The 230,686-nt window shown below is 35.2% G+C and carries 222 protein-coding genes, 7 tRNA genes, 3 rRNA genes, 1 other RNA gene, 3 pseudogenes, 2 riboswitches and 2 other annotated features (2 of these 240 running past the window's edge); of the genes and pseudogenes, 201 read left to right on the top strand and 35 right to left on the bottom strand.

Translation table 11 applies throughout. The features are described 5' to 3' along the window. Positions 1-426, top strand: the 3' portion of a protein-coding gene (locus tag R4Y45_RS05485; protein ID WP_339970074.1) for a TIGR01457 family HAD-type hydrolase. It extends 345 nt beyond the left edge of the window; the window shows 426 of its 771 coding nt (coding positions 346-771); the start codon falls outside the window, past its left edge; the stop codon is at positions 424-426. A 1-nt stretch (position 427) separates the two neighbouring features. Next, positions 428-1,033 (top strand): TIGR01906 family membrane protein, encoded by a 606-nt coding sequence (locus R4Y45_RS05480; RefSeq protein ID WP_339970072.1) that lies wholly within the window; start codon positions 428-430, stop codon positions 1,031-1,033. A gap of 1 nt (position 1,034) precedes the next feature. Here the strand turns inward: R4Y45_RS05480 and R4Y45_RS05475 are convergent, their stop codons facing one another. Together R4Y45_RS05475 and R4Y45_RS05470 are read right to left on the bottom strand one after the other, a co-directional pair. Beyond that, positions 1,035-1,673 (bottom strand): VTT domain-containing protein, encoded by a 639-nt coding sequence (locus tag R4Y45_RS05475; RefSeq protein ID WP_339970070.1) that lies wholly within the window; start codon positions 1,671-1,673, stop codon positions 1,035-1,037. A gap of 47 nt (positions 1,674-1,720) precedes the next feature. Further along, positions 1,721-2,725 carry an NAD(P)/FAD-dependent oxidoreductase gene (locus tag R4Y45_RS05470; RefSeq protein ID WP_339970068.1) on the bottom strand — a complete coding sequence of 335 codons (1,005 nt, stop codon included), beginning with the start codon at positions 2,723-2,725 and terminating at the stop codon, positions 1,721-1,723. An 85-nt stretch (positions 2,726-2,810) separates the two neighbouring features. On the opposite strand from R4Y45_RS05470, the gene R4Y45_RS05465 reads away from it, so the two are divergent. From R4Y45_RS05465 to metK, 10 genes are all read left to right on the top strand, one after another. Then, entirely contained in the window at positions 2,811-3,176 is a 366-nt protein-coding gene (locus tag R4Y45_RS05465; protein WP_339970066.1) for a CvfD/Ygs/GSP13 family RNA-binding post-transcriptional regulator, read from the top strand. 355 nt (positions 3,177-3,531) lie between these two features. Continuing rightward, positions 3,532-5,103: ribosomal RNA gene (locus tag R4Y45_RS05460) — 16S ribosomal RNA — on the top strand. A gap of 166 nt (positions 5,104-5,269) precedes the next feature. Continuing rightward, positions 5,270-8,182: ribosomal RNA gene (locus R4Y45_RS05455) — 23S ribosomal RNA — on the top strand. A gap of 71 nt (positions 8,183-8,253) precedes the next feature. Beyond that, positions 8,254-8,370 (top strand): 5S ribosomal RNA (rrf, locus tag R4Y45_RS05450). The 16S, 23S and 5S rRNA genes sit together here with 5 tRNA genes alongside, the layout of an rRNA operon. 10 nt (positions 8,371-8,380) lie before the next feature. After that, a tRNA-Asn gene (locus tag R4Y45_RS05445) sits at positions 8,381-8,453 on the top strand. Between the two features lie 7 nt (positions 8,454-8,460). Continuing rightward, a tRNA-Ser gene (locus tag R4Y45_RS05440) sits at positions 8,461-8,551 on the top strand. A 19-nt stretch (positions 8,552-8,570) separates the two neighbouring features. Continuing rightward, positions 8,571-8,642: transfer RNA gene (locus R4Y45_RS05435), tRNA-Glu, on the top strand. Positions 8,643-8,647: 5 nt separating this feature from the next. Continuing rightward, a tRNA-Val gene (locus R4Y45_RS05430) sits at positions 8,648-8,720 on the top strand. A gap of 7 nt (positions 8,721-8,727) precedes the next feature. Continuing rightward, positions 8,728-8,800: transfer RNA gene (locus R4Y45_RS05425), tRNA-Asp, on the top strand. Positions 8,801-8,855: 55 nt separating this feature from the next. After that, positions 8,856-8,935, top strand: a riboswitch (SMK box riboswitch). Further along, the gene (gene metK / locus R4Y45_RS05420) at positions 8,933-10,117 is read left to right on the top strand and encodes a methionine adenosyltransferase (protein WP_339970063.1); all 1,185 of its coding nucleotides are present in this window, start codon (positions 8,933-8,935) and stop codon (positions 10,115-10,117) included. Its footprint overlaps the riboswitch before it by 3 nt. A gap of 19 nt (positions 10,118-10,136) precedes the next feature. On the opposite strand, the gene R4Y45_RS05415 is transcribed toward metK, so the two are convergent. Next, entirely contained in the window at positions 10,137-10,778 is a 642-nt protein-coding gene (locus R4Y45_RS05415; protein ID WP_339970061.1) for a phosphatase PAP2 family protein, read from the bottom strand. 286 nt (positions 10,779-11,064) lie between these two features. Here R4Y45_RS05415 and leuS point away from each other — a divergent pair, with 286 nt between their 5' ends. The 4 genes from leuS (at position 11,065) to R4Y45_RS05395 (ending at position 16,996) form a co-directional block, all read left to right on the top strand. Further along, positions 11,065-13,476, top strand: a complete 2,412-nt coding sequence (leuS, locus tag R4Y45_RS05410; RefSeq protein ID WP_339970059.1) for a leucine--tRNA ligase — start codon at positions 11,065-11,067, stop codon at positions 13,474-13,476. 94 nt (positions 13,477-13,570) lie between these two features. Next, entirely contained in the window at positions 13,571-15,202 is a 1,632-nt protein-coding gene (locus R4Y45_RS05405; protein WP_339970057.1) for a putative polysaccharide biosynthesis protein, read from the top strand. Next, complete coding sequence (locus R4Y45_RS05400; RefSeq protein ID WP_339970054.1) at positions 15,199-15,912, top strand: pseudouridine synthase; 714 nt, start codon at positions 15,199-15,201, stop codon at positions 15,910-15,912. Before R4Y45_RS05405 ends, R4Y45_RS05400 begins: the two co-directional genes overlap by 4 nt. Before the next feature lie 79 nt (positions 15,913-15,991). Next, a complete protein-coding gene (locus R4Y45_RS05395; RefSeq protein WP_339970052.1) occupies positions 15,992-16,996 on the top strand; it encodes a hypothetical protein in 1,005 nt (334 codons plus the stop codon). Positions 16,997-17,046: 50 nt separating this feature from the next. Here R4Y45_RS05395 and R4Y45_RS05390 read toward each other — a convergent pair whose 3' ends face one another. Beyond that, positions 17,047-17,889, bottom strand: a complete 843-nt coding sequence (locus R4Y45_RS05390; RefSeq protein WP_339970049.1) for an NAD(P)H-hydrate dehydratase — start codon at positions 17,887-17,889, stop codon at positions 17,047-17,049. Positions 17,890-18,057: 168 nt separating this feature from the next. Between R4Y45_RS05390 and R4Y45_RS05385 the strand changes: the two genes are divergently transcribed. The 3 genes from R4Y45_RS05385 to R4Y45_RS05375 all read left to right on the top strand — a co-directional run bounded on the left by R4Y45_RS05385 (position 18,058) and on the right by R4Y45_RS05375 (position 21,171). After that, positions 18,058-18,750 (top strand): Bax inhibitor-1/YccA family protein, encoded by a 693-nt coding sequence (locus R4Y45_RS05385; protein ID WP_339970047.1) that lies wholly within the window; start codon positions 18,058-18,060, stop codon positions 18,748-18,750. Positions 18,751-19,023: 273 nt separating this feature from the next. Continuing rightward, positions 19,024-20,715 carry an arginine--tRNA ligase gene (argS, locus tag R4Y45_RS05380; protein ID WP_339970045.1) on the top strand — a complete coding sequence of 564 codons (1,692 nt, stop codon included), beginning with the start codon at positions 19,024-19,026 and terminating at the stop codon, positions 20,713-20,715. Between the two features lie 3 nt (positions 20,716-20,718). Beyond that, complete coding sequence (locus tag R4Y45_RS05375; RefSeq protein ID WP_339970043.1) at positions 20,719-21,171, top strand: arginine repressor; 453 nt, start codon at positions 20,719-20,721, stop codon at positions 21,169-21,171. 33 nt (positions 21,172-21,204) lie between these two features. Here the strand turns inward: R4Y45_RS05375 and R4Y45_RS05370 are convergent, their stop codons facing one another. After that, positions 21,205-22,062: an RluA family pseudouridine synthase gene (locus R4Y45_RS05370; RefSeq protein ID WP_339970041.1), complete on the bottom strand. Its 858-nt coding sequence runs from the start codon at positions 22,060-22,062 to the stop codon at positions 21,205-21,207. Positions 22,063-22,148: 86 nt separating this feature from the next. On the opposite strand from R4Y45_RS05370, the gene R4Y45_RS05365 reads away from it, so the two are divergent. From R4Y45_RS05365 to R4Y45_RS05345, 5 genes are all read left to right on the top strand, one after another. Further along, entirely contained in the window at positions 22,149-24,215 is a 2,067-nt protein-coding gene (locus R4Y45_RS05365; protein ID WP_339970039.1) for a transglycosylase domain-containing protein, read from the top strand. A 28-nt stretch (positions 24,216-24,243) separates the two neighbouring features. Next, positions 24,244-24,591: a YlbF family regulator gene (locus tag R4Y45_RS05360; RefSeq protein ID WP_339970037.1), complete on the top strand. Its 348-nt coding sequence runs from the start codon at positions 24,244-24,246 to the stop codon at positions 24,589-24,591. A 62-nt stretch (positions 24,592-24,653) separates the two neighbouring features. Next, entirely contained in the window at positions 24,654-25,874 is a 1,221-nt protein-coding gene (locus tag R4Y45_RS05355; protein ID WP_339970034.1) for a metallophosphoesterase family protein, read from the top strand. Next, positions 25,864-28,296 (top strand): ATP-binding protein, encoded by a 2,433-nt coding sequence (locus R4Y45_RS05350; RefSeq protein WP_339970032.1) that lies wholly within the window; start codon positions 25,864-25,866, stop codon positions 28,294-28,296. Before R4Y45_RS05355 ends, R4Y45_RS05350 begins: the two co-directional genes overlap by 11 nt. A 56-nt stretch (positions 28,297-28,352) precedes the next feature. After that, complete coding sequence (locus tag R4Y45_RS05345; RefSeq protein WP_339970264.1) at positions 28,353-29,264, top strand: 3'-5' exoribonuclease YhaM family protein; 912 nt, start codon at positions 28,353-28,355, stop codon at positions 29,262-29,264. 40 nt (positions 29,265-29,304) lie between these two features. Here R4Y45_RS05345 and R4Y45_RS05340 read toward each other — a convergent pair whose 3' ends face one another. The 3 genes from R4Y45_RS05340 to R4Y45_RS05330 form a co-directional block, all read right to left on the bottom strand. Continuing rightward, a complete protein-coding gene (locus R4Y45_RS05340) occupies positions 29,305-30,303 on the bottom strand; it encodes a peptidylprolyl isomerase PrsA (protein WP_339970030.1) in 999 nt (332 codons plus the stop codon). A gap of 113 nt (positions 30,304-30,416) precedes the next feature. Further along, a complete protein-coding gene (locus tag R4Y45_RS05335) occupies positions 30,417-30,749 on the bottom strand; it encodes a YtxH domain-containing protein (protein ID WP_339970028.1) in 333 nt (110 codons plus the stop codon). A gap of 21 nt (positions 30,750-30,770) precedes the next feature. Continuing rightward, entirely contained in the window at positions 30,771-31,196 is a 426-nt protein-coding gene (locus tag R4Y45_RS05330) for an HIT family protein (RefSeq protein ID WP_339970026.1), read from the bottom strand. Positions 31,197-31,280: 84 nt separating this feature from the next. Between R4Y45_RS05330 and R4Y45_RS05325 the strand changes: the two genes are divergently transcribed. The 27 genes from R4Y45_RS05325 (at position 31,281) to R4Y45_RS05195 (ending at position 56,474) form a co-directional block, all read left to right on the top strand. Then, complete coding sequence (locus R4Y45_RS05325; RefSeq protein WP_339970024.1) at positions 31,281-32,009, top strand: ABC transporter ATP-binding protein; 729 nt, start codon at positions 31,281-31,283, stop codon at positions 32,007-32,009. A gap of 3 nt (positions 32,010-32,012) precedes the next feature. After that, entirely contained in the window at positions 32,013-33,224 is a 1,212-nt protein-coding gene (locus R4Y45_RS05320; RefSeq protein ID WP_339970022.1) for an ABC transporter permease, read from the top strand. Between the two features lie 9 nt (positions 33,225-33,233). Next, positions 33,234-33,881 (top strand): tRNA (guanosine(46)-N7)-methyltransferase TrmB, encoded by a 648-nt coding sequence (gene trmB / locus R4Y45_RS05315; RefSeq protein ID WP_339970020.1) that lies wholly within the window; start codon positions 33,234-33,236, stop codon positions 33,879-33,881. Positions 33,882-33,906: 25 nt separating this feature from the next. Next, positions 33,907-34,230, top strand: a complete 324-nt coding sequence (locus tag R4Y45_RS05310; RefSeq protein WP_339970018.1) for a thioredoxin family protein — start codon at positions 33,907-33,909, stop codon at positions 34,228-34,230. Positions 34,231-34,252: 22 nt separating this feature from the next. Beyond that, entirely contained in the window at positions 34,253-34,897 is a 645-nt protein-coding gene (gene ytpR, locus R4Y45_RS05305; protein ID WP_339970263.1) for a YtpR family tRNA-binding protein, read from the top strand. An 86-nt stretch (positions 34,898-34,983) separates the two neighbouring features. Further along, positions 34,984-36,297 carry a UDP-N-acetylmuramate--L-alanine ligase gene (murC, locus tag R4Y45_RS05300; RefSeq protein WP_339970016.1) on the top strand — a complete coding sequence of 438 codons (1,314 nt, stop codon included), beginning with the start codon at positions 34,984-34,986 and terminating at the stop codon, positions 36,295-36,297. Between the two features lie 48 nt (positions 36,298-36,345). Further along, positions 36,346-39,009 (top strand): DNA polymerase I, encoded by a 2,664-nt coding sequence (gene polA / locus R4Y45_RS05295; RefSeq protein WP_339970014.1) that lies wholly within the window; start codon positions 36,346-36,348, stop codon positions 39,007-39,009. A gap of 18 nt (positions 39,010-39,027) precedes the next feature. After that, positions 39,028-39,864 carry a DNA-formamidopyrimidine glycosylase gene (mutM, locus tag R4Y45_RS05290; protein ID WP_339970011.1) on the top strand — a complete coding sequence of 279 codons (837 nt, stop codon included), beginning with the start codon at positions 39,028-39,030 and terminating at the stop codon, positions 39,862-39,864. After that, positions 39,854-40,477, top strand: a complete 624-nt coding sequence (gene coaE, locus R4Y45_RS05285; protein WP_339970009.1) for a dephospho-CoA kinase — start codon at positions 39,854-39,856, stop codon at positions 40,475-40,477. Before mutM ends, coaE begins: the two co-directional genes overlap by 11 nt. 12 nt (positions 40,478-40,489) lie before the next feature. Further along, positions 40,490-40,954, top strand: coding sequence for a transcriptional regulator NrdR (gene nrdR / locus R4Y45_RS05280; protein WP_339970006.1), 465 nt, complete (start codon positions 40,490-40,492; stop codon positions 40,952-40,954). 9 nt (positions 40,955-40,963) lie between these two features. Continuing rightward, positions 40,964-42,307, top strand: coding sequence for a DnaD domain protein (locus R4Y45_RS05275; RefSeq protein ID WP_339970004.1), 1,344 nt, complete (start codon positions 40,964-40,966; stop codon positions 42,305-42,307). A gap of 13 nt (positions 42,308-42,320) precedes the next feature. Next, positions 42,321-43,241 (top strand): primosomal protein DnaI, encoded by a 921-nt coding sequence (dnaI, locus tag R4Y45_RS05270; RefSeq protein WP_339970002.1) that lies wholly within the window; start codon positions 42,321-42,323, stop codon positions 43,239-43,241. Positions 43,242-43,530: 289 nt separating this feature from the next. After that, complete coding sequence (thrS, locus tag R4Y45_RS05265; protein ID WP_339970000.1) at positions 43,531-45,465, top strand: threonine--tRNA ligase; 1,935 nt, start codon at positions 43,531-43,533, stop codon at positions 45,463-45,465. Between the two features lie 47 nt (positions 45,466-45,512). Further along, positions 45,513-45,625 (top strand) — a sequence feature (ribosomal protein L20 leader region). 25 nt (positions 45,626-45,650) lie between these two features. Next, on the top strand, positions 45,651-46,169 hold the full coding sequence (infC, locus tag R4Y45_RS05260) for a translation initiation factor IF-3 (protein WP_339970262.1): 519 nt from the start codon (positions 45,651-45,653) through the stop codon (positions 46,167-46,169). Positions 46,170-46,199: 30 nt separating this feature from the next. After that, complete coding sequence (gene rpmI, locus R4Y45_RS05255; RefSeq protein WP_056975208.1) at positions 46,200-46,400, top strand: 50S ribosomal protein L35; 201 nt, start codon at positions 46,200-46,202, stop codon at positions 46,398-46,400. 38 nt (positions 46,401-46,438) lie between these two features. Continuing rightward, the gene (gene rplT / locus R4Y45_RS05250; protein ID WP_339969997.1) at positions 46,439-46,795 is read left to right on the top strand and encodes a 50S ribosomal protein L20; all 357 of its coding nucleotides are present in this window, start codon (positions 46,439-46,441) and stop codon (positions 46,793-46,795) included. Positions 46,796-46,856: 61 nt separating this feature from the next. Then, positions 46,857-47,384, top strand: coding sequence for a YqeG family HAD IIIA-type phosphatase (locus R4Y45_RS05245; RefSeq protein ID WP_339969995.1), 528 nt, complete (start codon positions 46,857-46,859; stop codon positions 47,382-47,384). Further along, entirely contained in the window at positions 47,374-48,507 is a 1,134-nt protein-coding gene (gene yqeH / locus R4Y45_RS05240; RefSeq protein WP_339969993.1) for a ribosome biogenesis GTPase YqeH, read from the top strand. Before R4Y45_RS05245 ends, yqeH begins: the two co-directional genes overlap by 11 nt. Positions 48,508-48,570: 63 nt before the next feature. Beyond that, positions 48,571-49,215 (top strand): nicotinate-nucleotide adenylyltransferase, encoded by a 645-nt coding sequence (locus tag R4Y45_RS05235; RefSeq protein ID WP_339969991.1) that lies wholly within the window; start codon positions 48,571-48,573, stop codon positions 49,213-49,215. Next, positions 49,205-49,795 (top strand): bis(5'-nucleosyl)-tetraphosphatase (symmetrical) YqeK, encoded by a 591-nt coding sequence (yqeK, locus tag R4Y45_RS05230; protein WP_339969989.1) that lies wholly within the window; start codon positions 49,205-49,207, stop codon positions 49,793-49,795. Before R4Y45_RS05235 ends, yqeK begins: the two co-directional genes overlap by 11 nt. Positions 49,796-49,808: 13 nt before the next feature. Next, positions 49,809-50,153 (top strand): ribosome silencing factor, encoded by a 345-nt coding sequence (gene rsfS, locus R4Y45_RS05225; RefSeq protein ID WP_339969987.1) that lies wholly within the window; start codon positions 49,809-49,811, stop codon positions 50,151-50,153. A gap of 6 nt (positions 50,154-50,159) precedes the next feature. Then, positions 50,160-50,885 (top strand): class I SAM-dependent DNA methyltransferase, encoded by a 726-nt coding sequence (locus R4Y45_RS05220; protein ID WP_339969984.1) that lies wholly within the window; start codon positions 50,160-50,162, stop codon positions 50,883-50,885. A 4-nt stretch (positions 50,886-50,889) separates the two neighbouring features. Then, positions 50,890-52,053, top strand: coding sequence for a nucleotidyltransferase (locus tag R4Y45_RS05215; RefSeq protein ID WP_339969982.1), 1,164 nt, complete (start codon positions 50,890-50,892; stop codon positions 52,051-52,053). Between the two features lies 1 nt (position 52,054). After that, on the top strand, positions 52,055-52,603 hold the full coding sequence (locus R4Y45_RS05210; protein WP_339969980.1) for a DUF177 domain-containing protein: 549 nt from the start codon (positions 52,055-52,057) through the stop codon (positions 52,601-52,603). 67 nt (positions 52,604-52,670) lie between these two features. Next, positions 52,671-54,095 (top strand): NADP-dependent phosphogluconate dehydrogenase, encoded by a 1,425-nt coding sequence (gene gndA / locus R4Y45_RS05205; RefSeq protein WP_339969978.1) that lies wholly within the window; start codon positions 52,671-52,673, stop codon positions 54,093-54,095. 110 nt (positions 54,096-54,205) lie between these two features. Then, positions 54,206-54,940 carry a response regulator transcription factor gene (locus R4Y45_RS05200; RefSeq protein ID WP_339969976.1) on the top strand — a complete coding sequence of 245 codons (735 nt, stop codon included), beginning with the start codon at positions 54,206-54,208 and terminating at the stop codon, positions 54,938-54,940. After that, positions 54,921-56,474 (top strand): HAMP domain-containing sensor histidine kinase, encoded by a 1,554-nt coding sequence (locus R4Y45_RS05195; RefSeq protein WP_339969974.1) that lies wholly within the window; start codon positions 54,921-54,923, stop codon positions 56,472-56,474. Before R4Y45_RS05200 ends, R4Y45_RS05195 begins: the two co-directional genes overlap by 20 nt. A 6-nt stretch (positions 56,475-56,480) precedes the next feature. Here the strand turns inward: R4Y45_RS05195 and yidC are convergent, their stop codons facing one another. After that, on the bottom strand, positions 56,481-57,446 hold the full coding sequence (gene yidC / locus R4Y45_RS05190) for a membrane protein insertase YidC (protein WP_339969972.1): 966 nt from the start codon (positions 57,444-57,446) through the stop codon (positions 56,481-56,483). Positions 57,447-57,616: 170 nt separating this feature from the next. Here yidC and R4Y45_RS05185 point away from each other — a divergent pair, with 170 nt between their 5' ends. From R4Y45_RS05185 to greA, 6 genes are all read left to right on the top strand, one after another. Beyond that, positions 57,617-58,378, top strand: coding sequence for a TrmH family RNA methyltransferase (locus R4Y45_RS05185; RefSeq protein WP_339969970.1), 762 nt, complete (start codon positions 57,617-57,619; stop codon positions 58,376-58,378). Positions 58,379-58,446: 68 nt separating this feature from the next. Then, positions 58,447-58,785 (top strand): winged helix-turn-helix transcriptional regulator, encoded by a 339-nt coding sequence (locus R4Y45_RS05180; RefSeq protein WP_339969968.1) that lies wholly within the window; start codon positions 58,447-58,449, stop codon positions 58,783-58,785. Positions 58,786-59,070: 285 nt separating this feature from the next. Continuing rightward, positions 59,071-60,126 carry a phenylalanine--tRNA ligase subunit alpha gene (gene pheS / locus R4Y45_RS05175; RefSeq protein ID WP_339969965.1) on the top strand — a complete coding sequence of 352 codons (1,056 nt, stop codon included), beginning with the start codon at positions 59,071-59,073 and terminating at the stop codon, positions 60,124-60,126. Continuing rightward, complete coding sequence (gene pheT / locus R4Y45_RS05170; RefSeq protein WP_339969963.1) at positions 60,126-62,528, top strand: phenylalanine--tRNA ligase subunit beta; 2,403 nt, start codon at positions 60,126-60,128, stop codon at positions 62,526-62,528. The genes pheS and pheT overlap by 1 nt, the downstream gene beginning before the upstream one ends. 20 nt (positions 62,529-62,548) lie before the next feature. Further along, a complete protein-coding gene (mltG, locus tag R4Y45_RS05165; protein WP_339969961.1) occupies positions 62,549-63,634 on the top strand; it encodes an endolytic transglycosylase MltG in 1,086 nt (361 codons plus the stop codon). Positions 63,635-63,710: 76 nt separating this feature from the next. After that, positions 63,711-64,193 carry a transcription elongation factor GreA gene (greA, locus tag R4Y45_RS05160; RefSeq protein WP_339969959.1) on the top strand — a complete coding sequence of 161 codons (483 nt, stop codon included), beginning with the start codon at positions 63,711-63,713 and terminating at the stop codon, positions 64,191-64,193. Between the two features lie 23 nt (positions 64,194-64,216). On the opposite strand, the gene R4Y45_RS05155 is transcribed toward greA, so the two are convergent. After that, positions 64,217-66,862 (bottom strand): YfhO family protein, encoded by a 2,646-nt coding sequence (locus R4Y45_RS05155; protein WP_339969957.1) that lies wholly within the window; start codon positions 66,860-66,862, stop codon positions 64,217-64,219. 104 nt (positions 66,863-66,966) lie between these two features. Here R4Y45_RS05155 and R4Y45_RS05150 point away from each other — a divergent pair, with 104 nt between their 5' ends. The 7 genes from R4Y45_RS05150 (at position 66,967) to R4Y45_RS05120 (ending at position 72,202) form a co-directional block, all read left to right on the top strand. Further along, positions 66,967-69,069, top strand: coding sequence for a peptidoglycan D,D-transpeptidase FtsI family protein (locus R4Y45_RS05150; RefSeq protein WP_339969955.1), 2,103 nt, complete (start codon positions 66,967-66,969; stop codon positions 69,067-69,069). Positions 69,070-69,143: 74 nt separating this feature from the next. Then, the gene (rpmG, locus tag R4Y45_RS05145) at positions 69,144-69,293 is read left to right on the top strand and encodes a 50S ribosomal protein L33 (RefSeq protein WP_082618877.1); all 150 of its coding nucleotides are present in this window, start codon (positions 69,144-69,146) and stop codon (positions 69,291-69,293) included. A 54-nt stretch (positions 69,294-69,347) separates the two neighbouring features. Further along, positions 69,348-69,896, top strand: a complete 549-nt coding sequence (locus R4Y45_RS05140; RefSeq protein WP_339969950.1) for a 5-formyltetrahydrofolate cyclo-ligase — start codon at positions 69,348-69,350, stop codon at positions 69,894-69,896. 16 nt (positions 69,897-69,912) lie between these two features. Continuing rightward, positions 69,913-70,620 carry a rhomboid family intramembrane serine protease gene (locus R4Y45_RS05135; RefSeq protein ID WP_339969948.1) on the top strand — a complete coding sequence of 236 codons (708 nt, stop codon included), beginning with the start codon at positions 69,913-69,915 and terminating at the stop codon, positions 70,618-70,620. After that, positions 70,620-70,832, top strand: coding sequence for a YqgQ family protein (locus R4Y45_RS05130; RefSeq protein ID WP_339969946.1), 213 nt, complete (start codon positions 70,620-70,622; stop codon positions 70,830-70,832). The genes R4Y45_RS05135 and R4Y45_RS05130 overlap by 1 nt, the downstream gene beginning before the upstream one ends. After that, the gene (locus R4Y45_RS05125; protein ID WP_339969944.1) at positions 70,825-71,781 is read left to right on the top strand and encodes an ROK family glucokinase; all 957 of its coding nucleotides are present in this window, start codon (positions 70,825-70,827) and stop codon (positions 71,779-71,781) included. The genes R4Y45_RS05130 and R4Y45_RS05125 overlap by 8 nt, the downstream gene beginning before the upstream one ends. Before the next feature lie 22 nt (positions 71,782-71,803). Then, positions 71,804-72,202: a rhodanese-like domain-containing protein gene (locus R4Y45_RS05120; RefSeq protein WP_339969942.1), complete on the top strand. Its 399-nt coding sequence runs from the start codon at positions 71,804-71,806 to the stop codon at positions 72,200-72,202. A 47-nt stretch (positions 72,203-72,249) separates the two neighbouring features. Here R4Y45_RS05120 and R4Y45_RS05115 read toward each other — a convergent pair whose 3' ends face one another. Continuing rightward, on the bottom strand, positions 72,250-72,435 hold the full coding sequence (locus tag R4Y45_RS05115; protein WP_339969940.1) for a DUF3042 family protein: 186 nt from the start codon (positions 72,433-72,435) through the stop codon (positions 72,250-72,252). Between the two features lie 75 nt (positions 72,436-72,510). Between R4Y45_RS05115 and miaA the strand changes: the two genes are divergently transcribed. From miaA to glnA, 3 genes are all read left to right on the top strand, one after another. Next, positions 72,511-73,434, top strand: coding sequence for a tRNA (adenosine(37)-N6)-dimethylallyltransferase MiaA (gene miaA / locus R4Y45_RS05110; RefSeq protein WP_339969938.1), 924 nt, complete (start codon positions 72,511-72,513; stop codon positions 73,432-73,434). Between the two features lie 79 nt (positions 73,435-73,513). Beyond that, the gene (locus R4Y45_RS05105; RefSeq protein WP_339969936.1) at positions 73,514-73,858 is read left to right on the top strand and encodes a MerR family transcriptional regulator; all 345 of its coding nucleotides are present in this window, start codon (positions 73,514-73,516) and stop codon (positions 73,856-73,858) included. A 39-nt stretch (positions 73,859-73,897) separates the two neighbouring features. Then, positions 73,898-75,235 (top strand): type I glutamate--ammonia ligase, encoded by a 1,338-nt coding sequence (glnA, locus tag R4Y45_RS05100; RefSeq protein ID WP_339969934.1) that lies wholly within the window; start codon positions 73,898-73,900, stop codon positions 75,233-75,235. Positions 75,236-75,266: 31 nt separating this feature from the next. On the opposite strand, the gene R4Y45_RS05095 is transcribed toward glnA, so the two are convergent. Further along, entirely contained in the window at positions 75,267-76,079 is an 813-nt protein-coding gene (locus tag R4Y45_RS05095; protein ID WP_339969932.1) for a LysR family transcriptional regulator, read from the bottom strand. A 120-nt stretch (positions 76,080-76,199) separates the two neighbouring features. Here R4Y45_RS05095 and R4Y45_RS05090 point away from each other — a divergent pair, with 120 nt between their 5' ends. From R4Y45_RS05090 to R4Y45_RS05075, 4 genes are all read left to right on the top strand, one after another. Then, positions 76,200-77,201, top strand: coding sequence for a YeiH family protein (locus R4Y45_RS05090; protein ID WP_339969930.1), 1,002 nt, complete (start codon positions 76,200-76,202; stop codon positions 77,199-77,201). Positions 77,202-77,277: 76 nt separating this feature from the next. Beyond that, positions 77,278-77,457, top strand: a riboswitch (Lysine riboswitch). 114 nt (positions 77,458-77,571) lie between these two features. Then, the gene (locus R4Y45_RS05085) at positions 77,572-78,759 is read left to right on the top strand and encodes an aminotransferase class I/II-fold pyridoxal phosphate-dependent enzyme (RefSeq protein ID WP_339969928.1); all 1,188 of its coding nucleotides are present in this window, start codon (positions 77,572-77,574) and stop codon (positions 78,757-78,759) included. Between the two features lie 60 nt (positions 78,760-78,819). Continuing rightward, entirely contained in the window at positions 78,820-80,304 is a 1,485-nt protein-coding gene (ppcA, locus tag R4Y45_RS05080; RefSeq protein ID WP_339970261.1) for a phosphoenolpyruvate carboxylase, read from the top strand. A gap of 24 nt (positions 80,305-80,328) precedes the next feature. After that, positions 80,329-80,853, top strand: a complete 525-nt coding sequence (locus R4Y45_RS05075) for a GNAT family N-acetyltransferase (protein WP_339969926.1) — start codon at positions 80,329-80,331, stop codon at positions 80,851-80,853. Positions 80,854-80,914: 61 nt separating this feature from the next. Here the strand turns inward: R4Y45_RS05075 and R4Y45_RS05070 are convergent, their stop codons facing one another. After that, on the bottom strand, positions 80,915-81,886 hold the full coding sequence (locus tag R4Y45_RS05070; RefSeq protein ID WP_339969924.1) for an AEC family transporter: 972 nt from the start codon (positions 81,884-81,886) through the stop codon (positions 80,915-80,917). Between the two features lie 26 nt (positions 81,887-81,912). Continuing rightward, entirely contained in the window at positions 81,913-83,556 is a 1,644-nt protein-coding gene (locus tag R4Y45_RS05065; protein ID WP_339969922.1) for a malolactic enzyme, read from the bottom strand. A gap of 142 nt (positions 83,557-83,698) precedes the next feature. Here R4Y45_RS05065 and R4Y45_RS05060 point away from each other — a divergent pair, with 142 nt between their 5' ends. Beyond that, positions 83,699-84,577, top strand: coding sequence for a LysR family transcriptional regulator (locus R4Y45_RS05060; protein ID WP_339969920.1), 879 nt, complete (start codon positions 83,699-83,701; stop codon positions 84,575-84,577). Between the two features lie 32 nt (positions 84,578-84,609). On the opposite strand, the gene R4Y45_RS05055 is transcribed toward R4Y45_RS05060, so the two are convergent. Together R4Y45_RS05055 and R4Y45_RS05050 are read right to left on the bottom strand one after the other, a co-directional pair. Next, on the bottom strand, positions 84,610-86,991 hold the full coding sequence (locus tag R4Y45_RS05055; protein ID WP_339969918.1) for a Xaa-Pro dipeptidyl-peptidase: 2,382 nt from the start codon (positions 86,989-86,991) through the stop codon (positions 84,610-84,612). A gap of 142 nt (positions 86,992-87,133) precedes the next feature. Further along, positions 87,134-87,207, bottom strand: a tRNA-Arg gene (locus R4Y45_RS05050). Positions 87,208-87,358: 151 nt separating this feature from the next. Continuing rightward, positions 87,359-87,431 (top strand) — a sequence feature (ribosomal protein L21 leader region). Between the two features lie 18 nt (positions 87,432-87,449). Between R4Y45_RS05050 and rplU the strand changes: the two genes are divergently transcribed. From rplU to R4Y45_RS04935, 23 genes are all read left to right on the top strand, one after another. Further along, the gene (rplU, locus tag R4Y45_RS05045; RefSeq protein ID WP_339969916.1) at positions 87,450-87,761 is read left to right on the top strand and encodes a 50S ribosomal protein L21; all 312 of its coding nucleotides are present in this window, start codon (positions 87,450-87,452) and stop codon (positions 87,759-87,761) included. A 31-nt stretch (positions 87,762-87,792) separates the two neighbouring features. Beyond that, a complete protein-coding gene (gene rpmA, locus R4Y45_RS05040) occupies positions 87,793-88,086 on the top strand; it encodes a 50S ribosomal protein L27 (protein WP_339969914.1) in 294 nt (97 codons plus the stop codon). Positions 88,087-88,135: 49 nt separating this feature from the next. Continuing rightward, entirely contained in the window at positions 88,136-89,224 is a 1,089-nt protein-coding gene (locus R4Y45_RS05035; RefSeq protein ID WP_339969912.1) for an aminopeptidase P family protein, read from the top strand. Between the two features lie 62 nt (positions 89,225-89,286). Continuing rightward, on the top strand, positions 89,287-89,847 hold the full coding sequence (gene efp, locus R4Y45_RS05030; protein ID WP_339969910.1) for an elongation factor P: 561 nt from the start codon (positions 89,287-89,289) through the stop codon (positions 89,845-89,847). Positions 89,848-89,873: 26 nt separating this feature from the next. Then, the gene (locus tag R4Y45_RS05025; RefSeq protein WP_339969907.1) at positions 89,874-90,296 is read left to right on the top strand and encodes an Asp23/Gls24 family envelope stress response protein; all 423 of its coding nucleotides are present in this window, start codon (positions 89,874-89,876) and stop codon (positions 90,294-90,296) included. A gap of 13 nt (positions 90,297-90,309) precedes the next feature. Further along, positions 90,310-90,708, top strand: coding sequence for a transcription antitermination factor NusB (nusB, locus tag R4Y45_RS05020; protein WP_339969905.1), 399 nt, complete (start codon positions 90,310-90,312; stop codon positions 90,706-90,708). Between the two features lie 54 nt (positions 90,709-90,762). Beyond that, positions 90,763-91,608: a bifunctional 5,10-methylenetetrahydrofolate dehydrogenase/5,10-methenyltetrahydrofolate cyclohydrolase gene (locus tag R4Y45_RS05015; protein ID WP_339969903.1), complete on the top strand. Its 846-nt coding sequence runs from the start codon at positions 90,763-90,765 to the stop codon at positions 91,606-91,608. Positions 91,609-91,610: 2 nt separating this feature from the next. Next, positions 91,611-92,966, top strand: coding sequence for an exodeoxyribonuclease VII large subunit (xseA, locus tag R4Y45_RS05010; RefSeq protein WP_339969901.1), 1,356 nt, complete (start codon positions 91,611-91,613; stop codon positions 92,964-92,966). Then, positions 92,959-93,183, top strand: coding sequence for an exodeoxyribonuclease VII small subunit (locus R4Y45_RS05005; RefSeq protein ID WP_339969899.1), 225 nt, complete (start codon positions 92,959-92,961; stop codon positions 93,181-93,183). Before xseA ends, R4Y45_RS05005 begins: the two co-directional genes overlap by 8 nt. 5 nt (positions 93,184-93,188) lie before the next feature. Then, the gene (locus R4Y45_RS05000; RefSeq protein ID WP_339969897.1) at positions 93,189-94,034 is read left to right on the top strand and encodes a polyprenyl synthetase family protein; all 846 of its coding nucleotides are present in this window, start codon (positions 93,189-93,191) and stop codon (positions 94,032-94,034) included. A gap of 3 nt (positions 94,035-94,037) precedes the next feature. Then, positions 94,038-94,847, top strand: a complete 810-nt coding sequence (locus R4Y45_RS04995) for a TlyA family RNA methyltransferase (RefSeq protein WP_339969895.1) — start codon at positions 94,038-94,040, stop codon at positions 94,845-94,847. A 9-nt stretch (positions 94,848-94,856) separates the two neighbouring features. Beyond that, positions 94,857-95,297, top strand: a complete 441-nt coding sequence (locus R4Y45_RS04990) for an arginine repressor (RefSeq protein ID WP_339969893.1) — start codon at positions 94,857-94,859, stop codon at positions 95,295-95,297. A gap of 14 nt (positions 95,298-95,311) precedes the next feature. Further along, complete coding sequence (gene recN, locus R4Y45_RS04985; protein ID WP_339969891.1) at positions 95,312-96,988, top strand: DNA repair protein RecN; 1,677 nt, start codon at positions 95,312-95,314, stop codon at positions 96,986-96,988. 87 nt (positions 96,989-97,075) lie between these two features. Beyond that, the gene (gmk, locus tag R4Y45_RS04980; RefSeq protein WP_339969889.1) at positions 97,076-97,687 is read left to right on the top strand and encodes a guanylate kinase; all 612 of its coding nucleotides are present in this window, start codon (positions 97,076-97,078) and stop codon (positions 97,685-97,687) included. 15 nt (positions 97,688-97,702) lie between these two features. Then, positions 97,703-97,921, top strand: a complete 219-nt coding sequence (gene rpoZ, locus R4Y45_RS04975) for a DNA-directed RNA polymerase subunit omega (protein WP_339969886.1) — start codon at positions 97,703-97,705, stop codon at positions 97,919-97,921. Between the two features lie 87 nt (positions 97,922-98,008). Beyond that, positions 98,009-100,426, top strand: a complete 2,418-nt coding sequence (gene priA / locus R4Y45_RS04970) for a primosomal protein N' (RefSeq protein ID WP_339969884.1) — start codon at positions 98,009-98,011, stop codon at positions 100,424-100,426. Positions 100,427-100,438: 12 nt separating this feature from the next. Then, complete coding sequence (gene fmt, locus R4Y45_RS04965; protein ID WP_339969881.1) at positions 100,439-101,392, top strand: methionyl-tRNA formyltransferase; 954 nt, start codon at positions 100,439-100,441, stop codon at positions 101,390-101,392. After that, complete coding sequence (gene rsmB, locus R4Y45_RS04960; RefSeq protein ID WP_339969879.1) at positions 101,382-102,719, top strand: 16S rRNA (cytosine(967)-C(5))-methyltransferase RsmB; 1,338 nt, start codon at positions 101,382-101,384, stop codon at positions 102,717-102,719. Before fmt ends, rsmB begins: the two co-directional genes overlap by 11 nt. Beyond that, positions 102,720-103,460: a Stp1/IreP family PP2C-type Ser/Thr phosphatase gene (locus R4Y45_RS04955; RefSeq protein WP_339969877.1), complete on the top strand. Its 741-nt coding sequence runs from the start codon at positions 102,720-102,722 to the stop codon at positions 103,458-103,460. It abuts the gene before it with no gap. A 6-nt stretch (positions 103,461-103,466) separates the two neighbouring features. Beyond that, entirely contained in the window at positions 103,467-105,446 is a 1,980-nt protein-coding gene (gene pknB, locus R4Y45_RS04950) for a Stk1 family PASTA domain-containing Ser/Thr kinase (protein WP_339969875.1), read from the top strand. A 9-nt stretch (positions 105,447-105,455) separates the two neighbouring features. Continuing rightward, the gene (gene rsgA / locus R4Y45_RS04945; RefSeq protein ID WP_339969873.1) at positions 105,456-106,361 is read left to right on the top strand and encodes a ribosome small subunit-dependent GTPase A; all 906 of its coding nucleotides are present in this window, start codon (positions 105,456-105,458) and stop codon (positions 106,359-106,361) included. Between the two features lies 1 nt (position 106,362). Further along, positions 106,363-107,004: a ribulose-phosphate 3-epimerase gene (gene rpe, locus R4Y45_RS04940; RefSeq protein WP_339969871.1), complete on the top strand. Its 642-nt coding sequence runs from the start codon at positions 106,363-106,365 to the stop codon at positions 107,002-107,004. Then, positions 107,004-107,672 carry a thiamine diphosphokinase gene (locus tag R4Y45_RS04935; RefSeq protein WP_339969868.1) on the top strand — a complete coding sequence of 223 codons (669 nt, stop codon included), beginning with the start codon at positions 107,004-107,006 and terminating at the stop codon, positions 107,670-107,672. The genes rpe and R4Y45_RS04935 overlap by 1 nt, the downstream gene beginning before the upstream one ends. Positions 107,673-107,743: 71 nt before the next feature. On the opposite strand, the gene rpmB is transcribed toward R4Y45_RS04935, so the two are convergent. Further along, positions 107,744-107,929, bottom strand: coding sequence for a 50S ribosomal protein L28 (gene rpmB, locus R4Y45_RS04930; RefSeq protein WP_056975148.1), 186 nt, complete (start codon positions 107,927-107,929; stop codon positions 107,744-107,746). 176 nt (positions 107,930-108,105) lie between these two features. On the opposite strand from rpmB, the gene R4Y45_RS04925 reads away from it, so the two are divergent. The 23 genes from R4Y45_RS04925 to R4Y45_RS04815 all read left to right on the top strand — a co-directional run bounded on the left by R4Y45_RS04925 (position 108,106) and on the right by R4Y45_RS04815 (position 130,798). Continuing rightward, the gene (locus R4Y45_RS04925; protein WP_339969866.1) at positions 108,106-108,468 is read left to right on the top strand and encodes an Asp23/Gls24 family envelope stress response protein; all 363 of its coding nucleotides are present in this window, start codon (positions 108,106-108,108) and stop codon (positions 108,466-108,468) included. A gap of 56 nt (positions 108,469-108,524) precedes the next feature. Further along, complete coding sequence (locus R4Y45_RS04920; protein WP_339969864.1) at positions 108,525-110,186, top strand: DAK2 domain-containing protein; 1,662 nt, start codon at positions 108,525-108,527, stop codon at positions 110,184-110,186. A gap of 5 nt (positions 110,187-110,191) precedes the next feature. Further along, on the top strand, positions 110,192-112,225 hold the full coding sequence (gene recG / locus R4Y45_RS04915; RefSeq protein WP_412747366.1) for an ATP-dependent DNA helicase RecG: 2,034 nt from the start codon (positions 110,192-110,194) through the stop codon (positions 112,223-112,225). Between the two features lie 11 nt (positions 112,226-112,236). Next, entirely contained in the window at positions 112,237-113,235 is a 999-nt protein-coding gene (gene plsX, locus R4Y45_RS04910; RefSeq protein ID WP_339969860.1) for a phosphate acyltransferase PlsX, read from the top strand. Positions 113,236-113,310: 75 nt separating this feature from the next. Then, positions 113,311-113,550, top strand: coding sequence for an acyl carrier protein (gene acpP / locus R4Y45_RS04905; RefSeq protein WP_339969857.1), 240 nt, complete (start codon positions 113,311-113,313; stop codon positions 113,548-113,550). Positions 113,551-113,688: 138 nt separating this feature from the next. Then, positions 113,689-114,684, top strand: coding sequence for an ABC transporter ATP-binding protein (locus tag R4Y45_RS04900; RefSeq protein ID WP_339969855.1), 996 nt, complete (start codon positions 113,689-113,691; stop codon positions 114,682-114,684). Positions 114,685-114,708: 24 nt separating this feature from the next. Beyond that, positions 114,709-115,656: an ATP-binding cassette domain-containing protein gene (locus R4Y45_RS04895; RefSeq protein ID WP_339969853.1), complete on the top strand. Its 948-nt coding sequence runs from the start codon at positions 114,709-114,711 to the stop codon at positions 115,654-115,656. A 2-nt stretch (positions 115,657-115,658) separates the two neighbouring features. Next, positions 115,659-116,621 carry an oligopeptide ABC transporter permease gene (gene opp4B / locus R4Y45_RS04890; RefSeq protein ID WP_339969851.1) on the top strand — a complete coding sequence of 321 codons (963 nt, stop codon included), beginning with the start codon at positions 115,659-115,661 and terminating at the stop codon, positions 116,619-116,621. An 11-nt stretch (positions 116,622-116,632) separates the two neighbouring features. Further along, positions 116,633-117,550 (top strand): ABC transporter permease, encoded by a 918-nt coding sequence (locus R4Y45_RS04885; RefSeq protein WP_339969849.1) that lies wholly within the window; start codon positions 116,633-116,635, stop codon positions 117,548-117,550. A gap of 91 nt (positions 117,551-117,641) precedes the next feature. Next, complete coding sequence (locus R4Y45_RS04880; protein WP_339969847.1) at positions 117,642-119,417, top strand: oligopeptide ABC transporter substrate-binding protein; 1,776 nt, start codon at positions 117,642-117,644, stop codon at positions 119,415-119,417. Between the two features lie 103 nt (positions 119,418-119,520). Beyond that, positions 119,521-120,213, top strand: coding sequence for a ribonuclease III (gene rnc / locus R4Y45_RS04875; RefSeq protein WP_339969845.1), 693 nt, complete (start codon positions 119,521-119,523; stop codon positions 120,211-120,213). A 13-nt stretch (positions 120,214-120,226) separates the two neighbouring features. Further along, positions 120,227-123,784, top strand: a complete 3,558-nt coding sequence (gene smc, locus R4Y45_RS04870; RefSeq protein WP_339969843.1) for a chromosome segregation protein SMC — start codon at positions 120,227-120,229, stop codon at positions 123,782-123,784. A gap of 9 nt (positions 123,785-123,793) precedes the next feature. Next, on the top strand, positions 123,794-125,170 hold the full coding sequence (gene ftsY / locus R4Y45_RS04865) for a signal recognition particle-docking protein FtsY (protein ID WP_339969841.1): 1,377 nt from the start codon (positions 123,794-123,796) through the stop codon (positions 125,168-125,170). Positions 125,171-125,263: 93 nt separating this feature from the next. Next, positions 125,264-125,602: a YlxM family DNA-binding protein gene (gene ylxM, locus R4Y45_RS04860; RefSeq protein WP_339969839.1), complete on the top strand. Its 339-nt coding sequence runs from the start codon at positions 125,264-125,266 to the stop codon at positions 125,600-125,602. Between the two features lie 2 nt (positions 125,603-125,604). Then, positions 125,605-127,041, top strand: a complete 1,437-nt coding sequence (gene ffh / locus R4Y45_RS04855; protein WP_339969837.1) for a signal recognition particle protein — start codon at positions 125,605-125,607, stop codon at positions 127,039-127,041. Between the two features lie 79 nt (positions 127,042-127,120). Further along, positions 127,121-127,393 carry a 30S ribosomal protein S16 gene (gene rpsP / locus R4Y45_RS04850; protein WP_339969835.1) on the top strand — a complete coding sequence of 91 codons (273 nt, stop codon included), beginning with the start codon at positions 127,121-127,123 and terminating at the stop codon, positions 127,391-127,393. A gap of 63 nt (positions 127,394-127,456) precedes the next feature. Next, positions 127,457-127,978 (top strand): ribosome maturation factor RimM, encoded by a 522-nt coding sequence (rimM, locus tag R4Y45_RS04845; RefSeq protein WP_339969833.1) that lies wholly within the window; start codon positions 127,457-127,459, stop codon positions 127,976-127,978. Then, positions 127,968-128,693 carry a tRNA (guanosine(37)-N1)-methyltransferase TrmD gene (gene trmD, locus R4Y45_RS04840; RefSeq protein ID WP_339969831.1) on the top strand — a complete coding sequence of 242 codons (726 nt, stop codon included), beginning with the start codon at positions 127,968-127,970 and terminating at the stop codon, positions 128,691-128,693. Before rimM ends, trmD begins: the two co-directional genes overlap by 11 nt. A gap of 131 nt (positions 128,694-128,824) precedes the next feature. Beyond that, positions 128,825-129,172, top strand: coding sequence for a 50S ribosomal protein L19 (gene rplS / locus R4Y45_RS04835; RefSeq protein ID WP_339969829.1), 348 nt, complete (start codon positions 128,825-128,827; stop codon positions 129,170-129,172). A gap of 146 nt (positions 129,173-129,318) precedes the next feature. Then, positions 129,319-129,468: a 50S ribosomal protein L33 gene (gene rpmG / locus R4Y45_RS04830; RefSeq protein ID WP_339969827.1), complete on the top strand. Its 150-nt coding sequence runs from the start codon at positions 129,319-129,321 to the stop codon at positions 129,466-129,468. Between the two features lie 9 nt (positions 129,469-129,477). Further along, complete coding sequence (gene rpsN, locus R4Y45_RS04825; RefSeq protein WP_339969825.1) at positions 129,478-129,747, top strand: 30S ribosomal protein S14; 270 nt, start codon at positions 129,478-129,480, stop codon at positions 129,745-129,747. 139 nt (positions 129,748-129,886) lie between these two features. Beyond that, positions 129,887-130,258 carry a nuclear transport factor 2 family protein gene (locus R4Y45_RS04820; RefSeq protein WP_339969823.1) on the top strand — a complete coding sequence of 124 codons (372 nt, stop codon included), beginning with the start codon at positions 129,887-129,889 and terminating at the stop codon, positions 130,256-130,258. Positions 130,259-130,453: 195 nt separating this feature from the next. Beyond that, the gene (locus R4Y45_RS04815) at positions 130,454-130,798 is read left to right on the top strand and encodes a nuclear transport factor 2 family protein (protein ID WP_339969821.1); all 345 of its coding nucleotides are present in this window, start codon (positions 130,454-130,456) and stop codon (positions 130,796-130,798) included. Between the two features lie 71 nt (positions 130,799-130,869). Here R4Y45_RS04815 and R4Y45_RS04810 read toward each other — a convergent pair whose 3' ends face one another. Further along, a complete protein-coding gene (locus R4Y45_RS04810) occupies positions 130,870-131,448 on the bottom strand; it encodes a TetR/AcrR family transcriptional regulator (protein WP_339969819.1) in 579 nt (192 codons plus the stop codon). A gap of 128 nt (positions 131,449-131,576) precedes the next feature. Here R4Y45_RS04810 and R4Y45_RS04805 point away from each other — a divergent pair, with 128 nt between their 5' ends. Beyond that, positions 131,577-133,091 carry an MDR family MFS transporter gene (locus tag R4Y45_RS04805; RefSeq protein WP_339969817.1) on the top strand — a complete coding sequence of 505 codons (1,515 nt, stop codon included), beginning with the start codon at positions 131,577-131,579 and terminating at the stop codon, positions 133,089-133,091. Between the two features lie 23 nt (positions 133,092-133,114). Beyond that, positions 133,115-133,858 carry a DUF4811 domain-containing protein gene (locus tag R4Y45_RS04800; protein WP_339970260.1) on the top strand — a complete coding sequence of 248 codons (744 nt, stop codon included), beginning with the start codon at positions 133,115-133,117 and terminating at the stop codon, positions 133,856-133,858. A gap of 34 nt (positions 133,859-133,892) precedes the next feature. On the opposite strand, the gene lexA is transcribed toward R4Y45_RS04800, so the two are convergent. After that, entirely contained in the window at positions 133,893-134,516 is a 624-nt protein-coding gene (lexA, locus tag R4Y45_RS04795) for a transcriptional repressor LexA (RefSeq protein WP_339969815.1), read from the bottom strand. An 81-nt stretch (positions 134,517-134,597) separates the two neighbouring features. Here lexA and R4Y45_RS04790 point away from each other — a divergent pair, with 81 nt between their 5' ends. Next, positions 134,598-134,840: a DUF896 domain-containing protein gene (locus R4Y45_RS04790; protein ID WP_339969813.1), complete on the top strand. Its 243-nt coding sequence runs from the start codon at positions 134,598-134,600 to the stop codon at positions 134,838-134,840. Between the two features lie 64 nt (positions 134,841-134,904). Then, the gene (locus R4Y45_RS04785) at positions 134,905-135,126 is read left to right on the top strand and encodes a YneF family protein (protein ID WP_339969811.1); all 222 of its coding nucleotides are present in this window, start codon (positions 134,905-134,907) and stop codon (positions 135,124-135,126) included. A gap of 21 nt (positions 135,127-135,147) precedes the next feature. Here the strand turns inward: R4Y45_RS04785 and R4Y45_RS04780 are convergent, their stop codons facing one another. Next, entirely contained in the window at positions 135,148-135,771 is a 624-nt protein-coding gene (locus R4Y45_RS04780) for a lysophospholipid acyltransferase family protein (protein ID WP_339969809.1), read from the bottom strand. Positions 135,772-135,847: 76 nt separating this feature from the next. Between R4Y45_RS04780 and R4Y45_RS04775 the strand changes: the two genes are divergently transcribed. The 28 genes and pseudogenes from R4Y45_RS04775 (at position 135,848) to R4Y45_RS04640 (ending at position 166,550) form a co-directional block, all read left to right on the top strand. Then, positions 135,848-136,594, top strand: coding sequence for a tRNA1(Val) (adenine(37)-N6)-methyltransferase (locus R4Y45_RS04775; protein WP_339969807.1), 747 nt, complete (start codon positions 135,848-135,850; stop codon positions 136,592-136,594). Further along, positions 136,563-136,868 carry a GIY-YIG nuclease family protein gene (locus tag R4Y45_RS04770; protein ID WP_339969805.1) on the top strand — a complete coding sequence of 102 codons (306 nt, stop codon included), beginning with the start codon at positions 136,563-136,565 and terminating at the stop codon, positions 136,866-136,868. The genes R4Y45_RS04775 and R4Y45_RS04770 overlap by 32 nt, the downstream gene beginning before the upstream one ends. Before the next feature lie 154 nt (positions 136,869-137,022). After that, positions 137,023-137,760, top strand: a complete 738-nt coding sequence (gene rpsB, locus R4Y45_RS04765) for a 30S ribosomal protein S2 (protein WP_339969803.1) — start codon at positions 137,023-137,025, stop codon at positions 137,758-137,760. A gap of 42 nt (positions 137,761-137,802) precedes the next feature. Continuing rightward, a complete protein-coding gene (gene tsf, locus R4Y45_RS04760; protein ID WP_339969801.1) occupies positions 137,803-138,684 on the top strand; it encodes a translation elongation factor Ts in 882 nt (293 codons plus the stop codon). A gap of 97 nt (positions 138,685-138,781) precedes the next feature. Beyond that, positions 138,782-139,510 carry a UMP kinase gene (pyrH, locus tag R4Y45_RS04755; RefSeq protein ID WP_339969799.1) on the top strand — a complete coding sequence of 243 codons (729 nt, stop codon included), beginning with the start codon at positions 138,782-138,784 and terminating at the stop codon, positions 139,508-139,510. After that, the gene (gene frr, locus R4Y45_RS04750) at positions 139,510-140,067 is read left to right on the top strand and encodes a ribosome recycling factor (RefSeq protein WP_339969796.1); all 558 of its coding nucleotides are present in this window, start codon (positions 139,510-139,512) and stop codon (positions 140,065-140,067) included. The genes pyrH and frr overlap by 1 nt, the downstream gene beginning before the upstream one ends. 27 nt (positions 140,068-140,094) lie before the next feature. Continuing rightward, positions 140,095-140,805: an isoprenyl transferase gene (locus R4Y45_RS04745; RefSeq protein WP_339969794.1), complete on the top strand. Its 711-nt coding sequence runs from the start codon at positions 140,095-140,097 to the stop codon at positions 140,803-140,805. A 27-nt stretch (positions 140,806-140,832) separates the two neighbouring features. Continuing rightward, positions 140,833-141,609 carry a phosphatidate cytidylyltransferase gene (locus tag R4Y45_RS04740; protein ID WP_339969792.1) on the top strand — a complete coding sequence of 259 codons (777 nt, stop codon included), beginning with the start codon at positions 140,833-140,835 and terminating at the stop codon, positions 141,607-141,609. Between the two features lie 23 nt (positions 141,610-141,632). Beyond that, complete coding sequence (gene rseP, locus R4Y45_RS04735; protein ID WP_339969790.1) at positions 141,633-142,895, top strand: RIP metalloprotease RseP; 1,263 nt, start codon at positions 141,633-141,635, stop codon at positions 142,893-142,895. A gap of 20 nt (positions 142,896-142,915) precedes the next feature. Then, positions 142,916-144,610, top strand: a complete 1,695-nt coding sequence (locus R4Y45_RS04730; RefSeq protein WP_339969788.1) for a proline--tRNA ligase — start codon at positions 142,916-142,918, stop codon at positions 144,608-144,610. A gap of 3 nt (positions 144,611-144,613) precedes the next feature. Continuing rightward, entirely contained in the window at positions 144,614-148,930 is a 4,317-nt protein-coding gene (locus R4Y45_RS04725) for a PolC-type DNA polymerase III (protein ID WP_339969786.1), read from the top strand. A 100-nt stretch (positions 148,931-149,030) separates the two neighbouring features. Continuing rightward, positions 149,031-149,504 carry a ribosome maturation factor RimP gene (gene rimP / locus R4Y45_RS04720; protein ID WP_339969784.1) on the top strand — a complete coding sequence of 158 codons (474 nt, stop codon included), beginning with the start codon at positions 149,031-149,033 and terminating at the stop codon, positions 149,502-149,504. A gap of 15 nt (positions 149,505-149,519) precedes the next feature. Next, positions 149,520-150,632, top strand: a complete 1,113-nt coding sequence (gene nusA / locus R4Y45_RS04715) for a transcription termination factor NusA (protein WP_339969782.1) — start codon at positions 149,520-149,522, stop codon at positions 150,630-150,632. A 20-nt stretch (positions 150,633-150,652) separates the two neighbouring features. After that, complete coding sequence (gene rnpM / locus R4Y45_RS04710; RefSeq protein WP_339969780.1) at positions 150,653-150,952, top strand: RNase P modulator RnpM; 300 nt, start codon at positions 150,653-150,655, stop codon at positions 150,950-150,952. Further along, positions 150,952-151,263 carry a ribosomal L7Ae/L30e/S12e/Gadd45 family protein gene (locus R4Y45_RS04705; protein ID WP_339969778.1) on the top strand — a complete coding sequence of 104 codons (312 nt, stop codon included), beginning with the start codon at positions 150,952-150,954 and terminating at the stop codon, positions 151,261-151,263. The genes rnpM and R4Y45_RS04705 overlap by 1 nt, the downstream gene beginning before the upstream one ends. A gap of 267 nt (positions 151,264-151,530) precedes the next feature. Then, a pseudogene (gene infB, locus R4Y45_RS04700) lies at positions 151,531-153,831 on the top strand (translation initiation factor IF-2); the annotation flags it as partial. 14 nt (positions 153,832-153,845) lie between these two features. After that, positions 153,846-154,193 (top strand): 30S ribosome-binding factor RbfA, encoded by a 348-nt coding sequence (gene rbfA, locus R4Y45_RS04695; protein ID WP_339969776.1) that lies wholly within the window; start codon positions 153,846-153,848, stop codon positions 154,191-154,193. 52 nt (positions 154,194-154,245) lie between these two features. Continuing rightward, on the top strand, positions 154,246-155,148 hold the full coding sequence (truB, locus tag R4Y45_RS04690) for a tRNA pseudouridine(55) synthase TruB (protein WP_339969773.1): 903 nt from the start codon (positions 154,246-154,248) through the stop codon (positions 155,146-155,148). 22 nt (positions 155,149-155,170) lie between these two features. Next, positions 155,171-156,115, top strand: coding sequence for a riboflavin biosynthesis protein RibF (gene ribF / locus R4Y45_RS04685; RefSeq protein ID WP_339969771.1), 945 nt, complete (start codon positions 155,171-155,173; stop codon positions 156,113-156,115). 102 nt (positions 156,116-156,217) lie between these two features. Next, a complete protein-coding gene (gene hrcA, locus R4Y45_RS04680) occupies positions 156,218-157,273 on the top strand; it encodes a heat-inducible transcriptional repressor HrcA (RefSeq protein WP_339969769.1) in 1,056 nt (351 codons plus the stop codon). Between the two features lie 11 nt (positions 157,274-157,284). Next, entirely contained in the window at positions 157,285-157,839 is a 555-nt protein-coding gene (gene grpE, locus R4Y45_RS04675; protein WP_339969767.1) for a nucleotide exchange factor GrpE, read from the top strand. A gap of 26 nt (positions 157,840-157,865) precedes the next feature. After that, entirely contained in the window at positions 157,866-159,701 is a 1,836-nt protein-coding gene (dnaK, locus tag R4Y45_RS04670) for a molecular chaperone DnaK (protein WP_339969765.1), read from the top strand. Positions 159,702-159,769: 68 nt separating this feature from the next. Continuing rightward, positions 159,770-160,908, top strand: a pseudogene (gene dnaJ / locus R4Y45_RS04665) (molecular chaperone DnaJ). A 95-nt stretch (positions 160,909-161,003) separates the two neighbouring features. Then, positions 161,004-162,833, top strand: coding sequence for a translation elongation factor 4 (gene lepA / locus R4Y45_RS04660; protein ID WP_339969763.1), 1,830 nt, complete (start codon positions 161,004-161,006; stop codon positions 162,831-162,833). Between the two features lie 106 nt (positions 162,834-162,939). Beyond that, the gene (locus R4Y45_RS04655) at positions 162,940-163,614 is read left to right on the top strand and encodes a class A sortase (protein ID WP_339969761.1); all 675 of its coding nucleotides are present in this window, start codon (positions 162,940-162,942) and stop codon (positions 163,612-163,614) included. 20 nt (positions 163,615-163,634) lie between these two features. Further along, positions 163,635-165,899, top strand: a complete 2,265-nt coding sequence (gene recJ / locus R4Y45_RS04650) for a single-stranded-DNA-specific exonuclease RecJ (RefSeq protein ID WP_339969759.1) — start codon at positions 163,635-163,637, stop codon at positions 165,897-165,899. A 21-nt stretch (positions 165,900-165,920) separates the two neighbouring features. Continuing rightward, positions 165,921-166,439, top strand: coding sequence for an adenine phosphoribosyltransferase (locus R4Y45_RS04645; RefSeq protein WP_339969757.1), 519 nt, complete (start codon positions 165,921-165,923; stop codon positions 166,437-166,439). Positions 166,440-166,462: 23 nt separating this feature from the next. Then, positions 166,463-166,550: transfer RNA gene (locus tag R4Y45_RS04640), tRNA-Ser, on the top strand. Between the two features lie 31 nt (positions 166,551-166,581). Here the strand turns inward: R4Y45_RS04640 and R4Y45_RS04635 are convergent. After that, positions 166,582-166,899, bottom strand: a complete 318-nt coding sequence (locus R4Y45_RS04635; RefSeq protein WP_339969755.1) for a DUF960 family protein — start codon at positions 166,897-166,899, stop codon at positions 166,582-166,584. Then, positions 166,899-167,402, bottom strand: coding sequence for an aminoacyl-tRNA deacylase (locus tag R4Y45_RS04630; RefSeq protein ID WP_339969753.1), 504 nt, complete (start codon positions 167,400-167,402; stop codon positions 166,899-166,901). The genes R4Y45_RS04635 and R4Y45_RS04630 overlap by 1 nt, the downstream gene beginning before the upstream one ends. A gap of 124 nt (positions 167,403-167,526) precedes the next feature. Between R4Y45_RS04630 and prmA the strand changes: the two genes are divergently transcribed. The 25 genes from prmA to R4Y45_RS04505 all read left to right on the top strand — a co-directional run bounded on the left by prmA (position 167,527) and on the right by R4Y45_RS04505 (position 191,644). Continuing rightward, on the top strand, positions 167,527-168,474 hold the full coding sequence (gene prmA, locus R4Y45_RS04625; RefSeq protein ID WP_339969751.1) for a 50S ribosomal protein L11 methyltransferase: 948 nt from the start codon (positions 167,527-167,529) through the stop codon (positions 168,472-168,474). Between the two features lie 2 nt (positions 168,475-168,476). Continuing rightward, the gene (locus tag R4Y45_RS04620) at positions 168,477-169,223 is read left to right on the top strand and encodes an RsmE family RNA methyltransferase (protein ID WP_339969749.1); all 747 of its coding nucleotides are present in this window, start codon (positions 168,477-168,479) and stop codon (positions 169,221-169,223) included. A gap of 75 nt (positions 169,224-169,298) precedes the next feature. Continuing rightward, positions 169,299-171,542, top strand: a complete 2,244-nt coding sequence (locus R4Y45_RS04615) for a RelA/SpoT family protein (RefSeq protein WP_339969747.1) — start codon at positions 169,299-169,301, stop codon at positions 171,540-171,542. Beyond that, on the top strand, positions 171,542-171,979 hold the full coding sequence (dtd, locus tag R4Y45_RS04610) for a D-aminoacyl-tRNA deacylase (protein ID WP_339969745.1): 438 nt from the start codon (positions 171,542-171,544) through the stop codon (positions 171,977-171,979). Before R4Y45_RS04615 ends, dtd begins: the two co-directional genes overlap by 1 nt. 85 nt (positions 171,980-172,064) lie before the next feature. Continuing rightward, positions 172,065-173,351 (top strand): histidine--tRNA ligase, encoded by a 1,287-nt coding sequence (hisS, locus tag R4Y45_RS04605; protein WP_339969743.1) that lies wholly within the window; start codon positions 172,065-172,067, stop codon positions 173,349-173,351. Between the two features lie 12 nt (positions 173,352-173,363). Continuing rightward, positions 173,364-175,124, top strand: a complete 1,761-nt coding sequence (gene aspS, locus R4Y45_RS04600; protein ID WP_339969741.1) for an aspartate--tRNA ligase — start codon at positions 173,364-173,366, stop codon at positions 175,122-175,124. Positions 175,125-175,247: 123 nt separating this feature from the next. After that, positions 175,248-175,670 (top strand): peptide-methionine (R)-S-oxide reductase MsrB, encoded by a 423-nt coding sequence (gene msrB, locus R4Y45_RS04595; protein ID WP_339969739.1) that lies wholly within the window; start codon positions 175,248-175,250, stop codon positions 175,668-175,670. Positions 175,671-175,697: 27 nt separating this feature from the next. Beyond that, positions 175,698-176,219 (top strand): peptide-methionine (S)-S-oxide reductase MsrA, encoded by a 522-nt coding sequence (gene msrA, locus R4Y45_RS04590; protein WP_339969737.1) that lies wholly within the window; start codon positions 175,698-175,700, stop codon positions 176,217-176,219. Between the two features lie 72 nt (positions 176,220-176,291). Then, a complete protein-coding gene (locus tag R4Y45_RS04585; protein WP_339969735.1) occupies positions 176,292-177,158 on the top strand; it encodes a YitT family protein in 867 nt (288 codons plus the stop codon). Next, a complete protein-coding gene (locus R4Y45_RS04580) occupies positions 177,151-178,074 on the top strand; it encodes a deoxyribonuclease IV (RefSeq protein WP_339969733.1) in 924 nt (307 codons plus the stop codon). Before R4Y45_RS04585 ends, R4Y45_RS04580 begins: the two co-directional genes overlap by 8 nt. Before the next feature lie 121 nt (positions 178,075-178,195). Continuing rightward, a complete protein-coding gene (rpsU, locus tag R4Y45_RS04575) occupies positions 178,196-178,369 on the top strand; it encodes a 30S ribosomal protein S21 (RefSeq protein WP_056975084.1) in 174 nt (57 codons plus the stop codon). A gap of 126 nt (positions 178,370-178,495) precedes the next feature. Beyond that, positions 178,496-179,452 carry a PhoH family protein gene (locus R4Y45_RS04570; RefSeq protein WP_339970259.1) on the top strand — a complete coding sequence of 319 codons (957 nt, stop codon included), beginning with the start codon at positions 178,496-178,498 and terminating at the stop codon, positions 179,450-179,452. Beyond that, positions 179,449-179,931 carry an rRNA maturation RNase YbeY gene (gene ybeY / locus R4Y45_RS04565; protein WP_339969729.1) on the top strand — a complete coding sequence of 161 codons (483 nt, stop codon included), beginning with the start codon at positions 179,449-179,451 and terminating at the stop codon, positions 179,929-179,931. Before R4Y45_RS04570 ends, ybeY begins: the two co-directional genes overlap by 4 nt. Next, entirely contained in the window at positions 179,909-180,301 is a 393-nt protein-coding gene (locus tag R4Y45_RS04560) for a diacylglycerol kinase family protein (protein WP_339969727.1), read from the top strand. Before ybeY ends, R4Y45_RS04560 begins: the two co-directional genes overlap by 23 nt. A 13-nt stretch (positions 180,302-180,314) precedes the next feature. Continuing rightward, positions 180,315-180,728: a cytidine deaminase gene (locus tag R4Y45_RS04555; protein WP_339969725.1), complete on the top strand. Its 414-nt coding sequence runs from the start codon at positions 180,315-180,317 to the stop codon at positions 180,726-180,728. Then, positions 180,718-181,626, top strand: a complete 909-nt coding sequence (gene era / locus R4Y45_RS04550; RefSeq protein ID WP_339969723.1) for a GTPase Era — start codon at positions 180,718-180,720, stop codon at positions 181,624-181,626. Before R4Y45_RS04555 ends, era begins: the two co-directional genes overlap by 11 nt. Beyond that, on the top strand, positions 181,626-182,387 hold the full coding sequence (gene recO, locus R4Y45_RS04545; RefSeq protein ID WP_339969720.1) for a DNA repair protein RecO: 762 nt from the start codon (positions 181,626-181,628) through the stop codon (positions 182,385-182,387). The genes era and recO overlap by 1 nt, the downstream gene beginning before the upstream one ends. Before the next feature lie 287 nt (positions 182,388-182,674). Beyond that, on the top strand, positions 182,675-183,574 hold the full coding sequence (glyQ, locus tag R4Y45_RS04540) for a glycine--tRNA ligase subunit alpha (protein ID WP_339969718.1): 900 nt from the start codon (positions 182,675-182,677) through the stop codon (positions 183,572-183,574). Further along, the gene (gene glyS, locus R4Y45_RS04535; RefSeq protein WP_339969715.1) at positions 183,567-185,636 is read left to right on the top strand and encodes a glycine--tRNA ligase subunit beta; all 2,070 of its coding nucleotides are present in this window, start codon (positions 183,567-183,569) and stop codon (positions 185,634-185,636) included. The genes glyQ and glyS overlap by 8 nt, the downstream gene beginning before the upstream one ends. A 34-nt stretch (positions 185,637-185,670) precedes the next feature. After that, positions 185,671-187,473, top strand: a complete 1,803-nt coding sequence (dnaG, locus tag R4Y45_RS04530) for a DNA primase (protein WP_339969713.1) — start codon at positions 185,671-185,673, stop codon at positions 187,471-187,473. A gap of 15 nt (positions 187,474-187,488) precedes the next feature. Further along, positions 187,489-188,637 carry an RNA polymerase sigma factor RpoD gene (rpoD, locus tag R4Y45_RS04525; RefSeq protein WP_339969711.1) on the top strand — a complete coding sequence of 383 codons (1,149 nt, stop codon included), beginning with the start codon at positions 187,489-187,491 and terminating at the stop codon, positions 188,635-188,637. A gap of 79 nt (positions 188,638-188,716) precedes the next feature. Beyond that, positions 188,717-189,400: a tRNA (adenine(22)-N(1))-methyltransferase gene (locus R4Y45_RS04520; protein ID WP_339969709.1), complete on the top strand. Its 684-nt coding sequence runs from the start codon at positions 188,717-188,719 to the stop codon at positions 189,398-189,400. Then, a complete protein-coding gene (locus tag R4Y45_RS04515; RefSeq protein ID WP_339969707.1) occupies positions 189,400-190,206 on the top strand; it encodes a Nif3-like dinuclear metal center hexameric protein in 807 nt (268 codons plus the stop codon). Before R4Y45_RS04520 ends, R4Y45_RS04515 begins: the two co-directional genes overlap by 1 nt. 14 nt (positions 190,207-190,220) lie before the next feature. Further along, the gene (gene pepT / locus R4Y45_RS04510) at positions 190,221-191,459 is read left to right on the top strand and encodes a peptidase T (RefSeq protein WP_339969705.1); all 1,239 of its coding nucleotides are present in this window, start codon (positions 190,221-190,223) and stop codon (positions 191,457-191,459) included. Further along, on the top strand, positions 191,459-191,644 hold the full coding sequence (locus R4Y45_RS04505; RefSeq protein ID WP_339969703.1) for a 2-hydroxymuconate tautomerase: 186 nt from the start codon (positions 191,459-191,461) through the stop codon (positions 191,642-191,644). The genes pepT and R4Y45_RS04505 overlap by 1 nt, the downstream gene beginning before the upstream one ends. Positions 191,645-191,681: 37 nt before the next feature. Here the strand turns inward: R4Y45_RS04505 and R4Y45_RS04500 are convergent, their stop codons facing one another. From R4Y45_RS04500 to R4Y45_RS04490, 3 genes are all read right to left on the bottom strand, one after another. Then, positions 191,682-192,482, bottom strand: coding sequence for a Cof-type HAD-IIB family hydrolase (locus tag R4Y45_RS04500; protein ID WP_339969701.1), 801 nt, complete (start codon positions 192,480-192,482; stop codon positions 191,682-191,684). A 63-nt stretch (positions 192,483-192,545) separates the two neighbouring features. Continuing rightward, positions 192,546-193,136 (bottom strand): signal peptidase I, encoded by a 591-nt coding sequence (gene lepB / locus R4Y45_RS04495; RefSeq protein WP_339969699.1) that lies wholly within the window; start codon positions 193,134-193,136, stop codon positions 192,546-192,548. A 268-nt stretch (positions 193,137-193,404) separates the two neighbouring features. Next, positions 193,405-193,842: a MerR family transcriptional regulator gene (locus R4Y45_RS04490; RefSeq protein ID WP_339969697.1), complete on the bottom strand. Its 438-nt coding sequence runs from the start codon at positions 193,840-193,842 to the stop codon at positions 193,405-193,407. Positions 193,843-193,948: 106 nt separating this feature from the next. Between R4Y45_RS04490 and R4Y45_RS04485 the strand changes: the two genes are divergently transcribed. The 3 genes from R4Y45_RS04485 to R4Y45_RS04475 all read left to right on the top strand — a co-directional run bounded on the left by R4Y45_RS04485 (position 193,949) and on the right by R4Y45_RS04475 (position 197,336). Next, the gene (locus R4Y45_RS04485) at positions 193,949-194,926 is read left to right on the top strand and encodes an alpha/beta hydrolase (RefSeq protein ID WP_339969695.1); all 978 of its coding nucleotides are present in this window, start codon (positions 193,949-193,951) and stop codon (positions 194,924-194,926) included. Between the two features lie 97 nt (positions 194,927-195,023). Then, positions 195,024-195,539 (top strand): DUF5067 domain-containing protein, encoded by a 516-nt coding sequence (locus R4Y45_RS04480; RefSeq protein WP_339969693.1) that lies wholly within the window; start codon positions 195,024-195,026, stop codon positions 195,537-195,539. A 165-nt stretch (positions 195,540-195,704) separates the two neighbouring features. Then, positions 195,705-197,336, top strand: coding sequence for an ABC transporter ATP-binding protein (locus R4Y45_RS04475; RefSeq protein ID WP_339969691.1), 1,632 nt, complete (start codon positions 195,705-195,707; stop codon positions 197,334-197,336). Positions 197,337-197,403: 67 nt separating this feature from the next. On the opposite strand, the gene R4Y45_RS04470 is transcribed toward R4Y45_RS04475, so the two are convergent. The 7 genes from R4Y45_RS04470 to mvk form a co-directional block, all read right to left on the bottom strand. Then, the gene (locus R4Y45_RS04470; protein WP_339969689.1) at positions 197,404-198,117 is read right to left on the bottom strand and encodes an alanyl-tRNA editing protein; all 714 of its coding nucleotides are present in this window, start codon (positions 198,115-198,117) and stop codon (positions 197,404-197,406) included. 13 nt (positions 198,118-198,130) lie between these two features. Then, positions 198,131-198,559, bottom strand: a complete 429-nt coding sequence (locus R4Y45_RS04465; protein WP_339969687.1) for a MarR family winged helix-turn-helix transcriptional regulator — start codon at positions 198,557-198,559, stop codon at positions 198,131-198,133. 90 nt (positions 198,560-198,649) lie between these two features. Next, positions 198,650-198,919: a hypothetical protein gene (locus R4Y45_RS04460; RefSeq protein ID WP_339969685.1), complete on the bottom strand. Its 270-nt coding sequence runs from the start codon at positions 198,917-198,919 to the stop codon at positions 198,650-198,652. Between the two features lie 11 nt (positions 198,920-198,930). Beyond that, positions 198,931-199,992, bottom strand: coding sequence for a type 2 isopentenyl-diphosphate Delta-isomerase (fni, locus tag R4Y45_RS04455; RefSeq protein ID WP_339969683.1), 1,062 nt, complete (start codon positions 199,990-199,992; stop codon positions 198,931-198,933). Positions 199,993-200,005: 13 nt separating this feature from the next. Then, positions 200,006-201,076, bottom strand: a complete 1,071-nt coding sequence (locus tag R4Y45_RS04450; protein ID WP_339969681.1) for a phosphomevalonate kinase — start codon at positions 201,074-201,076, stop codon at positions 200,006-200,008. A 23-nt stretch (positions 201,077-201,099) separates the two neighbouring features. Further along, complete coding sequence (gene mvaD / locus R4Y45_RS04445) at positions 201,100-202,074, bottom strand: diphosphomevalonate decarboxylase (RefSeq protein ID WP_339969679.1); 975 nt, start codon at positions 202,072-202,074, stop codon at positions 201,100-201,102. Then, on the bottom strand, positions 202,075-202,983 hold the full coding sequence (gene mvk, locus R4Y45_RS04440) for a mevalonate kinase (RefSeq protein ID WP_339969677.1): 909 nt from the start codon (positions 202,981-202,983) through the stop codon (positions 202,075-202,077). Between the two features lie 83 nt (positions 202,984-203,066). On the opposite strand from mvk, the gene R4Y45_RS04435 reads away from it, so the two are divergent. From R4Y45_RS04435 to nth, 7 genes are all read left to right on the top strand, one after another. Continuing rightward, positions 203,067-206,603 (top strand): PD-(D/E)XK nuclease family protein, encoded by a 3,537-nt coding sequence (locus R4Y45_RS04435; protein ID WP_339969675.1) that lies wholly within the window; start codon positions 203,067-203,069, stop codon positions 206,601-206,603. After that, positions 206,596-210,201: a helicase-exonuclease AddAB subunit AddA gene (gene addA / locus R4Y45_RS04430; RefSeq protein ID WP_339969673.1), complete on the top strand. Its 3,606-nt coding sequence runs from the start codon at positions 206,596-206,598 to the stop codon at positions 210,199-210,201. The genes R4Y45_RS04435 and addA overlap by 8 nt, the downstream gene beginning before the upstream one ends. Positions 210,202-210,215: 14 nt before the next feature. Continuing rightward, positions 210,216-213,020, top strand: coding sequence for an exonuclease domain-containing protein (locus R4Y45_RS04425; protein ID WP_339969671.1), 2,805 nt, complete (start codon positions 210,216-210,218; stop codon positions 213,018-213,020). Further along, on the top strand, positions 213,017-213,490 hold the full coding sequence (locus R4Y45_RS04420) for a hypothetical protein (RefSeq protein ID WP_339969669.1): 474 nt from the start codon (positions 213,017-213,019) through the stop codon (positions 213,488-213,490). Before R4Y45_RS04425 ends, R4Y45_RS04420 begins: the two co-directional genes overlap by 4 nt. A 51-nt stretch (positions 213,491-213,541) precedes the next feature. Then, entirely contained in the window at positions 213,542-214,183 is a 642-nt protein-coding gene (locus R4Y45_RS04415) for a DnaD domain-containing protein (RefSeq protein ID WP_339969667.1), read from the top strand. 106 nt (positions 214,184-214,289) lie between these two features. Next, positions 214,290-215,054: a nicotinamide riboside transporter PnuC gene (pnuC, locus tag R4Y45_RS04410; RefSeq protein ID WP_339969665.1), complete on the top strand. Its 765-nt coding sequence runs from the start codon at positions 214,290-214,292 to the stop codon at positions 215,052-215,054. Between the two features lie 24 nt (positions 215,055-215,078). Continuing rightward, the gene (nth, locus tag R4Y45_RS04405) at positions 215,079-215,696 is read left to right on the top strand and encodes an endonuclease III (protein ID WP_339969663.1); all 618 of its coding nucleotides are present in this window, start codon (positions 215,079-215,081) and stop codon (positions 215,694-215,696) included. A 39-nt stretch (positions 215,697-215,735) separates the two neighbouring features. On the opposite strand, the gene R4Y45_RS04400 is transcribed toward nth, so the two are convergent. Beyond that, positions 215,736-217,994: a transglycosylase domain-containing protein gene (locus R4Y45_RS04400; RefSeq protein WP_339969661.1), complete on the bottom strand. Its 2,259-nt coding sequence runs from the start codon at positions 217,992-217,994 to the stop codon at positions 215,736-215,738. Next, positions 217,984-218,592: a Holliday junction resolvase RecU gene (gene recU / locus R4Y45_RS04395; RefSeq protein WP_339969659.1), complete on the bottom strand. Its 609-nt coding sequence runs from the start codon at positions 218,590-218,592 to the stop codon at positions 217,984-217,986. The genes R4Y45_RS04400 and recU overlap by 11 nt, the downstream gene beginning before the upstream one ends. A 74-nt stretch (positions 218,593-218,666) precedes the next feature. Between recU and R4Y45_RS04390 the strand changes: the two genes are divergently transcribed. The 6 genes from R4Y45_RS04390 to R4Y45_RS04365 all read left to right on the top strand — a co-directional run bounded on the left by R4Y45_RS04390 (position 218,667) and on the right by R4Y45_RS04365 (position 222,949). Continuing rightward, on the top strand, positions 218,667-219,200 hold the full coding sequence (locus tag R4Y45_RS04390) for an SLOG family protein (protein WP_339969657.1): 534 nt from the start codon (positions 218,667-218,669) through the stop codon (positions 219,198-219,200). Between the two features lie 18 nt (positions 219,201-219,218). Next, positions 219,219-219,590 (top strand): cell division regulator GpsB, encoded by a 372-nt coding sequence (gpsB, locus tag R4Y45_RS04385; protein ID WP_339969655.1) that lies wholly within the window; start codon positions 219,219-219,221, stop codon positions 219,588-219,590. A gap of 26 nt (positions 219,591-219,616) precedes the next feature. Then, positions 219,617-219,974, top strand: an RNA gene (gene rnpB / locus R4Y45_RS04380) — RNase P RNA component class B. 68 nt (positions 219,975-220,042) lie between these two features. Beyond that, positions 220,043-221,161 (top strand): THUMP domain-containing class I SAM-dependent RNA methyltransferase, encoded by a 1,119-nt coding sequence (locus R4Y45_RS04375; RefSeq protein ID WP_339969653.1) that lies wholly within the window; start codon positions 220,043-220,045, stop codon positions 221,159-221,161. An 82-nt stretch (positions 221,162-221,243) separates the two neighbouring features. After that, complete coding sequence (locus R4Y45_RS04370; RefSeq protein WP_339969651.1) at positions 221,244-222,032, top strand: hypothetical protein; 789 nt, start codon at positions 221,244-221,246, stop codon at positions 222,030-222,032. 311 nt (positions 222,033-222,343) lie between these two features. Then, entirely contained in the window at positions 222,344-222,949 is a 606-nt protein-coding gene (locus R4Y45_RS04365) for a CPBP family glutamic-type intramembrane protease (RefSeq protein WP_339969649.1), read from the top strand. Between the two features lie 40 nt (positions 222,950-222,989). On the opposite strand, the gene R4Y45_RS04360 is transcribed toward R4Y45_RS04365, so the two are convergent. Further along, the gene (locus R4Y45_RS04360; protein ID WP_339969647.1) at positions 222,990-223,934 is read right to left on the bottom strand and encodes a hypothetical protein; all 945 of its coding nucleotides are present in this window, start codon (positions 223,932-223,934) and stop codon (positions 222,990-222,992) included. A 123-nt stretch (positions 223,935-224,057) separates the two neighbouring features. Here R4Y45_RS04360 and R4Y45_RS04355 point away from each other — a divergent pair, with 123 nt between their 5' ends. The 10 genes and pseudogenes from R4Y45_RS04355 to R4Y45_RS04310 all read left to right on the top strand — a co-directional run. After that, complete coding sequence (locus R4Y45_RS04355) at positions 224,058-224,345, top strand: hypothetical protein (protein WP_339969645.1); 288 nt, start codon at positions 224,058-224,060, stop codon at positions 224,343-224,345. A 3-nt stretch (positions 224,346-224,348) separates the two neighbouring features. Next, positions 224,349-224,711 (top strand): hypothetical protein, encoded by a 363-nt coding sequence (locus R4Y45_RS04350; RefSeq protein ID WP_339969643.1) that lies wholly within the window; start codon positions 224,349-224,351, stop codon positions 224,709-224,711. Between the two features lie 616 nt (positions 224,712-225,327). Then, positions 225,328-225,720, top strand: a complete 393-nt coding sequence (locus R4Y45_RS04345) for a hypothetical protein (protein ID WP_339969641.1) — start codon at positions 225,328-225,330, stop codon at positions 225,718-225,720. Between the two features lie 439 nt (positions 225,721-226,159). Then, positions 226,160-226,747, top strand: coding sequence for a helix-turn-helix transcriptional regulator (locus R4Y45_RS04340; protein WP_339969639.1), 588 nt, complete (start codon positions 226,160-226,162; stop codon positions 226,745-226,747). Positions 226,748-227,075: 328 nt separating this feature from the next. Continuing rightward, positions 227,076-227,273 (top strand): cold-shock protein, encoded by a 198-nt coding sequence (locus tag R4Y45_RS04335; RefSeq protein ID WP_056975039.1) that lies wholly within the window; start codon positions 227,076-227,078, stop codon positions 227,271-227,273. Positions 227,274-227,506: 233 nt separating this feature from the next. After that, on the top strand, positions 227,507-228,166 hold the full coding sequence (locus R4Y45_RS04330; RefSeq protein ID WP_339969637.1) for a hypothetical protein: 660 nt from the start codon (positions 227,507-227,509) through the stop codon (positions 228,164-228,166). A 104-nt stretch (positions 228,167-228,270) separates the two neighbouring features. After that, positions 228,271-229,026 (top strand): NPP1 family protein, encoded by a 756-nt coding sequence (locus R4Y45_RS04325; protein WP_056975035.1) that lies wholly within the window; start codon positions 228,271-228,273, stop codon positions 229,024-229,026. Between the two features lie 121 nt (positions 229,027-229,147). Continuing rightward, a complete protein-coding gene (locus tag R4Y45_RS04320; protein WP_412747365.1) occupies positions 229,148-229,861 on the top strand; it encodes a metal ABC transporter ATP-binding protein in 714 nt (237 codons plus the stop codon). After that, complete coding sequence (locus tag R4Y45_RS04315; RefSeq protein WP_339970257.1) at positions 229,858-230,658, top strand: ABC transporter permease; 801 nt, start codon at positions 229,858-229,860, stop codon at positions 230,656-230,658. The genes R4Y45_RS04320 and R4Y45_RS04315 overlap by 4 nt, the downstream gene beginning before the upstream one ends. Further along, positions 230,657-230,686, top strand: a pseudogene (locus R4Y45_RS04310) (GNAT family N-acetyltransferase); its annotated part runs 108 nt beyond the window's last position; the annotation flags it as partial. The gene R4Y45_RS04315 and the pseudogene R4Y45_RS04310, both read left to right, overlap by 2 nt.

Below are 230,686 nucleotides of genomic sequence, written 5' to 3'. Positions count from 1 at the left end.
GATTTTGTGGTTGCTGGAATGGATCAAGACCTCACTTATAATAAAGTCAAAACAGCGACATTATTAATTTCAAAAGGTGCCAAATTTATTGGAACTAATGCTGATACTAATTTACCTAGTCACGAAGGTTTAATTCCAGGTGCGGGTACAATTTTGAAAATGATTGAAACAGCAACAGGCCAAAAACCAGTTGTGATGGGTAAACCTGAAAAAATTATTGTTGATTTAGCTATGAAGCAATTAGGACTTTCTAAGTCAGAAGTGGCTGTGGTTGGAGATAACTACAACACGGATATCATGTCTGGAATTAATAGTAATTTAGCCACTATTTTGGTTTATACCGGTGTCTCAACTCCTGAACAAATTGCAAAAGTTGAAGCTAAGCCAACTCATATTGTGAACTCTTTAGCTGAATGGGAAGTCTAAGATGCTGGCTGTTAAAAGCTGGCTAAAGAGCCTGTATGCGATTATTTTTTCATTAGCTTCGGCAGTAGTCTCAGCTATTGTGTTAAGCTTTCCATTATTGTATCTTTTCTTGAAAACAACAGATATTACCAAAATCACAAGTTTCAGTGCTGAAACGATTATGGAAAATTACGTACAATTAATGTGGTACTTACTGTGGCCATTTCAAAATGTACTTAAAATGTCGGACTTTCCGACATCAGTTAACGGAGCACAGCACTTTGCTGATGTTAAAGTACTCTTTTTATTAGCATTAGGTGTATTTATTGTATTTGGATTATTTTATCGGCTAGTCGTAAAAGATAAACTATTATCTAAAAGTATTTTGATTTTAGGTATGGTTATGCCGTTGATTGTGTTACCTTTTGCCGTTTTAAATTTTGATACTTTTTTTGTGATTTTTCATGAAACCTTATTTAGTAATAAAGACTGGTTATTTGACCCAGCAACAGACCCAATTATTAATGTGCTACCAGAATCTTTTTTTGCAGCAACGTTTGCAATTGGATTACTAATTTATGAGCTACAATTGTGGTTTGTGACGAAGAAAAAAGCCCAACTCCGATGAGTTAGGCTTTTTTTAGTTTGTTTTTAAAGTAAATAAATACGATAGGGAGAATAGAAATCAAGATAATGGCAATCACGATGAGTGAAAAGTGATCTTGAACTTGTGGAATGTTACCAAAGAAGTAACCTAGAATTGAGAATAATGAAATCCATAAAACCCCACCAATAATATTATAGAAGATGAAGTGTGGGTAAGACATTTTGCTTGCTCCAGAAACAAATGGAATAAATGTTCTGATAAAAGGAATGAAACGAGCAAGTAGGATGGTTTTACCCCCGTGCTTATCAAAGAAACGTTCAGCAGCTAGTCGTTTGTCTTTGTTGATTAACCGGTTCAAAAAGCGGCTATTTTCACTTTTTTGACTGGACCAACGGCCAATTTCATAGTTCAAACTATCGCCAAGAACGGCTGCGACAACAAAGATAAGGTAACAAATAAAAATATTGAGCGAATATTTAGGGTTAGCACACATGGCTGCAGCAGCAAAGATAAGAGAATCTCCAGGTAAGAATGGGAAGATAACTAGACCCGTTTCGATGAAGATAATCAAGAATAAAATGACATAGCTATAGATGCCAAGACTGTTCACAACATTAACCAAGTGATGGTCAATATGTAAAATAAAATCAATCAGTTGCATAAAAGACTCCTTAAATTGTTAGTTGTATGAGTTTAGTATACCAGTTTTTAATTGTTTGAGTTATCTGGTTTAGTTAAACTTGTTGAGTGAACAGCCATATTGTTATCTGAGAATAGTTGTTTCATTAAAGTTGTAACTGCAACTTGGGCTTCACCAAATCCTAGCGTAATTAATGGCAGGTGACCTGGACGAGTGATGCTGTCACCAACGGCAAACACGTTTTTTAAGTTAGTTTGCATGGTTTCATCAACGCAAATAAAGCCACGCTCAGTATCAACATCAATAGCTGAAAGCAGGTGATTAGTCGTATTGAAGCCGTAGCTTACAATAGCCTCATCACAAAGTAGGTGTTTTGGTTCAGTTTGGGCTTTGAGTTGTTTTAGTGTAAAGTCAAGTTGATTAGTGTCAGTGAGTGCAACATCTTTTGGTAAAAAGGGTGTCACAAACGTAACGTTATCTTTTGATTTAAGCTGTTCGACATTGTAAGACATTGCTCTAAATTTATCACGTCTATGGATGAGGTAGACGTGATCTGCGACTTCAGCTACCATGTTTGCCCAATCAATAGCAGAATCGCCTCCACCAAATACAGCAACAGCCTTGTTAGTAAACTTTTCGAGTTCAGAAACACTGTAGTAGATTTTTTCTTCTATAGTAGTAGGGTTTGAGATTTTAACAGGCAATTTTTTGGGATTGAATGACCCGTTACCTGTCGCAATGATGATTGATTTGGCTTGAATCAAATCGCCCAGCTCGCTTTTTAAAGTATAAAACTCAGATTCTTCTATAGTAGAAACTTTGAAATTAGTTTTGATGGCAACATCATAAGATTGTACCTGTTCGAGTAATTGGCTGGTTATATCTTCACCTGAAACTTTACTGAACCCAGCAATATCTGTAATATCTTTTTCGGGATAAATCATTTTGGGTTGGCCGCCAATTTCAGCTAAACTTTCTAGTATAATAGGCTTAGCACCGTGAAGGGCTGAAAAGGAAGCTGCGAACATACCAACTGGTCCGCCACCGATAATTGCAACATCGTAATTCGTCATTATATACACACCTTATTTATAAATTAGTCTTTCAATATAAGATTACATCTGTCATTATATTAATGTAAAGAAAGGAATTATACAAATGGATTTTAAAATAGGTCAAGTTGTTGAGGGTAAAGTGAACGGGATTCAACCTTACGGAGTATTTGTTGACTTAGGTCAAAATAAGCAAGGACTCATTCACATTTCAGAATGTAAACAAGGCTTCGTTACTAACTTAGAAGAAGCGTTTACAGTGGGTAAACGAATAAAAGCCGTTATTATTGATATTGATGAGTATTCTAGACAGATTAGCTTATCTGTGAGAGTTTTACAAGATGCTAATGAGGTTACACGTCGTAAACGTAAGCATTATTGGACAGATTACCGTGTAGACTTAGGCTTTTCAACAATTGCAGAAGAGATTAATCCTTGGGTTTATCAAGCTTTAAAAAGATTTTCAAAATAACCCTTGTCAAACTAGTTGATAGCTGGTAAGATATTCTTTGTCGTTGAAAAGCGATAGCTAAGCAACTTAAATAAATTTGAAAAAGATTTAAAAAAAGAGTTGCAAAGTAAAAGAGAACATGGTATATTAATTAAGTCGTCAAGTTGAGCGATAAGTTATTGATTCATAAGAAAAAAATAATTTAAAAAACTTCTTGACACTGATTAACAGCTTTGATATAATAGAGAAGTTGTTAAACAAGTAGACCTTTGAAAACTGAACAAAGTTTCGCATAAATGTGTGGGGGTAATTAACCCCAAGCAATGAGCGAAGTCAATTCGCTAGTAAGTTTTAAAAAGAGCAAGTCAAACAATCTTAAAATGAGAGTTTGATCCTGGCTCAGGACGAACGCTGGCGGCGTGCCTAATACATGCAAGTCGAACGAGTTTGCTCTTATGATGGTAGTGCTTGCACTACTTGACTAAGAATCCAAACGAGTGGCGGACGGGTGAGTAACACGTGGGTAACCTACCCTAAAGCGGGGGATAACATTTGGAAACAGATGCTAATACCGCATAACAATAAGAATCGAATGTTTCTTATTTGAAAGATGGTTTCGGCTATCACTTTAGGATGGACCTGCGGCGTATTAGCTAGTTGGTAAGGTAATGGCTTACCAAGGCGATGATACGTAGCCGACCTGAGAGGGTGATCGGCCACATTGGGACTGAGACACGGCCCAAACTCCTACGGGAGGCAGCAGTAGGGAATCTTCCACAATGGACGAAAGTCTGATGGAGCAACGCCGCGTGAGTGAAGAAGGGTTTCGGCTCGTAAAACTCTGTTGTTAGAGAAGAAAGATAGTAAGAGTAACTGTTTATTATTTGACGGTAACTAACCAGAAAGCCACGGCTAACTACGTGCCAGCAGCCGCGGTAATACGTAGGTGGCAAGCGTTGTCCGGATTTATTGGGCGTAAAGCGAGCGCAGGCGGCTAATTAAGTCTGATGTGAAAGCCTTCGGCTTAACCGGAGAAGTGCATTAGAAACTGATTAGCTTGAGTGCAGAAGAGGAGAGTGGAACTCCATGTGTAGCGGTGAAATGCGTAGATATATGGAAGAACACCAGTGGCGAAGGCGACTCTCTGGTCTGTAACTGACGCTGAGGCTCGAAAGCGTGGGTAGCAAACAGGATTAGATACCCTGGTAGTCCACGCCGTAAACGATGAGTGCTAAGTGTTGGAGGGTTTCCGCCCTTCAGTGCTGCAGCTAACGCATTAAGCACTCCGCCTGGGGAGTACGACCGCAAGGTTGAAACTCAAAGGAATTGACGGGGGCCCGCACAAGCGGTGGAGCATGTGGTTTAATTCGATGCAACGCGAAGAACCTTACCAGGTCTTGACATCTTTTGACCACCTAAGAGATTAGGTTTTCCCTTCGGGGACAAAATGACAGGTGGTGCATGGTTGTCGTCAGCTCGTGTCGTGAGATGTTGGGTTAAGTCCCGCAACGAGCGCAACCCTTATTACTAGTTGCCAGCATTAAGTTGGGCACTCTAGTGAGACTGCCGGTGACAAACCGGAGGAAGGTGGGGATGACGTCAAATCATCATGCCCCTTATGACCTGGGCTACACACGTGCTACAATGGATGGTACAACGAGCAGCGATACCGCGAGGTTTAGCTAATCTCCTAAAACCATCCTCAGTTCGGATTGCAGGCTGCAACTCGCCTGCATGAAGCTGGAATCGCTAGTAATCGCAGATCAGCATGCTGCGGTGAATACGTTCCCGGGCCTTGTACACACCGCCCGTCACACCATGAGAGTTTGTAACACCCGAAGCCGGTGAGGTAACCTTTTGGAGCCAACCGTCTAAGGTGGGACAAATGATTAGGGTGAAGTCGTAACAAGGTAGCCGTAGGAGAACCTGCGGCTGGATCACCTCCTTTCTAAGGATATACGGAAACACACATTTGAAACTTTGTTTAGTTTTGAGAGGTTTACTCTCAAACGTTGAACATTGAAAACTGAATATGATTTAAGAACCAAAAGCCGAGGTTATCGGAAAGATAATCAAACACCGCGTTTTTAAGAGTAAATTAAAGAGAAATCACAGGTTAAGTGATAAAGGGCGCATGGTGGATGCCTTGGCACTAGGAGCCGATGAAGGACGGGACAAACACCGAAATGCTTTGGGGAGTTGTAAGTAAGCTTTGATCCAGAGATATCCGAATGGGGGAACCCACTAAGAGTAATCTTAGTATCTGTATGTGAATACATAGCATGCAGGAGGAAGACGCGGGGAACTGAAACATCTCAGTACCTGCAGGAAGAGAAAGAAAAATCGATTTCCTGAGTAGCGGCGAGCGAAACGGAAGAAGCCCAAACCAAGAAGCTTGCTTCTTGGGGTTGTAGGACTACAATAACGGACTTAAATAAGATAGAAGAATGAGTTGGGAAGCTCAGCCAAAGAAGGTGACAGCCCTGTATTTGAAATCTTGTTTATACCAAAGTAGTATCCTGAGTACGGCTGGACACGAGAAATCCAGTCGGAATCCGGGAGGACCATCTCCCAAGGCTAAATACTCCCTAGTGACCGATAGCGAACCAGTACCGTGAGGGAAAGGTGAAAAGCACCCCGGGAGGGGAGTGAAATAGATCCTGAAACCATGTGCCTACAAGTAGTCAAAGCCCGTTAATGGGTGATGGCGTGCCTTTTGTAGAATGAACCGGCGAGTTACGTTATGATGCAAGGTTAAGTTGAAGAGACGGAGCCGAAGCGAAAGCGAGTCTGAATAGGGCGAATAAGTATCATGATGTAGACCCGAAACCAAGTGACCTATCCATGTCCAGGTTGAAGATGCAGTAAAATGCATTGGAGGACCGAACCCACGTACGTTGAAAAGTGCGGGGATGAGGTGTGGATAGCGGTGAAATTCCAAACGAACTTGGAGATAGCTGGTTCTCTCCGAAATAGCTTTAGGGCTAGCCTTGGAGTAAAGGATCGTGGAGGTAGAGCACTGTTTGGACTAGGGGCCCGTCAAGGGTTACTGAATTCAGATAAACTCCGAATGCCATTGATCTATATCCAGGAGTCAGACTATGAGTGATAAGATCCGTAGTCGAAAGGGAAACAGCCCAGATCACCAGTTAAGGTCCCAAAATTTATGCTAAGTGGAAAAGGATGTGGCATTGCGTAGACAACTAGGATGTTGGCTTAGAAGCAGCCATTCATTTAAAGAGTGCGTAATAGCTCACTAGTCGAGTGACGCTGCGCCGAAAATGTACCGGGGCTAAGCATAATACCGAAACTGTGGATGTGTTATTTATAACACGTGGTAGGAGAGCGTTCTAAGGGCGAAGAAGGTAGATCGTAAGGACTGCTGGAGCGCTTAGAAGTGAGAATGCCGGTATGAGTAGCGAAAGATAGGTGAGAATCCTATCCGCCGAAAGACTAAGGTTTCCTGGGGAAGGCTCGTCCTCCCAGGGTTAGTCGGGACCTAAGATGAGGCCGAAAGGCGTAATCGATGGAAAACAGGTTGATATTCCTGTACTATGATGCATTGTTTGAACAATGGAGGGACGCAGCAGGCTAAACGAATGTGCGAATGGAAGAGCACGTCCAAGCAACAAGTTTTATTATGAGTCAAATGCTTATAATTATACGGATGAGTTGTGATGGGGAGCGAAATTAAAGTAGCGAAGTCGTTGATGTCACACTGCCGAGAAAAGCTTCTAGTTAGATGTATTGTACCCGTACCGCAAACCGACACAGGTAGTCGAGGAGAGAATCCTAAGGTGAGCGAGTGAACTCTCGTTAAGGAACTCGGCAAAATGACCCCGTAACTTCGGGAGAAGGGGTGCTGATTTTAAATCAGCCGCAGTGAATAGGCCCAAACAACTGTTTATCAAAAACACAGGTCTCTGCTAAATCGAAAGATGACGTATAGGGGCTGACGCCTGCCCGGTGCTGGAAGGTTAAGAGGAGAGCTTAGCGTAAGCGAAGGTTTGAATTGAAGCCCCAGTAAACGGCGGCCGTAACTATAACGGTCCTAAGGTAGCGAAATTCCTTGTCGGGTAAGTTCCGACCCGCACGAAAGGCGCAATGATTTGGGCACTGTCTCAACGAGAGACTCGGTGAAATTATATTACCAGTGAAGATGCTGGTTACCCGCGACAGGACGGAAAGACCCCATGGAGCTTTACTGTAGCTTGATATTGAGTATTTGTGAAACATGTACAGGATAGGTAGGAGTCGAGGAAGTGAGAACGCTAGTTTTCATGGAGACATTGTTGGGATACTACCCTTGTTTTATGAATCCTCTAACTTTTGACAATTATCTTGTCAGAGGACAGTGTCAGGTGGGCAGTTTGACTGGGGCGGTCGCCTCCTAAAGTGTAACGGAGGCGCCGAAAGGTTCCCTCAGAATGGTTGGAAATCATTCGCAGAGTGTAAAGGTATAAGGGAGCTTGACTGCGAGACCTACAAGTCGAGCAGGGACGAAAGTCGGGCTTAGTGATCTGGTGGTACCGCATGGAAGGGCCATCACTCAACGGATAAAAGCTACCCTGGGGATAACAGGCTTATCTCCCCCAAGAGTTCACATCGACGGGGAGGTTTGGCACCTCGATGTCGGCTCGTCGCATCCTGGGGCTGTAGTCGGTCCCAAGGGTTGGGCTGTTCGCCCATTAAAGCGGCACGCGAGCTGGGTTCAGAACGTCGTGAGACAGTTCGGTCCCTATCCGTCGCGGGCGTTGGAAATTTGAGAGGAGCTGTCCTTAGTACGAGAGGACCGGGATGGACATACCGCTGGTGTACCAGTTGTTCTGCCAAGGGCATCGCTGGGTAGCTATGTATGGACGGGATAAGCGCTGAAAGCATCTAAGTGCGAAGCCCCCCTTAAGATGAGATTTCCCATTCCTTTAAGGAAGTAAGACACCTCAGAGATGATGAGGTCGATAGGCTAAGAGTGGAAGTATAGCGATATATGGAGCGGATTAGTACTAATCAGTCGAGGACTTAACCAAGTTAAGCGGTGGGTTTTTGGAAAATAAATCATATTCAGTTTTGAGTGTTCAACACTCAAGGTAAATAAAAGTGTGGTGGCGATAGCAAGAAGGTTACACCTGTTCTCATGCCGAACACAGAAGTTAAGCTTCTTAACGCCGAAAGTAGTTGGTGGGTAACTACCTGCGAGGATAGGAAGCTGCCACGCTTTTTTTTATTCCGGTTTAGCTCAGTTGGTAGAGCACTTGACTGTTAATCAAGCTGTCGTCAGTTCGAGTCTGACAACCGGAGTTATTGTGGAGAGTTGTCCGAGCTGGCCGAAGGAGCATGATTGGAAATCATGTATACGGGATTTCCTCGTATCAAGGGTTCGAATCCCTTACTCTCCGTAATTATAAATTTTAATATGGCCCGTTGGTCAAGTGGTTAAGACACCGCCCTTTCACGGCGGTATCATGGGTTCAAATCCCGTACGGGTCACTTTCGGAGGATTAGCTCAGCTGGGAGAGCATCTGCCTTACAAGCAGGGGGTCACAGGTTCGATCCCTGTATCCTCCATAACTCAGGTCCCATGGTGTAGGGGTTATCACGCCTGCCTGTCACGCAGGAGATCACCGGTTCAAATCCGGTTGGGACCGTAAAAAAGATCAGCTATAAGCTGGTCTTTTTTTATAACAAATTTTAATTACTGTTGATTCTTACTTGTGTTCCCGATAGGATCTAGTATTAGCTAGATATGCCTTGTAACCGAATCGAAGGGGGAAATAAAAATGGAAAAATATTTATTTACATCTGAGTCTGTTTCTGAAGGACATCCAGATAAAGTAGCTGATCAAATTTCTGATGCTATTTTGGATGCTTTGCTAGAACAAGATGAAAACGCTAGAGTGGCTTGTGAAACCACAGTCACAACTGGTCTGGTTTTAGTAGTTGGTGAAATTAGTACAACCGCTTATGTTGATATTCAAAGCGTTGTGCGTAACAAAATCAAAGAAATTGGGTATAATGACCCAAGCCTTGGTTTTGACGGCGAAAATTGTGCAGTTTTAATTAATATTGATGAACAATCACCAGATATTGCTGGTGGTGTGAATGATTCTTTAGAAGTTCGTGAAAATAAAGCGGATAAAGATGAATTTGATCAAATTGGTGCAGGTGACCAAGGGTTAATGTTTGGGTTTGCGGTTGATGAAACACCAGAATTGATGCCGTTACCTATTTCATTAGCTCACCAATTAATGCGAACAATTTCTCAAAAAAGAAAAACAAAAGAGCTATCTTTCTTAAGACCAGATGCTAAAGCTCAAGTAACGGTTGAGTATGATACAGATAACAAGCCTGTACGAGTAGATACAGTAGTTTTAAGTGTGCAGCATAGTGAAGCGGTTTCAAACGATGAAATCAAATCTGAAATGATGAAAGTTGTAGCAGAAGTCATTCCAGCAAATTACTTAGATGAAGATACCAAATACATTATTAACCCTAGCGGTCGTTTTGTTTTAGGCGGTCCCAAAGGAGATGCGGGCTTAACTGGCCGTAAAATAATTGTGGATACTTATGGCGGATACGCTCGTCATGGTGGAGGTGCCTTTTCTGGTAAAGATGCTACAAAAGTTGACCGTTCTGCCAGCTATGCAGCCCGTTATATTGCCAAAAATATTGTAGCTTCAGGTTTAGCAACAAAGTGTGAAGTGCAATTAGCCTATGCTATTGGTGTGGCACAACCTGTAAGTATTATGGTTGATACTTACGGTACAAGTGACTATTCAAATGAGCAATTGGTAAAAGCTGTTCGTAAGGTATTTGACTTACGTCCTGCTGGTATTATCAAAATGCTTGATTTGAAAAAACCAATTTATCAAAAAACAGCAGCTTATGGTCATTTTGGTCGTCCTGATCAAGATTTTCCATGGGAAAGAACAGATAAAGTTGATCAATTAAAAGCTAATATCTAAATAAAAACGCTCTCTTAATTTAAGAGAGCGTTTTTTTATTGGTAATAAAGATATAAAAAAGTGTGATGCCGACAATAGCTAATAAAAAGCCGCCAATCACATCTGAGGGGTAGTGAACACCTACAGTTACACGACTAAAACCTATAAGCAGTGGTATACAGATACAAAAAAATTTAAATAGTGATTGAAATTTTTGTGGAATATAAGGTTTATAAATCAGATAAAAGACACCAAATAAAAACAAACTGTTCATGGCATGCCCACTTGGAAAAGAAAAGCCGCTGGCATTAACCAAGTGTAAGGTGTCAGGTCTTGGACGAGCAATCCAACTTTTTAAAATTAAATTGCTGAATAAAATGATAAGACCAGAACCTGCCATCAGCAGCCCTAATTGATATTTTTTTCGATAAACTAAAAATCCAAAAGTGATAGCACTTAAGAAAATCATAGGGAGAGGATTGCCTAATAAAGTAATACTAATCGCCAGCTTTTGATAATGCATTGTAAAATTATTTTGTAGTAAGTGTGTAAATAAGCAATCAGTTTGGGTAATAATTGTCGTATGATTTGTGACCAAGGCTAACCAGATAATAAAACTAATTAAACTAGCAGTGCCTAAGTAGAACCAGCGATTTTTAAAAAGTTTTGGATTAAAAATCATAAATGACTCCTTGTATTTTTTTTACGATGTGATAAAGTATAATTATTATATCGCAAATTATTTCAGAGTAGTAATTATTTTAGTAACTGTACAGAAAGTATGCGGGTGATGCGAGCATATTGTTACCATAATGAACTTACTGATTGTTCTTGATTTGCACGTCTAGTCAGCGTTAACGACATTGAGGTGTTGCACTGTAAAAAAGTGCAAAACTTAGGTGGTACCGCGAAATTAACTCGTCCTATGATTATTTATCATAGGACTTTTTTATTAGGAGGAACAAAATATGAGTTATGAACATCTAAATATTGAAAAAAAATGGCAAGATTACTGGCAAAAAAATAAAACGTTTAAAACAACAACCGATTCATCAAAAGATAACTTCTATGCTTTAGATATGTTTCCATATCCTTCAGCTAAAGGACTTCACGTTGGACACCCTGAAGGTTACACAGCAACCGATGTTGTTTCAAGAATGAAACGTGCTCAAGGATACAACGTTTTACATCCAATGGGATGGGACGCGTTTGGATTACCTGCTGAACAATATGCGTTAGATACAGGACATGATCCAGCAGAATTTACAGATGAAAATATTGAACGCTTTAGAAAACAAATTAACTCATTAGGTTTCTCATATGACTGGGACCGTGAAGTTAAAACAACTGATCCAAAATACTACAAATGGACACAATGGATTTTTGAACAACTTTACAAAAAAGGCTTGGCATATGAAGATGAAGTTGCGGTTAACTGGAGTCCAGATTTAGGAACAGTTGTTGCCAACGAAGAAGTTATTGATGGTAAAACTGAACGTGGTGGTTTCCCGGTTTATCGTAAGCCAATGCGTCAATGGATGCTAAGAATTACAGCGTATGCTGAACGTTTACTAGAAGATTTAGACTTAGTTGATTGGCCAGAAAACATTAAAGAAATGCAACGTAACTGGATTGGTAAATCAACGGGTGCACAAATCAAATTTAACATTGATGAAACTGATAAAGATTTCAGCGTTTTCACAACTAGACCTGATACATTGTTTGGTGCAAGTTACGTCGTATTAGCACCTGAACATAAATTAGTTGAACAAATTACAACTTCTGAACAAAAAGCTGCTGTTGATGAATATGTTGAAAAAACAGCATTAAAGAGTAACTTAGATCGAACAGATTTAAACCCAGAAAAAACAGGGGTATTTACAGGTTCTTATGCGATTAATCCAGTAAACGGCGACAAATTACCTATTTGGATTGCTGATTATGTTTTAGTTAGTTACGGAACAGGTGCAGTAATGGCTGTTCCAGCTCACGATGAACGTGACTTTGAATTTGCTCAGAAATTTGATTTGCCTATTAGAGAAGTTGTTGAAGGTGGCGATGTGACACAAGCTGCTTATACTGAAGACGGGACACATGTTAACTCAGATTTCTTAAACGGTATGAACAAATCTGAAGCTATTGAAAAAATGATTGACTGGTTAGAAGAAAACCAAGCTGGTGAACGCAAAGTTAACTACAAATTACGTGACTGGACATTTTCACGTCAACGTTACTGGGGTGAACCTATTCCTGTTATTCACTGGGAAGATGGCGAAACAACTCTAGTACCTGAAGAAGAATTACCATTAACACTTCCTAAAACATCAGATATTAAACCATCTGGAACAGGAGAATCACCACTTGCACGTATTGAAGACTGGTTAAACGTGGTTGATGAAAACGGTCGTAAAGGTCGTCGTGAAACAAATACAATGCCACAATGGGCTGGTAGTTCATGGTACTACTTGAGATACATTGATCCACAAAATGATGAAAAATTAGCTGATTACGATAAATTAAAACAATGGTTACCAGTTGATTTATATATTGGTGGGGCAGAACATGCCGTTCTTCACTTACTATATGCAAGATTCTGGCATAAATTCTTATACGATATCGGTGTTGTCCCAACTCCAGAACCATTCCAAAAATTATTTAACCAAGGATTGATTTTGGGTGCTAACCACGAAAAAATGTCTAAATCAAAAGGAAATGGTGTAAACCCTGATGATGTCGTTCAAGAATATGGGGCAGATGCTTTAAGAATGTACGAATTGTTTATGGGACCTTTAGATGCTTCAACCAGTTGGGCAGCTGACGGACCAAACTCAACACGTCGCTTCTTAGATCGTGTATGGCGTTTGATTGTTAACGAAGAAACACATGAACTTTCTGAAAAAATTGTAGATGCACCAACAGAAGATTTAGATAAAATCTATCACCAAACTGTGAAGAAAGTTACAGAAGATTTCGAAGCGCTTCACTTTAATACTGCAATTTCTCAAATGATGGTATTCGTTAATGAAGCTAATAAAGCAAAAGCACTTAACCGTGAAATGGCTGAAGGATTTGTTAAATTACTTGCCCCAATTGCCCCACACATGATGGAAGAAATTTGGCAAGTTCTAGGTCATAATGATAGTATTAGTTATGAACCATGGCCAACATTTGATGAATCTAAACTAGTAGAAGATACTGTTGAAATGATTATTCAAATTAACGGTAAGTTGAAGAGCAAGATGATGGTATCAGTTGAAGCTTCAAAAGAAGCTATCGAAAAACAAGCACTTGCTGATGAAACTATCCAAGCTCAAATTGGTTCAAAAGAAATTCGCAAAATGATTGTGGTACCACAAAAAATTGTGAACATTGTGGTTTAAAATTTTATATAAATTAAGCAAAAAGCACTTTTTATAAAGTGCTTTTTGATATTATAGAGATAGATTAAATTATCTTTAAGTAAGGAATCAATATATGCAAGAAAATAATCAAAATCAAACCACGTCAAAAAACACACTGTTAAAAGGTTCTGCTTGGATGACGATGGGTTCTATCTTTTCACGTATTCTAGGTGCACTTTATATTATTCCTTGGTTTGCGTGGATGGGTAGTCATGGGAACATTGCCAATGCTTTGACGGCTAGAAGTTATAATATTTATAGTCTATTTATTATTATTTCAACTGCTGGAATCCCTGGAGCAATTGCTAAACAAGTTGCGCATTATAATGCTTTAAATGAGTATGGTGTCGGGCGAAAGTTATTCCATCGAGGAATTGTGTTAATGTTGGGATTAGGTATTATCTCAACTATTGCCATGTATTTTTTCTCGCCTATTTTAGCAGGAGATGATCCGCGCCAAATTCAAGTGATGCAGAGTCTTTCAGCAGCACTGTTACTTATTCCCGTTATGAGTTTAATACGAGGCTATTTCCAAGGTTATAATGATATGGCACCTGCTGCTTTATCGCAGTTTGTTGAGCAGCTATTTCGAGTAATTTATATGCTTGCAGCGACTTATATTATCATGAAATTACATGATAACGGCGATTATGTGCTAGCTGTAACACATTCAACATTTGCTGCAGCAGTTGGAGCACTGGCGGGACTACTGTTACTTGTTTTTTACTATTACAAAAAGAAATCTCAGATGGATTATCTAGTGCTTAACAGCCACAACGCAATGACTATTTCAACGGGTAAATTATTTGCTGAAATAGTTCGTCAATCAGTTCCATTTATTATTATTGACTCAGGAATTACATTATTCCAGTTGATTGACCAATATACATTTAACCAATTTATGGCAACAATTGTGCAGGCCTCAACTGATCAACTGGATAGTTGGTATGCGTTATTTGGATTAAACGCTAACAAGTTGATTATGATTACAATTTCACTAGCAACTGCAATGGCTGTGACAGCTATTCCGCTACTTTCAGGAGCACATGCTAGACGAAATTTCCAAGAAATTACCGCTCACATCGGAGATACATTAGAGCTATTTTTATTTGTGATGATTCCAAGTAGTTTTGGGATGGCTGCTGTTTCGACATCTTTATATAGTATTTTTTATAATTATGATGCTTTAGGTATTAGTGTTTTATACTTATCATCATTTGTGGCTATTGCTTTGGGGCTATTTACCATTTTAGCGGCAGTCTTACAAGGATTATCTAGAAGTAGACTGGCTATTTTATATTTAGTCGTTGGAATTGTGATTAAATTAGCTTTACAGTACCCTATGATTGCGCTTTTCAAAATTTATGGGCCGTTAGTCGCAACAGGAATCGGAATGAGCATCACTTCTTGGTTGATGTTACATCATTTAAAAGTTAGATTTCACTACAGTGGCCAACGAACAGCAAGACGCTTGGCAGGAATTGTTTTGTTTTCAGTTTTTATGTTCATTCCAACAAAATTGATTGAATGGCTATTAACTGCGATAATGCAGCCAGATGGTAAATTGGGATATCTCTTTATCTTTGTGGTTAGTGTGTTAGTTGGTGCCGGTGTTTATGGGTACTTAGTATTGAAGACAAGATTAGCTGACCGTATTATTGGGTCAAAAGTACAAGGTATTAGGAGAAGATTGCATATATCATGATACGTTTAGATCGATTTTTAGCTAATAGTGGTGTTGGAACACGAGCTGAAGTTAAAAAATTAATTAAGCAAAAACAAGTGAAAGTTAACGATCAAGTTGTTAAATCAGCTAATGAGAAATTAAAAGATGATGATGTTGTTAGGGTTAACGATCAGGTAATAGACGCATTGACTGAGCGTTACTTCATGTTTAACAAACCAGCTGGGGTTATAACTGCAACTCAAGATGCTCAGCACTCAACTTTTTTACAATATTTTCAAAATGAAGTTCACTTTGAGAAGTTAGTGGCGGCGGGTAGATTAGATAAGGACACGACAGGATTACTGATTGTGACTGATGATGGTCAGTTTGTTCATGAAATTATTCATCCTAACAAGAAAGTGCCTAAAATTTATCAAGCTAAGATTGCGGGTCAGATGACATCAGATGATGTTGAGTTATTTGGTCAGGGGATGCAATTCAAAGATTTCACAGCAAAACCTGCTACTGTGAAAACAGTTGACTTATTACCACAAAACCAATCAGTAATTGAAGTGACGATTCATGAAGGAAAGTACCATCAGGTTAAGCGCATGTTTCAACAAATTGGAAAACCAGTACTAACCTTACATCGCTTACAAATTGGACAACTTCAATTAGATGAGCAACTTAATCCAGGTGACTATCGAGCATTAACTGAGAATGAGTTACGATTACTTAAAACAAGATAAAGAAGCGAGAGCCTTGTGAGGCTCTCGCTTCTTTTGATTTCATTATCATACTATTTTAAAGATTTCTGCAAAAAGTGGATTGAATGTCACTGAGTTATTAGAAGCGATTGTTACTCAGCTACCTGCACCAATTGACTCAGGAGAAAATAAACCATTGAAAGCGTTGGTATTTGACTCTCAATATGATCAGTACCAAGGAATTATTGCTCATATTCGAGTAATAGATGGACAAGTATCGGCACAAGAGTCTTTAACTTTAATGGCACAACAAAAGTCGTTTAAGGCAAAAGAAGTGGCGAATTTTACACCGATACTAAAGCCAGTTAAAGTATTGAAGACTGGTGAAATTGGTTATGTCGCAACAGGAATCAAAGCTCCTCAAGGACTACGAGTAGGGAATACAATCACGTCTACTCAAAATAAAACGCCAATACCTGTACCAGGTTATAAACCTATAACACCAGTGGTTTTTGCAGGTATTTATCCTAATAATTCTGATTATCAAGAACTTAAATTAGCAATGGAAAAAATGGTGCTGACAGATTCCTCACTACAATATACTGAAATTGTATCTGAAGCATTGGGAGCAGGATTTCATTGTGGATTTTTAGGCTTGTTTCATTTGCAAATCATTCGAGAACGACTTAGTCAAGATTTTAATATTTCAGTGATTACAACGGCCTCTAATGTTAATTATGAAGTTCAGTTGAAGGATGGTGCCATTCAAAATATTAATAATCCAGCTAAGTTTCCAGATTTTTCAAAAATTAAAGTCGTAAAAGAGCCTTTTGAAAAAGCTCAAATTACAGTGCCACAAGTTTATCTCAATAAAGTGATTGATTTGAGTAACCACTACAGGGGGCTATTAGTGAGTTTAGATAATGATGACCAACTTGTGACACTTCATTATGAATTCCCAATTGCTGAAATAGCATTCAATTTCTTTGGAAAATTAAAAACGGTTACGCAAGGCTATGCGACCTTTGATACGGTTTTAGCTGATAAACGCGAATCAGATGTTGTAAAGCTAACAATTGATGTTAACTATACTAATGTTGATTCATTAACCTTAACAAGTTTTTGATACGATTTTAGATATTGAGCAATAAAAAAAGAGCTAAATCATTAGCTCTTTTATTTTTGGCTATAGCGACTCATAAAATGAGGGATTTCCTCAATCAGTTTTGAAGGTAAGACAACGTAGTTTGAGCGACTTAAGTGGTTGGCAATAAAACTATGTAGATAAACAGCTGCATAGACCGTTTCGGCTGTTTCACCAAATTGTCCTACGAAAGCGCCAATGATACCCGAAAGTGTGTCTCCCATGCCACCTGTTGCCATAGCAGGAGTCCCAATATCAATAAAATGCGGTTCATGTTCACGTTCAAAAATAGCAGTTTTTTCAGACTTTAAAACAACTGTTAAATTTTTAGCAATGTACTGTAAGTAGGTTTGATTGGATTTTTCATCTTGAAATTGAACTTTTAGTCCCGTTAATCGTTGCCATTCAACTTGATGAGGAGTCATGATGATTTTTTTGGCATTGCGGGGAGTAAGCGACGTATTTTTAGCAATATTGTTTAATGCATCAGCGTCTAAAACAATTGTTTGATTGTGTGAGATTGATTCTTTCACCAGTGTCATTAGTTTTTTGGCATAGTCATCTTGTCCTAACCCCGGACCTAATACCACAACATCAACTTGTTGTATTAATTGAACTAATGTGTTTTGGTCACGCCAGTCTACAAACATGGCTTCAGGGACATTAGCATGTAAAGCAGGCAAGTTGATAGAATGTGTAGCTACACTAACAAGTCCAGCACCAGCATAGATTGCTGCTTTAGCGGCCATTGTAATGGCACCACCGTAATTATAGTTTCCCCCGATAAGCAATAGTCGACCATAGCTACCTTTATGACTATGACTTTCTCTTTTCTTGATTGTTTGAGTCAAACTATCAATTGTTATTTCTTCCATCAAAAGAACTCCTCTAATTTGTGATTACTTCTATTCTACTAAAGATAACTTAAAATTAAAAATGAGATTTTGATTATCTAGTTCTTAAGAGAGTGTTAAGGGGAAGTGCTAATAAAATCAAAGTTTGATACAATGAAAGACATAATAAATTAATATGGAGGTATGCTTATGGATCACATTATTTCTCGTGAACAAACAAAACCAAATAATACACGCCAGCTGTTGAATAAAACTTTCCAAAAAGTAGCTTTGGCTGTTTTAATCACGGCAGTAACTGCTTTTGCTGGGAACTATGCCTTTGCCGGTATTTTTGCTAAGTTTTCACGTTCATTGACTGGTGCAATCGTCGTGATGGTCTTAATGTTTGCTTTAATCACACAGGTACAACGTTCAATCCAAAATCGACAAGATAAACGTGGAACAAAGTTATTCTACGGTTTAGCAGCTTTAAATGGGCTCTTTTTATCCTATATTTTCTCATATTTTTCATTAGGAACAATAGGGGCTTCATTTCTAGTTACGAGTGGCTTGTTTTTAGCACTTTCTCGTTTTGGACTAACAAGAGAAAAAGATTTAATTAGCTGGCAAAAAGGACTATTTATCACGTTAATAGGAGTAATTATTTTATCTGTTTTTAGTCTTTTTATTGGAATTAGTGGGTTAAGTTTAATTCTTAATATTGCTATTCTTGTTTTATTTAGTTTTTATACTATTTTTGATACTAATCAATTAGTTAAGCGATATGAAACTATTGCACATCGTGATATCGAAGGTGTGAGCTCACTATTTGCTTTGACGTTGTATATGGACTTTATCAATATTTATCTATCTATTTTGCAACTTTTAGGTAACAACGATTAGATAATAAATCCTTGAAAATCCCGTAAAATTCGTGTAAACTTTTGTAATTGGAATTACTAAAGAATACGGATTAACATTTATTTATAAAGCGAGTTATGTTGGTGAAAGATAACAAATAATTGATCCTGTCGCACTTTAGAGCAACCTAAATCAAAAAATTATGTAAAGTGGATGTTCAAAGCATCAATTAGAGTGGTACCACGGGAATTTTCTCGTCTCTTTCATGGCAGTTGTCGTGAAAGAGTTTTTTTATTTATAGGAGGAATTTAAAGTATGAATTTCAAAGAGCGTGTTGTTAAAAGCTTGCAAACGATTTTGCAAGACAAATTAGATGGTCAAACAATTGCAAACTTAATCGAAAGACCCAAGTATTCTCATTTAGGTGATTATGCTTTCCCAGCGTTTAGTTTAGCTAAAATTGAAAAAAGAGCCCCTCAACAAATTGCGCTAGATTTAGCCAAAGACTTACAAGGTGATGACTTTGCTAAGGTTGAAGCGGTTGGACCTTATGTCAACTTCTTTATTAAACATGATGAATTAACATCAGCTGTTGTTTCGACAATTTTAGCAAAAGGCGATCAATATGCAAGTCAAAGCGAATCTAAAGGTAATGTTACAATTGATATGTCTTCACCTAATATTGCAAAACCAATGTCTATGGGACATTTAAGATCAACCGTGATTGGTAACTCAATTTCATTGATTTTAGATAAAGTCGGTTTTGACCCAATTAAAATTAATCACTTAGGTGATTGGGGAACACAATTTGGTAAATTGATTGTAGCTTATAAAAAATGGGGAAATGAAGACGAAGTCATACAAGACCCTATTAATAACCTATTGAAATACTATGTTGAGTTCCACGAAGAAGCTGAAAAACACCCAGAATTAGATGATGAAGCCCGTCTATGGTTCAAAAAACTAGAAGACAATGATGAAGAAGCTTTAACATTATGGCGCTGGTTTAGAGAAGAATCACTTAAAGAATTCCAACGTGTTTATGATATTTTAGGAGTAACCTTTGATTCTTACAATGGTGAAGCATTTTACAATGATAAGATGGATGCAGTCGTAGAAGAATTAAAAGAAAAAGATTTACTTCAAGAATCTCAAGGTGCGCAAATTGTCGATCTTGATGATTTAGACTTATCACCAGCACTAATTCAAAAATCCGACGGGGCAACACTTTACATGACACGTGATTTAGCGGCGGCTATTTATCGTAAGAATACCTATGATTTTGCTGAATCATTATATGTTGTTGGAAATGAACAAAGCGAGCATTTCAGACAATTAAAAGCAGTTTTAGGTAAAATGGGTTACGATTGGTCTGACGATATTCGCCATATTCCATTTGGCTTGATTACATCAGGTGGTAAAAAACTATCAACTCGTAAAGGAAATATTATCTTACTTGAAGAGGTTTTAGCCGATGCTGTAAGATTAGCTAAAGCTCAAATTGATGAGAAGAACCCGAACCTAGCTGACAAAGAACAAGTGGCTCATGATGTCGGTGTTGGTGCCGTTATTTTCCACGATTTGAGAAATGATCGTCTAGATAACTTCGACTTTAACTTAGAAGAAGTTGTTCGTTTTGAAGGAGATACTGGTCCTTATGTTCAATATACTAATGCTCGTGCACAAAGTATTTTGAGAAAAGCCAACCATGAGATTGACTCAACACCTTCTCAACTTGAATTAACTGATGATTATTCATTTGAAGTTGCCAAAGAACTATTGAAATTTAATGAAATTGTTCAACGTGCAGCTGAAAAATATGAGCCTTCAATTATTGCTAAATATGCAATTAATTTAGCACAATTGTTTAATAAGTATTATGCCAACCAACGTATTTTAGATGAGGATGAGCACCTAAATGCAAGGCTAGCTTTAGTTGAAGCAACAAGTACGGTTTTAACAGAATCGCTACGATTACTAGGTGTTAACGCTCCAAAGGAAATGTAGAATATGAAACAAAAAAAACGCAGACAAGATGAATTGCTCAAGATATTAAAAAATGAGCATATTCAAACACAATCTGAATTAATGGATCACTTAAATGATAAAGGCATTAGTATTACACAAGCAACTTTATCACGTGATATGAAAGAATTAGGAATTATTAAACTGATTCAAGACGACAGTCAAATGTCTTATGTTGTTTCAGGTACACAAGAAATTGATGACTTAACACAGTTAAAAGAAGTTTTCACAAATAATGTGCAAGATGTTTTGCAGATTCAATTTACAGTGATTATCAAATGTAATCCTAATTCTGCAAATGTTCTGAGTGCTTTAATTGATAATCATGGCTATCCAGAGCTCGTAGCGAGCTTAGCAGGTTATGATACGATTGTTTGTTACTGCATAAATGAGACAGAAGCCAAAAAGTTAAGAGAAGATTTTCTTAAACTTAAATAAAAAGCAGCCCTAAGGGCTGCTTTTTATTTTGACTTATGGATTCAAATTAACCGTTAATCCTGCAAATGAAAAAGGTTTAATCAACTGAATTTCATAAGCTTTTAAAGACATAATCTGAGAAGAATCAGCTAATGGGTCATAAAGTGGATCATTAATAATAGGCATCTCATGATGACTAAGATGAACACGAATTTGATGTGTTCGACCTGTTTCTAAATCTAATTTGAGTGTAGCTAAATCTTGTGTTTGGTTAACAACAGAAAAATGTGTGACAGAAAGCAAGCCGTTTTTTCGAACCTGTCTTTTTCGTTTGTCTGTTTCGTCTAATCCAATTGGATCTGAAATGGTGCCATTGGCTAAAATAGGTTTAGACTTTCTAACGATTGCTAAATAAAAGCGCTTCATTATTTTTAAAGCTAATTGCCGATTTAAAATAGGGACAACCACAGGGTTTTTTGCAAGTAATAAAAGGCCACTGGTCCACATATCTAAACGATGAATCATATAAACATGTTCATTTGTTCGATTGAGGTAGTACTCGACATCATTCATCGCAGTGTTATTTTCATCGGGGCGATTAGGGTGAGTCTTTTGACCGGCAGGCTTATTAATAATGATAATATCTGTATCTTCATAAACAATATCAGGCAAATTTCGGCTGGGTAAATAAGTTTGCGTAGAGTCAACTTGCGTAAAGGTCAAGTTGATAGTATCACCAGCAAATACAGTGGTATTGATAGGTTTATAGCTGCCATTAATAGTCACAGCTTTTTCAATCCTTAAAAAATGTTGCCACTTTTTAGGGATATACAATTGAGTCAAAAGTTCTCGTATTGTACAGGGGGTAAAGTTTTGAGGTAGAGTTAAGGTGCGTTCATTTGGTAAAGACATCTTTAAATTTTTTATACCTTTCATTAAAGAAATAAGAATTAAGGTGATTTTGTGCTAAAATAACGAGGAAAAGATAGGAGGATGTCATGGAAAGTTATGCCATCAGACTATTAGACCTATTCAAAGTGGGTCTGAGTCGTTTGAAAAAAGCGAATCATCGTTTTCAATTTGTAAGATGGTTAATTCTAGCTGGATTAACGCTTACTTTGATGATTTCTTTTTATTGTACAGCATTAGTTAAATTGACACCAGTTAGTCAACTAGGAGATTCACTGAGGTTAGTGACGACAATCTATGATCAAGGCAACAATAAAATTGGTGAAATCTCATATAATCGGGGGGATTATACCAAGATAGACAAAATTTCGCCTTATTTAAAAGATGCCGTACTCTCAACGGAAGACAAAAATTTTTATAACCATAGTGGGTTTAGCCTAACTTCTATGGCAAGAGCTGGGTTAAGCTTGGTTACTAAAGGAATGGTGACACAAGGTGGGTCAACGATTACCCAGCAACTTGCAAAAAATAGCTTTTTAACGCAAGATCAAACTTTTTGGCGCAAAATTAAAGAGTTCTTCTATGCGGTTCAGTTAGAAAAAGATTATTCTAAAGATCAAATTTTAGAAATGTACTTGAACACTGCTTATTTTGGTAATGGTGTTTATGGTGTTCAAGATGCATCTTTAAAATATTTTGGAAAAAATGCTAGTAACTTAACTGTTCCTGAAGCGGCAACTATCGCAGGTATGCTGAAGGGACCAAACTATTATAATCCGATTGACTCAAAAGAAAATGCCGTTAGTCGGCGAAATTTAGTGCTTTTATTAATGCAAAAAAATAGTGTTATTTCGACTGACCAATTGCAAACTTTTCAAAATCAAGCCATGAGTGTAACTGATCGCTACCAGGCTTATCAAAGTGCTTTCTCAGATTATAACCAAGCCGTTCTTCAAGAACTTAAAACACAGTATAATTGGGATTATAATGATATTGCAACGCGTAATTTAAGTATCTATACTTACTTAGATTATAATATTCAAAGCAATATGAAGAAAACTTATAAAAATGATAGTTTATTTCCTGATAATGCTGCTGATAATCAAAAAGTCGAGGGAGCAGGTCTTGCAATGGACCCCAAAACGGGTGCCGTACTTGGTGTGGTAGGAAGTCGTGGTAAAAGCGATTTTAATCGTGCTATTCAGATGCAGCGTCAACCAGGATCAACAATGAAGCCTCTTGCTGTATATACCCCAGCTTTACAAAATGGCTATCAAATTGATTCAAAATTACAAGACACTTTACAGGGTTATGGGTCAGATAACTACACCCCCAAAAATGTTGATAATCAATATGCAGGGGAAGTCCCACTTTATCAAGCATTAGCCCAAAGTAAAAATGCCCCAGCGGTTTGGTTATTAAATCAAATTGGATTGAATCAAGGCATTCAGTCGGTTAAGAATTTCGGAATTAATTTAAGTAATGCTGATCAAAATCTGGCGCTTGCTTTAGGAGGCCTTCAATCAGGTGTTTCCTTACTAGATATGGCAAGAGCTTACTGTGCCTTTGCAAACGAAGGACAACTGCCTAACCAAGTTCATGCTGTTAAAAAAGTAGTCGGTAATGATGATAAAGTTTTAATCGATAATACCCAGTTAACTTCACACCAAATTATAACGCCAGAAATAGCTGAACAAATGACTAGTTTATTATTGAATGTATTCGATAATGGAACAGGTAAAACAGCTAAGCCGTATGGTTATCATATGGCGGGTAAAACAGGAACAACCGAAGTTAAATTGAGTGATGGAACAACAAAAGCAAATGACCAATGGATTATTGGGTACACACCTGATATCGTTTTAGTCAGTTGGATTGGTTTTGACAGGCCAGACGACACACATTATTTAAGTGGAACCAGTGAGACACAAATCTCTTACTTATTTAAACAAATGGCGCAAAGTGTCTTACCTTATACTGATAGAACCACATTTAATGAAAAAAATGCGCAACAAATTGTTTCGGAACGAAACGTTCAAGGGAACTCAACTAGCTGGGTAGACGATTTAACAAAAAGTGTCCAAAATGTTTTCGATGGTGTTGGTCAAACCCTAGGTCAATGGTACAATGGTATCAGAGATAAGGTAATGCCTTAATTAATATTAGAAAATAGGAGAATTAATAGTGAACATTTACGATACAATTAATCAATTAGCAGCAGAACTAAAAGAAACTTCAGAATACAAAGATTTACAAGCTTCATACGAAAAATTATCACAAAATGAAGAAGCCTTTAAATTATTTAAAGAAGTAAACAGCATTCAAAAAGATTTACAAGCTAAACAAATGTCAGGTCAAGAATTAACACAAGAAGACATGGCTAAAGCAAACGAATTAGGTCAACAAATGGAAAAAACAGAAGAAATCGTTGACTTAATGAGTAAAGAACAAAGCATGCAACAATTATTCCAAGATATTAACAGTGCTGTTTCAAAATCAATGGATGAACTTTACCACGATTTAAATAATTAGAAATATTGAAAAAACGGAATAATACGTTCCGTTTTTTTTTTATCCGAAAAAGGGGGGTAAACATGAAATTTTTACACATTGCTGATGCACATTTGGATAGTCCATTTAAAGGATTATCTTACTTGCCAAAACAGTTATGGCAATCAGTCTATGATTCCACGTATTTAGCGTTTGAAACAGCTGTTGATCAAGCCATTGCTGAACAAGTTGATTTTGTTTTGGTAGTAGGAGATACCTTTGATGGACCTCATCCATCTTTGCATGCTCAAAAATTTGTGGCGGATCAATTTGAACGTCTAAATCAAGTTGACATAACGGTTTTCTTGACTTTTGGGAACCACGATTATTACCAAGCTGAAAATTATGCTTTTGATTATTCAGATAATGTTGTTGTTTTTAAATCGGGGATGCAAAGAAAAAGTTTAGTTACAAAAAGTGGATTAGCAGTTGATATTGTCGGCTTTAGCTATACTCAAAACCACATTACCCAAAATATCGTACACGATTTTCCAGAAAGATTACCTGGACATTATACAATTGGGATGATTCATGGTTCACCAGCAACATCAGACGCTAATCAAGACCACTATGCGCCATTTGAGCTATCTGATTTAACAAAACAAAACTATAATTACTATGCCTTGGGCCATATTCACAAAAGAGAAGTATTGCGCAAAAGTCCTTTGATTGTATACAGTGGTAATTTACAAGGTCGTCATATTAACGAACCCGGTCAAAAAGGGTGCTATTTAGTGAGTGTGGATGAACAAACGTTTGCAAGTGAGTTACAATTTATTGAAACTAGTCAAATTGTTTTTAGTCAGTTAAAACTTAGTTTAACTGAAGAAACAGGACTGCAATCGTTACAAAAACAGATTGAACAGGCATTAAGCACGCTTGACGTTAAGCAAATGAAAATGATTAAATTAGTTATTCAAAATAGTCAATTATTATCACTGAATGCTAAAGAAGTATTGAATCAAACTAATTTCTTAGATCAAATTTCTCAAAAAACAGACTATGATAGCATTTTGTATGATGTTGAATTTGAAGTGAACCACAAGATTCAACTAACCGCTCTTGATGAAACTTATTTTGAAGAAGCAATAGCTGACTTAGTTAATCAGGGCGTAGTGTCAGATAAGTTACGACCATTATTGAAAAAATATTTACCAGTTGAACAATTATTAAATCAGCCAGATGATTTAGTAGACCAATTGCGACAGCTGGTACAGCTTGAATTAAATGAAGCTGTAACAAGGGGTGAAGAACGTGAAGATTAAGCAAATTAAAATTAAGAATTTTGGTAAGTTTTCAGATAAAGTGTTTGATTTCACAAGTAATCAAGTTGTTTTTTATGGCGAAAATGAAGCTGGTAAAAGTACGCTAGTAGCTTTTATTATCCAGATTATGTTTGGATTTCCTAATAAAACGACTAAGAAAAAGCAATATCATCCTTCACCAATGCCTAGTATTTTTGGCGGTGAAATTATCTTTTCAGATGATGGTAGTCGATATACGTTAAAACGGTACCTCAACAAGAAAACAGAAGGTGATTTTTCTGTTTTCAAAGATGAGCAAGAAGTCCCTGCTAGTGTGTTCTTTAGCCAGGTTAAGGATATTAATGAGTTATTTTATCAACAAAACTTTATTTTTAACCAAGACACTCTGCAAAATATTTATGGCGTTAGCGAAGAAGAATTGATGCAACAAATTTACTATTTGGGTGTAACCAATAGTAAACAGTGGTTGCAATTAAGCCGGGATAAAGCTAAAAATGCAGCAGATATTTATCGACCAAGAGGTCGCAAGCAGCCACTTAATCAAGAAATTGCTAAATACCAAGAATTAACCCAGACATTGCAAGACAAACGTGAAGAATTCAAAACTTATCAGTCTTATCAAGCTCAACTAGAAGAAAATCAAGCTAGACTAAATGACTTGCAGCAACAATCCAATCAATTGGTTAATTATCTATCTCAGCAAAAACAGATTAAAGAGAAGTTTTCGCTGCTTGAAGATTATCAAAAATTAGAGCAACGTCTCGATATTAGTCAAAAAAGCTTTAAAAATTCGGACTATCAAAAAGTACAGGAATTAAAGTTAACGCTAACGCAATTAAATACCCAAGTTAAGCAGGCTAAGCAAGATTTAGAAGCTACTCAGTTAACTGATGATAATCAACTGCAAGAGACACTTAATCAATGGCCAGAAGTTCAGTACAGTTACCAAGAATACAAACGAGTAGAGGGGTCACTGAATCAAAAAGAAAATGACTTAACGTCAATGCTTGATTACACACCGCAAATCCAATCAATTGCGCAACTGACAGATGAACAAGCACAGCAATCACAGCAACAATTAGATGATTTTAAATCTCAACCTAATAGTCAGCAGAATAGTCAAACCAATTTGATGATTGGGATTGTGGGTTATTTTGCTGCAGTTGTAGGGGGATTTATTAATCCTGTCATTACCTTGATTTTAGCTATTATGGCGACAATTTTTATTGTTATTCACTTTAAAACTAATGGTCGTGGTGCTCAAAAACGTCGAGAAGAAGCTGAAAACAAAGTATTCAGTGATTATTTAAAGAGTTATCAATTTAGTGATTCTTCAACAATCAATGGGTTAAATGAAGCCTTTGAAAAACGCACTTATTTTAAACGACTAACAGCTCAAATTGAACAAGATAAACAAGCTATGTTAGAGCAGAGTCAATACGTAACAGCCTTTATGACGAAACTAGGACTAGAAGAAAATATTGCTCAATTTGATTTACTTAGAGGTAAAGTAATTCAATTGCAACAACAACAGGCTGAGTTCAAACAACAAGAAAATGCAAGAGAGATGAAGTTAAATAACTTAGAACTACTTCAAAATCAAAAACAAACCGTGCAATCTGAACTCAATCAAATCCTAGTACAAAATCAATTTGAGACGGTTGAAGATTTTGAAAAAGCGTATCAGACTCATATTCAAGCGCAAGAAGATAATGTGCGATTGAATGCTATCAAAAAAGAAATAGGCTCATTGTGGGAAGATGTTCAACAATATAAAGAAAATAAGTATAGTCAAGATCAAGAATTCGACTCAAAAGAACAACATTATGAAGAGCTAAAGCAACAGCAGATTACAGTTCAAAAAGCCATTGCGACTTTAACTGCTAAACAAGATTTATTGACTAATGATCAAGGTATTTTTGACTTAAAACAACAAATAGCTTTACAAAAAGAAGTAATAGACCAGTTAATAGCTGACTGGTTGACGCAAGAATTGACATCAGAAGTGATTATGAAAATGCTTGATATTGCTAGTGCCAATCGCTTTCCTAATATGATTGAGCGCAGTCAAAAGTATTTTGAAATACTAACAATGGGTCGCTATCACCAAATTAAATTTACTAAAAGTAGTATTCAAGTCGTGACAAAAGATAATCAAAAATATGCGGTCAGTGACTTATCTCGGGGAACAGCAGAACAATTGTATTTTTCACTAAAATTTGCATTTATTGAACAAATTAGTGATATGATAAGCTTGCCGATTGTAATTGATGATGCTTTTGTTAATTTTGATGATCAAAGAACGAAAATGATTCAACAATTATTAGATGAAATTGCAAAATATAATCAGGTCTTTATTTTTACAGCAAGACAAAAAATTAAATCATTATTTAAGAGCCGAACAATTATTGAACTAAATTAAAGGAGAAGAAGCGGTTGTTTACAAAAAAATTATTAGAATATCAAAATGGCGAAGAAATGGATACAATTGTTTTACTGAAGCAAGTCGACGTTCGCGTTGCAAAAAATGGTAAACAATTTTTAGCGATTGTATTTGAAGATAGTTCTGGTGAAATTAGCGGGAAGTATTGGGATGCTTCAAATGAAGATGTCAATATGTATCAAGCGGGTGAAATTGTCGAAGTTAATGGTCGACGTGAAACTTATCAAAACAACCCGCAAATTAGAATTTACAGCTTAAGACCTGTGATGAAAGAAGAGGGGTATGAGGTTTCTCAATTCGTTAAACAAGCGCCTGTTTCCTCTGACAGTTTGTTAGATAAGATGACCTACTATCAAAAAGAAATTACACATCCTGTTTGGAGTGCTGTTGTCAATTATCTGGTAGATAAATACCATGCAGCATTCTTTGATTATCCTGCTGCTAAAACCAATCACCATGCGTTTGCAGGTGGGTTAGCTTTTCATACAGTATCGATGCTTGATTTGGCGCATCATGTGTTGAGTATTTATGAAGATATCAATAAAGAATTACTTTATTCAGGTATTATTTTACATGACTTAGCCAAAACAATTGAATTATCAGGACCTGTGTCAACGGATTATACGTTAGAAGGTAATTTGATTGGCCATATTGCTTTGATTGATGAAGAAATCGTTAAAGCGGCTCAAAACCTTGAAATTGATGAAGAAGCAGAGTCATTTTTATTACTCAGACATTTAGTGTTGTCACATCACGGTCTTAAAGAATATGGCTCACCAGTTAGGCCACAAATACTTGAAGCGGAAGTATTGCATCGTATTGATGAATTTGATGCTTCAATGAATATGATGACTGAATCTGTAAAACAAATTAGTCCAGGCGAATTTACGGGTCGAATTTTTGCCTTAGAGAATAGAAAATTATATAAACCCTATTATCGCAAATAAAAAAACTCCGAATTTTTCGGAGTTTTTTTTATTAATCTAATTAAGATTGTGAAGATTCTTGACTACTTTGTGGTTGTTCTGATGAACTAGATTCAGTAGCTTGGCTTTGTGAGCCTTCGCTTGCAGAACTTGAAAGATCTGTAGATGAACTTGCTGATTGAATGTAAGCAGCTAGAGCATCACTTAAGTCTTTGTCTTTGATACTTGGGTTAGCTTTGGTTAGAACAGTTGAAATAACACTTTGCATAACTGAAGTATCTTTCATCCATGATTCATAAACTTGATTGTCGATATCTTGTTTATGATCTTTTAGTTCACCTTTACCAGGGTTATTAGCCATCTTGATAATGTGGTAACCAAATTTTGTTTTAACAGGTTCAGTTGTATATTGGTTAGTTTGTAGTTTGAATGCAGCTTCTTTAAATGTTGCATCTAAAGAAGTGTCAGTATTATCAAACTCAGGTAGTTTACCACCATTTTCTTTAGTTGCTGTATCTGTTGAATATTGTTTTGCTAATTCATCAAAGTTTTTACCGCTATTTAAGTCAGTAATAATTTGTTTAGCAGTATTTTCATCACTTACTAAAATGTGTTGTACAGTCACTTTTGGTTGGTAGCTTTCCCAAGCTTTTTGTTCATCTTCAGATGAAATTTGTTTTAGGTCTTTCATAGCAGCTTCAATTAATAAGTTAGTTCTTAAACTTTTTTTGAATGTTGCTTCTGTATAACCATTAGATTGTAAAATTAATGAGAAGTTTGAGCCGTATTGGCTACCATATTTTGAATATTCATCGTTAACGTTTTGTTCAGATACTTTAGAACCGTATTGGTTTTCTAGAGCACCTTGGATAATCATGTTAGCTAAAGTTGATTTACCACTTTGGCTAGTTTTTAGTTGGTTGTAAAAGTCATCTTGTGTGATTTTACCACCTGAATAGTTGGCTACGGTTTTGTCAGAAGATGAAGAACAAGCCACAAGTGTTAGTGACATTGCTGCAACTCCTGCTCCCGCTACAATTTTTTTCATATAACTTTTCATTATATCGTTACACATCCTTACTTAATTTGTTGCGCCAGTTAGAATATAGCATAATTTATACTGACATGATATCAAATTTAAAAAAATTCATAAATCCGTCAAAAAAAGTTTGATTATTTATCATTTTCTAGTTTAGACTCAAGGTCTCGAACTTTTTGCTGCAGTCTGGCGATGTGGGGTTCGGCATAGTAATTGAATTCTTCAATTTCTTGATTGACGTCATCTCCGAATTTTTCGATTGTTTTCATACCCTCAGTTTGAAGGTAATTAAGATTTTCTTTGATTTTTTCGCGTTCAAGATTAATGTCTTCTAAGTCTTTACCAGTAGCTTTAATACCGTTTGAAAAGTCTTTGCCAAATGTGTTACCTGTGTTTTTATTTTGTGTATTAGCTAGTAGTACACCAGCTGCTGCCCCAAGAAGGCTACCTAGTAAAAAGTTTTTCATCAGCTTACTCCTTTAACTTATTTAAAATTGTGTTTTAATAGCTTCTGCCAACGCTTCGTATTTTTCTGGTGTATAGTGATTTTGGTTTTCAGAAAAATGAATGCTAAAATCATCTTGTTCACTATAGCGTGGAATTAAGTGGATGTGGGCGTGAAAGACAGATTGATAAGCGACTTCACCGTTGTTATTCAGTAAGTTAATGCCTTTAATATCAGGGTTAGATGCTTTGATTGCACGTGCGATTTCAGGAATATACTGAAAAACATTTTTAGCATCTTCTTGGCTGAAGTCAAGTAAAGAATCACGATGTTTTTTAGGAATTACTAAAGTGTGACCAGGTGTTGTTTGTGAAATATCTAAGAAAGCTTTCACATCATCATTTTCAAAAATAGTGTAACTTGGGATTTCATTGTTTATGATTTTGCAAAAAATGCAGTTGTTTTCCATATTATTTACCTCTAAATTCTACGTTGTTTTTATTTTCATGCTATCATAATATATAGATTTTTTCATTTAGATTAGGAGAATATTATGTCACTAAAATTGAATCAAGTAACAGGGGGATATGCCAGAGTCCCAGTTATTAAAGACGTTTCCTTTGAAATTAATCCAGGTGAAGTTGTCGGGTTAATCGGCCTAAATGGTGCGGGAAAGTCAACAGCAATTAAACATATATTAGGGATTTTAAACCCGATATCTGGACAAATCACCTTAAATAATCAAACAATGGCACAAGACAGCAAACAATTTAAAAAACAAATTGCAATCATGCCAGAGACGCCTGTGCTTTACTCAGAACTAACGTTAAAAGAGCATTTGGAAATGACCATTTTTTCTTATGATTTAGATTATAATGAAGCATTTAAACGTGCAGAGAAGTTACTTGAAATATTTAGATTAGACAATAAGCTAGATTGGTTACCCGTTAACTTTTCAAAAGGGATGAAACAAAAAGTGATGATTGTGACAGCGTTTATGACGGATGCTTCACTGTTTATCATTGATGAACCATTTACGGGGCTTGATCCTTTGGCAGTTGAAGATTTACTCGCCTTAATTGCAGAAAAGAAAGCAGAAGGTAAGATGGTACTGTTAACGACACATATTTTATCAACTGCACGTGATGCGATTGACCGCTTTATTGTTTTAAATGATGGACAGGTTGTATCAAACGGCACGTTGAACGATATTAAATCGCAATATCGTTTGACAGACGGTCGCCTTGAAGACTTATATTCTCAATTAGCAAAGAGAGGGTAAGTAATGAAAGCGTTATATCAAACACGATTAAAAAAGAATTTAGTTAAACAATTTCGCTATTTGCAATTAGTCTTTAATGACCACTTTTTACTCGCCTTGATTATTGGAATGGGTGGTCTGTTATTTTGGTATGCCGATATTATGAAGCGTTTGCCGGAGAATCAATGGTTTTATGGCCTGATTATCAGCGTGATTTTGTTTATTCCTTATCTTTTTGGTAAATTGGCTACATTTTTGGATGAAGCTGATCAACAGTTTTTATGGGCTAAAGATGATGAAATGATGACTTATTTTAAACCAGCTAAGAATTACAGTTTGGCTTTACCTTTGTTTTTTATCTTGCTAGTTTCAGTAGTTTTATTGCCTTTAGTTTACTTTAAGATGTCATTTTCATTGGTGGGATATCTTATCATTGTTGTAGGCTTGATGGCTGCGAAATATCTTAATATTGAGCTACAGGCCAAAAAACAATTTGCTATTTCACAAAATAGTATAAAGATTATTTCGTGGATTCAACCCGTGATGCTACTAGCTATAATTGGATCATTTTACTTGTTTTCACCGCTAGTTTTACTTGTAGCTGTTATAGGCATTATTTGGAGTCGATTGAAGCTTGACACTGCTCAAGCAAGTTTTGACTGGCGACAAGCCGTTTTACTTGAATCGCGTCGACAAGAAATGATTTATGCATTCTACAGTTTATTTACCGATGTTAAAGAAAGAACGACCAAAATCAAACGTCGACAATACCTAGATCAAACACTGAATTGGTTTGTTAAAAATCCTAAAAAACAATCCCCTCAGTTTTTCTTATTCAAACGTACACTTATTCGAAATCCTGAATATTTAAACTTGCTCGTTAGAATGACGGCATTTGCTTTAATTTTGATGGTGATTTTAGATAACACTTGGTTTACGTTAATTATGGGGATTTTTATTATCTTTTTAACAGGGTACCAATTATTACCATTGTATAATCAATATGACCGTCACTTAATGTACTTTGTAATGCCATTTGATGCTAGTCGTAAGTTCCAAGACTTCAAGATTTTACTAACACAAGCTTTACTATTAGAATCTATTGTGTTATCTATCGGGATGTTAATAAAGTATGGGCTAGCTGTGAATGTTTGGATTACGATTGTATCCGTTAATATTTTTGTTATAATATTTACTTATGGATATTTATCATTAAAATTAAAAGCTAAAAAATAGGAGAATATCATGAGACTAAGACGAAAACCTTGGACCCGTAATATGATTGAACAAAATCCAAATTATATTTTAGACCGTCCAGAAGCTGGCCTAATTGACTGGTCTAGTCGTTTTGAAAACCCTGATGCACCACTTTATATTGAAGTTGGTTCAGGAAAAGGTCAATTTATTATTAATCAAGCCAAAAAACATCCAGATGTTAATTTTGTTGCTATTGAAATACAAGAAGCAGCTATCGGTATGATTTTAAGAAAGCAGCTTGACGAAAAATTACCTAATCTACAATTATTGTTAGGAAATGGAGAAGCTTTAACTGACTATTTTGCAGAAGACTCTGTTTCAAAAGTATTTTTAAACTTTTCAGACCCTTGGCCAAAAACCAAGCATGAAAAACGCCGTTTAACTTACAAGACATTTTTAGATGTTTATAAGACCATTTTGAAACCTAATCATGGGATTGAATTTAAAACGGATAACCAATCACTTTACAATTATTCAGTTCAAAGTTTTAATAATTATGGGATGCATTTTGACTTTGTTTCAGTAAACTTACATGATAGTAAAATGGCTGAAGATAATATTATGACCGAATATGAAGAAAAATTCTCATCAAAAGGTCAATCCATTTACGCTTTATATGCACATTTTAGTGCCTAATTAACAAGGAAGAGGGATTATACTTATGGAAAAAATGAGTGCTTTATCACGCGAAGAATTTACCCAATTAAAAGATCAAAAAAATACAGTTGTTTTAATGTTTAGTGCAGACTGGTGTGGTGATTGCCGTTTTCTAAAACCTCAATTACCTGCTATTGAAGCAGAATTTAGTAAAATGACTTTTTATGAAGTTGATCGTGATCAATCAATGGATGTTGTTCAAGACTTAAATATTATGGGAATCCCAAGTTTTGTTGTATTTAGAGATGGCCAAGAAATTGGTCGATTAGTCAACAAAAACCGTAAAACTAAAGAAGAAGTCATTAATTTCTTATCAAACTTAGGTTAATTGAAGAGGAGCGTAAAATATGTTGATTTCAAGTTTAAATGCCCACAGTTTCTTTGATACATTGATTGTTATTTTAGGACCTGATAAAGGTGCAACAAGTAGTGAAAAAAGTGGCGATGTTGTTCGCTTAACTAATGAAGACAACCAGGTTATTGGCTACAACTTTTTCAATGTTTCAAGCTATACTGAAATTGATCCTAATCAAAATGGTCAGGTTTTCTTAGCGCAAAAAAATGTTGATGAATTAAACAAAAAATTATCTGAAAGTAACTTTGAAGCTAATTTGACAGTAGATGATCAACCTAAAATTGTTTATGGGTTTGTTGAAACTTGTGAACCACATCCAGATTCAGACCATATGAACGTGACAACGATTGATGCTGGACAATTAGGTAAACACCAAATTGTCTGTGGTGCGCCAAATATTGCGCAAGGTCAAAAAGTAGTTGTGGCTTTACCAGGTGCTATGATGCCAAATGGTCAACTAATCTGGCCAGGTAAACTTCGTGGTGTAGATAGTAGTGGCATGATTTGTTCAGCTAAAGAGTTAGGACTAAAACATGCACCAACTGCTAGAGGAATTTTAGTGCTTCCTGAAAATACAGTTGCTGGCGATGCTTTTAAACCTAATGAAGTTGATGAACTACTTGCAAACGGTGTGATTTAATTCACATCGTTTTTTTGTAATCAAAGTTATCGCTGAAATTAATTTAATGCTATAATTATGGGTGAAAATAGACTGGAGTTATGAAAATGTTAAACAAAAACAATCACTATTATTTTATTGGAATTAAAGGCTCAGGAATGAGTGCTTTGGCTTTAATTTTAAATGACTTAGGATATCAGGTATCAGGCTCTGATATTACCGACTATACTTTCACTCAAAAAGGCTTAGAAGATAGACAAATTGAAATGTTGCCTTTTGCAGAAGCTAATATTAAGCCGGGTCTTTTTGTTATTGCAGGTAATGCTTTTTCAGATGATCATGTTGAGGTGAAAAAAGCCCACGACTTGGGTCTTGAAGTGGTGAGATACCATGACTTTGTTGGTCAATTAATTAAAAACTTCACAAGTATTGCTATTGCCGGAGCTCACGGTAAAACAAGTACGACAGGTTTAATGGCTCACGTCTTAGGCGGCATTGAGCCAACAAGTTATTTGATTGGTGACGGAACAGGAAAAGCTGTGAAAGATTCTCGCTTTTTTGCTTTTGAAGCTGATGAATATCAACGTCATTTTATTGCTTATTCTCCTGATTACTGCGTGATGACCAATATTGAATTCGATCATCCTGATTACTTTAAAGACTTAGATGATGTGTATGATGCTTTTCAACAAGAAGCCTCACAAGTGAAAAAGGCGTTGTTTGTTTATGGTGATTCAGAATTATTAAAATCACTAAAAGTTGAGATTCCTAAGTATACTTATGGGTTTAATGAAGATGATAACTTTTATGCAACAAATATCGAAAAAACAGCCGAAGGCTCATCTTTTGATGTTAACCACCACGGCAAAAAATTAGGACGATTCATGATTAAACTTTATGGTGACCACAGTATTTTAAATAGTTTAGCTGTTATTGGTGTGAGCTACATGGAAGGCTTAGATATGGCAACAGTTGCAGCAGAATTGTTGACTTTTAAAGGTGTTCAACGTCGTCTAGCTGAATCAAAAGTTAAAGATATGACTATTATTGATGACTATGCTCACCATCCAACAGAAATTGATGCCACAATTTCTGCAGTTCGTCAAAAATATCCAACAAAAGAAGTGATTGCAGTTTTTCAACCACATACTTACACCCGTACCAAACAGTTTTTGGATGAATTCGCAAACTCACTTCAAGAAGCTGACCACGTATTTGTAACCCCAATTTTTGGCTCAGCTCGAGAACAAAAAGGTACCGTCAAAAGTGAAGACTTAATCGCTAAAATCAAAGGGTCAGCTCATCTTATTACAGAAGATACCGTTGACCAACTCAACCAGTTTTCAGATGCTGTGCTAGTCTTTATGGGTGCAGGGGATGTTCAAAAATACGAACGTGCTTACCAAAAACAATATCAATAAAAGCAACCAACTTGGTTGCTTTTTGTGCTTTTAAACAAGGAGAAACACATGAGTAAACGAAAAAAATTATTATTAATTGATGGTAATTCTTTAGCTTACAGGGCTTTTTATGCACTTTATAATGTCGTTGATAAATTCGTTAATAACGAAGGTCTTCATACTAGTGCGATTTATAACATGAAAAAAATGCTCGATAGTTTACTAGAAACACATCAACCTGACAATGTTTTAGTAGCTTTTGATGCCGGGAAAACGACTTTTAGAACCGATATGTTCTCAGAATACAAAGGAACACGTGCCAAAACACCACCAGAATTATTAGAGCAGTTGCCCTACATTCGTGAGATGTTAGATCACATGGGATTGAAATGGCATGAACAAGATAACTATGAAGCTGATGATATTATTGGTACGCTTGCAAAACGTGCACAAAGCCAAGACTTTGATGTCGTTGTAGTAACCGGTGATAAGGATTTAACACAACTAGCTGATACTCATATTCAAGTTGATGTGACAGTCAAGGGTGTTAATGAGATTAAATCCTATACGCCTGCTTATTTTGAAGAAGAACTGGGCATTAAACCTTTACAGTTAATCGATATGAAGGCATTGATGGGAGACAATTCAGATAATTATCCTGGTGTGACCAAAATTGGTGAAAAGACAGCTTTAAAACTGATTCAAAAGTATGGTTCAGTGAAAGAACTTTATCACCATGTTGATGAGATGAAGAAAAGCAAAATGAAAGAAAATCTAATCAACGAAAAAAAAATTGCCTTTTTATGCTATGATTTGGCGACAATTAAGACAGATACACCCATTGATTTTGATTTAGCAGACACAGCAGTACAAGCCCAAAATTCTGAGCAACTCGTTGCTTTTTATCAAAAAATGAACTTCAAATCATTTTTGGATAAGGAAGTATTGGACAGTCAATTCAATCAAAATACACAAGAAGAAATTGCTTATACAGTTTTAAATACCGAAGCCGATGTTGACCAACTACCTGAGGTGACAGATGGTTTTGTGGCATTTCAGCTGGAGTTATTTGGTCAGAACTATCACGAAGCAGACTTTGTCGGCTTTTCATTGAGCATTAACGGGCAGTATTTTGTGAGTTCAGTTATTGATTTGTTAACAACACCTAAGCTTCAAAAGTTATTAGAGTCAACAACAATCAATAAACGAGTGTTCGATGTCAAACGAACCATTGTGGGGCTAAGAAGATTAGGCATCACATTGAAATCAGTTGATTTTGATATGTTGCTTGTTTCGTATTTGTTAAATCCAGACCACAATCAAAATGATTTAGGAGAGTTGGCACAATCTTATAATTGTTTTGATGCTAAGAGTGATGTTCAAGTTTATGGAAAAGGTGCTAAAAAGGCTTTGCCCGAAGATGAAATGCTATTTGAACATTTAGCTCGTAAAGTGAGAACTATCGAATCTATGAAAGCGGGCTTAATGTCGCAATTAACTGACCATAATCAAGATCAGTTGTTTGATGAAATTGAGTTGCCACTAGCTTTTGTTTTGGCTGAAATGGAAATCATTGGCATTAAAGCACAAGCATCAACATTGCAAGAAATGTCTGTTGTTTTGAGTCAGCAGTTACAAGAAATCGAAGCTAGAATCTACGCACAAGCTGGTGAGGAATTTAATATTAATTCACCTAAACAACTTGGCCAAATTTTATTTGAAAAGCTAAACTTGCCACCAGTTAAAAAAACCAAGACAGGATATTCAACGTCGGTTGATGTTCTTGAAACTTTGAAAAAGAAAAGTCCAATCGTGAGTGATATTCTCGACTATCGTCAAGTCGCTAAAATCCAGTCAACTTATGTTAATGGCTTACTTAAGACGATACATCCTGACCAAAGAATCCACACACGCTACTTGCAAACACTAACAGCAACTGGTCGGTTGTCATCAGTTGATCCAAACTTACAAAATATTCCAATTAGACTAGAAGAAGGGCGTAAAATTAGACATGCTTTTGTACCTTCTAACGAAGATTCGGTTATTTTTTCAAGTGATTATTCTCAAGTTGAATTACGTGTGTTAGCTCATATGTCAGAAGATGAAAATATGCAAGAAGCATTTAAGAGTGACTATGATATTCATTCGCATACAGCAATGAAAATTTTTAATTTATCTTCTCCTGAAGAAGTGGACAGTAATATGCGTCGACAGGCTAAGGCTGTTAACTTTGGGATTGTTTATGGGATTTCAGATTATGGATTAGCTAAAAATTTAGATATTCCAAGAAAACAAGCACAAGCTTTTATCGATCAATATTTTGCACAGTATCCAAAAGTTAAACAATTTATGGATGATACAATCGAACAAGCCAAATCTGATGGCTATGTTGAAACGCTGATGCATCGTCGTCGTTATTTACCTGATATTCATTCACGTAACTTTCATTTAAGATCTTTTGCAGAAAGAACAGCAATGAATTCTCCAATTCAAGGAACTGCTGCTGATATCATTAAAATTGCGATGATTAATATGCAAAAAGCTTTGCAAGAGAAGCATTTAAGAACTAAAATGTTACTACAAGTACACGATGAGCTAATTTTTGAAGTGCCACAAGATGAGTTAGCTATTGTTGAAAAACTAGTTCCTCAAGTGATGACTTCTGCCATTCAATTAGATGTTCCATTGGTGGTTGATAGTTCATATGGAAAATCATGGTACGAAGCTAAATAAAGATTAAGGAGAAAACCGATGCCAGAATTACCTGAAGTTGAAACCGTCAGAAAAACGTTAACAGCACAAGTTCAAGGGAAAAAAATCGAATCAGTTGACGTGATTTATCCAAATATTGTTTCAGGCGATGTTGACCAATTTAAAGCACAGCTACAAGGTCAAACTATTGAAAAGATAGATAGAATAGGAAAATATTTGTTGCTCAGATTGAGTCACCAGTTAACGATTGTTTCTCATTTGAGAATGGAAGGTAAATATCGGTTAGTTTCTTCACAAACACCGATTCAAAAACACGAACACCTCAGTATTTTATTTACAGATGGTACGCAATTGCGTTATGATGATGTACGAAAGTTTGGCCGTCTACAGTTAGTAGAAACAGGTCGAGAACGGGTTGAAACTGGCATTCGATATTTAGGTTATGAACCTAATCAAGCTGAATTTACATCAGCGTATTTTTATCAAGCTCTTCAAAAAAAGAAGAAAAACATCAAAAATACGTTACTTGATCAATCTATTGTCAGTGGATTAGGCAATATTTATGTCGATGAGGTTTTGTGGTTAAGTCATATTCATCCTTTAACAAAAGCCCAAGATTTAACAAAAGCCCAAGTTTTAAGCTTGCATCAAGCTATTAACGAAGAAATCAAGTTAGCCATTGAGTTAAATGGGACAACTATTAGAAGTTATCATGATTCTAATGGTAATGAAGGTCAATTTCAGAACTTCTTACATGTTTATGGCAAGCAAGGAAAGCCTTGTGAAAGATGTCAAACTACTATAGAAAAAATTAAAGTAAATGGGAGAGGAACATCATTTTGCCCAAATTGTCAGGTGGTAAAAAATGACGGATAAAATAGGACTTACAGGATCAATTGCAACCGGAAAAAGTACAGTTGCCAAGATATTTAAATCTTATAATATACCAGTTGTAGATGCAGACGAGGTAGCTAAATCATTAATCGAACCACATAAAAAAGGTTGGCATAACATTGTTGATTTTTTTGGTGAGGAAGTATTGAATTCTGATCAAACGATTAATCGAAAAAAGCTAGGGTCAATTGTGTTTTCAGATGCAACGAAGCTTAAACAGCTGAATCAAATTAATGGTAAATTGATCCGTCAAGAAATCATGAGACAAGTCGAACACTTTAACACGCCAGAAAATGAACTGGTTATTGCGGATATTCCACTGTTATTTGAGTCGGATTATCGGACTGAATTTGATCAAGTGATGTTGGTCTACACTGATGAAGCAACACAGCTAAGCCGATTAATGAAGCGTAATAATATGTCTGAAAAATCAGCGCAAAAGCGTATTCGAGCGCAGTGGTCCATTGAACGTAAGCGAACTTTATCAGATATTATTATTAATAACAGCGGTACAAAAAAACAAACTGAAAAACAAATAGAAAAATATCTTAGTGACAATTATCCTCAAATCATGTTGCCGCAAGATAAACGTTAGGAGAATGATTGCATGCAATGTCCAATGTGTCATCAAAAAACCTCGCGCGTTATAGATAGTCGTCCTAGTGATGAAGGTCGTGCAATTAGAAGACGTCGAGAATGCGAAAACTGTCAATTTAGATTTACGACTTTTGAGCGAATTGAATTAACACCGCTTTTAGTTGTTAAAAATGACGGGACTAGAGAAGCTTTTAACCGAGATAAAATAATGGCTGGTCTTATTCGTGCTGCCGAAAAAAGACCTATTAAGAGTGAAGCGCTTAATAAAATTGTCGACAGAATAGAAAATGGCATTAGAACCAGTGGTGAAATGGAAGTGCCTTCTAAAAAAGTCGGCGAATTAGTGATGAGCGAGTTGTCACAATTGGACGATGTAGCTTATATTCGTTTTGCAAGTGTTTATCGTCAATTTAAGGATGTCAGTGGATTTATGACAACACTTGAAGAGATGATGAACAAAGAAGGCGACGAGTAACGCAATCTAATGACGTTATTTAATAATCCTAAACAACGATTTTATACGCTGTATCCGCAGCAATTAACAGCACATGAAATCGAAGTTTTAACCTTACTCTACCAACCCTTAATTGGCGCTAAAGCCGTCAGTTTGTTTTTAACGTTGAATCAATTGGCAGACAAAATGCCTGTTCGATCACAATACAAGACATTAATACAAGTACAAGAGCAAACTGACTTATCTCTAAGTGAGATAGATCAAGCAAGACAAAAATTAGAAGGCGTTTCGCTACTCAAAACTTATCAAGATTCAAACGAAGTTTTGGGTCTATTTTTTGTCTTTGAACTGAATCCAATTTTATCTGTTTCAGAATTTTTTCAGACCTTTTTGTTATCTAGTTTACTTTTAGAAAAAATCGGTGAAGTTCGTTATCAGAAGTTAAAAGAAAAATATGCACAACCCAAACCAGTTATCTTTAATCAACCACAAGATATTTCAAGTAGCTTTTTTGATATCTTTCATGTGCGAGAAGAACAGGTGTTGTCGCCTTCACCAGTTGTTAAAGAAATGGCTGATGAAACCAAATCACCAGCTAAGAATAAACAATCACAACTAGATGAAAAACAGGCTGCGACAATCGAATGGGACTTTTTGACTGACTTTTTAGCTGCTTACCACATTTCAGAACGAGAGGTAATGAAGCATCAAAAACGTTTTTACGATATGATGCGTTTTTATGGTATTTCAGAACAAGAGCTGGGCAATATCATTGTTAAAACGTTGAATGTTGGGGATGCAACCTTAAACTTCAAACGTATTGAAAATATGCTGGCTGATACTTACCACTCAACAGCTCATGTGGCAAAACAACCACAAGTTCAGTCTAAATCATCACAAACACAAGATTCATTTAGTGTAGAAGAGAAAAAACTGATTGCAAGTGCAAAAAAAGTTACACCTTTACAGTATTTAGAACGTTACAAAAACCAAAAGGGTGGTTTTTCAACTTTTGGAGAAAAACAAATTCTCTACCGATTGAGCCAAAATATTCATTTATCAGATGAAATGATTAACATGATGATTTGGATTGCATTAAGATATGAACCAACGTTGAAGCAAAATTTAATGGATAACTTAGCTAATGATTGGCTTCAACAAGGTATCACTAATGCTGAGCAAGTCGTTAATTATCTAAAAGCAAGAGAAAGTCAGTCACCCAAAAAAGCGAAAAAAACGCAGTACCAGTCTAAGCCAGCTCGTAAAGAAATTGCGACCGATTGGTCTAAAAAAGAAAACCAATCACAAATGCCAGAGCAAAAAGAGTTATCTCAACTAGATAATTTATTAAAAGAAATCGATTATCCAGATTAAAGGAGGGGTTTACATGCAAAATATCTCACGTGTTATTAATCAAATTCTTGAAAAGAAAAATGTTAAGATTAGTTTGGATGAACTCATGACTGAAGCTATCCAAGATAAAGATGTTCAAGAATTTATTGCAAAAAACAAAGCAAAACTAGATGAAGGTGCCGTTGAAAAAAGCAGTGCTAACATTTATGAGTATGTGACACAAAAGCAAGCGACGGAAAACGACTCAAATAATCCATTATCTGGCTATGCACCACATTTAATTGTCAATGACGGATTGATTGAAGTGAGCTATGAACCTACTCAAGCAGCAATCGAAAAATCTAAACAAAAAAAATTAGCTAAGCAACTCAACTACATTTCATTACCTGATAGTCTAAAGACAGCTTCTTTGAATGATTACAACGACGGTAGTGAAGGCAGATTTGAGGCTTTAGCAGGATGTGCGAGTTTTATTCGTGATTATCTTAATGGCGAAGTGAATAAGGGATTTTTCTTGTGTGGAGACTTTGGTGTTGGTAAAACTTATTTATTAGCAGCTACTGCCAATAAACTGGCAGAAAAAGGAACGCCAGTTTCTGTCGTCCATTTTCCAACTTTTGCTTCAACTATCCGATCACAAGTCCAAAATAATACGGCTATTATTGAAATTGAACGTTTGCAAAAAACACCAATTTTAATGCTAGATGATATTGGCGCAGAAACATTGACTACTTGGATTCGTGATGATGTTTTAGGGGTTATCTTGCAATACCGAATGGAACGCCGTTTACCCACGTTCTTCAGTTCGAACTTTTCAATGGCAGAATTAGAAAATCATCTGACTTATGTTAAAGGTGACGTGGAGCCGGTAAAAGCCAAACGAATTATGGAACGTGTTAAAAGTCTGTCACATGAAGTGACGATTAGTGGTTCAAACAGACGTAATCCAGAATAAATGGTTTATGCTTGACACTTTTATTAAATTAGTTATAATAAAGTTATCATATAAAAGACAAGCTGATACAGTTAATTCCAGAGAAAAAAGCCTTGGCTGAAAGCTTTTTATTGTAAGCGGTACCACTTTTATAGCAATCTTAATACTGTTAACAGGTTGACGACCTTTATCAAGTCTAACGAGAAAGATTATGACTTAATAATCTAAATCTTGGGTGGAACCACGTTTATGACGTCCCGATGCAAGCTTTTGCATCGGGATTTTTTATTTTTTTGGGAGGATACATAATATGAGTTTTGAACTAGTATTTCCAGATGGAAATCGCAAACAATATGATGACGCTGTTAGCGTTAAAGAAGTTGCTAAATCAATTAGCACAAGCTTAGCTAAAAAAGCTGTTGCTGGTGTTTTGAATGGTGAACTTCTTGATTTAAATGAAGAAATTTCACAAGACGGAAACATTGAAATCGTTTTACAAAAAGATGAGTTAGGATTACGTGTATTACGTGATACAGCAGCATTCCTATTCTCATATGTGGCTAAAAAAGCACATAGTGATATTAACTTTGGCGAAAGTAAAGCAATTGAAGATGGTTTTTATGTTGATACAGACAAAGAAAATCAAATTGCTGTAACTGAATTACCAGAATTGCAAGAAGCAATGCAAAAAGTAGTTAAATCAGGCTTGCCAATCGAAGTTGACATGATGGATAAAGCTGATTTAGAAAAACATTTTGAAAACGATGATTACAAACTATCATTACTTAAAGCTATGGATGCTGTTCAAATCAAAGTTTACAAAATGGGTGACTTCATCGACTTTGGTTATAAAGCACTATTACCAAATGCAAGCGGTGTAAAAGAATTCGCACTACTTTCAGTAGCTGGTGCATACTGGCAAGGTAAATCAACTAACCCAATGCTACAAAGAATTTATGGAACAGCATTCTATAAGAAAGCTGATTTAGAAGCTGATTTACAACGTCGTGCAGACATTAAAGAACGTGACCACCGTACTTTAGGTCGTGACTTGGACTTATTCTTTGTTGATCCAAAAGTTGGTGCTGGTTTGCCATACTGGATGCCAAATGGTGCAACTATTCGTCGAGTAATTGAACGTTACATTACCGACAAAGAATTGGCTGCTGATTATGAACACGTTTATACACCAATTTTATCTAACTTAGATTTATACAAAACTTCAGGACACTGGGATCACTATCGTGAAGACATGTTCCCTCCAATGGACATGGGTGATGGCGAAATGCTAGAACTACGTCCAATGAACTGTCCTTCACATATTCAAGTTTTCAAACACCACGTTCGTTCATACCGTGACTTACCAATGCGTATTGCTGAACTAGGTATGATGCACCGTTACGAAAAATCAGGTGCTCTAACAGGATTACAACGTGTACGTGAAATGACATTAAATGATGGTCACACATTCGTAGAATTAAAACAAATTAAAGAAGAATTTGTTAAAATCTTACGTCTAATGATGGAAGTATACAAAGACTTTAACATTACAGACTACAACTTCCGTCTAAGTTACCGTGATCCACAAAATACAGAAAAATATTTCCAAGATGACCAAATTTGGGAAACAGCACAATCAATGCTTAAAGAAGCGATGGATGATTTAGGCTTAGATTACTACGAAGCAGAAGGTGAAGCTGCATTCTACGGTCCAAAACTAGACGTTCAAACTAAAACTGCTTTAGGAAATGAAGAAACACTTTCAACCATTCAATTAGACTTCATGTTACCTGAAAAATTTGAATTATCATATATTGGTAACGATGGAGAAGAACATCGTCCAGTGATGATTCACCGAGGAATTATCGGAACACTTGAAAGATTTATTGCTTACCTAACAGAATTATATAAAGGCGCTTTCCCAACATGGATTGCACCTGTTCAAGCTCGTATTATTCCTGTTAATTTGGATCTTCACTCAGACTATGCTAAAGATATCAAAAAACAAATGAAGAAATTAGGCTTACGTGTAGATGTTGATTTACGTAATGAAAAAATGAACTACAAGATTCGTGAAGCACAAACAAATAAAGTGCCTTACACTATCATCGTAGGTGACCAAGAAACAGCTTCAAACTCTGTTTCAATCCGTCGTTATGGTCAACAAGATACAAATACATTTGCTTTAGCTGAATTCTTAGATGCTATCGTAGCAGATGTTAATAACTACAGTCGTGAAGACTAAAAAAGACTTGACTATTATCGGATAGTTCGATATAATTTTTAATGAATGAGAACAAGTAGAAGTTCCCGCTTCTCGCCTAAGTCATTATACCTCTAGGCTAATCGATAATAATCTGTTGATTAAAAGTGGGCACTTCTAGTGCCCACTTTTTACTTGTCCTCAAATTTTTTTGGAGGTGAACACCCATAGCTAAAGATTTATTAATAAACGAAAGAATCCGTGCTCGTGAATTACGAGTGATTGCTGAAGATGGTGAACAGCTAGGAATCTTAAGTCGTAATGAGGCGTTACAAAAAGCTGAAGAATTGAACCAAGACTTGGTTTTAATCTCACCTAAAGCTAAAACGCCAGTTGCTAAAATTATGGATTACGGAAAGTATCGTTTCCAACAACAGAAAAAAGAAAAAGAAAACAAAAAGAAACAAAAAGTTTTCAGTGTTAAAGAAATTCGCTTAAGTCCAACAATTGAAACGAACGATTTCAATACTAAACTTAAGAAAATTCAAAAATTTATTTCTAAAGGCGATAAGGTACGTGTATCAATTCGCTTTAAAGGAAGAGCTATCACTCATAAAGACATTGGACGTAAAGTTCTAGAGCAGATGGCAGACGCTACAAAAGAAATTGCTAACATTGAAGCAAAACCAAAAATGGATGGTCGTAGCATGTTCTTAATGCTTGCACCAAAAGCCGATAAAGATTAATTACATTTTACTTTTTAGGAGGAAATATCAATGCCAAAACAAAAAACACACCGTGGTTCAGCTAAACGTTTCAAAAAAACTGCTAATGGTGGACTAAAACGTCACCACGCCTTCACAGGTCACCGTTTCCACGGAAAAACTAAAAAACAACGTCGTCACTTAAGAAAATCAGCAATGGTATCAGCAAGTGATTTCAAACGTATCAAACAAATGCTTTCACAAGTTCGTTAATAAAAAAAGATTGAACCGTATTTTAGGAGGAAATTATTATGCCAAGAGTTAAAGGTGGAACTGTTACTCGTAAACGTCGTAAAAAAGTTTTAAAACTTGCCAAAGGTTATCGTGGTGCTAAGCACTTACTATTCAAATCAGCTAATTCACAAGTTATGAATTCATACCGTTACGCTTTCCGTGACCGTCGTCAAGTGAAACGTGAATTCAGAAAATTATGGATTGCTCGTATTAACGCTGCAGCAAGAATGAACGACATTAGCTACAGCAAATTAATGCACGGTTTGAAACTAGCTAACATCGACATCAACCGTAAAATGCTAGCTGACCTAGCTTACAACGATGAAAAAGCTTTTGCTGACTTAGTAGCTCAAGCCAAATCAGCTTTAAAATAAAACTGTTCCCCTGAATAAGAAAGTTCAGGGGCTTTTTTATGGATAAATTTCAGGAGAAAACATGAGTATTTTTAGACCTCAATATACAATTGATACCGTTTATAATCTCAATCCCGTTACGCTCAAAAAAATGGGAATTAAGACGGTTTTTAGTGACTTAGATAATACCTTGGTGGCTTGGAATCAAAAAGAAACCTTGAAAAAAATTAGTCAGTTAAGAAATCGACTAAATCAACACGAGATTTCCCTTGTTGTTATTTCAAATAACAAATACGAACGGGTGAATAAAATCTTAGAACCCTTAGGAATTGAGTTTATTGCTAGTGCTAAAAAACCGTTCAAGAAAAACTTGGTCAAAGCAATGGCACAAGATGGTGTGACGCCAGCTGAATCGTTAATGATTGGCGATCAAATCCTAACAGATATCTTGGCAGGTAATTCAGCAGGTATGAAAACAGCGTTAGTTAAGCCGTTAATTAAATCAGATGGTTGGCATACTTGGTTAAATCGATTAGTTGAAAAATTTATCTTAGGGTGTTTAAATTCAAAAGAAAAGATAACTTATCAGGAGGATCTTCATGAACAATGAAACCATTCAATGTATAGGTTGCGGTGCAACTTTACAAAATCAAGATAGTCAAAAATCTGGTTACTTGCCAGCTTCAGCTTATGCAAAAATAGAAAAAGCAATTGAAAATGATGAAGAAGTGGAAGTTTATTGCCAACGTTGTTTTAAATTGAGACACTACAATGAAATTATGCCTGTACAAGAAAACGCAGATGATTTCTTGCGTTTACTAAACCATTTACTTGAAACAGATGCGTTGGTATTGAACGTAATCGATTTGTTTGATTTTCAAGGAAGTATGATTTCATCATTACCACGTTTTGTGGGCGATACACCAATTATTATGATTGGAAATAAAATTGATTTATTCCCTAAAAACACTAACTTACGCAAAGTGAAAGATTGGGTTCGTCAGCAAGCTAATAAATGGGGGATTTACCCTGAAGAAATTCTACTAACTAGTGGTAAAAAGCAAAAAAATGTCGATGAGTTAATTGATTTAATTAAGAAAAAACAACAAAATCGTGATATTTATGTTGTAGGTAGCACTAATGTTGGAAAATCAACGTTGATTAACAGTATTATCAAGACACTTTCAGGTGTTGAAGACTTGATTACAACTTCAAGATTTCCAGGAACTACACTTGATAAAATCGAAATCCCACTTGATGATGGGACTTCTTTAATTGATACACCAGGTATCATTCAAAAAGATCAGATTGCACACATTTTATCACCAAAAGATTTGAAGCTAATTGCCCCGCAAAAACCAATTAAGCCAAAAGTTTATCAATTAAATCCAGGCCAAACATTATTTTTAAGTGGATTAGGTCGTTTTGATTATGTTGATGGACCAGGTAAACAAAGCTTCGTTGTTTATGCATCAGATGACTTGTACATTCACCGTACTAAAACTGAAAATGCGGATGCTTTTTATGATAAACACGTAGGTGAATTATTAGCACCACCACAAACAGAACAACTTGAACAATTAAAGCCACTTAAAGGACTGAGTTATCATACAAAAGAAAAAAGTGACTTGTTGTTTGGTGGTTTAGGCTGGATTACAGTTAACGATGACGTTCAAGTTAAAACCTTCTCACCAGGAGCATTAGGTCTTGGTATTCGTCGAGCAATCATTTAGATTTATCAGTGCCTTCTTTCGTATGCTATAATATTTTTAACAATGAAATGAAGGAGCTTAAAAATGGCAAATCACGCATCTGCAAAAGCAATCCCTTTACATCAAGTTCAAACGCAAAGACTTAAAAATAAAAAGAAACAAATTGGTTTAATTGGTGGGACTTTCAATCCTATTCACCAAGCCCATTTGATTATGGCAGAGCAAGTATTATCAAGACTAGGTCTTGATGGTATTTGGTTTTTACCGGACAATATTCCGCCTCACAAGCAAAAAAAATCAGCCATTGACGCTAGTTATCGTGTGGAAATGCTGAAGCTAGCAATTGAGGACAATGATGACTTTGATTTAAATCTATCAGAGATTTATCGTGGTGGTGTGAGTTATACATTGAACACAATCCAATCATTAAAAGAGCAGCATCAGGATGTTGATTTTTATTTTATTCTGGGTGGGGATATGATTCAAGATTTACCCAACTGGTATAAAATTGATGAACTATTACCTTTAGTTACTTTTGTAGGTGTTAAACGACCAGGGTATGAAGTTACAAGTCCGTACCCTGTGATTTGGGTTGATTCACCATTGCTCGAGATTAGCTCAACTCAAATTAGAAAACGATGTCAAAATCATGAGTCAATTCGTTATTTAGTTCCTAAAAAAGTAATGGATTATATTAACGAAAAGGGGTTATATCAAGATGAATCTTAAATTTAGTGAAACTTATTCTGACTTATCGTCAGATGAAATTATTGCAAAGGCTAAACAAAAACTAAGCACAGGTCGTTTTGAGCATTGTGTACGTGTTAGCCAAACAGCAAGAGAACTGGCAAAACAGTATGGTGTTGATGAAAATGAAGCAGCACTAGCTGGATTTGTGCATGATTATGCTAAAGAGGTGCCCGTTGACACTTATATTGAAACAATAAAAACGCAAAAATTTGATCAAGATTTATTAAATTATAACCGTGGTATTTGGCATGGCATTGTCGGTGCTTACTACATTGAACAAGAATTAAAGATTAAAAATCCAGCTATTTTGACAGCAGTTAAACGTCATACAACAGCTGATACGCAAATGACTGATTTAGATAAAATCGTTTTCATGGCTGACTATATTGAACCAGGTCGTCATTTTCCTGGTGTAGAAGAAGCTAGAAAACAAACACACCAAAGTTTAGATCAAGGTGTGGCTTACCAACTACAGCAAACCTTGATTTACTTAATTAAAAACAATTTTAAAGTTTATCCAAAAACATTAGCGAGTTATAATGTTTGGAATGTAAAATAAAAGGAGTATTTTTTTGAAAGATAGTAAACAAATTTTAGATTTAGTAGTCGAAGCGATTGATAACAAGCATGGTGAGCAAACTGTTGCTTTAGATATGAAAGAATCAAGCGTCATGGCTGACTACCTTGTGATTTCACAAGCTAATTCACACCGTCAACTACAGGCGATTGTTGATGAAGTTGTTGAAGAATCAAAAAAACAAGATGTTGAAATTCTACAAGTTGAAGGTGAAAAGAACTCAGAATGGTTCTTAATTGACTTGTACGATGTGATTGTTAATGTCTTTTTACCAGATGCACGCGAATTCTATGGTTTAGAAAAATTATTTGCGGACGCAAAATTAGTTAACTTGGATTAATGCGTTATGACTTATCAATCTTTTGCTAAAGTATATGATGAATTGATGGATAAAAGTCTTTACCCTAAGTGGTTAGACTACGTTAAAAAAAATGTCCCATTAGGGAGTAAAATTCTTGAAATTGCCGCTGGTGCGGGTGATTTATCTGAGTTATTAATCGAAGCTGGCTATCAAGTTACAGTAACTGATTTATCAAAAGATATGTTAAAATTGGCTCGTAACAAAGTTCAAGGAAAAGCAACGGCTATCAAAGTTTTAGATATGCTAGAATTAGATGAAATTGAACAATATGATGCCATTTTATGCTTTGATGATTCTATTTGTTACATGGCTGATTTAGCTGATGTGACACAAGTTTTTAATAACGCTTATCGGGCACTAAAACCGGACGGACAATTCTTATTTGATGCACATTCGCTTTATCAAATGGATGTTTTGTTTGATAATTATATGTTCAATGTTGAAACTGATGATTATCTCTTTATCTGGCACAGTTATTTAACGGATGTTGAACATGCTGTGGTTCATGATTTGAAGATTTTAACGCCTGATGGTGAGAATCACTACCAAGCAAGTCAAGAGCTTCATTATGAACGTACTTATCCTTATCAAGACTACGTAAGAAGTCTTAATTGGGCAGGTTTTTCAGATATTGAAGTAACATCGGATTTCAGTAATCATTTTGATGAAAAAAAAGCAAAACGCTGGTTTTTTAAGGGCAAGAAAGGGTAAGTAAATGAGTGTAACAGGAGTTATTGCTGAATTTAATCCATTCCATAGTGGACATGAATTTTTAATGAACCAAGCACGACTTGTTGCACAAGATGATCCGATTATTGTCGTTATGTCTGGCAATTATGTTCAGCGAGGCGATATTGCGATTACGGATAAGTGGACAAGAACCGATGCGGCTTTAGCTGCAGGTGCTGATTTAGTGGTTGAATTACCTTTTCATCATGCGGTTCAACCTGCTGACCGTTTTGCAACAGGTGCGATTGAAATTTTAGCTGGATTAGGTGTTGAAACCCTAGTCTTTGGTGCTGAAAATGCACGATTGAATTTTGAGTCACTAGGTCAAAAAATTAGTGATATTAGACAAAAAAGTGCTGATTTTTCAGACTATACGCAAACTTACGCTGCACAGTACAATGATACGATTGCTAATGAGCTGGGTTATGAGGTCAATCGTCCCAATACTTTACTGGCTATTGCTTATTCTGTAGCTAATGTGACACTTAACACTCAGCTAAGGATGCATCCGGTTAGACGTTTAGGAGTTGATCATGATCAACCGCTTGAAAAAGAACAACCGGTAGCTTCAGCTTCAGCTATTAGAAAAGCACTCAATCAAAACCAAGACCTCAAAGAAGAATTTAAAAACTGGTTACCTCAAAAAGAACTGTCAGCGATTTTAGCACAACCTAATTTTCCTGATTGGGAGATGTTATTCCCATTTTTAAAATATAAAATCGAATCAACATCAGCCACCGACTTAGCTCAGATTTATCAAATGACTGAAGGACTTGAAAACCGAATGAAGCAAGTGATTCATCAAACAGATTCCTTTGAGGAATTTTTGATGGCACTCAAATCAAAGCGTTACACCTATGCTCGATTAAGAAGATTAGCACTATATTGCCTGCTTAATATTTCTGATGAACAAGTTCGTAATTTTGCTAAGAAGAAATATATACGTGTATTAGGCTATTCTAAATTAGGTAGGCGTCATTTGAAACGAGTTAAAAAGCAGACTGATTTTTCAATTATTAGTCGTGTTAATAAGAAAAATGCTAATAAAGACGGTGAGTTAGCATTAGAAGTTCAAGTGGACCGTTTATATGAACAAATAGCCAAACAAACTAGTCAGAATTTTGGTCGCCGACCAATAGAAAGGAAATAAGATGTTAACACACAATTTTTCCGATTTGATTCGTTATGAGAATCAATTCACTTCTGTTGAACAAGATATTGACTTAACAGAAGTTTTAAAAGAAAGAACTAAAAATATGATTGAGGAAGCCAAACACGTTCAAGTAACAGGGGAACTGATTAACGATTATCCTTTTGTTATTTCTCGCTTGCACGTCAAAGCAGATTTAGTCGTTTTATCTACTAGAAGTTTGACACCTATTAATTATCCTTTATCATTTTCTTTTGACGAAGCTTATACAGATACTAAGCCTCGTGAAGAAGATTTTGATTTATATGGCACAATCATCGAAGTTGAAAATGATAAGGTTGACTTACAAAAGGCAGTCGAAGATAATATTATTTTAAACTTGCCAACCCAAATTCTAACTGAAGAAGAACAACAAAACGATGAAATGCCTTCAGGAAGCACTTGGCAAGTGATGAGTGAAGAAGATTACTTTGAACAAAAAGAAAAGACTAAAACTTCACCATTTGCAAAATTAGGTGACTTATTAGAAGATAATGATGATAAAAAATAAAAACATCACTTTATAATCTAGCTATCATCTGATACGATTAATGAGAATAAAACGGAGGGATTTTGTTATGAGCAAACAACCACAAATTGGTGTAATTGGAATGGCTGTTATGGGTAAAAATCTTGCCCTAAACATCGAAAGCCGTGGATACACTGTCGGGATTTATAACCGTACAGCCGCAAAAACTGAAGAAGTAATGGCTGATCATAAAGAAAAGAACCTAGTACCAAGTTATGACATCAAAGAATTTGTTGAAAGTCTAGAAAAACCTCGTCGTATTGTAATGATGGTTAAAGCTGGATTTGGGACAGATGCTGTTATCGATGAATTATTACCTTTATTAGATAAAGGGGATGTTTTAATCGATGGTGGTAATACATTCTTTGAAGATACTGTTCGTCGTAATGAAAAATTAGACAAATCAGGTATCAACTTTATTGGAATGGGTGTATCTGGTGGAGAATTAGGTGCTTTACAAGGACCTTCAATGATGCCGGGTGGCCAAAAAGAAGCTTACGATTTAGTAGCTCCTATCCTAAAAGAAATGTCAGCTAAAGCCGAAGATGGCGAACCTTGTGTAACTTACATTGGACCTAATGGTGCGGGTCACTACGTAAAAATGGTGCATAATGGTATCGAATACGGTGATATGCAACTAATTGCTGAAAGTTACAACATTTTACGTAATGTATTAGGCTTAAGTGTTGATGAAATTGCTGAAATTTTTGCTGAATGGAACAAAGGGGAACTTTCAAGTTACCTAATGGAAATCACAGCCGATATCTTAACTCGTAAAGATGACTTAGGTTCAGACAAACCAATTGTTGATTTAATTTTAGATGCAGCTGGTAATAAAGGAACAGGTAAATGGAGCTCACAAAATGCGTTAGAATTAGGGGTTTCACAATCACTAATTACTGAAGCCGTTTATGCTAGATATATCTCTGCCTTTAAAGATGAACGTGTTGAAGCAAGTAAAGTGCTAAATGGTCCTAAATTTGATGGTTCTTCATTGAACAAAGAAGAAGTTATTGAAAGTGTTCGTAAAGCATTATACTTTAGTAAAATCATGAGCTATGCTCAAGGATTTGAACAAATGCGTATTGCAGCAGAACACTACGACTGGCCACTAAACTTTGGTGAAATTGCTAAAATTTGGCGTGAAGGTTGTATCATTCGTGCACAATTCTTACAAAAAATCACTGACGCATACAATGAAGATGAATCAATTAATAACCTATTGATGAATCATTATTTTGCTGATATTGCAAATGACTATCAAGATGCTGTTCGTGATGTGCTATCTATTGCAATTAAAGCAGGAACTCCTGCTCCAGCATTTTCTAGTGCAGTATCTTACTTTGATTCATATCGTTCAGAAGTAGTTCCAGCTAACCTTATTCAAGCACAACGTGATTACTTTGGTGCACATACTTACCAAAGAACTGATCGCGAAGGAACTTACCACTACCCATGGTATGACGAACAATAAATGATAAGGAGCTGTTAATGACTTAGCAGCTCTTTTCTTTTGTTCTATTATAGCAACAAAAATTATGTTAAAATTAAAAGTGAATATTAAATGAAAGTATCGGTAAAACTATGAGTAAAATTTTAATCATTGAAGATGAAAAAAACTTAGCAAGATTCGTAGAATTAGAACTACAACATGAAAAATATGAAACTCATGTTGAATATAATGGACGTAAGGGGCTAGACGTTGCCTTAAACGAAGATTGGGATGCTATTTTATTAGATTTGATGCTTCCTGAACTAAATGGATTAGAAATCGCAAGACGTGTTCGTCAATCAAAAAGCACACCAATCGTGATGATGACTGCTCGTGATTCTGTAATTGACCGTGTTTCTGGACTTGACCATGGTGCAGATGATTACATTGTAAAGCCATTTGCCATTGAAGAACTATTAGCACGTTTGCGTGCTGTTTTACGTCGTATTGAAATTGAAGAAGGTCAAGGGACAAGCAATCTGGCTAAACAAAAGATTGTTAAATTTAACGACTTGGTAATTGAAACAAGCAATCGTACTGTACACCAAGACAACAAAATTATTGATTTAACAAAACGTGAATACAATTTATTAATTACGTTAATTGAAAATGCTAATAATGTTGTGTCTCGTGATCAATTACTTCACAAAATCTGGGGTCCTGACTCAAAAATCGAAACCAACGTTGTTGAAGTGTATATTCGTTACCTTAGAAATAAAATTGATGTTAAAGGTAGACCTTCATATATTAAGACAATACGTGGAACAGGTTATGTAATGAGAACGGATGAGTCAGTTGTTAAATCAGATGAAGAAGAACAAGACTAAAGAAAAAGCCCCCGAAAAAAAACAGTTTCATATTTCAGTTGCTTTTAAATGGACGGCTTTAATGGCGATGACAATCACCATCATGTTTGCTATTTTTTCTCTAGTTATCACACATTTGGTTCAAGAACAATTAATGGTTCAAGAGCGACAAGCTGTTGAAGAAACGACTAAGAACTTTGAGGATAGATTGTCAACTATTAAGTCAGATTTGACGATTGCATCGGTTATTCCGGCGTTATCTGCAAAAAATGAACAATCAAACAGTCAATTTACCCTACAAAATTCACCTGATTTAGATCATAGCGATTTAAGTGAGGCCATTTACAATAATCTAACGAATAAAGATATTAGTGTGACAGTTTATAACTTGAGTTTAGAAAAACTATTTCAAACGCGACCTACTAATTATTTATTAAGTCGCGAAACCTTATCATTTGGTGAAAAGTTTGTTGAAAACTCAAAAGGCCAAACGATGTACTTAATCAAAGCAATTAAGTCAACCAATGGTCATAATATTACGGGTTACATTGTAATTGAGAACAAAATGACTAATTACAATAATATCTTAAATGGATTGCGTTTTTGGATGTTTATTTTATCTGCTGTAGGGATTATTTTAGGGATATTAGTGAGTTATCTTCTAATATCTGGTATGTTGCGTCCTGTAAGGCAAATTTCAAAAGTTGCTCGTGAAGTCGATGAACATCCTGATGAAGCTGTGAGAATTCCTGATTTACATCGTCATGATGAACTAGGGGATATGGCTTCTGCCTTTAATCAAATGCTGGATCGCATGCAACGTTACATTGACCAACAAAAACAATTTGTGGAAGATGTATCGCATGAATTGCGGACACCAGTTGCGGTAATTGAAGGACACTTGAAGTTGATTGATCGCTGGGGAAAAGATGATCCAGAAGTGTTGGCTGAGTCAATCGAAGCCTCTATCCAAGAGATTTCACGAATGAAACACTTGATTCAAGAAATGCTTGATTTAACCCGTGCTGAACAAATTGAAGTGCTTTTCCCAAATGAAGTGACAAAAGTTTCCCACGTTGTTCAACAAGTAGTTGATAATTTACAGATGATACATCCTGATTTCAAAATTGTGCTAGATAATGATGTGTCTTCAAAGACTGAAGTTAAAATTTATCGCAATCACTTTGAACAAATTTTGATTATTTTGTTGGACAATGCCATTAAATATTCAAAAACACGGCAAGAGGTGCACTTATCTGCATCAACAGATACCCGAAATGTTAGTGTCATCGTGCAAGACTTTGGTGAAGGTATTACACCTGAAGATAGAGAAAAAATCTTTAACCGCTTTTATCGTGTTGATAAAGCAAGAACTCGTGAAAAAGGTGGTAATGGATTAGGATTATCTATCGCTCAAAAACTTGTAGGTGAATATGGTGGTAAAATTAGTGTTGAATCAGAACCTAATGTTGGTAGTCAATTTAGAGTTGATTTTCCAATTTATCGTCCAGATAAAAGTAAAAGCCGTAATAATAAGCAAAATAAAAAAGACTAGAAAATTCTAGTCTTTTTTATTTTGCTTTCCAGCGTTACGCTGACGGTTTTGTTCACGATTAGGTGTGGCATTTGCTGAACTGTTAGTTGTCTTTGTTGTACTTGCTGAATTTGTTTTTAAAATATCATCAATGACTTTTGGTGTAACAACTTCTACAATTTCAGTATCTTTATTAGCCTCTGCACTTTGACGCTTAATACGAGGTTGTAAGATATAAGACATGACAAGTTGTTGAATTAAAACAACGATACCACCCACTAAGAAGTAAAGTGAGATACCACCTGGGGTAGAAATACTGATGAAGAAAGTAACTAAAGGACTAATAAAAGCAGTTGTTTTCATCATTTGTTTTTGTTCAGGTTCAGCTTTACTGTACATAATAAAACTTTGAATAACATAAAGTAGGGTCGCAATGACGGTGATAATTACTGAAGGGCTACCTAGTGAAATCCCAAAGAAACTTGAATGTACAATGTCTTGTGAGTATTGGATTGATTGGTAAATCCCCATCAAGAAAGGTAGTTGGATAATTAAAGGTAAACAACCAATTCCACCTGTGATTGACATGTTATTTTCACGGTAAACTTGCATTTGAAGTTGGTTAATTTGCATCTTTTGTTCTTGAGTCGTTGCAGGATTTTTAACAGCTTTTTGGATTAAATCTGTTTGTGGCTTAACCAATTTCATACGTTCTTGGTGACGTAAACTTTTTGATTGTTGGTTAATCATTAAGGGTAGCAAGATTAAGCGCAATACCCCTGTAATGATAATTAATCCCCAACCAATCCCATTAGGTTGGCCAATGGTATTCCCGATATTCAACATAATTTGTTGAATGGGTTTACCAATTAACGAGTAGATAAAACCTTGAATACCTCCAGGTTCACCCGTTGCTGTGTGAGCTGCACATCCTGTTAATACGATTGCTGTAACCAGCAGTAACAAGACGAGTTTTGCATTTTTTTTAGTCATATAATTGTAAGAAATCCTTTCTAAGAGTCTCTAACCAATTATACTAAACTAGTTAGTACAGTCAATTCAAGTAAAAAATAGGACGGGGAATTAAAAAATAAGAATCTGACAATCACTTTTGTTTTTTTTAATAAAAGTGGTATAATTATTCATCGCAAAAGGAGAATATTATGCCACAAATTACATCTTTAACGAACAAAACAATTAAAGAGCTTAAAAAGTTACAACAAAAAAAATACCGCCAAAAATATGGACTATACTTAATTGAAGGTTTTCATACAATTGAAGAGGCCTTAAAGTCTAATCAACCTTATCGTTATCTTGTGGGAACACCTGAAGCGTTGAATAAGTTAGAAATAGCTGATATTAAAGCAGACAAAGTTTTAGAGGTGACTGATGAAATTGCTAAGTCACTTAGTCAAACAAATACGTCACAGTCAATTTTTATGGTCTTGCCAATTAACCAACCTAAATCATTCAGTTTTTATCCAGGTAAATGGGTCTTATTAGATAGTTTATCTGATCCCGGAAACGTGGGAACTATCATTCGAACAGCAGATGCTGCGGGATATGATGGGGTTATTTTAAATACTGGTAACGTTGATTTATACAATGATAAAGTTCAACGAGCTATGCAAGGTAGTCAGTTTCATATTACAGTGTTACAACATGATTTGGATGACGCCATTATGAGCTTAAAAGATGCGGGGAACCGTATTTTTGCAAGTTGCTTAGATGATGAAGCCATTCATTCAAATACGCTTGAACCTGGCAGTGCGTTTGCTTTAATTGTTGGAAATGAAGCACATGGGGTTAGTCATGAGCATTTAGATGCGGCTGATGCCAAAGTTTATATTCCAATTTTAGGACAAGCAGAATCATTGAATGCGGCTGTTGCTGCAGGAATTATGATGTATCAATTTGTTTTATAAAACATAATAAAATATGTTACTATACATTTGTAAGTACAAATCATTTTTTAATCATGGAGGGATTTTATATGTGTACTAAAACTTTACAAACAACCGAAAATGAAATCTTATGTCATTGCTTTATTGAGTCTTTTGAATTCTTAGGCAAAAAATGGAATGGGCTGATTATTTGTGCATTATGCAAAAATGAAGCTATGCGTTTTAAAGATTTAGCTAATATCGTGCAAAAATGTTCAGATCGTGTGCTAACAGAACGTCTAAAAGAACTAGAATCACTAAAAATTGTGAACCGTTCAGTTGATGAGCAAACAGGCGTTATTCGTTATTCTCTTACTCAAAAAGGAGACGAATTAAAACCCGTAATGGATCAAATTCATGCTTGGGGTAAACGCTGGCACGAAGAATAAAATAAGTTGCGCTATTATGCTTTTTAGTTTAGAATTTAAAGCATACAGCGATTGAAGCTAGTAGTAGTGTGGTAATCAAAGCGAAGGCTGGATAGTGAGAGCAGTCTATTTAAGCACTATGAATTTCACTTCAGGAGTAGAATCTAATCCATTCCGGCAATCACCGTTATCTGATGTACTAAGTGTATGAGACTTTTATGTCTGATAAAGCAGGGTGGTACCGCGATGTCAAAAGCTTCGTCCCTTTTTGGGATGAGGCTTTTTTATTTTGAAAGGAGAGCTATTATGTCTATTTTTGATCATATTCAAACATTAAAAGATCAAGGGTTAATACAAATTAAAGAAGCTAGTGACTTGAATACTTTAAATGATATTCGAGTGAATTTAACAGGTAAAAAAGGGGAACTTACTAAAGTTCTTCGCTCAATGAAAGATTTATCAAATGAAGAACGTCCTAAAGTAGGACAGGTTGTAAACGAGGTACGTGACTTATTTGCAACTGAAATCGATAACAAAAAAGAACAATTACAACAAGCTGAACTTGAAGCTCAAATGCAAGAAGAAGCAATTGATGTTACTTTACCTGGTAAAGAAAGTTACCTAGGTAGTCATCACTTAATTAATATTGTTCGTCAAGATATTGAAGAGTTTTGTGTGAGTTTGGGGTATCAAGTAATTACGGGTCCTGAAGTAGAATCAGACCATTACAACTTTGAAATGATGAATATTCCAAAAAATCATCCTGCTCGTGATATGCAAGATACTTTCTATGTTGATGCTGCACATGAACATTTAATGCGTAGTCAAACTTCACCTGTTCAAGCACGTACACTTGAAAAACATGACTTTTCAAAGAGTCCATTAAAAATGATTTCACCAGGTAAAGTTTACCGTCGTGATGATGACGATGCGACTCACTCACACCAATTTAACCAGTTAGAAGGTTTGGTTATTGATGAAAACATTACAATGGCTCACTTAAAAGGAACCCTTCAAGCGATTGCTCAACATGTTTTTGGTGAAGACCGTGAAATTAGATTAAGACCAAGTTACTTCCCATTTACTGAACCGTCAGTTGAAGTTGATGTCACTTGTTTTGCCTGTGGTGGTAAAGGTTGTTCAACCTGTAAATCAACAGGTTGGATTGAAGTATTAGGTGCTGGTATGGTGCACCCTAATGTTTTAGAAAACGCTGGTGTTGATAGTCAAAAATACGGTGGATTCGCCTTTGGTCTTGGATTAGATCGTTTTGCTATTTTGAAATACGGTGTTAGTGACATTCGTGACTTCTACCTTAATGATGTTAGATTCTTAGAACAATTTAGACAGGAGGCCAAATAATGTTAGTTTCATATAATTGGTTAAAAGATTATTTAGATGTGACAGTAGACCCTGCTGATTTAGCTGAAACAATCACACGTACAGGGATTGAAATTGAAACCCTTGAACATCCTCAAGAAGGGTTGAAAAAAATTGTAGTGGGACATGTATTGTCTCTTAAAAATCATGAAAACTCAGATCATTTAAGAGTGGCACAAGTTGATGTTGGTGAAGAAGAACCTTACCAAATCGTTTGTGGTGCGCCAAATATTGCAGAAGACCAATATGTGATTGTAGCATTGCCTAATTCACGTATTGCAGGTAATGAAAAAATCAAAAAAGGTAAATTACGTGGTGTTGTTTCTCAAGGAATGATTTGTGGGTTACAAGAAATTGGATTCAGTGACTCAGTTGTTCCAGAAGAAGTGAAAGATGGTATTTATGTTTTTGAAGATGCAGTTGCACCTGGAACAGAAGTTTATGAAGCCTTAGGTATGGATGACTATATCCTTGATTTTGATATTACACCTAACCGTGCAGATACCTTATCAATGGAAGGTGCTGCTTATGAAGTAGGAGCTATTTTAAGTCAAAAGCCTAACCTAAAAACACCTCAACTTACAGAAGACTCACAAAGTTTTGATTCACAAATTAAAGTATCACTTGATTTAGATGAATCCGCCGTTTCAAATTATCGTTTAAGATATCTAACAGACGTTAAACTTGCAAAAAGTCCACTTTGGATGCAAACACGCTTGATGAATGCAGGAACACGTCCAATCAACAATGTAGTTGATGCTTTGCAATACGCTATGATTGAAATGGGACAACCTTTAGCTGCTTTTGATGCTGATAAAATTGAAGGTGATTTACAAGTTCGTTTTGCAAAATCTGGTGAAACGATTCAATTGAAAGATCAAGACCCAATTGAACTAGATACTGAAGATATTGTGATTGCTGATGACCAAAAGATTCTGGCATTAGGTGGTGTTGTCACTTCAACTGCTGCTGAAGTCGATGAAAAAACGAGTTCACTTATCTTACAATCAGCTATTTATGACGGTGCTTTAGTGCGTAAATCAGCCCAAAGACACGGTGTGAGAACTGATTCTTCTGCTCGTTTTGAAAAGGGCATTAACTGGGATAATACGCAAAAAGCAATCGACTACTTAGCTCAACTTATTGCTGAAAATGGTCAAGCAAATGTATTATCCGGAACTAAAGTGGTTAGAGATATTCAAAAATCACCAGTTGTGATTGATATTACAACCGACCGTATTAACCACGTATTAGGAACTGAACTAACTACAGCAGATATGGTTGCTATTTTTGAACGCCTACAATTTGGTGTGGTAGCTGAAGGGGATGCACTTAGCGTGTCTGTTCCTGCAAGACGTTTTGATATTTCAATTGATGCTGATTTAGTAGAAGAAGTGGCACGTCTTTTTGGTTACGATAACTTGCCAACTGTTCTGCCAGTTGTTGAACAAACAATTGGTGGTTACGATAGACAACAACAAGCTTTAAATAAAGCACGTAATCTGTTAGTTAGTTTTGGCTTAGATGAAACAATTAATTATTCACTAACAACTAGCGAAAAAGCTGTAAGTTTTGTTAAAGAACCAAAAGATGTGATTGCTTTGGACTGGCCAATGACTAAAGAACACGAAGTCTTACGTCAAAATTTAGTATCTGGGTTATTAGACAGTGCGGTTTATAATGCTGCTAGAAAACAAACAGACTTACGTTTATTTGAACAAGGTCGTGTCTTTAGTCGAGAAAACGGTGAAAATCAAGAAGTTGATCATATTGCAGCTTTATATGCCGGTCAAAATCGCCCAAATAACTGGCAACATGATGTTAAAAATTTTGATTTTTACGAAGTAAAAGGTCAAGTGGAAGCATTCTTAAAAGCAATGGGCTTCACTAAAGCCACAAGTTATGTGGCAGAACCAATTAAAGGGATGCACCCAACACGTACAGCTGCGATTTATTACGATGGTCAATACGTTGGATTTGTTGGTCAAATTGACCCACGTGAACTACCAAAAACCAAACTTAAAGAAGTTTATGCTTTTGAATTAGACATGGTGACACTACTTTCAGTTGATGTTGAACCAACGGTTTCAAAAGAAGCACCTAAATACCCAGCTATTACACGTGATTTATCCTTACTTGTTGATGAAGCAGTAACTAACTCACAAATCATTTCAGTAATTGATGAAAATGGTGGCAAGTATCTACGTGATAGTCAAGTTTTTGATGTTTACTCAGGTGATAAATTAGAAGCTGGCAAACAATCAATTGCTTACCAACTTACTTTCCAAGATTTTGCTCAAACATTGAAAGATGAAAGTGTTAATGAGGCTATTGCAGCTATTACTGAAGCACTAACATCACAACTTAATATTAGTGTACGTTAGTTAATGGGGAGCTAATTATTATGCGTAATCGTAAACAAGATAAACCGACAAAAAAATTAGTGAAATGGATTGTTTCAATCTTAATCATTTTAATTGCTGTAGTAGGATTATCAACCGCTGTATATGTCAACCAAGCATTACAACCTTATAATGTCTCAGATCAATCTAAAAAAACGATTAATATCCCCGAAGGGGCTACTAACCGAGATGCTGCGGTAATTTTAGAAAAAAATGGATTGGTTAAAAATTCAACTATTTTTACTTACTGGGCTAAATTTAATCATTATGACAGTTTTAAAGCGGGGGACTATTCATTGTCTCCATCGATGACTTTAACTGAGATTGTTAATAGCTTACAAAAAGGACTAAACAAAGCAACTGAAGGTCAAATTGTCATTAAAGAAGGGGATAATATCGATGATATTGCCACTTCAATTGAAAAAAATGGTAAGTTTAAAAAACAAGATTTTCTTGATTTAGTAAACAACAAAGAATTTGTTAATAAGTTAGCTGAAAAATATCCAAACTTACTTAATGGGTTAACCGATAGAACAAATCTTCGTTACTTCTTAGAGGGTTACTTATATCCAGCAAGCTACGATATTTTCTCTTATTCAAAATTAGAGGATATTGTCACAACGATGGCTGACAAGACCAATCAAGAACTAACGCCATTTTATGATCAAATCAAATCACAAAACAAAACGGTGCATGATGTGTTAACTTTAGCTTCTCTAGTTGAAAAAGAAGGGGTAAGCGATAGTGATCGTGCTAAAATTGCGGGTGTGTTTGATAATCGTTTAGATCAAGGCATGACACTAGGAACAGATATTTCTGTGCTGTATGCGTTAAATCAACATAAAACAATGCTTTCGATTGAAGATACAAAAGTTGATTCACCTTACAATCTTTACCAAAACAAAGGTATTGGACCAGGTCCTTTTGCGATGCCAAGTGAATCGTCAATCAAAGCTGTGTTAATTCCTGCTGATCGTGACCAAGGTTATTTATACTTTGTTGCTGATTTAAAAACAGGTAAAGTTTACTATAGTAAAACTTATGATGAACATATTGCAACAAATACTAATTTAGGACAACAAAACTAAATAGATAGTTGACAAATTGGTTCATTCACTCTAATATTTATCAGGAATGATATAGAAATATGGGGTGTTTATAAGGATGGTCGAAAGAGTATATCCAATGACAGCTGACGGTAAAGTGAAGCTCGAGGAAGAATTAGAAACTTTAAAATTAGAAAAAAGACCAGAAGTTATTGAAAGAATCAAAATTGCACGTTCTTTTGGTGACTTATCTGAAAACTCAGAATACGAATCAGCAAAAGATGAACAAAGTGTACTAGAAAGTCGTATTAAGCAAATTCAAGAAATGCTTAAATATGCACAAGTTGTGGATGCTACTCAAGCAGAAGCAGACGAAGTTGCTATTGGTAAAAAAGTGGTTTTCACCGAAGTTGGTGAAGATGATCCTGAAGAATATATTATTGTAGGGTCATCAGAATCTGACCCACTTTCTGGTAAAATTTCAAATGACTCACCAATTGCCAAAGCTTTAATTGGTAAAAAAACAGGTGACGTTGTCTCAATCGCAACCCCTGGTGGCGAGTTTGATGTTGAAATTTTAGAAGTAACCTTAGCTGATTAAAATAAAAAACGTCGATTAGACAGTTAGTCTAATTGACGTTTTTTTATTTTGCGATAGGTGTATAAACCACCTAATGTTAAAACTAGTGTTGTTGCAGATAATACAAATGGATAAATCACATAATCTGGTTGATAGTAATACTCAATATGATGAGTCCCACTTGCTAGTGGTAAGCTCCAAAATGTATTTGCCCATTTCACAGGTGTGACAGCTTTACCATCTACTTTGAATTTCCAACCACTATCAGCAGGAATTGATGTCATAAAGCGTTGGCTTTCTGATAATTCCACATCTGAAGTATAGTGTGTATTAGATAATTGTTTTGTGTTGGTTGGTGTTGCCTTTAAGGCGTCAATATCTGTTTTAAAGGATGCATTATCAAAGCGGTATAAGGAAAGTAGTGAAAATGATAAGAAGTCTTTTTGAAGTTCTAATTTTACAGTTACCTTTACGCCTTTTTGATTACTTGCCACGTTTAAAACACGATTTTCATTACCACCAAGAGAATTACCACTAACCAAAATATCATTAATGTAAATTTTAACTTGTTTATTGTCAAAGAAATTAGGAACTAGTAGGTAATAAGGGTCGTTAGTTTCAGGGGTGAAACTATACTCTACTGTAGCAGGTTTTCCTTGCTCCATGACGTGATAAGAAGTTGTATCTAGCGATTTTTCAACACTAACGTTAGTCAATGAAGCATCCATTTCGGGTTGTTTTTTAAAATAAGAAACTTGTTTGTTGAGTAAGTTACTCATTAATTCTTCTTGGTTTAAAATTGGACGATTTGTCGCTAGGGAAACCTCAGATGAATTTTCTGGTGCAATAAATGAAATAGGTAAGGCATGGTCATTTTTGTAGACATCAATCTGATAATTCTTCATAATTTTTTGATAAGTATCTAAATCAGGTCTTGTTGTTAACGAAGCAAATCGATTAGGGGTCTTGAACGGAAAATCATCGGAATTATCGGCGTAAGTGTAGTAGTATTTAACGCCTAATAGTGAGTCAGTCAGAACAGTCCCATTACCATAACTATATGAACTACCCGCACTCTTTAGTCCAATTCGGTTTAAGAAAATACTCTGGTAATAAGGTGTTAGTGAATTGAAATGACTGATACCATTAAATAAACCACTAAAGGGATCGTCGTTTGAACGATAGTATGTTTTTTCTGTTCGATAAAAACTATCATCGGATTCTTTTATTTTTTTGCTAGTGTCAGCATTTTGACGAGAATAATTGACATAAGCACTATTAGATTGATAAGAGATATTGTTTAAACTTGCAGCAAAGTTACTTGAAAGGTCTAACGTCACTAGCACCATTAACAAAATAGGTGCAATAGCTCCCCAAGTATTAAAGCGCTTGTAGAGGTAAATTCCCATTGCAAAGAAAACAGCTGTAAATCCAATGTTTAACCAATCTAAGAAAGTAAATTGAGCTAAGTTGATAGCCACAAAAATAATCGCAGCAACTACTAAAATAGATTGAACAATCCAAGTCTTGTTACTGTCAAATTTAATATTCTTAAGATAATCACTAGCTAAAATCAAGCATAAGAAAACTAAACAGAAAGTAAATCTACCTGGGAACCAAACCGGAAATTGCCCCATATGCCACATTAAGACAAGTGGAATGAATGATAGCGAAGCAATCATAAAGAAGAAAAGACCAAATAAAGCAATACGGGTTCGTTTGGCAATTGCTTTATTCATAAAGAAACCAATCACGGCTAGTAGTAATAAACTACTGAAGTAGACGTTAGGCATACCATAGGACATTTGATTAAAGTCAAAACTACCAATCATTAATTTTGCCAGAGTATTTTGTGGAGGGTACTGAAAGGCAAGTTCAAATTGAGAACCTTGCGATTGTCCTTTACCAGTCAGTAATTCAAGAACAGTTGGAATGAGCACAAAAGCTGTTAATAATGCTGATAAAATATTCGTTGCGGCATATTTGATAAACAGTTTGCCCCAATTTTTTGGACGATTGATAATCCAAAGTGTGATGTAGTAGAAGAAACCAAAAAGTAACGCCATGTAGCCTGAGTAAAAGTTGGTAATCAATAAGGCGCAGGTTACGAGCAATAGCTTTTTGAATTGGGGTTTAGTGAACCAATCATCAATTGTTTGTATCAAGATAGGTAACAAAATAACTGAATCAAGCCACATAAGATTGAAATTATTAGCGACTACAAATCCACACATGGCATAGGCAGTTGATAAAGCAAGCGTTGCATAACCATTAAGGTGGTTACGACGATGGAAATAGTGAAAACTACTTAAGCCAATAAAACCAATCTTCGTTAGAATAATTAGAAAAATTCCGGTCGGGAAAAAGGCTGTCGGAACTAATAATAAAATCAAGTTAAAGGGACTTAATAGATAATACGCCCAAGTTCCGGCCATTGCGCCACCCAATCCTTTACTAAAGGAATATAAAATATCATTGGGATTTTGCGTTAGAGTGTGTTTGAAATAAGCTAAAAAATCAATGTATTGTTGGCCTAAATCAACTGTTAAAATAGAATTATCACCAAAAGGATAAGCGCCTCTCAGTGCAAAATAAATTAAGAATAAAATAAACGGTAATAAAAAACTGAGCCATTTAAAAGTTTTAATATTATCAACTTTTATTAGGCGAGTTAGATAGTTGTTTTGCATAGTCTCCATCCATTATTTAAAAAATTTTCAATACGTCTGTACTGAATAGTAATCCACTCCGAATTTTGTTAAAATAAGTCTATTATATTAAGGAATGAATTATTGTGAAATATTTAAAAAAATTAAAAAATTCTACAAAAAAAAGCACCTCTTCCATCCCGACAAGAATGAACATTCTTTTGGGCGTTATTTTTATTTTATTTGCGTTACTCATTATCCAATCAGGGCACTTGCAGTTGAACTATGGGAGTCGGTTTCGCGCCGAAGTTGACACATCAGACCGAAATCTAGTTCAAGCCAATGTTCCAAGAGGAATTATGTATGATTCAAAGGGCCGTGTTTTGGTTGGAAATGAATCAAAAAACGCCATCACCTATACTCGTGGTATGAATCTAACTACCAAAGGTATGAAAGAAATTAGTGACGACCTTAGTCAGTATATCTCTTTAGATGGGGAAAGCGCAACTAATCAAGATTTAGCCACTTATTATTTGAGTGATACACGTAACTACAGTGATCTTTTAAACAAGATGCCAAAGGATCAAACCAATTCAGCAAATTTATCAAGTACACAGATTTATGCTAATGCTGTGAAGTATTATATTAGTCAAAAGCCACAAGTTTCTGATAGACAAAAGTCAGCAGCTATTATATTACGTAAAATCAGTGCAGCTTCAATGCTTTCGACAGTTTACGTGAAAAATAATAATTTAACGGATAAAGAAGTTGCTTTAGTTGCTGAACATTTATCTGAATTGCCAGGAGTTAATATTGGAACAGACTGGACACGTGTTTATCCAAACGGTGATTCAGTTCAAAGTATTATTGGACGTGTTTCAAGTGAGCAAGCAGGATTACCAAGTGATCGCTTGCAATATTATTTAACACAAGGCTATCTTAGAAATGACCGTGTTGGAACGAGTTATTTAGAGCGTCAATACGAACCGATTTTAAGAGGGACAAAAGCACTTAACCAAGTTAATATTTCATCTTCTGACAACACCATTGAAGAAATCAATACGGTTTATCCTGGCGCAAAGGGAAGTAGTTTGACTTTTACATTAGATTTACAGTACCAACAAATGATTTCAGATAGTTTAAATAAATACTATCAAAAAGCACAAGCAGACGGTGTAACGAAATACTCAGCTGGTGCCTATGCTGTTGCAACTAATCCCAAAACAGGGGCTATTTTAGGTATTGCGGGTATTGGTCGTAATCCAAAAACAGGTGAGACATATAGTGACGCACTTGGAACAATTAATCATGCCTTCACGATGGGGTCTGTTGTTAAAGGTGCTACAGTTTTAGGTGGATTGATGAATGGTGCAATATCACCACAATCTAATACTTTACCTGAAGAAGCGATTTATTTAAGAGGAACACCCGTTATGAAATCAGTTTATCCATTGGGTACTTTTTCATCCTTAAATGCACAGACGGCACTAGAAGTGTCTTCTAATATTTATATGATGCAGTTAACGTTACGATGGTTAAAAGCTGGTTATGTAGCTAATAACTATATTACGATGCCACAAGATGCATTCGTTCAAATGCGTAATATCTATTCTCAATTTGGATTAGGAGTTAAAACGGGTATTGATTTACCAAGTGAAGTTGCTGGGTATCCAGGTCGTCCTTTCGATAGTAAAGGGAATTTACTTTCTGGTTCGGCTTTAGCTTTATCATTTGGGAACTATGATGGGTACACAGTAATGCAATTAGCACAATACGTATCAACTATTGCTAATGGGGGCTATCGTATGAAACCTTATTTAGTGAAGTCAATAGGGCAAACAACAGATGATAATAAAGCCTTTATTACACAACATACCAATTCTCCAGAAGTGCTAAACAAAGTGGACTTCACACCAGAACAATTGCAAGTTGTTAAAGAAGGATTTTCTCAAGTCGTACACGGCCACAATGCGTGGGGAACTGCTCATACATTAGCAGATATTGAACCTTCTGTAGCCGGCAAGACCGGGACAGCGCAAACTTTCTATTATGATCCTGACAATCCTGGAAATCCAAATGCTCCTGAGACAACGACCTCAAGTTTTGTTGGTTATGCACCAGCAGACGACCCACAAATTGCAATTTCTGTAGTCTTTCCAGATTTAGATGTCAACTCTCAAGGACATTACAACTTGGATGTTGCACATGAAATGTTCACCAATTACTTTAAATTGAATCCACAAAAATAGTGGAAAATTCCAAAAAATAATGTTATCATGTATGAGTTAAATGCATCATAGAGAATTTAGGGGGTGTCATCAACATGAACGTAAATATTAACTTAGAGTGTACATCTTGTCACGAACGTCTTTACTTAACAAAGAAAAATAAACGTAACCACCCACAACGTTTAGAACTAAAGAAGTACTGCCCTCGTGAGAGACATGTCACACTTCATCGTGAAACAAAATAATGAAAACAGCAGGGCTGACCTGTTGTTTTTTTAATATACAAAAGGATTTTTATTATGGATAAAACTGAACTCAGAAAGATGCAACTGAATCGATTGCAAGAATTTGCTAAAACGACCCAAAAGCAAAGAGAAGAAATTAATCTCTTTCATCAGTTTGTTTCCCATCCTAAAGTCAAAGCTTCACAAAATATTGGACTAACTATCGGTGAGGACTTCGAAGTAGATACATTACCACTGATTGAGGCATTGCTTGAGATGAATAAATCTGTTTATTTAGCTAAGGTTAGACCTCATAAGCGAATGGATTTTGTCGCGTATCATTCGGGTGACCAATTAGTTAAATCAAAATTTGGTGTACTTGAGCCAAATCTTGATCATCCTGTCAAAAATCAATTAGATTTAGTCGTCACTCCTTGTTTGGCCATTAGTCAAAATCATCATTATCGTGTTGGATTTGGAGGCGGCTATTTTGACCGTTTCTTAAATCAGTATCAAATGCAAACATTGACCTTAGCACTAACACCGATGATTTTTGAAACAGCAGACTGGCCAATTTCTATGATGGATGTCCCAATTGACGAGTTAATTATTCCCAGTGAATAGTAAAGGAGTCTAACAATTGCAAAAAATTAAACGATTTATTAATTCAAATCTTGTTGTAACCTATAGTCTTTTAGGTGTGATGGCCCTCGTGTTTGTATTTGAATGTTTAAGCAGTCGACGATTAGCACTTTTTGGTAGTGCAATAGACTCGGGAACCTTACTTAACTTTGGTTCACTGTTTAACCCGCTAGTTGTTATTTTCAACCAGTGGTGGCGGTTAATTACGGCACAATTTATTCACATCAATTTTTTACATTTTGCGTCTAATGCTGTTATGATTTACTATGTTAGTCAGCTTTTAGAACCTACTTTGGGTAAACTTAAATATTTAAGCATCTTTTTACTAACGGGAATTGGTGGTAATTTGATGTCGTTGGCATTTGGCTCAGATATGACAGTTTCAGCAGGTGCAAGTACGAGTCTTTTTGGTTTATTTGGGGTAGTCCTTGCGTTAGTGTGGGATAATCAAACGCCAGCTATGACAGCAATCAAACAACAATTCTTAGCCTTGGCTATCTTGAATTTGGTGATGGATTTATTTATTTCTGATATTAATATTCAAGGCCATTTTGGAGGCTTATTATTTGGTGTATTATTTGGTATAATATTCGGTGGTCAAAAAAATCAAAAATTATATGCAACAAGATGGCGAATAGTTGCGATTTTTGCTACTATAATCTTGACATTAATTTTAATTGGAATAGGAATGCAGGTTTCGATTTAATGAAACAATTGTATGATGTTCAACAATTATTAAAGCGGTTCAATATTTATGTTTATGTTGGCAAACGTAAGTGGGATATTGAGTTGATGGCGCTAGAATTAGATAATATTTATCATTCGGGGCTCATCACCCAAAAAGAATTTATTTCTGCCAAAGTGGTTTTACAACATGAATATGAAGTTGAAAAAAGAAAGGAAGAACAACGTGGATAAAAAATTAATTGGTGTTGACTTAGGAGGCACCACAATTAAGTTCGCTATTTTAACTAAAAATGGGGAGATTCAACAACGTTGGGCTGAAGATACTAATATTTTGGATGACGGTTCACACATCATTCCTGATATTATCAAATCTATCAACCATCACTTGAATCTTTACCACATGAAACCAGAACAGTTTGCCGGTATTGGAATGGGTTCTCCTGGTAGTGTTAATCAAAAAGATGGATCAGTTGTTGGCGCTTATAACCTAAACTGGCGTAAACCTGTTTTCCCTAAACGCGACATTGAAGAAGGAACAGGAATTCCTGTCTTTATCGATAACGATGCTAATGTAGCCGCACTTGGTGAAAAATGGAAGGGTGCTGGTGATAACGCTTCTAACGTTGCGTTTGCAACACTTGGAACTGGTGTTGGTGGTGGTATCATCGTTAATGACCAAATCGCACATGGTGCTGCTGGTGCTGCTGGTGAAATTGGTCACATTATCGTTGAACGCCACGGCTACAAATGTACTTGTGGAAACAATGGTTGTTTAGAAACAGTTGCTAGTGCAACAGGTATTGTTCGTGTTGCTAGAGATTTAGCAGAAGAATACGCAGGTAACTCATCACTAAAACGCTTGCTTGATGCAGGTGAAGAAATTAGCGCAAAAATCGTATTTGATTTAGCTAAAAAAGATGACCCATTGGCTGTGCGTGTTATTAACCGTATTTGTGATTACTTAGGTTACGCATTAGCTAATATTTCTAATACATTGAACCCTGACTTTGTTGTTATTGGTGGTGGGGTTTCTGCTGCTGGAGATTTATTGTTAAATAAAACAACTGAAGCATTTGAAGAATCAGCATTTCCAAGCGTTAGAAATTCAACTAAGCTACGTTTAGCTTCATTAGGAAATGAAGCAGGTGTTATCGGAGCTGCTTCACTAATCGTTCAATAAAAAAGTATAAGGGGATTTCGACATGTTAGTTTTATACGTTGTTTTAGCAATTATTGTGTTGGCAATCTTATTTAATTGGTTGTACATCCGCTTTTACAGCAAAAAATTAGCGGGTGCCTTGTCTAATGAAGATTTTCAAAGCACTATGCGCAAAGCACAAATTATTGACTTACGTGGAACAGATGCGTTCGATCAATCTCATATTTTAGGCGCTCGTAACATACCTTATACTCAACTTAAAATGTCTTTTGCTGAAATGAGACCTGACTTGCCTGTTTACTTGTATGCAGATGGCCAAAGCATTTGTGTACGTGCAGCAAGATATCTTGTTAACAAAAAAGGATTTAAAAATGTTAAGTGGTTAAAAAAAGGTTATCGAGACTGGGAAGGCAAAACAAAAGCTTCCAAAAAAAGTTACTAAAATAAAAAAGCTTGGTTATTAACCAAGCTTTTTTATTTGATTAGTCTTTATTTTGCACGACGATGTGCGGATAAACTCTTACGAATTGCACGACGGCGGTTTTCTTCAATACGTGCTGCTTCTTGTTCTTCTGGTTCAACTACTTTTTTCTTAAATGTAAATGCAGCCCCAGCAAGAGATGCAACTGTTAAAGCAGTACCTGTTAAAACGCCACCTAAAAATTTTTTAGCCATCTGAAATTCCTCCTTTGAATTGTTAAATTGATTTTATCATAATTTTAGAAATATATTAATAAAGGACTATTTAAATTGAAAAAAATCTTAATTGTAGCAGGACCGACTGCTGTCGGAAAAACTGCTTTTGGTATTCAATTAGCTCAGCGATTTAATGGTGAAATTATCTCTGGGGATTCCATGCAAGTTTATCGAGAAGTTGCCATTGCTACGGCAAAACCAACAGTATCAGAACAAAATCAAGCAGTGCATCATTTGATTGATACACAGAGTATTTATGACGAATTTTCTGTTAAAGAATTTGTTGAACAAGCTGATCAAAAAATCACAGAAATTACAGCTCGTGGCAAACTACCGATTATTGTTGGGGGAACTGGATTTTATCTCAACACGCTCATACATAATTTTAAATTAGGGGCAGAAAAAGATGAACACTACCAAAAAATCGAAGCAGAATATCAAAATCTCCTTGAAGAAAAGGGAGAAGACTATCTTTGGCAGTTGTTATTTAAGCAAGACGCTGTTGCAGCCAATAAAATTCCTAAAGAAAATCATCGCCGTTTGATTCGAGCGCTTACTGTAATTAAAAGTACAGGTCATTTGTTTTCTAAACAACAAGAAGAACTACCTGTTAAATACGATGCTTACATTGTAGGTCTCAATACCGAGCGTGAACTGTTGTATCAAAGAATTAATCAAAGAGTTGATCAGATGATGTCTGATGGACTTTTAGAGGAAGCTAATTTAATTTACAGTCATCAAGATAAAATTTATCAAGCAAAACAAGCTATTGGATATAAAGAATTTTTCCCGTACTTTGAGCATCAAATAACTGAACAAGAAGCAGTTGACCTGCTTAAACAAAGTTCAAGACGTTATGCCAAGCGTCAGTTAACTTACTTTAGAAATAAATTACCTGTGAATTGGATTGACTCAGTTAAGAAAGACACCCGGTATTATCATGTTTTTAAAGAAATTAACAATTGGTTAACAAAATGATGTTAGAAAACCTAACATTATAGGTTGTTTATCTTAAAAAGGGCTGTTATTCTATTGATGTGTTGATGAGGTATGAAAAATGGATGAGATAAAAAAAAGAAAATCACAACCGCTATTAAAGATTTCGATTGTGATGGAATTGACTGGATTAACAGCTCGTCAAATTCGCTATTATGAAGATCAAAAATTAATTGAAGTCTATCGGACTAAAGGTAAACAACGGTTATACTCACTGAATCAAGTTGATACATTATTGATTATCAAGCAACATCTTAGTGATGGATTCAATATTGAAGATATCCGTGCTTACTTCGATAGTCAAAAGCGTCGTCAAAAGTCGGTTAATGATAAGCAGGCTCGACGGTTATTATTTGATGAGATGATGAATAATAGTCCTTTTGGTTCATCTAATCAGCACTACTAATTTTGTAAAGTAAAGGTTAATTACGACGGAGGAAATAAAATGTCAAAGGCATATACAAAACAAGAAATTAGAGAAATTGTTGAGCAAGAAAATGTTAAGTTTTTAAGATTAATGTTTACAGATATTAACGGAGCTATCAAAAACGTTGAAGTACCCGTTAGTCAATTAGAAAAAGTTTTGAATAATGAAGCTGCTTTTGATGGTTCTTCAATTGATGGATTCGTTCGAATCGAAGAAAGTGATATGTTACTACATCCAGATTTATCAACTTGGTTGATTTTCCCTTGGGAAGTTGAACAAGGCAAAGTAGCTCGTTTAATCTGTGATGTTTATATGCCAGATGGTACACCATTTAAAGGTGATCCTCGTTACAATCTTCGTCGTGTTTTAAAACAAATGCAAGACAAAGGTTACTCAGCATTTAATATTGGACCTGAACCAGAATTCTTCTTATTTAGACTAGATGAAAATAACAAACCTTCACTTGATTTAAACGATCAAGGTGGTTACTTTGATTTAGCTCCGGTTGACTTAGGTGAAAACACACGTCGTGACATTGTTTTAGAACTTGAAAAAATGAACTTTGAAATCGAAGCTAGTCACCACGAAGTAGCTCCAGGACAACATGAAATTGACTTTAAATATACAGATGCTCTAGAAGCAGCTGATAAAATTCAAACTTTCAAATTAGTAGTTAAAACTGTTGCTAGAAAACACGGTTTACATGCAACATTTATGCCAAAACCTCTACAAGGAATTAATGGATCAGGGATGCACATTAATATGTCACTATTTAAAGATGGTAACAATGTCTTCTTTGACGAAAATACAGATAACCAATTATCTAAAGAAGCAATGTACTTCTTATCTGGTATCTTGAACCATGCTAAAGCACTAACAGCTTTAAACAATCCAACTGTTAACTCATACAAACGTCTGGTACCTGGATTTGAAGCACCTGTTTATATTGCTTGGTCAGGAACAAACCGTTCACCACTTATCCGTGTGCCACAATCACGTGGACTTGGAACTCGTCTTGAATTAAGAAGTGTTGACCCAGCAGCTAACCCATACTTAGCTATTGCAGGAATCTTATCAGCAGGTCTTGAAGGACTTGAAGAAAAAGAATTGCCAGTTGAATCAGTTGACCGTAACATCTATCACATGACAGATGAAGAACGTCGTGAAAATCACATCACTGATCTTCCAGGAACATTGAATGAAGCCGTTGATGAATTTGCTAAAGATGAAGTGATTAAAGAAGCCTTAGGTGATCACCTAACTCAAAGCTTTATTGACTCTAAGAAATTAGAATGGTCAGCATACCGTCAAACTGTTTCTGAATGGGAAAGAAACCAATACATGGAATTGTATTAATAACCGACGACAAAAGCTATCTGAAAATTACTCAGATAGCTTTTTTTATGTCGTTAATAAAATTGGTAATTGATGGATGAGTTTCAAATTTTTGATAAATTAAGTAAAAATGTCTCAAAAAAGAGTCGTTTAATGTTTGAAATTTAATTGAATCATCGATTGCATCTAGACTGACGATGGATTTACCAACACCTTGTTTTAAAAGATCAACGATTAATTGGTTATTTTTAATCACAATACTGTTTTGAGGAACAATATTATGTTGATTGAGATATTTTTTAGTGTAATGATACACACCCGATCCTTCTTCTCGCAGTAACCAAGTATCCGATTGTAAATTACCAGCCAAAACTAACTGGTCCGTTTTGATTTTTTCAGTAATAATTAAGTTATGGTGAATAGGCTTTTCAACTATTCCAAAAGCAAAACGATGATTTAAAACGTTATCTAATATTTCTTTGGAGTTATGAACTTCAACAGTCAAATCATACGTGTTGTAAATAGAAGGCGATAGTTGCGAAAGTAAATGAGGCACGAAAGTATGGGCACTGGTTTGAGAGCAGGCAAATAGCAACTCGTATTTTTTGGGGTTATCACTAATATCTGTTTGAATAGCTTGCCATTCCTTAAGAATCTTCGTGGTACTTTGGTAAAGTCTAGTTGCATTTGGTGTTGGTTCTAATTTAGCCTTACCATTTCTGATAAATAGCTGTGTGTTTAAATGTTCTTCTAGCTGTTTGATGTGTAAAGAAAGACTGGGTTGAGATGAAAAAAGCTGACTAGCAGCTTGTGAAAATGACAGTGTTTCATAGACAGCAACAAAGGTACGTAATAATTTAAACATAAAATTCCTTTCTGAATTATTATTAAGTTTATTAATAGTATATATAGTTATTATTTATTAAACAAATATTAATATGAGGAATATGGTATAGTTATGCCTGTATTGAAGGAGAGGAAAAATATGAAAATAAAAAAAGCGTTCTTACCCGGAATAGCTGTAACACTAGTAGTTTCTATTGTTGCTAAATACTTGGCAGTGTATTTGCCTTTTATCGGAGCAGAGTCTTTAGCAATGCTACTGGGGATTTTACTAGGTAATACGGTTTTGACACAGCCTCAACTTAATTCGGGTATTAAATGGTCAGAAAAATATCCAATTGAAATAGGAATTGCGTTGTTAGGGCTGACCGTAACACTCAAAACAATAGAGTCTTTAGGGATTAATGGAATTTTATTTATTGTATTGCAGATGATGTTAACCGTTATTGTTGCTATTTTACTAGGAAAGCGAGTGTTTAAAGTCTCTCAAAAATCATCATTATTAATGGCTGCAGGTAACGCTGTATGTGGGTCAAGTGCAATAGCAGCTGTGTCGCCAGAGATTAAAGCCAATGATGACGAAAGACGAACTGCTGTAGCAATGGTTAGTTTAGTAGGGATTGTTTTATTAATTGTTTTGCCAATTATTGGGCCTGTTGTACTGGGTAAACAAGATTTACTTTTAGGTGCATTGATTGGTGGAACTGTCCAATCAGTTGGTCAAGTTGTTGGGACTGCTTCTTTAATTAATCAAGATGTGACAACATATGCGACGTTATTCAAAATGTTGCGAGTAATCTTATTATCAGTAGTCGTTATTAGTTTTGCAAAGATGGCTCAGGGAAAGAGCCAAAAAGTTTCGCAAACTAAAAAGTCAATTAAACACTATATCAAAGTACCTTGGTTTATTTTGGTTTTTATCATCTTTATTCTAATGAATAGTTATGTTAATTTACCTACTCAATTGACGCATGTTGCAAAAGAATTAACTAGCTTTTTTGGTATCATTAACCTTGCAGGGATTGGCTTAAACTTAAAATTGAAAACAATTAAGGATTCTGGTAGTCGATTCCTAGGTTATGGTTTATTAATTAGTTTAGTGCAAGTTTTCGGTGCGGTTGTTTTAATCAAACTATTGTTTTAGTTACTTATCATTAGTAAACGATTAGACAAAAATGAAATGTAAGGTTGAATTACACGAAAAAATAACTTATAGTTAATTTAGTAGAAGAGGTCGCAATTGACAATAGCTCGTTAACTCGCTATCACAATAGTATTAGTTAATTGAGTGAGGGGATATTGCCGAAACATCAAAGAATTGTGATGATTTGATGTTGGGGTATGGTTGAATAAATCATAAACTGTCATAAGATTAAAACTTATGGAGTGCTATCGACAAATTGACATCTAAAGTATTTAGATTCTTTTGTCTGCCCAGACAAAAGAATCTTTTTTTGTCTAATATTTTAATAGCTACTCTTCTGAATAATAATTTAGGGAAATAGGAGACTGTCATGCCAGATTTATCATCAAAATTAAGTACAACGTACAATGAAAAACTAGACTTAGTTAATCCGTCAGGAATTAGAAGTTTTGATCAAAAAATTTCAGCTATCGAAGATATTGTGAAATTAACAATTGGAGAACCTGATTTAGATACACCTGAACACATCAAAAATGCTGCAGTACAAAGTATTCAAAATAATGATTCTCATTACTCAGCTCAAACAGGTAAATTGGAGCTAAGAAAAGCAGTTTCTGATTATTTAAAACGTCAACAAGATTTAAATTATAATCCAGAAGATGAAATTATTGTCACAATTGGGGCAACAGAAGCTATTTATGCTACTTTTGAAACGATGCTAAATCCAGGTGATAAAGTCATCGTGCCAACGCCAACATTTGCACTTTATTTTCCAATTATTGAACTACTAGGGGCACATCCTATTATGGTTGATACCTCACAAACAGGCTTTCAACTAACTCCAGAAAAACTAGAAGAAGTCATTAAAGAAGAAGGATCAGCGGTTAAAGCAGTTTTACTTAACTATCCAAGCAATCCAACAGGGGTTGAATGCGATAAAAAAACTGTTAAAGCTTTAGCTGATGTTATTGAGCAACATGATATTTTCGTTGTAACAGATGAAATATATTGTGAATTAACTTATGGTGTCGAACATTTTTCAATCGCTAAGTTATTGCCTGAACAATCAATTTATATTAATGGTCTGTCTAAATCTCATGCTATGACAGGATATCGCATTGGTTACGTTTGTGGGCCAAAAGAATTCATGTCAAAAGTTACTAAGGTGCATGCTTTTATGGTAACTTCACCTTCTAATCCTGCACAAGTTGCCGCAACAGAAGCCTTGAATAATGGGGATGCCGATGCTCTTGCTATGCGTGATATTTATAAAAAACGTCGTGATCTCATTGTTGATGAACTAACAGATATGAACTTTGAAATGGCTAAGCCTCATGGTGCATTTTATTTATTTGCTAAAATTCCAGAATACTGCACACAAGATTCTTATGAATTTGCACTAGCCTTAGCTGAAAAAGCCAAAGTTGGTGTTATTCCAGGAAGTGCTTTTGGAAAAGGTGGACAAGGTTATATTCGTTTTTCATACGCAGCTTCTGAAGCAGATATTCAACTAGCCATGGACCGTATTCGTGATTATTTACAAACTATTCATAACTAATTAACTAGCTATTAAATACAGGAGGACAATTAATTGACAGACAGAATGATACCTAACGTAATGGGGACACAACATCCAGATAACGCTAACATTCCGTTTTTTAAAAAACATCACAGCCCATTTGTTTCAGCTTTTGAAGAAATTGATGAAGCTTATGCTAACTTTTCAACATTAGATGCTGATGAATATATGTGGGATTGGGAAGGAAAACATGCTGATTCTTCTGTAATCAGTCGTTTGTACACCAAACAATATGAGTATTTCAAACAACATGAACTAGGTGATGACAAGTTCTTAACCTTTAGATTGCCTAACATTTGGGAAGAAAAAGGTTATAGCTTAATGCAAGCTATGACCACTATGATGTTGGCTGAAGATTTTGCCGATGATTTAAAATTCAAAAAACGCCCACTATTTGAAGCGGTATTGCCGATGACAAAAAGTGCAGATCAGTTAATCGCAATGGAAGATAAGTTTGCTTCACTTGCTCAATTTAAAAATAAAGAATTTGAAAATACACATCCAAATAGTGAACAACTTCAAATGATTCCGTTATTTGAAAGTTTTGAGTCTCAATTAGGTGCACCTGAAATTTTGAAGCAATATATGGCAATGTATGAAAAACACTTTGGTCGTCCAATTGAATATCTGCGTGTATTTTTGGCTGGTTCAGATTCAGCTCTTTCAAATGGCTTTTTAAATAGTATTATTGGAAATAAATTGGCCTTATCAAGATTAGGTGCGTTCTCAAAAGAAAGTGGCGTGCCAGTTTATCCAATTGCTGGGGTAGGAAGTACAATCTTTAGAGGGGGTCTTTCACCAAAATCTGTTGATCGTTATCTAGAAGAATTCCCAGGACTTAAAACAGCAACGGTACAATCAGCTTTCCGTTATGACTATCCAATTGAAGAAGTTAAAACAGCAATTGATAAGTTGCGTAATGGATTACGTCAAAGTGAATTTAATATTGTTGATGAAGCTGATGAAAAAGTCCTACTTGAAATTGCAGCTAAAACAGCACATGAATATCACAACACACTAGACCCATTAATTAATGATTTGCAATCCGTTTTTGATGCCTTTCCAAAACGTCGTGACCGTCACCAACACGTTGGAATGATTGGTTATTCTCGTGATGTTGATGGCTACAAAATGCCACGTGCCATTACTTTTACTGGATCACTATATTCAGTAGGAATTCCGCCAGAAATTATTGGTGCAGGACAGGCTTTGAGCAAATTAACAGCAGATGAATGGTCAATTCTACAACGCTATTATCCAAATATGAAACGTGATTTTGAACACGTGTTAGGATTTTACAGTCCTAAAGCAATGGCTGTTTTAAAACAAATTAATCCAGCATTTGGTAAAATTGAAGCAGATGTTGCCGATTTAACGCAACGTTTTGACATTGAAGCAGGTCCTAGAACAACAGAACAAGCTCAACACTCACAATTAGCGACTGACTTAGTTAGTATTTCAGATACAGAAGTTCAAACTTTATTGATTGAAAAAATGAGTAAATTAAGAAGATTTTTAGGTTAATTAAAAATAAAGAAAGTGATATAAATGATAATTAGAACTATTAAACCACAAGACTATAAAGCGGTTGATCAGTTAATTAGAACAGTTTTCACACAGACAGAATTTGGATATGGTGAAGAAGCTGAATTAGTTGATAAAATTAGAGCATCAAAAGAAGATTATATTTCAGAATTAGAAATTGTGGCTACTCAAGACAATGATATTATCGGACACGGGTTATTGAGCAAAGTCAACATTCAAACTAATCAAAATAGTCTAACAGGACTAGTTCTCGCACCTATTGAGGTGGCTTTAAATTATCAAAAAAGTGGTGTGGGAAAAGAAATGATGCAAGTTCTTGAATCCCGTGCAAAAGAGCTTAACTATCCTTACATTAGTATCTTGGGCCACCCAAGTTACTATGCTAAGTTTGGATATGTTCCAGCAAAACAATATGGTGTTAAACCACCGTTTGAAGTACCTGAAGATGCCTTTTTAATTAAACCATTGAGTGATGGTGCATTAACTGGGGTAGAGGGAACATTAAGATATTCAGCTGCTTTTAGTTAGATTAAGATAATGATATAAAAAACACGCTACTGAAAAAGTAGCGTGTTTTTTATGAGATAAGTTAGATGAATTGAATAATTGACATTAGTATTGGAACAACAATGATAAATAACACAGTACTTGTTGTTACAATATTAGTTGCATATTTAACATCCCCATGAGCTTCATTAGCTAAGATAGGAAGAACAGCAAGCATAGGTGTTGCTGATTGAACAATCAATGTTTGGGAAGCAAGTGTTGGTAAATCAGCCCCCATACCTTTAACAGCTGTTAATACTAAAATCATAACGATAGGCGATACAATGAATCTACCGACTAAAGCTGCAGTGGTATCACGGTCAAAACTAATACTTTTTAATCCGGCATCAGCTAAGACAATTCCAATATAAATTAATGATAAAGGTGTCACTAAGTTTCCAACATAAGTTAATGCGGAACTCACAAACGAAACTTTCATGATTGGAATGTTTAATAGTAAAAAGACAAGAGCAACTAAGAAACCAATTAGAGGCATTGGTAGAACTTTCTTCCAATCAATTTGGCGTTTGGTTTTTTCTTTGGGTTTAGTTGGGTCATCATTTGAAATTAAGAAGACACCAAATGCCCAAGTCGAAACGGTATTAACGATGTAATAGACTAAGAAGAAAGTCATGCTTTTATCGCCAAATAGCGCAATATTCAAAGGTAAACCAATAAATATTGTGTTAGCGTTAACGATTGCATTAATGAAAACGCCTCGACGTCCAGGACGAACTTTCATGACTTTAGCTAATACAAAGGCGATAATATAACCAATAATTACACTAATGAAAGCATAGACCAGATATAAAGAAAAACTTGATAATTGATCGCGTGATAATCGACTTAAGACGGAGACAAAGATTGAAGCGGGCAATGCAATATTTTTGATGAATTTTGAAATGGTTCCAGCAAAATTATTGTCGAACCATCCTGAACGTCTAAGAATGTAACCGAGTACCATAATCAAAACGACGACGAGAACGCTTTGAATTGAATTCCATAAAACTGCCATTTTAAAACTACCCCTTAATGTTGAATTTAGTCATTATTAATGTCTTGATATTCAGGTGTCCATTTCATATCAGCTACAGCTTTTTTGACATCTTGAATTGGCTCTTTATTTAGACCTTGGTCAACAATGCTTTGAGCAACAACTTCTGCCAATTTTTGTGAAAATTCTGTAATTTTTGAAACAGGAGGTAAGACAGCTGCACCAGGTTTTGAAGTATCAACAATCCCACCTAAAGCATGACAAGCAGCAGATAATGTTTCTTTATTAAGTAATTTAGCTGTTGAAGCAATTAACCCAAATCCTAAACCAGGGTACATTAAAGCGTTATTTCCTTGACCTATTTGATAAGAAACGCCGTTATAGTCCACATCTTCTGCAGGAATGCCTGTTGCGACTAATGCACGACCATCTGTCCATTTAATTAGATTTTCGGCAGTTGCTTCAGCTAATTTGGTTGGGTTTGATAATGGGAAAATGATAGGACGTTCAGTGTGATCAGCCATCTCTTTGACGATAGTTTCGGTGAAAGCACCAGGTTGAGTAGAAGTTCCAATCATAATCGTAGGATGTACAGCTTTAACGATAGCTTCCAAGTTAGTTAATTCATCAGCATTAGTGAATTCGCTACGTTTTCTGGTGAATGGTTTTTGAGCTGGCGTTAAATCAGCTGTATCTTCAAATAATAGGCCTTGCTTATCAACGGCATAGAAGTGTTGTTTAGCTTCTTCTTCCGTTAAACCTTCTTGCATTAATTCGTCCATAATTTGGTTAGCAATTCCCATGCCAGCAGTTCCGGCACCGAATGTTAGAATTTTTTGGTCTTTGATATTTTCTTTTGAAATATTTAATGCCCCTAAAATACCAGCAAGCACAACCATACCAGTTCCTTGGATATCATCATTAAAAGTTGCAATTTTATCTTTGTATTTATCTAAAATAACTTGAGCATTTGAACGACCAAAGTCTTCCCAGTGCAGTAGTGATTCAGGGAATAGTTTTTGTTCTGCTTGAACGAATTTGTCGATTGTTTCATAGTAACGGTCGCCTGTCACTCTTTCATGGCGATTACCCAAGTATAAAGGATCGTTTAATAGTTTTTGATTGTTAGTTCCCGCATCGATGCTGACGGGAAGGACTTGTGAGGGGTCAATACCTGCGGCAGCAGTATAAACCATCAGTTTACCGATTGCGATATCAACACCGTTAACTCCCCAATCACCCATACCTAGAATTCCTTCGCTATCTGTTACAACAACTAAGCGAATATCACGGCCACCAGCTGCGTTTCTTAGCGTGTCTTCGATATCGTCAGGTGCATCAACAGAAACAAATGCAGCATTTTGAGGATTTAAGAATAGTTCATTGTATTGTTCAATAGAATCTGCAACTACAGGATCATACACAATAGGCATAAACTCAACAAGGTGGTCATCCATTAAACGATAGAATAACGTTCTGTTTTCGTTGAATAGTGTCATCAAAAAAATACGTTTTTCAAGTGGTGTCGTTTTGCTTTGAAATTGAGCGTAGGCTTGTGTTGTTTGTTGTTCAAGTGTTTGAACTTGGCTAGGAAGAGTTCCAGTTAAGCCTAATTTTTGGCGTTCTTCTTTTGTGAAAGCAGTTCCTTTGTTTAAAAAGGGATTATTTAAAATAGATTGATTATGTAACATTTTGATGTTCCTTTCAATTATAGGTTTTAAGTTAGGTACGTTTCTTATCCTAGAACTATCAAAATATTATAGTCAAACTTGTGATATACTATAAATTAATTTTATAGTATATCTAAAAACACTGTCATAATGGGAGTTAATTATGAACATTAAACATCTAGCTTATTTTCAAGAAATTATTAATCAAAAAAATTTTTCAAAAGTAGCTGAGAAATTTGAAGTAAGTCAGCCAACAGTCACAACAGCAATCAAAAATCTCGAAAAAGAATTTGGTACAGCCTTGCTAGTGCGTGATCGTATTCATAATACAGTCAGTCCCACACCAAGCGGGATGCAATTGGCAGAACATGCAAAAGTTGTCCTACATGAAATTGAAGTAGCCCATCAAGAAATCAATAATTTAACACAAAATAAGATTGTGCTGGGATTACCTCCGATTATCGAAAATCACTATTTTCCTAAAATAGGGGAGAGGCTAGCTCAGGAGGGACTACTCTCGAATGTTCATACAGTCGAAGGCGGATCAATAGCCTTAAGAAATGCTGTGAGAGATGGTAATGTTGATTTAACTTTATTGGGATCAATTGAGCCTTTGGCCTATCAAAATCTGATAGCAGACGAATTTGATCGACAGCCCTTTTGTATTTATGTCTCAAAGTCTCATCCTTTAGCTGATCGAAAACGGATTTACTTTAACGAGATTCGTCATGATGATTTTGTTTTTTTTGACAGTAATTTTGTTCACAATACTGCATTTAATAAATTGAGTCGGCGAAATCATTTCAGGCCTAATATTGTATTCAAATCTAATAATACCCATATCCTAATGAAATTAATTAGTAAAAATGTCGGGATTGGTTTTTTTACTAAAATAGTTGATTACAACAAAGATGAGGTTGTTTGTTTGGAACTACTAGATCACGAACAACCGGAATTCATCACGAGCATTGTATATCGAATAAATTACGTTTTAACACCCAGTCAGCAACAATTATTGACTATCATGCACAGCATCTTATAATAAAAAGCCAACCCGTGAGAGTTGGCTTTTTATTATTTAATTGAATAGTCAAATGATGACTGAGTTAAATCAATGGTATAAGTGGTTTGTTCTAACGGACGCTTAGTCATACCAACGTCAGTGCTGTAAATAATCAATCCTAATTGACTATCTTTTGGAAGACAATAATAGGTAGGTTGTAATTCAAAGCTCAAATCATAAAACTCATCCGGGTTAATGTTGACTGCTTGTTTACCTTGATAGTTCTGCAAATTAGCATGTCCTTTGGCAATCAATTTGAAATCAGTTGATTGAGTTTGAGGTTTGAATTCTCGCAATGTTTCGTAGGCAAACTGATAACCTAGAGGTTGTGCATTCATTTCAATAATTTGAGGAACAATTGATAAACGATGACGTTTTTGGTAGTCAACTAACATGACAGAAAGTTGGCCTTTATTCATTGATGAAGCGACCGATAGGTTGACTTTGGGTCTTCCTACCAAAATTGATTCAGATTCATTTTGCGGAAGTCTGATTTTAATTTGTTCAGAAGCTAATTCTGATAATTCACCTTTGATAAATTCGTTTTCCCAGTGTTTAGCATCAAGATTTAGTTTTTTGAAAGTTTGACCATTATCTGTAAACTGTTTAATTTTTTCAGAAGCTAGCTCAGATAAAACTTGAGACTGTTTTTCACCAAGATTATTATGCCAAGTAGTTTCACCATGCCAGGTATCAGGTTTGACATTATCTTGAACCAAGACATTGGGCCATTGATTATAGGCGTTATTAGGTTGATCTAACAGTTCTTCTGATAACCAGAGGTTCATCATATTCGTGAAATCAATCGAAGCTAGGTTGTTCATATAAATATGTTCACCTTGATGAAGGAACAGTTTATGTTTAATAGGTAATTTTTCTAATTCTTGCCAAAGTTTATAAGCATTTTTAGGCTTAACATTCCAGTCATTAAGCCCGTGAACACCAATATAAGAGCAGTTAAGTTTCTTTAGTTGATGACGATAATTTCTGATTTCCCAAAATTCGCTATATTGACCTGTTGTGCGATCTTGTTGTTCTTGCAAGTAGGCTAGTTGTTTATCGAATTGTTCTTGTAATTTAATAGCATGACCGCTATCTTTTAGGTTACTTTGACAAACAACAGCTAAAGCATCACAATCTTCACCTTGGCAAGCATCAGGAGCAATAACTAATCCATTTTCACGATAGTAATCATACCAACTGGAGATGGCGGCTTCTGAAATGATGGTTTTTAATCCTTTGACACCAGTACTTGCCACGGCCGTAGCAAGTGTTCCTAGATAAGATTTACCTGTCATTGCAATGTGATGGTTAGACCAAAAAGCAGTTGTCGTTTTTGTTCTTGCAGGAGAAGTGTAAGCAATTCTATCGCCGGTTAGCCATTCAATAATTTCTTTGGCACAGATTGTCTCACTTGGATCCCCGGTATTACGTAAACCATCAGAACCTCTAGTGCCGAATCCGCCAGCATAGACATTAGCAAAACCACGAGCGAAGAAATAGTCATTCAAGCGATAGATGCGTTGTCTAGTTGCAAGTTCTTCGGCAGACTGAGCATTTTTTGAGTCGGGTGTTGTTTTTTCAAAAGTATTAATAGAAGCTTTTTTGAAAGAAGGCTGATTTTCGGCTGTTACAGCAGTTAAGTTTTCATCGACATTATGCAGATCATCTTTGTCATCGTTAGTCCCACCAAAGTAGGGGTTAGCTGTGTACAAAGAGGGTACTTTTAGACCGAAGTCTGTTTCTTTGGGTCTAAAGACAGTTGCTTGTAGTAAATCACGTTTGCCGTCTAAGTCCGTATCTAAATCACTTTCAATATAAACAACTTCTCTAATCATGTTTTGTGCATCAAACACAGGCAAAGCTTTACCATTAAAAAATAAATGTTGATTAAAGTTGGGGTTTTCGATGTATTTTAAAAAGAAGCCTTTATCAGCTAAATTATCGATTAACTCGAATCCGTTTTTAGCACGTGTGTTTAGTAATAGGTACAAAGCTGAACTGAAATTAGAGTCATCGATTGTTGCATCGGTGATGAAAGGGAGCTGATTGTTCTTCATTAATTGGATAGGGTCTGATAAGTCAAAGTCTTGATTAGCTTCGTAATTTAGTAGCTGCAAGGCCAAGGCATAAAACTCTGAGTTGCTCAATGACGATTGGTCGTCAATTAACCAATCCTTTAGTGTCTCTTTTGAATTAATTGCAAGCAAATTGAATTTATAATCTAAACCTTCACTTGAAGTGACTTCCGGAAAGAAATTGCTAAAAGCGGTATAGATATTATTTGAAAAAGAAAGTTTATTGTAGTTTTCAGAAATAAAGTCTAATTGTTTGAGTTCGTCTAGTTGTTGCGTTAGCGGTAAATCTAGTCTCGCATATTGATTGTAATTCATTTAAGTCCTCCATATATTAAAAAATTAATTATTAGTTAATGATAATTTTATCTTGTTTGCAAACAAATTAAAACCTTTTAACATGAGATAAACAAAAAAGGACTAACTCAGTTGAGTTAGTCCTTTTAAATGAAGTTATTGATGACACAGGTGAGATTCGAACTCACGACCTACGGTTTAGAAGACCGTTGCTCTATCCAGCTGAGCTACTGTGTCAAAACATTACTTAAACAGTATATCTAGAATCGGGTTATGTGTCAACAAAAAATATAAACTTTTTTAAAAGAAATATTTTACGAATATTTGACTGAATAAATTGACGTCTTATTACTTATTTGATACTATTAAGTAGTTGTATTTGTGTACCTCACATCTGCAACCGCACGCTCAAGGTTTTAAGCCGTTAGGCACCTTGTTTAGTGGCGAGTCTAAGAATACATTTTCAGGAGGTGTACAATATGTACGCAATTATTAATACAGGTGGTAAACAGTACAAAGTCGAAAAAGGCGAAGCTGTTTACGTAGAAAAATTAAACGTTGAAGAAGGCCAAAACGTAACATTTGATCAAGTTGTTCTTGTGAACGACGGCAAATCTACAAAAGTTGGTACTCCTTTTGTTGAAGGTGCTAGTGTTGTGGCTAAAGTTGAAAAACAAGGTAAAGAAAAGAAAGTTGTAACTTTCAAATACAAACCTAAAAAACACAGCCATACTAAAAAAGGTCACCGTCAACCTTATACAAAAGTGGTTGTTGAAGATATTAAAGCTTAATTTAATTTAATGACTTTGAGAGGTGAAAGAAATGCTAGATCTTAACAATATTAAACTATTTGCTAAACATAAAGGTGGAGGTTCTACAGCCAATGGCCGTGACTCTGCTGGTCGCCGTTTAGGTGCTAAACGTGCAGATGGTCAAACTGTAACAGCAGGTTCAATTTTATTTAGACAACGTGGTACAAAAATCCACCCAGGTCAAAATGTTGGACGTGGTGGCGATGATACTCTATTTGCAAAAATCGAGGGTGTTGCCAAATTCGAACGTTTAGGTAGAGACCGTAAACAAGTTTCAGTTTACCCATTAGAACAAGCTAAATAATAACTTTTAAAAGGCTGAAATTATTCAGCCTTTTTTTATTGGAGGAAGTATGAATCTTTATCAAACAAGAAGAGAACAAATTTACCAAAAGCTAACTAAAGAACAAACACAAGCTATGCTAGTATTTAACGAAAAAAACATTCGTTATTTAACTGGTTTTACTGGCGATGAAGCGCAATTATTATTAACTGAATCAGGAAATGCAATTTTGATGTCTGATTCCAGATTTATGGCTCAAATTGAAACAGAAGTTGATGATAAGGTCACTATTTATAATAAAACCAATTCGCTACTTCAAGAACTCGCAACAGTAATTACAAAACAAAAACTTACTGAACTAGTTGTTGAAGGTGATGATATTAGTGCTTCTTTATTTATCGATTTAAAAGAATCTCTGAGTGCAATTGAATTAACGCTTTGTCATCAGTGGGTAGAACAACTTCAAATGATAAAAGATGAAGGTGAAATTTCCTTAATAAAAAAAGCAATTGAAATTTCAGAACAAAGTTTAGAAAAAGTATTACCTAAAATCACTCCTGGTATTACCGAAAAAGAAATTGCTAATTTATTAGACTTTCAATTGAAGCAAGATGGGTTATCTGATATTAGTTTTGAAACGATTGTGGCCTCAGGTTATCGTAGTGCTTGGCCACATGGAGCTGCTAGTGATAAGAAGATTGAAAAGAATGAGTTAGTGACGATTGATTTTGGCGGTTACTATAAGGGTTATACGTCAGATATTACGAGAACTTTTGCAGTAGGTGAAGTATCTGATGAACTCAAAAAAATCTATCACATTGTTTTAGAAGCTAATCGACGTGCGACGGCTAAGGCAAAAATTGGTTGCACAGGACTTGAAGTTGATCGTGCAGCTCGTAAATATATTCAAGAATGTGGTTATGGGCAATACTTTGGGCATGGCATCGGACATGGTATTGGGTTGAATGTTCATGAGTTAACAGATCCAAGACTATCATTTAAAGATGTCACATTACAAAAAGATATGATTATTACAATTGAGCCTGGCATCTATGTTCCAGGACTTGGCGGTGTTAGGATAGAAGATGATGTGTTAATAACTGATGGTGAACCAGAAGTTTTAACTAGCTTACCTAAAGCCGAATTAATCAAATTATAATCTTGCACTATACATATTAAAATTGATATTATAAAGTACAAGTAAAAGCGGAGGAAAAATACATGATTTCAGTAAATGATTTAAAAAATGGTTTAACAATTCAATTTGATGGACAACTATGGAAAGTAAATGAATTCCAACACGTAAAACCTGGTAAAGGTGGTGCGTTTGTACGTACTAAATTACGTAACTTAAGAACAGGTGCTGTTCAAGAAAAAACTTTCCGTTCAAGTGAAAAAGTTGAAAAAGCAACAATTGATAACAATGAAATGCAATATTTATACGCTGATGGTGATAAACATGTGTTCATGGATACCAAAACATACGAACAAGTTGAATTGCCAAACGATGAAATTGCAGAAGAATTAAAATTCATGAAAGAAAACATGGTTGTGAACGTAACAATGTTTGAAAATGAATTATTAGGTGTTGAACTACCTAAAGTAGTTGAATTAACTGTTGCTGAAACAGAGCCTGGAATCCGTGGAGATACTTCTTCTGGTGGTTCAAAACCTGCTACAATGGAATCAGGAGCTGTTGTACAAGTGCCATTCTTCGTTAATGAAGGTGACGTATTAAGTATTAACACAACAGATGGAACATATATTTCTCGCGCAAACTAGTAAATTAGTAAAGTAGAGGTGTCGATATGGCAGAAGATACAGCAATTTTGTTAGCAAAAGATGGATCAGATGATCAAATTAAAGTTAACCTTCACGTACTTGAAATTATTTTAGGAATTGCAGCAACTAAAATCGAAGGTGTTTACCAAATGCGTGGCACTTTCGGCAATAATCTAAATGAATTATTTGGTCGTATTAATCGTGGTAAAGGTGTCACGATTGAAGTTAACGAACACAATCAGTTAAAAACAGATGTTTATGTCTACTTGAAATATGGTGTTAGTGTGCCACAGGTTGCTTTAACACTTCAAAAAGAATTGACAGAACAACTTAAACAAATGACTGACTTGAAACTAGATGAAATTAATATTCATGTTGTTGGTCTTGTTTCTCAAAAACCTGAAAAAATCGACCCCGATGCTTTATTTGACGAGGAAATGACTGATTAAGGGAGAGCCAAATATGAACCAACATGATATCCGTCGAGCAGCACTTCAAGCAAACTTTATTCAATTAAGTAGTGAGCTGACAGCAGAACAAGCTCTTGAAACTGTTAAAGACCACTATCTAAATGAAGAAGAAACTTTACCAGACTATCTAGAACAACTGGTTAAAGGTGTTGCTTCAAAGAAAGATGAATTAAATCAAGTCATTGATGATCGTTTGAGTGATAAATGGCAATTCAATCGAATTGCTAAGATTAATATTGCAATTTTACAATTGGCTTTGTATGAATTGAAGTACACTGAAACACCAACGGCTGTTGCTATTAACGAAGCTTTGAATTTGGCTGACGAATTTAGTGACGACAAATCCAAGAAGTTTATTAATGGGTTATTATCAAATTTTAGTAAGCAATAATGAAGAAGCTGGTATATTTTTGTATACCAGCTTTAAATATAATGGAGGAAAACTATGTTTAAACTGATAAGCGGAAAAGCAATTGCCCAAAAAAGACAAGAAGATTTACGTCTAGAAGTTGAAAACCTTAAGAATAAAGGTGTAACACCGAGTTTACGTGTTATCTTGGTGGGACATAGTGGTCCGAGTGAAATTTATGTGCGTAATAAAAAACGCCGAGCTGAAGAATTAGGACTTGATTTTGAGCTCATTAGATTTGATGAAACCGTTACTGAACAGGAATTGATTGCTTCTATTGAGTCATTAAATCAAGACCAAACAGTTGATGCTATGTTGGTTCAACTGCCACTTCCAAAACATATCGATGAAGAAAAAGTTGTCCAAACTGTTTCGCCTTACAAAGATGTAGATGGGTTTAGTCCAATTAACTTTGGTTACTTGTGGCAAAACAACCCCAATGTTATCCCTTCAACAGCTGGTGGCATTATGACTTTACTTGAAGAAAGTGAAATTAATCCTGCTTCCAAACACGTTGTAATTGTTGGTCGTAGTAACATTGTTGGTCGTCCATTGGGAGCTTTAATGCTGAATGCTGATGCGACGGTAACTATGGCTCATTCAAAAACAAAGGACTTAAAATCAATTACTAAACAAGCGGATATTTTAATCAGTGCAGTTGGTAAAGCACATTTTATTACTGCAGATATGGTTAAAAAAGGTGCGACAGTTATTGATGTTGGAATGAATCGTGACGAAAACGATAAACTGGTGGGTGATGTTGACTTTGATGATGTGTCTGAAGTAGCAGGTGCTATGACCCCAGTTCCTGGTGGTGTTGGTCCAATGACAATTTTGACATTAATGGAACAAACTATTGAAATAGCCAAAAAGCGTGTTTAATTATGACAGAAGAGAAGTATTTAAGTGTTTCGCTTTTAACGTCTTACTTAAAGCGAAAATTTGACCTAGACCCTTATCTAAAAAAAGTATACTTAACAGGAGAAATTTCTAATTTTAGAATGCGTCCAAATACCCACCAGTATTTTTCAATTAAAGATGATCAGTCTAAAATTAATGTGGTGATGTTCAAGTCGGCTTTTCAAAAGGTGAAATTTACGCCTGAAGAAGGTATGAAAGTGCTGATAGAAGGACATATCAGTATCTATCCACCAACAGGTAGTTATCAATTTTATATTGATAATATGCAGCCTGATGGGATTGGGGCACTGTATGCAGCTTATGAGCAACTTAAGAAAAAACTATTTAGTGAAGGCCTTTTTTCAGCTGAAAAAAAACAAATCCCAAAATTCCCCAACAAGATAGCGGTAATCACGAGCCCTTCAGGATCAGTTATCCAAGATATTATAACGACTGTTCAACGACGCTACCCTAAATGTCAGATTGTCTTGTTTCCAGCAATAGTACAGGGTGAAAAAGCAAAAGATAGTTTGATACGAGCTATTCAGCAAGTCGAGCAAAGTAATCTCGAATTTGAGACGTTAATCATTGGTCGAGGTGGTGGATCAATCGAAGATTTATGGCCATTTAATGAAGAACAAGTTGTGCGTGCTTTATATCATTTAGAGTTACCGATTATTAGTTCTGTTGGTCATGAAACCGATACCACTTTAAGTGATTTAGTGGCAGATGTTCGTGCAGCAACACCAACAGCTGCAGCTGAAATAGCAACCCCTAATTTGCCAGATGTACTTAATTACTTAACGCAAGCCAAAGGTCGACTTTATCAATCAATTTCAAAAGAGTTAACTTATCGCAAGCAAGCTTTAACTAATTTAACCGATAACCCATTTTTAAGAAATCCTAGTCGTATTTACGAACAACAACTCCAATTAGTTGATCAATTATCCAATCGATTGCAGCAAACGACTAATCAGATTTTAAAACAAAAGCGTTATCAGTTTGAAATTATAAGTCAACAAGTTGACGGTAAGTTGCTAAGTCAACGCATTAATCACTATCAAACCCTGGTCAATAACCAAACTCGTCAGCTAACATATCATTTTAAACAGTTGTTGCATCACCAAAATACGCGTGTTCAATATGCGATGAATCAGCTAGATGCCCTAAGCCCACTCAACACGATGAAACGAGGGTATACTTATACCGAAAATCATCAAGGACAGCTAGTTAAAACAGTTGACCAATTAGCTGTTAATCAACCCCTAACTGTTCACTATCAAGATGGTAGTGCACTAGTAGATGTACGTGAAATAAAAAAGGAGAATAAAGATGGCTGAATCACCTAACTTTGAGTCTCAGTTACAAGAACTCGAAACGATTGTTAAAAACTTAGAAAATGCACAAGTTCCTTTAGAAGAAGCACTTGATCAATTCAAAAAAGGTGTTGAATTAAGCCAATCGCTTCAAAAACAATTAGTGAGTGCTGAAGATACTGTCAATAAGCTCATGAACGAAGAAGGACAATTACAAGATTTCAATACAGAAAAGGACTAAATAGCGTGGAAAAAGTAAAAGAGTTGCAGGCAGATTATTTATCGGAGTTTAACCAATTTCTAACTTCTGAAATTGAAACAAATATTCAAAATAAAGAGTTTGCACAGATACTTAACTACTCAATTCAAGCAGGTGGGAAAAGGATTCGCCCATTATTTGTGTTGGCTGTTTGCAAGATGTTGAATCACCCAATTGATCAGACTGTTTTTAAAGCGGCAGCAGCAATTGAATGCTTGCATACTTATTCACTGATTCATGATGATTTACCTGCCATGGATAACGATGATTATCGCCGAGGTCGATTAACTAGTCATAAAAAATTTGGTGAAGCTAATGCTATCTTGGCTGGAGATGCTTTATTGACTTTAGGATTACAGTGGCTAGCTGAATTACCTCATCATGCTGGTGATATTGTGGCTTACGTCAGCCAAGCTATCGGTCCTAACGGAATGGTTTATGGACAGTATTTAGATGTTCTTTCTGAAACTGACCAGTCGATTCAAGATGTCGCAAAAATTCATCATTTAAAAACAAGTCGTCTATTTCAGGCAAGTTTATATACAGGACTTAAATTATCTGAAGCAACGGCAGATGAAATTTCAAGTACTTTGCGTTTTGGGGATGCATTTGGATTAGCATTTCAAATCTTTGATGATTTGGATGATGCAAAACAAAGTACACTCGAAGGTCACGATGATGCTGATAAAACAACCTATGTGAGTTTGTATGGTATCGAGGGAGCTAAAGCTCATTTAACCCATGAAATTGAGAAAGCCCAAAGAGCACTAGCTGACATTGAAGGACGCGATTACTTATTAGATTTTTTAGATTACTTTGACAGTGAGGAATAAGAATTGAAAAAAAGAGTAGATGTAATTTTAGCAGAACAGGGATATTTTCCTTCAAGACAACGTGCTCAAAGTGCGATTATGGCAGGAAATGTACTTGACCATAATCATCAACGAATTGATAAAGCAGGAGATAAGTTTGAAGAATCTGAAACCTTTATTTTAAAAAACCATGATGCTAAGTATGTATCAAGAGGTGGTTTCAAATTAGAAAAAGCCTTAAAAGTATTTGATATCTCGTTGCAAGATAAAATTTGTTTAGATATAGGGGCATCGACAGGTGGCTTTACCGATGTTGCTTTACAAAACGGGGCACAAAAAGTTTACGCTTTAGATGTTGGTTATAACCAACTAGCTTGGTCTTTAAGGGAAGATCCACGAGTTGTTGTGATGGAAAGACAAAATTTCCGTTACAGTACACCAGAAGATTTCACACAAGGACGTCCAACTTTTGCGATGACAGATGTGTCATTTATTTCATTAAAATTAATTTTGCCACCGATGTACGATATTTTAGAAGACAATCATGATGCGGTTTGCTTAATTAAGCCACAATTTGAAGCGGGTCGTGAAAAAGTCGGTAAAAAAGGGATTATCAAAGATCACAAGGTTCATGCTGAAGTGCTTGAAACGATTATTGAATTCTCATTAAAAACAGGATTTGATGTACTTGATTTAGATTTTTCACCAATCAAGGGTGGTCATGGTAATATCGAATTTTTGATTCATTTGCGTAAAAATCAATCTGGATCAGGTCAAAATAAATGGACTAAATCCGTATCTGAATTAATGGCGTTAGTTGATGAAGGAATTTAAAATAAAACAATGAAAAAAGTACTGAGACAAAATGCGATTTTAGATATTATTAAAAATAATATTGTGCAAAGTCAACAAGAATTGTTGGATTATTTAACCGAACGTGGAATCAAAACCACACAGGCTACAATTTCAAGAGATTTTGATGACTTATATATCGACAAAAATCGGCTCACCTCCAAAGGGTTTGCTTATAGTCAAAATCAAAAAATGACCCAGTTAAAAAAAGACAGGCAGTTTTTATCATTTCCAATAACAGATATCAAGCAAAAACGGGATATGGTGCAACTTCAAACCCATCCCGGGATGGCTGAAGCTTTGGGGGAGGAAATCAAAGCTAAAAATTTAGATGGCTTGTTTTCTGTTATTGAAAATGATGCGTTAGTTTTAATTATCTTTTTTTCAGTTAAAGATGCATCAGCCTTTATTAAATATTTGCATCAATTATAAGAAACGGGGATGCTATGTTAAGTCAATTAGATATTAAAAATTTTGCAATCATTGAAGAAATTCAAATGACTTTTGATGCCAACATGTCAACTTTGATTGGTGAAACGGGAGCAGGGAAATCAATTATTATTGATGCACTGTCCTTATTGATGGGGCAACGTGCGTCTTCTGAGATGGTTCGTAGTCAAGCTAATGAAGCGATTATTACCGGGTTATTTGAAGTCGAACAACATAATTATGATAAAGTGCAACGCTTGTTAGATGGCTATAACATTCAATTAGACGATAGCCAACTGATTATTCAACGTCGGCTTTCTCAAAAAGGGCGAAATATTATTCGTGTTAACGGCGAACTAACAACAGTGAGCTTACTGAAGGAGTTGAGCCCGTTTTTAGTGAATATTCATGGTCAGCACGATCAACAAATTTTAATGAACCAACTTTCTCACCTCTCGTTGTTAGATGGCTATGCTAAAGAACAATTAGCTGAAGTTAAACTTGCTTATGACAAAGCATTTTCAACTTATCAAAAGTTGTCTCAAAAATTAGATAAAATCACAGATAATGCTCAACAAATGGCTCAACAAGTTGATATTTTAAACTTTCAAATTAATGAAATTGAGGAAGCTGATATTAATTTAGAGGCAGACCAAACACTTGAAGAAGAACTTGAAAGACTATCTAATTTCCAATCAATTAGTGATAAAATTTACCAACTGCTAGCTTATCTTGAATCAGATGACCAAGGCTTAGTTGCGATGATGAATGCGGTTAAATCTGAATCAGATGAGCTCACAGTATATGGGACTGAGTTCAAAAACTTAGCACAGACCATTAATGATGCTTATTATTCGATTGACGATGCTAATCATCAATTGCATACTATTTCAGATAATTTTGATTTTGATGAAGCTCATTATCAGTATGTTTATGAACGTGTAACACAATTATTAGCTCTTCAAAAAAAATATGGACCAACTTTAGAAGACGTGATTGCTTTTAGAGATGATGCTCAAAAACAATTAGATGAGTTATTTTTTAGTCAAGACGACATTGAAGCAATTAAACAACAGCGTGAAACGGTTCTGCAAGATGTTAAAAAGTTTGCAGCACAGCTAACAGATATTAGAAGTAAGCAAGCTAAGTTGTTGGAACAGGAAGTTAAACAACAGCTCAAAGATTTGTATATGGATAAAGCACAATTTGAGATTAGATTGAGTTTAAATCAAGAATTTGATAAAAATGGTCAAGATAGTGCGGTATTTTATATTTCGTCTAATACTGGAGAAAATCTGCAACCCTTGCACAAAGTGGCTTCAGGTGGGGAACAGTCTCGGGTTATCTTAGCGTTAAAAACAATTTTTTCACGAGCTGATCAAGTTTCAACTGTTATTTTTGATGAAATTGATACTGGTGTTTCAGGACGAGTAGCAACAGCTATTGGTCAAAAAATGAAACAGATTGCACAAAATCAACAAGTTTTAGTGATTACGCACTCGCCACAAATCGCAGCTTTATCTGACTATCGCTATTTAATTGAAAAGCAAGTGGTAGAAGGTAGAACGCGAACAACTATTCATAAATTGACTTTAAATGATTCAATTGAAGCAATTGCTAAAATGATTGCGGGAGATTCTGTCACTAATCCAGCCCTAGAAAATGCCAAGGCGTTACTTGGGCTAACGCAATAGTTGTGATTTGTGTCTTAAGGCTTGAAAAATGTTTGAAATTATTGCATTATTATAGTAATACTTTAAAAATGTTGGGAAGATAAAACGATGCCAAGTAAAGGTTTATTAATTGTCCTATCCGGCCCCTCTGGTGTGGGTAAAGGGACAGTCAGACAAGCACTTGTTGAAAGCCATGCTTTCGACTTCAAATATTCAGTTTCAATGACAACAAGAAATCCTCGTGAAGGGGAAGTTGATGGTGTAGACTACTATTTCAGTGATAAAGCTTCCTTTGAAGAAGCTATCGAAAATGGTGAAATGCTAGAGTATGCACAATACGTTGATAACTACTATGGAACACCACTTAAACCTGTTAATGATATGTTAGAGCAAGGGCATGATGTTTTACTTGAAATCGAAGTAAAAGGTGCAATGCAAGTCAGAGATAAAATTCCTGAAGGAGCTTTTATCTTTTTGACACCGCCTGACTTGTCTGAATTAAAAAACCGTATCGTCAAACGTGGAACTGACGATTTAGATGTTATTCAAAAGAGAATGACTAAGGCTAAAGAAGAAATTTTAATGATGGAAAGTTATGATTATGCTGTGGTTAACGATGAAGTTGATCAAGCCGTTCAAAAAATCAAATCCATCATCGATGCTGAACATGTTCGAGTTGACCGTGTAATCGATGATTACCGTCAAATGTTAGATAAATAAAAGGAGTAACAATTTATGATTTCATATCCATCAATTGACAAACTATTAACAAAAGTTGATTCACGTTATTCATTAGCAGTTTTAGCTGCAAAACGTGCACACGAACTAGAAGACGGTGCACCTCAAGCTATTGAAGAATACAAATCAAGAAAAGTTGTCGGTCACGCACTTGAAGAAATTGCTGAAGGTGCAGTTGAAATCGACCCAAATCATAAGGCTAATGTTACACGTTAATTATTAATCGGCTTGTATTTTGATGAACCTTCATCAACATCTTTGTATGTGGATGAAGGTTTTTTAATCGTAAAGAGAGGGTTTTGTATGGCTAAGTTTGCTGATGTGATTGTTGATGTGGCAACACAAGATACAAATAAAACATTTCAATATCAAATTCCGAATCAACTGGCTGATTTAGTTAAACGAGGTTCAAGAGTAGAAGTGCCGTTTGGTCGCCGAAAAATTCAAGGATTTGTTGTGAATATCAAGTCCACCAGTAGTTTTTCAGGAAAAACAAAGAATCTTCTGTCTGTAATTGATGAGTTTCCGCCGTTAAATTCAGAATTATTACAGTTATCTGATGAATTAGCCAAGCATCTGTTTACTTATCGGATTTCAGTTATTCAAACGATGTTACCTAACGTACTAAAAGCTAACTATCAGAGATTTTTACAGCCTACTGAGACAATTTCAGAGTCAACATATCAGCAACTGTTTCAAAACCAAAAAACCAATCAGTTGCCTCTTAATCAAATTAAAGACTACGACTTAATTAAGCTCATTCAAAAAACGCTTCAAAATAAAGAAACGAAAATTGTTTATCAAGTTAAAAATAAAGCTAAAGATAAGGTGGCAACTCAAGTTGAATTAGGACTTGGACTGTCTATTTACCAAAAGGTACTTGAAACAACAAAAGCTAATGCGACCAATCAGCAAAAACTGCTAAAATTTATTATTCAAAATCCACAAAAATTTCCTATTTTTCAAACACAATTAACCAAAGAAGCCCAACTGCCTGTCAGTTTTTTATCAGAAGCTGAGAAAAAAGGGTGGCTAACACGATCAAAAGTGCAAATTAATCGCGATCCTTTAGCCAATCTGACTGTTTCAAAGGATACTAATCCTAAAAAATTAACGACAGAGCAACAAGAGGCAGTTGAAGCCATTAATCAACCACTTGATAATAGTCAAAAGCGGGTATTTTTACTCGAAGGAATTACAGGAAGTGGCAAGACAGAAGTTTACCTGCAAACCATTGCTAAAGCACTAGGAAAGAAAAAACAGGCTTTGATGTTAGTTCCTGAAATTGCTTTGACACCTCAAATGGTGAGACAAGTTTTTGCCCGTTTTGGGTCTAAAGTTGCGGTTTTACATAGTGGGTTATCTGATGGTGAACGCTATGATGAGTGGCGGCGAATTAATGGACAAGAAGTTGACGTTGTTGTGGGAGCAAGAAGTGCCATATTTGCACCGTTACAAAACTTAGGCTTGATTATTATTGATGAAGAACATGAAAGCACTTACAAGCAAGAAGAAAATCCCAAATATCACGCACGTGAAGTTGCAAAATGGCGTGCTAATTATCATCAAGCGGTGTTAGTTCTAGGAAGTGCAACACCTTCGCTAGAATCAAGAGCCCGAGCACAAAAGAATCGCTACCAACTGCTGTTAATGACAAAACGTCCGACACAATTAGCGTTACCACAAGTCGACTTAATTGATATGACACAAGCTCATTTTTCAAGCCAATTAGATTTATCGGATGAATTAATTGCAGGCATCAAACAAACGATTGCTCAAAAACAACAAGTTATTTTGTTGTTGAATCGTCGAGGATATGCTAATTTCATGTTATGTCGTGATTGTGGGTATGTGCTAAAGTGCCCACATTGTGACATCTCGTTAACACTTCATAAGGACACGCAACAGATGAAGTGTCATTATTGTGGCTATGAAACATCTGTTCCAAAGCAATGTCCTGAGTGTCAGTCGACTCGAATTAAGTTTTTTGGGAGTGGGACTCAAAAAATAGAAGAGTTACTGCAACAAATACTCCCTGAATCAACTATTTTGAGAATGGACGTGGATACAACTAGAAGAAAAGGTGGCCATCAAAAAATTTTGGATGCTTTTGGAAATCATGAAGCTGATATTTTACTTGGGACACAAATGATTGCTAAAGGGTTAGATTTTGAAAATGTAACCTTAGTAGGTGTTATTAATGCAGATAGTGGGTTATCCTTTCCTGATTTTAGGTCATCTGAAAAAACGTTTGATTTACTAACGCAAGTTAGTGGTCGTGCAGGACGAGCCAATTTGCCGGGTAAAGTATTAATTCAAACTTATAATCCAGACCACTATGCAATTCAACTCGCTAAAAACCATAATTATGAAGGTTTTTATCAAAAAGAAATGGCAATTAGACGTCAAGGACAGTATCCACCTTATTTTTATTTGAATTTAATTACCGTAACGAGTAAATTAGAACAAAAGGCAGCAATGGCGGCCTTTAAAATTAAAAGCTTGCTCAAAAAAGAACTGAGTGACCAAGCTTTGATTTTAGGACCAACACCTCAGGCAGTAACTCGCCTGAAAGACCATTACTACTATCAAATTTTAATCAAGTACAAAGTTGAACCTAAATTGTACGCCACACTTAATACAATTAAAGCTCAAGCTTTTGATTCAAAAAAAGACAAGGTTAACATTTATTTAGATGTTGATCCTTATCAATTTAATTAGAAGGTGACAAATATGAAGACAATTATTTTTATGGGGACCCCCCAATTTAGTGTGCCAATTTTAAAGGGAATCTATGAATCTGGCGACTATGAAATTAAAGCGGTTGTAACACAACCTGACAAAAAATTAGGACGTAAAAGACAACTAACACCTACACCGGTTAAAGCATATGCAACCGAAGTGGGGTTACCTGTTTTACAGCCTGAAAAGTTAAGTCAAAGTGAAGAGTTGGCTGAACTCATTGACTTAAAAGCGGATTTCATTGTAACTGCAGCATATGGTCAATTTTTACCAACTAGCTTTTTAAATTCAGTTAAAATTGCGGCTGTTAATGTTCACGGTTCATTACTTCCACATTACCGTGGAGGCGCACCAATCCAATATGCCCTTAAAAATGGCGATGAAAAAACAGGTGTTACCATTATGGAAATGGTTAAAGAAATGGATGCCGGTGACATGTATAGTCAAGAAGCCATCACGATTGCCGATGACGATAATGCAGCGACAATTTTTGATAAATTAAGTTACTTAGGCCGTGATCTACTATTAAAAACGCTACCTCAAATTGCTGTAAACCCTACTGATAAAATGCCACAAAATCCAGAGGACGTTTCATTTTCGCCTACAATTAGCAAAGAAGAAGCACAAGTAGCGACAACGTTGACGGCTAAAGAAGCTCATGATTTAATTCGAGCACTTAATCCTAATCCAGGTGCGTACCTTTATATTAATGGCGTTCGAACAAAATTGTGGCAGTCACACGTTTTAGACGAAAAAACAACTTATAAATCCGGTGTACTTGTTGATAATTACAAGCGTTTTTGTTTAAGTTTTGCGGATAATAGTGTGTTAGAAATTGATGAAATTCAACCAATGGGTAAACCGCGAATGAAGATTAGTGATTATCTTAACGGCCACGGTCGAAATCTAAAAATTGGAGAAAAAGTAGTTAGTGATGAAGAATAAATCTGCTAGACGAATTGCCTTGGAAACGTTGATTTCAGTGTTTAAGAATAAAAGTTATTCTAATATCGCACTTAATCATGCTCTTAAAAATTCAGGGCTTTCAAGTCACGATAAAAATTTAGTAACACAATTAGTTTATGGTACAATTCAGCACCAAATCTATTTAGATTATCAAATCCACGATATTTTTAAGGAAAATAAAAAAGCCCCTTGGATGAGACCACTTTTACTGATGTCAGTTTATCAGTTATTCTTTTTAGACCGTGTTCCAAATCATGCAGTATTAGATGAAGCTAATTTATTAGCTAAAGAATACACAAAAAACAACTTGTATAAAGTCGTTAATGGTGTTTTAAGAAATGTGATTCGTCGAGGTCAACAAAAGCCAAGTTCAAAAAATCCGGTAAGCTACTTATCTACGGTTTACAGTATTCCAGAATGGTTGGTTGAGTATTTCGTGACGCATTTTGGTCAAGAAAAAGCTGAAAGTATTTTACAATCAATCAATCAGCCTCCACAAAACACCATTCGAATCAATCAAAAAGTAACGACTAAAGCAGCAGTGTGCCAGTGGTTAGATGAACAAGGTATCAACTATACTGAATCAGAAATTTCGCCTGATTCATTACATTTATCATATGGTCCGATTAATCAACTTGAGTTATTTGAAACAGGAGCCATTACCATTCAAGATGATTCAGCTACACTAGCTGCTCAAAGCTTAAGAGTACAGCCAGGCGACAACGTTTTAGATGCGTGTGCATCTCCAGGTGGTAAAACCATTCAGATTGCTGAAGAATTGACAACAGGAACGGTTACCGCCTTAGACATTCATAAGAACAAGTTGAACTTAATTAAAGATAATGCGACACGTTTACAAGTTGCTGATTTAATTGAAACACAGCAATTAGATGCTAGATTAGTGAGCCAAGAACTAGGAACGCAAATTTATGATAAAATCCTAGTGGATGCACCTTGTTCAGGGTTAGGACTGCTTAGAAGAAAACCAGAAGTGAAATATACCAAAGCGTTTTCAGATGTACAAAAACTAAGCCAAATCCAACTAGCAATCTTAAATGGTGTTTGTGAGAGTTTAAAACCAAACGGTCGTTTGGTTTATAGCACTTGTACAATTACTGATGAAGAAAATGAGCAGGTTGTGCAGGCATTTTTAGCACAGCACCCTGAGTTTTCTTTAGAAAAGGTTTATCTAAAAGCTGATAACGAAGCAATCAGATCTGGCGATTTTGTCCGTATTTTTCCAGATACCTATCGAACAGACGGATTCTTTATTGCTTCTTTAGTCAAAAGTGAAGGAGAACAATAAGTGATACAGACTGCATGGCAAACAGATGTTGGGTTAGTTAGAAAGACCAACCAAGACTATGTTAAAGTTTTTAAAAATCAAGAAAATATTGTCTTGGCAATAGTCGCTGATGGTATGGGGGGACATCGTGGAGGCGATGTTGCGTCATCAATGGCGGTTAATCATATTGGTCATAGTTTTGAACAAAGTCATATTGCAAAATATGATGAGGCCAAGTCTTGGTTGGAAGATACTTTAGTTAAAGAAAATAAAGCGATTTTAGATGCCAGTAATCAATTTAAAGATTTACGAGGTATGGGCACAACTATCGTTTTAGTTGTTGCCTTTAAGGACGCGTACTTATTTGCACATTTAGGAGATTCAAGAGCCTATTTGTTGAAACAAGAAATCCTATATCAAGTAACAGAAGATCATTCCTTAGTGAATGAATTACTCAAACAAGGTGAAATCACACCTTCGCAAGCTAAAAACCACCCACAAAAAAATATTATTACCGAATCATTAGGGGTTTCTCAATCGATTAACCCAGAATACATCAAAATGATTCCTAACAAATTTGATATCGTTTTATTGTGTAGTGATGGTTTAACAAACACATTATCACGTTCGCAGATTCAAAAAGTATTAAATGAAAATATGACATTACAAGAAAAATGTGATGTTTTAGTTGCTTTAGCTAATGAAGCTGGTGGAGAAGATAATATTACCGTGTGCTTGTTAACAAAGAATAAAGAGGTGTAATTTTATATGTTAGAGAAAGGTTATTTGTTAGCCAAAAGATACAAAATCATGAAACTCATTGGTCGTGGTGGAATGGCCGACGTCTATCTTGCACAAGATATTATTTTGGAAAGACACGTGGCCATCAAAGTGATGCGTGGAGAATTTCAAAATAATTCACCACTTGTCAGACGTTTTCAAAGGGAAGCCATTGCAACTAGTGAATTGAGCCATCCTAATATTGTTAGCATTTTAGATATTAGTGAGTCTCAGGGGATGCAATATCTGGTTATGGAATACATAGATGGTTCTAACCTGAAAGATTATATTAAAGAAAATTATCCGATTTCGATGAATAAAGTCATCAATATCATGGATCAAATTTTATCAGCGATAAAATTAGCCCATCAACACGAAGTAATTCATCGAGATTTGAAGTCGCAAAATATTTTGATTAGTCAAACCGGTGTCGTTAAAGTCGCTGATTTTGGGATTGCTATTTCCTTAGGCAAAAATGCAGTAACTCAAACAAATAGTTTGTTAGGATCTGTACATTATATTTCACCCGAACAAGCTAAGGGATCAATGGCAACAAAACAATCTGATATTTATTCACTAGGAATTATCTTATATGAATTAATAACGGGTAATGTTCCGTTTGGTGGAGAAACAGCGGTTTCAATTGCATTGAAACATTTTCAAGAAAATATTCCCTCAATTAGAAAGATACATCCTGAAATTCCACAATCGCTAGAAAACGTTGTTTTAAAAGCGACATCAAAAGACCCTGAAGATCGTTACAATAGTGTTTCTGAAATGAAAGCAGATTTAGATTCAGCTTTATCAGCTAGTCGAGTTAATGAACCTAAATATGAACCGGCACATGCTTTGAAAGCTGACGATACCAAAGTTATCCCGGACTTATCGGGTCATGTTGCTAATTTAACTGAAGAAGAACGTGAAGAAACAGATCATGGTGTAGAAAAAGAGGCACCACAAGAAGAGCAAAAGCCTAAAAAACGTCATGTATTATGGTTTGTTGGAGCAGGACTAGTTTTATTTTTCTTGATTATCTTTTTAGTTTTTAAAGTTTTTGCTTCAAATGGAACGATGATTTCAGTTCCAAATTTAGAAAATCTAACGCAAGAAGAGGCGCAAAGTCAACTAACAGCACAAGGACTAGCTGTTGGAGCAGTTGATGAACAAAATAATTCAACCGTTGAAAAAGATAAAGTTATTCGAAGTATGCCAAGTGCTAATACTCAAGTTAGGTCAGGTACTAAAATAGGACTAATTATTTCTTCAGGTCCAGGATTGACTGCCGTTCCTAATTTAGTTAATCAAAACTATGATCAAGCTAAAGAAGTACTTGAAAAAGCAGGATTTACAGTTCAAAGAAAAGACCAGACTTCAGATTCTGTTGATAAAGATTTGATTATGGCACAAAGTGAGCCAGCAGGTAAACAAGTCGATGCTTCAAAAACAACGATAACCTTAACTGTCAGCACAGGTGTACAAAAGATTAAGTTACGTGATTTAAGTGGTTATTCTGAAAAAAGTGCACGAGATTACGCTAATGAAGTAGGTATTAACTTGACCATTAAACAAGATTATTCTGATAATACGCCAGAAGGTCAAATTATAAGTCAAAATCCGAATGCACAAGTTGAAGTGAAGAAAGGCGATAACGTTACAGTAACGGTCTCAAGAGGTAAAGAACCAACTTATGATTCTAGCTCTAGTTCGCAATCAAGCAGTAGCAACAACAAACTAATAACTCAATCTTTTGAAATTGATTATAATGACGATACAGCTGTCAATGGTAAAAACCATATTCAAATTTATGTGGGCGACTCTTTGAACAACAGTCGCAATCTTTACCGTGATGAACAAATTACACAAGATAAAAATTACAATATTACATTTAATTTAGCACCTAATACGAATGGTTCAATTAGAATCGTACGTGATGGTGAAACAATAATTAATCAAACTGTCAAAAATTAGCGAGGTTTTATGATAAAAGGACAAATTATTAACTCTATCTCAGGTTTTTACGATGTTGTTACTGAAAATGGCAAATATCGAACACGAGCTCGAGGCAATTTACGAAATAAACGTCAAAAGCCAATTGTTGGGGACTATGTTGAAATCCAACCTGAAGAAGAAACCAAAACGGGCTATTTGATGTCGATAGATGAACGAAAAAATTCACTGAAACGACCACTACTAGCCAATATTTCAGACGTTTTACTCTTAATTTCAGCTAGAGAACCGGAATTTTCTCCTAAATTATTAGATCGATTTCTAACATTTATTGAAGAACATCAGGTAGCTATCGCCATTTATATTTCTAAAATGGATTTGCTTTCTGAAGAAGAAGCCAGCCATTTAAAACGTCAATTAGCCTATTATGAAAGCATCGGTTATCCTGTTTTTTATTCTGATCAACCTTTATCTGTATTAGAAGACTATTTTAAAACTAAACATTTAAGTGTTTTAGCTGGCCAATCAGGTGTTGGAAAATCAACTTTATTAAACCAACTTAATCCAAATGCTAAACAAGAGACGGCTGCCATTTCCCAAACCTTAAACAGGGGAAAACATACAACACGTCAGGTTCAGTTGTTTGAACTAGCATCGGGTTACTTAGCAGACACACCTGGTTTTTCATCAATAGATATTCAAATGATTCAATTGGATGAATTGCGAGATTGTTTTGTGGAATTTAGAAGTCATGCACATCTTTGTCAATTTAGATCATGCCAGCATCTTAACGAACCTAATTGTGAAATTAAGCGATTAGTTGAATCAGGCGATATTTTACAATCGCGTTATGATATGTATTTGGAATTGCGTGAAGAAGTTGAACGCAGTCGGACACCAGAGTATGTTAAAAAACAACGAAAAAGGAGAAAATAAAATGAAGATAATGCCTTCTATTTTAGGTGCTAACAGTTTGGAATTAGCTAAAGAAGTTACTAGAGCTAAAGAAGCTGGGATTAGTGGGTTACATATAGATGTTATGGATGGTCATTTTGTTCCTAATTTGGGTTTTACTGCTCAAAATGTTAAAGATATTAAACAAAATTTTCCTGAAATGGAAGCTGAGGTACACCTAATGGTTGCAAACCCTGAGCAAATGATTGGAGATTTTATTGACGCTGGTGCAGATACGATTGAGTTTCACATTGAAAGTACAACTAATGCCTATCATTTGATTCAACAAATAAAAAAATCCAGCGTCAAAGCTGGTATTGTTATCAGTCCCTCAACACCTGTATCGGTAATCATGCCTTTATTAGAGCTTGTTGATCAAGTTCTAGTCATGACTGTTAATCCTGGATTTGGTGGACAGAGTTTTATTAAAGAAATGATACCAAAAGTAGCTGAGTTAGCTGGAATAAAAAATAGTCAAAATGCTTCTTTTGAAATAGAGGTGGATGGCGGAATTAATGATAACACCTTTACTTTTGCTAAAGAAGCTGGTGCAACAGTAGCGGTTGCTGGTTCTTATCTATTCAATGGCAATAATTTCCATGAGAGATTGAGTCGATTAATCTAATGACAGGTCAAATTAGTGTGGTATTGGGTGGTCCGGTAACATCTTATCCTGATGATTTAAAAAATCGTTTGACCGCCAGTCGATTAGTAATTGGTGTTGATTATGGTGCACAGTGGTTGTTGGATAATGATATCACTCCTGATATTGCAATTGGTGACTTCGATTCAGTTGATGCAAACCAAAAGTATCAACTAAAAAATAGAGTTGAGGATTTAGTTGTTTATCCAACGCATAAAGATTACACAGATGGCCAACTTGGATTGATGAAAGCAGTTGAGCTGTTGAAGCAGTCAGAAGCTGACGATTTAATTTTGGTTTATGGTGCAACAGGGGGAAGATTAGATCACTTATTTTCTAATCTAGTTATGGTATTAGCGTCAGATATTTTACCCTATATTGAAAAAATCAAACTGATAGATAAATCCAATGAAGTTGTTTATATTAATGGAGGAAGACATCAATTCTATCCAAAATGCGGACTAACTTATTTTTCTGTTATTCCACTAACAGGTGTTTCTCACTTAACCATTACAGATGCCAAATATCCATTAATAGATTTTTCTTCCGAACAAATTCAGACATTCATCAGCAATGAATTTGAAGAAGATAAGCCAATAGAAATCCAATTAAAAAAAGGTATTGTTGCTATTATTTATAGTAAAGATTAACGATAGACAAAATAAAAAAGCCATGTTCTTAATGAACATGGCTTTTAATTGTTGTTTGTATTAATTAAAAATTAAACACGGGTAACTTTACCGGATTTTAGAGCTCTTGCTGAAACCCAAACACGTTGTGGCTTTCCATCAACAAGGATGCGAGCTTTTTGAAGGTTTGGCTTCCACTTGCGACGTGAAGAGTTCAAAGCGTGTGAACGCGCGTTACCGAATGTTGTCTTACGACCTGTAATTACATCTTTTGCCATTTGCTAAACCTCCTTTTCCAGTAAAATAATTCAATTACTAATATAAGATATCATAACCAATAGGATATTTCAATTACTATATGAATTTTATCAAAAATAATTTAATAATTGTATGCGCTGTGATAAAATAGGAAAAGTAAATGATTTGGCTTCATTATCGGTAATGGAGGGAAGATATGACTGTAAAAATAAACACAAAATATGGACAAATCGACATTTCTAACAATGTTATTGCGACAGTTGTTGGTGGTGCTGCCACAGATATTTATGGTATCGTTGGGATGGCAAGCAAGAATCAACTTAAAGATGGTATGAACGAAATTTTAAACCGTGAAAACTACACTAAAGGTGTTGTGATCAAACAAAATAATGGTGAAATTGTTGTTGATGTTTATATCATTGTTGGTTACGGCGTTAAAATGTCAGAAGTTAGTCGGAATGTGCAAAACAGCGTCAAGTATCACTTGAAACAATATTTAGGGACACAAGCAAAATCTGTCAATGTCATTGTACAGGGTGTCAAAATTCTTGAAGACTAGTCAAAAGCCAAGCTTTGCTAGTTTTATTTATTTACAAATATCTGGAGGTTATAGTATTGGTTGTCACTGAGATTAATTCAGCCAAGTTTCGCGATATGGTACGTATTGCGACTTATCGCTTAAATAAAAACGCAGAATTTGTTGATTCATTAAATGTTTTTCCTGTACCTGACGGAGATACGGGAACAAATATGAATCTAACAGTTCAAAGTGGGGAAAAAGCTGTTAATGAAAGCAATGGTTCACAAGTTGGTGAGCTAACTGCAGCTTTAGCTAAAGGTATGTTGATGGGAGCACGTGGAAACTCAGGTGTTATTTTGTCACAGTTATTTAGAGGTTTCTCAAAAAAGACTGAAGACAAAGAAGTTCTTGATTCACAAGCTTTAGCAGACGCTTTTGTTGGTGGTGTTGAAACTGCTTATAAAGCTGTTATGAAGCCTGTTGAGGGAACAATTTTGACTGTTGCTCGTCAAGCCGCTCGTGCTGGACAAAAGAAGGCAACAGAAACATCAGATGTAAACGAAGTTATGCAAGCAGTTGTTGAAGGTGCCCATAAGTCACTTCAACAAACACCAGAATTATTACCTGTTTTAAAAGAAGTTGGTGTTGTTGACTCAGGTGGACAAGGATTGTTATTTGTTTACCAAGGATTTTTAGAAGCGCTGACCGGTGAAAATGTTTCAGATTTATACCAACCTGATAAATCTGAAATGGATGAAATGGTTAATGCCGCTCACCATCAAGGTGTTCAACCACAAATCTCAACACAAGAGATTCACTTTGGTTACTGTACAGAGATGATGATTGATTTAACAGCTGACTTTGAAGGTAAAAAAGAATTCAACTACGATGAATTTAGAGAATACCTCAATGAGTTAGGTGATTCCCTATTAGTTGTTTCTGATGATGAAGTTGTAAAAGTTCACGTGCATACTGAAGTTCCGGGACACATTTTCTCCCACGGGAAGAAATTTGGTAAATTAGACAAAATCAAAGTTGATAATATGCGTATTCAGCATGAAAACGTAGTTGATGAATCTGCTAAATCAGACATCCAACCTGTTGATTTTGCTGTAGTAGCTATTGCAGTAGGAGATGGATTACGTCAATTATTCGAAAGTTTAGGTGTAAGCTATGTCTTAAGTGGGGGACAAACTATGAACCCAAGTACGCAAGACATTGTGGATGCCGTTGAAAAACTGAAAGCTAAAAAGGCGATTATTTTACCAAATAACGGCAATATTATGATGGCAGCTAAACAAGCCAAAGACGTCTTATCCATTCCTGTTGAAGTAGTTCCTGCAAAAACTGTGTCTCAAGGAATGTCAGCAATGCTTGGCTTTGATCCTGATGCCTCTCTTGAAGATAATGCCCAAAGCATGACCGAATTAATCGAAGGTGTGACCAGCATTCAAGTGACACGTGCTATTCGTGACACAGAAATTGACGGTGTTGAAATTCACAACAACGATTACATGGGATTATTAAACGGTAAAATTGTACATTCAACGGCTAATAAATTTGAAACTATTATTGAAACTATTCAAGATGGTTTAACTGAAGACAGTGAAATTGTAACGATTATTATTGGTGAAGATGGTTCAGAAGAAGAAGCACAACAATTAGAAGACCGTATTTTAGAAATTGATGAAGATTTAGAAGTTGAAATCCACCAAGGAGATCAACCTGTATACGATTACTTAATTTCAATAGAATAATAATGATGAAGAAAAAACTTTTAACGCCCTTAGCGGAAATTAAAAATGTCGGACCTAAAACACTCGATAAGTTTAAACAACTTAATTTATCGACAATTTATGATGTTCTCTATAGTTATCCTAAAAGGTATGATGATTACAATACGTATGATTTAATGACGATTGAAGATGGTCAAAAGACAACGTTTGTAGGTCGTGTTGTGACACAACCTCTGATTCGTAGGGCTGGTTTTAAAAGAACAATTCTTTCTTTCAAACTCAAAATTGACCATGACATTATCATGGTCAGTTTTTTTAATCAGCCTTGGATGAAATCAAGATTTGAACAAGGTGAGATTGTCGCAGTTCATGGTAGCTATCAAAAAACCACTCAACGATTGACTGCTACACAACTAGTTCCTCAAAATTATTTAGGACATCTGATGCCTCATTACACGTTGAGAAGAGTTTTTTCTCAAGAGAGTTATCAAAAATTTATTGTTAATTTATTTAAAGATAGCGATTTAATAATCAATGATGTGGTTCCGCTTTATTTGAGACAGCGGTATCAATTATTGACTGATAATCAGTTACTGAGACTCATGCACTTTCCAAAAACAAAGCAACAACAGCAGTTGGCTCGTCGTAGTGCCGCTTTTAGAGAGTTCTTTTTATTTCAGATGCAACTGCAAGAAATTATTTACCAAGAGTCTTATCAAGAAGTGGGAATTGCTAGACAGTATCATCGCATACCGATAGATCACTTTGTTGCTAGTTTGCCTTTTGAGTTATCAAGTGCTCAAAAACGTGTTAGCCAAGAAATTTTAGGAGATATGGCAGAGACTAAAGTGATGCATCGACTACTTCAAGGTGATGTAGGCTCAGGAAAAACAATTGTTGCCGCTATTAGTGCATTTGGTGCCATAACGGCAGGGTATCAAGTAGCATTAATGGCACCAACGGAGATTTTAGCACAGCAACATTTTGCAAAACTAAAAGAGTTATTACAACCTTTTGGCGTTCATGTGGCATTATTAACTGGATCGCTACAGTCAAAACAAAAACAACAAATTTATGATGATTTAGCCAGTGGTAGAATTAACTTTGTCATAGGTACTCACGCTTTAATCCAAAAATCAGTTCACTTTAAAAAATTAGGTCTCGTAATCGTTGATGAACAGCATCGATTTGGTGTTAATCAAAGACAACGCTTGATTGATAAAGGTGAAGCGGTTGATTTGTTGTCTATGACTGCTACACCGATTCCTCGAACGCTGGCTATGACAACTTATGGAAACTTAGATATTTCGACTATTGATGAATTACCTCAAGGGCGACAAACGATTGTCAGTCAGTGGGTGAGTCCTAAACAACTTTCAAAGGTTTATAAAGCAATGCAGAAGCAACTAAGTCAAAATTTTCAAATTTACGTTGTTTCACCTTTAATCGAAGATTCAGAGCAACTAAATTTAGAAAATGTTGAGGCTTTACATGATAAAATGGCCCAACAATTTCCCAATTATTCGGTAGGGCTCTTGCATGGTAAAATGACAGCAGACGAAAAAAGTAGCGTGATGACAGCTTTTGAATCACATCAAATTGATATTTTAGTCTCAACAACAGTTATTGAGGTGGGGGTTGATGTCAAAAACGCTAATATGATGGTGATTTTTAATGCTGATTATTTCGGATTGTCGCAATTACATCAGTTGAGAGGTCGTGTTGGTCGTGGGCAAACGCAAGCACATTGCTTATTCGTATCAGATCCTAAGAGTGAAACAGGAAAAAAACGAATGCAGATTATTGAACAAACAACAGATGGCTTTATTCTGGCAGAAGAAGATTTGAAGTTGCGAGGACAAGGTGACTTGTTTGGGCATAAACAATCAGGTGTTCCCCAATTTCAGGTGGGTGATATTTTAAAAGATTATCAAATACTAGTTGAGGCTAAAAATTCAGCTCAAGAAGTGTTGACACATGATCCATTACTCAATCGGACACCAGAAAATCGCGAGTTAAAAGAACTATTAAATTATCTAAAAACAAAAACAAAAGACTAAGGAGAAACATAATGAATAGAATTGCAGTAGATGTTATGGGTGGCGACCAAGGGCCAAAAGCACTTATTGAAGGTGTATTGATGGTAAGAGAAGAATTACCGCAGACAACATTTGTTTTATATGGTAATCAAGACCAAATGAAACCTCATTTACCAGCTGACATGACTCGAATTGAAATTGTTCACACTACCGAAGAAATTTTAGGTGAAGATGAGCCTGTTAAATCTATTCGTCAAAAGAAAGAAGCGTCAATGGTATTAGCTGCTAAGTCTGTTAAAGATGGCGAAAACGATGCATTGTTATCATTAGGAAATACTGGTGCATTATTAGCTTCGGGAATCTTTATTGTAGGTCGTATTAAAGGTATTGAAAGACCTGCCTTAATGCCCGTTTTGCCTGTTGAAAATTCTGATAAAGGGTTAACTTTATTAGATGCAGGTGCAAATGCCTCATGTAAGCCTAAACATATGGTTCAATGGGCAGAAATGGGTAGCTTTTATTCACAATCGATTCGCCACGTTGAAAATCCACGTGTTGCATTACTTAATAACGGTGGTGAATATGATAAAGGTGATGAGTTACATCAAGAAGTTTACCAATTATTAAGTGAACAACCAGATATCAACTTCGTGGGTAATATTGAAGGAAACGAGGTCTTGCAAGGAAAAGCAGATGTTATTGTTGCAGATGGCTTTTCTGGAAATGTAATGCTTAAGACACTTGAGGGAACTGCTTCAACAATTATGGGTGTTTTGAAAGATAGTTTACTTAATAATGGGTTGAAAGTTAAATTGGGTGCTGGATTGGCTAAACCTGCTTTTAAAGAGATTGGTAAACAATTTGATATGGCTATCTATGGTGGGGCTGTTTTAATGGGAGCTAAAGCCCCAGTTATTAAAGTCCATGGCCGTGGTGATGGTCGTTCTATTTACTACGCTTTCCATCAAGTAGATGAAATGTTAAAACAAGATCTTGTTCAACAAGTTAAAACAGCATTTGATAAAAAATAATTGATATTATAGTAGACATTTAGAACTGATTGAACTAGAATTGTTGGGTAATCATTTTATTGGAGGTACCTAATTTTGAATAAAGAAGAGATTTTCAACAAAATTGCAGATTTAATTGCAGATCGTTTTGAAGTCGATAAAGATAAAATTAGTCCAGAACTTAATTTCAAAACAGATTTAGATGCAGATTCAATTGATTTTGTAGAATTTGTTTTAGAAATGGAAGATGCTTTTAGTTCAGAAATTCCTGATGAGGAAGCTGAAAAGTTAACAACAGTTCAACAAGCAGTTGACTATATTTACAATAATTTATAAAAACAGTAGCTTAAATTTAAGCTACTGTTTTTTTTACGTTGAAAAATTAATTTTAAATGATATAATTAAAACAATAATTAAATATTTAATTAATCTTTAATAAATTAAGGTTTCTTAAATTGAACTGGAGGAATTTCATTGGAAAAACCAAGCGATTTGCTTTTAGATATTCAGCATTTGCATACAGGCTTTCGATTAAAAGGAGAGTTTTATGATGCTGTTGATGATGTTTCTTTAACATTGAAAAAGAATGAAATTCTAGCAATAGTTGGAGAATCAGGGTCAGGAAAGAGTACATTAGCTTCTAGTATTATTGGTCTTTATGATCAAAAAAATACTAGAGTTAGGGGAGACATATTATTCGACGAATTGAATTTAGTAGGCTTAAATGAGTCACTGTTTAATCGTATTCGTGGTAAAGAAATTGGGATGATTTTTCAAGACCCATTGGCTGCTTTGAACCCCTTAATGCGTATTGGAGCTCAAATTGAAGAAACACTATATTATCATACTAAATTAGACGAGAAAGCACGTAAAAAACGTGTTTTAGAATTACTAGATCAAGTTGGGATTCCAGATCCTGCACGTATCAGTCGTCAGTATCCGCATGAGTTATCAGGTGGGATGAGACAAAGAGTTATTATTGCAATTGCAATTGCTGATAAACCTTCTGTTATTTTAGCTGATGAACCAACAACAGCTTTAGATGTGACGATTCAAGCTCAAATTCTGGACTTATTAAAAGATATTCAAGATGAAACAAGTGCAGGAATTATTTTAATTACACACGATTTAGGTGTTGTTTCTGAAACAGCTGATCGAGTAGCAGTCATGTATGCTGGACAAATTGTTGAAATTGCGCCAGTCGATGAGTTATTTACTAATCCATTACATCCTTATACGCGTTCACTACTTGAATCAATGCCTCAAACTGATGTGGATGATGAAGAGTTGCATGTTATTCAAGGAACCGTTCCTTCATTAGATAAGATGATGACACAGGGTTGTCGTTTTGCACCAAGAATTCCTTGGATTGATTCAAAATCTCATGAAGAAGATCCTGTTTTACATGAAGTATCACCAGGACATGAAGTCCGTTGTACTTGTTATCAAGATTTTTACTTTGAACAATAAATTATGACGAATGGAGGATAAAAGATGTCATTAATCGAAATCAAAGACCTAAAAATTCATTATCCAATTCGTTCAGGATTTTTTAACCGTGTGACAGATCATGTTAGAGCTGTTGATGGCATTAATTTTGAAATCAAAGAAGGCGAAACTTACGGATTAATTGGTGAGTCAGGAAGTGGGAAATCGACAACAGGTAAAGCCATCGTTGGTTTAGAAAATACCACATCTGGCCAAATCATTTATAAGGGTCGCGATATCACTAAAGCTAGTGAACGTCGTAAATTAAAGTACAATCGTGATGTTCAAATGATTTTTCAAGACTCAATGTCGAGTTTAAATCCTAAAAAACGTATTTTTGATATCATTGCTGAACCAATTAGAAACTTTGAGAAGTTATCTAAAGAAGAAGAGAAAAAAAGAGTCCAAGAACTGTTGGATATTGTTGGGATGCCTAGTGATGCATTATATAAATATCCCCATGAATTTTCTGGTGGTCAAAGACAAAGAATTGGGGTTGCTCGTGCAGTAGCCACTCGACCTAAGTTAATCATTGCTGATGAACCAGTTTCGGCTCTTGATTTATCAGTTCAAGCGCAAGTTTTAAACTTTATGAAGAAAATTCAAAAAGAATACAATATTAGTTATTTATTTATTTCACACGATTTAGGTGTTGTTCGTCATATGTGTGAGAATTTAGCAATTATGCATAGAGGACGTTTAGTTGAAGTGGGGACAAGAGAAGATATTTATCATCACCCACAACATATTTATACTAAGCGACTACTTGCAGCTATTCCTAAAATCGATCCTAAAAATCGTGAAGCACATAAAGTTCATCGTCAAGCTGTTGAAAAAGAATTTTTAGAAAATCAAGATAAGTGGTATGAAAATGGGAGAGTATACCCGCTACAACAAATCGGTGAATCTCATTTTGTAGCGTTACCACAAGATGAATTAGAAAGGGGACAATAACGATGTGGAAAACAATTTTAAGACGTGTTTTGGTAATGATTCCGCAGATTATTATCTTATCAATTCTAATTTTCTTTCTAGCTAAGATGATGCCTGGAGATCCGTTTACAGGGTTAATTGATCCCAAAAGTGATCCAGCTACAATCGCAAGACTGAGACAAGAGTATGGTTTGAATGATGCACCTTGGGTTCAATACTTGAACTGGGTTAAAAATTTATTCCATGGTGATTTAGGAATGAGTTATACCCAACATATGAGTGTTACATCCCTCATCGGGGATCGTGCTCAAAATACTTTTTGGTTGGCACTAACAACCATTATTTTATCTTATTTATTTGCAATTCCGATGGGAATTATTGCAGGACGTTATAAAGATAAATGGCCAGACCAAACAATTAGAATCTTTAACTATATTACATTTGCAATTCCGGGATTTGTTGCTTATGTGTTGGCTTTATGGTTATTTGGTTATTTATTAAATTGGTTCCCAACAACCGGAACAATAAGTGTGTCGGTAGCACCGGGATTTTTAAATTATCTATTAGATCGTGCTCATCATATTATCTTGCCTGCGGTGGTAGCAGCACTGATTAGTACCACTTCTACAGTACAATACTTGCGAACGGGTATTATCGATAATCAAGTTGAAGATTACGTAAGAACAGCTAGATCTAAAGGTGTACCTGAAAGAGTTGTTTTCAATAAACATATTCTAAGAAACTCATTACTTCCTATTACCGCTTTTATCGGTAATATTATTGGTGCATTATTAGGTGGATCAGTTATGCTTGAAACAGTTTTTAGCTATCCAGGTATGGGTAAGCTATTCATGGAATCCATTGGTCAAAGAGATTATCCAGTGTTGACCGCACTGATTTTATTATTCGGTATTTTAGCTATTTTAGGTAACTTGATTTCAGATATTGTTATGACTATTGTAGATCCAAGAATTAGAGTTAAATAGGGGGGAAAGTTATGCTTTTTAATAAAAAAGACAAGTCTAATGTTGAAACAGCAACAGGTGAAGTTGTTAGTGTTCCCCCATCTGGGATTAGATTAATTATAAAAGAAATTCTTAAGGATAAATTTGCAATTTTTGCAATTATTGTATTATTAGCTGTGCTTTTAATTGCTTTTGGTGGGTCATTATTCGTTGCTAAAGATAGTATGGAAACAAATATCTTGGATTCTTTATTACCGGCATTTAGTCCAGGACATTTTCTTGGAACCGATTCCGGTGGTAAGGATATTTTATCTCTCTTGATTGTTGGGGGAAGAAATTCAATTATGATTGGGATAAGTGTAACGATAATTGCCATCATAATCGGACTAGTTATCGGATTAGTTTCTGGTTATTTTGGTGGAATTGTAGACGATATTTTTATGCGAGTTATCGATTTTATTATGGTTTTACCTCGATTTATGATTATTATTATTTTGACAACTATTATTTCAAATTATAATGCATTTACACTTGTTATCTTAATTTCATTATTCAGTTGGACAAGTTCTGCTAGATATTTTAGAAGTTTTGTGTTGGCTCAAAGAGAACGCGAATATGTTATGGCTTCAAAAGCTTCAGGGACTTCAAACTTTACGATTATGTTTCGGGAAGTTTTACCAAATATTAGTTCTATGATTATTATCGATGTTGTTTTAGGAATTGCAGGTAATATTGGGGTAGAAACCGGACTATCATTTCTTGGGTACGGACTACCACCTTCAACACCAAGTTTAGGAACACTAATTGGTTATGCTAATGATCCAGTTAATATTATGAGCAGACCTTGGCTATGGTTACCAGCGGTAGCGTTGTTATTAATTATTTCATACATGGTTAATTATGTCGGAACTGTTTTCCAACGTGCTGCCGATGCAAGACAAAGAAGATAATTAAAAAAATATTAAATAAACAACTTGTTTTTTTAATATTCAAGTGATAATATTTTAATATAATAAAAAGAAAGCTCTGGGGGGTTATTAAATGGTATCTAAGAGAAAAAAATGGCTAATGCCGATTGCGACAGCTGCTGTAGCAATGACATTAGCTGGATGTAGTAGTAATGGTGGTGGAAGTGACAGTTCTTCTAAGCAAGCAGAAACAACTAATAAACAGTTTCCTGTTTCTGTATCAAACAAGAGTAAGCCAGTTGAGGGTGGTACATTAAGTTTAGCTATGGTTTCTGACACACCTTTTACAGGTATTTTTAACTCAGCTCTTGCAACTTCTGCTAACGACTCATCGGTTTCACAATTTGGTGATGAATCATTATTCAAATATGATGATAACTATAAAATTGTAGATGGCGGGGCAGCTAACTTAAAATTAAATGTTGATGCAAAAACCGCTACAATTACAATCAATCCAAATGTTAAGTGGTCAGATGGTCAACCTCTGACAGCCAAAGATGTTGTCTATTCTTACAAAATTATTGCAAACCCTGCAACTAAATCTTCTAGATATACTGAAAGTTTACAAGGTATTGAAGGTATTACCGATTACAATGCTGGTAAGTCTGATCAAATTTCAGGAATTACAACACCAAACGGTGAAGACGGTAATGAAGTTGTGATTAAATTTAAAGAGATGAAACCAGGTATGACACAATCTGGGAACGGTTATTTATGGGAAACTGCTTCACCTGAACATCAATTAAAAGATGTCCCATTTGATAAATTAGTTTCATCAGACCAAGTTAGAAAAACACCTCTTTACTACGGTCCTTATAAACTAAGTAATTTAGTTGCTGGTCAATCAGCCGAATGGGTACCAAATGAATATTACTATGGTGAAAAACCTAAACTATCAAAAATCACAATTTCAGTTGTAAGTCCAAGTAATGCAACACAAGCTGCTTTGAGTAATACCTATGATATCATTGGAGTTCAAAACAGTGCTTGGAAAGAAGTACAAAGTGCCCCTAATACTGAGTTTATTGGAAAAATTCCTTTAAGTTACTCTTACTTAGGATTTAAAGTAGGTAAATGGGATGCTGAAAAAGGCGAAAGTGTTATGAATACTAATTCTAAAATGAGTGACCAAAAACTTCGTCAAGCTATTGGTTACGCTATGAATGTTGACCAAGCTTACGAAAAATTCATGAATGGTCTGTCATTTAGAATTCCTACTTTAATTCCAGAGCAATTCGAACAATACTTTAATAAAGATGTAAAAGGTTACGACTTTAATTTAGATAAAGCTAACCAATTATTGGACGAAGCAGGCTATAAAAAAGAAGGTGACTACCGTGTAGATAAAAACGGTCAACCTCTTGTAATTAAACTTGCTGCTATGTCAGGAAGTGCCGTTCAAGAACCTATCATTCAAAACTATATCCAACAATGGAAGAAAATTGGTTTGAACGTTCAACTAACTAGTGGTCGTTTGATTGAATTCAATAGTTTCTATGATAAAATTCAAAACGATGATCCAGATGTAGATATGTTTATGGCTGCATGGAGTCTATCATCAGAACCATCACCAAATGATATCTATAATAGAAAAGCACCATTCAACTTTTCAAGATTCGTATCTGATGAACAAGATAAATTGTTAGCAGATATTGATTCTCAAGATTCATTTAATGCAGAACATCGTCAAAAAGCATTCTTCAAATGGCAAGAATGGATGAATGACAATGCTTATGTAATTCCAATTGCAAATAGCTATGGAATCACTGCTGTTAACAAACGAGTTGTAGGTTATAGTAAATTACCTAGCTCTTCATGGGCATCTGTGGGTGTATCTGAAAACAAATAACATTAAAAACACTTTTCAATTCAATGAAAAGTGTTTTTTTGTGCGTTTTTTCTTACTACACAAACTGGTATAATAAACATAGATATAGAAGGAGATTTTAAATATGGTTAGTTCGAAATTTACCAAAAAGTTACGAGATGATTTTCAAATAATATTTAAAGATATGAGTTTGCTAGATGAAGCATTTACGCACTCATCTTATTCAAATGAGCATCGCAATTTGGAACTAAAAAACTATGAAAAATTAGAGTTTTTGGGAGATGCGGTTTTAGAATTAGCAATTTCAGAATTTTTGTATCATCAATTTCCTGACCTTGACGAAGGTGAATTAACACGTTTTCGTTCAAATGTTGTTAGAACAGAAGGATTTTCAAAGTTTGCAAAAGAAGCAGGCTTTGACCAAGAAATCATGCTTGGTAAAGGTGAGGAAAATAATGGTGCAAGACTGAGAAAAACATTATTAGAAGATGTTTTTGAAGCATTTAATGGTGCCTTGTTTTTAGATCAGGGGATGCCAGGTGTTTATCAATTTTTAAAAGCAACTGTGTTTCCTGATATCATCAAAGGTGATTTCTCATACAATGCGGATTACAAAACACAATTACAAGAACTATTACAGCAAAATGGGTCAGTAAAAATCAGTTATGAAACGCTTCAGGAAACAGGTAGCGATAACGATAAAACATTTAAAGTAGCGGTATATGCTGAAACTGAAAAACTAGCTGAAGGAACTGGCGATTCTAAGAAAAAAGCTGAACAGCATGCTGCTAGTGAAGCTTTGAAAAAATTACAATAATGGAGTTGACGAAATGCCATTAAAGTCATTAACAATTAATGGATTTAAATCATTCCCTGACAAAGTCACCTTAGAATTTCCTAAAGGAATAACAGGTATTGTCGGACCTAATGGAAGTGGTAAAAGTAATATAACTGAAGCCATGCGTTGGGTAATGGGAGAGACAAATGTGAGACATTTGCGCGGAGAAAATGCGACAGATGTTATTTTTGGTGGTACAGCGATGAAAGCTCCACTAAATCGTGCAGAGGTAACGGTTGTTTTCGACAATCAAACTAAACAACTGAATAGCAATTTTAAAGAAATTGCAATTACACGCACTATTTTCCGTAACGGTGATAGCCACTATCAAATCAATAACCAAAATGTCCGTTTGAAAGATATCCATGACCTATTTATGGATTCGGGATTATCGAAAGAATCCTTGTCGATTATTTCTCAAGGCAGTGTTGAACAGATTTTTAATGCAAAACCGGTTGACCGTCGATTTATTATAGAAGAGGCTGCAGGTGTGTTGAAGTTTAAACAGCAAAAAAGAACGGCTGAACTTAAACTAAAACAGACGCAAGATAATTTGATTCGAATTAATGACTTTGTGAAAGAGTTGGAAACACGAATTGAACCTCTTAAACAGCAAAAAAGTTTAGCTGAAGAGTATCGGTCACAAAAAGAAGGTTACGATTCTAAAAATAAAATTGTTTTAACATTGGAAATCAATTCCCGTGCTCAAAAGCAAGAAGAATTGCTTAACCAAAACAACGAGACTAAACAAGAATTGCAAAAACTTGATCGATTAGTATCAACGATTCAACAACAACTAGAATCGAGTCGAAAAAACCGAGTGGATTTGAGAAATAAACAGGATAAATTACAAGCTGAATATAATCAATTACTTAACCAAAATTATGAAATTAAGACGCAGTTAGCAGTTTATGACCAAAGTACAGAATTTGATGAAACCAGTCGAAAAGAGTTACAAGATCGTCAACAAGAATTAAAAAAACGTCAGCAACAATTGGAAGCAGAGCTTTCAGACAAACAGATGCAATTGAACACAGCAACTGAACAATATGAACAATTAAAAGTAAAAGAGAATGACCTTAAATCTGAGATTGCTCAAGATCCAGGTAAACTGCAACAACAGTTGGAAAGTTTAAGAGATGATTATATTGACAATCTCCAAAATAAAACAACTTTATCGAACCAGTTAATTTTTGCAGAAAACGCAATTAACCAGCTAAAAGGGGAGTTAACTTCTCCTGAAGTTCAAGAATTAGAAGCAAATTTAACCGATTTAGATAATCGGGTTATTAAACTAACTGAAGAAAAACAAGCACAAGAGACTTGGCTTAATCAGCTTAAAACTCAAGTAGATGAAAGCCAGTTGGCAATTGAAAAGGCTTCAAATAAAGTCATGCAAAACCAAAAAGAACGAAGTGAAGTAAAAGAGTTAGCTCAAGGAACTCATGCTCAACTTCAAGCTCTTAAACGCTTGCATGAAAATCATGAAGGTTATTTTCAAGGTGTTAAGGCTGTTTTAAATCATAAGGACCAGTTTCCAGGGATATTGGGCGTGGTTAGTGAGCTGATTGATTTTGATAGTCAATATCAACTCGCACTTGATACTGCTTTGGCAAGTAATGCTCAAAATCTTGTTGCTAGTACACAAAGTGAAGCTAAGCACGCAATTAAAACTTTACGTCAAAATAACTGGGGCCGAGCAACATTTTTACCCTTAGATCAACTACGACAACAAGTATTATCAGCAGAAGTCAAAAAAATTCTAAAAACAACAGCTGGTTATCATGGAATTGCATCTGATTTGATAGCTTGTTCTGATGAAGTTAAACCAGCTATTACGCACTTATTAGGGCGAATTATTGTTATGGATAATCTGGATAATGCAACAAAATTGAGCCAATTATTGGAGCAAAGACATCATATTGTTACATTAGATGGCGATTATTTAAGTCCTGGCGGTCAGATGTCAGGGGGGTCACACAACAAAAATAGCCAATCGCCTTTATTGATTAAAAAGCAGTTAGATGATTTAGTTACTAAGGGGCAACAATTTGATACCCAAATTGAACAAATCCAAGCTACCTTACAACAAGAAATTACTGAAAAGCAACGACTTGAAAAAATTCAAACCGAAAACACAGCAAAAGTATCAGAAGTGACGACCGAGTTAAGAGAATTTGATAATCAAATCAACCGCTTGCAAGATGAAAAACAAACATTAACCAAGCAATTGAATTATCTTAAGCACGGATTACAGACTAAAAAAGCTGAGTTAGAAAAACAACAACAACAGTATTCTGAACTAGATCAACAAAAAACACAGGCTGAAGCGGATGTCGAACAAATTCAGCAAAAAATTAAAGAAACCCAAACTCAAATTCAAAATTTTGATCAAATTTCACAAAAAGTGCAAGCTCAATTAAATGAATTATTACCTGAGATTGCGGTTTTTAAAACAAAACAAGAAACCTATCAAACTCAAATTACTGAAAAACAGGCGGAAGTCAAACAAAGCCATCAACAACAGCAACAAGTAATTGATAAGTTAGCCAATTTAGAGCAGGCTAAAGCAAAAAATTCACAAGATGTTACAAAACAGCAACAACAATTTGCTCAAAATAAACTTAAAATTGATGAGTTCAATGAGCAACTCAAGTTGTTTGCACAAGAATTAACAACTATAGAAGAAAAAATCACAGCACTTGAAACAGATTATACAAAACAGTATGATTCAAGAAAATTAGTTGCCAAAACGCAAGAAACTCAAAGTAATCAACTAGCTATTTTGAAATCTGAGATTGAGTCACGATTACAAACACTGAATCAAGAGTATCGGTTGACTTTTGAACGAGCTATGAGTGATATCAAAAATCCAGAGTCAATCAATATTAGTCAATTGCAACATGAAATCAAGTTGCATAAGCTATCGCTTGAAGACATAGGGCCTGTCAATTTGGGGGCTATTGCTGAATATCAAGAAGTTAAAGAGCGGTATGACTTTTTACATCAACAACAAGATGACTTACTGTCAGCTAAAGCAACTCTTGAAAATACGATGAATGAAATGGATAAGGAAGTATCGACTCGTTTTAAAGAAACGTTTGATCAAGTGAGTGCAGCATTTGCGGATATTTTTCCTAAGATGTTTGGTGGAGGTCATGCTAAATTAGCTTTAACTGATGAACATGATATTTTAACTACTGGGATTGATATCATTGCACAGCCACCAGGTAAAAAACTACAAAGTTTAAGCCTACTTTCGGGTGGGGAACGTGCATTAACAACAATCACTTTATTGTTTGCTATTTTAAAAGTCCGCCCTGTACCATTTTGTATTTTGGATGAGGTTGAAGCATCGCTTGATGAAGCGAATGTTGACCGTTTTGCCCAATTCTTGAAAAACTATGATTTAACAACACAGTTCATTATGATTACCCACAGAAAAGGATCAATGGCACAAGCTGATCAACTTTATGGTGTTATGATGCAAGAATCTGGTATTTCGAGTTTGTTATCTGTTTCACTAAATGAAATCGAACAACAATTGTAGGAGGTTACAATGGGATTATTTGATCGTATAAAAAAATCCATTTTTGGAGATAAAAAAGAAAAAGAAACACCTGAAGTCGAAGAAAATCAAGAAGAAGTACAAGATGAAGAACCCAAAGAGTCGACTTCAACCAAAGAAGAAGTAGAAGTTGCCGAGCAAGAAGAATCTGAACAGCCAGCTCACGAAAAAGATCAAGAACCTGAGCTAGATGATGAAGTTGAAGAAGATATGTCTTCAAAAAACCAACAACCAGAACCTGTGGAATCACAAGCTTCAGAAGAAACGACTTCAACACCAGAACACGACGAATCAGATATGCAAGAAGAGTCTGAAAAACCAACATCGACAGCAGAAGTGGACGAAGTTGAAGAAGAAATAGAAACTGAGACAGCAGTAGAACCAGAAACAGAGGCTGAACAAGAAGACGCTGAAGATGCAGAAGAAGATCAAGAAGAACAAAAAGAACACCTTTATGAAAAAGGATTGGAAAAAACTAACCGCTCTTTTGGTGAAAAATTAAATGCCTTCTTTGCTAATTTTAGACGTGTCGATGAAGATTTCTTCGATGATTTAGAAGATTTATTAATTGAGTCTGATGTCGGTTATGAAACCTCAATGAATTTAGTAGATGCATTGAGAGATGAAGCAAAATTAAAAAATGCTAAATCAAAACAAGCATTAAAAGAAGTAATTGTTGAAAAATTAGTGGGACTTTATGAAAATCCTGGTGAGGAAGATGAAGGCTTATCTTATAATGAAGCTAATAAGCCTAATATCTATCTTTTCGTTGGAGTTAATGGTTCTGGTAAAACAACCACAGTTGGTAAACTAGCCGCTCAATTGAAATCACAAGGCAAATCTGTAATGTTAGTTGCAGCTGATACCTTTAGAGCAGGTGCGGTTCAACAACTTGTTCAATGGGGTGAACGTGTTGGTGTTGATGTGGTTACAGGACCTGAAAAAGCTGACCCTGCTTCAGTTGTGTTTGAAGGTGTTAAACGAGCTCATGAGCAAGAAGTGGATTACCTACTAATTGATACAGCGGGTCGTTTACAAAACAAAGTTAATTTGATGAATGAGTTAGATAAAATCAAACGTACCATTCAAAAAACATTTAAAGACCAACCTGAAGAAACACTACTTGTTTTAGACGGATCGACTGGACAAAATGCGATGAGCCAAGCAAAAGAGTTCAATCAAGTTACCCAAATTTCAGGAATTGTTTTAACTAAATTGGACGGATCATCACGTGGAGGAATTGTGATTGCTATCCGTAATGAAATGAATATCCCGGTTAAGTTAGTAGGTTTAGGTGAGCAAGTGGCTGATTTAGCACCATTTGATACTGAAAAATTTGCTTTGGGATTATTTAAAGGATTAATTTAAAAGGATTGGCCATATGTGGCCAATTTTTTTGTATAATAGAAGTAATTGACGAATTAAAAAAAGTCCTTTAACCTAATGCAAGGAGGTCGACGTATGAGTTTAGAAAAAACACAGTACTTAACCCAGTTGTTTTCATTTTATGGACCTCTACTAACTGCAATGCAACAGCGTTATTTTGAAGATTATTACTTTAATGATTTATCACTTGCTGAAATTTCTGAGAATGCAGAAGTATCTAGACAAGCGGTTTATGATAATCTCAAACGAACGACGCGTTTGCTAGAAGATTACGAAGCTAAATTGAATTTGAATCGTAATTTTTTAGCTATTGAACAGTTAAGTCAACAGGCACTATCAACGATAGATAAGCAAAATTATACTGAAGCAAAAGACACAATCCAAAAAATTAGACAAATAATAGAGGAGAACTAAGTATGGCATTTGAAGGCTTAAGTGAACGTATTCAAAATGCGTTATCTGGCTTACGTAAAAAAGGTAAAGTTACCCAAACCGATATTAATCAAGCAACTCGTGAAATTCGCTTAGCATTACTTGAAGCGGATGTTAACTTTAAAGTTGTTAAAGAATTTATTGCAAAAATTAAAGAACGTGCCTTGGGATCAGATGTTTTAGAAAGTCTGACACCAGGTCAACAAATCATCAAAATTGTTAATGAAGAATTAACTCAAATGATGGGTGAATCAGCAGTTGAATTAACTAAATCTGACAAAATTCCAACTGTTATTATGATGGTTGGACTTCAAGGGACTGGTAAAACCACCACTGCAGGTAAATTAGCTAATCGATTAATGGCCGAACAAAAAGCACGTCCATTACTAATTGCGGCCGATATTTATCGTCCAGCTGCGGTTGACCAATTAAAAGTTATTGGAAATCAGCTAGAAATTCCAGTCTATGAAGAGGGTGTTGATAATTCAGCAGAAGATATCGTTAGACACGGGATGCAACAAGCTAAAGAAAACAAAAACGATTATGTGATTATTGATACGGCAGGACGTCTTGAAATTGATGAAACGCTAATGGATGAGCTAAAGAATGTTAAAGAAATCGCTCAACCAGACAATATCGTTTTAGTAGCTGATGCGATGACAGGTCAAGCTGCGGCAACTGTTGCCGATGGATTTAACCAAGCACTAGATATCACAGGAGTTATCTTAACTAAGTTAGATGGGGATACCCGTGGTGGTGCTGCTTTATCTATTCGTTCAATCACAAACAAACCAATTTTGTATGTTGGGGAAGGGGAAAAATTATCTGACCTAGATATCTTCCACCCTGATCGTATGGCTAACCGTATTTTAGGTATGGGTGACATGATGAGCTTGATTGAAAAGGCTCAAAAAGATTACGATCAAAAGAACGCCCAAGAATTAGCTGAAAAAATGCGTGAAAACACGTTTGACTTCAACGACTTCATTGATCAAATGGATCAAATTCAAAGCATGGGGCCAATTGATGAATTAATCAAAATGATTCCAGGTATGGCTAATAATCCCGCATTACAAAACATTAATATTGGTGAAAAAGATATTGCACACTTAAAGGCAATCGTTTATTCGATGACACCTGAAGAACGTGAAAATCCAGATATCTTAACACCATCTCGCCGCCGTCGTATTGCGGCAGGTTCTGGACGCAACATTCAAGAAATTCACCGTATGATTAAACAATTTAAGCAATCAAAAGAAATGATGCAGAAGGTTTCAAAAGGTAACACAAGCGATCTTGAAGGGATGCTTGGTGGTGGAATGAAAGGTAAAATGGGTAAAATGGCCATGAATTCCATGATGAAACGTTCTCAAAAGAAAAAGAAAAAACGTCTTAAAAAAGCTAAAAGATTTAAATCTTAATCTGTTAAGTAAAAACCCTTTACAACTTAAAATGTTCATGCTAAACTGATTAAGTTAATAAAAATAGGAGGTCATTAATATGGCAGTTAAAATTCGTATGCGTCGTATGGGTTCAAAACGTAAACCTTTCTACCGTCTAGTGGTAGCAGATTCAAGATCACCTCGTGATGGTCGTTTTATCGAAGAAGTTGGTTACTACAACCCACTTTCAAACCCAACACAATTAAAATTAGAAGAAGATTCAATTTTAGAATGGTTACAAAAAGGTGCTCAACCTTCAGATACAGTTCGTAGCTTGTTATCTGGTGCTGGAATCATGACAAAATTACACGAATCAAAATACTCTAAATAAATTTTTAAAAGCTTAAATGAGGTAACTTCATTTAAGCTTTTTTTCTGAAAGGAGTTAAAAAGAATGTCAACTAAATATGAAGTTGGAAAAATTGTTAATACTCACGGTATCAAAGGTGAGTTGAAAGTTTTCCCATCAACTGACTTTATCGAAGAACGCTTTGCACCAGGCATGCCTTTGATTATTGAACATCAAAAGCAAGAAGTTGAAGTTACAGTTAAAAGTACACGTTCGGTTAAGAACTTTTTATTGGTACTATTTGAAGGACTAGAAGATATTAACCTCGTTGAAAAATATAAAAGTGACCTACTTTATGTTGCCAAAGAAAATATGCAAGAACTTGAAGAAGGTGCCTACTACTACCATCAAATCATTGGACTTGAGGTTATTGATTTAGACAAAGATGAAGTGCTTGGCAAGGTAACAGAAATCTTCCCAACAGGTGCGAATGATGTTTGGACAATTGAAAAACCTGGTCGAAAAGATGTTTTACTCCCATTCTTAAACCAAATCGTCAAAAAAATTGACTTGGATCAAAATAAAGCTTGGGTAGAAGTACCTGAGGGGTTAATTGATGAAGATTAATGTTTTAACACTATTTCCAGATATGTTTGAAGCAATGAAACACTCAGTTGTCGGGAAAGCCATTGAAAATGACAAATTAAACTTAAATGTGATTGACTTTCGTAAATTTACAAAAGATAAGCAAATGCATGTTGATGATGCACCATATGGTGGTGGACCAGGGATGGTGTTACAAGTTCAACCGATTGCTAGTGCCTTATCTGAAATTGAAAATAAACAAAAAGTTGTGATTTTAGCACCAACAGGAAAACCATTTAACCAAGAAATGGCGACTGATTGGGCTAATAATTATGACAATATCACTTTTATTTGTGGTCATTATGAAGGCTTTGACCAACGTGTCTATCAATATGCAACAGATGTGGTGTCTATTGGAGATTTTATTTTAACTGGTGGCGAAATTCCAACGATGGCAATGATTGATTCAACTGTTAGATTAATTCCAGGTGTGTTAGGAAATGAAGACTCTGCTAGTGATGAATCATTTTCAGATGGTTTACTTGAATATCCGCAGTACACTCGACCTGCAGAATACGAAGGTCAAAAGGTACCGGATGTCTTACTTAGTGGTCATCATGCTAATATTAAAGCCTGGCGTGAGAAACAGTCGTTGAAGAATACTTATTTATATCGTCCAGATTTACTAGAAAATAAGACGCTAAGTTTAAAACAGCATCAATTATTGCAAGAAATTAAGCAAGAATTGGCTGACTAATCTTAAGATTAAGTAACATTGACTTTTTAAAATAATACTGCTAAAATATCGTATTGTGATGCAAATCACTAATAAATCGGATATTCCGCTGGTCGAATTTGATTAAGAGTATCGACAAAGGAGAAAAAATCATGAATCAATTGATTAAAGATTTAACACAAGATCAACTAAAAACAGATCTTCCTGATTTCCGTGCCGGAGATACAGTTCGTGTTCACGCAAAAGTTGTTGAAGGTACTCGCGAACGTATCCAAATCTTCGAAGGTGTTGTTATTAAAAGAAGAGGAACTGGCGTAAGCGCAAGCTACACAGTTCGTAAAATCAGTAGTGGTGTTGGTGTAGAACGTACATTCCCACTACACACACCTCGTGTTGCTAAGATTGAAGTAACTCGTCAAGGTCGTGTACGTCGTGCTAAACTTTACTACCTACGTAACCTACGTGGTAAAGCAGCAAGAATCCCAGAAAAAAGAAGATAATTCTATTTTTCACAATAAAAAAGCTATTACTGTTAAAGGTAATAGCTTTTTTGTTCAAAGACTTTATTTGACAAACTAACACAATATGATAAAATTATATTTCAAATAGTAATAATTACTATTTATATTAGAAAGCAGGTTTTATAATGAGACAAAATATTCTTTTAGAATGTGCAGAAACTGGTGAAAGATTGTATTTAACTAATAAAAATAAACGTAATAACCCTGAACGTTTAGAATTTAAAAAATACTCACCTAAAAAACGTCAACGTATGATATTCAAAGAAACCAAATAAGGAGATTGAATGGCTAAAAAATCAAAAATTGCAAAAGCACGTAAACAAAGAGAACTAATTGACCGCTATGCGGCAATTAGACAAGAGCTTAAAGCAAAAGGTGACTATGAAGCACTTGCGAGATTACCTAAAGAATCAAATCCTAACCGGTTGCAAAACCGTGATTTATTAGACGGTAGACCAAGAGGCTATATGCGAAAATTCAAGCTATCCCGTTTGAATTTTAGACAATTGGCTTTAAAGGGTCAGATTCCTGGTGTAAAAAAAGCAAGTTGGTAATTGAATAGCCAAAAAGATGGCAGATATTGAGCTAAATTGATAGCTAAATATCTGCCATCTTTTTTTGAATTAACAGTTGACTTAAAGTTAACTTGAACCCTTATGATAAAAACATCAATAAAAAATAAGGATGATAACTATGATGAATATCCATGAACAAGCTAAGCAATTATATCGTGATTTGTATCAAGGTATGGTTAATCAAAATATTAATTTACTTAATGCTAGATTAGCGGACAATTTTGTTTTAGAGCATATGACAGGTATTAAACAAGCTAAACAAGATTGGTTACAAGCCATTGAAACAGGTCAAATGCGATATTATCGTGCACAAGAAGATCAAGTAAGTATTAAAGTTACGGATGATTCACTTATTTTAATAGGAAGAAGTATTGTTGATGCAAAGATTTATGGGTTTCGAGCTGATTGGCACTTACAAATGACCTTGACCTTTTCACAAAATAAAGAAGGACATTTAGTAATTAATTCAGCAGTAGCCAAAAGTTATTAGGGAGATGAATATGATTAATATACTTTTATTATTAGGTCTAATTGCTTTTATTGCAGTCGTCAAAAGATATGGAAAATAGTGGGCTTTACAGTTTTTGGCTTGAGCCTTCTTACAGTATTGATTTTATTTTTACAGCCCAATAATCGAAAAATAGATTCAAATATGACGAGCAATCAGACGGAGTCCGTTGTAAGTATGTCAAGTTTATCTAATCAAGAGATTGCAGTTAGACAAGTTTATCAACGACTCTATCAAGATATGATTAATCGTGATACAAGCGATTTAAGTTCACTTTTAATAGATGATTTTTATTTAGTTCATATTACAGGTGTTCAACAATCTAAAAACGACTGGTTAGGAGCAATTGAAAATAGTAGTATGCAATATTTTTCAGCTGAAGAAGATCAATTAACTTTTGAAAACCTAACCGCTAGTAAGCCAACCATAGTTGCCAAAAATCGTGTTGATGCTGATATTTCAGGTATGCGTCGAATTTGGAATTTACAGTTAACCATTTCTTTTGAAACGGTCAATAACTAACTTAAAATTAAACGTGCAGTCGCTAACTTATACTAAAAAAATCGAACCTAATTACTAGGCTCGATTTTTGGTTATAAATGATTAACCGCATAAATAAATCCTTTTTTATACATATCGCTAAGCATCTCAGCAAGTTCTTCAGCGGTTAGTTTGCGATGAGGAGAGGTCCAATATTTGTAAGTTTCAATAATAGTATTGATCGAAAATAACTTCATTAATTCGATTTTGTCATCTTCAACATCATCAAATTTAGAATTTTTGAAAAAGTTTTTAAACATCGCATTACGTAAGCGAACTTCAAAGCTAGGATCGCCATTTGGACTCAGCAGAATATTAATAGCTGGTGCAAAAAAATCAATTGATTTAAATAATTGGGCCATGGCTTCAGGATCTGCAAGTGTTGTTTTTGGATGCTTATCCATCCATTTTAGTCGTTCGCTTCTCATGTAGCCCATAATTTCTTTTTCAATACATTCAGCTAGTTGGTATTTATCATCAAAATAACGATAAAAACTACTTCTGTGGATATTAGCTTCTTTAACAATATCGCTGACCGTTACGAAATCAAAGGATTTTGTTTTTAAAACACGCAAAAAAGCGCGTCGAATAATTCTATCGGTTTGTTGTGTTTTTTTGGTGTAAGTAGCCAAATTTTGTACCTCGTATAATAAAAGTAGTATGATAAAAATAAGACAACATGACTTATTTTGTTGTAGCTAATTTACCAGAATAAGCGTATAGTTTCAAATGGAATTTTTAAAAATATAAGGAGGAAATAATGGAAAATACTCAAAATCACTTAGATATACATGGCAAACCTTATAATCGTATAACGGTTATGCTACTTATTTTATTTGCAACATTTGCTGGTATTTTGATGCAAACTTCACTTGGAACAGCGCTTCCAACGTTGATGAAAGAATTTGACATCAATTTAAGTACAGCACAACAAGCAACAACTTGGTTCTTGCTTGCTAACGGTGTAATGATTCCTTTAACAGCGTACTTAGCCACTAGAATCTCAACTCGAATTTTACATGTTGGGGCCTATGGTTTATTAGCAATAGGAATTGGATTAACAGCATTAACACCAGCTAATCATTCATCTTGGATTATCTTTTTAGTCGGAAGAGTTCTGGCTGCGATTGCTGTTGGGGTTATGATGCCGCTGATGCAAATTGTTATTTTAAACATGTTCAACTTAAAAGAAAGAGCGACTGCTCTTGGATTAGGTGGACTTGTTATTGGGATGGGACCTGCAATTGGACCAACACTTTCTGGTTGGATTTTAGATCAAAACCATGTTGTTTTAGGAGTAACAATTTCTAACTCATGGCGAACAATTTTTGTTTTACCATTAATTGTTGTGTTAATTGCATTTGTCTTAAGTCCATTTGTAATGAAAGATGTAATTCCTAATAAATCAGTTAAGTTAGATGTTCTATCGTTATTCTTATCTGTTATTGGTTTTGGTCTATTCTTACTGGGCTTTACAAACGTCGCAACAGCAGGTTGGACAGATTTTATGAACGTTATTTTGCCAATTGTTGCAGGTATTGTCTTATTAGCAATTTTTGTGATACGTCAATTAAAACTAAAAGTGCCGTTCTTAGATATTAGGGTTTTCAAGGTAAAAGACTTCACTATTCCAACTTTGACCGTTATCATGGTTGCAATGGCTATGTATGGTGTTGAAATGATGTTGCCAACTTACCTACAAAATGTTCACGGATTGACGCCATTAAATTCAGGATTAACCCTATTAGGTGGGGCATTAATGATGGGGATTGTTTCACCAATTGCTGGTATTTTATATAACAAAGTGGGGGTAAAACGTCTGGCTTTAGTTGGATTATCAATTGTAGCTATTGGAACATTACCTTTTACATTCTTGTCAGCAACAACACCAACTCATATCATTACAGTATTATATGCTGTTCGAATGATGGGGGTTGCATTAACAATGATGCCACTGACAACACGCGCTATGGCAGCTTTACCTACAGAATTGTCAACTCATGCAACAGCTGCTAATAATACGATGAGACAAGTTTCGACTTCTATTGTTGTTGCACTATTAACTTCTGTTACACAAAATATTATGAATACCCATGCACCTGCTGAAGCCTTAAAAGCAGCAGACCCAATCAAATATGGAGCACAAACTTTAACAGCTTCTATGGATGGATTTAGAGTAGCCTTTACCATGGGATTAGCTTTTGCAGTGATTGGCTTCATTATGGCGTTATTTGTAACTAACCAACCACAAGATAAGAAAGAAAAAACGAAATAGGGGGGTGTTTAAAGTTGATTATTATGATTGTAATTGTTTTAACGTTATTGACATTAGCATCGTGGTTTTTAATTAAACCTAAGGCTATTAGACGAGTTGTTGGAACAATTTTTTCTGCTTTACTATTACTTTCAGCTATTGCGATTATCGCCAATACTTCCTATCACTTTGGAATGTCTCAAGAAGTTGAAACAAAAGAAACGAGTATTTACACTGCAGGTCAGTTAGATTCTCCTGTGAATATTTTGATTGCTAATCAAATTGGAACGGATTCTGATAATTATGCGATGAGTTTTAGAGAATCTAAAGACCAAGAACAACCTATTACTGCTTTTGTTCCTGATCAACATCATATGGCTGAAGCGGTTAAAAAATCAGCTAATTATCAAGTTATTGCCACTGATGAACCAGCTAAGATTAAAACAACGACAACAAAATGGCAGTATAACTCAGAGTTATATAAATCATTATTTAAAGTAGATGATACAGAAACTGAATTAATTTCTGAAACAAATGAAGTAACACTTCCACAGTCAAACTGGCTCGTTTTATCAGCAGATCAAACTAAAACTTTAACTGAAAAACAACAAGCCATGACCGATGCACAAAAACAGGCACAACAAACACAGCTTAAACAAGCAGTAGCCACACAGATACAAAGTTATCAAGCACAAAATCCTGCAACAACACAAGCACAACTTGCGGATTACACTCAAAAAGTGACAACAGAGCTAACACTACAAGCTATGAAATCATTAATAGAGTAATAAAAAACATCTCCTAAATTTTAGGAGATGTTTTTTATATCATAGGACGATACAGGCTGATGACTTTGCCTAATATATTGACATTATCAACTTGAATATCAGTCATTGTATCGTTTTCGGGATGCAAGTAAATTTTATTTTGTTTTTTATAAAAACGTTTTAAAGTGGTTTCGTTGTCTTCGGTTAAAGCAACGACAATGTCACCATTTTGAGCGCTTGTTTGAGAATGAACAAAGACATAATCTCCAGGGCAGATATGGGCATTAATCATACTATTTCCTTTGACTTCTAAGATAAATAAGTCATTTTTTAAATGCTCTAAGTGTGGGGGAACGGGAAAATAGTCGTTAATTGATTGATCAAAAGTATAAGCAGGTTCTCCTGCGACGATTTCACCGATAACTGGAATGGCATCTTCTTTAATATCAAGTCGTTCTTTTCCTAAATCCGTTACACGAATTGCACGGGTTTTATTACCTTCTTTAGTAATAAAACCGTCTGTTTCTAATTTTTTCAAGTGACTGTGTACGGTGGAAGTGGAAGCCAGGTTAACATGTTGTGCAATTTCACGTACACTAGGGGCATATTGATTATCTAAAATGGTATAATAAAGATAATTTAAAATTTCTAATCGTTTATTTTCTTTGATGTTAGCCATTTAATTACTCCCTTAATATTGTTAAAATAAGGATAGCACATCAAATAATAAATAAACAATCATAAAAAAGAGGTTACTATTATGAGTCAAAACCAAGAAAGAATCGATCGTATTAATGAATTAGCTAAAAAACGTAAAGAAGCTGGTTTAAGCGAAGCTGAAGAAATGGAACGTAAAAAACTTCATCGTGAATACCTAGCTGATTTTCGTGCAGGATTCAAACAACAAATCGAAAATATGAAAATTATTGATAAAAACGGTAAAGAAGTGACATCTGAAAAAGCCAAAGAAGCTCAAAGAAGAAAAGGTTTACGCGAAGATTAGTTGTCAAACTTCTAGCTAGTTGTGTAAAATAGTATAATGTAACTAATAAACGGGGGTGCGTAATATGAATTTAGGACTTGCGATTTTATTAATTGTGATTGCCCTAATCGGTGGACTAGTCTTAGGTTTCTTCTTAGCTAGATCTTACATGAAGAAATACTTACAAGATAATCCGCCAATCAGTGAAGATATGATTCGTTCAATGATGGCACAAATGGGACAAAAACCATCATCTAAGAAATTGAATCAAGTGATGGCAAACATGCGTTCAAAAAACCGTAAATAAAAAAGTAGCTAGGTTATCTAGCTACTTTTTTTCTTTTGGAATGTATTTGAAGTTGGGGTTAGTTTCTTGATCAATGGCATGCCAGTGATTTTGAATATCTTGATCTAATTGTTCGTTGAATTCATCTGTTAATTTTTGTTTCTTGTCAATATAGATAGGTTCACCAAAGGTAATTGACATTTTTTGACGCTTGAAAACACCACTCATCTTTAAAGGTCCTTGATAAACAGCAGGAACCAAGGGAACGTTAGCCATTTTAGCAATCACACCAGCTCCGGCTTTCACATCATTAGAGTAACGTGATCCAGTTGGGAACATAATTAAGCTAAGTTCAGTGTTTCTCAAGTTTTTAACCGGGATTTTAATAACTGATGGTCCTGGATTTTGGCGGTCAACACTAAATCCATGAGAATGATTCAAAACAAATCTTAGAATAGGGTTTTTGAACAATTCTTTTTTAGCCATAAACATAAATTCTTTTGGACTGGCTGCTAAAGCAAAAATAATGGGTTCCCACCAAGTTCTATGAGGAGCAATCAAAATATAGTTACCTTCGGGTAATCTTTCTTTGTGTAAAACTAATGGTCGACCATTTATAATGAAGAATATTGCACGTGCTACCACACGAATAAATCGATAAAACATATTATCACCTTTCTTTTAACCATGTTATTATAACAAAAAAACAGTTTAACTGATATTTGAAAAGGAAATGACATTTATGACGCTGTACGAAAATGAAGAAATTAACCACTTATTTAATGAAAAGATTAAGATCATTCAAAATAAAACAGTCTTTTCTTTTTCTTTAGATACAATTTTATTAGCTTATTTTACACAAATCAAAAAGAATAGCAAAGTTGTTGACCTGTGTTCGGGTAATGGAGCAGCAAGTTTGTTTTTAACGCATTATCATCCAACAGCTCAAATTGATGCTGTTGAAATACAATCGGATATTGCTGAAATGGCTACAAGATCAGTTGAGTTAAATGAGTTGAGTAATCAAATCACAGTCCATAATCGGGATGCAAAAGAGGCAACAGCTTTTTTAAAAAAAGATAGTTATGATGCGGTGATTTGTAATCCGCCATATTTTGAGCTTGATTCAGGACATAAGGTTAATCCAAACGAACAACTAGCCATTGCCAGACATGAAATTATGATTAACTTGGAAGATATTATTAAAACATCAGCAGGACTACTAAAAACCAAGGGAAAACTTTTTATGGTTCATCGACCTGATCGATTAACTGAAATCATGACTTTAATGGCGAAATATGATTTAATGCCTCGCAAGATTCAATCCGTTATTCCCAAAAAAGGACGAGAAGCTAATATCGTTTTGGTAGAAGCAATGGCCAAAGGGGCAATGACGGGTGTTAAATTACTGCCAGAAATTGTTGTTCATGAAGAAGATAATCATTATACTGAATTTATTGAAAGAATCTTGGCAGGTGACAGGGATTAATTATTATTTTTATGTTTTAAGGTGTGCTGATCAAACTTATTATGGTGGATTTACGACAAATTTAACCAAGAGATTAGCGACACACAATGCTAAAAAAGGGGCGAAATATACGCGAGCTAGAGTCCCAGTTCATGTGATTTATTATGAAAAGTACGCTACAAAATCACAGGCTTTAAAACGAGAAGCATGGTTCAAAAAGAAAAGCAGAAAACAAAAACAACAATTTTTAAACCAACATCATGTTTTAGTACCTTATTTTAATAAAAAGTATTGAATGAATGAAAAATATAGGGTATAATTTGATAGTTGCCAAAAGCAGCAAACCACATCAGTAGTAAATTTTTGATAAGGTGCTTTTAATTAAAGTTTTATCAAAGAGATATAAAACTGCTGAGAGGATTAAAAAAACCAAATGGAGGAATTTATTTATGTCAGTAATTAGCATGAAACAATTACTTGAATCAGGTGTACATTTTGGTCACCAAACAAGACGTTGGAATCCAAAAATGAAACCTTATATCTTTACAGAAAGAAACGGAATCTACATCATCGACCTACAAAAAACAGTTCGTATGGTTGAAGATGCTTACAACTACGTTAAAGCAGTTGCAGCAGATGACGGTGTATTTCTTTTTGTTGGTACTAAAAAACAAGCTCAAGATGCAATCGCAGAAGAAGCAACGCGTGCAGGTCAATTCTACATCAACCACCGTTGGTTAGGTGGAACATTGACTAACTGGGATACAATCCAAGGTCGTATCAAACGTCTTAAAGAAATCAAAGCTATGGCTGAAGATGGTACATTTGACGTACTTCCTAAAAAAGAAGTTGCATTGTTAAACAAACAACGTGAAAGACTTGAAAGATTCCTTGGTGGTATCGAAGATATGCCAAGAATCCCAGATGTACTATTTATTGTTGACCCTCGCAAAGAAAGAATTGCAGTTAAAGAAGCTCAAAAACTTAACATTCCTATCGTTGCTATGGTTGATACAAACAGTGACCCAGATGAAATTGATGTAATCATTCCATCTAACGATGACGCTATCCGTGCCGTACGTTTAATCACAAGCAGCATGGCAGATGCTATCATCGAAGGTAAACAAGGTGAAGACCAAGCAATCGATGAAGCTTCATTTGAAGAAGCAAAATCAGAAGAAAACTAATTTTAATTAATTCATTTGAAAATTTAATAGGGGGTATTTGACATGGCTGGTATTACAGCGGCTCAAGTAAAAGAACTTCGTGAAAAAACCGGTGCTGGTATGATGGACGCTAAAAAAGCGCTTGTTGCTACAGACGGTGACATGGACCTAGCAATCGATGAACTTCGTAAAAAAGGTGCTTTGAAAGCAGCTAAGAAAAGCGATCGTGTTGCAGCTGAAGGTTTAGCTGACGTTGAATTCAGTGGAAACACTGCAGCAATGGTTGAAGTTAACTCAGAAACAGACTTTGTTTCATCAAATGACCGTTTCGTATCTTTCGTTAAAGATGTAGCTGGTAAAATTGCTGAAGCTCAACCTGAATCAGTTGAAGCAGCAATGGCTCTACCATACAACGAAAATGGTACAGTTCAAGATGAAATCACAAACTTAACATCTGTTATTGGTGAAAAAATTAGCTTCCGTCGTTTCAACCTTGTGAAAAAAGAAGATAACCAAGTATTTGGTGCTTACTTACACAACGGTGGAACAATCTTAGCACTTGTAACATTAGAAGGTGCTGACGAACAAACAGCTAAAGATGTTGCAATGCACGTTGCAGCTATCAATCCTAAATACGTTTCACGTGAAGACGTTCCTTCAGAAGTCTTAGACCATGAAAAAGAAGTATTCACAGAAGAAACTAAAAACGAAGGAAAACCTGAAAAGATTATTCCAAAAATCGTTGAAGGTCGTATGAACAAATTCTTATCAGAAATTAGTTTAGTAGACCAAGAATTCGTTAAAGATCCTGACCAAACAGTTCAACAATTCGTTGAATCTAAAGGTGGAAAAGTTGTTAACTTTGTTCGCTATGAAGTCGGTGAAGGAATCGAAAAACAAGCTGATAACTTTGTTGAAGAAGTTATGAGTCAAGTTAGAAAATAACAAAAATTTAACACCGTTAAGGTGTTATTTTTTTGGAAAAAATACGATTTAATACTTTAAATATGATAAAATGTTATCAGTATAGTAGGAGGATTCCATGAGTTCAATTAATTATAAACGAGTTGTTTTAAAGGTTAGTGGCGAAGCCTTAGCCGGTAAAGACGGTTTTGGGATTAATCCTGAAATCATCAAGAGTCTAGCTGAAGAAATTAAATCAGTTCATGCATTAGGCGTTGAAATTTCAATTGTTGTTGGTGGCGGTAATATCTGGCGTGGTGAAACAGGTGCCAAATTAGGCATGGAACGTTCACAAGCTGATTATATGGGTATGCTAGCAACTGTGATGAATAGTTTAGCCTTACAAGACGGGCTAGAATCAGTCGGTGTCCCAACACGTGTTCAAACAGCTATTGAAATGCGTCAAATTGCTGAACCTTATATTCGTCGTCGTGCGATTCGCCATCTTGAAAAACATCGTGTGGTTATCTTTGCTGCTGGAACTGGTAATCCTTACTTTTCAACTGATACTGTTGCAGCACTTAGAGCTGCTGAAATGGATGCAGAAGTTATTTTGATGGCTAAAAATAACGTTGATGGTGTTTACTCAGCAGATCCAAAACAAGATCCAGACGCTGTTAAATTTGATGAACTATCACAATCAGACATGATTAATAAAGATCTTCGTGTAATGGATATGACAGCAAGTTTCCTATCAATGGACAATGACATTCCTTTAATTGTCTTTAACATCAATGAACCAGGAAATATTGAACGTGTTGTACTCGGAGAAGATATTGGAACAAAAATTCGCGGAGGAAAATCATAATGCAAAACCAAGCAACTACAAATGCAAAAGAATCAATGAAGAAAAGTGTGCAAGTTTACCAACATGAAATTGGAAATATTCGTGCAGGTAAAGCTAATGCAAGTATTTTAAACCCTGTAAAAGTGAACTACTATGGTGCACCAACACCTCTAAACCAAATGGCTTCAGTTACCATTCCTGAAGCACGTGTATTGATGATTTCACCATATGATAAATCTTCATTAGGTGACATCGAAAAAGCAATCTTAGCTTCTGACTTAGGTCTTAACCCAGCTAACGATGGGGATGTTATCCGTCTAGTTATTCCTCAACTAACAGGTGAACGTCGTCAAGAACTAGCTAAAGAAGTTGGTAAAATTGCTGAACAAGGAAAAGTTGCAATTCGTAACATTCGTCGTGATGCTATGGAAGATGTTAAAAAACAACAAAAAAATGGTGACATCACTGAAGATGAACTACGTCTTTTAGAAAAAGACATTCAAAAATTAACTGACGATGCAATTAAAGAAATTGAAGAAGCATCTGATGCAAAAAGTGTTGAAATTACCGAAGGTTAAAACTTCGGTTTTTTGATAGGAATACAAATGAAATTAAAATCAAGTAATCTTAACCATTTAGCAATTATCATGGATGGCAATGGAAGATGGGCTAAGAAGCGATTCTTGCCCCGTGTTGCCGGTCATAAACAAGGAATGGACAACGTTAAAACGATTACAAAAGCAGCTAATCGTTTGGGTATAAAGGTTTTAACTTTATATGCTTTTTCAACTGAAAATTGGGGACGTCCAACAGAAGAAGTGGGTTATTTAATGAAATTACCCGCTTTATTTTTTGATAAATTTATGCCAGAATTAATGGCAGAAAACGTACGTATCAATGTTATGGGATTTTTAGATGAGTTACCAAAATCAACTTATGATGTTGTAATGAAAGCAGTTGAACAAACTAAAAATAATACGGGGTTAGTCTTGAATTTTGCCTTAAATTACGGTTCTAGACGGGAATTGACACAAGCTATGGCTGAAATTGGTCAACAAATTCAAAACGATCAACTAAAACCTGAAGAGGTTACAGAAGATGTGATTGAATCTCACCTGTTAACGAGTCAATTTGAAGACCCTGATTTACTCATTAGAACAAGCGGTGAGCAAAGATTATCAAACTTTTTACTTTGGCAATCAGCCTATACAGAGTTTGCTTTTACAGATAAAAGTTGGCCTGACTTTTCACCAGAAGATTTGACTGAAATTATCGATGACTTTTCTAAACGCCATCGCCGTTTTGGTAAACTGTAACTTTAAAAAGAAAGAAGAGACCTGCTAATGAAAATACGTGTTTTGACAGCACTAGTTGCTTTAGCAATAGCACTTCCTTTGGTCTATGTGGGCGGTATTTATCTGACACTAATTATGGCTATTTTGAGTATTATCGCTATGGCCGAAATTTATATGATGAAAAGACGAGTGTTAGTTTCCGTAGATTTTGTTTTAGCTGCTTTAGCGGCAGTTTCTTTAACTGTTTTTGATCAAAATTTACCCTTAGATCGTTATCGACTATTTCTACTTTTAATGGTCTTACTACTGGGATTAACCATTATTGACTCTAACCGGTTTAATTTTGAAGATGTGGGGGTTATTGCCATCACTTCGTTATATGTTGGACAAGGATTTCATTATTTCTTGCAAGCTAGAGCTTCTGAAAAGGGACTCGCTTTGGTTGGGCTATTATTGGTTATTATCTGGATTACAGATAGTGGTGCTTACTTAGTCGGCCGAACATTTGGGAAACATCCGTTATATAAACCTATTAGTCCAAATAAAACGATTGAAGGTTCTATAGGTGGTGTTATTGTCGCAATTTTAGCATCATTACTATATACTAGCCTTGTACCTTTAAATATGTCATGGATTCAGGTAGTGATTATCAGCGGATTATTATCAATTGTCGGTCAAATCGGTGATTTAGTAGAATCGGCTTATAAACGCTTTTATCAAGTCAAAGATAGCGGCACGATTTTGCCTGGTCACGGCGGTATTTTAGATCGTTTTGATAGTCTACTATTTGTATTGCCCGTTGCTTATTTAATCGGTCTATTTTAAAGAGAACAGGAGCCAAAGAGTAAATGCAATTACTTGGAATTCTTATATTTCTTATCATTTTTGGAATTTTGGTTGTTGTCCATGAATTTGGTCATTTTATTGTGGCTAAAAAGTCAGGCATTCTCGTCCGTGAATTTTCTGTCGGAATGGGACCAAAATTATTTCAAAAATTGCATAAGAATACAACCTACACAGTCAGATGGCTACCATTAGGTGGTTATGTGAGATTAGCTGGTCCAGATGATTCAGCAAAAATTGACCCCGGATCAATGGTATTGTTGCAATTAAATGAAGCCGGAGAGGCTGTTCGAATTAATACAACACCAGATGATATTTCTTTTGATGGTATTCCCATTCAAGTTAAGAAAGCTGATTTAGAAGATGACCTTTATATTGAAGGTTTTGAAAATGGTGATGAACAAAAATTAAGACGTTTTGATGTCATTCATGATGCAACTATTATTGAAGAAAATGGAACAGAACTTCAAATTGCCCCAAGAGATGTTCAAATGCAGTCAGTTTCTGTTTGGAAAAAAATTGCGACCAATTTTGCAGGTCCATTTAATAATGCATTATTAACATTAGTTGCGTTTATGATTTATGCGTTTATTTCAGCAGGAGCACCGACAACAGTCGTTAACAATTTTTCACAAGATTCACCTGCTCAAACAGCTGGAATTGAAAAAGGGGACAAAATTATCAAAGTTGATCAACAAGCGATTAAATCAACAACTGATATTCAAATGTACCTTAGTACAACTCAAAACAAACAAGTAACAGTTGAACTTGAGCGCAATGGTCAATTGGTTCAAAAGACCGTAACACCACAAACAATTAGTGAAAACGGGAATAGTTATCGCTTGTTGGGGCTGACTTTTGATGTTGATGGGTCAGTACCAGCACGTATTAATCAAGGGTGGAATTTAACCACGAATACAGCCACTTTGATTTTTAAAGGTGTCAAGAGCCTAGTGACAGGTTTTAGCTTAAATAAACTATCAGGACCTGTGGGTATCTATAAACAAGCCTCAGATTTATCTAACCAAGGATTTTTAAGTATTTTATACTTCTTAGGTGCCATCTCAATTAACTTAGGGATTATGAACTTATTACCAATTCCAGGACTAGATGGAGGTAAATTACTTCTTAACTTATACGAATTACTTCGCGGAAAACCCGTTTCACAAGAAAAAGAAGTTATCATTAATATTGTCGGTGTTGTGATTTTATTTGCGTTAATTATTGCTGTAACCGGAAACGATATCTATCGCTATTTTATTAAATAAGTCACTTAGTTGGAGGAACTATGAAACAATCTAAATTTTTTATGCCAACCTTAAAAGAAACACCTTCTGATGCTGAAGCTGTCAGCCATCAGTTGATGTTACGTGGTGGTTATGTACGTCAAGTCACTGCGGGTGTTTATTCTTATTTACCATTGGCAAATCGCGTATTATCAAAAGTATCACAAATTATTCGTGAAGAAATGGAATCTATTGATTTAAGCGAAATGATGATGCCAGAATTACTACCTGCTTCATTATGGCAAAAGTCAGGTCGTTATGATTCTTACGGTCCTAATTTGTTTAAATTAAAAGACCGTCATGAACGTGACTTTATTTTGGGACCAACACATGAAGAAACCTTTACAGAGATTGTGGCCCAAGAAATCAAGAGTTATAAACGTTTACCATTTTCATTATTCCAAATTCAAACTAAATTCCGTGACGAAAACCGTCCAAGATTTGGATTGCTTCGTGGACGCGAATTTATTATGAAAGATGGTTATAGCTTTGCAAGTAACTATGACCAACTTGATCAACAATACGAAAATATGAAAAACGCATATCTGAAGATTTTTGTACGAACAGGTGTTGATGTTAAGCCAATTATTGGAGATGCTGGTGCCATGGGTGGTTCTGATTCTCTAGAATTTGGAGCTCCTGCAGCAATCGGTGAAGATATAATCGTTTATACTGATTCAGGTTATGCTGCAAATATTGAAATGGCCTCAAGTTATTTTGTTAAAGAAGAAAATAATGAGCCATTACAAGACGTTGAAAAAGTTGAAACACCTAATATTAAGACGATTGCTGACTTAGCAGATTTCTTAAACATTAGTGAAAAAGATATTGTTAAAAGCGTTGTCTATATTGCAGATGAAAAGCCAGTGTTGGTTTTAATTAGAGGCGACCAAGAAGTTAACGAAGTCAAATTGAAGAACCTGTTGCAAGTCGAAGACTTACACTTAGCAACAAGTGAAGAACAAGTTGAATTAACACAAGTAAAATCAGGTAGTATTGGACCAGTTAACCAAGACTTTGCTAAAGAAGTGGTTGCTGACCGTAATATTCAAAATATGGCTAACTTTGTGGTAGGTGCTAATGAAACTGGCTTCCAACTAAAAAATGTTAACTTAAACCGTGACTTTACACCAGATAATTTCGCAGATATTGCCGTCGTTAAAGAAGGCGAATTAGACCCATCTGGAAAAGATGAGTTGAAATTCACTCGTGGGATTGAAATTGGTCATATTTTCAAATTAGGAACACGTTATTCAGAATCAATGAATGCTAAGTTCTTAGATGAAAATGGTAAAGCACAACCTGTTATCATGGGATCATATGGAATTGGTGTTTCAAGATTGCTTTCAGCTATCATTGAACAACATCATGATGACCGTGGTATTTTATGGCCTAAAGAAGTGGCACCATTTAGTGTTCACCTTATTCAGATGAAGATGAATGATGATGAACAAACACAAATTTCTGAAAAATTATACCAAGACTTACAATCACAGTTTGAAGTGTTATATGATGATCGTGCAGAACGTCCAGGTGTTAAATTTGCAGATGCTGACTTATTAGGGGCACCATTCCGTGTCATTATTGGTAAAAAAGCAGCTGAAGGAATTGTGGAAGTTAAAAATAACCAAACTAAAGAAGCAGTTGAACTTCAACTTTCTGAAGTTACAAATTATTTAAAAAATGAAATAGGGTAAAACATGTCTAAAGAAAATCAACTATTTTTAAATTTATTAAATCAAGTTAAGTTTAATCAATTAGTTGCTGATGGATTTTCTGAAAATGATAGTTTTTACCAAGGTGAAATAAAAAAAGTGGATGTCTACCAACAAGAGAGAAAGTGGATTTTCCACCTTTTTTTTCCTAAAAAAATATCCTTTTCAGCCTATCAGCTATTAAAACAAGCAATCACACAAGAACTGGCTAATTTCGTTGAACCTGAGTTAGTTATCACATTTGGTGAAAAATCAAATGATATCGATCAAGATTACTACCAAGATATCGTTGAACACCATTTGAATAGTTCATCGATGATTAAGCGAATTTTGTTGAATTCAAAATCTGCCTACCAAAATCAAATTTTGACTTTAAAGCTTGAAAATTCAGTTAGTCAAGCCATGATTAGTGATGAAGTTTTAACTGAACTTAAATCGATACTAAAACAGTATGGCTTTTTAGTGGACCAAATTAAAACCACAGTTATCGATGAAGAACAATCCTTAAAAAACTTAGATAGTCTTTATCAACAGCAACAAGAATTTGAACAATCACTAGAAAAAGAAGCTCATAAACAACAAGCAACGCCTAAAAAACCAGCGGTAACCAGTTCAGAAACGTCATTAGGAAAACCAATTTCACCTCAATCCCAATTTCAACAATTAAAAGATATACAAGAAGAACAGCAAGATGTTGTGATTGAGGGGCATTTATTTGATGTTGAAGTTCGCAGTTTACGCAATGATAATAAAATGCTAATTGCTAAAATCACAGATTACAGTGATTCTATTACCATCAAAAAATTCCCACGTAATCAACAAGAAGCGGCAGTCTTTGAAAATATCAAGCCTGGCATGTGGGTACGCGTTAAAGGACAAACTCAAAACGATAAATATAGTCAAGAGCTAACCATTATGATTAGAGATCTTGAAGTTTTTGAAAAGCCAAAACGACAAGATACCTATGAAGGTGAAAAGAGAGCTGAACTCCATCTTCATACGACAATGAGTCAAATGGATGCTACTAATTCGATCAAAGAATATGTTCAAGCTGCGGCTAGATTTGGCCATAAAGCACTGGCAGTTACTGACCATGCAGGGGCACAAGCTTTTCCTGAGGCTCATGCTGCTGGAAAAGCAAATGGCGTAAAAATTTTATATGGACAAGAAGCGAATTTCGTTGATGATAGTAAAAACTTACTAGTTCAAAATCCAGTTAGCTTAGATGCTCAGTCAGCTGACTATGTGATTTTTGATGTCGAAACAACAGGGCTTTCTGCTGTTTATGATCAAATCATTGAAATTGGTGCGGTTCGGATGAAAAATGGCGAGATTATCGAACGTTTTGACGAATTTATCAATCCGCATGAAGCACTGTCAACAACAACCATCAATTTAACAAGTATTACTGACGATATGGTTGAACAAGCAGATGATGAAAAAGACGTGATTACACGATTTGTTGATTTTATGGCTGGTGCTGAAGCAATTGCGGGACATAATGTTTCATTTGATATTGGTTTTTTAAATGCTGCCTTAGTGAGATCTGGGTTTAACAATGTGACGATTCCGGTTATTGATACGTTAGAATTATCACGATTATTACACCCCGAACAAGGAAGACACACATTAGATACCCTATCTAGAAAATACCAAATTACACTTGAACATCATCACCGTGCCGATAGTGATGCGGAAGCAACCGGTTATTTGCTATATAAATTACTAGGTGTTTTTCAAGAACAATTTAGTGAAACAAATCTTAATGAGTTTAATCAGCATAAAAATCCTCATGTGACCTATAAACGTGCAAGACCTAGTCATATGACGATTTTAGCCAAAACACAAGCAGGCTTGAAAAATCTATTTAAGCTAATTTCAATGGCGAATGTTAAGTATTATTACCGAACACCTCGTCTACCAAAATTCTTGCTGGATGAATATCGAGACGGATTATTAATTGGAAGTGGTTGTGCTGATGGCGAAGTTTTTACCGCCATGATGCAAAAGGGATACGCTGAAGCTAAAAAATTAGCTGAGTATTATGATTACTTAGAAATTCAACCGCCAAGTGCGTATAGTTCTTTAATCGACCGAGAATTAATTCGTAATAAAGAAGACTTACAAGATATTCTCAAGAATATCATTCAGTTAGGTCAAGAACTCAATAAGCCTGTGGTTGTAACAGGGGATGTGCACTACTTAAATCCAGAAGATCATATTTATCGTGAAATCCTAATCTCTTCAATTAAAAGTAGTCCACTACGTCATCAAAAATTGCCAGATTTACATTTCAGAACAACGCAAGAAATGTTTGATGAGTTTGACTTTTTAGACGAACAAACTGCTTACCAAGTTATAGTTGCTAACCCAAATCAAATTGCTGAATCAACAGAAGAAATTGTACCTGTTAAAGACAAATTGTACACACCAATTATGGAACATTCTGAAGATGAAATTAGAGAGTTATCTTACAATAAAGCCTACGAACTCTACGGCAATCCTTTACCTAAAATTGTTGAAGACCGGATTGAACACGAATTAAAGAGTATTATTGGAAATGGATTTAGTGTTATTTATCTAATTTCTCAAAAACTAGTATATAAATCTAATAAAGATGGCTATTTAGTTGGATCACGTGGATCAGTTGGGTCAAGTTTTGCCGCAACGATGACCGGGATTACAGAGGTTAATCCACTGCCACCACATTATCGCTGTGCTAGCTGTAAATATTCTGAGTTTTATACTAAAGGTGAATACGGGTCAGGATATGATTTACCTAATAAAAAATGCCCTAATTGTGGTGAAGAGTTAGTAAAAGATGGTCATGATATTCCATTTGAAACTTTCCTAGGTTTTAACGGTGATAAAGTACCAGATATCGATTTAAACTTCTCAGGTGATTACCAACCTGTGGCTCATAATTATACTAAAGTTTTATTTGGTGAAGACAGCGTGTTTAGAGCAGGAACCATTGGAACTGTTGCTGATAAAACTGCGTTTGGTTATGTTAAACATTATGAGGAAGAAAAAGAATTAGACCTTAGAACAGCCGAAGTTGAACGACTAGCTAAAGGGTCAACAGGTGTTAAGCGAACGACTGGTCAGCATCCGGCTGGAATTATCGTTGTGCCAGATTACATGGATATCTATGACTTTACGCCAATTCAATATCCAGCAGATGACCAAAGTTCTACCTGGAAAACAACTCACTTTGATTTCCATTCTATTCACGATAATATCTTGAAACTTGATATCTTAGGACATGATGATCCAACAATGATTAGAATGTTACAAGATTTAAGTGGAATTGATCCATTGACTATTCCAACCAATGATCCAGGAGTAATGGCGTTATTTTCTGGAACAGAGTCAATTGGGGTAACACCTGAACAAATTAATTCAAAAACCGGTACATTAGGTGTGCCTGAATTTGGAACAAAATTTGTCCGAGGGATGCTTGAAGATACTAAACCCACAACTTTTGCAGAGTTGTTACAAATTTCAGGATTATCTCACGGGACAGATGTTTGGTTAGGCAATGCCTCAGACTTAGTTGATAGCGGACAAGTTACCTTAAAAGAGGTTATTGGTTGTCGTGATAATATCATGCTTGACTTGATTCATTGGGGAATGGAATCTCAAACGGCCTTTCAAATCATGGAACGTGTTCGTAAAGGAAAAGGAATTCCTGAAGAATGGCAAAAATTAATGCGGGATAATCCAAATATTCCAAGTTGGTATATTGATTCTTGTTTAAAAATCAAGTACATGTTCCCCAAAGCCCATGCTACTGCTTATGTGATGATGGCACTTAGAATTGCTTACTTTAAAGTGCATTATCCTACCATTTATTACGCAGCTTACTTTAGTGTTAGAGCAAGTGATTTTGATTTGGTAGCGATGTCAAATGGTAAAAATTCTGTTAAGGAAGCCATGCAAGAAATTCATGATAAAGGCAATGATGCAACGGCTAAAGATAAAAGTTTGATGACGGTGCTTGAACTTGCCAATGAATGTTTAGAACGAGGCATTAAAATCAAAATGGTCGATGTTGAAAAATCAGCAGCTCAAGACTTTACAATTGTTGATGATCATACCTTATTAGCACCTTTTAATGCTGTGCCAGGACTAGGTGATAATGTGGCAAAACAAATCGTAGCGGCTCGTGCTGATAAACCGTTTTTATCACAAGAAGACTTAGCAACCAGAGGGAAAGTATCCAAAACCATCATGAGTTATTTTGAAGAAAATGGGGTCTTGGAAGGACTACCTGAACAGAACCAACTATCACTATTTTAATTGATTTAAAGCCCTTAATGTGCTACACTATACACATTGGATGGTTCTTAGTTCGAGTGAGCAGAAATGCTCACTCTTTTTATTGCAATAGGAGGATTATGTGGCTGAGATTACAGAAATCGTTGAATCTTTAGTTACACCAATCGTTGACGAGAAAGGTTATGAGCTTGTTGACGTTGAGTACATTAAAGAAAAATCAACACGTTATTTAAGAATTTATGTCGATAAAACTGGTGGAATTGATATTGAAGAAGTCGCACAGGTAAGTGAACAATTAAGTGAAAAGCTTGATGAACTTAATCCTGATCCTTTTCCAGAACCTTATATGTTAGAAGTTTCTTCACCAGGTGTTGAAAGACCTATCAAAAAAGAAAAAGACTGGGAAAGTGCAATTGGTGAATACATCAATGTTAGTTTATACCGTGCTTTTGAAGGCGAAAAAGTCTACGAAGGTTTTTTAATTAGTAAAGATGATTCATTTGTAACTTTAGAAATTAAAATTAAAACACAACGTAAACAACTCTCAATTCCAACGGATATTGTGGCTAAAGCAAGATTCGCAATTGAGTTTTAGAAGGGGACGTAGTTCATGTCAAAAGAAATGTTAAGTGCTTTTGAAGCACTTGAAAAAGAAAAAGGTATCAAAAAAGAAGTTATCATTGATGCGTTAGAAGCAGCTTTAGTTTCTGCATACAAAAGAAATTACAACAAAGCACAAAATGTTGAAGTTATTTTTGACGAAAAGAAAAGTGATATCAAAGTGTATGCTTTAAAAGAAGTTGTTGAAGAAGTCTTCGATGATAGATTAGAAATCAGCTTCCCAGATGCACTAAAAATTAACAAAGCTTATGAATTAGGCGATGTTTTAAAATTTGAAGTAACACCTAAAGACTTCGGTCGTATTGCAGCACAAACTGCTAAGCAAGTGATTATGCAACGTGTTCGCGAAGCTGAAAGAAGTAATATCTTCAATGAATACTCACAGTATCAAGATGAAGTCGTTCAAGGTGAAGTACAAAGACAAGATAACAAATTTGTCTATGTCAATATTGGTCGCGTTGAAGCTTTAATGTCACGTGCTGACCAAATGCCAAATGAAACTTACAAACCACAAGACCGTATTAAAGTGTTAGTATCTAAAGTGGACAATACGACAAAAGGTCCTCAAGTATTTGTTTCTCGTACACATGCTGATTTAGTTAAACGTCTATTTGAACGTGAAGTACCTGAAATCTATGATGGTACTGTTGAAATTGTTTCAATTGCTAGAGAAGCTGGTGACCGTACTAAGATGGCTGTTCGTTCTGATAACAAAAATATTGATGCAGTCGGAACTTGTGTGGGTCAAAAAGGTGCTCGTGTTCAAACAATCGTGGATGAACTTGGTGGTGAAAACATGGATATCATCAATTATGAAGAAGATTCATCAGATTACATCGCCAATGCACTTAACCCTGCAGAAGTAATTGCTGTTCAATTTGATGAAGAACAAAATAGCTGTTTAGTTATTGTTCCTGATTACCAATTATCTCTTGCAATTGGTAAACGTGGTCAAAACGTTCGTTTAGCTGCTAGATTAACTGGATACAAAATTGATATTAAAGCAGAATCAGAAGTTGAATTTGTTGAAGATACTGAAGAAGCTGAAGCAAGTACTGAAGTATCAACAGATGATAGTCCTTCAGAATCAACTGAAGAATAATTTTTGAGTAGGTGATAACTATGAAAAAACGTAAGATTCCAATGCGTCGAGACTTACTGACTAATGAAATGGTACCTAAAAAAGAATTAGTACGTGTCGTATTAGACAAAGAAGGTAATTTGAGCATTGACCCAACTGGTAAAAAACCAGGTCGTGGGGCGTATGTTTCATTAAAGCCAGACATTATTCAAACAGCAAAAGACAAACAAGTACTCAATCAATCTTTAAAGGTTAAAGTTGATGATGCTTTTTACGATGAGTTATTTGAATATGTTGATCATCAAAAAGCCAGACAAGAATTATTTGGAGATAACCAGTAATGGATAACCGACAAAAAGTGTTAAACTTTCTAGGGTTAGCACAAAAATCTCAAAATTTAATTTCTGGTGCACCTCAAGTAATTGAAGGTATTCGAAATGCCTCGGTGCAATTGATATTTTTGGCAACAGATACTGCTAAAAACAATCAAAAAGACATTACAAACAAAGCTAATTACTATAAAGTTCCTGTTATTACAGACTTTACGAGCCAAGACTTTGAACAAGCAATTGGTAAAAATCGTAAAATACTAGCAATTTGTGATAAGGGCTTTAGTAAAGCAATACAAAAATACTATAGTGAAGAAGTGTGATGCTGATGACAAAAACCTGATAGCATCATGCTTGCTTTGCCAAAATAAGAAAGGAATGACCATTCTTTGACCTCAAATCAAAATAATAATCATTCAAACAACCAACAAAACGAGCATAAGCCAACAAAAATTAAAATGAGTGCTGTTAGAAAACGCAATTCTAACAATAACCAAAATCAAGGCAACTCAAACAACTCTAATAATAAAAATGGTTACTCAAAAAACCGTAATAATAACAACAATCAAAGCCAAGATCGTCGCAATAACAGATCTAATTCAAACCAAAAAACTAATAATTCACCAAGACCTAAAGCAGGTTTAAGACATTTGGAAGAATTAAAAGAAAAACAACGCCAAGATACAAACAAAAAGCCACGTAATAACCGTGGTGGCCAAAACGGTCGTCCAAATAACAAATCAAACGATCGTAATAACAATAACGGCAATCGTCATTCTAATAATGGTGGTCGTCCAAATTCAAATAATAATCGTCCACAAAACAATAATGGTGGTCGTCCAAATTCAAATAATAATCGTCCACAAAACAATAATGGTGGCGGAAATTACAAAAAGAATAACGATCGCAATCAAAAACCAGCACGTCGTAATACATTACCAAATATTCCAGCGGCACCAGAACCCGTACAAAACGAATCTGAAAACCGTAACCGTAAACGTGTTGACCACAAGAAAAACGTTAATTCAAAAAATAATTGGCGTAACAATAAGAAAAAGAACAATAGACATCAAGAACAACATGTTCACATTAAGAAGAAAAAACCAATGCCACAAAGAAAAGAAAAGCCATTGCCAGAAGTATTGGTTTTTGAAGACGGCATGAATGCACAAGATTTAGGTAAACTATTACACCGTGAACCAGCTGAAGTTGTTAAAAAATTATTTATGTTAGGTGTCATGGTCAACCAAAACCAATCACTTGATAAAGATACAATTGAATTAATTGCAACGGATTATGGTATTGAGTCAAAAGAAAAAGAACATGAAGATATTTCAGATATCGATAAAATCTTTGAGGCTGAAAATAGCAATACTGAAAATCAAACACCTAGACCACCCGTTATCACAATTATGGGACACGTTGACCATGGTAAGACAACTTTACTTGACCACTTGCGTAACACTCACGTTACAGATGGTGAAGAAGGTGGAATTACACAACATATTGGTGCTTACCAAGTTGATAATGACGGTCGCTTAATTACGTTCTTGGATACACCAGGACATGCGGCATTTACAAATATGCGTGCTAGAGGTGCTGATATTACTGATATCATCATCTTAGTTGTAGCAGCTGATGATGGTGTTATGCCTCAAACTAAAGAAGCGATTAACCACGCTAAAGCTGCGGGCGTGCCAATTATTGTTGCAGTTAACAAGATTGATAAACCTGATGCTAACCCTAACCACGTGATGGAACAATTAATGGGATATGAATTGATTCCTGAAGACTGGGGTGGATCAACAATCTTCGTTCCTATTTCTGCTAAAACTGGTGAAAATGTTGATGACTTACTAGAAATGATTTTATTACAAGCTGATGTGATGGAATTACACGCTAACCCAGAACAAAAAGCAGTTGGGACCGTTATTGAAGCTCGTCTTGACAAAGGTAAAGGTTCAGTAGCCTCACTACTAGTTCAACAAGGAACACTTCGTGTAGGGGACCCAATTGTTGTCGGTAACACATTTGGTCGTGTTCGTGTTATGACTAACGATCGTGGTCGTCGTGTGAAAGAAGCTTATCCATCAGAACCAGTTGAAATTACAGGTCTTAATGATGTGCCAAACTCAGCTGATCGTTTCGCAGTATTTGAAGATGAAAAAACTGCTCGTGCAGCTGGTGAAGAACGTGCAAAACGTGCTTTAGTAGAAGAACGTAATAATAATAGCCGTGTAACATTAGATAACTTGTTCGATACGATGAAAGAAGGCGAATTGAAACAAGTTGATGTTATTATCAAAGCTGATGTACAAGGTTCTGCTGAAGCTTTAGCTGGATCACTTCAAAAAATTGAAGTTGAAGGCGTTAAAGTTAACATTGTTTACTCTGGTGTAGGGGCTATTAATGAAAGTGACGTAACATTGGCTACTGCAAGTAATGCTATCGTTATCGGATTTAACGTACGTCCAACTCAACAAGTAAGAAAACAAGCAGAAACTGAAAACGTTGATATCCGTCTATACGGTGTTATCTACAAAGCTATCGATGAAATTGAATCAGCTATGAAGGGTATGTTAGATCCTGAATTCCAAGAAAAAGTTACAGGTAACTTAATTGTTCGTGAAACATTCCACGTTTCAAAACTTGGAACAATTGCAGGTGCATTCGTAACTAACGGTTCAATTCAACGTGATAGTGGTGTGAGATTAATCCGTAACGGTATCGTAATCTATGAAGGAAAACTATCTTCATTGAAACGTTTCAAAGATGATGCTAAAGAAGTTAACCAAGGCTTTGATTGTGGCTTAATGATTGAAAACTACAATGACATCAAAGTGGATGATGAAATCGAAGCTTATGTCATGGAAGAAGTTCCTGTTAAATAAAAGGGGGAATTCTAATGAAACACCGTATTGAACGTGTGCAACAAGAAATTTTACGTGAAGTAACAACAGTATTGCGTAAAAATGTTAAGGACCCTCGTGTTCAAGACGTTACAATTACTGATGTTGAACTAACAGGTGATTTATCTCAGGCTACTATTTACTATAGTATTTTGTCTGATAAAGCATCTGACAATCAAAAAGTTGAAGAAGGACTTAAAAAATCAACAGGTTTAATTCGTCATGAAGTCGGGCGTAATTTGACAACGTTTAAAGTTCCTGAATTAATCTTTAAAAAAGATGATTCTGTTGCTTATGGTGCCAAAATTGATGCTTTGATTCGTCAATTAAATCAAAAAGACTAAAAAACGCCATTTTATGGCGTTTTTTTTATAATAAAGGATGGTTAAGTAAGATATGTTAAGTGGTGTGATTGTTTTATATAAAACTAAAGGGATGACCAGTACCGATTGCGTTCGTGACATGCGTCGTGTGCTTCAAATGAAAAAAGTAGGTCATGGTGGAACACTAGACCCATCAGTAGAAGGAATTTTGCCAATTGCGATTGGGCAAGCAACTAAAATTATTGATCTTATGCAAACACATGATAAAACTTACATTGGAGAAGCTATTTTAGGGTTTGAAACGGATACCGAAGACTTAGATGGTGAAATAATCAAGACACAAGATGTTGAAGAGCCTTTTTCTGAAGAGGCTATTGAAGAAGCTATGTCTAAATTAACAGGAGAAGTTGAGCAACTCCCCCCAATGTATTCTTCAGTTAAAGTTAAAGGTCGCCGTTTATATGACTATGCTCGAAATAATATTCCAGTAGAACGTCCAGTACGTCATATTCATGTTTCTAAATATGTCAAAATTGGGCAATCAACTTACGACGAAGCTAACAAACAACAACGTTTTAAGTTTGAAATTACTTGTTCTAAAGGAACTTATGTTAGAACGCTAATTAAACAATTGGGCGATATTTTAGGTGGTCCTGCTGTTATGAGTTCACTAACGCGAGCAAAAAGTGCTGGATTTGGTTTAAAAGATGCTGTTTTACTTGAAACATTGAAAGAAAATCCTGAAAAAGCAGTTGATTATGTAGTCCCATTAGAACGTTTTTTTGAAGAGCAGCCAGCTTATCAGCTTAGTGATAAAGAATTTGAAATGGTACAAAACGGTGCCAAACTAAAATTCCCAATTGATGTTGAACGTTTATGCTTGTATCATAATCGCAAGATTAAAGCTATTTACAAAAAAGATGTGAAACATCCACCGCTTTATCGTCCAGAAATGATGTTGCTTCAAAATAGTTAAAAAAATGTAGAGGAGGAGCATGATGCATACTTATCAACTCAATTATCCAATTGAATCTCAAGTCGTTGAGACCCAAGGTATTGTATTAGTACTTGGTTTTTTTGATGGTGTTCATTTAGGACATCGCCAATTACTTGAAACCGGGAAAAAAGTAGCTACTGAAAAAGGTCTGAAATTAGCAGTGATGACTATGAATGCACATCCTAGCCAGATTTATGGACCAACAGATGTGTCTGTGCCATTACTTACAACGACCGCTGAAAAAACGGAACTAATGGCCCAACTTGGAGTAGATATCCTGTATATTGGCAATTTCAATGGCCCTTTAGCTAAAGTTCAACCGCAAGATTTTGTTGATGAAGTTTTAAGTCAATTAAACGTTAAGGCAGTCGTAGCTGGCTTTGACTATACTTTTGGTAAAAAAGAAGTAGCGAATATGTCACTACTCAAACAGTTAGCAAAAGATAAATTTGAAGTTTATGAAGTCCCCAGTTATAACCAAGATGGTCAAAAAGTGAGCTCAACTCGGATTCGTCATTTGATTGAACAAGGTGATGTGGATCAGGCTAATACGTTATTAAATTCAATTTATCAAACGTCTGGCAAAGTCATTCACGGGTTCAAGCGTGGCCGTCAATTAGGTTTTCCAACTGCTAATATTGACTCCAATGCTAAAAAAGTAGGCTTAGCTTCAGGGGCTTATACTGTTAAGTTGAAAGTCCATGGTCAGTGGTATCAAGGAATGGCCAGTGTTGGATATAATATTACATTTGATGATGTGAAAGACTTATCGGTCGAAGTTAATATTTTTGATTTTGATGAAGATATTTATGATGAAATGGTGGAAGTAAAGTGGTATCACTATCTTCGCCCAGAGGAAAAATATTCATCAATTGAAGCTTTGATTGACCAATTAAATCAAGATGAAATTGATAGTAGGGCCTATTTTAAAGCTTTAGAGAAATAGTTTGATATTTTTAGCTGTCGTCTTGACATTCTGCTAGTTAGTTGTTATATTCTAATAGTTAGCACTCGTAATTTAATAGTGCTAATTCGAAGAGGTGACACTATGTTATCAAAACGACAGGAACTTATACTTAAGATGATTATCAATGTTTTTAATAAGACTCAACAGCCCGTTGGTTCTAAAACATTGATGGATGAACTCACGATTCAAGTTTCTTCTGCTACCATTCGTAATGAAATGGCGAAGTTAGAAGAACTTGGATTAATTGAAAAAACACATTCATCTTCAGGACGTGTCCCATCTAATCAGGGATATCGTTATTATCTAGATTATTTATTACAGCCAACAGATATGCCAGAAAATTTGCATGAAAAACTGCAAATGAACTTTAATCATCAGTTTCAAAAAATTGATGATATTGTATCTCGTTCGGCAAAAATATTATCTGATTTGACTAGTTATACTGCTTTTGTAGCTAGTCCTGAGATTCAGTTTTGCAGAATTACTGAATTTCGCATTGTGCCACTTTCTAATCATCAAATGATGGCCATTCTAGTAACCAGCGATGGCGATGTTAAAAATCAGCTTTATCGTTTACCTGATGATGTATCAGGTGGTGAACTAGAAGCATTAGTCGAAAAAATTAATACAGCCGTCAAAGGCAAAACACTTCATGAAGTCTCAGGTTATTCTTCTGAACAATTCATGTCTATCTTAGGTGTGAAAGAAGATACAGCAAGTTTAATTTTACTTCAGCTATTAAAAGATGTGTTTAAGCCAACGGAAACGGATCAATTATTTGTTAATGGCGAATTGAATTTATTGAATAACTATTCTAGTTTCGATGACTTAGATAATTTGAAATCACTTTATCAATTACTTAGTCATCCTGAAATATTTTCAGATTTAATTCACGAAAATAGTTTAAATAATCCCGCATTTTCTGTTCATGTTCGCCTAGGAGATGAACTGCCACTGGACTTATTAAAGGATTACAGTTTACTAACTGCCACTTATGAAGTCGGTGATTTTGGAAATGGAATTGTGGCTTTACTCGGGCCAACAAATATGCCGTATTCACAGATGATTAGTCTGATGAACTACTTCAAAGAAGAACTGGCTGACCAGCTACTGGATTATTACAGCAAGTTTAGATAAGGAGGATGACAGTGTCTAACGAAGAAAAAGATATTAAACAAGAAAATACAACCGAAGAACCCGTTGAAGAAACAACTGAAGATGTTGTTGAAAATGAAGAAGTGGAAACAACTGATTCAGAAGTTGAAAAACTTCAACAAGAGCTTGAAGAAGCACAAGATAAATACTTACGCTCACAAGCTGAAATCCAAAATATTCAAACTCGTCAACAAAAAGAACTGGCACAATTTAGTAAATATGAAGGTCAAAGCCTTGCAAAAGAAATTTTGCCTGCTTTAGACAATTTACAAAGAGCCCTACAAGTTCAAGCTGACGATGAGGCTTCAAGCCAATTGAAAAAAGGGATTGAATTAACTTACAACGCTTTAATGAAAGCTTTAAATGATAAAGGAATCACAGAAGTTGAAGCACAAGGTGCACCTTTTGATCCAAATTATCACCAAGCGGTTCAAACAGTTGAAGCAACTGAAGACCATCCAAAAGATACAGTTGTGGAAGTTTACCAGCCTGGATACTTATTTAAAGATCGTATTTTAAGACCTGCAATGGTTAGCGTTGCAAACTAAGAAATTTGAAAGGAAGTTATTGATTTATGTCAAAAGTTATTGGTATTGATTTAGGAACAACTAACTCAGCAGTTGCTGTTTTAGAAGGTAAAGAACCAAAAATTATTGCAAACCCAGAAGGTAACCGTACAACTCCTTCTGTCGTTGCTTTTAAAGATGGTGAAATTCAAGTTGGGGAAGTTGCTAAAAGACAAGCAATTACAAACCCAGATACAATTTCTTCTATCAAACGTCACATTGGTGAAGCAGGTTACAAAGTAACTGTTGGCGACAAGTCATACACACCACAAGAAATTTCAGCAATGATTTTACAACACATCAAAAAATTCAGTGAAGATTACCTAGGTGAAGAAGTAACAGAAGCTGTTATTACAGTACCTGCATACTTCAACGATTCACAAAGACAAGCAACAAAAGATGCTGGTAAAATTGCTGGTTTAGATGTTAAACGTATTGTTAATGAACCAACTGCTAGTGCTTTAGCTTATGGTTTAGATAAAGCTGAAGAAGACGAAAAAATCCTTGTTTATGACTTGGGTGGTGGTACATTTGACGTTTCTATCCTTGAATTAGGTGACGGCGTATTCCAAGTGCTTTCAACAAACGGTGACACTCACTTAGGTGGGGACGACTTTGACGAAGCAATCATGGATTGGTTGATTGCACAATTCAAAGACGAAAACGGTATTGACTTATCTAAAGATAAAATGGCATTACAACGTCTAAAAGATGCAGCTGAAAAAGCTAAAAAAGACTTATCAGGTGTAACAACAACTCAAATTAGCTTGCCATTTATCTCAGCTGGTGAAGCAGGTCCATTACACTTAGAAACAACCTTAACTCGTGCTAAATTCGATGAAATCACAGCTGAACTAGTTGAAAGAACAAAAATCCCAGTTGAAAACGCATTAAAAGATGCTGGTCTTTCAAAAGATGAAGTGGATAAAGTTATCCTAAACGGTGGATCAACACGTATCCTTTCAGTTCAAAAAGCTGTTGAAGACTGGACAGGTAAAAAACCTGATCACTCAATTAACCCTGATGAAGCCGTTGCTTTAGGTGCTGCTGTTCAAGGTGGTGTGATTTCAGGTGACGTTAAAGATGTTGTGCTTCTTGACGTAACACCATTATCACTAGGTATTGAAACAATGGGTGGCGTTTCAACTAAATTAATTGAACGTAATACAACAATCCCTACAAGTAAATCACAAGTCTTCTCAACAGCTGCTGACAACCAACCAGCCGTAGACATTCATGTTCTTCAAGGTGAACGTCCAATGGCTGCTGATAACAAGACTTTAGGTCGTTTCCAATTAACAGATATTCCACCAGCACCACGTGGTGTTCCTCAAATCGAAGTTAAATTTGACATCGATAAAAACGGTATTGTAAATGTATCTGCTAAAGACTTAGGTACACAAAAAGAACAAAAGATTACAATCCAAAGTTCATCAGGTCTATCAGATGAAGAAATCGAACGTATGACAAAAGATGCTGAAGAAAATGCTGAAGCAGATAAAAAACGTAAAGAAGAAGTAGACTTACGTAATGAAGTTGATCAATTAATCTTTACAACTGATAAGACATTGAAAGAATTAGATGGCAAAGTTTCTGAAGAAGAAGTTTCAAAAGCTAAAGAAGCTAAAGAAGCTTTAGAAAAAGCACAATCTGATAATGACTTAGAAGCAATGAAAGCTAAAAAAGATGAATTGAACCAAATCGTTCAAGATTTAACAACAAAAATATACCAACAAGCACAAGAAGCTCAACAAGCTCAAGGTGGCGAACAATCAGGTCAATCAAACAACGATGACACCGTAGATGGTGACTTCCGTGAAGTAGACCCTGATAAAGATAAATAACAATTACGATGAAAAAGTCAAATTGTCAATTTGACTTTTTTCATTTATAGAAATGAAAGAGGAATTTTATGGCACAACAACGAGATTACTATGAAGTCCTGGGTCTTTCTAAAAATGCATCAGAAGCCGAAATAAAAAAAGCTTATCGTAAACTATCTAAAAAATACCACCCAGATTTGAATGATTCTGCAGATGCTGAAGAAAAGTTCAAAGAAGTTAGTGAAGCTTATGAAGTCTTGAGTGACTCTCAAAAACGTGCTGCTTATGACAATTATGGTCATGCAGGAGTTAATGGTGGTGCTCAAGGTGGAGCTGGTGGTTTTGGTGGCGAAGCCAAGGCTTTGGCGGTTTTGAAGATATCTTTAGTCAATTCTTCGGTGGTGGAGCTGGCGGCGGCCGTGCCCAAGATCCAACTGCACCTCGAAAAGGACATGATTTAGATTACACCATGACGCTTGAATTTGAAGAAGCCATTTTTGGTAAGAAAACAAACGTCACATACGATCGTGATGAAACATGTAAAACATGTGATGGTAATGGTGCAAAACCAGGTACTTCAACCAAAACTTGTCAAAAATGTCACGGTTCAGGTTATATGACCGTAGATCGTCAAACAATGCTTGGTATGGTTCGTCAACAAGTTGCTTGTGATGAATGTCACGGTCAAGGTGTAATTATTGAAACACCTTGTGAAGACTGTCATGGTAAAGGAACAACTAAACAAAGACATACTGTTGAAGTTAATATTCCAGCAGGTGTTGACCAAGGCCAACAAATTCACTTAACTGGTCAAGGTGAAGCAGGAGCTAATGGTGGTCCTTACGGTGATTTATACATCGTGCTACGTGTTCGTCCAAGTAAGACATTTGAACGTTCAGGGACAACCATTTACTACACAGTGCCAATTAGTTTTGCACAAGCAGCTCTTGGTGATGAAATTGATGTTGAAACGGTTCATGGCAAAGTTAAATTGCGTATTCCAGCAGGAACACAAACAGGTACAACCTTTAGATTAAATGGAAAAGGTGTGCCACAATTGAACGGTCATGGTACAGGTAATCAAGAAACAACTGTTAAGATTATGACACCTAAAAAGCTAAACGAAGACCAAAAGAAAGCCTTAGTTGATTTTGTTAAGGCTGGTGGCGAAGACATTCAACCCCAAGACAAAAACTTTTTTGAAAAAGTAAAAGATAAATTTATGTGAATTTTAAAAAAGAGAAGATTTTAATCTTCTCTTTTTGTTTGTGACCATTTCGGATACTTGCTATAATAAAGAACAGAAGTAATAGAGGAGAACACATGAATTTAGAAGAATTAAAAGATTATCAATCAAGAATAAGAAATTTTTCTATTGTTGCCCATATTGACCATGGGAAATCAACAATAGCTGACCGTATTTTAGAATTAACGGATACGGTGTCAAAGCGTGAAATGCACGCTCAAATTCTAGATAGTATGGAATTAGAACGTGAACGTGGAATTACAATCAAGCTAAACTCAGTTGAGTTAAAATATCGTGCTAAAGATGGTAAAGATTATATTTTTCATTTAATCGATACACCAGGTCACGTGGACTTTTCATACGAAGTATCACGTTCACTTGCAGCTTGTGAAGGTGCTGTATTAGTTGTTGATGCTGCACAAGGTGTTGAAGCACAAACATTAGCTAACGTTTATTTAGCTTTAGATAATGACCTTGAAATTGTACCAGTCATTAACAAAATTGATTTACCTGCGGCAGATCCAGATCGTGTAAAAGATGAAATTGAAGATACAATTGGATTAGATGCCCAAGATGCGGTTCTAGCTTCAGCTAAAAGTGGTCTTGGAATCGAAGAATTACTAGAACGTATTGTGACGGATATTCCAGCACCTCAGGGTGACTTTGAAGCACCTCTAAAAGCAATGATTTTTGACTCAGTTTACGATTCATATCGTGGGGTTGTTTTATCTATTCGTGTTGAAGATGGTATTGTTAAACCTGGCGACATGATTGAAGTTATGAGTAATGGTAAACAATACGAAGTAACAGAAGTAGGTGTGTTATCACCGAAAGCAGTTAGTCGTGACCGTTTAGTTGCAGGGGATGTTGGGTATTTAACCGCTAACATCAAGACTGTTCGTGATACTCATGTTGGGGATACCTTAACATTAGCTAACAACAAAACAACTAAACCAACGCCCGGTTATCGTCCAGCTAAACCCATGGTTTATTCAGGAATGTATCCAGTTGAAAATGCTAAGTACGATGATTTAAGAGAAGCACTAGAACGTTTACAATTGAATGATGCTGCACTTGAATTTGAACCAGAAACTTCACAGGCCTTAGGATTTGGTTTTAGATGTGGTTTCTTAGGATTGTTGCACATGGATGTTATTCAAGAACGTCTAGAACGTGAATTTGGCTTAGAATTAATTATGACGGCACCATCTGTAGATTATCATGCCAAACTACAAAATGGTGAAGAAGTAACAGTTGCTAACCCAGCAGAAATGCCGGATCCTAGTGATATTCGTGAAATTCAAGAGCCTTATGTTAAAGCGGAAATTATGGTGCCAAATGACTACGTTGGTCCTGTCATGGAACTGGCTCAAAGAAAACGTGGAAACTTTGTTACGATGGATTACTTAGATGCTAACCGTGTTAATGTTATCTATGAAATCCCACTATCTGAGATTGTTTTTGATTTCTTTGACGAATTAAAATCAAATACTCGTGGTTATGCGTCACTTGATTATGAGTTGTGTGGTTATCGTCCAAGTGATCTTGTCAAAATTGATATTTTACTTGCTGGTGAAGCAGTTGATGCGTTAAGTTTCATTGTTCACCGTGATTTTGCCCAAGCTCGTGGTCGTGCCATTACTGAAAAATTAAAATCAGTTATTCCTCGACAACAATTTGAAGTGCCTGTTCAAGCTTCAATTGGGAATAAAGTTATCGCCCGTTCAACAATTAAAGCTTACCGTAAAGATGTTACAGCTAAGCTATATGGTGGGGATGTTACTCGTCGTATGAAACTGCTTGAAAAACAAAAAGCGGGTAAAAAACGAATGAAGGCAGTTGGGAAGTTAGATGTTCCTCAAGAAGCCTTTATGAGTGTGCTTAAAATGGGTGACGATGAAAAATAAAGCTTTTAAATCCTCTTTAAAATTATTAAAGAGGATTTTTTGTTTGTCTAAACAAATGATATAATAGCCAAGTTGAAAATAACGTTATCAAATGATGGAGTAACTCATGAAAAAGTTTAAACGGTTTTTATTATACTTAGCCGCTTTAATTTTATTAATTGTAGGGCTAGCTTTAATTTTTAATGAACCTATCCAAAATATGATTGTCTCTCATAACACAGAAGTGGCTCGAACTTCTGTGACAAAAGAGCAAATTCAAAAAAATACACAAACTAAAACAGCAGACTATGATTTTTCAAAGGTAAAGAGTCTTGATATTAACCAAGTTGGACAATCACTGACACATAATCAAACACAAGTTATTGGACTAATAGCCGTCCCAAGTGTCAATATGAACCTACCAATTTCAAAAGGGTTAAGTGATGCGGCACTATCATCAGGTGGTGGCACAATGCGAGAAGACCAACAAATGGGGATAGGTAGTTATCCTATAGCCGGGCATTATATGACCGACAAAGGACTATTATTTTCTCCACTAGAGTCTGTTAAAACAGGCGAGCTAATTTACTTAACCGATTTAGATAAGGTTTATACGTATAAGATTTACCAAAAAGAAGTCGTTGATCCTTATGCGGTTTGGCTTGTAGATAATACCGAGCAAGCTATTGTCACCTTAATCACATGTGCTGATGGCGGCGTTAACCGTTGGGCTATTCGAGGTGAATTAGTGGAAACAAAAACTGCGACACCGAAAGAATTAACGGTATTTAATTTAAACTAAGTAAAAGGGGTTAAACTAACTTGAATTTTAAGCAAAAAGAACCAGTAGGCAAGATTTCTTCTGAGGTTCAATCAGAACTAGAATTGTCAGATATTGCTGTAACAATTTTAGAAAATAGGGGCTTAACTTCAAAAGATGCCCTTGTTGACTGGCTGACACCGTCAGAAGAGGGACTACACGATCCTTTCTTATTTACGAACATGCAAAAAGCTGTTGACCGTATTTTTCAAGCAATAGATGCTCAAGAACAAATTACAGTTTATGGTGACTATGATGCCGATGGTATTACAAGTACAAGCATCTTAGTGGAAACACTTTTGATTATGGGAGCCAAAGTTAATTATCACTTGCCTAATCGATTTACTGAAGGTTATGGACCAAACAAAGAGAGTTATCAAAAATTGATTAACGACGGGACACAACTTTTAATCACTGTTGATAACGGTGTAAGTGGGAAAGAAGCCATCGAATTTTTAAATGAGCAGGGTGTTGATTGTATCATCACTGATCATCATAATTTACCGCAAGAATTACCTGATGCACTAGCAATTATCCACCCTAGATTAGCGGGACAAGCTTATCCATTTGATGATTTAGCCGGAGTCGGTGTTAGTTTTAAGTTATGTTGTGCGTTGCTTGGTGAGACAGCTTATGAGCTACTTGATTTAGTAGCAATTGGAACGGTTGCTGATATGGTGGCTGTTACAGGTGAAAATCACACGTTATTACAACTGGGTGTTGAAGCCTTGAGAAATACGCAGAGACTAGGCCTTAGACAGCTTTTGACTGAAGCTGGAACGAACTTAGATGATTTAGATGAAACAAGCATTGGCTTTGTGATTTCACCTCGACTTAATTCGCTAGGACGTTTAGAAAATGCTGGTAAAGCTGTTGAATTATTACTTAATGATAATCCAGAAACGTGTGAGGCACTCGCTAAAGAAATTGACCAGGTCAATGATGAGCGAAAACAATTAGTGGTGAAAACGACCAAAGAAGCCCTTCAATTAGCACGAAGTAACCAATATAATACGCACAATACCTTGCTTATTTATCAAGATAATTGGCACGAAGGAATTTTGGGGATTGTTGCTAACAAAGTGGTTGAAGAAACACAAAAGCCCGCTATTTTATTAACTAAAGCAGAAAATGGTGTCTTAAAGGGTTCGGGTCGCAGTGTTCAAGGCTTTGACTTATTTAGTGCGTTAACACCGATTAAATCAGAATTAGTATCATTTGGTGGACATGATATGGCATGTGGCTTATCTGTCGAAGAAAGCCAATTGTCAAACTTAATTGATGCATTTGAAGCTAGTTTTTCGATCAGTGACCAACACCAAGAACAACTGTTTGATTGTCAGATTACACCAGATCAATTGACGCTTGAAACCTTGCAGGAGCTCTCAGCATTAGGACCTTATGGGACTGATTTTGATACGCCACTATTTAAAATTGAGTCCCCTCATATTTCATTTGCTCGAAAGATTGGTCAAAATAAAGACCATCTAAAATTTACGATGCTTAATTCTAAAGGGATGCAAGTATCAGGAATAGGGTTCAACTATCCGCATGTAGACGTGAACGCATTTACTGAAAAAGGTATTTTATATGGTGAATTATCTAAAAATGAGTGGCAGGGTAAAGTGACGCTACAATTAATGATGAAGTTTCTTGATTTCAAAAAAGAACGTGTGATTGACTGTCGTCATTACCAATTCAATCAAATTATGGCTGTTGAAGGCATTTATGGTTTTTTTAATGAAACTAAACTAAAAGCATTCCAGCAAAAACTCAATTTATCAACTAAGCAAGTTATTTTATTACGTCCGGATCAACAATTACCGCAAACGTTGATTGTGATGGATCAAGCATTAAATAATCAACAATTAGAAGTGGTCTTTTCAAATGCACGAGTTGAGCAAGTGTATTTCTACGGACAAATTAAAAACTTACAGCTCACACAGATTCCATCTCAAGATAAATTCCGTGAAGTATTGAAGTATTTCTATCAACATCATGACTTGAAAACAACAGACTTAAAACAATTAACAGCATACTTTAATTTATCAATTTACGAATTAAATTTGATTTTAAGGGTGTTTTTAGAGCTAAATTTTGTTAAAATAGATGGGGTTCTAATTCAACCAGTTGAAAATGTTCAGTCACAAGCACTGACATCTTCCAACTTATTACAACAAACACAAAAACAATTACAATTTGTTAACCAGTTGAATACGATGTCTTCAAGCGACTTGAAACATCATATTGCACAATACTTGGGCTAACAAAGAATAGGAGTCTTGAACTTGACAATAAATTTTAAAGATTACGTAGCAGATGTTCCTAACTTTCCAACTGAAGGTGTAACTTTCCGCGATATTTCACCATTGATGGCTGATGGTGAAGCTTATCACGCCGCAACAATGGAAATCGTTAAATATGCCAAAGACTTAGGTGTTGATATGGTATGTTGCCCTGAGGCTCGTGGATTTTTAGTTGGCTGTCCCGTAGCAGATGAGTTAGGTGTTGGTTTTGCACCAGCTCGTAAAGCAGGTAAACTACCTCGTGAAACTGTTTCAGTTTCTTACGATTTAGAGTATGGTCAAGATACACTTTACATGCACAAAGACGCCATTAAACCTGGTCAAAAAGTACTAGTTGCTGATGATTTAATGGCAACAGGTGGAACAGTTCGTGCAACAATCGACTTAGTTGAAAAATTAGGTGGAATCGTTGTAGGAACAGCTTTCCTAATTGAATTAAAAGAGTTAAATGGTCGTGACAAAATTAAAGATTACGACATGTTCACATTGATGGACTACTAATATCAAGGACATTCCTTGATTATGGAGCGTTGGCAGAGTGGTAATGCACCGGACTCGAAATCCGGCGAACCGGTTAATACCGGCGCGCAGGTTCAAATCCTGTACGCTCCTTAATAAAAAATCCCTTAAGGCTTAATTAGCTTTAAGGGATTTTTAGTTCATCTTCAAATAACAAGGTTTGATGATCATCAGCATCGTAGGCGACGATAGTTGTTGGTTGATTAACTAAAATAGGTTTCTTTAAATCAAAGTCAACTTCTAAGTCCGTACCAGGCTGGACAAACTTTAATTTTTGAGTTTGGTTATTTAAAAACAGTGTAAAAGTCAGCAAATTCTCTAAAGGCACCAATCCAACTAATTGGTCATCAATTGTTTCCCAAATTAAATGAATAAGTTCTTCAGGGAGTTGTTGCATAACCTTAACCGAGGCATAACGTTCTTGTAAAGGGTCAAAAGGCATTATTTGTCCTCTGCAATATCGCCAAATTGACCGGCAGTAATAGGGATTAAATCTGAAACCTTGATTTTGACACTGCGGCCAACTTTTCCAGCAGAAACAATGATTTCATCTTCAGATTCAGCTTGTTGATCATAGAAAATTGGTACTTTGAGTTTTTCATAAATACCAATAGGTGTGTTCGCCCCGTGAACATAGCCTGTTGTTTTTTCTAAGTCTTTTAGCGGAAGCAAGTGGACTTTTTTATCACCAGAAAGCTGGCGTAATTTTTTGTAGCTTAAGTGTTTATCTAATGGCACAACGCCAACCAAAACCGGATTTTCAGTTCCTTTTAAAACTAACGTTTTATAAACCGTAGTCTCGTGTTCTGGAAAGTTTGTGGTATCTAAAGACTCGACATCGCCGTCTTTTACTGTGGGTGCCACAATAGATTCATAACTAATTTTTTGTTGATCTAACATTTTTTCCACTAACGTTTTTGAAACTTTAGCTTTTTTCTTAGACATCAAAAGACTCCTTTTTATTTATAATAAATACAATCTTAGCAATGTGATTTTTAAGTGTCAAAAGAAATCCAATCAAAAATAAGTTATACTATAACCATAATTTTAATTTAAGTGAGGGAATATTTTGAATTTAATCGAATTATCAATTCAAACTGCAACCGATTCTGTGGAGGCACTATCAGCCTTTTTAATGGCAAATGGTGCGTTAGGAATCCAAACTAGAGATCGTCAGGATTTTGAAAATAAAAATATGCCAGGATATGGTGAATTAATTGTTACCGACGACATTAAAGATTTACCAGAAGCCGCTGAAGTCAGTGGTTATTTTGATGAAGCAACTTTTGATGAAACACTGCCAGTTAAAACCAAAGAAAAATTAACTGAATTAACAGGCTACCAATTAAATATTGGGTCAGGTGTGATTGCGTTAAACCGTATTGTAGATCAAGACTGGGAAAATAACTGGAAAGAATATTATCATCCCGTTCGACTATCTCATTGGTTTACAGTGGTTCCTGAATGGGAAGACTATCAACCAGCTTCACAGTCTGAACAAATTATCCGACTAGACCCAGGAATGTCATTTGGGACAGGAACGCACATTACAACACAACTGGCTTTACAGTATCTTGAAAAAACAATGGTAAAAGAAAATGCACGTGTACTAGACCTTGGAACAGGTTCGGGAATTTTAGCGATTGCCGCACATAAAATGGGAGCTAAACAAGTCGTAGGAACAGATATTGACGCTCACGCTTTAACTTTTGCCGAAGAAAATATTAAATTAAATGAGTTAGAAAATAAAATTGCTTTACAAGAAAGTGATTTATTGAAACAAGTTTCAGGAGAATATGACATTATCATTGCTAATATTTTAGCTGAGATTTTGATGGCCTTAGTTCCTAATCTAGGTGATCACTTAGCAGCTAATGGTGTTGCCATTTTATCAGGTATTGACCATGAACAACGTGATAAATTAGTGGCTAAGTTAGCTGAGTATCACTTCGACGTGGTAAGTGAAATGCGTCAAAAAACATGGGTAAGTTTACTCGTGAAAAAACAAGAGGTGTAAGGATGCAACATTATTTTTTAAGTGAGCCTTTAGGAATTGGACAAACAGTGTCACTACCCAAAGATATTGCTCATCGTGTTTCTCGTGTGAGAAGAAGCAAAATTGATGATGAACTTGAGCTTGTTGATCAAAATCATCACGTTTTTCTAGCTAAAATCGTCAGTTTAGAAAATAAAAGTGTAGAAGTGGAAATTTTTGCAGAACAGACTCGTCAAGTGGAGCTTCAACAAGAGGTTACTTTATTAGTCGGGATGCCTAAAAAAGAAAAAGCAGAATGGATTATCCAAAAAGGAACAGAACTTGGAGCTACTACTTTTATTTTCTTTAACTCTAGATATGCAGTAGCTAAATTAAAAGCAGACAGACTAGCCAAAAAGTTAGACCGATTAAATACGATTGCTAAACAAGCAGCTGAACAATCAAGACGATCAATAGTTCCTGAAGTCAAAGTATTAGATAAGTTAAGTGACTTAGAGCTATCTGAGTTTGATCATACTGTAGTAGCTTATGAAGAAGCAGCTAAACAGTCTGAAAAATCTAATTTGGTTAAGGTATTTGAACAAGTTCAGACTAGCCAAAAACTACTGGGTGTATTTGGCCCAGAAGGTGGGTTAGCTGAAGAAGAAGTCACAACTTTAGTTGACCAAGGGGCAACGATTGCAGCATTAGGCCCACGTATTTTAAGAGTCGAAACAGCACCGCTTTATTTCTTAAGTACGTTATCTTACCAAACCGAGTTAAATCATTGATTTAAATTGGTATTTTAATTTTAAGGTTGTTATAATTCAACTATAATAACTAGAGGAAAGCTAGGGGTTGAGACTATGTCTAAACATAAGGATTTAACAGTTACAGAGGTTTTTGACCTTTGCGCTGATTATATGAATCAAGAACACTTAGACTTTGTGAAAAAAGCCTATGAATTTGCAGCTTATCTGCACAAAGACCAAAAACGTCAATCAGGACAACCATATATTATTCATCCCATTCAAGTAGCGGGTAGTTTGGCAGAACTTAGAATGGACCCTGAAACAATTGTCAGTGGTTTTTTGCATGATGTTGTTGAAGATACTGAGGTTACACTTGGAGATGTAGAAGAGTTATTTGGTAAAGATGTTGCAACTATTGTTGACGGTGTGACAAAGCTTGGAAAAATCAAGTATATGTCACATGAGGAGCAACTTGCTGAAAACCATCGTAAAATGCTAATTGCTATGGCTCAAGATTTGCGTGTTATCATGGTGAAACTGGCTGATCGTTTGCATAATATGCGGACTTTAGATCATTTAAGACCTGATAAGCAACGTCGTATTTCAACTGAAACAATTGAAATTTATGCACCATTAGCTGATCGTTTAGGGATTAGTAAAATCAAATGGGAGTTAGAAGACATTTCACTACATTACCTAAACCCACAACAATACTACCGTATTGTAAGTTTGATGAAGACTAAACGTAGTGAGCGTGAAGGCTACATTGCAGATGCTATCCATACGATGGAAACAACGTTAGATGACCTAGATATTCAATACAACATTTATGGACGTCCAAAACATATCTATTCAATCTACAAGAAGATGAAAGAAAAGCATAAACAGTTTGATGAATTGTATGACTTATCTGCTGTTCGTATCTTGGTTAAAAGCGTGCGAGATTGTTATGCAGTTTTAGGTGCTGTTCATACGAAGTGGAAACCTGTTCCTCGTCGTTTTAAAGACTATATTGCAGTACCTAAAGCTAACGGCTATCAATCACTCCATACAACAATTATCGGCCCTGGTGGCAAACCACTTGAAATTCAAATCAGAACAGAAGAAATGCACGAAATTGCTGAATACGGGATTGCTGCTCACTGGGCTTATAAAGAAGGTGTCAGCTCACCTGTTAGAATTGATGAAGCCGGTGAAAAGATTGATATTTTCCGTGAGATTTTAGAGCTAAGAGAAGATTCAACCAATGCACGTGATTTTATGGAAAGTGTCAAAGGTGATTTATTCTCTGATCGTGTGTATGTCTTTACACCAAAAGGGGACGTTTATGAGTTACCTAAAGGGTCAGTGCCGTTAGACTTTGCTTACTTAGTTCACACCGAAGTCGGTAATCATGCAGTTGGTGCGCGTGTTAATGCTAAAATGGTGCCTTTGGATTACAAAATGAAAAATGGCGATATTATTGAAATTAATACCTCATCAAATGCTAATCCAAGTCGTGATTGGACTAATATCGTCAAAACGTCCCGTGCACGAAACAAAATTAGACGTTACTTTAAAAACCAAACTAAAGATGAAAATATCGAAAAAGGACGTAACGATATTGAAAACCAATTAACTGAAATGGGTTATTCACCCAAGGAATTTATGGATAAAGAACATATTCAAGAATTGGTTAACCGCTTTAATTTTGGGTCTAAAGAAGAATTATTCAGTTCAATTGGATATGGTGAAATCACACCGCTTGTTGCGGCTAATCGTTTAACAGAAAAAGCACGTCGTGAAAGTGAAGCACAAAAACGTAAGGAATTAGAAAACTCAATCCTATCTTCTGCTGATGGAAAGTCTCAAAATCAAATTGATCGTTCTAAACAAAATGAACCTACAAAAATGCAAATCCAGCATGAAAATGGGGTTATCATTCAAGGCCTTAATAATTTATTGATTAGACTGGCTAAATGTTGTAACCCTGTACCTGGGGATGCAATTGTTGGTTATGTTACCAGAGGTCGGGGTGTCACGATTCATCGTACTGACTGTTCAAACATCAGTGAATCAGATCGAACAGAAGGTCGTGTGATGGATGTTGAATGGATGGATGTTTCTTCAAAAGACCAAACTTACTTTGCAAACTTAAGTATTTACGGCTTTAATCGCAGTGGATTACTGAACGACATTCTTCAAAGATTGAATTCCGTTTCCAAAAAGCTATCCAATATCAGCGGTCGTATTGATCATAATGATATGGCACACGTTCGCTTAACCGTCTCTGTTAAAAATTCACAACACCTTAATGAAATTTTGACACAAATTAAAAATATTCCAGATGTTTATGAAGCAAAGAGAGCAGATCAGTAATGAAAATTGTTATTCAACGCGTACAAGAAGCTAGTGTGACAATTGACAATCAATTGTACTCACAAATTAAAAATGGCTTGCTATTACTAGTTGGTGTTCATCAAGATGACACACCAGATATGCTGCAAAAAGCAGCTCAAAAAATTGCTAAGATGAGAATTTTTAGCGATGATGATCAAAAAATGAATCTAAGTGTGAAGGATGTTTCAGGTGAAATTCTTTCAGTGAGTCAATTTACTTTACTTGCTAATACCAAAAAGGGAAATCGTCCTCACTTTCAAGAAGCGATGGCACCCAAACAAGCTGAAGAGTTTTACAATCAATTCAATAATTTATTAAGAGAAGAGAATTTAACTGTTAAAGAAGGACAATTTGGTGCAGATATGGCCGTTTCATCAGTCAATGATGGCCCTGTTACAATTGTTTATGAACTGTAGTCTAAATTGACATAGAGCGTCTTTTTCTAGTATTCTATATTAATGCGAAATAAGACAAAAAACTGGATAGAGAAGGGTCTTGTGTATGAAGTTACAAAAACCTAAAGGAACAGTTGATATTTTGCCTGGCGAATCTAATCGTTGGCAATATGTTGAAACTGAAGTTAGAAATTTTATGGACTTGTATGATTTCAATGAAATCAGAACGCCTATTTTTGAGCAATATGAATTATTTGCCCGTTCTAGTGGTGAATCTTCAGATGTTGTCTCAAAAGAAATGTATGATTTCTTCGATAAAGGAGACCGTCATATTGCATTGAGACCAGAAGGAACAGCTGGAACGGTTCGTTCATACGTTGAAAATAAACTGTATGCACCAGAACATGAAAAACCAGTCAAATTATTCTATATTGGCCCAATGTTTCGCTATGAACGTCCACAAGCTGGACGCCAAAGACAATTTCACCAAATTGGTGTGGAAGCCTTTGGAGCAACACATCCAATGCAAGATGTTGAAATTATTTTACTGGCACATGATTTACTCAAAAAATTAAACGTGCAAAACTTTGAATTGCACCTCAATTCGCTGGGAAATGCAGAAGTCAGAAAAAATTATCATGAAGCACTAGTTAACTATTTTGAACCATTTAAAGATGAACTATCAGAAGATTCCAAACAACGTCTACAAGTGAATCCGCTTAGAATCTTGGACTCTAAAGATAAACGTGATCAAGAATTAGTGGCAGATGCACCTAAGTTACGTGATTATTTAGATGATGAAACTAATCAACATTTTGGTTTTGTCCTAAGTATGCTTGATGAGTTGGGGATTAACTATCAAATCGATGATAACTTAGTTCGTGGTTTAGACTACTACACAGGGACTATCTTTGAATTTATGATTGAAGATAAAAACTTATGGCAAAGTAAAAGTACGGTGCTAGCTGGTGGTCGTTATGATAAACTAGTCGAAGAATTTTCAGGTCCAAAAACACCAGCTATTGGATTTGGTATTGGATTTGAAAGACTAATGCTTGTTTTACAACAACAAAACCCTGAAATGTTTGCAACAGAAGGTCCAGAAGTTTATATTGCTAATGTAGGTGATAATTCTGTCGCAACTGTTTTGAAACTGGCTCGTTCTTTGAGAAATCAAGGACTTAAAGTTGTCTTTGATGTTTCACAACGCAAACTTAAGAATCAATTCAAATCAGCTGATCGTCATCAAGCTAAGTATATTTTGACTATTGGGGATCAAGAGGTCGAAAATCAAGCAGCAACGCTTAAGAATCTTGAAGATGGCTCACAGACTGTTGTTGATTTTGAATCTTTAAACAAAAATGCATCAGAATTATTAAAAGAAATTAACTAGGGGATAGTAAAAATGGAAAAACGTACAGTTTACAATGGTCAAGTGACCGAAGAATTAGTCGGCGAACAGGTGACGCTATATGGATGGGTCCAAAAACGTCGTAGTTTAGGAAGCTTAATTTTTGTTGATTTAAGAGACCGCTCAGGATTTGTTCAACTTGTCTTTAACACAACATTTAGTGCTGATGCCTTAGCTGTGGCTGAAACACTCCGTGCTGAAGATGTTATTTCAGTTCATGGTAAAGTTGTTAAACGTTCAGAAGAAACTCAAAACTTAAATAATCCAACAGGTAAAATTGAAGTGGAAGTTGATGGTATCGAGTTACTTAACAAAGCAAAAACACCACCATTTGATATTAGTGATGATGTTCAAGCTTCAGAAGAAACTAAACTAAAATACCGTTACTTAGACTTACGTCGTCCTGAAATGCAACGTGGTATTATGATGCGTTCAAAAATGATGCACTCAATCCATGCCTTTTTCGACGAAAATGGATTTGTCGATATTGAAACCCCTTATTTAGGTAAATCAACACCAGAAGGTGCTCGTGACTATTTAGTACCTTCTCGTGTTTATCCAGGTAGTTTTTACGCTTTACCTCAATCACCACAACTATTTAAACAACTATTGATGGGTGCTGGATTTGACCGTTACTACCAAATTTCCCGTTGTTTCCGTGATGAAGATTTACGTGGAGATCGTCAACCTGAATTTACTCAAATCGATATGGAAACTACTTTCTTAGATGAAGAACAAATTCAAGATATTACTGAAGGTCTAATCAAGAAAGTCATGAAAGACGTGAAAGGTCTAGACATTAAAACACCATTCCCAAGAATGTCATGGCATGATGCAATGGCGAACTATGGTTCTGACAAGCCTGATACACGCTTTGATATGAAACTTCAAGACTTATCAGACTTATTCAAAGATAGTGACTTCAAAGTGTTCTCTGGTGCAGTAGCTAATGGCGGACAAGTTAAAGCTATCGTTGTTAAAAATGGTGCTAATGAATATTCACGTAAACAAATTGACCAAAAACAAGAATACATCAAACGTTTTGGTGCAAAAGGTTTAGCTTGGATGAAATTTGTAGATGGTGAATTCAACGGACCAGTCGCTAAATTTGTAACTGATCAACATGATGAGTTAAAAGATAAGTTGAACCTTGTGGGCGATGAATTAGTATTATTCGTAGCTGACCGTGCAACAGTTGTTGCGGATGCATTAGGTTACTTACGTGTTGAAATTGCAAAAGAACAAAACCTAATCAACAAAGAAGAATTTAATTTCTTATGGGTTGTTGATTGGCCATTATTTGAATACGATGAAGGCGATGAAAAATGGGCAGCAGCTCACCATCCATTCACAATGCCAGATGAAGAAGGCGTTAAACTTCTAGACAGTGAACCGCATAAAGCACATGCTCGTAGTTATGATATTGTTTTAAATGGTTACGAACTTGGTGGCGGGTCAATCCGTATTCATAACCGTGAAATTCAAGAAAAAATGCTAAAAGTATTAGGATTTACTGAAGAAAGTGCAAAAGAACAATTTGGGTTCTTACTAGACGCACTTGACTTTGGTTTCCCACCACACGGCGGACTTGCCATTGGATTAGACCGTTTTGCAATGTTACTTGCTGGTCGTGATAACATTCGTGATGTTATTGCTTTCCCTAAAAACTCAAAAGCAAGTGAACCAATGATGAATGCTCCTGCAGAAGTATCAGATGCTCAACTTGAAGAATTAGGAATTGAAACAAGAGATTAATAATAAAAAACGATAAATCGAGTTATTTATCGTTTTTTTATTTGGTTTAAAGGTTGTAAACAATACTTTTTTTGGTATACTAGCTTTAAACTTACTAAAAGAAAGTTTGAGAGGAGAAGTATAATGTCTAAAGATTTAAGAGATCAATTAACCAAAGAACAATATGAAGTGACACAAAATGCAGCAACAGAAGCACCTTTTACCGGGGAATATGATGATTTTTGGCAAGATGGTATTTTTGTCGATGTTGTCAGTGGCGAACCTTTATTTTCATCAACAGATAAATATGATGCAGGCTGTGGGTGGCCATCATTTACCAAACCAATTGATAAAGTTGTTAAAAAACGTGATTCTTCTCATGGGATGGAGAGAATTGAAGTTAAAAGTAAAGAAGCAGACTCACATCTAGGCCATGTCTTTAACGATGGGCCACTTGAAAAGGGTGGTATGAGATACTGTATTAATTCAGCAGCACTTCGTTTTATTCCAGTAGATAAATTAGCTGATGAAGGCTATGGTAAGTATTTAGTTCTATTTAATCGATAATTGAGTGTAAGGGAGAGTGTTTAAGTAATGAAAAAAGAATATGCGATTTTTGCAGGTGGCTGTTTTTGGTGTATGGTTAAACCATTTGATGAGCAACGGGGTATAATGAAAGTAACGTCTGGGTATACTGGTGGTCATGTTGCAAATCCAACTTATGAACAAGTTTGTTCGGGCACAACGGGACATACAGAAGCAGTCAAGATTGAATATGATGCTGATATTATTTCTTATGCCGAGCTTGTTGAGATTTACTGGCGTCAAACCGATCCAACAGATGCTATGGGTCAATTTCAAGATCGTGGTGAATCTTATCGTCCGGTTATTTTCTATCATAATCAAGAACAGTATGACATTGCTTTGGCCTCTCGTACTAAGCTAGCTGAAAGTGGCTTATTTGATAAGCCAATTGTGACTCAAATTGAAGCAGAGCAGCCTTTTTATCCGGCAGAAGATTATCACCAAGACTTCTACAAAAAAGACCCGGCAAGATTTGAAATGGAAGAATTGGGTGGACGTGAACAATTTAAAAAAGAAGTGTGGAAATCCTAAATAATTGCTTTCAAAAACTTGTTTTTTTGTTAGACTTAGACTAAGTTTAAATAAAAAAGGAAGTTAAAAACTATGGATCAACTGTCTAAAATCAGTCGGCAGCACACCAATTTTTCAAAGATTAGTGCTGCGGTTATTTATGCACTATGTGTATCAATTGCATTGAACTTTTTTTGGGAACCGGGACATATTTATGCCAGTGGTGTCACTGGATTTGCACAAATTATTCAAAGTTTATCTCATAATTTGTTATCTACTAATGTGATGTATTTTGCTTTAAATATTCCCTTAATTATTATGGGATGGCTCAAAATCGGCCATAAATTCACCCTTTATACAATTTTAGCTGTTGCTTTTTCATCAATCATGATGAAAGTAATGCCACCTATCAGCACACAGTTTGATCCAATAATTTGTGCCTTATTTGGTGGGGTTATTAATGGAGCTGGTACAGGATTTGCCTTGAAGAATGGTATTTCAACTGGTGGGTTAGACATCATTGGAATTATTGTTCGTAAGAAAACAGGTCATAGTTTTGGAACGATTAATATTTTCTTTAACCTCATGATTGTAGCAGTTGCTGGTTTTATTTTTGGCTGGCCATTTGCCTTTTATACAGCTATTGGAATCTTTGTAAATGGCCGTGTAATCGATATGATTTATACCCAAAACCAAAAAATGCAAGTGATGATTGTAACTGAGCATCCACGTGATTTAATCGATGATATTCAAGGCAAAATGCGGCGAGGTATCACGATTGTTCATGACGTTGAAGGGGCTTTTGGTCATACTGAAAAAACCATCTTATTTACAATTATTTCAAGATATGAAATGCATGAATTAGGACAAGTCGTGCAAAATAAAGACCCATATGCTTTTGTCAGCATCACGAAAGCTGAAAAAGTAATTGGTAGATTTAAGGAGCCTAAAGTTGAGTAAAGAATCATTAATTATTGGAAGCCACGTAAAATTATCAGGTAAAAAAATGCTTCTGTTATCAACAGAAGAAACGATTGCTAATCAAGCAAACACGATGATGGTATTTACAGGAGCACCCCAAAATACTAGAAGACGTCCGTTGTCAGATTTCAATATTGAACAAGCAACACCAATTATTGAAGATCACAAGATTAATCCTATTGTCGTTCATGCACCTTATATCATTAATTTAGGTAACGTTAAAAAACCTGAGAACTTTGGTTTTGCGGTTAACTTTTTAGCTGAAGAAATGCAACGTGCTGAAGCAATTGGTGCACGGTACATTAGTTTTCACCCAGGTTCTCATGTAGGATCTGGAGAAGAAGCAGCTATTGCTCAAATTATCAAAGGTTTAGATGAAGCAATTGAAAAAAGTGAAACTCAAACAGTTAGTATCGCACTTGAAACAATGGCAGGAAAAGGAACTGAAATCGGCAAAAAATTTGAAGAATTAGCACAAATTATTGCAGGTTCAAGTCATCCTGATCGACTATCAATCACATTTGATACCTGCCACGTCTATGATGCCGGTTATGATATCAAAAATGATTTTGAAGGTGTTATGGCTGAATTCGATCGAGTAGTTGGGCTTGATAGAATTACCGTTATTCATCTTAATGATTCAAAATTTGGACTCGATTCTCATAAGGATCGTCATGAAAATTTAGGGTTTGGTCAGCTAGGATTTGAAACTTTGCAAAAGGTCGCTTACTATGAGCCCTTTAAAGCATTGCCAAAGATTTTAGAAACACCATTTATCCCTGATGAATCGGATAGCAAGAAAAAATATTCGCCTTATAAGCGTGAGATTGAAATGTTACGTCAAAAACAATTCGATAATTACTTAAAAGAAGAAGTATTAAAAGAAAATCAATAAATTAAGAATTAAATTAAAAAACATCGTGATATTTTGTTGACCTGGATATCTTTGTTCGATATAATTAAGCATGTAATTAGTTGACCTTATAGGGTCATAGAAATGGAAGGAGGGATATCATATGGCAAAGACAGTCGTTCATGACAACGAATCTCTTGATGATGCTCTTCGTCGCTTCAAACGTTCCGTTTCTAAAAGTGGTACACTCCAAGAGTACCGTAAACGCGAATTTTACGAAAAACCAAGTGTAAAAAGAAAATTAAAATCTGAAGCAGCTCGTAAACGTAAGAGATAACGTCTCGTAAAACCCTTATTTTTGGTTATATTTCCAGAAATAAGGGTTTTTTTTCGCCTTAAAAAGCTTTATCATTAAAGCAGATATAAATTTACTTTCGGAGGCGTATTATTGACGGATACAACGATGCAAAACAGCTATTTTGAAACAGCTAATGCTGATGACTTGATCAGCTTAGTTGGTGTAAATGATCAGCACCTCAACTTAATTCAGGACTATTTTGATGTTGAAATTACCAACCAAGGTGATAGTATTCGCTTAAGTGGCCAACAATCAGACGTCCAATTGGTTGATGAGTTATTAAAATCATTATCGAATTTAATCAAACAACGTGTTAAAATTAACGGATCAGATGTAATGAGTGCGATTAAGATGGCCCAAAAAGGGACGCTTGAGTATTTTGAAGATCTTTACCAGAAGATTTTAATTCGTGATGCTAAAGGTAAACCAATCCGTATCAAAAATCTTAGTCAAGCCAAATATGTGGAGGCTATTAAGCATCATGATGTTGTATTTGGAATTGGACCAGCAGGGACAGGTAAGACGTATTTAGCGGTGATTATGGCGATTTCTGCTTTTAAACGTGGAGAAGTCGAACGTATTATCCTAACACGTCCAGCTGTTGAAGCAGGAGAAAATCTAGGATTTTTACCAGGGGACTTAAAAGATAAAATCGATCCCTATCTTCGTCCAATCTACGATGCTTTGTATGCGATATTTGGCACAGAAGCAACCAATCGTTTGATGGAGCGTGAAATTATTGAAATTGCACCGTTAGCTTATATGAGAGGACGAACACTAGACTCTGCTTTCGTGATTTTAGATGAAGCCCAAAACACGACACGTTCACAAATGAAGATGTTTTTAACGCGTCTGGGATTTGATTCTAAAATGATTGTAAATGGGGATATCACACAGATTGATTTACCTTACAACGCAAAGAGTGGCCTTGTGGAAGCCAAACAACGGTTGCAAGGTATTAATGCAATTAAGTTTATTAATTTCTCTGCCAGCGATGTAGTTAGAAACCCAGTCGTAACCAAAATTATTGAAGCCTACGAAAAAAATGAGGAACAAAATTGAGCCAATTAGATATTAATGTGATTAACGAACAGAATTTACTAGATAATCAACAAGTTCAATGGGCTGTTGATTTATTGAACTATACTAAAGATAAAATTGCACCAGACCAAGCTATTGAGATGTCAATTAGCTTTGTTGACAAAGATGAAATCAAAAAAATCAATGAAACTTACCGTGGAAAAGATAATCCAACAGATGTCATTAGCTTTGCAATTGAAGATGGTGAAGACCAAGAAGAGATTGAAATGCTCCAACAAACTTTTGGTATTGCCAGAAATATTGGTGATCTTGTGATTTGTCCAGCTATTGTGGCTGAACACGGGGAAGAGTATGGTCATGGCTTTGACCGTGAATTTGGTTATACCTTAGTCCATGGCTTCTTGCACTTGAGTGGTTATGACCATATTGATCCTGAAGAAGAAAAGGAAATGATTGGGTTGCAAAACCAAATCTTAGATGACTATGGCCTTAAAAGATAAAAAGCAAATTCAAAAAAATAGACACTTTTTTCAATCACTAAGACATGCAATTGATGGTATTTTGCATGTGTTGAAGGTTGAACGGAATTTTAAGATTGATATTTTTGTCAGTATCATAGTTATTTTGATTAGTTTTTATTATCAAATCTCTAGTGCAGAGTGGCTATGGGTTGTTTTTTCAATCTTTTCAGTTATTATTGCTGAAGTGGCTAATACATCAATTGAAACGGTCGTTGATTTAGCTGCCGATTTTAAGTACCACGATTATGCAAAATATGCTAAAGATACAGCAGCAGGGTTTGTGGTCTTGACTGCAATGATGGCTGTGATTATTGGTGCAATTATTTTTATACCTAAATTTATTAACTAGTTAGGAATTAACTATGGAAATTAAACAATTAATTGAGATTGCTAAACAGCATTTGAGTAGGGCTTATGTCCCTTATTCTCATTTTCCAGTTGCAGCAGTTGCATTGGATGATCAAGGTAACCTTTATAAAGGAATTAACGTTGAAAATGCTTCTTATGGACTAACAATGTGTGCTGAACGAGTTTGTTTATTTGAAAGTATCAATCAAAATGACTCTAAACCCACGATTACAGATTTTGTGATTATTGGGAACACACCAAATGCTATTTCTCCTTGTGGAGCTTGTCGTCAGGTGATGAGTGAGTTACTCAATCGAGAAACGCGAATAGTTTTAGCTTCAGCTAAAACAGATGATTTAAAGCAATTCAGCTTAGATGAAATCTTACCCTATTACTTTACAAGCGAGGAATTAAATAATGGAAAATAACGAATTTAGATCTGGTTTTGTTGGGATTATTGGCCGTCCTAACGTTGGAAAATCAACATTGATGAACCGTATTATCGGTGAAAAAATTGCGATTATGTCAGATAAAGCGCAAACAACACGTAATAATATCAACGGAATTTACACTTCAGATAAAGCACAGATGGTGTTTTTGGATACACCAGGTGTTCATAAACCCAAAAACCAATTAGATGATTATATGTCAAAATCATCACTAGGGATGCTTAACCAAGTGGACGTCGTATTATTCATGGTTTCAGCTGAAGATAAAATGGGACCAGGAGATCGTTTTATCTTAAACTTATTACAAGACGTAAAAAAACCAGTTTACTTAATTATCAATAAAATTGATTTGATTCATCCAGATGATTTATTGGCATTTATCGAACAATACCGTCATGAGTTAGACTTTAAAGAAGTTTATCCAATTTCTGCAACACAAGGAAATAATGTTGATGAATTACTAGATCAATTGAGCGATGAATTACCTGTTGGACCACAATTCTATGATGAAGATCAACTAACAAATCGTCCAGAATATTTTGTCGTTGCTGAATTAATACGTGAAAAAATCCTTGAATTTACTCGCGATGAAATTCCACATTCAGTTGCTGTCTTAGTTAATCAAATGAGTCAACGTATTGAAGGTAAACTTCAGATTGATGCAACAATTTTTGTAGAACGTAAAAGTCAAAAAGCTATTGTAATTGGTCAAGGTGCTAGCTTATTAAAACGCATCGGTATTAAATCTCGTCAAGAAATTGAAAACCTACTGGGTGAAAAAGTAAACTTAAAACTTTGGGTTAAAGTTCAAAAGAACTGGCGTAAAGATCCATTGTTCCTAGCTCAGTCAGGTTACAATCCAAAAGACTTGAACTAATGAATAAGCAATGGGTTGAAGGTATTGTTTTTAAAAGACAATCCTTTCAGGAAACAGATGTACTCGTGCGAATTTTCACTCAGGAATATGGGCTGTTTACCATGATTGTTAAAGGTGCAAAACGACCAAAGTCAAAATTAAATAGCAGTGTACTTAATTTTTCTTACGGCCATTATTTAGTTGATATTAAGCCTAATCGAATTAGTCGACTCAACACGACAACCAAAGTAAAACAGTTTGAATCGATTATTACAGATATTGAAAAAAGTGCTTATGCGACCTTCTTGTGTGATTTAGCCAATCGGGCTTTTGTCGATTATCAAGCAGAAGGTGAGTATTATCAGTTACTCAAGCAAGCATTGCTTCGCCTTGATGAGGGTAAAAATCCAGAAATTGTAATGCAGATTTTTCAACTAAAAATGCTCAAAGCTTATGGTGTAGCTCCTGAATTGAGACACTGTGTTGTTTGCCAAAATACTGAGGGTGAATTTGCCTATTCACTTGAAAAAGGTGGTATCATCTGCCAAAAGCACTTATCTGAATTTAGCAACTTACGATTACTAGATTTATCAACAAAAGAGGTTAGTTTATTGAGAACATTAGCCTTTGTGCCACTTGATAAGTTGAACCACGTCACAGTGAAACATCAAACACAGACGAGATTATCAAAAGCCATCGACCGAATTTATTTAGAAACATTAGACATGACACTAAAATCTAAGCAGTATCTCAATCAAATGACAACATGGTTAATTGATTAAATTATTTCTTAAATTTTGTCATAATTTTATTGAAACAAGCACATATAAAGTGTATTCTATTAATGTATATCAAAGCTACGATGAAATAGATTAGTAGTCTATTATTATCAATTTTAAGCGACTGTGGGTGAGTGTAAGCCACGGAATTGGGATAGATGAAGGGCACTATGGAGTAGCTTGACAATTAAGTAGCCGAATTTTTCGGAATTAGGGTGGAACCGCGATTAATCGTCCCTATGCATATTTATGCATAGGTTTTTTTATTGCAAAAAAAGGAGTAAATAAAAATGAACATTCAGCAAATGATTTCAACTTTAGAAGATTTTTGGTCTTCTAAAGGTGCTATGATTATGAACGCATACGATACAGAAAAAGGTGCGGGAACAATGAGTCCTTACACATTCTTAAGAGCTGTTGGACCTGAACCATGGAATGCTTGTTACGTTGAACCATCAAGAAGACCTGCGGATGGTCGTTATGGTCAAAATCCTAACAGACTTTTCCAACATCACCAATTCCAATTGGTGATGAAACCTTCTCCAGAAAATATTCAAGAATATTATTTAGATAGTTTACGTGCTTTAGGCATTGATCCACTAGAACATGATATTCGTTTCGTTGAAGATAACTGGGAAAACCCTTCAATGGGTGCTGCCGGTGTTGGTTGGGAAGTTTGGCTAGATGGAATGGAAATTACTCAGTTTACCTACTTCCAAGTTGTTGGGGGAATTGAAGTTAAACCCGTGACAAGTGAAATTACTTACGGAGTTGAACGTTTAGCATCATATATTCAAGATGTCGATTCAGTTTTTGATTTAGAATGGTCAGATGGTGTTTTATACGGTGATATCTTCAAAGAACCTGAATATGAACATTCAAAATATGCTTTTGAAGACAGCAACCAAGAAGAATTATTAACTTTATTCAACATGTATGAAAAAGAAGCGTTACGTTTGATTGAACTTGGCTTAGTTCACCCAGCTTATGACTACATTCTAAAATCCTCACACACATTCAACTTGCTAGATGCCCGTGGTGCTGTTTCTGTAACAGAACGTGCTGGTTATCTTTCACGTATCAGAAACATGGCACATCGTGTTGCTTCAGCGTTTGTTGAGGAAAGACGTAAGCTAGGATTCCCATTATTGAAAAATAAAGCTCAAAAAGCAGGTGAAGAAAATGACTAAAAACTATTTATTAGAAGTTGGTCTTGAAGAAATGCCCGCACACGTGGTCACACCAACAATTAAACAATTATTAACTAAAACAGAAAAATTCTTAAAAGAAAACAAATTAGATTATAAAGAAATCAAAACTTTTTCAACACCTCGTCGTCTTGCACTACTTGTTGAAGACTTAAACGAAAAACAAGCAGATATCGATGAAGTCCAAAAAGGACCGGCTAAAAAAATCGCATTAGATGATGATGGTAACTGGACTAAAGCTGCTCAAGGTTTTGCTCGTGGACAAAATATGAGTACTGATGATATTTACTTTGAAGACCTAAAAGGAACAGAATATGCTTTTCTTCACAAAAAAGAAGAAGGAAAACAAGCTAAAGCTATTTTGGGTCAATTAAGCGATGTTGTGATGTCACTAACATTCCCAACTCGTATGCACTGGGCAAATTATGACTTTGAATTTATTCGTCCAATTCATTGGATTGTGTCATTATTTGATGATGAAGTCATTCCAATGCAAATCTTAGATGTTGAAGCTGGACGTAAAACTCGTGGACACCGTTTCTTAGGTGATCCAATTAGTTTAGCTAAAGCCGATGACTACGAAGAATCTCTAAAAAGTGAATTTGTTATTGCTGATGCAGAAGATAGAAAAGCAATTATCCGCTCTCAAATCGAAGAAATGGCTAAAGAAAACAACTGGATTGTCAAACTTGATGAAGGTCTATTAGAAGAAGTTAATAACCTGGTTGAATATCCAACTGCTTTTGCTGGTCGTTTTGACAAAAAATACCTTGAAATTCCTGAAGAAGTCTTAATTACATCAATGAAAGATCACCAACGTTATTTTGCTGTTCGTGAAGCAGATGGTAGCTTGAGTGCACACTTTATTTCAGTTCGTAACGGAAATAAAGATCACATTGAAAATGTAGCTTTAGGTAATGAAAAAGTGTTAACAGCTCGTTTAGAAGATGCTGACTTCTTCTACAAGGAAGACCAAAAATTACCAATTTCACACTTTGTAGATAAATTGAAAAACGTGACATTCCATGATAAAATTGGTTCTTTAACTGAAAAAATGTTACGTGTTAAAACAATTGCTGGCGACTTAGCTAAACGATTTGATTTGTCTGCTGATGAGACAACTGATGTTGTTCGTGCAAGTGAAATCTACAAATTTGATTTAGTGACTCAAATGGTCGGTGAATTTGATGAACTTCAAGGAATTATGGGACAAAGATATGCTAAATTGGCTGGTGAAAATGATGAAGTGAGTTTAGCTATTGCTGAACAATATCTACCAACTTCAGCTGAAGGTAAGCTACCAACTTCAAAAGTAGGAGCATTACTTTCAATCAGTGAAAAACTAGATACAATTTTGACTTTCTTTAGTGCTGATATGATTCCAACAAGTTCAAACGACCCTTATGCTTTAAGACGTTCAGCTTACGGTATTGTCCGTATTTTAGTTGACCAAAAATGGTCTGTTTCATTTAACCAATTGTTACCTGAGCTAATTCAAACATTAGATGGCTTAACACCAGCTCGTTTGACAACATCAGAAGAAACAATTAAGCAAATTTCAGACTTTATTTTGGACCGTGTTAAACAATACTTAACTGTTCAAAACTACAAATATGATGTTATTGATACAGTTATGCATTCTGTTCAAAACGATCCATTGCAAGTTATTGAAGCAGCTAAAGTCTTGAATGAACACCACCAAGATCCAGAATTTAAGTCAGTTGTGGAATCATTAACACGTATTAGCAACATTTTACAAAAAGCACAATTTAATGGTAATGAAGCAGTAGATGAAAGCTTACTTCAAACTGATTCAGAAAAACAATTATTAGTCGCAACTAATGATATTTTGAGTCAAACTGCTAGCTTGCCAGAACTATACAAACAATTAGTATCAATCGAACCATTGATTGAAGCTTACTTTGAAGAAAATATGATTATGGATAAAGATGAAGCTATTCAGAAAAACCGTTTGGCACAATTGAACAAGCTAAATAAATTAGCACACCGTCTAGGAGATGTTCAACGCTTAGTCATTAAATAACTTCAATTGTAAGTTAACAGTTGGGGGAGTTAAAATGGCACAATTTATTCCTGAAACATTTATAGATGAGGTTAGGACGAATACTGATATTTTAGATGTTGCTAGCCAATATATTCAGTTTCAAAAAAAGGGTAAAAACTATTTTGGACTTTGCCCATTTCACGAAGAACGAACACCGTCATTTTCAATTTCTGAAGAAAAGCAAATTTTTCATTGTTTTAGTTGTGGTCGAGGTGGTAATGTTTTTAAATTGTTGATGGACATTGAAAATTTATCCTTTCCTGAGGCAGTTTTAAAGGTTGCACAAGACAGCAACATTCCTGTGCCGTCAGATGTTCAAAGTACCACTATCAACAAACAAGAACAGATCAAAAGTCATCCACTTAGACAAGCTTATCGTGAGGTTAGTGAGTTATATCACCATATTTTAATGGTGACAGACTATGGTAAAAAAGCTTTGGACTATTTGTTTAAAAGAGGTATGACCGAAGCTACTATCAAGGAATTTCAGCTGGGATTTGCACCACCTCGTGATATTGTTTATGATTTCTTACTCAACAAAGGGCATAAACCTGAAGATTTAGCTAATTCGGGATTATTTATCAACGGCTCTACCGATGATAAATTACGAGACCGTTTTAAAAATCGAATTATGTATCCTATTTTCGATAATTATGGGAATGTTATTGCGTTTTCTGGGCGAACCTTAAATGATGATTCAGATGAGCCTAAATATTTAAACAGTCCAGAAACAGAAATCTTTAATAAAAGCAAGACCTTATTTAACTACCAAAAAGCCAAAAAGAACCTGAGACAACGACAGTCTATGGTTCTTTTTGAAGGTTTTATGGATGTTATCAGTGCCTATGAGGCAGGTGTCAAAACCGGAATTGCATCGATGGGGACTAGCTTGACTGACCAACAGATTTATTTAATTAAGCAGGCAACTTCTGATTTGATTATTTGCTATGATGGCGATAATCCAGGTATTAAGGCGACGAACAGAGCAATTAAACTGCTTGATCAAAAACAACAGTTTAATCTATCGGTTGTTTTATTACCAGATGGACATGATCCAGATGACTTTATTCGTAGTTATGGAAATGACGCTTTTGTTAATCAAATTAACGGTGCAATTACAACAATCGATTTTGGCTTAAAATTACTGCAAAGACATTACAATTTAGATAATAATCGAGAAAAAATCGAGTTTGTCAATGCGGCGGTTAGCTTGATTGCTCGCAGTCGTACTGAAATTACGCAAGACTTATATAGTCAAAAATTAGCCGAATTAACTCAATTACCCATTGAAACTATTAAGAATGCTGTTCTTTCTGAAAATCAAAAACAGCGGCGAATTGCATCAAATCAAACTTATCAAGAACAGCCTGAACCAAAAAAACAAGATTTTTCCAAAAAACTAACGGCACTAGAAATCGCAGAAGTCAGATTAATTTACTTGGTTTTAAGATATGATGAAGTTAATGACTTTGTTATCCAACATCAGTACGAGTTTAGTAATGCTGAATTGGGAGCTATTTTTAATGAATGGCAAACTTATAAGCAAGCCACAGATAATCCGTCAATTTCCGGCTTTATCGATTTTATTTCTGATGATTTAAAGCGTATAATAGTGTCTATAGAGATGATGCAAATGCCTGATTATTATTCATCTCAAGAGCTTGAAGACTACTTAAGTCAATCAGTCAAAGAAAAACAAGCTCAACAGTTGCAACAACTGCGGGCTCAATTAGCTGAAGCAAAGCGCCAACGTGATGAACAGCAAGAGCTCGCCATAACGCAACAGATAATCGAATTAAGGCGTTTATTGAATTAATGTAGGAGGTATTCTATGTCAGAAAACAAACAAACAAAAGTTACAGATCAAACCTCTAAAAGTGCTACACAAGGTAACACTGAACTTGAAAAAGCTGTTAATCAGCTAGTTAAAGAGTCTAAAAAAACTAAAGAACTAAAAGAAGTTGATTTTGCTGATAAGTTGGTTCATCCATTTAAACTAACAAAAACAGCGATTACTGAATTAGTTCGTCAATTTGAAGATAATGGTATTGGAATTGTTGACGAAAAAGGAAATCCTTCACAATTAGCTTTGAGTAAAGAAGAAGCGATTAAACAAGAAGAAATTCAAGATTTATCAGCACCTTCAAGTATCAAAATTAATGATCCTGTTAGAATGTACTTGAAGGAGATTGGACGAGTACCTCTTTTAAATGCTGATCAAGAAGTTAGTCTAGCTCACCGTATTGAAGATGGTGACCTAGAAGCTAAACAAGAACTTGCTGAATCTAACTTGCGTTTGGTTGTATCAATTGCTAAACGTTATGTTGGTCGTGGTATGCAATTCTTAGATTTGATTCAAGAAGGTAATATGGGACTAATGAAGGCTGTTGATAAATTTGATTACCGTTTAGGTTTCAAATTCTCAACTTATGCCACATGGTGGATTAGACAAGCTATTACGCGTGCAATTGCTGACCAAGCTCGTACTATTCGTATCCCTGTTCACATGGTTGAAACCATTAATAAGCTAATCAGAATTCAACGTCAATTACTTCAAGATTTAGGTCGTGAACCAACACCTGAAGAAATTGGTGCTGAAATGGATATGGCACGTGACAAAGTTCGTGAAATTCTAAAAATTTCACAAGAACCCGTGTCACTTGAAACACCAATCGGTGAAGAAGATGACTCTCATTTAGGAGATTTCATTGAAGACCAAGAAGCAACAAGTCCAGAAGACTATGCTTCTTATGAACTACTAAAAGAACAGTTAGAAAATGTATTGGATACATTGACTGACCGTGAAGAAAATGTTCTACGTTTACGTTTTGGTCTAGATGATGGTCGTACACGTACTTTGGAAGAAGTGGGAACGGTTTTCAAAGTAACCCGTGAACGTATCCGTCAAATTGAAGCGAAAGCTCTACGTAAATTACGTCATCCTTCACGTTCAAATCAATTGAAGGACTTTTTAGACTAATTGTCAGAAAAGAACTTGATAACATTGTTACCAAGTTCTTTTTTTGTGTTAAAATCAGGGATAGATATGGGGAGATATGATGCATTCAAAACGTTTAGAAGCTATTGCAAATTTAGTAAATCACAATCAAAAATTAGCAGATATAGGAACTGATCACGCCTATTTACCAATTGATTTAGTTGAAAAGGGCGTCATTTCGAGTGCCATTGCCGCAGATATTGCTGAAGGGCCGTTGAATAATGCCGTTGAAAATATTCAACAGCATCAACTAGCCGATAAAATATCAACGCGACTTGGTAACGGACTAGTTCCATTTTCAAAAGCAGATGAGGTTGAACAAGTTGTAATTGCTGGTATGGGTGGCAAACTAATTGTTGATATTTTAGAAGAAGCTAGTCAAAGACAGTTATATTTTGAGACATTGATTTTAGAGCCTAACATTGGTGAAGAAGAGGTTAGACAGTGGTTGATGACTCATCACTATCAAATTACAGAAGAAACCATCGTTAAAGAAGGTCGTCACATTTACGAAATTATTAAAGCAGTACAAGTTAATCAAAAGGTTACTTATTCTGAAGCAGAGTTACTTTTTGGGCCTGTTTTAGTACAAGAAAAGCCAGAGTTATTTATTCAAAAATGGCAACATAAATTAGATACACTAACTACTATTTTGAGACAACTTAAACAGCATGCCGATAACAATCAAGAAAAGATTGAAGAATTCGAAAACACCGTACGTTTAATTGAACAGGAGGTTTTATAATGGTTAAAGCTCAACAAATTATTGAGAGAATTGAACAATTTGCACCTCAAGATTTAGCTTTAGATAAAGATCCCGTAGGACTTCAAATTGGTAATCCTAACCAAAATATCACTAAAATTATGACGACTTTAGATGTTCGACCAGAAGTTGTAGAAGAAGCTATTCAAAATAATGTGGATATGATTTTTAGTCATCATCCATTGATGTTTCGTCCAGCAAAGAATTTAGATTTATCTAACCCACAAAATGCAATGTATGCTCAAATTATCAAACATGATATTGTCGTATATTCAGCTCATACTAATATTGATATGGCACCTGAAGGTATGAATGATTGGCTAAGTGAATGCTTAAACTTATCTGATGTGCAGCCTTTTGCATTTGAGTTAACACGCGGGAATACGCCTATGGGAATCGGGCGAAAAGGAAAATTATCACAATCTCAAACATTAACGGAACTTTCAAGAGAACTTAAACATGTCTTTAACCTTCAAGGATTAAGGCTAGTCGCTTCAAACCCTGAGCAAAAAGTGCAGACAGTTGGTATAATAGGGGGAGATGGCGGAAAATTCTTTTTAGATGCCGTAAAAAATGAAATTGATGTGTTAATTACAGGAGATGTTTATTACCATACAGGACATGATATGTTGAGTTATAACTTACCTGTTATTGATCCAGGTCATCACATTGAAGCTATTTTTAAGGGTAAAATGGCGGAAAAATTAACAACTTGGAGTCAAGAGAATGATTGGCACATATCTGTCACTCAATCGCAAATTTCAACGGATCCCTATCAATTTATTTAACTAAGGAGAATAGTATGAAATACAATGATTTAACTTCACGATTTTTAAGTTATGTGAAGCAAAACACACGTTCAGACGAAAACTCAACAACAGTACCGTCTACAAAACGCCAAGTTGATTTCTTAAACAACTTAAAAGCAGAACTAGAAGAAATTGGACTAAGTGACATTTTTTATAACGAAAAAAATGGCTATTTAACAGCAACAATTGAAGCTACAACTGAGAAAGAAGTTCCAACTATTGGTTTTATTTCACATGTTGATACAGCAGATTTCAATTCTGAAAATATTCAACCACAATTGATTGAAAATTATGATGGAAAGTCAGCAATCAAGTTGGGTGAGAGTGGTTTTTACTTAGACCCTAAAGAATTTGAAAGCTTAACTAAATATGAAGGCCATACATTAATTACAACTGATGGAACGACTTTATTAGGTGCCGATGATAAATCAGGTGTTGCTGAAATTGTGACATTTGCTGATTATTTAATTAAGCACCCAGAAATCGAACACGGTAAAATTCGTTTGGCTTTTGGTCCTGATGAAGAAATCGGAACAGGGGCTAATTTATTTGATGTTGATTTATTTGACGCAGATTTTGCGTATACAGTTGATGGTGGACCTGAAGGTGAATTAGAATACGAAACTTTTAATGCAGCTAGCTTAAAGGTAGACATTCAGGGTAAAAATGTTCATCCAAGTACAGCTTATGGCGTAATGGTAAACGCTAGTTTGTTGGCAATTGAATTTAACGATCGTTTGCCTAAAGATGAGGTACCCGAAAAAACAAAAGATCGTGAAGGGTTCTTCTTATTAACTGATATGTCTGGTAATGTTGACCAAGCTTCACTTTCTTATATCATTCGTGATTTTGAAAAAGACGGCTTAGCTCGTCGTAAAGAATTAGCACAATCAATCGCTAAAGAAATGAATGAATCACTTGATGTTGAGCGTGTTCAAGTGACGATTAAAGATCAATACGCTAACATGTATGAAGTAATTAAAGACCATATGTATGTGGTTGACTTAGCACGTCAAGCTATGCATAATTTAGACATTAAAACCGATGAAAAAGCAGTTCGTGGGGGAACAGACGGATCAAAAATTTCATTTATGGGCCTACCAACACCTAATTTATTTGCAGGTGGCGAAAATATGCATGGTCGTTATGAGTATGTTAGTGTTCAAACAATGGAAAAAGCCGTAGACGTTTTACTTGAAATTGCAACTTTAAATGTTAAAGGAGAAAACTAATGCCAATCGTACACATTGATTTAATTGAAGGACGTTCACCTGAACAAATTAAAGGTATGGTAAAAGATGTTACCGAAGCCATTGCCAAAAACACAGGTGCACCACAAGAAAATGTTCATATCGTTTTAAACGAAATGAACAAAGATAACTATTCTGTTGGTGGCAAATTAAAAAGCGAACAATAAATAAAAAAACTATTGGATATTTTATCCAATAGTTTTTTTAATTTAATTTGAAATAGTCTTCTAAATAGCGTGCGACACCATCTTCATTATTGGTGAAGGCTGTTACATCTTTAGCAACATTTTTTAGCTTGTCTGAAGCATTCGCCATTGCGACACCGTGACCGACAGATTGTAGCATTTCGTAATCATTTTCTTCATCACCAAATGCAATGATATCTTCGTTTGCGATGATAAACTGATCAGCTACATAAAAAACACCATCAGCTTTATGTACTTTTTTAGATAGAATTTCAATTCCTCTAACATTTCCTCTCCAAACATGCATGGAAAGATCAGGATAAGCTTCTCTAATTTCTTTTGCTAAATCATCAGGATTTTCACTAAAAAGCATAATTGAAATAATCTCTTGCGGGTACTGTTTTGGTAATAAATCGTCTTCTGTAATTTTTCTAGGGAAAAAGTCAATATCTGGATTAGCCACTTTGTTAACCCAAAAGAAATCTTTTGATTCAACAGTTAATAAACTAACCTCAGGGCGTTTATCAGCACGTTTAACGATATCATTAACAACATCTAAATCAAGTCCAACAACGCGTTCTTTATCCCATTCTTGGTAGGGAAGGTGAACTAGACCACTATTGAAATTGACCATAGGGGTATCAAGTCCTAGTTCTTGATAAATATGCTTGCTAATCTGGAAAGAACGCCCAGTTGCTAAAATAACATGATGACCGAGTTGTATTACTTTAGATAATGTTTCTTTAGTTTTTGTAGAAACCTTACCTTGATGATTTAAAGTTGTACCATCTAAATCTAATGCGATTAATTTTTGTTTCATAATTTTACCTCTTTTCATTGAATTAACCTAATAAAAAACTTGCTGGTTTAACTAGCAAGTTTTTTAGAACGTTCTCATTGTATTTAATGGCCAAAAACGCCATAAAACTTTGGCTTCAATTTGACTTTTTGAAACAGGTCCAATAATTCGACTGTCTTTTGAAACACTTCGATTATCACCCATAACAAAGTAGCTATCTGCAGGAACCGTTGTTTCAAAATTATTTGTAAATAGGGAATCAGGGTTAGTTGCCTTAAATTTAGCTTTTCCACCATCTAGATAAGACTCATCTAAAAGTTGACCATTAATAAACATCTGATCATTTTTAGATTCAAGTTTTTCCCCAGGAAGACCGACAATACGTTTAATGTACAGTTCGGTTTTGCCATCGCTTGTAGGGACTTTAACAATGACAACATCACCACGACTGACACCAGGATTACGCAAGGCAATCAGATTATCTCCCGATTCAAACGTGGTTTGCATGGAAGTTCCAGATACTGTTTCTTTTTCTAACACAAAAGTAAAAAGTGCACTGAATAAACCAAAAATTATAGCAAATGTAAGGACAAATTGAAAAAACATTTTAAGCCAAGAATCTTCATTTTGATTTTTTCGATCAGAACGCTTTGGAATGTTTTCGTTATCTGACAAGTTTTTCAACTCCTAGTTTTATAGATTTCAATTCACATTATACGCATTTTTTTATTTAAATGTTAGCAATTCACTAAATTTATAGGAATTAAAATAAAAGTACTTTAATTTTAATTTAAATTAATGATATTCAACCAAATGGTAAATTATCTATTTATAATGAGGTAGATGTTGATATGGAAACTGGAAAAGTTGAGCTATTTATTGACCCAGAAGATTTAGACCGTTTAAAAGAGTAAAAAAGCCAGCCATTAAGGGCTAGCTTTTTTTATTGATGTGCGGCATCATAAGATTTTTTGATATGAATAGGTAAGCCTTCGGGAATTTTAGGAGTCACATATTCTTCAGAACCTAATTTAACAGATTCGCCATAATACCAACATTTATATGAAATCATCTCATAAACTTTTTGCAGCTGTTTCATTTCTTCTTCAACAACTCGTTTTTGTTTTTCAAATAATTCTTTTCGCTTTGGAAGGGTTTCATTGCCCAATTCGCACCACTTCATAAATTGACAGATGGTTTTGATTTCCAATCCTGAGCGTTTTAAACATTCAATGACACGAAGTGCTTCCAAATCTTTCTCAGAAAAATAACGAATTCCTGAAACACGTTTAAGTTGAGGAAGTAAACCTTCTTTATCGTAGTATCTGAGTGTTGAAACAGAGATATTAAATTGCTGTGAAACTTGTCCAATTGTATACATTAATTAATCTCCTAATTAAATTTAAATAATCTCTTGACCTGAAGTCAGGTTGAGGTACTACTATACTAACCGTAGAAGAAATAGTTGTCAAAGGGAGATTAAAATTATGATTGAAAAACAAACTATACAATTAACGTCACAATGGGATAAAGTATTTGCTAAAAGCGATAAAGTTAATCACCAAAAAGTAAGTTTTCATAATCGTTTCGGTATTGAACTAGTAGCAGATTCATATCAACCTAAAAATGTAAAAGAGAAGTTACCAGCCATTGCGGTTAGTGGACCTTTTGGTGCTGTGAAAGAACAGTCATCTGGATTGTATGCTCAAAAAATGGCAGAAGCAGGATTTTTAACGATTGCTTTTGATCCATCATTTACAGGTGAAAGTGCAGGAACTCCTCGCTCAGTTGCCTCTATGGATATTAATACAGAAGACTTTCAAGCAGCTGTTGATTACTTATCTACCCAAGACGAAGTGGATCCAGATAGAATCGGAATTATCGGTATTTGTGGTTGGGGTGGTGTTGCTTTAAACACTGCAGCTATTGATACACGAATTAAAGCAACAGTCACTTCAACAATGTATGATATGTCTCGCTTAAATGCAAAAGGCTACAATGATAGTATCGATGAAGAAGCACGTTATCAAACGAAAGTTTCGTTGAATAATCAACGCACAAAAGATTATAAATCAGGAACTTATGCATTAGCTGGTGGTTTACCAGAAGAAGTGCCATCAGATGCACCTCAATTTTTAAAAGATTATTATGCCTATTACAAAACAAACCGTGGTTATCATGCAAGATCGGTTAATTCAAATGATGGGTGGACGGTAACTTCAACACTTTCTTTAATGAATATGCCAATTTTGCAATATAGTAATGAAATTAAATCACCTGTACTAATGATTCATGGTGATAAAGCACATTCTCTTTATTTTTCACAAGATGCTTTCAAAAAGCTAACAGGTGACAATAAAGAATTAATGATTATTAAAGATGCCACACATACTGACTTATATGATCAGGAAGATAAAATCCCATTTGCTAAATTAGTTAACTTCTTTAATGAAAAACTAAACTAGTAATATACAAAGTATTCGACATTAAGAAACTACAAGGATTTTATAGCACATGCCAAATATGTTATCCTACAAAAAGTCAATTAATAGGGGTAGGATAATGAAAAAATATTTAATTACAATAATGATGGTTTGTTTATCACTTATGATTTCAGGATGTTGTTCAAACAATCAATTAACACGCCAACAAGAGTTGAAATCAGTGTCGCCAACACCTGCAGTAGACGAAACGACTTTTAGAAGCTATACCGCTAATTCTAAGGTGTTAACCGCTAAATTTGCTAAATTTAGAATTGATGAGTCAGTCAATAATGATGTTCCACCTATTATGAAAGTCTGGGTTAATTTGACGAATAAAACAACTCAACCTATTTCAGTTAATGAGCTGTGGCATAATTATTTTTCGATTAATCAGTATGATTTTGATTCACAATTAAAGGATGTTAATGAATCTATTATTTTTGTCAAAGATGATCAACAAACTTTGAATCCAGGTAAAACTGCCGAATGTGTCTTACAATTCGACTTATATACTAATTTTTATCGAGTAAGACTTAACTTTACACCAGAACCAAATGGGACAACGTTTACAGAATCTATTAATATTATGCCGTAATTATCAGTAAAAAGAGTAGCTATCAAATGATGGCTGCTCTTTTTTAGCTTGACGAAACTAATTAATTAAAATATAGTTAACAAAAAATGATAGATATTTAATTTTTAAGGGGGATTTTTTATCAAGAAATTATTAGTTGAAAACTGGCAGTCAACTTTAATTGTCATGGTTACGGCAACGCTTTATGCACTTGTAAGCATTGCCAGTGCAACTTATTACGGTTACATAGTTGAACATGCTGATAATAAGAATCAAGCCCTTTTTTTGATGATGATTGTAATGGGCGTAACCATCGTTTTTTTAAGGTGGGTCTTTGATATGATTAATCAATTAATTATGGTGAAGTTTGTTGGTCATATTATCTACACTATTCGTCAAAAAATGCTACAGACATTGATAGGGAGCTCAGTATCTCAATTTAGGAAAAAACCTGTTAGTATGTATACGTCGAATGTATTAAATGATGTTGAGATGGTTGATCGAGATGCAATTGAACCTTATTTTGACTTTATTTCACAATTGGTTATTGTTTTGATATCTTCAATGGCAGTTCTTTATTATCAACCCATTGTCTTTTTAGTCATCTTACTTGGTACAATTGGTGTGTTTTTGATTCCGATGATGATGAGTCAAACACTACAAAAGAAGCAAGCCTCATTTTCAAATGAATCAGCAAATCTAACTGAGAAAACTTCTGATATTTTGAATGGTTTTGATACAATCAAGTCGACACAGTCAGTAGACGAGTTTCTTCATGATTTTAATAAAGTTAATCATCATTTTACAAGAGCTAAAGTATCGTCTGGCAAATGGATTATGGCAAATTACGTCACTTCGAGTATGCTTGGTATGATGGTGCAATATGCGGCTGTTTTAGCTTCTATTTGGTTTATTATGAATGGCATGATTACCGTAGGGATTATGCTTACAATGGTTCAAACGATGAATACCTTAGTTTTTCCGTTGATTGATATTTTTAGATTAATTCCTCAAATTAAAAGTTCAAAACCAATTATGGATAAAATCGAATCTTTAGCGGATGCTGATACAGTTGATGTTGTTGATAAGACATCGCCATTGTCATTAAATGAGCAAATCAAATTAAAAGACATTTCAGTGACACTGGATAGTAAACCAATATTGCACGACATTTCATTAAATTTGACTGCTCACAAAAAGTACTTACTGGTAGGAGAGAGTGGGTCGGGAAAATCAACACTAGCTCAGTTACTAGCTGGATTTATTCAGGATTATCAAGGTCAGTTTTTAGTGGATAATCAGCCATTGATTAACAGCGAAGATTTATTTAGTAGTGTTTCTTATGTCAGCCAGACGCCGCATCTCTTCAATCAGACTATCAAGCAAAATATCGTGATAAGTGAGCCTTTTTCAGAATCAAAATTTAAACGAGTTTTAGTTCAAAGTGGTGTTAACCAATTCATCGAAAATGCTCAGCAACTGAATGAATCAATTAAACAAAATGGTCAAAATTATTCCGGTGGCCAAAAGCAAAGAATCGCACTAGCCAGAGGTATTTATCAGCAAAAACCGATGTTAGTTCTGGATGAAAGTCTATCAGGACTGAATTCAAAATTATCACATCATATAGAAGACCAACTTCTAACACTCGATTCAATCCTTGTTTATATTACGCATCAATTTGATATGAGTTTAATCAAGCACTACGATGCTATTATTTGGGTTGAAAATGGTCGAATCAAAGCTAACCAAGAGCCTGAACAATTACTACATAATCCAGATTTTCAAGCTTTTTTAGATGTTGTGAATGATTCCTAAGACTTATAACAACTGCTCAAAAGCATATTTATAAAAAAGAGCTTACTTTTAAGTAAGCTCTTTTTTGCTAATTTAGGGCCATTTTAATTCGTTTTTTCAAACGACCTTTATTTTTCAATTGAGTGAATTCAAACTGATCAATCTCACGGGTATTAGATACGTGAGTTCCACCACATGCTTGTTCATCTAAGCCCTCAATTTTAACTAATCTAACATGACGAACACTTTCAGGAATCAAGCTAGTATAGGTTCTAATTAAATCTTCTTGACTCAATTCTGTTCGGTCAACTTCTTCACTAGTTACAGCTAAGCCTTGATTAATTAAATTATCAATAGTTGCTTTGAATGCTTCTTTATCAAAATTTTCAGGAACACGGTCTTCAGGAAACTGTACTTCCAAACGAGCGTGGTCAGCTTCAATCGCACTACTTTTTGCCAGAGCACCATAAGTGTTGTACAAGTAACCAGAAACCAGGTGAAGTAGGGTATGGTAACGCATATTACGAAAGCGATAGTCAAAATCAATATATTCTGTAATAGTAGTTGTTTCTGCTGGAATTGGCTCTGATAAATGATAAACAACTTGGCCATTTTGACGGCTAAAGCCCGTGATATCATAATGCTGACCATCAGCTTCAACCCAAGCTTTATCACTAGGTTGACCACCACCACCAGGATAAATAATAGTATCTTTAACAGTGATTTTTTGACGGTCTTCACTTATTGAAGTAATTGATGTTTGATGTTCAGTTTTGTAGCTATCGATTAAGTATTGTTCCATGATAGGTCACTCCTTAATTAGTTGTTGTTTTAGATAATAGTTTTTCAATAGTCTTCATACTTGTTTCTAATTCTGTGATTTCTTTGGCAGAAAGTCCTTTAAGATTAGCTGCTATTTGGTTATCGGACTGCGTTTCAATGTAGTGATATAAGTCAATACCATCTTTGGTCAAATAAAGGTGGAAGAGACGTTGATCAATCTCATCTTTTTGACGATAGATTAGGTCATTTTGCTTTAATTTCTTTAAAATACGACTTAGATAGGTTTTATCAATACTCAAAATGGTTGTTAACTCATTCGATGTAATGCCTTCACATCGGCCGATTTCTCCCAGTGCACGCATTTCAAGCAATGAGTAATCTAAATCAAATACGCGGTTATTAAATACACCTAAAATACGTGTGTAAAATCGATTAAAGTGTCGAATATTTTTGACATTCACGGGTTATCACTCCTCTAATAGTTGGTAGAGCTTATTCTATTAAAATAGTTGTGTTTTGTCAACTATTTTAAGTTAAATAAAAAAGATGCTTTACTGAGCATCTTTTTTTGTTTGTCTTTTGACCATCCGATAAAGTTTTGCCGTCCCTAAAATATTTAAACGATAGTCTACTTTAATTTTGTCTAATGCAGCTTTTGGTGCCATTGTCAGATAAGCTTGTTCAATATTTTTAAATTCTTTTTTAGATTTTAAGATATCACGCGCTTTTTGATTAGCTTTTTTATGATCAATAAACAGTCTGATTAGACTAAATCCAGCACCTAAAAGGAGTAGAAGACCAATTATCAAATAAGTATTCACACTATCACTCCTTAATGTTCTGTTTTGAAATCAGTCGATAATTGTTCACGATAATTTTGTAATTCTAAATGGTAATACTTTTGGATTTTTGGAAGATCAGTTACCGTTTGTGCACCAAATACAGCGGTTAACTCTTTTAGTTGTTTGATAAAAGTTGCTAACCAATTTTTGGCCTGATCATACCCATGTCTTTCTAATTGGTGTAATAAGACACCGCTAATACCAACAGCTTGAGCGCCTAAACTTAAGCACTTTAACGCATCTAGTGGTGTTTTAACACCACCAGAAGCTAAGTAAGTCATATTGATGTCTTGAGCATTCAATAAAGACTGCAGGGTGGACAACCCGATACTATCCAGATAGTTATAATCATGTTCAGGTCGTCTAAAGTTTTCAATTTTTGCAAAATTAGTACCACCTGAGCCACTTAAATCGACTGTTTCAAAACCTTCGGCTTCGAGTAAATCTAACGTATGCTTATCAAAACCAAAGCCAACTTCTTTAATAATAACTGGCACGTCAAGTTCAGCTTGTAATTTTTTTAAATTATCCAACCAAACAAAGTCACGGTCACCTTCAGGCATGATGATTTCTTGTACCACATTCACATGAATTTGAAGTGCGTCAGCTTGCATGGTGTGAACAATATGTTTAGCATCTGAAACTGGAACAAAAGGGTTGATATTTGCCATAACTAGTCCTGTAGGATTTTCTTTACGCAGGATAGCAAAGCTTTCTGCTTGTTCAGGTTCTTTAACCAAAATAGAAGCCGACCCACTAGCTATACCAATATTGAATTCATACGCTAATTGTGCAAGCTGTTGGTTAATCTTAAACGATCGTTTAGATCCACCTGACATCGCATTAATATAAAGAGGGACATCTAGTGAACGATTAAAAAGGGATGAGGTTAAGTTAACCTGATCCACTCGAGTTTCAGGTAGGGTAGGTCGAATTAAACTCAATTGTTTAAATTCGTCTACGTTTTTTGTTTCTTGATAAAAAATTTCAGCAAGTGATAAATGCTCATCTTTACGATGTGAGCGAATACTTTGGTTATTTTCTGGTCTCATCAAGTTATTCCTTCTATAAAGAGTGTACTTTAAAGTCTAAAGGGGTAATATCTTCGGCTAACCATTGTGATTTCATCTGGTCAACAGTTGTATGAGAATCAGCAATGACAATGGCACAATCACCATTTCCAGCACCTGAGGTCTTAGCGGCACCGTGATTCAATTCTGCAATTTCGATTAGTTTCGTTAATTTTGGAATTTCAATTTGTACTTGGCTCATATCAGCAAGTGATTGCAGTAATAAACGGTTATAGCGAATTTCAGCTTGAATTTTAGAGGTGTCGCCAGTTTCAAAGCCTTCAATCATACGAAGAATACAGTTGCGTGTTTCATTAACAAAATTTTGATATTTTTCGGGGTATTTAACTTTTGCCTGGTCTGTTTTATCGACTAATTGTGAGGTATAAGCAGGGATACCGCTCCAACCAATAATTAATTCTAAGTCCTTAGGGGGTGTTAGTAATTTAATTTTAAGTTGAGGCCATGCTAAGTTAATGACATCAGTTAAACTTCTAGCTTCAAGTTCAGCTAAAACAGACTGTTTATCAAAAGATTGATAAGCAATCCAACCACCATAAACACTAGCGGCGATATCACCAAGAGAACCGTTACCTTGAACTTTGAGATGGGCAATGGCTGCTAATTTGAAAACAAGACTTTTATCGAGTTTAACGCCGTAAAAACTTAAGACAGCTTTAACGGTTGCAACAGTAACGGCTGCAGAAGACCCTAAGCCGTATTTACGACCATCTTTAGCATCCAATTCACTATTGATATTCAAATCAAAAATATCAAGTTTGCCCTCATTTTCTAATACGTATTGTTCAGCGTAATAAATGCCAGATAAAATAAAATGGAAAGGGTTATCTCGGTTATCTAGCACCATTTTGTTTTCCTGACGTGTCCAGTGAACCGCATCTTGTGAGTATTGTTTCGAGTGGATGGTTCCCACGTGCTTTTTACTTTTACTGATGCTTACACTAACGAACTCATCTAAAGCCACTAAAATAGCAGGACTGGTTTCTTCAAGAACGGCATATTCACCGGCTATATAGAGTTTTCCTAACGCATATTCTGTAATCAAATTAATTCCTCTTTTTTATTTTATTATGATAAGTACTGAATTCCGGGACCAAAGGTTGCTTGTATAATTGAAGCTTTAGGTAACTTTTTATTAAAGTAAGTCTTAATAGCTTCAATATTTTTGGATTGAGTTAAAATCTTTAAATTTGGACCCGCATCTAAAGTATAATAACAAGAAATACCGTTATCACGCAACTCTTGGACAGTTTGCATCGCAATTAAAGTATCTGGTTCAAAATAAGTGAAACTTGGAACAGCAGCTAAATTAGTGGCATGCATAGCCATCGCATTGTTTTCAGCTACTTTACCTAATAACTCGAAGTCGTTTTGCTTGATAGCATAGGTCATCAAGTCTAAATCGTTTTTTGCTTTTTCAACCCAAGCATCATAGTAAGCAGAGGTTTCAACAGTGTTTTGCATCCCTGAACGTGATGGAATTTTCTTGCGAGCATTATTTGTTTCAATGGCCAACAAATGAAGATCCATCTCAGGGTGCTCATCAATAGCTGACCCAACTGAAGTCAAATCGTTCCCTGTAGACCACATCGCAAATCCACCAAATAAAGACCGTGTTGCTGATCCTGAACCCAAACGAGCTAAACGAGATAGTTCAGATTTTGATAACTCAAGTCCCATAGCTTTGACGGTTGCAGCAGTTAATGCCGCAAAACCAGATGAAGAACTTGCAAGTCCCGCAGCTGTTGGAACATGATTAGTAGACCAAACTTTAAAATGGGGAAGATTTGGTTGATTGAGCAGGGTGGTGATTTTTTTGATATGGTCAAAAACACGTGTCGCCATTTCATTATTAACACGGTTATCGTTTAAGAAAAACTGATTTTCAGTGAATGCTTCATTGAACTCAACAGTCGTATCTGTATAAAAAGCATCAAGTGTCATCGATAGACTTGAGTTATAGGGTAAAATAAAATTTTGATTTTTTTTGCCCCAATATTTAATTAAGGCAATATTGGTATGGGCACGAGCAGTTGCTTTCATTTAAATCTCCTCAATCCAAGTATTTTTAGCACCGGCTTGTTTTAAAGCCTGGCTAATTCTTTCAGCAGTTTGACGGGTATCGGCTAAGCTAATCATAATACCACCTAGACCGCCACCGCTTAATTTGGAACCTAAACTACCATGGCGATTAGCGGTTTGAATCAACTGATCTAAAACCGGGTGGGATACATTCAGATTAGATAGGGCAGTTTGAGCTTGGGTAAAAACCGTTCCTAATTGTTTAACGGCGTGTTTTTGCCAAAGAACTTTTGTTTGTTCAACTAAGTGCGTGAGTTTTGCAATCTCTTGTTGACCGCGACCTGATTGATAATGTTCTTTAACTAAAGCTACCGCTTTTTTGGTATTACCTAAAATACCACTATCTGCAATCACTAAATGGGCACCGAGTTTTTGATCAACAAATTGGCAATGGCCATGATCAAAATACACCAGCTTATCACGGCAGACAGTCGCAATATCTAATCCACTAGCTGAACCATGATTCAACTCTTCAGCGTGATTAGCATAGCTAAGTTGTTCTTCAAAAGGTAACTTAAGGTCTAAATAATCGTTTAATGCTTCAATAGTGGCAAGTGAAGTCGCAGCAGAAGAACCCAATCCACGTTCAGTTGGAATATTGCTTGTGTAGGTTGCTTCAAAAGCATGGTCACAGGTAAACTGTGTTAATAAATAAAAAAGACCTGGATGGTCGGTTTCAATAGTTGAGATAGGGGCCTTTAAGTTTAGACTAGGACTGTTAATAATTGAAGCATCCCCTTCAATCGGGGTTAACTTCACCGTTACGTTTAAATTTTGAATAGGAAGTGCTAGTGCTGTTTGATCATAGACAACACTATGTTCGCCGATTAAAATAGCTTTCCCATGGGTTGTTGCTATGGCAGATTTCACAAATAATCCCCTCCAGTAAAAATAAATTAAGTTTGAAAAATATGATAAGATTTAACTACTAATAGCAAGGAGTGAGTAGAATAATGTTAGATTTTCGATTAGGTGATCAAACCGATAATATCCATCAAGAACTACTAGATGAAGCTGTTAATCATTATTATCAACATAAACAAGATTTAACCTTCATTATTGTTCCCAACCATATCAAGTTTGATACTGAGGTTAGTGCGATGCAAAAATTGTCAATTCTTGAACAGAAGAAACACGTCAGCACTAAAAACCTACAAATATTATCTTTTTCACGATTGAGCTGGTTCTTTTTGAAAGATAGTCAAAAAGGGCTACTTCCTATTTTAACAGATACAGCAGCTAAGATGATTTTAAAACAGATTTTAAATGATAATCAAGCAACCTTAAACTTATTTAAAACTTCCAGATTAACAATGGGGTTAATTGACAGTTTTTATAAGCAGGTGTTAGAGCTTGAGGAAGCTTATATTGACCCGGATGATTTACAATCGATGAGTGAACAACTCAAGTTAAGTTATGAAACAAGTGATAAGCTACACGATTTGCAAATTGTCTATCGGGCATTTCATCAAAAAATCAAAGGACATTACCTCACGCAAAACCAGCAGCAACAATTTATGAATCAGTGGCTAGCTGAAGAGGCAGAAGTTCTTCAGAACGCTGCTTTTTATGTGAGCGACTTTTCACACTTTTCAGTTCAAGAAAAAGTGCTGATTAAAGTTTTAATGACGTATGCTAAGCAAATGACATTAGGCTTTAAGTTAGGGATGCAACAAGACCACTTAACTTTAGTTGAGTCAGATTATGATTATCATGTTCAAAAAATGATTAAAGAGTTACAAGCCTTTGCCTTGGATAATCAGTTAGAAACTAAAACTACTTGGGCAAAAACCCCGCTTTTAAGTGATGCCATGCGTGAATTGAATCAGTTTTTTGTCAAAAACGCTCAAAATGAACCCGTTGAAAAACCTAAACAGGATTTAAGTCGTCATTTAGCCTTGATTGAAGCTGATTCAACTTTTGCTGAAACTTATTTTGTAGCACGGACAATTTATCGAGAAGTGGCTTTAAATAATCGTCGCTATCGTGATTTTATTGTGATTGCACCATCACTTGAAAAGTATGAAACCCAAATTCGGCCTATTTTTGATCAGTTAAATATTCCTTTTTTCAATGACTTACAAGTTCAGATGAAATATCATCCCTTAGTACTACTAGTTGAACAATTAAGTCTGTTAGTTGAAAAAGGACTGACTGTTGATAGTCTATTATCATTTATCAAAACGCGTTTAATTATACCAGAAAATTATGATAATGAGACGCAATTTACTGAAGATATTGCCAGTCTAGAAAACTATTTGCTTGAGACAGGTATTAATTATAATCGGTTAACTCAACCTTTTGCCTTTGATGAAGAAGATGTTCATATGACACGTTTAGAGCATTTAAGACGATATTACAGTGAATTAATTGGCCAAATCACTAAAAAGTTAAAGCAAAAACAATCAGTGAAACAAGCTATCACGCATTTTTATGACTTTTTGGAAAATTATGGCGTATTAAAACAATTAGAGCAGTGGCGTGACCAAGCTAATGCTCAAAATCAATTGCAACTCTCGCTTCAGCCTGAACAAACCCTACAAACCCTGGTTGAAATGTTAGAAGATTATTATCGGATTAATGAAGATGAAAGTTTTGACTATGAAGATTTCTTTGAGGTGTTATTAACCGGATTTTCTTCAGCAACTTTTTCGCAAATTCCTTCTACACTTGACGCAGTCACAGTTTCAGAACTTGGAATGGTGCAAGCTCCTAAATATCAGGTTGCCTTTATCATTGGGGCTGATGATACAGCGATTCCACAAATCGCAAATGATGATGCCTTTTTAGCAGGGGATAATATTAACGAAATCAAATCGCAATTTGATGAAAGTACCTTAACCTTATCTGTATCGGGCAATTATTTTGAACAAGAACTAACCTTAGAAGATAAAAAAGCTTATCAACTAAAAACACAACCGTATTTATTTGGGTTAGCTATGACAGCTGCGACTGACCAATTATACTTTTCACATGCGATTATTGACGGTCAAAATAAAGCCAAACAGTGGTCTAGCTATGTGCGAGATATCAAAAATCATTTTGGGATTAAACCCAGCCGTCAAAGAGATTTACCAACTGGTGAAACTGATGACTTACTAAGCTTTATGACGACCCCTGAGTTTTCAGTCGGATATTTAGGCTATTTAAATCAAAATTCACATCAAATTGTTGATCAAGCAGACTTTAAACAAATTAAAGACCAAACCCTGATTTCTGCTGATGATACTGAAAAAGTGGCAAAAACTTATCAAGCTAAAGACTATCGTAATCTACCTGTTCAAGTTGAAGCAGACTTAGCTAAGCAATTGTTTGGTCAGCGACTAAAGACTTCAATTTCACAACTTGAAAGCTACTATGCTAATCCGTTTGAATTCTTCTTGAAGTACGGGCTAAAACTGAAAAATCCACGTGAATTTGAATTTGGCGTGCTTGAAATTGGGAATTACTTCCATGATATTTTTGACCAGTTTGTTAGATTAATGAAAGCCGATCAATTGACAACCGAACAATTGTTCGAAGATGGTAATTTGTTTAATCAACTGTTTACACAAGCCGTTGATACGATTAATCAACTAAAAGCTTTCAAGCCGTTTAGTCAAAATAATTACTACCGCTTTTTACAGCAACATTTGGTTGAAACAGCTCAAATTGTATTGCAAGACTATCTTGAACTGAATCAACAAACAAAATTTGAACCTTTTGCCTCAGAGGTTGAGTTTAATTTAAAACCTGAAAACTTTGACCCACTTCAAATCAAAGCAGAGGGAGTCGATATTCAAGTAAATGGGAAAATTGACCGAATTGATCAAACAACCGACTCAACGCATCCCTATATTCAAGTTATTGATTACAAATCAAGTGTGCATGACTTTAACCTAGCTCAGTTCTATCATGGTATCTCACTACAATTGGTTACTTATTTAGAAGTCGTCTTAGCTAATCAAGACCGCTTTAAGGGACAAAAAGTTAAACCTTTTGGGGCATTTTACCAACATATTTCAAAAGGCCTGTTAAATGTTAAAGATAACCTAAAAACAAATTATCAATTTGGCGATAGCCACCAAAAATATTTAGCTAATAAGAAGTATAAAGGGCTACTCGTACAATACGGTCACACTGATATTACAACTGATATTGAGCCTGATTTAATGGGAAATTCAGTAATGTATAGCAATATGCGAGTTAAAAAAGATCAAACCATGAGTTTTTCAAAAGAAAAAAGCATTAAAGAAGCAGATCTTAAAGCCTTGCTAGACTATAACAAACAACTCATCCAAAAAGCGGGTAAACGCATCTTAAATGGGCAATTCCCACTGAGTCCGGTTAAACACAACAATCAAAAAACGGCATTATCTTATTCTGACTATCGTGACATCTTCTTCTTTGATGCCATGCTGCCAGATAATCGTTACCGTGTGATTGATAGCTTAGATACTAAGACATTACTTGAAAATATTAAAGAAGGAGTGCTTCCAGAAGATGACTAGTCAGTTTACCCCCGAACAAACCAAAGCCATTTACAACCACAATCACGATATTTTAGTTTCGGCTTCAGCCGGGTCGGGTAAAACCACGGTTTTAATCAAACGGGTGATTGAAATGATCCTAGACGAAACTTCAGTAAAAGACTTATTAATTGTGACCTTTACTGAAGCGGCTGCTAATGAAATGAAACAACGACTCATTGAAGCGATTAAAGCTGAACTAAAAGAAAAACCAACACCTTATTTAAAAGAACAATTACTATTGTGTGAGGATGCCAATATTTCAACGCTACATGCCTTTTGCTTGCAGGTGATTAGACGATTTTATTACGTCATTGATCAAGACCGTTCATTTAGTTTATTAACGGATGACGTCCAACAACAATTGCTAAAAGAACAAGCGTTCGATTCTGTTAAAAATCACTACTTTAAAGCAAATGATGTAGCTTTTCGAAAAATGTATCAAAACTTTATGAGTGATAAAAACGATGAAGCGGTAGTTGAGTTGTTTTTAAACCTGTATAATACGGTTGTTTCAAGACCTGATGGTCAAGACTTTTTAGAGGCCTTACCTAAAGCATATGATTTAACACACAGTCAAACTTTATCCAAAGTCTATGCTGAGCTTGATTTACAGTTAAAAACGATTCATCAACGCCTGACACGACTTCTTGAAAATGATATTTCAAGGGATGCATCCCTTGAAAAAGTAGGGCAAACACTCGCGCAATACCTTGAAAATAGTCAACAACTGCTTGATTTATTGACAAAAGAATCAAAAGACTATGATGCTATTAGAACGGCTTTTCAAAATTTAACGTTTAAAGCTTTGCGTAAACCAAAAGATTTAGAAGATGTTCAAGCTTTTGAAACAACAAAACTTGTGGTTGCCGCAACTAAAAAACAATTGAAGCAGTTGTTTGAACGATATTTATTGTTGCCGTATGAAGCACAACAAACACTCATGCAAACCAGTCAACAATACGTTGAAAAAGCAGTTGAAGTTGAGCGTCGTTTTATGGCAACTTATGCAGAACTTAAACAAGAGCAAAACGTATTGGACTTTAATGATTTAGAGCAATTAACGTATCAAATTTTGACTCAAGATACAGACCTTTCTAATATGGCTCGTGCGTTTTATCAAAATCAGTTCAAGGAAGTTTTGATTGATGAGTATCAAGATATTAATGCCTTACAAGAAGCAATTCTAGCCGCTGTTGCTAAAAGTGATGAAGGCAATCGGTTTATGGTGGGGGATATCAAACAATCCATCTACGGTTTTAGACAAGCTGATCCTAGTTTGTTTTTAAACAAGTATCTGACTTTTACGGAAAATCCCTCACTTGCTAACCCAAGTGAACGCATCGTTTTAGCTGATAACTTCCGTTCTAATGAACCGATTATTCAATTTATTAACTCATCTTTTGAAAAAATTATGAAGCAGTCTTTTGGGGGTGTGGATTATGATAAACAAGCCCATATGAAATTTGGAGCTAAAAATTATCCCAAAACCGTTGATTCAACTCCTGAGTTCTTATTTATGGATAGTGAAACCAATAAAGACACTGATCTTTCAGAAGAAAAAATGGTGATGCATCGTATCCAACAATTGTTTGAGACAGATTATCAAGTGTTTGATGCCAAACTTAATCAAACACGTTCTATTACTTATCAAGATATTGCCATTTTGACCCCAACAAGAGCCAATAACTTATCTATTCTTCAAAGTTTTACTGAACACGGGATGCCATTGTATGTTAATGATGCCAAAAATTACTTTCAAACGATGGAACTAACCGTGATGTTAGCGTATCTAACGATTATTGATAATTGTCATCATGACATTGAACTAGTCAGTGTTCTACGCTCACCACTATATCAGTTTGATGAAAATGAGTTAGCTAAGATTAGACTTGTCAGTCGTGATACTGATTTTTATGAAGCTTTATTGGCTTATGCTGAAAGCGAAGAGACAAAACTTGCTCAAAAAGTAACGGACTTTTTACAAGACTTACACTATTATCAAAGTTACGTGACCAAACATCGCTTATCTGAGTTGATTTGGGAGATTTATCAACGTTCAGGGTTTTTAGGATTTGTTAGTGGGATGCCAAACGGCCCCCAAAGGCGAGCAAACTTACAAGCACTTTATGAACGTGCCGCTTCATATGAAAGTGCTGGCTTTAAGAACCTCTATCAATTTTTAAAGCTCATGACTAAAATGAAATCCTATGATAAAGATCTTGCACAACCCATTTTAGCTGAGCAAGCACAAGATGCGATTCAATTGATGACTATTCACGGCAGTAAGGGACTAGAGTTTCCTGTTGTTTTTGTGATGGGGATGGGGAAGACCTTTTCACTACAAGATTTAAAACAATCAAATGTCCTAAATAAAGATGTTGGACTAGGGATTGCTTTAAAGGGTGTTTTAGAATCACATCATAGCCAAGTAGATACGCTTGTTAAAGGATTAGCTTTAGATGCAGAACAAATAGAGTTATTAAGTGAGTACTTGAGAGTTTTATACGTAGCACTTAGTCGAGCTAAACAAAAGCTGATTATGACGGCTAACGTTAAAAAGTTAGAACAAAAAATTGAACTTTGGGATACTTACTATGATGATCAAGCTCAACAGGTTGAACTAACCTATCTAAGAGAAGGGCAAAGCTTCATGCATTTTCTAGGGCCGACATTGATGCTTAGTCAAAAGATATTAAATGAGCCCAAGTATCAAGCACAACCAACTGCCACACGATATGAAGCTTATTTCTATCAAGAAGATATTGAAGATAAGTTACAATCACTTGCACAAACAACCCCTACACAAAATCAAGGTATCTCTAGTCAGTTACTAGATGAAACACTGCAAAAGCTTTATCACTCAGAGTATCCCTTTGCTTCTTCAGTTAAGACCACGGCATATCAAGCGGTTTCAGAAATTAAAGACCGCTTTAGTGACCCTAACTTAAAAGAACTAGGAGCAACTACTGACTATCAAGAGCTTACGGCTTCTAATCGCTATCTACAGCCGATAACCGCACGCCCTGATTTTTTAACCGCGTCGGCTTATTCTGCAGCTCAAATTGGGAGTGCGACTCACTTAGTTATGCAACAAATTGATTTTAGTCGTATTAATGAAGCACAATATCCCAATACACTACTTAAAGAGTTAGTTGTTAACGATTTAATCGAAGAAGACCTGGCTAACCAAGTTAACCTTACACACATTGAAGATTTTTTAGCGACACCTTTTGCTCAAACCCTTAGTCGTCATCAAGATACTTTAGCACGAGAAGTGTCCTTTTCATCTTTAATTTCAGCCAAAACCCTATTTGATGACTTCTCTGATAAAGATGCTCAAATTCTAGTTCATGGGACAATCGATGGGTATATTCAAACGTCAGATGGAATTATCCTATTTGATTACAAAACAGATTATATTAACCCTGGTCAAAAGGCCCAAGATATTGCTAAAATAGTAAGTAAGTATCGCGGACAATTACACCTTTATCAACAAGCGATTGAATCGTTTGCGGAACAAAAGGTGACAAAACGATTATTAATCTTACTTTCTATCAATGAAATTGTGGAAGTATAAAAGGGGATGCAACTATGCCAAAGAAGGCCACAACTTATGCTGTTGTTGACTTAGAGACAACAGGAACGCATCGAGAAGCTCAAGATCGCGTGATTCAGTTTGGTTGTGCGATTATCCAAAAACAAAAAATTGTGAAGACTTATTCTTTTTTGATTAATCCAGGTCGTGAGATTCCTGAAAGAATTACGCGTCTGACTGGTATAAAAGATGAAGATGTGAGGGATGCACCAAAGTTTGAAGATATTGCGTTAAAATTATATAAAATTCTAAAAGGTACCATTTTTGTAGCTCATAATGTCAATTTTGATTTGCCTTTTTTGAATTATGAATTTGAAAAAGCAGGGATTGCACCTTTAACCAATAAAGCAATTGATACAGTTGAATTAGCTCAAATTTTGTTACCGACTTCTGAAAGCTTTAAACTCAATGATTTGTCAAAACGATTAAACATCAAACATACTAATCCCCATCAAGCAGATTCAGATGCGATTGTAACAGCTAAATTATTAATGAAATTGCAACGAAAAGCTCGTCAATTACCATTTGAGACTTTAGAAAAGTTAACGGAATTAGGCCAAGGCTTAACACGAGAAACAGGTGGCTTTTTCAGAGCAATTTATAACTATAAGAAAAAACGCCCACAAACGCTAGATAAGCAGTATGTTAGAGTCAAAGATATCGTTCTTAAAAAGCAACGTCATGCTACACCTGAAAGCTCGACACTAGAGACTTATCCCATAGATGATAGTCAAAAGAAATCCTTGTTTAAGGGCAAAATAAGGTTTAGACGTTCACAAGTTAATATGATGAATCGAATCCATGACTTTTTGCAGATAAAGAATCGACACAAGCCATTATTTGTAGAGGCACCGAATGGTAGTGGTAAAACATTTGCTTATTTATTTAGCTATGTTCATCAACTATCGCCACTTCAAAAATTAGTTGTTGCCACACCAACAACAATTTTACAAAATCAGATTATTCAAACTGAAGTCCCTCAACTCAATCGTGTACTCAAGACACAGTTTAAAGCTGAAATTGTTAAAAGTTCACGCTATTATTTAGATTTGGATGCTTTTTATCAAACTTTAGCTAAAGACAGCCAAACAAATTACACGCTAACTTTACAAATGAGAATCTTAGTTTGGCTCTTACAAACAGATACAGGAGACTTAAGCGAGCTGCAGTTAACCAATTATCAAGATTTGCTATTTAACGTTATTCGTCATCCTGGAGATGCACGTAATGCCACGTTATTTAGTGAGTATGACTTTTTTAACTTGGCCCGTGAACGCCAAGAACAAGCTGATATTCTCGTTACCAATCATGCTTACTTAGTTAACCATGCTAATGATTTAATCTGGGGACAAGATCCTTTGTTAGTGATTGATGAGGCTCATCGTTTTGCTGAAAATACGACACAATCATTATCAGATGGCTTTCAATTTGAAAGTTTTTGGGGCTTTTTAGCTCATATTCAATCTTTATTAACGAATAAACAAATCGGCCTATTAAATGGGTTTAAACAGGATTTATTTATGTCTAAAGAAATCAATCAAACTCACGGTTCATTAGATAAACTAATCAAAGTTATCAATGATTTTCAACGTTTCTTGTACCAAGGCATTAAGGTAGCAGGAGTCCCTGTTTACCGTAATCTCAAACAAACAGATTTTGCAATTAACGGTAACGAATTATTTCCAGATAAAACGGTTGCTCAAGGTTATTTAACTCGTCTGCAAGGACAATTGGAGTCCGCTAGAAAGCAATTACTCAATTTGGTAGCGCAATTAAATCGGCAACATCGTCGTTTGTTAAAAAATGAACAAGAAACAATTGAAGAATTAGATAAACAATTAGTAACAATCGAGGTTTATTTACAAAAATGCTATACCTTGAGTGAAGAGGTTAATAAAGAAGTTAATTTGAATGACCTAGGCTTTGTCTTACAAAGTTCTAAAGTAGATGATCCCTTAGCTGTTAATCTACGCTGGTTGCTAATTGATCCAATTGAACCCATTCAATCAATTTTAAAAAATTTCAATCGTCCTTTATTTATCAGTGCTACCTTAAAACAACAAAATGATTTCACTTATACATTAAGTTCTCTTGGCTATCAAGAGCAAGAAGTACAAACGTATGTTGCTAAATCAACAGGTCGTTATCGAGATAATGTCAAAATTTTAGGGATTAGCCAGCTAGATGGTATAAAAAACCCTAATGATGATCATTATTTAGAAAGCATTAGCCAACTTATTCCTGAGATTATTTCTTCAAGTGATAGTCATCATATTTTACTGTTGTTTACTAACTTAGAAAATATCAAAGAGGTTTACTATCACATACTTGGTGATGAGCGCCTAAGTGATTATGAAGTTTTAGCACAGGGTGTAACAGGATCAAATGAGAAAATATCTAAACGGTATACGATTGCGCCCCAGTCTATTTTGTTAGGCGCTAATAGTTATTGGGAGGGTGTCGATTTCAAAGATGTTCAACATGACATGGTCATCGTGACGCAATTACCATTTGAATCACCTGATCGAGCAGATGTGAAATTACGCCAAAATAATCTCACGAATCCATTTAAAGAAGATACTTTACCTCGAGCATTGATTCGGTTCCAACAGGGATTTGGTCGTTTAGTTAGAAAAGAACGTAGTAAAGGCACATTTGTTGTATTAGACCCTCGCTTTTATGAGTCACCTTATGCTAATCTATTCCAGCAAAGTCTTTTGAAATTACCAATTAAATTCTTAGATCAAAGTGAATTAGTGAATTATTTAAATCAAACTAATAATCATAGGGAGAACCCATGAAAAAGATAATTGCCAGTTGTATTGGCTTTTTCGTATTTATCACACTAGGTGTATCTTTAATTTATGTATCAGCGACCCATGTTAATCGTGTCGAACAGACTCAGGTAGCAGATATTGCTTATGACCAAACACCGATTAAAACGATTGATGCTTATTATCAATTATCAAGAGATGTGAAGTCATTAGCGGTGAGTGGTCAAGATGATAAACAAGTTAGGTATTACATGATTTATTTGCCCGATGAAAAAGCGGCACACTTATATAAATATGATGAAGGTAAATCAAAAGAAGAGGTTATCAACACCTTTAATAATAACCATCCAAATCGAACAATTGAAAAAGTTAATTTAGGTTGGTATCACAATCAACCTGTTTGGGAGATTACCTTTAAAAATAGTGATAATCTCTGGGGTTATATTTTATATTCTTTTGATGACGGTGAAGAAGTCAGTTATATAGATAATATTTAAAAAACTGAATCCAAGTGGATTCGGTTTTTTAGTTGAGTAGGGAGATTATGTATGGAAAGTAAAAGTTTATTGCTGTATCAGCAAGGATTTAGTTCGATTAGTCAAGCACTATTGAATTACTACAATAAAATAAACGTGAGCGACTTAGAATTAATTGTTCTGTTGCAACTAGAAAAATACCGTCAAAATGGGAATTTTTTCCCTAGTAACAATGATATTCACCAACACACTAATCTGAGTGCACACGATGTTGGCCAAATTCTTCAAAGTTTGGTCAGTAAAGAGTTAATCGAGATTATTCAAACGACAGATAAAGTTAATAAAATTGAAACGCAATATCGACTAGATAATCTCTATCAAAAGTTAGTTGATTATATTGATAACAATATCTGTGAAAGCGAGTCTGAAACAGAAGAAGTCTTGATGGAACCTGACAATCAAGATGGTCTGTCATATGTGATGAGACAATTTGAAATTGAATTTGGTCGTTTATTGTCACCAATTGAACGTGAGATGATTCAGTCTTGGCTGCTAGAAGATAACTACAATCAAGAGGTCGTTATTTTGGCACTGAGAGAGTCTGTTTTATCTCAGGTATACAATTTCAAGTATATTGATAAAATCTTGTTAAACTGGCAAAAAATGAATTTAAAGACTCCTCAGCAAGTGAAACAGTATCAAGAAAAATTTTAAAAGAGTTGTTGTACCCAAAATTAGTCGTTTTATGTTTTAATAATTAGTAAAATAGGTTAGATAAACTATTTATTATATTCAGAGGAGATAAAATGAGGAGTTAACTATGAAAAAAACACATTGGTTTCAAGAACAACTACATTATTTAAAAGAAGGATCTAAAACGGTTTTTTCTTTTAAAGGTAACGTTAAAGAGTTAGGGGCATTGACCACAAAGGAATACGGGCTTTTAGCTATGATGCTTTTAGCCACGATTATTTCTTCGGTGTTAAGTGGTGGATTAACAACCACAATGGGAATCATTACATTGATTTGTTCGATTGCAACAGCGCTTAATTTGATTTTGATTGATCGAGGCTTTATTACTAATTACATTTGGGGAATTTTGGCTTCTGTGGTTTGGTTGATTATTGCATTTGAAAATCGTCTATTTGGTGATATTGCCAGCCAACTTTATTACTTTGTTATGCAATTTATTGGAATTATTGAGTGGCAAAAATCAAAAAGCCAGCGTCAAAGCGACTTTGTTGAATCAAAAGCAATTAGTAAGACTTTAGCTGCTGTGATGATTGTTGTGACAATTGCGGTTTACCTATTCATTGTGTATACATCTTATCAATTAGGCGGTAATCAAGTCTGGCTAGATGCGGCACTATTACCACTAGCTTTAGTAGCACAACTACTGATGACTTATGGTTATAAGTCACAATGGATTGTATGGATTGTGATTAATGCTTTAAATGTTGTGATTTGGTCAATTCAACTTACACAAACTGATTCATCTTCAACGGTTAGTATGTTAGTGCTACAAGTGGTCATGTTAATCAACTCACTATATGGTGCTTATGTTTGGTATAAACAAGCACAGTAAAGTAGGAGAGGGCGTGATTAAAAGATGGCATACCTTAGTCAAAAAGAAGCCAAGGTGGTTTTAAATAAAATATTAGCTAAGTACCCCAATCAAAAAGCATCCCTAGATTATCATAATCCTTTTGAATTCTTAATAGCAGTTATGTTAAGTGCCCAAACAACAGATAAAGCCGTCAATAAAGTGGCTCCTGATTTGTTTTCGATACTAAAAACACCTGCTGATATTAAATCGCTAACAGTGACAGATATTAAAAACAAAATCAAACGGTTAGGGCTTTATCGCAATAAAGCAAAAAACATCTATAAATTGTCGTATATGTTATTAGAACAGTTTAATGGAGAAGTTCCTAAAACAAAAAAGGACCTGCTAAAACTGCCAGGAATCGGGATTAAAACAGCTAATGTTTTCTTAGCTGAAATTTATCAAGTTCCCGCAATTGCCGTCGATACACATGTTGAACGTATCGCTAAACAATTTAAGATGGTGCCTAAAAAAGCAACTCCTTTACAAGTAGAGGCTTATCTTGAAAAAATAGTCCCTCAAAAAGATTGGATTGCGATGCATTTGGCTTTGATTACATTTGGCCGAAATGATTTACCAGCAAAATATAAAGATTTAGATCCTTATCAGTTTTTGACATAAAAAAGACCATAGAGCACTAACGCTCTATGGTCTTTTTAGTTATTCACCGGTATTGTTTTGATTATCATTACGGTTGTTATTGTTGTCTGTTCTATCTTCTTCACGCGATTGAGGTGATGTTACCTCAGTATTATTTTGGTTTGTATTAGTATTGTCGGTACGACTTTGGCTACTACTTGAACTTGCAGTAGAAGAAGAGTGACTGCTTGAGCTTTCTGATGACTCAGAAGAGCTACTATTTTGTGATGATGACTGTCGATTAGTTGAAGGTGTTTCGGTTACTTTTGGTGCATAACCTTTAACATAAAGGCCAGTTCCAACACGTTCTACAGAACTTGGTTGTTTCCAGTCAGAATAAGAAGCATCACGACTAAGATATTGCATCATGTAACGGTAAAGTAGTTGAGCAGAGTTACTTTCTGTTCCTCGAATTGTACCATCACCAATATTGTCATATCCTGTCCAAACACTCATCACATAGTCTTTACTGTATCCTGAGAACCAAGAATCTTTAGGAGTCGAAGCATAACTTGGATACTTAGCTAATTCTTCTTGAGAATATTGAACCGTACCAGTTTTACCTGCTTGAGGTAATCCTGAAATATAAGCACTAGATCCGAATTGACCAGGCTGAATAACACCTTTTAACATGTCAGTAATCATGTAAGCTGTTGATTCTTTCATGACACGAACCCCTGTGCTGTTGTATGTTTCAACATTACCATCAGCTGTTTCAACTTTTTGAATGTATGTTGGTTGGTAATAAGTACCACCATTAGCAAATGTCGCATAGCCAGCAGCTAACTGTAATGACGAAATATCAGCACCAATCCCTACAGATAAACCTGAGTTTTTATCAATATTAATTCCCATAGCTTTAACAAAATCACTCGCTTTTGAAACACCTACTTCTTGAAGTGTTTTAACGGCTGGGACATTACGAGATTGCACAAGGGCTGTTCTCATGCTGATGTTCCCCATATATTGCATATCCCAGTCATAGAGTTGTACATTGGTACCAGGGTAAATATATTTGCTGTCATCTAAGTATTTGGCTGTTGACCAGTTAAGATATTCAATGGCAGGGGCGTAATCGAGTAGGGGCTTAATAGTAGAACCTGTACTACGTGTTTGTTGAACGGCTCTATTGTAACCAAATTGAACATTATCTTGATTACGACCACCAATCATCGCTACGATTCCACCTGTATTAGGGTCAATAACAGTTGCCCCAACTTGTAGTAGACCTTTGCTTGAACCGGAGTTGTTAAATGAAACAGTTCCATTATTTGCTAAATTATAAAGTCTTTTTTGAGCATCATAATCCATATTCAAAGTGATTTTTAAATTATCTTGATAAGGATTGTAATTTAATCTCTGAGCTTCAGTTAAAGCCTCTTTAATATAAGCATCGGTAATCGCATTGTTTGAATCTTGGGTTTGGTGACTACTTTGATCAACTAGACCATCTGTAATTGGTGTGTTAACAGCTTGTTGATATTGATCTTGTGTAATCTTTTGGTTTTCAAGCATTTCACTTAATACTAAGTTACGACGTCTTAAAGCATTGTCTGGATAAACATAAGGATCGTAAGAAGTTGGTGCATTAGGCATAGCTGCCATCAAAGCAATTTGAGGTAAACTCAATTGGTTCAGCTCTTTACCATAGTAATATTTAGCTCCCGTACCAACACCATAATTACCGTAGTTCATATAAACTTTGTTAAGATAATATTCTAAAATCTGATCCTTAGAATATTCACGTTCAACTTGCATCGCTAGCCAAGCTTCTTGTGCTTTACGACGAAGCGTACGCTGATCAGAACTTGTTGAAAAGGCAGTTAGTTTAACTAACTGTTGGGTGATGGTACTCCCACCAGATGTTGTACTCCCGCTTTTGATATTACCCAAAGCACTAGTTACAATACGAATAGGATCAATACCCAATGATTGTTGATAAAATCTTCTATCTTCAATTGATACGATAGCATCTTTCATTGTCTGTGGAATATTATCATTTGTGACATAGTCACGTTCTTGTGTTCCAATACTTCTAACAAAAGTCCCATTTCGATCATAAATTTGTGTTGAACCACCAGCTTGAAGTCGTTCTTGCGTAATTGCTGGTGCATCTTTAGCATAGAAGGCAAACAGCCCTATACCGCAAACAAAGAAGAACGTTACAATCATTAAGAACCATTTAACAAGCCTTACCCACAAGCGAGATTTCTTTTTCGCTTTTTTGGGCTTTTGTTGTTGAGGTGCACGTTTACGTTTCAATTCTTTATTATTTGTCATATTCAATCCTCTGTATTAAATTATTAATAGTTTCCAAATAAGGTAATGTTGGCCGAAATCCAGGATAAAACTCGATACCATAATTAATGACTTCATCTAATTTGATGGATTTACGACCTGTTTCTTGATCATACCATTTTTTTATTAGCCTTGAAGCAGGGTAAGAGAAGTATCGGTTTAAACTGGTAAATTTAATAATCACAAAACAAATACCTTTTTGAGCTAAACAATTCTCAAAGTGTGTAATTTGATGTTGATGAAAATTTTTGAGGGGAAAAGAAGTCTTGTTGCGTGTCTCCTTAGCCTCAAAGTCAACATAGTACCCGTTATAGACACCATTGTAGTCGGTAGTTGAAGCCTGTCTAAAATAAGCTTCTTTAATAACAGCCCGACTTCTTTTGGGATAGTCAACATTGACTATCTGAATGGGTGTTGGTTTTTTGTGAATGACAGCAATGCCCTTATTGAGGTAATAGTCATTACTGTCATTAATCTCTTGTTCTAAAGACATGCCTCGTTTTGAAAACGAGAAGGCACTCGTGCTATTACCTTTAGAAATTGAAGAGGGGCCACCGCCACCATTGGGGTAGTTGATCATGTTTCTATCACGCTCCTTATTGCATTATATCAATAAACAAACAAATTTAAAAATTACAAATAGTGGAGGACAAAATGAGAATTTGGCTAACTGGATATCGAGGTTTTGAGTTAAACCTTTTTAAAGAAGACGACCCTAAAGCCAAGATTATCAGAGATGTTATCAAACAACGTCTGATTAATCTAGCAGAAAATAATGACTTGGTCTGGGTTATTACAGGCGGACAGCTCGGTATTGAACAACTTGCCTTATCCGCCGCATTAGAGTTGAAGGAAGCTTATAATATCAAAACAGCAATGCTTTTGCCATATGAAGATTTTGGAGCAAGATGGAATGAAAAAAATCAAGAAGTGCTTTCAAATTTGAAAAATAGGGTTGATTTTTGTAAAGTAACAACCAATAATAAGTATCAAGGGCCTTATCAACTAAAAGCTTATCAACAATTTATTTTGCAACATACTGATAAGGCGTTGTTAGTCTATGACCCTGAGTATCCGGGCAAACCAAGCTATGATTATGAAGCTATCAAAAGTTATCAGAATCAACAAGATTATGAACTTGAATTAATTGATTTTTATGATTTACAAGATGCGGCTGATCAAGCTTAATTTATAGGAGGTTAGACTGTGGAAGATAAAAATAAAGCACGTTATGAAGGAATTCAATTCTCAGTATATGACATTTTAGAAAAGCAATTTAGTCAAGCTAGAAAAGGTTATGATAGCGATGAAGTCAATGACTTCTTAGACAAAATTATTGAAGACTATCAAGTGTACAATCAAAAAATTGAAACACTGTCACAAAAAGTTGATCAACTTCAAACACAAAAAGCAGAACTAGAAGCTAAAAATCGTGAAAACAACTATAGTGACGGACTTGAAACACCGGCTTCAACTAATTTTGATATCTTGAAACGATTGAGTAAATTGGAAAGCCAAGTTTACCAATTACAACAGCAACAAAGTCAAGAAAATCATAGTTTTTCTAACAATCAATAGTGAAATATGGTACAATTCAATATGTAGGTTTTGAGCAATCGCGGTAATCTTTATGATTGCTGAGGAAAGTCCACGCCCGCACAGGCTGAGATGCTTGTAGTGTTCGTGCTTGGCCCAATAAGCCCTGGGACTTCTTATGAAGTTACGGCAGTTAAAGTGCTAAGGTCTTTGACTATGCATGACTAGCTTGAAAGTGCCACAGTGACGTAGCAATATTGGAAACTTTATTGGTGGAACGAGGTAAACCCCACGAGCGAGCAACCCAAACATTGGTAGGGGCGCTTCATTTAAGGAAATGAACTAAAAATGAAGGTAGAAATACAGATAGATGATTGCTGAAGGTATTTTTCCTAGAAATACTGGAACAGAACGTGGCTTATAGAAATTTACATAGGATAATAAGTTGGGCTTAGTGCTCAACTTTTTTTTTGAAAAAGTAAGGATGTTAAGAAATGAGTTACAAGTTATTTGCAACTATGGCTAGTGGTTTTGAATCATTAGTTAAACAAGAATTACAAGACTTAGGTTATGAAGTCGAAACAGAAAACGGTCGTGTCTTCTTTGAAGGTGATCAAGAAGATATCGTGAAAACCAACTTATGGTTGCGTGTTGCTGACCGTGTCAAAATTTTAATTAAAGAATTTAAAGTAACGTCTTTTGAGACACTATATGATGAAGTTAATGCGATTGATTGGGCAGAATTAATTCCAGTTGATGGTGCATTTCCTGTACAAGGTAAGAGTGTTCGTTCAAAGTTACACCACGAGCCAAGTATTCAGTCTATTACCAAAAAAGCCATCGTTAATAAAATGGCTGAACAATATCATAGACGTGGTGTTTTACTAGAAAACGGGGCGACATATCCACTTGATATTACCATTACCAAAGATGTTGCTCGAGTATCTCTAGATACAACAGGAGCTAGTTTATTCAAGCGTGGCTATCGTACTGAACACGGTGCTGCCCCATTGAAAGAAAACTTTGTAGCAGGGCTACTTGGTTTAACTAAATATGATGGTTCTCAATTGTTAGTTGATCCGATGACTGGTTCAGGAACAATTCCAATTGAAGCCGCTATGAAAGCCCGTAATATTGCACCAGGTATGAAGCGTGAATTTGCTTACGAACAATTTGACTGGTTTGATGATAGTTTACTTGAAAAAGCACTTGTTGAAGCAGAAGCTGCCATTAATCGTGATATTAAGCTTCAAATTCAAGCCTTTGATATTAATCAAGAAATGATTGAAATTGCTAAACTTAATGCTTATGATGCAGGGGTCTTGCACGATATTGAATTCAAACAACGTGCTGTGAAAGACTTCAAGACAGATGTTGAAGAAGGAATCATTATTGCTAACCCACCATATGGTGTACGTATGAAAGAAATTGAAAGTGTACGTAAACTTTATAAAGAGATGGGACAAGTCTTTAATCCATTAACTCACTGGAGCAAATATATTTTGACAAGTGATTTAAGTTTTGAGAAGTTCTATGATCAAAAAGCAACTAAACGCCGTAAGTTATATAACGGTCGTTTAAGAACCGATTTATTCCAATTTTGGGCTAAATAAAAAAGCAGCAGTCTACTCAGGTGAGTGGGCTGCTGTTTTTTTTGACTTTGTGGTATACTATATTAAATAAAGGGGGATAACAATGGCACCATTAAAAATATATCAAACTATTTTCAATGAATTTATCAAAAAAGTAAAATTGCCAGTAACTTATATATTGTTTTTAGTAATATGCTTTATGATGTACTATCCAGAACATAGTTTTTCTAGTGTTGACTCTAATACTTCAACATTAAAATTAATTAATTTATTATTTGCCATATTCAGTATAGTGTATGGTAATTTATGGATAACATTAGGAACAATGATAACAGCAGAGATAGCAATTTACTTACTCTTTCGCTTTGATTTTTTTAATCGTGAGATTTTTCAGAACAAAAGTTATACTGGTGATGGTTTAATAGAAGAATGGAATGCGGTTTCTGCAAAAAACAGAATAGGAAATATAATATCAAAAATATGTTTACAATATTATGTGTATTATCTTTTACTTTATGGATTAAAGAACAATTTTTATAGTCTTCGTGATAAAGTGCTTTCAGATTATATCATCCAGTTTTTATTTTTAATAAATATTGTTTATTTTATGTATTTAATAATAAAAATTCTTTTTATAATTCGTATTCCATCTTCACAATCGTATTCAAGTACGTATGCTTTTGAGAGCGAGTATCTCATAATTAATAAGAACTCTGATTCATCTGTGTTACTGTGTAAGTCTAAATTTACTAACTTATACGTTTTGGTTGATAAAGAAGTAAAAGTACATACTCCTGATAATGGTCCCATTAACCAATCTAGTACTTACAAGATTATTGATTCTAGTAACAACTTATCAGATATAGTGTATCATTTTGATTGTAAAAAATAATAGCATGTCTACTCTCAAAAAATCAAAATTATTACTTGAAGACTTGATTAGTAATTATTTACTTCATCAAAAATATAATATATAGCATCATCAACACACATAAAAATACAACACCTAGAAGTAGATATTTATTGTTTGTTTGCATAAAAAATATCATCCTTTCTTAATTTAGATATAAATTTCATCTATTTTCAGAATTTTAATGCTATTTATTATTTTTGTGAATCTTAATTTTAAAGGATAAAGTTATTTCATTTGATATCATCTGCATACTTAGATACACTTGGAATAATACTTACTTGGAGGATTTTATGAATAATAATTATGTAAAAACAATTGGCTACTATGTAGGATGGCTTGTTTTATTTGCCTTCACACCTGGATTGATTAACTATAACTTTGGAGTCGCTGGCTTATTTAATCAGAGTGATGAAGTTAGTGTATGGATTAATAGTGCAGTTATGCTTTTAGTATTTCTATCTCTTATATTTTTTGACTGGCAAAAGTCAAGATCTTACTTTTTAAATAATCTTTCTAAAAGAAGTGCACTAATAGTAGTAGCTATTATACTAATCAGTTTAGCTACTTTGCCGTTTCACTATAAGATGATTTTTCATGTTGTGACGTATGCCTTTTGGATGTTCAGTTCAGTTGTATGGCAGAATTACGTTAGTTTTGGTTGGTTATATGGCAGATTGAGTGATATATTCTCCAAAAATATTAGTCAGCTAATTACAACATTAGCATTTGCATCAGGGCACGTTATCTACATATGGCAAAAATTTGGTCTTACGCAACCCGTTAGCCTGATATTTATATTATTAGTGGCTTTATTGTTATCTTCTTTAAGAAGATTTACTGGAAATATTAGTTGGCAAATTGCTATTCATCTAGCTTTTTACTATTTATTAAGTTAAAAAATACCATCTGTATCCTTTGGGATAACAGATGGTATTTTTATAAGTTGGTGTTGGGAGATAATAACTCATTATATGCATTCATTATTCTTTTTCCACGATTTTCAATTCTTTGATTAACTGTGATTAGAAATGAGTTTATTTGACTAGTATCTTTTGGTAGTAAATTTCCTGATTCAAGATGGTCCTCCCATAGTGGCAGAACACTACCACATGAATTACATACATACTCTTCAAGTAAATTATCTTGAATGATTTTTTTCCATTCAGAGTTCGTTGGATACCAAGATTTTTTTAGATAACGTAATCCATAATCCCAATAGTCATAGTTGCTTCGACTCGTGTTAAAGCCTTCAGGAACAACTGCTATGTTTCCAATAGTGTGAGTGAGTTTTGCAAAATCTTTTAGATATTTATTTTCATGAACTTTATTGAATTTTTCAAAATTTTCACGTAAAAAATCTACCCATAAAATTTTGGGATATTGTTCCTCTTTTAGTTCTTTTTGAAAAGGTAGAAGAAGAGCAGGAAAGTGTTCTCTATAATATTCAATATATTTTTGATTAAGGCACTGACTTTTTCCTCCTGTAGTGTGAGGAGGATACCCAATATAAACTTTTGCTAATTGACTTGATTTGGGTTTTGTTAAAGGTAATCTGTTATTTAAATTTCCTCCAGGTTTGAAAATAGCAGGGTATTCTAGTTGTAGATAAAATTTATAAGTGTACCAAAAAGAGTTCATAATATCTTTATGAAGCAATATTTTTTCATCGATATTGAAAACTTTTTTTAAAATGGTATCAACCTCTGAATAGTTTTCGATATGTCCTTTATCTTGCTTATGTTTTACATAGTCACTGTACTTATCTCTATAGTTTTCTTTATCTTTTGCAAGTAGTATATTCTTGATGGAATTGTTAGATATCTTTTTACCTAGTAACTTTTCTTTGTAGTTATAATCCCATTCTAAATATTTTTTATCCATACTAAATTCCTCCAATGTCTTTTATAGGTATCTTAACATAATGAATATTAAGATTTTTATTATTGTTTAATCCTATGTATAATGATAGACATATCTCACAATCTATTTGCAGAAGGAGTAACAATGGCACAACCACTATTTTTTACAATTTTTATCGGGATAATTGCACTTGAATATTATGTTTTAACTAATACCAAACACTTTTGGCTTGGAGGGATTTTGCCAGCATTAGTCACTGTGTTTTGCGTATTTTTAATGATTAAAACCAACAGTTATGCGTTAAGAGACTTCCTAATGGTTGGAACAATCGCAATCGGATCACTTTGCTTTTGGGGAGCAGGGGACGAACGCCGAAAAAGAAAGCTCAAAGAAAAACAGGAACAACTAGAATCAAAAGATAACGGGGGTTAAGTTATGGATGTTAAACAATTGAACGTCAAACTTAAAGTAGGGGCAAATTCTAAAAGAGAACCCTTAACTAATTTAAAGGGTATTAAACGGCTATTTTATAAATTTGTAACAAATTCAACAGAAGGGTATGAATACGCGGGTGGTTTTTTAACCATAGCGGAAGAGGGATTATTTTTTAAGCCACACTTTTTAAACTTTCATAGAGATCCACAATTTATTCCGTCATCAGAGATATTGACTGTCACAGAAGACCCTAAAATCTCTAAAATGATAACGGTAACTACTGACAACAATTCCTATACTTTTATTGTGTTCAAACGAAAAGAAGTAAAATCACTGATTGATGAAATGATTGTTCAGCAATAGTTATTTGATAATTTCAATGGAAGAAGGAGGCACTTCATATGTATAAAAAATACTATTTTGCTGCTATAAACCTCTTAGCTGGATGTGCACTTATCAACCATTTGAATCCCAGTACTAGTACATTTTTATCGGTATTACTTTTGTGTATTGTGTTTATAGCGCTGTTCGGAGTATTGAAGCATGAGCAAATTAGACCTATATTTCGGAAATTTTTCCAACGTGTTCCCGATAAATATGTATATTTATCGATATTTTTGATAATGATGATTTTTAATCTGCTACTATTTCAAAAGGAATATGTTAGTTCTTTGAACAGTTGGTTTTATATTTTCGATTCTCTTACAGTTGTATTATCAGTATGTGGGTTAATAGTAGAAGTCAAAAGTAATAGGGCCAAATAACTGAGATTAAAAAAGAATCTCTTAGTTGGAATTTTGGGTCCAACTTTTTGGGGATTACATCAAATTAGTACTTTTTTATGTTCGAGGAATGCCCTTACCAAGAAGTAAGACTAACTTAGTTAATATAAATAATTAATAAATTATTAAGTCTAGGGAATAGTTCCGTGTAATATGTTAATGTACAGCTTACATCAATTACTTTGGGAGGAATTATTTTGAAAAAATATAGCAATATTTCTAGGCTATTACTAGTAAATATAGTAATTGCAATCTTGTTCTGTGTACCTACGCCGTTTTTCGCAAATATATTTAATCCCTTAGGATTACTTGATATAGCAACTATTCTTATATCAATTGTTATTTTGGTAAAGGGAATCAAAGACACTCATATCAAGAAATCTAGTTCTATTTTTATGATTTTAGGATCTGTTATTAATTTTTTGGCTATTTTTTACGACATATATATGTCAATGCAATTCACAGGAGATTTAGCCTCTATAGCTATTGGATTTCCACTGTTAGTTTTACAATGTATTTCAATGTCCGCTCGAATTCTTGGCATAATTATGGCATGTATTGAATATAAAGCAGTTAAAAGATATGCGTAATTTCTAAAATTAAAAGCAAAAAAGAGTCTATCGGCTATTTAACTGATGGACTCTTTTATGTTTTACTTTTTTCCTCCAAAAGAAGAAGTAATTAAATGTATTCAAAACAATAATTATTAAGCTTAGCAGTTCACTTAAATCACTGTTATGGATTAAAAGCATATTAAGTAATACTAAAATAAACAACACCACAGCTGTTAACCTAATAATTACACAGAACTTTTTTGAATAATTCATAAAAAACGTTCCCCTTGTTTATTAGATATGAGTATAATATGTAAAGTTATCCTAATCGACTATATATCTTTTCAAACTTAATTGTGGTTGTTGATATAAGACATCGGATAATCCTTTTCGGTTTATTCAACTTAATATATAATAATTTCTGTAAAAATAAATTATTAGGTTGGGGGGATTTATTGTCGAATTCAGTGAAAAAATGAAATATATCCGAAAGTATCATAAACTCACACAAGAGCAGTTAGCTCAAGAGTTAAATGTTTCTCGCAAAACGATATCAGCGTGGGAAAATGATCGCGGAATTCCAGACTATCACTTAGTCAAGTATATTGAAGGTAAATTCCAGATTTCAAACGATTGTTTATTAGATAACAACAAACCCTTGTTCATGGATTCTAGAGAACTAAAAAACGAATTTAAAGACAAGATTAAATGGGTTTTATATATCGAGATTATTTTTATCTTTTTAGGCTATTTAACTTTATTTAAAATTTATAACAATACTATTAATACTATTATATTAATGATTCTTACATATTATTTAAATAAAACTGTTAAAGTTTATTATCCACAAAATAATTCTCATTCTATAACAAAAATAGGTATATTTTTAATTCATATTTTAGTAGGTATCTGGAAACTAGCTGAATATATTTCAAAGTATATGTTAGACGAAAATATTTATTATATATGTGGATTAGGTATATCGTTAGTAATAGTCAGTTTTACGGTAACTTGTGCACTTGTGGTAACATTAAGAATACTAACTATTCTTAAATATGAATGATAAAAAGTCATTATTTAAATAAAAGAAGAAGCGAAGGATATCTCTCATGAGGAGCAGTTGGTCAATTTGCTGGAATTGCTGCAGGGTTAAATCGTGTTAATTATCTTATATCAGTTTTAGGTTTTTAGAACTTAACAAAATCAAACATTTTTAACTATTTTTCAAAAAATAAGTAGTATTATTTTTTTATACATGTTATACTACGTATGTAATTGATTTTGAAACGTGAACTGTGATGTTATACATTATATATAATTTTTACTTTTACTTATCAAATATTCATTGCAACAAATCGCATATTTAAATATGCAACAGGAGGAAATTATATATGGTTAACGGAACAGTTAAATGGTTTAACGCTGACAAAGGTTTTGGTTTTATTACTCAAGAAAATGGTGAAGATGTGTTTGCTCACTTCTCAGCTATTCAATCAGATGGATTCAAAACTTTAGATGAAGGTCAAAAAGTTACTTTCGATATCGAACAAAGTGACCGTGGTCCTCAAGCAGTTAACATCCAAAAATAAGTTAAAAAGAGCCTGTGGGGCTCTTTTTTTGTATCTAAATTATGAAAAAAGCAAGCTTATTCAGCTTGCTTTTTGTTTTTACCTCAAATATAAGGATAAGTTAAATTCCAAAGAATAATAATCAGGGTTCCAATTAATGATTAAGTAAAATTAATTCAAAGACTAGAATGCTGACAGAGTTTGTGCTACGGTATACACAAAAGTTGGATTATTCATATAGGGGGATTTTAATAATGAATTTTAAAAAAGTAGCTGTACTTACAACAGGTGTCTTAGCATTAGGTGGGATTGGACTATCGATGATACAACACTCATCTGTGCAAGCTGATACCACAGAAACTAACCACTTGATTGAACATAACATTGGGAATACAAACTACATAGCCACAAAACCATTAATTGTTACACAAATTAATGACGAGTTTAATCAGTTATCTCAAGCAATCACTCATTTAGATCAAGAAAAATTATCAGATAGTATTTATCAAGAGCGAGTTAAGGAGTTATTAACCGATTATAATGGTGCTATGATTTCTTTAAATGTGCCTCAAACTACTCTTGAAAATGCAGGTATTGGTTTTAGTAATACGAGAAGTGATATAACAATTCATGTCATTAACGGTACGATTATGATACAAGGACATAATATTGAAACACTTAATATTTTAAGAACCGCTTTTCATGACTTAGGTACTTATAACCACTTTTTCGGTAATCTTACTGGGGCAGAATCCTATGGCTCACTTTCACTCACATCGAGATCATTGACACCTTACTTAGCACCAGTTTTAAAGGCAGTTAATGTATCTGCAGATGAATTGATGGCGGTAGGAGATAGCTATCAAAATATGATTGGAACAGGTCAAACAAAGGGTAGTGTGACATTAAAGTAATCATTAATGTAAAGACGTTACTTTTAGGTAACTTCTTTTTTTACCTTAAAAAAATTAAATAAATATGATAAACTATTTAACTAGAAATAAGGAGGAGAAATACTATGAATAAGAAAGTTGTTACAATTTTATCAGCGGTTGCATTAGGACTTAGTGCATCCCTAATTAATCAATCCTCACAACCAGCTTCAGCTGCAGTGATTGATCATAATAAAGTAGTAGGATTTAAAGAAACAAATCCATCAAATTTAACAGAACAAATTGAAAAGAAATATAAGCCTGTATTAAAGGTTTATAGTGGAGCTGTACCATTCCCAGCAGTTGATGCTGCAGGTAATACTAGTGGGGGCTTACAAGCTTCAGGAACACCTAGTGGAAATGCTAGCAAGAGTACTGGACAAGTGTATGCACGTTCAGGTTGGTATCAAGGTAAATGGGCAATCATGTATTCTTGGTACTTCCCAAAAGATGAACCAGATTCACGTATTGGCGGTCACCGTCATGATTGGGAAAATATTGTCGTTTGGTTAGATAATCCAGCTAACAAAAACCCTAAAGTTCTGAAAGTCTCTTATTCTGCACATGGTGGCTATACGAGTTACGGATATAGTGGCAAGACTTTCAAAGGAAATACACCTCTAGTCGGCTATGACAATATGAAACCCGTTCCTAAGTTTGTCGATCACTCACTTTCACCATCTAATGGCGAAGTTGGTGGAAGCCAGCCTTTAATTGGTTGGGATGATTTAACACCAGCTGCACGTAATGCCTTAAACAATACAGATTTTGGTAAAGCTAATGTGCCATTTAAAGATGCCAATTATCAAAATAATCTTAAAAAAGCACTTGCCAGTTGGTAAACTTTTGCAAAAAACCGCTAACAATATTGTTAGCGGTTTTTATATTAAATAAATTAATGTTTACTTAATTATATTTTAATGTTAGTATCTAAACTATCTTTTACTATCAAGGAGGAATTGATTGAAGATTACAACAAATCAGCTAGCCATCGGCTATGATCAAACAAAAGTGGTTACTAATTTGCAATTTGAGCTACTTGAAGGGGATTTCATTGCTTTAGTAGGTGCTAATGGTGCAGGAAAGTCAACCTTACTGAACTCATTGATTGGGATTTTGCCAACAGTTTCAGGAGAACTTAGTTGGGAATTCGACCCCCATCACAATCATAATCCTATGACTTATGTAGGCTTTAGCCCACAAAGTCAATTAATGGATTGGTATACTACTGTTTATGACAATGTCATGTTAGGTCCTTTACTAGCAGGATTTACTAAAAAAACAGCTCAACAAAAATCAGAGGAGGCACTTAAGCTACTTGACATTTATCAATTAAGAAATAATCCAGTTGATCATTTATCTGGCGGACAGCAACAAAGAGTCCAGATTGCTCGTGAAATTGCACGTGATCCAGATATTTATCTACTAGATGAACCTACAACGGGATTAGACATTGAAACCGCAGAAAGTTTATTCACATTTTTGAATCAAAAAGCAAAAGAAGGTCGAATTGTCTTAACATCTTCACATGATTTAACTTTACTGGATAAATACAGTGACAAAATTTTGTTTATTGATGAGGGCAAGCAACAGTTTTTTGGAACGATTACAGACTTTATCGCCGATTCAAATTTAAACTTGAGAGAGAAATATTTGAAGGAGCGTGAAGTGAAATAAATCCAATGAATTTTAGACACCACTCCTTAGGTGTAAAATCAATTTTAATTGTAGCTAGTAATGAATGGAAGGCCTTTAGAACTAACAAGGGCTTGCTATTATCGATGTTTATGCAACCCTTGATGTTGTATGGTTTACTAGTGTCAGCCCTTGGGCTCAGTATTCAAACGGTTAACTATCAAGGTATCGTCGTTTCTTATGCACAATATGCATTAATTGGGATTTTCTCATTTTTTATGACAACACAAATGTCGCAAGCCATGTATCGCTCTTCAGTCGATAAGCAGTTTGGACTTTTAGCCATTAAGTTTATGAACGGGGTACAACCTTGGCATTATTTAACAGGAATGAGTTTTTTCCCCTCAATAGGTTTTATTTTTCAATGTAGTGTTTTATTGGTACTCGGATTAATAACGGGTGGCATTTATCAGATTGTCTATTTCTTATTAGCTGTTTTGTTTGGGATTATTTTATTAGAATTTTGGTCATCCCTCGGGATTTTGTTAAGTACTAAAATCTCTGATTATCAAAAAAGAGATTTAGTAATGACGTTAATTTTCACACCCATTTCTTATGCAGCACCAACATTATATGTTTTGTCGGATAATTCACCTATTTTAATTAAATTGATTGCAGCTATTAATCCGTTGACGTATCAATTAAATGCATTGAGAAGTATTGCTTTTGGTATCTTTGATTTGAAAACGATACTGATTTCGGTAGTATTGTCACTAGCAATGGTCTTATTAGCACAATCTATTTTAAAACGAATGAAATTAACACTAGCAGAACGATAATAAAGGTATGCAGCGATTAGGCGAAAAA

The organism is Holzapfeliella saturejae, from assembly GCF_037546065.1.
Taxonomy (GTDB): domain Bacteria; phylum Bacillota; class Bacilli; order Lactobacillales; family Lactobacillaceae; genus Holzapfeliella; species Holzapfeliella saturejae.
This window is presented reverse-complemented; position numbering and strand designations above follow the sequence as displayed.

Coding starts and splice junctions, on each gene's coding strand:
- R4Y45_RS05480 (WP_339970072.1), top strand. CDS start 428: ATGCTGGCTGTTAAAAGCTGGCTAAAGAGCCTGTATGCGATTATTTTT.
- R4Y45_RS05475 (WP_339970070.1), bottom strand. CDS start 1,673: ATGCAACTGATTGATTTTATTTTACATATTGACCATCACTTGGTTAAT.
- R4Y45_RS05470 (WP_339970068.1), bottom strand. CDS start 2,725: ATGACGAATTACGATGTTGCAATTATCGGTGGCGGACCAGTTGGTATG.
- R4Y45_RS05465 (WP_339970066.1), top strand. CDS start 2,811: ATGGATTTTAAAATAGGTCAAGTTGTTGAGGGTAAAGTGAACGGGATT.
- metK (WP_339970063.1), top strand. CDS start 8,933: ATGGAAAAATATTTATTTACATCTGAGTCTGTTTCTGAAGGACATCCA.
- R4Y45_RS05415 (WP_339970061.1), bottom strand. CDS start 10,778: ATGATTTTTAATCCAAAACTTTTTAAAAATCGCTGGTTCTACTTAGGC.
- leuS (WP_339970059.1), top strand. CDS start 11,065: ATGAGTTATGAACATCTAAATATTGAAAAAAAATGGCAAGATTACTGG.
- R4Y45_RS05405 (WP_339970057.1), top strand. CDS start 13,571: ATGCAAGAAAATAATCAAAATCAAACCACGTCAAAAAACACACTGTTA.
- R4Y45_RS05400 (WP_339970054.1), top strand. CDS start 15,199: ATGATACGTTTAGATCGATTTTTAGCTAATAGTGGTGTTGGAACACGA.
- R4Y45_RS05390 (WP_339970049.1), bottom strand. CDS start 17,889: ATGGAAGAAATAACAATTGATAGTTTGACTCAAACAATCAAGAAAAGA.
- R4Y45_RS05385 (WP_339970047.1), top strand. CDS start 18,058: ATGGATCACATTATTTCTCGTGAACAAACAAAACCAAATAATACACGC.
- argS (WP_339970045.1), top strand. CDS start 19,024: ATGAATTTCAAAGAGCGTGTTGTTAAAAGCTTGCAAACGATTTTGCAA.
- R4Y45_RS05375 (WP_339970043.1), top strand. CDS start 20,719: ATGAAACAAAAAAAACGCAGACAAGATGAATTGCTCAAGATATTAAAA.
- R4Y45_RS05370 (WP_339970041.1), bottom strand. CDS start 22,062: ATGTCTTTACCAAATGAACGCACCTTAACTCTACCTCAAAACTTTACC.
- R4Y45_RS05365 (WP_339970039.1), top strand. CDS start 22,149: ATGGAAAGTTATGCCATCAGACTATTAGACCTATTCAAAGTGGGTCTG.
- R4Y45_RS05355 (WP_339970034.1), top strand. CDS start 24,654: ATGAAATTTTTACACATTGCTGATGCACATTTGGATAGTCCATTTAAA.
- R4Y45_RS05345 (WP_339970264.1), top strand. CDS start 28,353: ATGGATACAATTGTTTTACTGAAGCAAGTCGACGTTCGCGTTGCAAAA.
- R4Y45_RS05340 (WP_339970030.1), bottom strand. CDS start 30,303: ATGAAAAGTTATATGAAAAAAATTGTAGCGGGAGCAGGAGTTGCAGCA.
- R4Y45_RS05335 (WP_339970028.1), bottom strand. CDS start 30,749: ATGAAAAACTTTTTACTAGGTAGCCTTCTTGGGGCAGCAGCTGGTGTA.
- R4Y45_RS05330 (WP_339970026.1), bottom strand. CDS start 31,196: ATGGAAAACAACTGCATTTTTTGCAAAATCATAAACAATGAAATCCCA.
- R4Y45_RS05325 (WP_339970024.1), top strand. CDS start 31,281: ATGTCACTAAAATTGAATCAAGTAACAGGGGGATATGCCAGAGTCCCA.
- R4Y45_RS05320 (WP_339970022.1), top strand. CDS start 32,013: ATGAAAGCGTTATATCAAACACGATTAAAAAAGAATTTAGTTAAACAA.
- trmB (WP_339970020.1), top strand. CDS start 33,234: ATGAGACTAAGACGAAAACCTTGGACCCGTAATATGATTGAACAAAAT.
- R4Y45_RS05310 (WP_339970018.1), top strand. CDS start 33,907: ATGGAAAAAATGAGTGCTTTATCACGCGAAGAATTTACCCAATTAAAA.
- murC (WP_339970016.1), top strand. CDS start 34,984: ATGTTAAACAAAAACAATCACTATTATTTTATTGGAATTAAAGGCTCA.
- polA (WP_339970014.1), top strand. CDS start 36,346: ATGAGTAAACGAAAAAAATTATTATTAATTGATGGTAATTCTTTAGCT.
- mutM (WP_339970011.1), top strand. CDS start 39,028: ATGCCAGAATTACCTGAAGTTGAAACCGTCAGAAAAACGTTAACAGCA.
- coaE (WP_339970009.1), top strand. CDS start 39,854: ATGACGGATAAAATAGGACTTACAGGATCAATTGCAACCGGAAAAAGT.
- nrdR (WP_339970006.1), top strand. CDS start 40,490: ATGCAATGTCCAATGTGTCATCAAAAAACCTCGCGCGTTATAGATAGT.
- R4Y45_RS05275 (WP_339970004.1), top strand. CDS start 40,964: ATGACGTTATTTAATAATCCTAAACAACGATTTTATACGCTGTATCCG.
- dnaI (WP_339970002.1), top strand. CDS start 42,321: ATGCAAAATATCTCACGTGTTATTAATCAAATTCTTGAAAAGAAAAAT.
- thrS (WP_339970000.1), top strand. CDS start 43,531: ATGAGTTTTGAACTAGTATTTCCAGATGGAAATCGCAAACAATATGAT.
- rpmI (WP_056975208.1), top strand. CDS start 46,200: ATGCCAAAACAAAAAACACACCGTGGTTCAGCTAAACGTTTCAAAAAA.
- rplT (WP_339969997.1), top strand. CDS start 46,439: ATGCCAAGAGTTAAAGGTGGAACTGTTACTCGTAAACGTCGTAAAAAA.
- R4Y45_RS05245 (WP_339969995.1), top strand. CDS start 46,857: ATGAGTATTTTTAGACCTCAATATACAATTGATACCGTTTATAATCTC.
- yqeH (WP_339969993.1), top strand. CDS start 47,374: ATGAACAATGAAACCATTCAATGTATAGGTTGCGGTGCAACTTTACAA.
- R4Y45_RS05235 (WP_339969991.1), top strand. CDS start 48,571: ATGGCAAATCACGCATCTGCAAAAGCAATCCCTTTACATCAAGTTCAA.
- yqeK (WP_339969989.1), top strand. CDS start 49,205: ATGAATCTTAAATTTAGTGAAACTTATTCTGACTTATCGTCAGATGAA.
- R4Y45_RS05220 (WP_339969984.1), top strand. CDS start 50,160: ATGACTTATCAATCTTTTGCTAAAGTATATGATGAATTGATGGATAAA.
- R4Y45_RS05215 (WP_339969982.1), top strand. CDS start 50,890: ATGAGTGTAACAGGAGTTATTGCTGAATTTAATCCATTCCATAGTGGA.
- R4Y45_RS05210 (WP_339969980.1), top strand. CDS start 52,055: ATGTTAACACACAATTTTTCCGATTTGATTCGTTATGAGAATCAATTC.
- gndA (WP_339969978.1), top strand. CDS start 52,671: ATGAGCAAACAACCACAAATTGGTGTAATTGGAATGGCTGTTATGGGT.
- R4Y45_RS05200 (WP_339969976.1), top strand. CDS start 54,206: ATGAGTAAAATTTTAATCATTGAAGATGAAAAAAACTTAGCAAGATTC.
- R4Y45_RS05195 (WP_339969974.1), top strand. CDS start 54,921: ATGAAGAAGAACAAGACTAAAGAAAAAGCCCCCGAAAAAAAACAGTTT.
- yidC (WP_339969972.1), bottom strand. CDS start 57,446: ATGACTAAAAAAAATGCAAAACTCGTCTTGTTACTGCTGGTTACAGCA.
- R4Y45_RS05185 (WP_339969970.1), top strand. CDS start 57,617: ATGCCACAAATTACATCTTTAACGAACAAAACAATTAAAGAGCTTAAA.
- R4Y45_RS05180 (WP_339969968.1), top strand. CDS start 58,447: ATGTGTACTAAAACTTTACAAACAACCGAAAATGAAATCTTATGTCAT.
- pheS (WP_339969965.1), top strand. CDS start 59,071: ATGTCTATTTTTGATCATATTCAAACATTAAAAGATCAAGGGTTAATA.
- pheT (WP_339969963.1), top strand. CDS start 60,126: ATGTTAGTTTCATATAATTGGTTAAAAGATTATTTAGATGTGACAGTA.
- mltG (WP_339969961.1), top strand. CDS start 62,549: ATGCGTAATCGTAAACAAGATAAACCGACAAAAAAATTAGTGAAATGG.
- greA (WP_339969959.1), top strand. CDS start 63,711: ATGGTCGAAAGAGTATATCCAATGACAGCTGACGGTAAAGTGAAGCTC.
- R4Y45_RS05155 (WP_339969957.1), bottom strand. CDS start 66,862: ATGCAAAACAACTATCTAACTCGCCTAATAAAAGTTGATAATATTAAA.
- rpmG (WP_082618877.1), top strand. CDS start 69,144: ATGAACGTAAATATTAACTTAGAGTGTACATCTTGTCACGAACGTCTT.
- R4Y45_RS05140 (WP_339969950.1), top strand. CDS start 69,348: ATGGATAAAACTGAACTCAGAAAGATGCAACTGAATCGATTGCAAGAA.
- R4Y45_RS05130 (WP_339969946.1), top strand. CDS start 70,620: ATGAAACAATTGTATGATGTTCAACAATTATTAAAGCGGTTCAATATT.
- R4Y45_RS05120 (WP_339969942.1), top strand. CDS start 71,804: ATGTTAGTTTTATACGTTGTTTTAGCAATTATTGTGTTGGCAATCTTA.
- R4Y45_RS05115 (WP_339969940.1), bottom strand. CDS start 72,435: ATGGCTAAAAAATTTTTAGGTGGCGTTTTAACAGGTACTGCTTTAACA.
- R4Y45_RS05105 (WP_339969936.1), top strand. CDS start 73,514: ATGGATGAGATAAAAAAAAGAAAATCACAACCGCTATTAAAGATTTCG.
- glnA (WP_339969934.1), top strand. CDS start 73,898: ATGTCAAAGGCATATACAAAACAAGAAATTAGAGAAATTGTTGAGCAA.
- R4Y45_RS05095 (WP_339969932.1), bottom strand. CDS start 76,079: ATGTTTAAATTATTACGTACCTTTGTTGCTGTCTATGAAACACTGTCA.
- R4Y45_RS05090 (WP_339969930.1), top strand. CDS start 76,200: ATGAAAATAAAAAAAGCGTTCTTACCCGGAATAGCTGTAACACTAGTA.
- R4Y45_RS05085 (WP_339969928.1), top strand. CDS start 77,572: ATGCCAGATTTATCATCAAAATTAAGTACAACGTACAATGAAAAACTA.
- ppcA (WP_339970261.1), top strand. CDS start 78,820: ATGGGGACACAACATCCAGATAACGCTAACATTCCGTTTTTTAAAAAA.
- R4Y45_RS05075 (WP_339969926.1), top strand. CDS start 80,329: ATGATAATTAGAACTATTAAACCACAAGACTATAAAGCGGTTGATCAG.
- R4Y45_RS05070 (WP_339969924.1), bottom strand. CDS start 81,886: ATGGCAGTTTTATGGAATTCAATTCAAAGCGTTCTCGTCGTCGTTTTG.
- R4Y45_RS05065 (WP_339969922.1), bottom strand. CDS start 83,556: ATGTTACATAATCAATCTATTTTAAATAATCCCTTTTTAAACAAAGGA.
- R4Y45_RS05060 (WP_339969920.1), top strand. CDS start 83,699: ATGAACATTAAACATCTAGCTTATTTTCAAGAAATTATTAATCAAAAA.
- R4Y45_RS05055 (WP_339969918.1), bottom strand. CDS start 86,991: ATGAATTACAATCAATATGCGAGACTAGATTTACCGCTAACGCAACAA.
- rplU (WP_339969916.1), top strand. CDS start 87,450: ATGTACGCAATTATTAATACAGGTGGTAAACAGTACAAAGTCGAAAAA.
- rpmA (WP_339969914.1), top strand. CDS start 87,793: ATGCTAGATCTTAACAATATTAAACTATTTGCTAAACATAAAGGTGGA.
- R4Y45_RS05035 (WP_339969912.1), top strand. CDS start 88,136: ATGAATCTTTATCAAACAAGAAGAGAACAAATTTACCAAAAGCTAACT.
- efp (WP_339969910.1), top strand. CDS start 89,287: ATGATTTCAGTAAATGATTTAAAAAATGGTTTAACAATTCAATTTGAT.
- R4Y45_RS05025 (WP_339969907.1), top strand. CDS start 89,874: ATGGCAGAAGATACAGCAATTTTGTTAGCAAAAGATGGATCAGATGAT.
- nusB (WP_339969905.1), top strand. CDS start 90,310: ATGAACCAACATGATATCCGTCGAGCAGCACTTCAAGCAAACTTTATT.
- R4Y45_RS05015 (WP_339969903.1), top strand. CDS start 90,763: ATGTTTAAACTGATAAGCGGAAAAGCAATTGCCCAAAAAAGACAAGAA.
- xseA (WP_339969901.1), top strand. CDS start 91,611: ATGACAGAAGAGAAGTATTTAAGTGTTTCGCTTTTAACGTCTTACTTA.
- R4Y45_RS05005 (WP_339969899.1), top strand. CDS start 92,959: ATGGCTGAATCACCTAACTTTGAGTCTCAGTTACAAGAACTCGAAACG.
- R4Y45_RS04990 (WP_339969893.1), top strand. CDS start 94,857: ATGAAAAAAGTACTGAGACAAAATGCGATTTTAGATATTATTAAAAAT.
- recN (WP_339969891.1), top strand. CDS start 95,312: ATGTTAAGTCAATTAGATATTAAAAATTTTGCAATCATTGAAGAAATT.
- gmk (WP_339969889.1), top strand. CDS start 97,076: ATGCCAAGTAAAGGTTTATTAATTGTCCTATCCGGCCCCTCTGGTGTG.
- rpoZ (WP_339969886.1), top strand. CDS start 97,703: ATGATTTCATATCCATCAATTGACAAACTATTAACAAAAGTTGATTCA.
- priA (WP_339969884.1), top strand. CDS start 98,009: ATGGCTAAGTTTGCTGATGTGATTGTTGATGTGGCAACACAAGATACA.
- fmt (WP_339969881.1), top strand. CDS start 100,439: ATGAAGACAATTATTTTTATGGGGACCCCCCAATTTAGTGTGCCAATT.
- rsmB (WP_339969879.1), top strand. CDS start 101,382: ATGAAGAATAAATCTGCTAGACGAATTGCCTTGGAAACGTTGATTTCA.
- pknB (WP_339969875.1), top strand. CDS start 103,467: ATGTTAGAGAAAGGTTATTTGTTAGCCAAAAGATACAAAATCATGAAA.
- rsgA (WP_339969873.1), top strand. CDS start 105,456: ATGATAAAAGGACAAATTATTAACTCTATCTCAGGTTTTTACGATGTT.
- rpe (WP_339969871.1), top strand. CDS start 106,363: ATGAAGATAATGCCTTCTATTTTAGGTGCTAACAGTTTGGAATTAGCT.
- R4Y45_RS04935 (WP_339969868.1), top strand. CDS start 107,004: ATGACAGGTCAAATTAGTGTGGTATTGGGTGGTCCGGTAACATCTTAT.
- rpmB (WP_056975148.1), bottom strand. CDS start 107,929: ATGGCAAAAGATGTAATTACAGGTCGTAAGACAACATTCGGTAACGCG.
- R4Y45_RS04925 (WP_339969866.1), top strand. CDS start 108,106: ATGACTGTAAAAATAAACACAAAATATGGACAAATCGACATTTCTAAC.
- recG (WP_412747366.1), top strand. CDS start 110,192: ATGAAGAAAAAACTTTTAACGCCCTTAGCGGAAATTAAAAATGTCGGA.
- plsX (WP_339969860.1), top strand. CDS start 112,237: ATGAATAGAATTGCAGTAGATGTTATGGGTGGCGACCAAGGGCCAAAA.
- R4Y45_RS04895 (WP_339969853.1), top strand. CDS start 114,709: ATGTCATTAATCGAAATCAAAGACCTAAAAATTCATTATCCAATTCGT.
- opp4B (WP_339969851.1), top strand. CDS start 115,659: ATGTGGAAAACAATTTTAAGACGTGTTTTGGTAATGATTCCGCAGATT.
- R4Y45_RS04885 (WP_339969849.1), top strand. CDS start 116,633: ATGCTTTTTAATAAAAAAGACAAGTCTAATGTTGAAACAGCAACAGGT.
- R4Y45_RS04880 (WP_339969847.1), top strand. CDS start 117,642: ATGGTATCTAAGAGAAAAAAATGGCTAATGCCGATTGCGACAGCTGCT.
- rnc (WP_339969845.1), top strand. CDS start 119,521: ATGGTTAGTTCGAAATTTACCAAAAAGTTACGAGATGATTTTCAAATA.
- smc (WP_339969843.1), top strand. CDS start 120,227: ATGCCATTAAAGTCATTAACAATTAATGGATTTAAATCATTCCCTGAC.
- ftsY (WP_339969841.1), top strand. CDS start 123,794: ATGGGATTATTTGATCGTATAAAAAAATCCATTTTTGGAGATAAAAAA.
- ylxM (WP_339969839.1), top strand. CDS start 125,264: ATGAGTTTAGAAAAAACACAGTACTTAACCCAGTTGTTTTCATTTTAT.
- ffh (WP_339969837.1), top strand. CDS start 125,605: ATGGCATTTGAAGGCTTAAGTGAACGTATTCAAAATGCGTTATCTGGC.
- rpsP (WP_339969835.1), top strand. CDS start 127,121: ATGGCAGTTAAAATTCGTATGCGTCGTATGGGTTCAAAACGTAAACCT.
- rimM (WP_339969833.1), top strand. CDS start 127,457: ATGTCAACTAAATATGAAGTTGGAAAAATTGTTAATACTCACGGTATC.
- trmD (WP_339969831.1), top strand. CDS start 127,968: ATGAAGATTAATGTTTTAACACTATTTCCAGATATGTTTGAAGCAATG.
- rplS (WP_339969829.1), top strand. CDS start 128,825: ATGAATCAATTGATTAAAGATTTAACACAAGATCAACTAAAAACAGAT.
- rpmG (WP_339969827.1), top strand. CDS start 129,319: ATGAGACAAAATATTCTTTTAGAATGTGCAGAAACTGGTGAAAGATTG.
- rpsN (WP_339969825.1), top strand. CDS start 129,478: ATGGCTAAAAAATCAAAAATTGCAAAAGCACGTAAACAAAGAGAACTA.
- R4Y45_RS04820 (WP_339969823.1), top strand. CDS start 129,887: ATGATGAATATCCATGAACAAGCTAAGCAATTATATCGTGATTTGTAT.
- R4Y45_RS04815 (WP_339969821.1), top strand. CDS start 130,454: ATGTCAAGTTTATCTAATCAAGAGATTGCAGTTAGACAAGTTTATCAA.
- R4Y45_RS04805 (WP_339969817.1), top strand. CDS start 131,577: ATGGAAAATACTCAAAATCACTTAGATATACATGGCAAACCTTATAAT.
- R4Y45_RS04800 (WP_339970260.1), top strand. CDS start 133,115: ATGATTGTAATTGTTTTAACGTTATTGACATTAGCATCGTGGTTTTTA.
- lexA (WP_339969815.1), bottom strand. CDS start 134,516: ATGGCTAACATCAAAGAAAATAAACGATTAGAAATTTTAAATTATCTT.
- R4Y45_RS04790 (WP_339969813.1), top strand. CDS start 134,598: ATGAGTCAAAACCAAGAAAGAATCGATCGTATTAATGAATTAGCTAAA.
- R4Y45_RS04785 (WP_339969811.1), top strand. CDS start 134,905: ATGAATTTAGGACTTGCGATTTTATTAATTGTGATTGCCCTAATCGGT.
- R4Y45_RS04780 (WP_339969809.1), bottom strand. CDS start 135,771: ATGTTTTATCGATTTATTCGTGTGGTAGCACGTGCAATATTCTTCATT.
- R4Y45_RS04775 (WP_339969807.1), top strand. CDS start 135,848: ATGACGCTGTACGAAAATGAAGAAATTAACCACTTATTTAATGAAAAG.
- rpsB (WP_339969803.1), top strand. CDS start 137,023: ATGTCAGTAATTAGCATGAAACAATTACTTGAATCAGGTGTACATTTT.
- tsf (WP_339969801.1), top strand. CDS start 137,803: ATGGCTGGTATTACAGCGGCTCAAGTAAAAGAACTTCGTGAAAAAACC.
- pyrH (WP_339969799.1), top strand. CDS start 138,782: ATGAGTTCAATTAATTATAAACGAGTTGTTTTAAAGGTTAGTGGCGAA.
- frr (WP_339969796.1), top strand. CDS start 139,510: ATGCAAAACCAAGCAACTACAAATGCAAAAGAATCAATGAAGAAAAGT.
- R4Y45_RS04745 (WP_339969794.1), top strand. CDS start 140,095: ATGAAATTAAAATCAAGTAATCTTAACCATTTAGCAATTATCATGGAT.
- R4Y45_RS04740 (WP_339969792.1), top strand. CDS start 140,833: ATGAAAATACGTGTTTTGACAGCACTAGTTGCTTTAGCAATAGCACTT.
- rseP (WP_339969790.1), top strand. CDS start 141,633: ATGCAATTACTTGGAATTCTTATATTTCTTATCATTTTTGGAATTTTG.
- R4Y45_RS04730 (WP_339969788.1), top strand. CDS start 142,916: ATGAAACAATCTAAATTTTTTATGCCAACCTTAAAAGAAACACCTTCT.
- R4Y45_RS04725 (WP_339969786.1), top strand. CDS start 144,614: ATGTCTAAAGAAAATCAACTATTTTTAAATTTATTAAATCAAGTTAAG.
- nusA (WP_339969782.1), top strand. CDS start 149,520: ATGTCAAAAGAAATGTTAAGTGCTTTTGAAGCACTTGAAAAAGAAAAA.
- rnpM (WP_339969780.1), top strand. CDS start 150,653: ATGAAAAAACGTAAGATTCCAATGCGTCGAGACTTACTGACTAATGAA.
- R4Y45_RS04705 (WP_339969778.1), top strand. CDS start 150,952: ATGGATAACCGACAAAAAGTGTTAAACTTTCTAGGGTTAGCACAAAAA.
- rbfA (WP_339969776.1), top strand. CDS start 153,846: ATGAAACACCGTATTGAACGTGTGCAACAAGAAATTTTACGTGAAGTA.
- truB (WP_339969773.1), top strand. CDS start 154,246: ATGTTAAGTGGTGTGATTGTTTTATATAAAACTAAAGGGATGACCAGT.
- ribF (WP_339969771.1), top strand. CDS start 155,171: ATGCATACTTATCAACTCAATTATCCAATTGAATCTCAAGTCGTTGAG.
- hrcA (WP_339969769.1), top strand. CDS start 156,218: ATGTTATCAAAACGACAGGAACTTATACTTAAGATGATTATCAATGTT.
- dnaK (WP_339969765.1), top strand. CDS start 157,866: ATGTCAAAAGTTATTGGTATTGATTTAGGAACAACTAACTCAGCAGTT.
- lepA (WP_339969763.1), top strand. CDS start 161,004: ATGAATTTAGAAGAATTAAAAGATTATCAATCAAGAATAAGAAATTTT.
- R4Y45_RS04655 (WP_339969761.1), top strand. CDS start 162,940: ATGAAAAAGTTTAAACGGTTTTTATTATACTTAGCCGCTTTAATTTTA.
- R4Y45_RS04635 (WP_339969755.1), bottom strand. CDS start 166,899: ATGCCTTTTGACCCTTTACAAGAACGTTATGCCTCGGTTAAGGTTATG.
- R4Y45_RS04630 (WP_339969753.1), bottom strand. CDS start 167,402: ATGTCTAAGAAAAAAGCTAAAGTTTCAAAAACGTTAGTGGAAAAAATG.
- R4Y45_RS04620 (WP_339969749.1), top strand. CDS start 168,477: ATGCAACATTATTTTTTAAGTGAGCCTTTAGGAATTGGACAAACAGTG.
- R4Y45_RS04615 (WP_339969747.1), top strand. CDS start 169,299: ATGTCTAAACATAAGGATTTAACAGTTACAGAGGTTTTTGACCTTTGC.
- dtd (WP_339969745.1), top strand. CDS start 171,542: ATGAAAATTGTTATTCAACGCGTACAAGAAGCTAGTGTGACAATTGAC.
- hisS (WP_339969743.1), top strand. CDS start 172,065: ATGAAGTTACAAAAACCTAAAGGAACAGTTGATATTTTGCCTGGCGAA.
- aspS (WP_339969741.1), top strand. CDS start 173,364: ATGGAAAAACGTACAGTTTACAATGGTCAAGTGACCGAAGAATTAGTC.
- msrB (WP_339969739.1), top strand. CDS start 175,248: ATGTCTAAAGATTTAAGAGATCAATTAACCAAAGAACAATATGAAGTG.
- msrA (WP_339969737.1), top strand. CDS start 175,698: ATGAAAAAAGAATATGCGATTTTTGCAGGTGGCTGTTTTTGGTGTATG.
- R4Y45_RS04585 (WP_339969735.1), top strand. CDS start 176,292: ATGGATCAACTGTCTAAAATCAGTCGGCAGCACACCAATTTTTCAAAG.
- rpsU (WP_056975084.1), top strand. CDS start 178,196: ATGGCAAAGACAGTCGTTCATGACAACGAATCTCTTGATGATGCTCTT.
- R4Y45_RS04570 (WP_339970259.1), top strand. CDS start 178,496: ATGCAAAACAGCTATTTTGAAACAGCTAATGCTGATGACTTGATCAGC.
- R4Y45_RS04560 (WP_339969727.1), top strand. CDS start 179,909: ATGACTATGGCCTTAAAAGATAAAAAGCAAATTCAAAAAAATAGACAC.
- R4Y45_RS04555 (WP_339969725.1), top strand. CDS start 180,315: ATGGAAATTAAACAATTAATTGAGATTGCTAAACAGCATTTGAGTAGG.
- era (WP_339969723.1), top strand. CDS start 180,718: ATGGAAAATAACGAATTTAGATCTGGTTTTGTTGGGATTATTGGCCGT.
- recO (WP_339969720.1), top strand. CDS start 181,626: ATGAATAAGCAATGGGTTGAAGGTATTGTTTTTAAAAGACAATCCTTT.
- glyQ (WP_339969718.1), top strand. CDS start 182,675: ATGAACATTCAGCAAATGATTTCAACTTTAGAAGATTTTTGGTCTTCT.
- glyS (WP_339969715.1), top strand. CDS start 183,567: ATGACTAAAAACTATTTATTAGAAGTTGGTCTTGAAGAAATGCCCGCA.
- dnaG (WP_339969713.1), top strand. CDS start 185,671: ATGGCACAATTTATTCCTGAAACATTTATAGATGAGGTTAGGACGAAT.
- rpoD (WP_339969711.1), top strand. CDS start 187,489: ATGTCAGAAAACAAACAAACAAAAGTTACAGATCAAACCTCTAAAAGT.
- R4Y45_RS04520 (WP_339969709.1), top strand. CDS start 188,717: ATGCATTCAAAACGTTTAGAAGCTATTGCAAATTTAGTAAATCACAAT.
- R4Y45_RS04515 (WP_339969707.1), top strand. CDS start 189,400: ATGGTTAAAGCTCAACAAATTATTGAGAGAATTGAACAATTTGCACCT.
- pepT (WP_339969705.1), top strand. CDS start 190,221: ATGAAATACAATGATTTAACTTCACGATTTTTAAGTTATGTGAAGCAA.
- R4Y45_RS04505 (WP_339969703.1), top strand. CDS start 191,459: ATGCCAATCGTACACATTGATTTAATTGAAGGACGTTCACCTGAACAA.
- R4Y45_RS04500 (WP_339969701.1), bottom strand. CDS start 192,482: ATGAAACAAAAATTAATCGCATTAGATTTAGATGGTACAACTTTAAAT.
- R4Y45_RS04490 (WP_339969697.1), bottom strand. CDS start 193,842: ATGTATACAATTGGACAAGTTTCACAGCAATTTAATATCTCTGTTTCA.
- R4Y45_RS04485 (WP_339969695.1), top strand. CDS start 193,949: ATGATTGAAAAACAAACTATACAATTAACGTCACAATGGGATAAAGTA.
- R4Y45_RS04480 (WP_339969693.1), top strand. CDS start 195,024: ATGAAAAAATATTTAATTACAATAATGATGGTTTGTTTATCACTTATG.
- R4Y45_RS04475 (WP_339969691.1), top strand. CDS start 195,705: ATGGTTACGGCAACGCTTTATGCACTTGTAAGCATTGCCAGTGCAACT.
- R4Y45_RS04470 (WP_339969689.1), bottom strand. CDS start 198,117: ATGGAACAATACTTAATCGATAGCTACAAAACTGAACATCAAACATCA.
- fni (WP_339969683.1), bottom strand. CDS start 199,992: ATGAGACCAGAAAATAACCAAAGTATTCGCTCACATCGTAAAGATGAG.
- mvaD (WP_339969679.1), bottom strand. CDS start 202,074: ATGAAAGCAACTGCTCGTGCCCATACCAATATTGCCTTAATTAAATAT.
- R4Y45_RS04435 (WP_339969675.1), top strand. CDS start 203,067: ATGTTAGATTTTCGATTAGGTGATCAAACCGATAATATCCATCAAGAA.
- addA (WP_339969673.1), top strand. CDS start 206,596: ATGACTAGTCAGTTTACCCCCGAACAAACCAAAGCCATTTACAACCAC.
- R4Y45_RS04425 (WP_339969671.1), top strand. CDS start 210,216: ATGCCAAAGAAGGCCACAACTTATGCTGTTGTTGACTTAGAGACAACA.
- R4Y45_RS04420 (WP_339969669.1), top strand. CDS start 213,017: ATGAAAAAGATAATTGCCAGTTGTATTGGCTTTTTCGTATTTATCACA.
- R4Y45_RS04415 (WP_339969667.1), top strand. CDS start 213,542: ATGGAAAGTAAAAGTTTATTGCTGTATCAGCAAGGATTTAGTTCGATT.
- pnuC (WP_339969665.1), top strand. CDS start 214,290: ATGAAAAAAACACATTGGTTTCAAGAACAACTACATTATTTAAAAGAA.
- nth (WP_339969663.1), top strand. CDS start 215,079: ATGGCATACCTTAGTCAAAAAGAAGCCAAGGTGGTTTTAAATAAAATA.
- R4Y45_RS04400 (WP_339969661.1), bottom strand. CDS start 217,994: ATGACAAATAATAAAGAATTGAAACGTAAACGTGCACCTCAACAACAA.
- recU (WP_339969659.1), bottom strand. CDS start 218,592: ATGATCAACTACCCCAATGGTGGCGGTGGCCCCTCTTCAATTTCTAAA.
- R4Y45_RS04390 (WP_339969657.1), top strand. CDS start 218,667: ATGAGAATTTGGCTAACTGGATATCGAGGTTTTGAGTTAAACCTTTTT.
- R4Y45_RS04375 (WP_339969653.1), top strand. CDS start 220,043: ATGAGTTACAAGTTATTTGCAACTATGGCTAGTGGTTTTGAATCATTA.
- R4Y45_RS04370 (WP_339969651.1), top strand. CDS start 221,244: ATGGCACCATTAAAAATATATCAAACTATTTTCAATGAATTTATCAAA.
- R4Y45_RS04365 (WP_339969649.1), top strand. CDS start 222,344: ATGAATAATAATTATGTAAAAACAATTGGCTACTATGTAGGATGGCTT.
- R4Y45_RS04360 (WP_339969647.1), bottom strand. CDS start 223,934: ATGGATAAAAAATATTTAGAATGGGATTATAACTACAAAGAAAAGTTA.
- R4Y45_RS04355 (WP_339969645.1), top strand. CDS start 224,058: ATGGCACAACCACTATTTTTTACAATTTTTATCGGGATAATTGCACTT.
- R4Y45_RS04350 (WP_339969643.1), top strand. CDS start 224,349: ATGGATGTTAAACAATTGAACGTCAAACTTAAAGTAGGGGCAAATTCT.
- R4Y45_RS04340 (WP_339969639.1), top strand. CDS start 226,160: ATGAAATATATCCGAAAGTATCATAAACTCACACAAGAGCAGTTAGCT.
- R4Y45_RS04335 (WP_056975039.1), top strand. CDS start 227,076: ATGGTTAACGGAACAGTTAAATGGTTTAACGCTGACAAAGGTTTTGGT.
- R4Y45_RS04330 (WP_339969637.1), top strand. CDS start 227,507: ATGAATTTTAAAAAAGTAGCTGTACTTACAACAGGTGTCTTAGCATTA.
- R4Y45_RS04325 (WP_056975035.1), top strand. CDS start 228,271: ATGAATAAGAAAGTTGTTACAATTTTATCAGCGGTTGCATTAGGACTT.